Origin of the sequence: Paenibacillus sp. RC21 (genome assembly GCF_044907935.1) — a bacterium.
Classification (GTDB): domain Bacteria; phylum Bacillota; class Bacilli; order Paenibacillales; family Paenibacillaceae; genus Paenibacillus; species Paenibacillus terrae_A.
On sequence record NZ_JBIYCS010000006.1, the window covers coordinates 57,672 to 288,357 of the forward strand.

A 230,686-nucleotide genomic window follows, 5' to 3' on the forward strand; every position below is an offset into this window, starting at 1 on the left:
AAGCCGCGATGCTCCCGAGCCTTCGGACGTGGCGGCAGCGGGGTCCGTATACGCATTGGAGCCGTTGCCGACCTGGAATGGAATCACTCCGTTGATCGGATGTCCGTCCGCCGATAAGGCTCTCCAATTGACGGTATAAATTCCATTTTTCATCCCCGGAGTCAGCTTGATTTCCATCGTGTTTTCATGTTCCGGATTGAGCTGCGCTTTTCCTGTATCGACCCGTTTTCCTGTTTCATCGGTCACTTTCATCGACATAAAAGCGGATTGCAAATTCTCATTGAAGGTGATTTTTACCTGTGAAGGCGGCTTGTCCAAAACCTGATTTTCGGTCGGACTGGATTCAACGATAAATGCATGGGCCCATGATAAGTGAGGAAACAGTAAAAGTAACGGTAGACACAGCAGCAGAAGACAAGCCGCGCGGGCTGGTCTGGACAGGTGCAACATGCCCGTGGATTCACCTTCTCTCGATTACTTGAAGCGAGGATGTCCTAAAGTACGACATCTCATACGGTCAAGCCTAAATTCATATCTCTAATCATAGTGCATGTGGCGGAAATAGATGGAGCGAATTATGACATTTATATGAAATTTGAAATAATATGAACACCCCTACCGTTGTTGAAATCTGGACGATTTTAACAACGGTAGGGGTGATGGGCAACCTTATGTGGAATTAGTGGTCTGCTTCTATAGAATCCATGAAAGCAGGCTGCTTATGCCGGACATGGTGGATAAAAATAGCCGTTAGCTCCGGATCGAATTGGCTGCCAGAGCAGGCACGCAGTTCCTCAATCGCTTCCTCAAACGTTTTGGTGGGTTGGTAGGGACGCTCAGTGGTCATGGCATCGAAGGAGTCAATAATCGTCAGCATCCGGCACAGCCGTGGAATTTGCTCGCCCTTGAAGCCGAATGGATAGCCTCCCCCGTCATAGCGTTCATGATGTAGCTCCACAAAAGGAACCAGATCTGCGAATCGTTCGTTGGCCTCGATAATTCGTTTGCCCCACATGACATGTGCTTGCACCATCGTCCATTCCTCACAGGACAGCTTTTCTTTTTTATTGAGAATATTCCACGGAATTTCCAGCTTGCCAATGTCATGAATGAGAGCACCCAATATAAACCGCCGTTTATCCTCCGGGCCGAGCTGAAGCACCTCGCTCATATCTGCTGCATATCTGAATACCCGTTTGGAATGCTTGAAGGTATTAATATCCTTGTACAAAAACAGATTAAGCTGCTGTTCAATATCACGAATATCCTGTCCCAGATCGACTTCACGTTCCAATTCATTTAAACTGCCATGTGTGTGAACGATATTTTTTCCCTGCTTCTTGGCGTAGTACAGTGCTTTATCTGCCAGATCGACCAGCTGTGATTTGTCGTAGATGTCGATGCGGCTTTGTGCAATGCCTGCGGAGAAGGACAAGCAGCCGTGTGGGAAAATTTCCACGCCCTCGTAGCGGGAATCATTCAGCCTTTTTCGGATGGCATTGACCGTTTCGTAGGCTTGCTCCGCGGTATGGTCAGGCATAAGCAGCGTGAATTCTTCTCCGCCATAGCGGGAGACGATAATATTGGAGCCGGAAGTTTCCTTTTTGAGAATCTCTCCGAGGAATCCTAACAGCTGATCGCCTTTCAGGTGACCGAAGTGATCGTTGTACTTTTTGAAATCATCAATATCAATCAGGGCAAGGCTGAGGGGAGTATTCTGGGATCTGGCTATATTCAGCTCGGTTTCGAGTACATTTTCAAAATAACTGTGATTGTACAGCCCTGTTCTGCGGTCCATGTTGGCTTTTTCTTCAATTTCCCGATACATCGTAAACAACTGCTTGAACGCGTGGGATAGAAGCATACTTAGTGCAAGGAACAGCAGAAGCCCCAAAATACCGTTGTGGTAAATCAGTGTGGTCAGTACGAGAGACAGGATGAGTGTGCATAAGTAAACAAGCAGGGATTCAGCGAGAAAAGCCTTTTTTAGCTCATTGAGAGAGCCTTTGTAAGCAATATAAAAGTAGAGACCCAGTGTAACGGTATTCACCGCAAAGTAGCAGAACAGTGCCAGCAGGTAGGCAGTAAAATGCTCATCGTTCAAGCCTCCCTGCGTTCCGCCGCTAAGCTCAAAGACGGCAGAAGACAGGAAAATAGAAAGCGCATAGATGGAAAAATTGGCGGCATGCTTCCACCAGGACAGTTCTCTATACCGTATTGCGGCAATGAGTACATTGAACAATAAAATGAGAATAGCGATTTCAGTGCCATGTACAAAAATACAAGCGAGATACACAGAGGAATCCATCGACTGCTTGTTACTGGCTGGCGGCAGCTGGAAGGTAAAATGCTCCAAAATCAGAACTGCTCCCAGCAGGGAGTAGATCGTGACCCACTCTGTAGGCGAATAGTGCATAAAGGACCAATGATTCGTATACAAGAGGATGCCTAAGCCTGCCATACATATGAGAAAAACGTATAATCCCGTCGCGCTAACCCGTTCTTGCAGCTTTTTTATTATACTCATCATTTCATTCTCCTGCCTTGTCGTATCTTGATGTCAAAGCTACCAGGGGGTAAATGGGATAATTTACAATTTTGTAATCGAAAATTTCACATGAAAAAACAGGCCGGAATCCAGCCTGTTTTGTTGAGCCTGTGCTTCCCTTTTCCTTATCGGTAATTAGCCTCCGATTTTGTAACCGGAAGTCAAAGCGATTACGACAGAAGCGACGATAATAGCGTTGATAATCACACGGGAATATTTCAAATTTTTCATAGGGTTCACTCCCTTCCTTGGAATAAGGCGCACACTAGGCGTGGCGGGGATGGGTTTCTTGCTGAGTGGTCTTCTTTTTGTTCACGACCATGACGCTTTGAATAAACAGGAACATCCCAAAGTTCATGACGACATCTCCAATACTGATCACCTGCGTACGGGGATAGGGCTTGGAGAGTGGAATAATATCACCCAAAAATGATAAACGCGTACCCACATCCATCATGTAATGCTTCGAGATAACGTTTCCAGATTTAAGCATTTCCGTATAATAAGGGCCTAGCACCTCAGAAGCGCTCAACGAGACTGGCATCCTGCCGCCATTGACCGCCATGACGACAAAATTCAACAGGACTCCGATTAAAATAAGCTTGAATCCCTTGTGGTGCCTGTTCAGCCAGAGAAAAATCAATCCAACCCCATAGATGCCCATAAACAGATACCCGTTGATGGACGCAAGCCAGGCCCATTTTTCCTGAGCATAAAAAATAATGAACTGCACCAGCAGTAGCACAGGGAACATCCAGCCAGCTATGAGGCGAATTTGGCTAAAGCGGATTAACCCCTGCTGCCAGCCTCCTCTGAACAGACCTACAATGAGACCAAGCAGCACTCCATCATAGACCATAGTTATTCTCCAGCTTTCGCAAATTTTTTTGTTTTGGTTAAGGTATAATTCGACCTTAAATTGGTAAATTCCTGCCTGATATGTAGCAGTTTCGAAAAAAAATTGCGGATTAGCGTGTAAATGATCGAAGCAGCGTAAAATGAATGTTATCATAATATATTGAAGTGATATTTCTTATTTTCAGAAAAGGATGATTGTTATTATGAATCGGTTTTCCAATACGGTAATGGTTGCCGCAGATATGACCAAATCCCGGATTTTATGGATTGCCTTTGTTCTGGGAGCTTTGAGCGCTTTCGGACCCTTGTCCATAGATATGTATTTGCCGTCATTGCCTACATTAGCCAACAATTTGCATACAACGACTTCGCTGGCCCAGCTCAGCCTGACCGCCTGTCTGTTGGGGCTGGCAGTCGGGCAGATCGTTGCGGGGCCGCTGAGTGATGTAAGAGGACGTAGAGGTCCGCTGGTCGTATCGCTTGTCCTGTACGCTGCCGCTTCGCTGTTATGCGTGTTTGCGCCGAATATCGGCGTGCTTATCGGGCTCCGCTTTATTCAGGGTCTTACCGGGTCTGCGGGGATCGTCATCTCCAGAGCCGTTGCGCGTGATCTATATTCGGGCAAAGAGCTGACGCGCTTCTTTTCACTGCTCATGCTGGTGAACGGTGTGGCTCCGATTGCTGCTCCTGTGCTGGGCGGTGTTCTGTTGAATTTTGTATCCTGGCGTGGTGTGTTCATGGTGCTTTGCGTAGTCGGGGTGGCTATGTTAATTGCCGTCGTGTTGGGGCTACCGGAAACACTGCCTGTCAGCCGCCGTTCGTCGGGTGGTTTGAAGCAGACGCTTCGTACACTCGGTCATCTTTTTACGGATCGGCGCTTTATGGGATACGCCTTCTCGCAGGCGCTCATTACAGGAGCCATGTTTGCGTACATCGCTGGCTCGCCGTTCGTGCTTCAGGATATTTTCGGGGTTTCACCTCAGACATACAGTATTATTTTCGCGGTGAATGGTTTGGGGATTGTACTGTTTTCTCAATTGACCGGGAGGCTTGTCGGCCGTTTCAGCGAACGGCAGTTGCTCTTATCGGGTTTGGTGATTGCGGCTGTAGCCGGAATTAGCTTGCTTACTGTGGCTTTTACCGGAGGTCAACTGTTTGCTGTTCTAGTTCCGCTATTCTTTGTTGTTTCCTGCGTCGGGATCGTGAGCACCACCACCACTTCATTGGCAATGCAAAGCCAGCAGCGCTCCGCAGGCAGTGCGTCCGCTATGCTCGGCTTGCTGCCTCTGTTGCTTGGCTCCATCGCTTCGCCGCTGGTGGGTCTGGGCAGTGGAACAACGCCTATACCAATGGCTATCGTCATCGCTATAGCGGAAGTCGGTGCGTTGTTAAGCTTTATGGTGCTTGCCCAAGGAAGTGCGCGCGAAGGCCTGAAATAAGGCAAACAGGTGACATTTTTCTGGAAGGTTGACATACCCCATAGGGGTATATTATGCTAGAAGCATATTAACAAATGCATGAATGCATATACACAACACAGGAGGCTGATGTATGGCTGAAGAGCAACCTGTTTCCAACGCTGAAGTCCATGAGGCTCATTGCGGAACAGAGGGGGAAAAGACCGTCAGAAAAAGTCATCACTCGGCAGAATTCAAGAACAGCCTTACATCCCGATTGAACCGTATTGAAGGTCAGGTTCGAGGAATCAAGGGCTTGATCGAGAAGGATACCTACTGTGACGATGTGCTGAACCAGATTGCGGCTGTCCAGTCCGCCCTGAATGGTGTCGGCAAGCTGCTGCTGGAAGGGCATATGAAAAGCTGTGTCATTGAGCGCATGCAGGCCGGAGAGCCGGAAGTGATCGACGAGCTGCTGGTTACGGTCAAGAAGCTAATCCGTTAAGAGCAATACCCATACACATGAATCGGGTACATGAAGTACCCCGGAGGAGGAAACAGAAATGGCACAAGTAACGTTGAACGTTGAGGGCATGAACTGCAATCATTGTGTGAAAGCAGTAGAAGGAGCCTTGGAGAAAGTCGGCGCTTCCGGCAAGGTCAGTCTTGAAGCGAAACAAGTGGCTGTAGAATACGATGAGTCCAAGCTGAACGTGGAAGCTCTGAAAACTGCAATCGAAGACCAAGGCTACGACGTCGTTTAAGTTGGATATTTAATGCGTAAAAAAATTGGTTTTAAAGGAGAAGCTTCCGTAAAGAGGCTTTTTCTTTTGAACATGAATATACCCCATAGGGGTATGTAGGAGGAGAGTAACTATGGAAAACCGTGTGACCGACGGTGACAAGCAGACAACGCTTCATATTACGGGGATGTCCTGTGCTGCCTGCGCCAGCCGTATTGAAAAAGGTTTGAATCGAATAGACGGCGTGGCGCAGGCTAATGTGAATCTGGCTCTGGAGCAGGCGTCGATATCGTATGATCCGAAGCAGGCCGACATTCCGGATTTTCGCGATAAAATTGCTTCGCTTGGCTTTGGAACCGTGAGTGAGGAAGCCAATCTGAATGTGACGGGCATGACATGCGCAGCCTGCGCGACCCGGATTGAAAAGGGTCTGAACCGGATGCCGGGTGTGACGGGCGCTACGGTGAATTTGGCGATGGAAACAGCGCATGTGGAATATGCGGCGGGAAGTATTGCGGTCGGTGATCTGGTGAGCAAGATTGAGCAGCTTGGCTATGGAGCCATCCCGCAGAGTGCCGAGGATAACATCGCAGACGTGCGCAGCAAAGATTTGAATCGTAAAAAATGGAAGTGGATCGTATCTGCGGTGCTGTCGCTTCCGCTGTTGTGGGCGATGGTGGCTCATTTCTCCTTTACCTCATGGATTTATGTGCCTGGCTTATTTCTGAACCCGTGGTTCCAGCTTGTGCTGGCTACACCGATCCAGTTTATCATTGGATGGCAGTTCTATGTAGGTGCGTACAAAGCACTGCGTAATGGCGGCTCGAATATGGATGTACTGGTTGCACTGGGCACGTCTGCGGCTTATTTCTACAGTTTGTACCTTACATTGCGACCGTCTACCGTGATGGACAGCATGGGAGGTATGGCAGGGACGCCTGTCATGAAAATGCCTGAACTGTACTATGAGACAAGCGCGGTGCTGATTACGCTCATTCTCGTCGGTAAATGGTTCGAGGCAGTAGCCAAGGGCCGTTCGTCCGAGGCGATCAAGAGCCTGATGAGTCTCCAGGCGACAACAGCGCGTGTGGTACGTGATGGGCAAGAGCTTGATATACCGATTGAGCAGGTTCGTGTGAAGGACATTTTTATTGTACGTCCCGGCGAGAAAATTCCTGTCGATGGTGTGGTCGTGGACGGACGCTCGGCGGTGGATGAATCCATGCTGAGTGGCGAAAGTCTCCCGGTGGAAAAAGAAGCGGGTTCTATGGTCACAGGAGCTACGCTCAATAAAAACGGTGTACTTCGTATCCAGGCCCAGCGTGTCGGTGGCGATACGGCATTGGCCCGTATTATTAAGGTCGTGGAGGATGCGCAAAACTCCAAGGCTCCTATTCAGCGGATCGCGGATCAAATCTCGGGTATTTTTGTACCCATTGTTGTTGCTGTTGCCGTGGTGACCTTTTTCGTCTGGTTTTTCCTTGTGACACCGGCTGATTTTGCAGGTTCACTGGAGAAGATGATTGCAGTTCTCGTCATTGCTTGTCCTTGTGCGCTCGGATTGGCTACGCCAACGTCTATTATGGCGGGTTCGGGACGTGCCGCAGAGTATGGCATTCTGTTCAAGGGCGGCGAGCATCTGGAAACGACCCGCTCCATCAACGCGGTGGTACTGGATAAGACGGGTACGGTTACGAACGGCAAGCCGGTGCTGACGGATGTTATGGTCGGAGAAGGAAGCTTGAGTGAAACGGATTTGCTGCGGTTGTTGGCTGCGACGGAAAAAAGCTCGGAGCATCCACTGGCAGAAGCCATTGTAAGAGGGATTGCGGATCGCGGCATTGAGCTAGTAGAGCCAACGGATTTTGAAAATATTCCGGGCTATGGCGTGATGGCTCATGTGGAAGGCAAGCAGGTACTGGCAGGTACACGTCGATTGATGAGCAGGGAAGGCATCGCGATAGCTGACTCTGCCGAGCAGCATATGCATGAGTTGGAGAACGCGGGCAAAACAGCAATGGTGATTGCGGTGGACGGTTCCTATGCCGGACTGGTGGCCGTAGCGGATACGATCAAGGAAACGTCACGGGAGGCGGTTGCCCGTCTGCGTGCGATGAACATTGAGGTCATCATGATTACGGGTGACAATGAACGGACCGCGCGAGCTGTTGCTGCTGAGGCCGGAATTGCTCGGGTGCTGGCTGAGGTGCTGCCGGAGGGCAAGGCTGAAGAAGTGAAACGGCTTCAGGAGCAGGGCCTGATCGTAGCTATGGTCGGAGATGGCATTAATGACGCGCCCGCGCTGGCTACCGCTAATATCGGGATGGCCATGGGCACGGGTACGGATGTGGCGATGGAAGCTGCGGATATCACGCTTATGCGCGGCAACCTGAACAGCATTCCCGATGCGATCGAAATGAGCCGCCGTACGATGACGAATATACGGCAAAATCTGTTTTGGGCGTTAGGTTATAACGTGATTGGCATCCCGATTGCAGCTTTGGGTTTTCTGGCCCCGTGGCTGGCGGGAGCGGCCATGGCATTTAGCTCCGTCTCGGTGGTGCTGAATGCACTGCGTCTCCAGCGGGTGAAGCTGTAGATATCAAGGGTTGTCCTTAGGGCAACCCTTTTTAAAATTCAAACCCTAAGTAACGGTTCTTTGATAGAATGGAATTACACGATTCACAGAGGAGGATACATAATTCTTCTAAAGGTTTTTTATATTGTAAAAGTATTTAGTCAATAATGAGGAATATAATGAAGTATGAGCACGTTAGGGAGGGGCGATAATTTTGAATCATATAAATGATTTATATATTGAAAATTTTCGTGGAATTAAAGGCTTGGAGTTGAAAAATTTAAGTCAGTTCAATCTTTTAGTGGGGAAAAATAATGTAGGTAAGACTTCCATTTTAGAAAGTATTGAATTAATAACAAGTCCAGGGGATATATTTCAGCTTATTGCTACTTCTAAAGGGAGAGATAGAACATTTTCAATATTATCTCGGAAACTATCGACAGTAGACTCTGTTCTATGGACTTTTCCAGTTGCATTTTACGGGACTGTTAATGAGTTAGTCAGAGAACGTATTAATTTAGGAGCGAAATTAGAATCGGGATTTATAGAATGTAATATTGAATGTCATGAAACATCTGTTATGGATTTAACGAATAGTGTGAAACAACAGGAGAAAATTGGAGAAGTAGAAGAAGAACGAGCAGTTGAAATCATGTTTAGAACTAAAGTACTCAATGATGAAGTAGAGCAAAAGTATTTGATTACCGATTCACAAAGAGTTATGCGAAGAGATCGGAAAAATGTTATTTTCAAGACAAATCTGGTATCTCCTGTGGATCATCGTGTAATGCCTATCTCAGCAAAAGCGATTTCAGCAACTATTATGTCGGGGAATAAAAATAGTATCATCAACTTACTTCAAGATTTTGATGAGAATATTGAGGGAATAGAGATATTAGATCCTAATGGCAACAGATCTACTCCTTATTTTAAGCATAGGACGATGGGGTATGTTCCGATTACGGTCTATGGTGATGGTGTGCGGAGAATTTTAACTATTGCGACCGCTATATTACAGTCTAAAAACGGTGTGTTGCTAATAGATGAAGTTGAAACTGCTATACATTCCAAACTATTTAGAAAGTTCTTTGATTGGCTTGTCAGCAATTGTAAAGATTTTAATGTACAGCTGTTTGTAACAACTCATAGTTTAGAAGCCATTGATGCGATATTATCAGCAGATACAGAAAATTTAAACGAGCTTACTACCTATAGATTAGAGAAACCTTCGTCGGATAGTAGAACATATTCAAAAAGGTTTATAGGTGAGGATATGTACTCATTGAGATATGAGCTGGGTCAGGATGTGAGGTAAGCAAAATGGAATATGCATATTTGGTTGTCGAAGGTCCTCACGATGTTGAAGTAGTGGGGAAAGTTTTGAAATCGAATGGTTTTAAAAGAGTTCAACAACTTTCTAAATTAGACGAGTACTGGCTAGATATAATACCAAAGAACTTTCCTCCTGAAGGCGATTTACTAAAAAGAGTTTCTATTCCAGTTTTCTTTCAGAGCAACAACTTCTCAGTCGCTGTACACTCTGCCGGAGGAATAACCAAAATAGCAAAAGTGTTGAGGTTAACTTTGTTAAATATTTTGAAGAAGGAAAATGGTTTTTTAAGTGCAGTTGGCGTTCTGATTGACGCGGATGATGAAGAAGCCAAGATAAGTTGTCAAAATATAATTCAGACTTTAGGAGATGACGACTTAGCGTTTTCGAATATAGGATCTCCAGGTGAGATTATAGAAAATATCCCTCGTATAGGAATACATGTTTTCCCTAATAATAGAGATAAAGGCACATTGGAGGATGCATTAATTCAGTGTGCTGAAGTTGTGTATCCAGAGATTTTAAAAGGTGCCTTAAACTATGTGAATAATATCGATGATCAGTATAGACATAATTGGGGAGTAACAGACGAGGCAAAAGTTGTAGTTGGTTGCATAGCTAATATTTTAAAGCCAGGAAAAGCAAATCAAGTCTCTATACAAGACAATGATTGGATTTCCTCAAGCACATTGGGCCTGATACCAGTCAAAGAAATTACTGACTTTTTGAAAAACTTACTAAGGTACTGAGTGGATGTAGAAAGAACTTTGACTCATATAATATTTATAAGATTTGGGTAGCGACATTATTAGAATACAAACAGACTGTTTCTTAGCAAGTACGCAGGGATTTAACCTCCAGCGTGCTTGCCTTTTTGCTATGTTCAGCTTTTTTTATCAATGCTGTCACCCTTCATCCTGTCGGGTTGCTTATCCTACGCTAAAGTTTCATAATATTTGTAGGAGTGCCATGCAAGCATGCAAGAATTTCTTCGTATGCTCACAGCTTGACGCAGATAAAGAGCTTATATTATGGATTAGGGGTGAAGCAGTCATGAATGATACGATTTCCTTGTTGATGAATCATCGGTCTGTACGAAAATTCAAGTCAGATGCCGTTACTGACGAGCAGCTCGCAGCTATTGTGGGAGCAGGCCAGATGGCTTCCTCGTCCAGCAATGTACAGGCTTATACCGTCATTGCCGTTACAGAGCCTTCTTTGAAAACAAAGCTGGCTGAGTTGGCAGGTGGCCAGGCTTACGTTGAGCAATGCCCGGCGTTCCTCGTGTGGTGTGCAGATTTGTACCGCTTGAAGCAGGTCACAGTTCACCATCAACCGGGCAAGTCCTCCTATGAAGGTTCCGTCGAAAATTACACGGTTGCGACCATTGATGCCGCGTTAGCTGCACAGAATGCAGCGGTAGCCGCCGAATCACTCGGTTTGGGCATTGTCTACATCGGGGGCATCCGTACAAAAATAGCCGAGGTATCCGAGCTGTTGGGATTGCCTGAGCTGGTATATCCAGTGTTCGGTATGTGTATTGGTGTACCGGATCAGGAAGAGGGTTTACGTCCACGTCTTCCACTGTCCGGTGTTTTGCATATGAACGGCTACGACAAAAATCAGACGATGAAAGCTGTGGATCTGTATGATCACACATCGGCTGAATATTTGAAGGAACGCACAGGTGGCCAGCGGTCTACCCCATGGTCAGAGCAGATGGCAGCAAGACTGACCGAGCCTGCACGTTTGCAGATGAAGTCTTTTTTGGAGCAAAAGGGATTTTTGAAGCAATAAAAGTAGAGCAGCCATAAAAATAAAGCAGGGACCTATTCACAACTTATAGATCCATGCACAGGCTTAAAAATACAAAGAACCTCCGGTTACGCTGGCAATAGGATGCGTACTCGGAGGTTCTTTGCTTATGCTGTAAACGACTTTATAAATTAGACAGTGCGTAAAAGCGTCTCGTATTGTCATAAAATAATTGCCGAACAACAGTTTCATTTTGACCTGTCAGCTTGCTATACGCCCGAATGACTTCGGCGGTCATGCATGGATGGGTCTGTTGTTCGGAAAAAGGCCCTTCAAAGGGCCAAGGGCCGTCCGTTTCCGCCATCACCTGACCGAGAGGATACTGTGTTGCCAAACTTCGGATTTCATCCTCATACAAGAGATCCGGTGTGAAGGAGACATAATAGCCGTTACGGGCCATGCGTTCGGTCGTGGCGGCAGAGCCTTTAAACCAATGGAAATGCGCCTGCGTGACGCCGTGGCGTTCCAGTAAATCGCAGGCAATGTCCGCGTCCTCATAGACGGCATGCAGCACAATCGGCTTGTTATGTTTTCCCGCAAATCGGACAAAACGTTCCAGCAGTTCTATGTAAGGAGCAAGGTCAAAGGAAACGCCTCTCTCCAAGGCTTCCAGCCGATTATAATAGGGCAAGCCGACTTCACCTACGGCGACCATATGCTCTGCATGCTTGTCCATCCAGTCGAACAACAGATTAAGCTCAGCTTGCGGTGGAAGAGGCTGTTCGGGATGAAAGCCAAAGGCGGGTCGTACCAGCCCGGGAAAACGCTCAGACAAGCACAAATTGGCCCGGCTGGAGGCGAGATGCATGGACACGGCTATGACGGCTTCGACACTGCTATCTGCAAGCGAAGCGAGCAATAGCTCTTGCTGCTCAGACGGATAGCTATCCACATGAATGTGCGCGTCGATTAGAGGCGCGGGTGCTGGCGTCGTCGTTGGTGCTGCCGTGTCCAGTTTTTTATCCTTCGAGTCATTCATAACGGCTTCGCCCCATTACCTGAAGTATCCTCACGGACGCCTCCAGTGTTGTCCGTGTCGCCTTCCAGTCTGTGCTTTTCCTCGCGCATCCAGCCTGTCATTTTCCGCTTCCATTCGATAAAGCGCGGGTCGAGGGTGATTTCTTCCCTGCGAGGGCGAGGGAAGGGAACGTCTACGACGTGTATCACCGAAGCAGGTCGTGCTGACAGTACATAGATACGGTCGGAGAGCAGCAACGCTTCCTCAATGCTGTGGGTAATAAACAGCACAGAGCGGCGGTTCTTCTCCCACATCCGCAGGAGCCATTGTTGCATGTCTCCGCGCGTCAGCGCGTCCAGTGCGCTGAACGGCTCATCCAGCAGCATCAGCTCTTGCGGACTGAGTAGCGCGCGCAGGAAAGCCGCCCGCTGCTGCATGCCGCCAGAGAGCGTATGCGGATACGCCTTAGCGAATGGGCCAAGCCCGACCTGCTCCAGCCATTGCAGGGCTTCCTTACGGCGTTCGCGTTCGCTGCTGTGCCGGAGCTGCGCTGTTGTATCTTTACGCCGCGCATTTTCCTGCCCGAGCAGCACGTTGTCCAGCGTGGTACGCCACGGGAAAAGCGCGGGCTGTTGAGGCATATAGCTGATATGCCCGCGTTCCCCAGTCACGTCCTGTCCGTTCATACGGATGTGCCCCAGCTGCGGCTTGAGCAGCCCACCGATGATGTGAAACAGCGTGCTTTTGCCGCTGCCGGACGGACCGATCAGGGAGACGAATTCCCCAGGTCGAACGCTCAAGGATACATCCTGCAATACAGGCAGCGAGCTTCGCTTTTCCCGGAAGGCCAGGCTAATACCGTCCAGTTCCAAGGCTGGAGAAGTGGAAGAATGCTCCTGCGGTTCCACGGCTCGTTGTCCACCAGCCATATTTTGCGGTGATAAGTCAGTAGGATGCAGACTCATACGCGCCACGTCCTTTCTTTGGTATCCTTTGGTTCCATTTGGAAGCTATTCCTGGTCGGGTTTCCAACGTACCAGCCATTTTTCCAGCAGTAGAATAGCTACGAACATTAGCAAGCTAAGTGTAACAATAATGCCAATGGCGGCAAAAATCAGATCCGTGCGGTAGGCTGATTTTTGCAAATTCATATAATATCCAATTCCTTCACTGGCTCCGATCCATTCCGCAATGATCGCGCCCATCACGCTGTAGGTGGCGGCAATCTTGATGCCCGAAAATACTTGTGGCAGGGAATGCGGCAGCTCCAGCTTCATGAAAATAGCCATACGGCCTGCGCCCGACATGCGCATATAGCTCATCATCGTGCGGTCCGTCCTCGTCAGCCCGTCCATGGCCGCTACAGCCACAGGAAAAAAGCAGACCAGTGTAATAACCATCAGCTTGGGCAACACGCCAAAACCAAACCACACCATCAGCAATGGGCCGAGAGCGATGGTCGGAATGTTTTGACTAAGAATGAGCAGCGGATACAGAGCCGATTTGAGAAAAGGGATGGTATGAAGAACAATGGCGATCAATAGTCCAGTTGCTGTGCCGATAGCAAATCCCGCCAGCGTTAAGCGAACGGTAGCCCAAGTATGGGCACCAAGCAGCGCCGACTGGGCCATTCCTTCCTGCACGATCAGGGACGGAGCTGGCAGTAACCAGGATTCAACATGTAAATAGGAAACCGCCCCCTGCCAGGCGGCTAAAAAGAAGAGGACCGCCACAAGGGGCGGCCATACGCTTTTCCACCAGGATGCGCTTTTGCCTTTCGGATTCATGGGCGATATTTCTCGGTCAGCTTATCCATGCTGATGCCCTGCGGGTTATGTGCGATTTTGATTTGTGAAATGATGCTTGGACTGCCTGCTTCCGTCAGTGCCTCGTGCATTTCTTTAACCACCTTCAGCAGCTCGTCCAGCTCGCCTTCCATGGTCGTATCCAATGGGTTCACCTGATGTTTGACACCGGAGCGCTGAATAACTTCAATTGCCGTATCTACATATACGTAAGAGTCCTCGTTATTGGGGGTTTTAGGAATTACTTGAATACTGAGCAGTGTGTTAGCCATGTGAATTCACCTGTCCTTCATTGGATTGTTTTTAGGGAAATATGGTGGTTTAAGGCGGGTGAGACCGCTCCGCGTTTCATTTGATCTTACGATCGCTGTTGCCGTGGGATTCATTGAATAAATTTAAAAGGTAAGAATCCCACGGCAAAGGCGAACGCTGCGCTTCTCCAGATTCAAATGAACCGCTGCGCTGCCAACCACCTTAAAACCATCATATTTTTGGGTTTTATTGGTGTGGCATTTTTACAAAAGCAAAATGAACATAAAAACGAAGTGGACGGAATGGTGCTGTACAAGCGTTAGCGGTCGCTTTAAAAGCCTTCCATAGGAAAGCTCGCTTCGGAAGCATCAACCGACTGCGTAGTGGCACAAAGGTACTTTCAAGTTCGATTTACAAGATTAACGCTTGGGCAGGAAGTCGTTTGTGAAGGCTTTATCGACTTCCAAAGGCTTGCTGAGCAGCTTGCGTTCGTACATCCAGTCGGAGTAGTTTTGCCATACTTCCGTTTTTTGTACGCCCCATTGGGCGGCATCGTCCTGATAACGCGGGCTTAGCCATTTTTGGCTGGCGAGTACCAGCTTTTTATCCAGTTCCGGAACCGCTTTGGTCAAGATGTCTGCGGCTTCTTCCGGGTGAGCGATGGTATATTCATAGCCTTGGGCGGTCGCGTCCATGAAGGCCTTGACCAGTTCGGGATCATTTTTAATGGTCTGTTCGTTGCTCACGATGACGGGTGTATAGTAATCCAGACTTTTGGAATAATCTTTTACATACAGCATATCCAGTGGTTCACCCCGTAGTTGGGCTTCAATCCCGGTCCATGCGTAGAAAATCCAGGCAAAGTCGATATCCCGCTTCACGGCTGTAAAATAATCGGCATTACCCATGTTGATGATCTTCACCTTGCTTACATCGCTCTTGTCTGCGTCCATGATGGATTTCATGACCGCTTCTTCTACGGGCGAACCCCAGCCGCCGTATTTTTTACCTTCAAAATCCTTCGGGCTCTTAATCCCGCGGTCAACCGGGGCTGCGAAGCCTGATGTATTATGCTGAATGACCGCAGCGATGGATACGAGCGGTACCCCTTGCGTACGAGCTTGTGTGACTCCCTCCTGATAACTGATACCAAAAGGTACAGCATTGGAAGCAACCATTTGATCGGCTCCGCCCGAACCGGGCTGAACGATCTGGACATTCAAGCCTGCTTTTTCGTAAAATCCTTTGTCCTTGGCGACATAGAGTCCCGTATGATTCGTATTTGGCGTCCAGTCGAGCACGACTTTAACATCCTTGAGTCCCTTGGTCGGGGAGGTCGCTTGGGTATTGGCGGCAGGAGCCGCGCCTTGTGGTGCAGAGGGGGAGCCTCCGCCGCAGGCGGTCAGAGTCAGGGTCATGAGCCACAGACTGATCAGCCCTAGGCTTAACATTTTCATGCGCTTCATCGTTGTGTTCTCTCCTTTTATTACCCGTAATCCGTCGGATCAGACAGCTTATGTTTCCCATTTTACAAAAATAACTTCTGCCGGACGCTATCTGTTCCAACAACATCATCTTCAACAAAAAAAGCGCCCCGATGTTCCGGGACGCTTGCGCTTGTATATACCAAAGTAAGGGATGGCCCGCCGTAATAAGAAAAAAGGGGCGCATCTTGCTTAAGCATTCCTACGCTGGCATTACCCAGATCAGGTTGTAAGGGTCAGTGTCTTGGGACACACTCTCAGCCGGCCGATTCCAGCACCCCTGGCATTGTATAGTCGAATGGGTTATTCAATTCGGGTTTACTACGACGATTATATGCCTAGAAGGCGGGTCTGTCCAGCATTGGGGAAGAAGTGACGGTTCATTTGCCGTACGTCAGGGTACACTTTTACTGTGAGCTTTGTTTTGAAAATGACCATGATCCCATCGGTTGATGTTGTTTTACAGAACTGCCGCAGGTATGGTTTGATGAGCTGGTGTTGGAACATGGCATGGGCATTCACAGGAATTCTAATTTGCGAAAAGGAGTTGTTGTACCGTGGGTAAAACGGAAACATTGGATCGCAGCCAACTGGAACAAGCCATTGTAAAGGCTTTGGATAACAACAAATTTTGCTCGTTGGGTACAGTAGAAGGCGGCAAGCCGAAGGTGCGCTATATGGCTCTTTTTAACGAAGGGCTGAACATTCATCTCGCGACAGATCGCAAAACACATAAGGTGGAAGAGCTGAAGGATAATCCAAACGCTTATCTGCTGCTGGGCTATGAGGTTGGCGGTACGAAGGAAGTCGTGGAGGTTGAGGCTACTGTCCGGGTAACGGCTGACGAGGGACTCCGCAAACAAGTGTGGAATGATTCGTTGAAGGAATGGTTTTCTGGCCCGGATGACCCCGATTATGTCATTCTGGATGTGAATTCGACTCGTATTGAGTATGTGGGTAAGCAAACCGGACGTCAGGTGTGGGAGAAATAGAATTGGATAGAATATGAGGAAACCAGCAATTCTCCGAGTTATTTGGGAGGTTTGCTGGTTTTTATGTTTGCGGAAAATTAATTATTTTTTCATAAATAAATGGAGTAAATGACTACTCTTTTGTCCGGCGTTGGATTAAAATAGGAATGGTGGGTTCAAAGCTTACATATATGTGCAAAAGTATGTGTATGAGGCCTACATCTTAATGAGGAGGGATATATTTTGATATTTCATAAAAAATGGTTTAGAGGGCTTACAGCAGCAGTCGTTGCCTGTAACATGCTGGTGTTTTCAGCCGCTCCGTCTTGGGCTGCCAGCGAATCCAAGGATAGCGGTACAGTGAATTTGCGGATCATGGAAACAACGGATATTCATGCGGCCTTGATGAATTACGATTACTATGCGGACAAGGAAACGAACGAATATGGCTTGATTAGCACAGCTGGACTGATCCAGCAGGCGCGCAGTGAAACGAGAAACAGCCTGTTGTTCGATAACGGCGACTTGTTGCAGGGCAATCCACTGGGTGATTATATGGCCAGAAGCAAAACCTTCGAGAAAGAAGGCGGTGTCCATCCGGTCTACAAGATGATGAACTTTATGGGCTATGATGCGGCTACGGTGGGGAACCACGAATTTAACTATGGTCTCGACTTTTTGGAAAGATCACTCAAGGGAGCTGATTTTCCTTACGTAAATGCGAACGTATATTACGATGATGGGGGCCAAGGGACTAAAAATTATTTTACCCCTTATCGGATTCTTGATAAAACGGTAACGGATGAGAAGGGGAAAGAGTATACGCTCAAAGTAGGCGTGATTGGCTTGGTAACGCCCCAAATTACACAATGGGATGAAGGCAATTTGAAGGGAAAGGTCGTTACCAAGGACATTGTGGAAACGGCAAAAAAGTTTATTCCTCAAATGAAAACCGAGGGTGCTGACATTATTATTGTGCTGGCACACACAGGTTATGAGGATGTACCGCAGACTCCGATGATGGAAAATGCCGTTAAATATTTGAGCAAGGTAGACGGAATTAACGCTATTTTATTTGGACACGCGCATAAATCCTTCCCCGGCCCTGATTTTAAAGAAATGAGCGGTGTAGACCTGGATAAAGGAACGATCAATGGTGTGCCGGCTGTAGAAGCTTCCTCATGGGGCAAGGAGCTAGGTATTATTGACCTGACCCTGGAAAAGAAAAAATACGAGTGGAACGTAACAAATTCACAGTCTGAAGTGCGTCCGGTTGTGAATCCCAAAACTCAGGCTGTGCAGATGAATCCTGAGTTTAAACTGGTAGATGCGATCAAGGAAGAGCATACAGGAACGCTGGATTATGTTCGTCAACCGGTAGGAACCACAACCGCACCGATTAACAGTTATTTTGCATTAGTGCAGGATGACCCATCCATTCAGATTGTGACGAATGCACAAAAATGGTACGTACAGAACCATCTTAAAGGGACCGAATACGAAAATCTTCCCGTATTGTCGGCTGGCGCCCCATTCAAGGCTGGTGGTCGAAACGGTGCCGAGTATTACACCAACATTCCTGAAGGCACGATAGCCATTAAAAACGTGTCCGATCTGTACGTGTACCCGAACACGGTTCAGGCCGTAGAAGTTACCGGTGCTGAAATTCAGGAATGGCTGGAGTGGTCTGCGGGCCAGTTCAACCATATCGATCCAAAGAAAACCGAGGAACAATCGCTGATTAACAAAGATTTCCCTACCTACAATTTTGATGTCATTGACGGTGTGAAGTACCAGATTGATGTGACTCAGCCTGCACGATATGATGCCAAGGGAACCGTTATTGATCCTTCTGCTCATCGTATCAAGGATTTACAATACAACGGGAAAGCAATTGATCCTGCACAGAAATTTATCGTAGCGACCAACAACTATCGTGCTTCCTCATCCAAACTGGCAAATCCGGATGGCAAACGCATTGTGATGGCAGCACCGGACGAAAGCCGCCAAGTCGTTATTGATTACATCCGTACGAACGGAACGATTAATCCGGCTGCGGATGGCAACTGGTCTATTGCTCCTTTCGGTGAGGCTAAGGTTACCTTCGAATCCTCGCCTGATGCAAAAGACGTGCTTGCCGGAAACCAGCAAATTTCATTCCTCGGCAGCGCGGCTGACGGCTTTGCAAAATACAGCTTGAAAGCTGGCGCGAAGCCCAATGCAGCAACGACTCCTGTAAAGGAAACCGTGACTCCAGCGAAGGCAACAGCGAAGTCTGCCGTAAAAGCAACCAAACCTGCGGTAGCTCAACCAGCTAAAACAACCAAACCGAAGGCTTCCAAATAAGTCTGGGTTTCTGGGTCCATTTAAATTCAAAATGAAGCAGCAAGTCTCCGTAGCCGAGAGACTTGCTGCTTTTTAGTTTCCACGGACAACGGTACTTGAATTTATAAATGGTGCAAAAGGCTTTATTTTTTGTCGAATATACACTTAAGTCCTAGGTTGTAGCCGAAAATAACCTTATTTTTTGTAAAAACACGTAATTATATATAGTTCTTTTGTTCTAGTTATTTGTGATATAATGGTGAAAAAACCGGAAAATTGTTCCGAGGAGGACCATTATGACTTGCAGCAATTGCAGCATCATATTACCTATTAAGGACCAGGGATTGCTGAAAATCAGGCATTCCAGGGTGTCGCTTACTCAAGTGCTGGGCAACTTGGGTATGCTGTCGGAACAAATGAAACAGGAACAAGGGCGCGAGGACGGCATTGCGTTTCGCTATGACAGTCCTGCGGAGCTGGAGCAATTGATGGACAGACTTGCTTGTCTGCCGAAGGAATGGTTGTTACATATAGAGGTTGTAGTGACCGGATCGTTTCATGTCGAAGGGTATGAGGATTGGCTTCCATTCAGCCAACTACAAGCACGAATCAAGCATCCAGATGTCATGAATGTTATTGTGGATCAGAGCTTTTCCAGCCATATGCAGCCTATTATTGACCACAAGCTGGACATTATCGGGTTTGAATTTTTGTTGCGTCCGTCACATCCGCAGAGACTTTTTCAGCCCTTTCGGCTGTTTGAAATCGCTCGTGAAGCTGGATTACACGCTCATCTGGATCGGTCAGCCCGTATTTCTGCGATTGAAAAAAGTGCAACATGCCTTCCTGCGGGAATCAAACGTTTTATTAACTTTCTTCCTTCCACCATTTATAATCCGACCTACTGCTTGCATCATACCTTTGAGACGATTGACCGGTTGTGCATGAATGCGGAGGATTTTGTATTTGAAGTTGTAGAGACGGAAGAAATAAATGATCTGAATTTTTTGCATCGAATTTTTGAACAATATCGAAAAGGGGGAGTTTCCGTGGCATTGGATGACGTGGGAGCAGGGTATTCTACGACAGAGCTGATGAATCGGCTCCAGCCGGATTATGTGAAAATTGACCGGAGTTTAATTAATGGCTGCTACCGTAACAGTGACCAGCAACGACAAATTACGGGGATCGTGGAATCGGCCTTTCATTTTGGCGGTCAAGTGCTGGCTGAAGGAGTCGAGCAGATGGAAGATTTTGAGTTTTGTCGTGAAGCAGGAGTATCGCTGGCTCAGGGTTATTTGTTTGGTAAGCCGGAGCCGAATCCGCCCTCCAATTTTATGCTTAGTAGCGTAATATAGTCAGAAACAAATTTAAGTAGACGTAGTCTATAAAAAGTGGAGCTTTAAATAGGGCTGTCCCATAAGCAAATTTCAACCGTATTGGACAGTGCTTATATCACCATTAATGTAAAAAAACGCGAGTTGCAGAGGTTTTTTCACCCCTGCAACTCGCGTTTTTTGGTCTATGCTTGCCCACCTGAGCAAGTTATGGGCAAGCGAAAGCCACCCTGCCTCCAATTTTACCTGGTAAGGAACGTTAAAAAACCGGAGGCAGTTACGACATGTTTTATTTTTAAAGTAAAGATTGACGTTTTGAAGACAAATGGATACAGTGTATTGTATAGGAAACAATGTTTCTTTTATAATACATCGTATCCGTGGTGAGTAAAAAGTTAAAAATTGCAGGGAGGACAACCAAAATGAAAGCAGTGCAACTGAAAAACGGCTTTGGCTTTGAAGAATTAGCCTTGACGGAACTCGACATACCGGTGCCGGGACGGCTGGAAGTCCTGATCCGCATAAGGGCAGCGTCTCTTAATTATCGAGATTTGGTAATACTTAATGGAGTAATGCCGATCGGCATTCAATTTCCCTTCATTCCGTTATCCGATGGAGCGGGTGAAATTGTGGCTGTGGGCGAAGGGGTGACAAAATTTCAGATTGGACAAAGGGTAGCGGGAAATTTACAACAGAAATTCATTGGCGGGAGCACGAGAGCGGAGGTATTAAAGGACAGTCTGGGAGGCCCGCTCAGTGGAGTGGCGGCTGAATATATCGTTCTGCATGAAGAAGGGGTCGTCGCCATTCCGGATCACCTTTCTTGGGAGGAGGCTTCCACCTTGCCGATTGCGGCATTAACCGCATGGAGCATGCTGATGGAATCCGGCGGGCTGCGAGCGGGGGATACGGTGCTCTTGCAAGGAACAGGCGGTGTTTCCATCTTTGGACTTCAATTCTCTCTGATGGCGGGAGCACGGGTAATTATTACGTCGAGCAGCAATGACAAGCTGGAACGGGCAAAAGCTCTCGGCGCATGGCAGACAATCAACTATTCGGAAGTTCCCGAGTGGGGTAAGGTGGCTCTGGAGCTGACAGGCGGAGTCGACCATGTCCTGGATGTAGGGGGAGCGGCAACAATGGTGCAATCCATCAATGCACTTCGTACCGGAGGGACTGTGAGCATGGTCGGATTCTTATCGGGCTTGACCATTCCTGAGTTCGATGTCACCAGCATTTTGCAGAAGGCTGCGACGATTCGCGGCAGCCAAGTCGGTAACCGGGAACATTTCGAAAACATGAATCGCGCCATTTCCCGCCATCGTTTACATCCTGTCATCGACCGGGTATTCCCGCTCAGCCAAATCGGCGAAGCCTTCGCACTTTTGGCTGAAGGAAAACAGTTTTTCGGTAAAATCGTCGTTCAAATATAAATATTATTCACATCACATAGGAGGCACTCTAATGCCCAGTAAACCTGATTTGTCTGTCAAAGATTCTCAAGGAAGAAAGAATAAGAAACCGCGTAAATGGGTACGCAGAACCGGATTATCGCTGCTGGCGGTAATCCTTCTGGGAGTGGTTATTTTTATGCTCATCCCTTCCCCTGTCCAGCCTGCAAAATGGCTTGCACCTACGGCCCCCTCTTTTGAACAAGCGGGTCCATGGCAACAAAACAACAAACTCAGCTCCGCAGAGCTTGTTACAGATGCCCCTAAGTTTCCGGAATTTATCACCTTTGACAAGAAAGGAAATTTATATACGGGAGACTCCGACGGGAAAATTTATAAGGCTGCCATTGATACAAAGGGCAATCCGCAAAAGGCCCAGCTTTATGCAGATACCAAAGGAACGCCCAATGGACTTATGTTTGACGCAAGTGGAAATCTGATCGTTACGGATGTTAAGAAGGGGCTGCTATCGGTAGATCCTTCCGGAAACGTGACGGTGTTGGCCGATCAAGTCGACGGCACACCGATCTATTTGGCCAACGAGCTGGATATTGCCAAAGATGGTACCATTTATTTTTCTGACACCTCCAATTATGGCAGTGTAGTCTTCAAAGAAATCGCCGAGAACAAGCCACATGGACGTTTGCTGAAATATGATCCGGCGACCAAGCAGACGACAGTTCTGTTGGAAGGCCTTTATTTTGCGAACGGGGTTGCCTTGTCTGCGGACGAAGATTTTGTGCTTGTGGCAGAGTCGTATCACTACCAATTGACCAGATACTGGCTCAAAGGGCCAAAGAAGGGGACTTCGGATATTTTTGCGGATAATCTCGCCGGTTTTCCGGATAACATTACGCGTGATGATCAAGGCCACTTCTGGGTCGGTCTCTTCACGACACGTATTCCCTTTGTAGATCAGATGCATAAAAGCCCGTGGCTGGCTGGAATGATGGCCAAATTGCCTCAATCGCTTCTCAGCGGTGCAAGCGCACCTGTGAAGCATGGGCTTGCTGTGGAGCTTAATCCGCAGGGTAAACTCATCGGAAGCTGGCATGATCCTGAAGGCTCGGTTTATGGGGTAACCACGGTTGTAAGCCATGACGGATATTTATATATAGGCACAGCTCCTGGAGGCAGTCAGGGCGTTCATCGCGTGCTTTTAACCAAATAAGCTTGGGAGGGTTTAACATGATATTGGATGAGTTGAAATTATCCTGGAAAGCGAAGGAAAGCCTGGCCGGGAAAGTAGCTTTGGTAACAGGCGCAAGTAGCGGCATTGGGGCATCGATTGCAAAAAAACTGGCAGAGCGAGGCGCGTATGTAGCTGTATTGGCACGCCGTCAGGAGCGATTGGACGAATGGGTTCGCGACTTGCACCAAGAGGAATTGTACGAGGTCATGGCAATACCTGCCGATATCCAAAAAGCTGAAGACGTACAGCAGGCGGTCCACGCCATTCTTGAACGCTGGGGGCGGCTTGACATTATCGTTGCCAATGCCGGCTTCGGGTATCGAAGCCCACTGGCAGAAGTGGATCTGGAAAGATGGGAGGAGCTTTACAAGACGAATGTGCACGGTCTTGTCCTGACACTGAAGTACGGGCTTCAGCCAATGAGGGAACAGGCCAAGGGGGATGTTGTCATTGTCTCCTCTATTGCAGCGAAGGAAGTGGTTGCCGGAGGAGGACTATACAGCGCTACCAAGTACGGCGTTAGCGCCATAGCCTCCGCATTGCGTTTGGAGACCAGTACGCAAGGAATTCGTGTAACTGCGATCCACCCCGGGGCGGTGGCGACGGAATTTTCGCAGGTGGCCGGGTATCCCGAGCAGGAAATTCGGGCGTTTGCTTCGAGCGTTTTGCCGCTGCATCCTGATGATGTTGCAGAAGCTGCCCTTTATGCACTGGAGCAGCCGGAGCATGTCAACATTCCGGAGTTGACCATTATGCCTTCGAGGCAGGTCCAGCGGTTCAAATAGAGCGGTATTTATTCTGCTGATCCAAAAAGCGCGAGTTACAGGGGGAAAATAACCCTTGGACTCGCGCTTTTTTTACACTAATGACGAAGCGTACACTGTCCAATTAAGTTTAAAACCAGCCTTTGGGACAACTCCATTTACTATAGCGCAGACCATATCCTGTGAAAATTTTTGCCCTATGTTCGCTATCCAGTCATCGTGAGTATAGCTATAGTGTGATGACGTACAGGCCCAACGGCGTGGTTGCGCTGCCTGCAATCATAAAACTTAGAGAATAGCTGGACTTGCCGGGGGGCACGCTGATATCAGCCAATCGGCATACCTTGGTATTATCTCGTAGCAGAGGGATACCATATACATGATTATCCACACGCACAGACCCGGCGAACGCTCCCCCACGCGGATTGGCGTAGATGCGGACCGTACGTTCCTCGTGACCGTCGTTAACGATGGGAATCGTAGCGTTATATATGACACCGAATTGTCCACGATTATCAAGCGCAGGGCATAGCTCGCTGCGAGCCCCGGTAAACAGTAGATCGGCGGGAGTCTCACCATTCAATTTTTTGGTGGCACATGCTCGGTAGTTGGCGCATTGCCCAATCACGTACTCCGGCATTCGCGCGTTTGTTTCGGAAAAGGACCATGTACCGCGCGGATGCGCCTGCGGCGGCGGTACGGGTGGTAGCGGCTCCGCATGAATCCCGCGCAGGTCGGTCTGTATATCCTTGCTGACCACGGTGCGGATTACATAGTCCAACGTACCGTGGCCTTCGGCATATTCCACAGTGAGATCATAGGTGAATCCGGCCAGCGATCCTTCAGGCAGCTCGAATTCTTCCAGCAGCGCTGTACCTTTGCCGAATTTATGACGGTCTACCGGCTTCAAGCGCTTCATCGTACCCGCCAAACAGCTTTTGGCAATATTCTGCCCGACATCCATAATCCAGTTACCATCCTCAGGCGCAATCTCTAAAGCCCGCTCGATATGACGTACCTCCAGCGCAGCATCGCTTTTATTCTCTACAGTGATGCCCAGTTTGACGGGGGCGTCGATTTTGTTGTAATGCCAGCCGAAAATGCGATGCTTGACCGTCCGGGTTGTCGTGCGCACCACGTCATGCCACAGGGTAGCTTGCCGGGCAGGTACAGTCACGGGGGTGAGCGTCTCCGGGTTATCGCTAAGCATCAGGCGGCGCTTTCCCCCTTCGGTGGCTGATTCCACATCCACATTGATATTTGGCGGGATCACAGCCGACTCCACAATCAGATCCTTTGGCTCTTTGGGACGATGGTTCATGTGAGTTCCTCCTTTGATTTAGAGAATGGGACCTCTTCTGGCTTATGGATATGGGCGGTTCATATATATAGGTAACGCCAGAGTAACTTTTACAACCTGTTTTTTTAAAAAAATTTCAAAAAAATTCGAATGCCTCATCATGGCTCTGCGATTGCGTCGAAGCAAGCTTCAAACTTCCTTTTCCGCGTCACACCAACGATTCGTCCGCAGGTATTGCGTGTATGTTAAGAGCATATGCTATTGGATGTACAGGGAAACCACAGGAGGAAATCATGCCTAAAAAGATATGGTGGAAGGAAGCCGTTGTGTATCAGATTTATCCGATTAGCTTTCAGGATTCGGATGGAGACGGAAAAGGAGATTTACAGGGGATTCTGTCCAGGCTGGACTATCTGAGTGAGCTGGGCATTGATGTCATCTGGATTTGTCCGGTGTACAAATCGCCCAATCATGATAACGGCTACGATATTAGCGATTATTATGCCATTATGGATGAATTCGGAACGATGGAGGATTTTGATAAACTCCTTTACAAGGCGCATGAACGAGGCATCAAGATTATGATGGATCTGGTATTAAACCATACTTCGGATGAGCATCCATGGTTTACAGAATCACGCTCGTCCAAGGATAATCCGAAACGAGACTACTACATATGGCGAACAGGCAAAAATGGCGGATATCCGAACAATTGGGAATCGTATTTTTCCGGTTCTGTGTGGAAATATGACAAGCTTACAGACGAATATTACATGCATCTGTATTCCGAGCATCAGCCGGACCTCAACTGGAACAATGAAGAAATGGTCGCTGAACTGTACCGCATGGTGGAATGGTGGCTGAAAAAGGGAGTCGATGGCTTCCGATTTGATGCCATTGCCCATATTGTCAAAACCGAAGGGCTGCCGGACGCCAATAATCCCGAGAAACGGACATTGGTACGGGCCTATCAGCTTTTTTCCAATTTGGAACAGGTGCATGTGCTTCTTCGCATGCTGAATGAAAGGGTGCTGGAGCGGTATCCCTTAATGACCGTCGGTGAGACATCAGGCTTAGGCCCTGAACAGGCGCTCGATTATGTGGGGGATCAGCGACATGAACTGAATATGGTTTTCCAGTTTGAACACATGTTTATAGATGCCGAGGGACAGGGAACAGAAAAATGGAAACCCAAACCGTGGACACTGGTAGAGCTTAAAAAAATGATGAGTAGCTGGCAGACGGTGCTTCATCAGGAAGGCTGGAATGCGAATTATCTGAACAACCATGATCAGCCGCGTGCCCTTTCGCGATTCGGAAATGATGGACAGTACCGTGTGGAGTCGGGCAAAATGCTGGCAACCTTCACGCATATGCTCGAAGGTACGCCGTACATTTATCAGGGCGAGGAAATCGGCATGACGAATATCGCTTACTCGTCGATTGATGATTACCGGGACGTGGAGACGTTGAATTATTATGAACAGCAACGGAAGCTTGGCCAACCGGAAGAGCAGATTATGGCGGCAATTTGGAGAAAAAGCCGGGATAATGCGCGGACGCCCATGCAGTGGAATGGAGGCCATGCGGCCGGGTTTACCGATGGAGAGCCGTGGATGAAAATCAATAATAACTACACGCACATCCACGCCGAGGCGGAAAGACATAACCCGGATTCGATTTTTCACTATTATCGTAAGCTGATTGCCCTACGTAAACAACATGAGGTGATCGTTTATGGTGAATATAAGCTGCTGCTGCCGCTGGATACCGAGTTGTATGTGTTTACCCGCACGTTGGGGAAGGAGCATCTGCTAGTCATTTTGAATTTCTTTGATCATGACCCGATGTTCCACTGGCCTGAGGAGGAGGGCTATCCTGCCGTCAAAGCGGAGCTGCTTCTGTCCAACTACGAACCATCGCAAGGGGAGAATCTGCATGCTTTGAAGCTGCGCCCTTATGAAGCAAGGGTGTATAAGCTAACCTTAAAATAAGTATATGGTCCCTTACCTTCCTTAATTGTAAAGCAAAAAGCCCGATTGACACTGTCTGCTGTACACAGTGTGGATCGGGCTGATTATATTTAGCCATTCATCCAATTCAGCTATTTTTATTGGTAATGCTTAACCTTAAGGTCGTCCAGGCTTTTAAACTCATATCCTTGCTTGCGGGCTTCGTCAATAATCGAAGCCAGCGCCTCGGTATTGTCCTTGGATACGGAATGGAGCAGAATGACTGCTCCAGGGTGGAGCTGACGTATAACTTGTTGGTAGGCATAGTCTGCTCCCTGCTGGATATTTGTGTCCCAGTCCTTGTAAGCCACAGACCAAAATACGCTCGTATATCCGGCTTCTCGGCAGGAGGCCAATGCCTTTTCGCTAAAAATGCCGCGAGGCGGGCGGACGTATTTCATTTCCTTTTGTCCGGTGAGCTCTGCCGATGCATTTCGTACCCGATCCAGCTCAGACCGGATCTCTGTCGAAGAAATGGTACTCATATCAGGATGACTCCATGAATGGTTGCCAATAATATGGCCCTCACTCGCCATGCGGCGCATCAAAGCTGGTTGATCCTTCACAAAATGTCCGGTTACAAAGAAGGCGGCCGGAACCTTTTTGGCCTTTAATACATCCAGCACCTTGGGCGTATATCCATTCTCATAGCCGTTGTCGAACGTGAGAAATATTTCTTTTTTGGTAGTATCTCCGAGAAAGATGCCCCCCTGTTTTTCAATCAGGTGCATAAAGCCCTCCTGTGCGATAGAAGGCAGCTCGCCCCCCTTGCTTTTTTTGAATCCAAAATGATAAGGCTGTTCGTCAACAGTTTGAGCAGCTAGCGCGGATTCACCCGAAACAGCTAACATCCCCATAACCGCAACGCATAGCCACAAGGCAAATATTCGTTTCATTTAACTTCCTCCGCTTCCGTCCCATTTGGGCAAGGTGTGTATGCTTCGGCATATTCCATAGCGTCTGCAATACCACGCCTGTTTATGCAAAAAATGCTCTCAACCTTAGGACGAATATGGGTTTTGACAATCCCTGTAGTTAGATGACGATGCCCTCAGGGCTAAAGTTTAATCGTTGGACCTCAAAAAACACATATTGACATGAATATTAAATCGAAGTAGTATACTTTATAAAACTTACTAGAATACTCGGATTTAGTGGATTAACGATAAAGGGATGCAAACAGCTCAATGACATCTTACATTCTTAGAGGGATCGGAAGGAGCTAGAAGTAATGATTGAACTAAAAAATGTATCCAAAACCTATGTGAGAAAAGGCTTAAGCATTGAAGCGCTAAAAAATATAAATATCAAAGTGGATAAAGGTGATATCTTCGGTTTTATCGGATTCAGCGGCGCAGGTAAAAGTACGCTGATCCGGTTGGTTAACCGTCTTGAGAAGGTCACCAGCGGGGAGGTTCTTGTCGAAGGAGAGCAGTTGAATACCTATTCGACATCAGGGCTTCGGAAGGTAAGAAAGAAGATCGGAATGATTTTTCAGCATTTCAATCTGCTGGAGTCGAAAACGGTGTTCGACAACATTGCGATTCCGTTGGTGCTGCTCAAGCGCAACAAACGGGAGATTGAGCAACGGGTAAAAGAGTTGCTGGAATTCACAGGCTTGTCTGACAAGGCGAACAGCTATCCGAGTGAGCTTTCTGGTGGTCAGAAGCAGCGTGTCGGTATTGCCCGGGCGCTGGCGAGCAACCCGTCTATCCTGCTCTGTGATGAGGCGACTTCGGCGCTTGATCCGCAGACCACGCAGTCGATTCTGGATTTGCTTCGCAAAATCAACAAGGAATACAAGATCACCATTCTGATCATTACGCATGAGATGTCAGTCATTCAGCGGATTTGCAACAAGGTAGCTGTGATGGAAAAAGGTGAAATCATCGAGCAGGGCAATGTGCTGGAGGTATTCGGACAGCCGCAGCACCAGACGACGCAAAGCTTTGTGCGCACGGTTATTCATGATAAGGTGCCGGATAGTGTGCTGCAAACGTTCGAGCAGCAAGAAGCACAGCGGATTTACAAGCTGGAATTTATCGGACAGTCTGCTTCCGAGCCAGTGGTTCATGAATTGATTCGGCAGCATGAGGTCTATGTGAACATTTTGTTTGCCAATATGACGGAAATACAAGAGACGACCATTGGCTATATGACAATCCAACTTCGCGGCGAGGAGCATGCCGTCCAGCAGGCTGTTGATTTTATCAAGAGCAAAGGGGTCAACATTCAGGAGGTGAAGGCCATATGATGATTACAGGAACCTCTATAACCTGGGATCAACTGTGGGAGGCTTTGTATCAATCCTTGCTCATGGTCAGCATCTCGTTATTCATTGGCGCATTGATCGGTATACCTATCGGTATTTTGCTGGTCATTACCCGTTCGGGCGGAATTTTGGAGAGCAAATGGTTTTACGGTATTTTTAATCCGATTATTAATATTGTTCGTTCCTTGCCGTTTATCATATTGCTGGTAGCGATCATTCCGTTGACGCGTCTGATTGTAAATACATCCATTGGGACGAGCGCGGCGATTGTTCCGTTGATTTTCTATATTGCGCCATATATCGGCAGACTGGTCGAAAATTCGCTGCTGGAGGTGAATCCGGGCATATTGGAGGCAGCCGATGCGATGGGAGCGACCCCTTTTCAGGTTATTCGTTACTTCTTGCTCCCCGAAGCGTTCAGTTCTCTCATTCTGTCGTTAACGACAGCCGCAATCGGCTTGATTGGAGCCACTGCCATGGCAGGCGCAGTCGGTGGCGGCGGGATTGGCGACCTGGCGATATCGTACGGCTATCAGCGATTCGATACGGTCGTTACGCTCATTACCGTCGTGATTCTTGTTGTATTTGTACAAGTTGTTCAGTCCTTGGGTAACCTACTGTCCCGTAAAGTACGCAGGGGTTGATTTTTATAAGGATTATATGAACTTTTAGTTCTGAGCCCGCCAATATTGGCGGGTTTTTTCGTCGCGGACGACAAAGCCCGGCTTGGCGATTTCATAGTGTAAATCATGAGCAACTTCGGCGGGAAGGTCAGCACTGCTCCGAAGCTTCGTCCTCTGGGGTTCGAAACGTGGATAGAAGCAAAGATCGTTCTTATATTTTGACTTGCGGTTGTTAGGGAAGGTCTGTAGTTACTTATATTAGTGGGGGGAAATGATGCTGACATCCAATGAATGTGGAGCCATTCCGATGTACAGCGACTCCATCGCATCTCTTCAATACCATTTTAGGGGGAAACAAATATGGAAAGAACCGCCAAAACCTATGCAGCAGCAATTGACTCTTTAAATGTTGAATCCAATTATTTACCTAAGGGGGGTGTTACTCATTGTAACGAATTTGCACAAGATGTAATGAAGAAGATGTCGGCCGCCCTGCCTGGTGGTATAGCTAATGAAATGGCAGATGCATTGAGTAATAAAAAAGCTCCCGGTTGGTACGCTGTCACATTCAGCGACGCTCAAAAAAGGGCCAACCTCGGTTATCCAACAATCGGTATCAAAAAAGAGACAGGTCATGGTCACGTGGTGGTGGTCAGACCTAAAGGCTCATCCATTACAGTATTGAAAGAAGTACAGGTTGCACAGGCAGGCACTTCTAATTTTAACAGTAAAACGATCAATTGGTCGTGGAAGGCGGCAGACCTGCCAGGAGTGAAATTTTATACGCACGATTAATTAGGCTGAAAGCGGCAGTAAACAACCCAAAGGCGCGGCTTTATGCTTTCCGCACCTTTGGGTTATAAGATTTACTTTGAAGGTAAGTGCTTGGTAAGGAGAAATGCAATACCCTGTTCTTTCGATGCCACGGCGTAGCCATCTGCAAAAGAGGAGGATATATTCAAATATTGAAGTTTGGTCAGCAGCTTGCCTTGGCGGTCAATGTAGCCGAACTTACCGTCAGAATTCGTTCCAACACCCACGAGGGCAATGCCTTCCTTGAAAGACTCGGCTCGGGTATATTTCTGATAACCAATGACCAATTTTCCTTTGGGATCAATGAAACCGACTTTGCCGTTTTGATTATAAACAGCGGCTAAACCTTCGCTAAAATAACTCGCATCCGTATACCGAAAAGGAATAACGTTCTTTCCCTGCTTATTGATAAAACCCCACTGACCTTTGGTGTTTTGCACGGCAGCCAGCCCTTCGGAGAAATCGCCCCCTGATTTATATTGCAGAGGAATAACAACTTTCCCTGTCGTATCAATGTACCCATACATTCCTTTACTGCTTTTAACCAGAGCCAGCCCTTCGTAAAATCCACGGGAAGTGGCATAGTGATAAGGAATAGCTAATTGTCCTTTTTTATTGATAAACCCGATTTTATCGCCTTTTGGATTGTATACCAGAGCCAAGCCATATGTGAAATGATAATCTGAGCTATATTTTTGCGTCAAACGGGTAACGTTCTTTCCTGTTCGGTCGATGAGGAAATCTCTTTTGGTATCTGCTGTTATTACGTGGGCCAAGCCTTCGGAGAAATTCCCTGCATCTGTATATTGGCAAGGAATAGCCAGTTGTCCTTTCGTGTTAATGAAGCCGTACAGATTCGTTTTATTGTTTTTAACCAGCGCACGTTGCTCGTTAAAATCGCTGACAGGTGAAATATAGTCGGGAAGGGTAAAGGCCTCTTTCCCTTTCGCGTTATAGTACACAAGCGAGCCGTTGGATTGTTCCGCAAATAGCAAGCCATCATGAAAGTTCCCGTCACTTTCAGGTATAACCATATTATAATCGAGAGGTGTTTGAGAAACTTCAAGAGTTGGCGTGTTGCTAGATGCGAAGCCTGTGCTCGTCATTGTGAATGCAGTACATAACAGTAGTAAAGCTAATGCTAACTTTTTTTTCATTTCAATGCTCCTTTATGGGTTTCATTTTATAGAAAATAATTCCATGGATATAGACGAACAATTTGTAAATAAGTTTCTTTATACTGTGTTTTTTATTCAGGGATATGAAATGATTTCAAATAGTTTTGGATATCGGTCTGAGGGGCTTTAAGCAAGCCCAGCAGTAACGATTGCAGGGTGTGCAGCGTGTCTATGTGGGCTTCAATCTCAACAATCTTTTTTTGAACAATTTCCCTCAATGTGTCTTCGTCCATCTCCTGACTGAGCAGTTGGAGCGTTTCTTGTATTTCCCTAAGTGAATACCCTAATGATTTGGCATCTTTAATAAACTTGATCTTTACCAGATAGTCATCCGTATATATGCGGTATCCATTCGCAGCCCGCTTGGGAGCAGGCAAAACACCACTATTCTCGTAATAACGAATGGTTGCCATGCTCAATCCGGTACGCTGTGACAGCTCGCCCCGTGTCATTCCCTCCATGCCTGAACCTCCGATTTTCTAGTAAAATCGCTACTTTTATATCAGAAACAGCTATGATCTCTTTTTCGTATACGTTGGATCGAACGACACCTCGGGATATTCAGGCGAAGCGCCTTTTAATAGCGGCTGCTGTTCACCTTTAAGATATTGGTCGAAAAAGGCTCGTACATACGATCTCGTAATATCAATATTATGCACAGGGTCTATATTTTTAGCAAAAAGAGAGGGTGAAATCAGGGCCAGATCCGTAAAGCTCTGATGGAAGAGCTTATCAACCGTCAAATAATAGGTATCATTTTGACTTTTGGTCATGACAGACTTTAGATCGGGGGCAAATTCCGTATAAAAGACTTTATCTTTTTTCGTAACCGACGGTTTTAAGCTCTCGGCCGTGGTTCCTGTCATCATATACATGAAGGGCTGCTGCAATCCGGTATGGGCGACGGTTCCCCAGAATCCACCCTCCAGGCTGACACCCGCTTTAAAACGCTGGTCCTGCGCCAAGGTTTCAGCTGTTGTCGCCCCGCCGTAGGAGTGTCCGAATATGCCCACATGCTCCAGATCCAGCTTGCCTTCGAGCAATCCGTTAGGATCTTGTGTATTCCATGTCGTAAGCGTGTCCAGCACGAATCGGGAATCGGCTGCGCGAATGCTGACACCCTTTACGTTATTTTCATATAGCTCAGCCGATGTCGGGAATTCGGGCTCCGGCGTGTAGGGAATGACCCGACCATCAGGGAAGGAAACTTTAGCTGAAGAGTAGGGATGATCCATGCCCACTACAATATAGCCATGACTCACGAGTTCCTCCACAGCCGTCATGCTCTGGAAACGGGTAGAACGGACGCCGGGTGAGAACAGCAGCACCGGATATTTTGCCTCAGCGTTTGATATCTCCGCACCTTGGACGACATGCGTAGGAATCGTTGTGAGGTAACTGAATAGCTGCTTCGGTATTCCGAATACAAGGCTGATGGCTTCTCCCAGCTCAGCAGGGTAGGGCTCTTTGGGTTTTTGTTTTGCAACATCGGGGTCGACAGGGTACCAGACATTGACCATCAATTCCCGCTTGTCGCCAGGTACTGCACTGAGGGTTTCGTCACGGCTTTGATCGGTCAAATGCTGCGAAATGGTGCCAATAGCATATTTCCCCGTCGGTTCAGGGAGCGAGAAGGCAGGCAATACATGCGTCAAGTACATAGATCCGGCTGTTAAAGCCATAACGACCATAGTTAGCAGCCCCTTTTTCATATATATATTTTTTCGAGTTTGGAGACGTTCTTTAGCTTGGGGCTTGATGATTCTAAGGATAAATCCGAGGATCAGTATCCATGCAACAAGATAGGTCGGAAGCATTTGCAAGCGAAAATGATCCATATTTCCATGCAGCAGTACGACCAATACGAGGGAAGATAATACGGCTGTATCCAGCCGCCTTTCTCTTTTTCTAAACACAATAACGCCTGCGGCGGCCAAGCTGACCAGCAGCACAGCGATCTCAAGTGTCCTCATGATGTAATACCTCCATCCTTTAGATCAAGCATAAACGTTGAAGTATACTACAAGGTCAAGCACCAGGTATTTTCCAACCCTCAGCCTCTTTTCTACTATGATCTACTATTCGCCGATACAACTTCTCCTACTCTAGCATATTCATATAACATATCTCTTCGCAGTTGAGATCGACTCAAGGATGGTTTATATCCGTCTGAACAGGGGACTCGCAAATGAGAGATTTAAAGGAAAATCACGTATTTTAAGGAGGTAATTGCTTTGGGAAGAAAGAGACGAAGCGGCTTTAAAAATAAGAAAATTTCGGTAGACGTCAGACAATCTTCTTCAGCTCAGTCTGGACAAGGTGGCAACCCCATTTCTATCAATGCTTCTGATGTCGGGGTAGTAAGAACAGATATTCAAAATAAATAATCTGTTAAAAAAGTTATGTAGCCAACGCGTGCCGATACTCAATCGACGCGCGTTGTTTGAGTTTAGCCTGAGTTAGTCATCATCGTTCAAATACATTCCGTCCATTAATCTCTTATATTCTGCATCAGTTTCACGGGACGCAAATAATCGGGAATGCTCATAAAGCCCAATATATTTAATGATACAGGATTTATTATTGACCTCAAAGGCTTTTTCCATACCGTCGATTAGATACCGAAAACCAACGTCAAATGCCCCTCTGCTTAAATAATAGTGTGACAACTCATACAGAAAAAGAATATATAAATCTGGCGTGATCTTGTGCGTATACGTAACAATAGCTTTTTCCCGCGCAATAAAGGCTGCAATGTCTGTGTCGAACTTTTTAAGAAAATAGTCTACCTTGATATTCTGTTGATTGGCGGCTCTGACGATTTTAAACAATCCCGGCATCAGCTCCGTTTGTGAAGCTTCAATGCATTTAACATAATCCAAAATAGCGCTTACATCTCCGGTTAGCATTTTATATAAAAATAGACTGGACCGTGCCCATCCTTTACATTTGTTCAGCCAGTATTGAGTTTCCTCATCCGTCTCCTTCACCCAGCTTAGATCAGCATACGCATACGTATATTGTAGTGCTTGCTTGTAGTTTCCCTGGGCCTCACAAATGTTCGCACGAAGATAGTTAGAATAGGCCATATAAAAGAACATTGGTCTTTGTGGCTTTTTGAGTGGTTCCTGATTAACTTTATTGGGCTGGTGCATAAGAAGGTATTGAATATTAGCCTCATCGTCCATATCCTGAGCCAGGTCCTTGGATAAATCCCAAAATTTTCCTTGTATATATGCATTCGCCAGTTCTCTTAATGCGTCGAGTCGGTCGATGTCGTCAAGCTGATCCAAAAGGGTAAAAACCCGGTTAGCAGCCTCCACGTTTTGTTCTTTATCAGGCCCCAGGCCAAGAATAAACAAGCGATACTGGCACAAAGCCAGTCTTTCTGAACGTCGGCCCCCCTCCCTTTTGACGATATTTTTATAAAGAAGGGCTGCGGCGGCATGTTTGTCATGTTTGAAAAAATCCTCAGCTACTTCGAACAACAGAGGAGCGTAAGTCGCATTATTCAACCCTAAATAGCTGATTTGCTGAATGCAATCCAGCTTGTTCAGTTCTTCACATCGGTATAAAAAAGGTTTAATATTGCGCCAATCATGGGCAGCTTGGACCAAATATTCCTCGATGTAATGCCCATAAAAGTGGCCTGGATTCAGTCGCATACCATATGTAACCCGATCCAGTTGCTCTACCGAGAATAGCATTTTTTTGCCCAGAATAGCATGGACTGTTTCCGTTTCTACATCCGCCATTTCACAAAATTGCGTAATGCTTAGGTCTTCTCGTGCCATGAATTGCTCCAGCTCTGTGCGTATCGTGGTTGTATGTTCCAAATAAACCACCCCTTTCACAATCCGGATGCTAAATCAGCGATTATCTGAATATATTATATCACCGTTTTGGGAATGTTTGTATGTAGATAGGAGTAGCCTCAAGGGATGAGACTACTCCGTTTATTAAAAGGAGAGCGTCTATTCCATCCGCGTCGCAGGCATTGTCTTCAGCACGGCGTAGCCATAGGCTGGAAGCTCAGCGCGTAAGCCCTTCGCTCCTGCGGACCACTGGCTTTCGCCAAAAGCCAATTCCCATTCCTGCTCGGGAATGTCCAGCTCAAACACATGGCTCTTACCGGAACGGTTAAACAGCACGAGCAGCATCTCTTCCTCGCTGCGGCGCTCATAGGCGAGGGATGCGCCTTCCGGCTCTGCCTCCAGGAAAGTGAGGCTTCCCACAGCACGCAGTGCCGGGTGCTCCTTACGCAGCGCAATCAGCTCGCGGTAAAAGTCGAACAGCTCGCGGTCCTGCTTGTCAGGGTCCCACTCCATGCACTTGCGGCAGCCTGGATCGGCATCTCCATCCAGACCGATTTCATCACCGTAATAGATGCAGGGCGCGCCCATGTACGTGAATTGGAACAGAGCGGCCAGCCGCATCAGCCGCTTGTCATCGCCACACAGCGTCAGGAGGCGTGGCGTGTCGTGGCTATCCAGCAGATTGAAGGCCACTTCAGAGGCCTGCTGCGGATAGCGGGCCAGCTGCCGTCCGATGGCAAAGGCGAAGCTTTGGGCATCGGACTCTTTTTTGACGAAAAAATCATTCACCGCATAAGTGAACGGATAATTCATCGTCGCATCGAACTGGTCACCCTGTAGCCATTCAGACGATTCATTCCACATTTCACCCAGAATGTACGCATCCGGGTTGGCCTGCTTGACCGTAGTGCGGAACTCTCGCCAAAAGGCGTGATCCACCTCGTCTGCCACATCCAGCCGCCACCCGTCGATGCCAATCTCATCGATCCAATATTTTGCCACCTTCAGCAGGTACTTCTTCACCTCAGGATGCTCAGTGTTCAGCTTGGGCATCATCGGCTCCAGCCCGAAGGTATCGTAGGTCGGTGTATCATCCACCACTTCCAGCGGGAAGCTATGTACGTGGAACCAGTCCTTGTAAGGGGAGGCTTCGCCTTTTTCCAGTACGTCCACGAACGGCTTAAAGGTACGTCCCGAATGATTGAACACTGCATCGAACAGTACCCGGATTCCCCGGTCGTGGCAGGTGTCTACCAGTTTTTTTAACGTCTCCTTGTCCCCAAAATGCGGGTCCACCTCCATATAATCCTCGGTATCGTATTTATGGTTGGTCGTCGCCTTGAAGACAGGCGTTATATACAGGGCGCTAATCCCCAGCTCGTTCAGGTGGTCCAGATGATCTAGGATCCCCTGTAGATCGCCACCAAAAAAATTGTCGGTCCGCGGCGTGTCCCCCCATGTCTCGGCACCTTCCGGGCTTATAGAGGGGTCACCGTTCGCAAAGCGTTCCGGGAAAATCTGATAAAAAACCGCATCCTTCACCCATGCAGGTGGTTTGAGAATATCAATTGGATTCAAAAACGGGTATTGGAACAGGCCGTCTGCATTTTGAGGTTCTTGGGTGGTAAAGTCGTTCTCGTTCATCCATAATTGTTCTTCTTCGTCTTCCAGAAAAAATCCATATTTCAGTCGGCGGTGAGTGGGCTTTACGGTACATTGGTAGTAATCAAATCTGCCGTCGGTGGCGAATTTGGACATCGGAATGAGCTGTCGGGTACGATCCCAGTCGTATTTGTCCCCGGTGAGAGCGTGCACAGCGGTCAGGTCATTTTTCTTCACACGAAGCCGTAAAAATAGGGTTGCATCATCATAACCAAAAGCCCAATTGCGCTTCGGATGGTGGTATATCGCTTCCAGCAGCATATGGCATTCCTCCTTTTTGCGAGCCGTAGAATTTGAAATCATATAGCATATGTCGTATAAGGTAGTTATTAACCTTTTTACGCGGGTTATGTATCATAAATGCTATAATGCCCATTACATAAAAGAAAAACGATAAGTAGGTGTGTGTCAATGAAAACAAATGTGTTATATATCGAGGACGATCAGGATATCGGCGCTTGGATGCATCAGTATTTGGAAGAGCGGAATTACGCTGTGGTGTGGCTGCGCAGCGGGGATGGAGCTGTGGAAGCATCCCATACATGCCAGCTTGTGATTCTGGATGTGATGCTACCTGGTCTGGATGGATTTACGATTGGAAAACGGCTCAAGAAGGAGCGGCCGGAGCTTCCGATTCTTATGCTGTCAGCCCGAACCTCCATTGACGATAAGCTGCAAGGGCTGGATTTTGCCGACGATTATGTGACGAAGCCCTTTCATCCGGACGAGCTGATTGCACGTATGGAGGTTTTGCTGCGTCGTTCAGGTACGGTGCCCGAGGAATCCTTGCAGTTGGGACATCTGACAGTGTACCCTCCCGATAACCGTATTATGAACCGTGATACCGGGGAAGAAATTACGCTGACAGGCAAGCAATATCATATTTTTGCTTATTTGCTGCGCCATTTGGGCCAGATTATGACGAAGGAGCAAATGTATGAAGCCGTGTGGGGCGATCCATATATCGACGGGGACAAAACCCTAATGGTCCACATCCGGCATCTGCGTGAAAAGCTGGAGGTTGATCCCGCTACTCCCCGCATCATTGAGACGATCCGTGGTGTAGGCTATCGGGTGAAGGCATAATGAACGGACTGCGAAAGGGAACACGTTTCCGAAATTCGCTGTTGTTCCGTTATCTGATCATTATTGTGGTTGCCATGATGCTGTTGCCGATCATGTTGCCTACTATGATAATTGTAAGTAGTGTCTTGTCTGGTTGGGTTACGGATATGAAGCCTGCAAATCCACATTATCCCTCCAGTTCCCGGACCGAAGATAGCTGGCATCGTGAAGCCGTAGCCTTAAAAGAAGCCACACCGGAGCAAATTTCAATCCATTTACGCAAAATACAGGGAGATACTTTTCCCGATTCACAGATATTTTGGGTGGATGCAGCGGGGAAAACAAGGCTGGAGCTCCCCGCACAACTTGACGTTCCAAAGCAATGGGATGCGACGCAGGCTGTTGTATTTATGAAGCAAGCCATGAATTCAGACTTATTTACTGTAGTTTCATTTATTGGCGGTGGTCAGAAGAACGCCAATCAGGGCTATATGGTATTAAAAATTCCTCGCTCGTTCTTTGATCAGCAGCGTACGGACAATAGCATGATGCTGTACTACCTCTTTTTTATTTTACTGATACTTGCAGCTTTTATATTCGTATCTCTCCTGTTTTTTGGAGGCATTCGGCGCAGACTGGTGCGGCTTCAGGTAGCTATGTCACAACGGGGAGAGGATGGGTTGCCCATTCTTGTCAGCACTGGACGGCCGGATGAAATCGGCAAGCTGGAGGAAGCGTTCAATCAGATGGTCGAGCAACTGGCCGAGAGCCGGGGACGTGAGCGCCAAGAGGAAGAACTGCGAAAAAGGCTGGTCGCTGATCTGTCACACGATATTCGGACGCCGCTTACGGTCGTGCGTAGCCACCTGTACACATTGGAAGACGAAAACCTGAGTGGCAGGGGAAAACAGTCTATTTCATTGATGGAAAACAAGCTAAAAGACCTCGGAAGTCTGATCGACAACCTGCTCGCCTATAATCTTCTCTCCAGCGGCAAATACACGTTGAATAACGAATCGCGTGATATCCTGCGGCTGGTGCGGGAGTGTGCGGCCAGCTGGTATCCGGTTTGGGAAAAGGAAGGCTTTGAGATGGATATCGATTTGCCTGAGCATAGTATCGTGTGGAAGGTGGATGAGCAGGGCTTCCGTCGTTTGCTGGACAACCTCTTTCAAAATGTAGTTCGCCACGCCGCCTCAGGCCGATATATCGGTATCCATATAGAGGAACATAACGGGAAAGAGGCATTAGTCATTACGGATAAAGGACCGGGAATGGGGCAGCGATCCAGTGGACAAGGAGCCGGGATTGGCTTGGCGATTACTGAATTGCTGGCCCGTGAAATGAATCTGGAGAGGGACATTGTCAGTTCATCCGCCGGGACACAAATCCGTTTTTTAAACAAAACTTAAACTAAGAGTTCCCTTGGTCTTAAACTTGGCACGTTACGATAGGTGTCGAGGTGAGGAACTTGAACGAATACATTATTGAAACGAACGGTCTCAGCAAAATATACAAAGGACGCCCTGCGGTCAACCAGCTGGATCTGAAAATAGGGCGGGAAGATATTTACGGCTTTCTCGGCCCGAATGGAGCGGGGAAAACGACAACCATCCGTATGCTGCTCGGACTCATTCGCTCGACTAGAGGAACGATCCGCATATTCGGTAAGGATATCCGCAAACATAAGTTGGATATTTTGCGTAAAGTCGGCTCGCTGGTCGAATACCCTTCGTATTACGGTCATTTGAACGCAGTGGAAAATCTGGAGGCCATTCGTCGCATTTTAAATGTGCCCAAGGAGAACATTGCGGACGTGTTGGAAGTCGTTCGACTGACCAAGCATGCCAAACGCCCGGTCAAGGGCTACTCGCTGGGTATGAAGCAACGGCTTGGTATCGCCGCCGCGCTGCTAGGCAATCCGGAATTGCTTATTTTGGACGAGCCTACTAATGGTTTGGACCCGGAGGGCATTCAGGAAATGCGTGCATTGATTCAGGCGATGCCCAAGGAACGAGGAATCACCGTGCTGGTATCCAGCCATCTGCTAAGCGAAGTGGAGCATATGGCGAATACGGTGGGAATTATCCGCGAAGGAGAACTGGTTTTCCAGAATACGATTCACAATCTCCGTCAGGAATCCGCAGGGGGGATTCGTATTGTGACGTCGGACCCGGAAACAGCCCAGCTCATTGCACGTGAGCAGGGTTATCATTCGGTGAGGGACGGGGCTGCTCTGGATTTTGAAAACATGAATGATGCGGCTGTAGCGCTGCTGGTCAGAAGGCTGGTCGAAAATACGCATGCTATATACCGAGTAGAGGAACGCCGCAAATCCCTGGAAGATATGTTCATGCAGGTCGTCGGCAAAGGAGGGACTTCCCTATGATGCTGCGAGCGCTGACTGCGGATCTGCTCAAAGCGCGCAGGAAGGGGATCTGGTTTCTGGTGTTCCTTGGCCCCCTTGGGCTGGTGGCGATGCAGGCGCTGAATTTCGGGCTTCGTTATGATTATCTGATTCCGCGCAGCAAGGGTCATCTGTGGGAAGCCTTGATGGATAACATCGCTGTTTTTGTTCCCATTGCGCTGGTGTTAGGGGCCGCGATGGTCGCTTCCATGCTGGCGAATGTGGAGCATTCGTCCAACTCATGGAAGCAACTGCTGGCCTTGCCGATCTCCAGATTCAGCGTCTATATGGCCAAGCTGACGCTGGCTATCGGGATGCTGTGTGTATCCTGCCTGCTACTTACCGTTGGAACGTGGGGACTGGGCATGATACTTGGCTTCGGGGGAGAGCCTGCTCCGATAGGAGAATTGCTGCGGCTCGGGTTCTGGCCCTTGGGAGGTACACTGCCCATTCTCGTACTACTGTTGTGGCTAACAGTCACGTTTCATAATCAGGCACTGCCTGTAACACTGGGCATTACGCTAGGCATCGGCAGCTTGTTTGCTTCCCAGCTATCTGGGTATTTTCCGCTGGCTTGGCCCCGATTCGCATGGGCTGCACCTCAAGCGTGGATGTTTGCGTCCATTGGCTGCGGAATGGGTGCGCTTCTCAGTCTGCTGACGGCGGCTCATTTTAGCAGAAAGGATGTGGCGTAATGCTCGGAGGATATGTACGACTGCTTTCTGTCGAACGTTTGAAAATAGCCAAGTCGCCCGTCTGGTTGCTTGCGCTCGTCAGCCCGGCGATTGCCGTTCTGATCGGACTACTGTCGACCCCCGGAGGGAATTGGCTGGCATTGTTATCTAGCATGCTCACAGTGCATGCGCTGCTGTTCATGCCGATGCTGACCGCCGTATTTGCATCCATGGTCTGCCGATTCGAGCATGGGGGCGGCGGCTGGAAGCAACTGCTGTCGCTGCCATTATCCCGCACCAGTCTCTACGTAGCCAAGCTGACGATGATTATGGCTTTGGTAGGGCTGACTCAGCTATTGTTCGGGGGAGCGCTGCTGGGTGTCGGAGCTGTGCAGGACATGAACGGGCCGATCCCTTGGGCAATCATTGCCCAAAGTCTGCTCGCAGGCTGGGTAGCCTGTCTGCCGCTGGCTGCGTTACAGCTGATGGTGTCTTTCCTGTGGTCCAGCTTTGCCGCGCCGCTCGCTTTGAACTTTGTTTTCACAGTGCCCAATATTCTGGTCGCCAACTCACAGACTTACGGTCCGTACTATCCGTGGGTACAGCCTGTGCTGGCGATGATGCCTGCCGGAAGAGACAGCTTCGGGGCATTCATCGTACCAGCCGATACGCTGATTACGGTTGTCCTGGGCAGCTTTGCTGTGTTTGGGATTGCGGGCCTGACGGTATTCCGTCGTAAAGAAATATAGGACGGAATATGAGGGTTCAGCTCTATCTGTTTTTTCAAGGGCTCTATTAAAACAAATGACCCTCTTATGGGTCATTTGTTTTAAAGTTATCATTCTTCCGGGTCACATTTCAGCATGGGTACATAAAGATCAGTCAACTTCTAGCTCGGGAAGTTATTCTAAATGCGGCATAGGTCGTCAGGGCATAAATAATACCGTACATCGCCCATGCGTCCAGGTTAGATTTAAAGGTAGCAATATTTGTTGTGATAAACAGGAGGGGAAGTAAAAGAGCTACACCTACAGCCAGTAGAACCCTCGAATGGAGAATTGCGCACATAATTCCAATTATAATGGCGATTAGAGGGCAGATGAGCAGAGTGGGGACAAGGGGGTTCAGTTGGTGAAAAACTAAATAAATCATAAATACACCTCGCCTTGAAGGAGTGTGGCAACTTCGTAGCTAATTTGTGCCCAAAAAACGAACCATTTCTTTATCGGAATGATAGCTCAAGGGAATGACAGCCTCCTCGGAACCTGTCTCTAAACTGTAGCGTCGTATTTCTCTGACTCGGTCCAAAGGTTTTTTCTTAACAAAGTCATATAATATATCAATTTAATTTCCAGAAATATGTGTACCTGATATATATCCTCTTTCAGTCTCTTTTTTTTGAATAAAATCTTTACTCTGTTTTAATAGAATTTTTTTAACGTTTTGTAAGGAATCATCCCATACCATAATTTTATTATTATATGACAGGCCGATCCTGAATACCCGGACGATTTCCATCCAGCATGACGATTAAACGATTATGAAACCATTGAAGGGACGATCCGTTATTTTGCCCCACTGGATAATATGCTTGCTCCTGAGACTTATGATTTGGAACAGAATAATTATGAAGCAAACTATTTGTGTTTAGATCAATTACATAAATACCAACGTTTTCTCCATTCCCGTCTATGTATAGTACATAAGCCTTATTATCTTTTTCTACCACAGATTGGAAATATCCTGGCAACATTATGTGATGAAGTGTCGAATTATCGGTCTTTGAGTATACCAACTCATTAGAATATACCTTTGGCGAATATTGTGGATTGTTACCCACATTCATTGAGAAAAATTTATGAATGTTATTAACACGATGAAGAATTTCACATGTGGTTTTCGCACGAAGAAACAAGAGCCTGATTTTCACGGAAACGGATTAGCTAACATTCGAAGGGTTACGGAGAAATACGATGGAAATATACGTATTGAGGCTATGAACCACAGATTCAATATCATGGTCTCTCTACAGCTTTTAGAATGAAGATAGTGTATTGGATAAGTGGATTTTTTTTGAAGTACAAATCGCGCCGGATTGATAAAATATGATAATACATCTCAATCCGGCGTATGACACATTTTATACTAAGCCCGACATGGCACGGATATTATCGCTGATGAAGCGGCAGGAGGCGTCGAACTTGGCTTGTTCTTCCGGGCTTAGCTCCAGCTCGATGACCTCCTGAATTCCTTTGCTGCCGATGATCGCCGGAACACCTGTGCAGACATTCGTGTGCCCGTACTCGCCATCCAATACGGCAGAAACCGCTATAATTTTACCGTCATCATTTAAAATGGACCGGGTAATATACGCCAGCGCATTGGCAATACCGAAATAAGTAGCACCTTTGCGAGTGAAAATCTCCCAGCCTGCATCCTTCGTTTTGCGGGCGATGTCATCCAGATCGACGTGGCTGAACCGCTCCTGATGCTGACGCAGGATGTGCAGGATTGGCTTGCCGCCAATGGTAACGTGTGACCATGCAACGAATTGGGAATCGCCGTGCTCGCCAAGAGCATACCCCTGTACGCTGCGCGGATCTATGGAAAACACCTCGGAAAGCAGCGTTTTAAGCCGGGACGAGTCAATGGAGGTGCCCGTGCCGATCACCTTGTTGCGTGGCAGACCGGATATGCTTTGTACAAGATAGGTCACAATATCGACAGGATTAGCGGCAATGACGAAAATGCCGTCAAAGCCGCTCTCCATAATCGCCGTTACAATTTCGCGCGTAATGATCACCGCATCATCCAGTACGGACAGACGATCTTGACCTGGTTTGGGGTTAGCTCCAGCCGTAATAATGACAACGTCCATATCCGTGCAATCTGCATATGTTCCTGCATGTACCTTGGTACGTGTGGACGTAAAATCCATACAATGGGACAGATCCAGTGCATGGGCCAAAGCCCGGTCATACGTGCGGTCAATCATCATAATTTCGTCACAAATGGACTGATTGACCATTGAGTAGGCACAGCTCGAACCGACCATACCCGCGCCGACAATAGCTACTTTCCTTGCCTTCCCCTTCATTTATGTTTCCTCCTCGTTCCAGCGAACGTTAATGTGCTATAAATTATGTCTGAAACCCATTTTACGTTACATAACATAACATATTGCTGGGCTTTTGGAAATATCCATTGTTTTGCCTTCATTCCGAAAAATATAAAAACAACTATGACCAGAGGCACATATATATGCTGAAATATAGAGAATACGTGGAATACGCAGTGTTTTTGCAGGTGTGGATTGCAGGGAGTGAGTAGCTTCTTTTGAGGTGGTATCCGCATTGTTTGTACTTTGCGACGCATTGATGATAGGAATTATGCCATAGGATCATGTGAAGTGTGACATTTATGTGACGGTTCTAGAAAGACGCCCTATTGAATGGGGACTAGGCGAGGTACCACGTACTTTGTCATATTTTATGTTCAGCTGGTTTATCCGACTGTATATGGTTGATTTGAAGTCGCTTCTTGCATTTTTATAAAATGTTCGCTTATGACAAAGGTTCCTAGCAGTCCGCAATATTAGAACATTTTTGCCAAAGGGTTTCCATTTGATTCCGCGAATTGTACATATACAAGCTTATTTCTTTCCATACCATCCGGGGAGGTAATGATCAATGGAAGAAAGCAGATCGACGACGGAAGCGGCAAAGCAGTTGGGAATCGGGGCCAGTACCCTTCGTAAATATGCGGCAGCGCTGGAGGAGCAGGGCTATGTGTTCCCGCGTTCCGCCAATCAATCGAGAATGTTCAGTCCAGAGGATGTAGAGTGCTTGAAGCTGATGCGAGGGGCGTTGCGTGAGGAACATTTGACGATGGAGCAGGCGGTTCAAGTGGTGCTTGAGAGGGTAACCGCACCCTTCCAGATCGAGGATGCAGGTGTCCGCTTGCCACCCGTATCGGATGGTGAGTCGCTGGCTGCAACCTGGGAGGAAATATTGGCTGCCGCAGAGGGCAGGGATGAGTCTGTAATGCAGGCGCAAGCCGCTGCTACTCTTGAATCGGCAGGATTAGAGGATGAAGTGAGCGTGCAGGAACAACAGATGCATACCTTGGCGCTAACGATTGAGCACAGACTGGAGCAAACAAGGGAGAGGGAAAAAGAAGAACTGGAACAAACACCAGTGCAGATACAAACGCAGGAGCCTATAGAGTCCCAAGCACTGACGGAGATGCAGATTATGGTGCAGAGTGCTCTACTGGAGATGCGAAGTCGTTTGGAAGAGCTGGAAACTGAGCATAGCCGTTTGGTGGAAAAGAACATCAACCTTTCCAATCAGTTGGAGGACCAAAAGCGCTGGATGAAAGAACGGGTGGAAGAGGAACGGGATCGACAGTTAATTACCAATTTGCGCACCTATCAGGGCAGACAGCGTAAGTCCCGCGGTTCGCTGCTGTCCTGGCTCGGTTTGGCACCACGCAGACGTAGAGAGGCATAGATCATCCACAATAAGACCATCAGACCTTCCCGGTTCTGGTGGTCTTATTGTGGATGGTATAATAGCGGAACAGACCGGAGTGAATGGATTTAGGGCACCTGGCGCATACAAGAAGACTAGAGCAAGCCACATATATAACATGCCGCAGGATGAATAGGAAAGGGTTATTAGAATGTTTACTTGGTTACGGAATGCTTACGAATCTTGGATAGATTACCCGAAACAGCCTGGCGATCTGCTGGGTGGACGTTATCATATTCTGTCGCTGCTGGGTATGGGAAGCTATGGTCTGACCTACCTCTGTCTGGACAAGCATAATGGGCAGGAGGTAGCGGTCAAGCTACCCAGACCGAGCAAGCGGGCGAAAGGTGTTCAACTGTTGCAGCGTGAGGCCGACATTATGCGACAAATGGAACATCCCTATATCCCGAGGCTGCTCGAAAGTGCGGAGCATCGGAATGAACTGTACTTGGTCATGGAATATATCTCCGGTATGACGCTGGAGGAGCTTATATTTGAACAGGGGCGTTCTTTTACCGAACAGGAATGTATCGTCTACACCCTGGAGCTAATGGAGCGGGTTCTGCATGTGCATGAACAGGGCTACATCCATCGGGATATCCGCATTCCCAATGTGATCCACCGCGAAGGGAAACCGTACCTGATCGACTTTGGCCTTGCACTGGCGATGGGCGAGCAGCAGGAGGATGTATTTACCCAATCTATGCTGGAAAAGCGTGCACCCGAACGACAGGATGTCGCCATCTACAGCGATTTGTACGATGTCGGGCATTTGATGCTTTTTATGCTGTATAGCAGTTACGAGCCTCAACCGGATCAACCGCCGGGAAGCTGGCAGGAAGAATTGAAGCTGAGTCCACCTGTACGCCATCTGCTGGAACGTCTTTTTCAGATTGGCCCAAGGTATGAACATAGTCGCCAGTTTATGCTGGAGCTGGAGAAGGCGTTGGTGCAGCAGGAAGGCTAGTCCATAAAGATCATCCATAAAAATAACGGGCATTCGCCGTAAAAATGGGGTAATGCCCCCCTTACGCATCTGACCGTATCTACATACAATGATCCTGTAAATGAGCGAAAGGAGTGTTGTAAATGAGTCATATGTGTGGGATGGGCGGTATGGGGTACGGCGGAGCCTGGACCTCTGTAGGAGCGATTCTGGTTCTGTTTATTTTGCTGGTAATCATATCCAAAACTCTGTTTCTGTAATTTTGTTAATAGACGATTTCTTGTAAAATGCACAGATGTTGCCCTGCATAACGCCGGGCGCACAACAATAAAGCGAAGGCCCTTGATGAGAAGGGTCTTCGCTTTATAAGGTTTGAAGGAGCCACTGGCTTCCTTCCTATGCCTGGTTTCATTCGTCGCAGCTCTTTACTTACGAACTGGAGTAATGACGGCGTTTGTCCTTATAATATTGGTGCCCGTTATGGCTGTTCTTGTATCCTAAATCGGATGAAGAGCGGCGTTTACGTTCGTAATAACGGTCCGAGCTGCTGTATTTCCGCTTATGAGAATGAGAGGTGGAATGTAGCAGGCGGTGCAGTAATTTTTTGAGCATCGTCTAATCCTCCTTCTTATCCTGTCCAACTGATTTTTAGATCGTTTTCTGACATAGACAGGTTCTTATGAAACGGTAATACGCAGCGGTGTTGGGACGGGTTCCACTATTTTAAAGGTTTTAAGGATTTGGCCTGAAACTCGGCAATATCCTTGAACTCATCTTCAAATTTACGCGAAATACGGATATAGATCGGCAGTAAATCACGGTAAATATCCACATGCTCTGCCACGGGCTTATGCTGGTGAGTGGTGCCGATCATACCGGATACAGCGTCCAGCGAATCAATCCGTCCCAGTGCGTACAAGCCCAAAATAGCTGCGCCAAGGCAGGAGCTTTCCAGACTTTCCGGGATAATGACCTCCTGATCGAAAATATCCGCCATGAGCTGTCGCCACAGCTCCGAGCGTGCGAATCCGCCAGTGGCGTGAATGACCGAAGGTCTGTCGATGACCTCTTCCATGGCCAGCATAACCGTGTACAGGTTGAACAGCACACCCTCCAGAGCGGCGCGGATCATATGCTCTTTTTTGTGACGCAGGGACAAGCCGAAGAAGGAGCCGCGGGCATTCGGGTCCCACAGGGGCGCACGTTCACCGGACAGATACGGGAGAAAGAGCAGGCCGTCCGAGCCGGGGCGTACCTGTTCCGCAATTTGGGTCAGCACATGGTACGGATCAAGCCCCAGTCGTTTGGCGGTTTCCACCTCGGAGGCTGCAAATTCATCGCGAATCCAGCGGAACACAATGCCGCCATTGTTCACCGGGCCGCCGATCACCCACAGCTTTTCGGTCAATGCGTAGCAGAAAAAACGTCCCTTGTCATCGGTCAACGGCTTATCGACCACGGTACGGATGGCTCCGCTGGTACCGATCGTGACAGCGACAACCCCCGGTTTGATGGCATTCACACCAAGGTTGGACAAGACACCGTCACTGGCTCCGATGACAAAAGGAGTCGTCTCCAGCAAGCCCATGTCATGCGCATAGGTCGCATCCAGTCCCTTCAGGACATGAGTCGTGGGAACCAGCTCAGACAACTGTTCCTTCGTCACACCGGCAATACGCAGTGCTTCCTCGTCCCAATCCAGTTGCTCCAAATTCATGAGGCCGGTAGCGGATGCAATCGAATGATCCACGACATATTGCTGGAACAATCGGACAAATACGTATTCCTTGATAGAAATATATTTGTACGTTTGTGCAGCAATATCCGGCAAATCCCGTGTAATCCACATCAGCTTCGTCAGCGGCGACATGGGATGAACGGGGGTCCCGGTGCGCAAGTAAATGTCATGTCCGTTGTATTCATGCTTGAGCGCTTCAGCCCACTTGGCGCTGCGGTTATCTGCCCACGTGATGGAGGCGGTCAGCGGCTTGCCGTTCTTATCCACCGCCAGAACGCTGTGCATGGCCGAACTGAAGGAGACAAACAGCACATGCTCGGCTGCTACTCCGCTTTGTTTCATGACCTCCTGCACCGTTGTCACGACGGCTTTGAAAATATCCTCCGGGTCCTGTTCGGCCGCATCCGGCTCAGGTGTATGGAGCGGATAGCCCACATGATGCTGAGCAGCAATGTTGCCGTTTTCTTCGAAAAGCACTGCTTTCGTACTGGTCGTACCGATATCGACGCCGATCATATATCGGGTTTCTGCCATATTCAATCTCCCCTTCACTTACCGTTATTAGCTCATTATCGTTAAATTAACACACTCAGCAGCATAATCAAACCGAAGGCGACTAGGGAGAGGATGGTTTCCATAGCGGTCCATGATTTGAGAGTCTGGGGAACCGTCATGTTGAAAAATTCTTTGATCATCCAAAAACCGGCGTCATTCACATGCGAAAGGATCAGCGATCCCGCCCCTGTAGCAAGGACAACCAGCTCGACATTCACGCCGGGTGTAAGTGCCAGCACAGGTGCGACAATACCGGAGCCTGTCGTCATCGCGACCGTAGCGGACCCGGTGGCTACACGAATGAGCGCAGCGACCAGAAAAGCAAACACGATTACATTCATATGCGCCCCCGTAGCCACCGCTGCAATGGCCTGACCTACGCCGCTGTCGATCAATACGGTTTTAAACGCGCCCCCACTGCCGATGATTAAAATAATAGAGGCTGTGGGGGCCAGACATTCACTGGTAAAACGGGATAAATCCTCTTTCTTCAAACCGCGTGCGTAACCAAGTGAGAAAAACGAAAATACAGCCGCAATCAGTAACGCCATAACCTCATCACCGATGAATTTGAAAAATACCGTAAGTGGATGCATATTGGACGGGTCCACAATTTCAGCGACCGATCCGCTGAGCATCAGGATAACAGGCAGCAAAATCGTAAACAATGTGATCCCAAAAGGTGGCAGCGGCCGTCCTGTTGTATTGGTGAACTGCTCGTCCAGCTTCTCGGAGGGTCTGACCATAATTTTTTTGCCAATCCAGGCACCGAAGACCGGACCTGCAATAATAGCGGAAGGAATACCGACGATGAGCGCATACCCTATCGTGCGTCCGATATTGGCGTTAAAGGCTTCAATCGCGATCATCGGAGCCGGATGGGGCGGCAAAAGTCCATGTACCGTCGATAGCCCCGCCAGCATGGGAATACCGATTTTCAGCAGTGACATATTCATTTTACGGGCGACTGTGAACAGAATCGGAATTAATAAAATAATACCAACTTCGAAAAATACCGGAATACCCACGATAAAGCCTACAATCATCATCGCCCAATGGACGCGTTTTTCACCAAACCTGTCCATAAGTGTGGTGGCAATACGCTCGGCACCGCCGGATTCAGCCATCATTTTACCGAGCATGGTGCCCAGCCCGATGACGATGGCGATGGACCCAAGCGTGCTGCCAAGGCCCTTGGTGATGGAGGCAGTAACTTCATGTCCCGGCATCCCGTTAACCAGCCCGAGAAATACGGAGGAAAGCAGTAGTGAAACAAAGGGATTCCATTTAAACTTGGCAATCAGCAAAATCAAAAGAATGATGGTAATTAGCGCCCACGTAAGTAGTGAAGCGTTATGGCTCAAGCCGAATAGGGTGTTCATGAAGTAGTGCCTCCTTATGCGTTAATGTGTAGTACATGTATACTTGTCGACAACTTTAGTCTAAAAGGAACTGCGCCAGCTTAGAACACATAAAGCGTGGTGCAGCGGCTCTTTTTATACCTTTTGCAGATTAGGACAGACTCTTGCGGTAAGGGGACAGAACGCTGTCGTTTACCGCGTTGCGGGTGTCCCGGTAATGATCCTCGATAAATTCGGACAGCTCCTGAGCGCTCCCTTGGTTTAAAGCGTTTGCAAAGGTACGATGTTTGTGAATCGTGACTTGGGATTCTTCAATCTTGGACGTAAAGCGTTGTTCTGTGGCAGCCAGCATGACCGTCAGGATCAACTGCCTCATTCCGTTCCAGGTGTGGAGAATACGAGTATGGCCTGCTTCCAGCACCAGAGTCTCATGAAAATTGAAGTCCTGAAGAGAAAATTCAACGACGTCTCTGTGCTTGAGAGCGACTTCCATTTTATCAATCATCCGGTTTAAAGCGGTCACCAACCCTGCATTGTCTCTATGTACAAATCTTTGTACAACAAAATGCTCAATCAGCATTCGCACATCGAAAAGCTCCTCCATATCAGCGGGCGTCATGCCTATGACAATCGCTCCCATGCGTTCCAAGCGAAGCAATCCTTCACTGGAGAGCACTTTTAACGCTTCACGAACAGGAGAACGGCTGGTGCCAAAATCGGCAGCAATCTGATTTTCAGATAATACCGTGCCGGGTGCCTGCATACCACGGATAATCTGAAGTCGAAGCTCACAAGCAATCCTTTCACCAAGCGATGCACCCTGTAGCCAGACTGACGGATATTTCATGTGCATACTCCTATCTGGAAATTTCGGTTGCCTCTTTCGGGCATACTTGTATACAAGTTATGAAGTATTATATACCCCGTAAAAGATACTTGTAAACGGTGTCAATGGACATCGGTTCCATTTCAATGCTTTTAGCGTTACAATAGAGGCAGAAAAGAAGCAGAAAAAAGCAGCAGTGAAAGTGGAACGAACACGGAAAAGAAGGAGACCGTTTAATGATTATTATTAAAACCAAAGAACAAATTGAAAATATGAAGAAAGCTGGCGAAATTTTAGCTGCTTGCCACCGGGAAATTGCCAAAATGATCAAACCGGGAATTACAACGCTGGAAATTGACGCCTTTGCAGAATCGTTTATGAAAAAGCATGGCGCAACGCCGGAACAAAAGGGCTACAACGGCTACCAGTTTGCGACTTGTGGATCGCCTAACGATGTCATTTGCCACGGTTTCCCGAACAAGACACCGTTGAAGGACGGGGACATCGTGACGATTGACATGGTCGTAAACCTGAACGGCTGGCTGGCGGATTCCGCCTGGTCGTATGCAGTGGGTAATGTTTCCGAGCAGGCACAAAAGCTGCTGGACGTTACCAAGGAATCCCTGTACAGAGGGATTGAGCAGGCTGTAATCGGTAACCGGATCGGCGATATTTCCCATGCGATCCAAACCTATGCGGAAGCGGAAGGCTTCTCGGTTGTACGCGAATTCATCGGTCACGGCATCGGAGAAGATATGCATGAACAACCGCAGGTGCCGCATTATGGACCACCGCATCGCGGACCGCGCTTGAAGGAAGGCATGGTCATTACAATTGAGCCGATGCTGAATACGGGCACCTACCGCAGCAAAGTGGATGCGGATGGTTGGACGGCGCGTACAATGGACGGCGGTTTGTCGGCGCAATACGAGCATACGCTGGCGATTACAGCGGACGGCCCGATCATTTTGACACAGCAATAAACCAGGTAGGCGTATTACAGAAAAGGGGCTGTCCAAAGGGCAGTCTCTTTTAGCATAGGCACCTCGCTGTTATGTATATTCGCCTTTTCTCGCCTTGTTTAAGGGAGATCATTTGGGCAAGGTGCTAGTCAAAGTAAGTGATGCTGATATGTAACTCTCCGAGCGTCAGAGTCAGTGCGAAGAGCTGATCGAGCAGGCGGATCGGATGCTGTATACTGCGAAGACGGAAGGGCGCAATCGGGAAGCTTTTTCCGGGCAGGTGTGATGCAGCTCTATAACAAGCCCAAAAGACACGACTCCTGTTGGAAGATCGTGTCTTTTGGGTTCAGCATTTTGTAACATTCGATTCCCAACGCTCGAAAGTACAATAGATAGACGAACTAAACCGTTTCGATCTATACATTGCTGATTTGAAATCGCTCTTGGGATTGTTGCAAAATGCTCGGGTGTATGCAACAACATGCTTGCAGCACGCGAGTATCTGTTTGTCAGATTCGGACTTCTGCCTCATTCGGATTAAGCTGACGATATTGAAAATACATACGAAGTCGCCAGTGCAGCAATGTCCCGAAGGCGAGGATGAAAAATAGCCCCGCCGTCTGTGGAATGGTAATGTAGCGCTGGATAAACTCATGCAGCAGCAGGCGAACGATCAGCAGACTGATCAGGATAAAAAAGAAGGTGCGTGAGCGTTGTACAAAAACTTGTCCTTCTTGCATCTCAAACTTGGTGCTGCGGATCAGCGGATACGAGAAAATAAACCAGCCGACCAGAAAAGCACCCATTGCCCAAAGCCAGGGAACTCGTACCTCTGGCACGATAAACATCATAAAGCCAGTGCTCATACCGAGCGGAGGGATGATAATCTTTTTGGCATTAACCGGGCGATGACCTGTCTTCATACGGATGAAAATAGCCGAAACAGCGATCAAGATCATGCCGAAGGTTGCGCCATATTGCAGAATTGGGGTGCTGATATGAATCATGGACTGGGCCCCCTCTATAAGAAATGTAAGCGTTATTGGCCAGACTGCAAATCTTGTTCATTATACCACATATGTAATGGATATATTTAGTTACAGTCTTTCCTCCGGCAAGCGGATTATACGCTCGATTGTGGTGACTGACCCCACGTCCTTGGGCCTCTATCATACTTATGCAAGATTCTCTGCTTGTACCTCTCCTTGCGCCGATTTTTTCTCCTGACGCATGATATACCCCATGGCTGCAATAATAAGGATAAAAGCGATGAGTGCGAGAAAAGGAATGGTAATAAAATCAAACCAGTTCAGATAATCCTGTTCACAGGATACTCTGCCACAGGAGGTTGAAGCCTGCGTAGCCGCTTTGGCGGCTGCATGGATACGCTGAATCGTAAAGTGATAGGCCGAAATGGCGCCTCCAATAATAGCCAGCGGCATGACATAACGACGTATTCCCGTATCTCCCCGAAAATAAGCGATTCCGAGCAAAAGGATTAGGGGATACATCAGAATGCGTTGAAACCAGCACAGCTTGCAAGGCTCGTACCCCAAAATCTCGCTGAGATACAGACTGCCTAATGTGGCCACACAAGCCACAACCCAGGCGGCAAACAAAGCTATATCTGTTTTTTTAAACGATCCAATCATAGTAACGCTCCTTTTTGGATTCAAATAAGAACAAAATGAACTCACCGTGTCTTGTCCGATCAGCAGGCATCTGCTGATATGGATGTCTTATCCATATTGTACTGTATTTTGAGTGCAGGGTCATACTTAAACATATTGACATCATTCACTATCGTTTTTATAATTACAATAGTTTGGGAAGTTAATAAGGATTCAAGATCAGATATATATAATATGAGAAACTTGGGAGTGTGTCCAGAATGTCGAGTATCCAAAAAAACGAAACTCTGTCTGTCATTAGTGAAAGACATGCGGTAAAAAGTTATGTTAAGGATTTTAAATTGCCAGAGGAAGACCTGGAAGCTATTTTGACAGCTGCGATAGAAGCTCCTTCTGCCTGGAATCTTCAACACTGGAAATTCCTCGTGATTGAAACCGAAGCTGACAAGCAAAAGTTGCTGCCTATCGCTTACAATCAGGGGCAAGTAGTGGAAAGCTCTGTGACCATTGCCGTTTTGGGTGATCTGGAAGCGAACCGTAACGCTGTGATTTATGATCAAGCGGTAGACGCTGGTACAATGCCCGCGGAAATCCGTGACGCATTGGTAGGTCAAATCAACGGTGCTTACCAAAACGCACAAGTAGCTCGCGATGCAGCGGTCCTGAACTCTGCTTTTGCGGCACAAAACATTATGCTGGCTGCTAGATCGCTTGGTTATGACACTTGCGCTATGGGTGGTTTCATTCCTGCGCAATTGATCGAGCAATTCAACATTCCTGCACGTTACCTGCCAACCATACTTATTTCTGTAGGTAAAGCACAAGTACCAGCACGTCCATCAGGACGCTTCCCATTATCTGAAGTTGTTGTAAAAGGGAGCTTCTAAGAAGAATTTTTAACATAAAAAGGGTGTTCCTGCAACCGTCGTGGTTGGGGGAACACCCTTTTGTTATGCTTTCGTTGCAAGAAATGCTTCTACCTAATCCGAGCGTTTGGAGACCATATATACCAGCTCCAGCGTCAGAATAGGCAAAAAGACAGAAGCTGGATAGGCCAGATAGCGTGGCTCCCATTGCGGCTTGAACTTATCCTTGAAGCGGCGAAGCCCTTGAAAGCCGTAAAAATGTCCTCCGTATTGAAAAACGAGCCGGGCCAGTTTTTCCTCGCGCAACGCTTTTTCGCTTTGTCCTACTTGGGACAGCGGAGCCATGCCCAGATTGAATGTTGTATACCCGCTGTCTTTGGCCCACTCGATCACTCGTGTGAACAAGTAGTCCATCGTGCCATTCGGTGTATCGGGCAGATGACGCATCAGGTCTATGGAGACCGTCTGTCCACGGTCATAGGCAGGGGCCATCGTCGCGAAGGCGATGATCTTTCCTTCAGTGTCCTTTAATAGCGCAATCGGGGCTAACTGAAGATAAGGCTCCTTGAACCAGCCAAGCGAATAGCCCTTCTCCTTCCGTCCATCCAGCCAGATATTCGAAATGTGACGAAGCTCCTCAATTAATGCTCCATCCAAAGGCGGTTGGATCATCTCGAACGTGTACCCCTCGCGGTCAAAGCGGTTTTTGGCGCTGCGCAGCACCTGATTGCTTTTACCTGTCAGTGTAAAGGACACCAGCGACACCAGCGCTTCCTCGCCCAGCTTGAAAAACCGATAGCCGTTCTCATGGTAGATGGACAAATACTCTGGTGATGCCTGATAAAATACAGCCGTTAACGCATATCGGTCTGCGAAGCGCTGAAATTCCTGAATCGCTTCGCTCACACGTTCCTTCGGACCGAGGGGGTCACCTAACACAATCAGTTTGTCCCGGCTGCGGGCATAGGGAATAACCACTTGTTCGTTCTTGGTCCAATACAGATATTTATCGCCGAGAAAGAGCATATGAGAAACCAAATTGCCGCCCTGCTTTGCCAGAAATTCTTTTAGCTTATCCAGCTCTTGCGAGTCAGGTAGATTGCCGATTCCACGCTGGGGACGGAGGAAGAAATACACCGTCAGGAACACCCACGCCAAAATCAGACTGAACACCGCTGTAACCCCGTAATCGCTGCGATTCATAAAAAAGTCCAGATGGACCTTGGCGTGCAGATTGCGCATAAACGCAGTATTGGAGCCTGCCCCAATCATAAAGTAAGCACCGGTCACGAGCAGAGACAATCCGCCCCAGATTAAAATATTGTGCCGATTCAGCGGCGCACTAACCCGATAAAACCGAGAGCGCGAGATCCACAGCATCAGCGCTACGAACAACAGGAATAGAGCTTCCTCGAAATCCAGACCTTTAATGAAGGTGAAAATGGCCCCTGCAAGCAGCAGTACCAGCGTCAGCCGCAGGGCTCTGCGAATGCGCAGGGATATTCCGTGAGACAGCACCATGAGCATAATTCCGATGATGACGGAGATTTCATGCGACAGGCGCATGACGGGCAGACTGAGCAAATGCTCGGCAAAACGCAGCCGATATAGCAGACCAGGCGTAGCCGCCGACAGAAGGAGCACTACACCGGAGATGAGTACCAGCTTGCCAAGTGCCCATACCCCCAGGTCGGCCAGAAAGCGGAATTGACCAGGCCAGCCCCATACCTTTTGCCAAGCGTTGAGAGAGGTTTCCCAACTTGTCTCTGCCAGTTGACTCAGGCGTTCGCTGCGCGGAATCATTTCCAGCGCAGCCAGCACGAGGCCGATCAACCACGGAATGATGTAATAAAAGACGCGAAAGGCCAGTAGCACAGCCAATGCTCGATCCGAGTTGGCGCCTGCCATTTGCAGCCCGAGCAGGGCAATAATATCGAAGGCACCGACTCCTCCCGGCGCGAGACTGATCAGCCCGGCAATCGCGGCAATTACATAAATGCCGAACACGGCATTCATCGGCAGCTCATGCAACAAGTGCGAGCCGATCCATGCAAAGGTAAGGCCAGCCAGCAGCCATTCCAGCAGCGAAGCGCCGATGGAGGCGGAGATGGTGAACCAGGAAAGCTGGCCTGCTCCCTTGTTGAACCATGTGGCGTACCGTTTGGATCGCTGCATAATCAGGAACAGTGGCAGGTACAGCGCCATTCCCCATAACGCCCAATGAAGCCACGGATGAGCATCCAGCACGGGCTGTACCGGATATAGATGGGCAATCCCGCCCCAGGCCAGCAAAGAAAGCCCGGTAATGACTACAGGCGAAAGGAACACCACCGCAGAGGTGATGATTCCCAGCGGCACGCCGCTTTTTTTGTACAGCACCGTGCGCAATCCCGCTCCTGTAAAGCCAGCGAAGCCAAAGACGTTATTGAAGGTGTTCGAAATCCAGGCGTACCGGAATGTCGCTGCGGGCTTGACCTGTAGCTTGAAATGATGCCTGATCACGTAATCGTATGCGCTCATGGCGGCCACGGCTATCAGTGAGAACAAGCCGATTTCGATGAGAAAGGTAGCATCCATTCGCCGCAGCTCATGAAGCATACGTGCCAGATTGAAGCTTTTCAGCTCACGTCCGGCCTCCCATATAATAAAAGCCAATACAGCCAGCGGAAGCAAAATACGTGTCAGCCGCTGCCTGTAGATGGTCATCATGAACTGTACGATTTTAAAGGATTGGATCGGTTTGTGATTTGAATTCATAGATTCACCTGCCTGAAAAATAATGAAATAGATTCTGAATGATACACGGAGATATCATGCCCATGAACAGGCTACTATATATTATACCTGTATTAAACGCTTGAATAACAACAGAAGGGTTACGAAAGCTGGATTTTGGATTGATTGCCGTAAATAATTCCAATATAATGATGGAAAACCTAGTCATTTACTTGGTAATGGAGCTGAACGGAAATGAGTATGTGGGATCGTGATCTTTTTGTACGTCGATTGGAGCTGATGTGGCCGCAGGATGCTGACGAAAGCCGGTATCCATTTAACTTAAAAGCCATGCATCAATGGAATGAGCTGAAATTTCACCCGTCTGTTACCTATATTGTTGGAGAAAACGGTGTGGGTAAATCAACGCTTATGGAAGCGATAGCGGTCGCGTGGGGATTCAATCCGGAGGGCGGCACCAAAAATTTTAATTTCTCTACACAGGCCACGCATTCCTCGCTGCATGAGTATGTCCGGCTGGTGAGAGGGGCCCGCAAGCCGCGGGACGGTTTCTTTTTCCGTGCAGAAAGCTACTACAATCTGGCGACTCATATCGACGAGCTGGATCGGGAAGGAGGGGGCCGGCCCATCCGAGACTCCTATGGAGGAAAATCGTTGCATGAGCAGTCGCATGGCGAGTCTTTTTTTGCCGCATTTTTGCATCGGTTTGGAGGTCAGGGGCTGTATATTCTGGATGAGCCAGAGGCTGCGTTATCGCCCCTGCGCCAGATGGCCATGCTTGCACGTATCCACGAGCTGGTACAGCAGGGCTCGCAGTTCATCATTTCTACGCATTCCCCGATTTTGATGGCCTATCCCGACTCCGTCCTGTACCACCTGACACATGAAGGAATAGACACCCGGACGCTGGAGGAAACCGATCATTTCATCATCATGAAACAATTTCTGAACAACAAGGAAAAGATGATGCAGGAGCTATTCGAAGATCCTCAATAAGGAATGGGTGAACCTCAAGAGAGCTATCCATACTCGTACAACTTAGACTTTAGCTACAAGAAGGTGACCTATACGTTGGTCCAAGCAGATGAGATTGAAGTTTTGTCTTTTTGCTCAAATATTCACCGGATCTGCACCTTATTATTGGTTATCATGCTCATTTATGGTATATGTATAAGGGAAAATAAAATGAGTATACTGCTCTTTTGATGAGGTGCGAATGTGAAGCTCACATAAAAACCCCGGATCCTTCGCACCTCGAAATTTGTCGAAAAACATTAAATTAGTTTTCTTCAGTAGAAGTCAATGGTTGATTCAAGCCTTTTTGGCATCGTTTTTTGCTAAAATGTATGGAATTTATATCATTAAGGTATGAATTACTGCATTTTCGCTGTCGCACTCTATATGAGTGCGTGGATTGAAATCAAAAAGAAGGACAAAGCACGTGTGGAGTGGCCATCGTCGCACTCTATATGAGTGCGTGGATTGAAATACCAATTTGCGTTACTTTACCCGTGAAAATCATTTGGGTCGCACTCTATATGAGTGCGTGGATTGAAATATCACGGCTTAACCAGCCGTTTGCATTCGGCATATGGTCGCACTCTATATGAGTGCGTGGATTGAAATTTATAAAAGCCCAGCAACTCCAGGGTACTTACATTGAGTCGCACTCTATATGAGTGCGTGGATTGAAATTTATCCCCTATGGGGCTATGCGTACATGCCAGGAACGTCGCACTCTATATGAGTGCGTGGATTGAAATTACGCAGGCAACGCCAGCCAAGACGAGCAAACCGAAGTCGCACTCTATATGAGTGCGTGGATTGAAATTGGATCGGCTTTTGCTATGACGGTAGATCTGAATAAGTCGCACTCTATATGAGTGCGTGGATTGAAATCTCAAACTGTGTTAACTCTTCCCATCTGATCTGAGTCGCACTCTATATGAGTGCGTGGATTGAAATTTATGTTATCACACGGAAATTATTCAGGCAATGGAAGTCGCACTCTATATGAGTGCGTGGATTGAAATACTTGGATTCTCCTCATAATTTTGCTTCGCTTTAGTCGCACTCTATATGAGTGCGTGGATTGAAATGTTTCAGGCAGTTGAGATACAACCCCCAAAACAGTGTCGCACTCTATATGAGTGCGTGGATTGAAATTAACGGAGCAGAGAGGGAGCCAATGAACACAACAAAGGTCGCACTCTATATGAGTGCGTGGATTGAAATTACTAAAGAGGCGGTAACTGTCCCAATTGGTGGCGTAGGTCGCACTCTATATGAGTGCGTGGATTGAAATCGCGAAGTCGGTCTATGGGCGACCGATCCAGACGTCGCACTCTATATGAGTGCGTGGATTGAAATCCCTACCTGTATATCTGCCTGCTGTGGTGGGTCTGTTTGTCGCACTCTATGTGAGTGTGTGAATTGAAATGCCAAGTGGAAGTAAGAAGAATGGAATGCCTGTAGTCATAGACAAATATGTAAGCTGAACTAAAAAATGTACATGGAAAACTTAATGGACGGAATGGCACGATAGGTAACTTTTACGAATTGCATATAGCAGATTGGGATTAAGCGCCTTTGCATTAAATTTAAAATTAGGGTTCTTCCAGCATTATGCTGGTAGTTCCTTTTTTTGTGTATTGAAAATAGAACGCATGTTTGTATATAATATTTGCAGAAGAGTTATCTACCTGCTCCACGATGCCAAATGCAAGCTGCTAAGACTATTTCAGATTATTGATAATATTTAAGTGTGATTTATGATTGTTATTTGCTCGTGGGTCTATTAATATAGTGAAGAGTTTTGAACTAATAGTTGCAAAATAAGATTTTCGTATGCGAAATAAATAACCTTAGGAGGACAACACGCAACATGTCAGAATCACAATTGAAAATGGGGCCGTTGGTCATTTTAATGATTAATATGTTTATTGCCATGCTGGGAATTGGCCTCATCATTCCGATCCTCCCCAAATTCATGGGTTCCCTCGGAGGCACTGGTGAAACGGGAGGCTACCTGGTTGCCGTATTCGGCTTGACCCAGTTTCTGTTTTCACCGTTGGCTGGTGAATGGTCCGATAAATATGGACGCAAAAAAATGATCATTATCGGTTTGGTGATCATGACGATTTCTTCAGTATTATTTGCCATAGGGCATTCGTTGACGATGCTGTATATATCCCGTTTGCTCGGAGGCGCAGGGGCTGCCTTTATGATTCCTCCGATGATGGCTTATATTGCCGACATTACGACGGTACACAATCGCGGTCGGGGAATGGGTTTGTTGGGCGCGGCCATGTCTCTCGGGTTTGTTATCGGTCCTGGTGTGGGCGGCTTGCTGGCAGATATTTCGATACGCACGCCTTTGTACGTTTCGGCTGGAGTATCGGGTGTAGCTGCCCTGGTTTCGTTGATTTTGCTGCCCGAAACCTTGTCGATGGAGAAACAGTTGAAATTCCGGAATGCCAAAGTCAAACGCGACAATGTCATTAAGCAGTTTGCACTTTCTTTTCGCAAGCCGTACTTCATGCTGTTGATTATGATTTTCACCCTAACCTTTGGGCTGACGCATTTTGAAACGATGTTTCCTTTCTTCGTGACAGGCAAGTTTCATTACAATGAGCGCGATATTGCTATCATTATTACGGTAGGGGCACTGGTCGGAACGATAATTCAGGCGGTTGTGATCAGTCCGTTGTTGAATCGTTTTGGCGAAAAAGGTGTTATTATCGGCTCTTTTCTGTTTTCCGCGATTTCTCTTGTGCTTATGCTGCTCTCTGGCAACTTTTATTATGTACTCGGGGTATCGCTCATCTTCTTTACTGCAACGTCGCTGCTGCGACCAGCCATTAATACGGCTTTATCCAAAATGGCCGGGGATGAACAGGGAGTTGCAGCCGGGATGAATAATGCCTATATGAGTATCGGTAACATTTTGGGACCTGCGCTGGCGGGTACGTTGTTTGAGGTGCATATCAATCTGCCGTACATTTTCGGGGCGGTTATTCTCATCCTTAGTTTGGGACTGGCTGTAAAATGGAACAGCAAAGGTACACAAACGACAGCGGTTTAATGTTATTTTTCCTGTAAACATAGTCTCTTTTGGTGCGATCTGTGACGTTCTTGTGAACCACGGGTCGCGCCGAAGGAGACTATTTTTGGTATACATAGAGAAATGGTTAATGAAACGACTGCTTCGTGGGTAATAATGCATGGTAAGTTTACAAGGAAGACACAGAAATGAGATATAGCTCGAAAAAATCTGGGCAACAGCCCAAAGGAGACGAGAGCCGATGAAAGAGTGGAATGAACAGCTATTTTATACAGGAACTTATGCGCCTCGCCATGAGAGAGGAATTTATGTATGCGCTTTACATGTTGAAAACGGTGATTTGCGTATCATTGGAGGCGTGGAAGGAATCGAGCGGCCTTCATTTCTGGCGTTGCACCCGGATGGGACCAAGCTGTATGCCGCCAGCGAGACAGAGGAAGGCGAGCTGTATGCATATCAGGTACATGCGCAGACGGGAGAGTTGCACCCATTGGATCGAAAAGGGAGCGGAGGGGCGCACACTTGCTATGTCTCAGTGACAGCGGATGGACGGTATGTGCTGGCTTCCAATTATTCAGGCGGCAATGCCGTGGTATTCCCGGTGACGGAAGCTGGCGGGTTGGCGGAAATGTCGGGGCAGGTCCAGCATACCGGCTCAGGTATTCGCCAGGACCGTCAGGATGCGGCACATCCGCATTCGATTATTCCTGATCCTTCAGGGCAGTACGCAATGGTATGTGATTTGGGGCTGGATCAGATTGTGGTATACCGTTTGACGGAAGACGGGAAGCTGGTGACCCATCGTGAGGCAGAGTTGCCGCCCGGTTCCGGTCCGCGTCATCTGGTTTTTCATCCTTCGCGTCCCTATGCCTTTGTGGCTAACGAGCTGAATAATACTGCCGCTGTATTTAGCTACAACGAACGCAACGGGGAGCTTCAATTGCTGCAAAGCTTGTCCACGCTGCCGGAAGGCATCATAGATGTGGAAAATACAGCCGCAGACATTCGGATTACGCCTTGTGGACGCTATCTGTATGTGTCAAACCGAGGGCATAACAGCATCGTGCTGTACCATGTCGATCTGGACAGCGGCAAGCTGGAGACGGTTGAATGGGTGGAGACTTTTGGCAGCACGCCGCGTAACTTCAACATCCTGTCCGGGTATCTGGTTGTCGCGAATCAGGACGGAAATAACATCGTATCCTTTGCTATTCATAGCGAAGACGGACGATTGACTCGAACAGGATATGTGCTGGAAGTTCCTTCACCCGTGTGTATTGAGCCTGTGCGGCAGTCATAGCGTATGGCAAAAAGGCACGTTAGAAGAAGATAAAAAAATAAAAACACGGCGCTTTGCTTGCCATGAACGCATGGGGCAAAGGGCAGTGTTTTAGGGTCTGAGAAGAACAGGCTCTGAAAGTTTATTTGCTGCTGTCGCCAGCTTCTACTGTTGCTGTTTTCGTATGGTTTTCCGCAGGCTTGTAGTACAAGCGGAACAGAATGTCCTGATTGTAGTTACCGAATCCAGTACCGAACAGGGTAACTCCTCCAACATGCTGGGCATCATCCAGAATGGCAATTCGGAATTTCCATTGCTTCTGGTCAATCAGCAGCTGGCTTAAGGTCACATCGGATATTTGCTTGCCGTCCATAAAGGTACCCTTAGACGTAACGCGAAGTCTTTTGAGCAGACCGTATTGGTTGATAAAATCAGGCCACCATGCAGGTGTGTATTTCCCACGGTTATCGCCGAAATCTCCCGGGCTGGTCCAAGTCCCCAGATTCACATCGTTCAGGAAAAAGGTAATGTCCGAAGGCCAGTTGTCGTTGGTAAAAGGGGCCTCGGACGATAGTTCCATCGAAATTTCCAGCTCCTCGGCCTTTTGGCTGGACAGGAGGAAATTTGGTACTTTATAATCCATATATCCTTGACTAAACCACAGAATTTTGGAATTGAAGCGCTCAGGGTCCAGGAACGAACGAGGCTCGTCGAATTCTCCGATAATTTTCTCGACGGTAGCCAGCCCGCAGGTCGGCTGAATTTCAAAATCCGTAAAGTGCCCAACGGAAATCTCCGTCTGATGAAATTGCCGTACATCCTGCTGATAGCGGGGCATAGCTATTTCAATTTTGTCCGTAGCCAGTGAGCATACTTTCTGAACGCCACCGCGCCCGGGCAGCATTTTGGTCGAAATAATGGACGCTCTCTCCAGCTTTTTGACATGCATGGTCATGATGGCACTGCTTAGTCCCAGTGCTTCCGCCAGCTCGCGTATATTCATAGGCTTCTCCGCAAGCAGAACAATCATGTTCAGCCGAACCTCACTGGCCAGCGCTTCATATACGGGAAGTGATTTTTCAGAAATGTCCAGTTGCATAGTTCCTCCAATTCTAACGCACATCAACAATTGATGATAGTTTAACATATATGGATTTTTTTCAAATATTCATACATAAAAAACGATATGATTTACATTTATATAAACAATATACCCTTTCCTTGATTGCTGGCACAAGCTTAACCCTTCAAAAAGTCTAAAATTGTTCAAAAAACAGGACACCCCATAAAACCATTCGGTGTCTGTCGGGATGTCCTGTGATGGGATGTGGTTTTAACGTTCATGCTGTAAACGATCTTGCATCGCTTGCCGTCTAGGAACGGCTATGTTCCTCCGCCAAAGAAGAGTCGGACGTGTTGTCTTTGTCTGTCGTGTGCATTTCCTGATGTTGAGAAGGATCGGCCTTCATCAAGCCAGGATGACCGGCATAAGGGCGATCACTCCGTGAGCGGCCCCGGGTGAGCCGGAAGCCGATCAAAAACAAGACAAGCTGCACAGCCAGTATGTAGGGAGAAGCTTCCGGTCCGATCCATTGAAACAGGGCAACGGCGGCGATCACCATGGACAACAGGCTCGTTGGAAAATGGGATGCCGTCACATCCAGATCATTTTGTCTGCGCAGGGTCATCAACCGATATACGTACAGCAGGGCGATCAAGCCGGAAACAAATCTCATCCATGTACACCCTATGAGCCATGAGGCAGATGGCACGGCTTCGGGCAGACCAGGATAGATAGTACTATACGACATTAGTTCCACAATCAGCCGTGAGATTAGCCACACTATACCCGCCAGCGCCAACGGCCCGGCTGCGGGACGCAGCAGCTTCCATAAAGCCGTACCCCAGCCCGGAGCATGCGATTCCAGCAGAACAAGCCGACGTTCGTCGATCAATTTGCTCATTTCGCGCTCCAGTGATTTGAGAAGCAACTCCCTGCGGAATGCGTCACATTCTCTTAGAGATGCCTGAACCTGTTCCTGAAGGTGAGGGGTTAAATAGGGAGCAGCCTTCGCTTCCTGAAGGGCATGAATCAGTCCACTCTGATGCTGGCGTGTTTCGTTGCTGCTTAAGCTGTACTGAGTAGAGGTTTGGAGATAGCCTGCCAACCGTCCGTAGATACGTAGCGATTCCTGTAATTCATTCAGCCGCTGCTGACGCGAATTTCGAAGCTGGGCTGCGCTGTGAACATACAGCCATACCAGCAAAGCCAATGCCAGCAGGACGGCAATCAGACCGGGTGAGATATATGCGGCCAATGCCGCGAAGTCCGTCGGGGACACCCGCAATCCCTCCTTCCATTGTTCTTTCTACACTATTGCACAGACTACACAGGCATTTCAAGGGCTTGGTCACGTCTGACAGAGATATATGAAGTATTTTTTGGTAAAATAGACAAGATTACAAGCAGGGAGGGGAGATTCAGCATGAACGAGTATATAGAAAATACCGCAGAACAACATAGAGGATCGAATCACCCGGACGGACAGCTTCGCGTGGAGTACGTCATTCCATCTGTAGAGGAGTATCGGGCACTGCGAAAGGAGGCGGGTCTGACGCAGATTACGGAAGCAGCAGCAGCCAAGGGCCTGCCGAACAGCCTGTTTGCGGTGACGCTGCGGATCGGGCAGGAATTGATCGGCATGGGCCGGGTGAGCGGTGATGGCGGTGTTTTCTTTCTGGTTACGGATATTGCAGTCAAGCCCTCCCATCAGGGAAAAGGTTACGGGCGTATGCTTATGGAAGAGGTTATGTCCTATTTGAAACGTGAGGTTCCGGCGGGTAGCTTTGCGACGCTGATCGCAGACAAGCCAGCCGACCGCTTGTATGCGCAATATGGCTTCCAGTTGGTCAGTCCTGGATCGGAAGGAATGTACTGGCGGCAGCCGGGCGGGCTGTAAGAGAAGCAGGTTTAAGCTGAGGCTAAAGCGGATAAGTAATAGTAAGTAAATCATAGACAGGAAGAAGGCAAGGACAGATGAAAGTCATTATTTTTGGAGCAACAGGAACCATTGGTCAAGCATTGGTGAAGGAGGCCATCAAGCGCAAGTACCAGGTGACGGCGGCGGTGCGTGATCCGCAGCGTGTAACGGATCAAAGTGAGTATTTGAAGGTTGTTCAAGCGGATATTCTGAATCCTGATTCCGTAACAGCCGTGGCCAAAGGACATGATGCCATGATCAGCGCTTATGGTCCCAAGTTTGGAGCTGAGGAAGAATTGCTCGAAGCAACCCGTTCTTTACTGGAAGGAACCCGGCGTTCCGGCGCAGAGCGCATACTGGTGGTTGGCGGAGCCGGTAGCCTGAAAACGGAAAACGGTGAACGTCTGATGGATACCGCCGAGTTTCCGGAGGAAGTCAAGCCACTGGCAGCCGCACATGCCGATGCACTGGAGCTGTATTGTGCTGCGGATGTGGACTGGACATATTGCAGTCCTGCCGCAATCATTGAGCCGGGACGGCGTACAGGGCAGTTTCGCATTGGCTTGGACCATGTAGTTGTTGATGAATTGGGTCACAGCCGCATCTCGGTTGAGGATTATGCAGTAGCCCTGATTGATGAGCTGGTAGAAGGGGAATTTGTAAATTCTCGTTTTACGGTTGGATATTAAAAAAAGGATGGCACTACGGGAGGCGAAGAAGTATGTATATTGTGACCGCCGAAGAAATGCGGCAACTGGATCGGTATACGATTGACAAGCTGGGCATCCCGGCCCTTACCTTGATGGAAAATGCCGGGCGTGCGGTAGCTGACGAGGTATTGAAGCTCTACGCTCTGGAAAGTGGATGGAGCCATAAGGGCTTCTCGGAAAGCCACGTGGATTCAGCATACGGTATGGAACGCAGATATATAGTGGGGCAAGATGCTGCCAAGCAAGGATATGATGAAGGTCCAGCCTATGGTGAACAGGTCGCCCACTCAGGTCCTGGGGATACGCCGGGACATGGTGGTGTTATTCGGACGGAGCCTTGGAGCCACGGGCGACATGCCGTGTGGGAACGGGAGCATTGGTATATTCTCGTAGGCAAAGGCAACAACGGCGGTGACGGACTGGTGGCGGCCCGTCATTTGACGGATGCGGGTCTGCGCGTCACCGTCGTGTACGCCGAGTCGCCGGACACGCTGCGCAGCGAAGCAGCAGCGCAACGCGATACCATCGCGGCTCTGCACATCCCGGTCCTTGTCTACGGCCGGGATGCCTTCGACCTGCGCGACGCCTCCGGCATCGTCGATGCCCTGCTGGGCACGGGCACACAAGGCCCGCCGCGCGAACCCTACGCCTCGCTGATTCGCGAGGCCAATGCCAGCGGCGTGCCGCTTGTGTCGGTAGATGTGCCCAGCGGCCTCGATGCCGACACAGGTGCACTGTACGAGCCGTGCATTCGCGCACGCGTCACCGTATGCCTCGCCTGCCTGAAGTGTGGGCTCGTCCAATACCCGGGCGCCGAGGCCGCAGGCGATGTAACGGTACGCTACATCGGCGTTCCGCCCGGGCTTGCCCGTGAGCGCGGCGTACAGCTACGGCTCCTGACCCGCGACATGCTGCGCGAAGCGCTGGGCGTGGACGTGAGCCGCAGCCGCGTGCCGGACGGGCACAAGGGCACCTACGGGCACGTTCTCGTCGCCGCGGGAAGCCTGCGCATGAGCGGCGCGGGCCTGCTGGCCGCACGTGCCGCCCTGCGCATCGGCAGCGGCCTAGTGACGTGGGCGGTGCCCGAGGCGCTGCTGCCGCGACTCATCGGAGCCGCGCCGGAGCTGATGCTCGCTGCCGCAGCCGCAGGTGGAGACGGCGAGTGGAACGCCGGCTCCGCGGATGAGCTGCTTCAGCTCGCGCAGGCGCGCGATGTGCTGGCCGTCGGCCCCGGCCTCGGCCGCTTCGCGGGAGACACCGGCTGGCTGCGCCGCCTGTGGGAAGAATACGGCGGCCCGCTCGTACTCGATGCGGACGCCCTGAACATCCTCGCTGCGGCGGGGCCAGAGCTTGAGGCTTGGAAGCCGAGAGGCGCGGCGGTTGTACTGACGCCGCACCCCGGCGAGATGGCTCGTCTGCTGGGCCTATCGACGGCCGAGGTGCAGCGTGACCGCATCGCTCATGCCCGGCAGTATGCCCGGACACGCGGGGTCACGCTGGTGCTCAAGGGAGCGCGTACCGTCATTGCGTGCCCGGACGGTACGGTTTATGTCAACACGACAGGCCACGCCGGGATGGCGACAGGCGGCGCGGGTGATGTGCTGACAGGGATCATCGCAGGCTTGCTGGCGCAGGGCTTGAACGCTTCACAGGCAGCAGCCTTTGGCGTGTACTTGCACGGCGCGGCTGGAGAAACAGCCGCGCGTCATCGCCAGCATGCCGCCTCGGTCATTGCGGGTGATATTATTGAAGCCCTATAGACCATAACAGCAAGGGCAGGAGGAAGGCCAGGATGATCTGTACCCCAAATCCACTACTCAGCCGGGGTCTTCCCGCATAATGCCTTCCCCGATAATACAGTAATGTAATCACGGTACCCGCGATGCCGTTGCTCCATGAGATGCCCGCTCCTTCAGGGGATATAAAAGAACCAAGCAGGAGGAAGATACTGAATCCTGCGGCAAGGTACAGGATGAGCCGCTCCGGCTTTCGCAGCCAGGGCAAGAGGTCGTGCAGCGCATCGGCGGCAAGAGCTGCCGGTAGGGCAAAACCATATGCCCACAGCTGCGCGGTCAGCTCACCGTTATTGCCTGCTATGGCTACAGGAATCCCCGTCATCGCCTCTGCTATATAGCAATAGGCCCATATCAGGCCAAACACCAGCCCTCCGCAAGCCAGTTTATTCAGCGCATAACAACCCAGCTCCATCCGCCAAGGCATCTTGGGATTATATTCATTCCATGGATGTCTCATGTTGCGATTCCTCCTTAGTACACTTCATTACAATCAGTAATCTGCAACCAATCAAGGAATTTATTTTCAATTACACTCCGCTGACGCTTTATGGCATTTCATTTTACGTTAGCTGTGTATCATGGTCCTAAGAAATAATGACAGCGGATAGCCGCGTTACGGAGAGGCGGGGATTGCATGATACAAGCGGTTATTTTTAATCTCGAAAGTACATTGTTGGACCCCGGAGGACGAGGCTTAATCCAGGGAATACGTGATATTTTCAGATGGAAGGGTGTTCAGGTAACCGAAGAACAGGCATCTTATGGGCGAGGATTACCGATCCGTGATCATATTGCGAATGTGCTGGCACTTTCAGAGGTTCGGAAAAAATGGCTAGATTGCTTCGGTACGCATCCCGGGAGAACGGATATTGAGCATATTTATCTTGAGCTTGTGCCTGTTCTCCGTTCTTTGATCCAGGGAGCTGAGCCCACTTTCGGTATCGATAAAGCGCTGAATGAGCTGCAGGATCGGCGGATTCAGTCAGGCGCTACCGCATCTTGCCCGATGGAGATGCTGGGCAACGTTTTTACGCCTGCACAGTCCCCATATGCACTGGATTGCACAGTAGCTCCCTGTGAAGTTTCGCAAGGGCGTCCTTATCCATGGATGATCTATGAGATTGCACACCGCTTACAGGTTTTCCCGCTTAGCGATATTGTGAAAGTAGGAGATACGGCAGCTGATATGCAAGAGGGCAGGAATGCCGGTGTGTGGACAATAGGTGTGTTGAATCATAGCGAAGGTGCGCTGACCACGTCGCAAGCAACTAGCCGTGAATCCGACGACAGAGTGGCTGAGGAACGGCGCAGACAGAGCGTATACGGATTAAAAAGGGCAGGAGCCCACATCGTCATGAACTCGGTCGCTGACTTGCCGCGTATTTTGCGTGAAATCGAAATGCTCCAGCATACGGGCGGCTATCCTTCCTATACAAAGCAAGTGAAAACAGCGTTAATGCCTCCATCGTGAGCAGCGTTGATACACTGTGGAGCTATGGATTGGATTATACGGTTCTAGGGTATATGTATGCACCATATCGGACGAAAGTGAACTTCTCAGGTTCTGGGCATGCGACTATTTTAAAATTGTCAGACAGGATCGTCAGATTGTGGGATACTTCGGACAACTCTCTTATTTTCATCAGCTTGGCGATGTTGGTCACGAGAGCTTCGTTATTTTGCTGCAAGGTGGATAAGGATGCGTTCTTGATGGAATGTTTGGTGGTCCATAAAATAAAGCCGCTGATGACAATCAAAGGGATAAGCAGAATGAACTAAAAATGAATAGATAATCATATATTTGATTGATTTTTTTATGCAAAAAAGCCTTAGCCCGTTTCTGTTGAACCCATCCCCAAAGGGCGAAGCTGGTTCATAGAACTGGGCCAAGGCCTTTTCTGTTAAGTAGAGAATTCATGCGATCTGAATGACTTGTACGCCCCATGCCAAACCCGCGCCGAATCCGACCAGCATCACAATATCACCGGCATGAATGCGCTGTTGTTCCATGGCTTCCGCAAGCGCAATGGGAATAGAAGCCGCTGACGTATTTCCGTAATTTTCGATATTCACAAAAAATTTATCCAGAGGAATATTCATCTTGCCAGCGGCACTCTCGATGATTCGAATATTGGCTTGATGTGGAATGATTAAAGCAATATCATCAATGCTTAATTTCAATGTTTCCAGAGCTTTAGTTAGCATAGATTCCACAATACGCACCCCAAACTTGAAAACCTCTCGACCTTGCATGGTGATGGGGCCTGTAACCGGGGATGTCAGCGCTTCTGCCCCACCTTCTTCCGAGCCTAACAAGGAGAAGCATGGGAAAGCACCAGGACGAGATTGAAGGACGACAGCGCCTGCCCCATCTCCAAACAGGACAGCAGTATTACGGTCCTGCCAATCTATGATTTTGGAGAACTTGTCTGCTCCAATCACCAGAGCGTTGTGGTAGGCGGCCGATTTCATCATGTCGCTGCTGACCGAAAGGGCGTACACAAAACCGGAGCAGGCTGCCGATAAGTCGAATGCAGGTGCGCGGCTTCCGAGCTTTTGCTTGACCAGCATGGCTGTGGAGGGGAAGGCATAATCAGGAGTTGAAGTCGCCACAACAATGAGATCCACGTCTTCCGGGGATAATTGGGCACGGCTTAAAGCCTGGGTTGCAGCAACGACGGCAAGGTCAGAGGTGTCCGTGGATGCTTCTGCAATATATCGCTGACGGATGCCTGTTCGTTGGCTGATCCATTCATCGGATGTGTCCAGAGATGCGGCTAATTCCAAATTGGTTACCAGGGATGTCGGAACGTAGAATCCGGTACCTGTAATTGTAACCCCGTTCAGGTTGAGTGCTGATTGCATTTATGTTTCCCTCCAATGAAATAATCACACAAAAGACCGTAAAGACCAAAAAAACCAAAAAACAGTATGGATAAAAATATAACACAGGCGAATGAAAAAGAAAATATGCAAAGAGCAGCTTGCTGTACGGAGGAATCTGGAGTGATCCTGCTGCTTGATTATATAGATATTCAGTGCTAAGATTTAGACACAAAAAACCCAAGAACCTATTCGCAGGGGATACACAGGGAGGTATACAACGCTACCGTGTCACTTACTAAACGTCGTCTGCAATTTCTGCATACATTAGTGGATTTGTATCAAAAAACGAATTTACCCATTCATTACGAAGCCTTGGCTAAATCATTAGGCGTTAGCAAATGGACGGCCTATGACATGCTGAAAGAAATTGAAAAGCTTGGTTTTATTACGCGCAGCTACGAGGTGAATGCCAAGGTAACCGGACGATCTCAGGTTGTATTTGTGCCTACAGATAAAGCTTCGGATTTGTTCAACCAGTCCCGGAATGAATTAGTGGATCTGGTGGATTGGAAAAAAACCGTCGAGAATATCTCGGGACTGCTCAAGGATTTGAACAACACAAGTCCCAATGAGGCGGTCCGAAAAATTTGGGCTGAAATTCCTGAAGCCAGTGTCAGAATCAATTTTTGCGCCTATATTATAGGGCTGCTTTTGATGTACTTGAAGAAGCTGGGAGGTAAAAGAGGTCCCTGGATTCAGCAGATTGTCCTCACAGCGCCAAGCAAGGAAATGGGCATGACCATGTTTGTTGGCAGTGTGTTGGGTATGGCCGTACAAACGATGAACGATGAACTGGGCCTTGAAATTACGGAGCTGGTTTCCCGTTTTCTGCAATCCATTTCGGATCTTTCTGACGAGGAAAAAGGGTTGCTTTCCGATTTTCTAAGCGAGGCTTTTCATTTTTGAATATAACAGGAATGAATCATTCGTGGGGAGAGGAAGCTGCCTCCTTACGTTTAGTTTTTGGGTCTTTTGTGTATGTACGCATGCAGTAAATACATGTAAAGGGGTTGCGCATATGCCGAAGGCAGGATTGGTTTTGGGTGGGGGAGCAGTCAAAGGACTTGCTCATTTGGGGGTACTGAGAGCGTTCGAAAGACACGGGATTCAGGTCGATTGTATCGTCGGTACGAGTATGGGCGGCATTGTTGGCGGACTTTATGCGGCGGGTGTTCCTGCGGATGCTCTTTTGGATTGTATTAAAAAGACACCTAAATACCGTCTGTTGGATATCGGCATACGCCATCGTGGTTTAATTGCCGGTAACAGCATGAATACGGTGGTGAATGAGCTGCTGCAACAGCATGGACAGCATACGCAGAAGATCGAGGATCTTCCTATCCGTTTTAAAGCTGTTTCTGTCGATTTACTGGAAGGCAAGCAATTCATTTTTGAACAAGGTGATTTGGTGACAGCACTGCGGGCTACGATGGCGTTTCCCGGCTTATTCGCTCCTGTGATGCATGAAGGCAAGATGCTGGTCGACGGAGGGGTATTAAACAATTTGCCTGTAGAAGAGATGAGTCGGGAAGCAGATTGTTTAGTGATTGCTGTTGATGTGGCACGGGGACATGAAAAGAAGCCGCCGCGCAATATGGTGGAAGTTGTATACCGCTCTTACAGCTTGATGACCGCCGAACGAAAGTATAATAGTCTCCGGCTTGCAGACGTTGTCATTCGCCCTGAAGTCGGACATATTGCGGCGTTTGATTTTACAAAATGGCCTGAATGTGTCGAGGCTGGCGAGGAAGCGGCCGAATGCATCATGGATGAGCTGAAGCTGCAAATAGCCAATCACGGACAACCAGCACAGATGCATGTTTAGTAGGTAAAAGAAAAGAAGTGCCTCTAACCATAGATGGCCTGTGAGACACTTCCTTATTTTATACTTATGATCTACAGCTATTCTTACAAATCGTCAAATCCGTTGTCGTCTCCGACCTTGCCGTAATTGCGCGATTTTGCTTCAAAAAAGTCTGTTTTTGTCGCGTTCAGCGCTTCATCCGAGAACGGCTTGATCCAAGGCATACAATTTACGTCTACTCCTTCGTAGGCTTTGTCCATACCGAGCAGTCTCAGGCGCATGTTCGCCATGTACTTGATATAATCGCCCAGCTCGTTCAAGTCGATGCCGCGAACCTCTTTGAGCGTGTAATGCGCCCAGTTTGTTTCCAGCTCCACTGCGCGGTCAATCATGCGGTAGACATAATCCGTATTTTCCTTCGTGTCCAGCTCAGGGAAATCAGACAGCAATTGCTTGAACACTTCGGCAAAAAAGTAGCAATGCTGATTTTCATCCCGCTGAATATACGAGATCATTTGGCTGGTCGACATCATCTTCTGGTCACGGGCCAGATTGTAGAAGAAAGCGAACGTACTATAGAAGAAAATGCCCTCCAGAATCAGGTCCGCCACCATCGCCTGGAAAAAGGTTTGCGGATTTTGCTCATCACGGAACTCCTGGTAAATGTCCGAGATGAATGTATTACGCTCCAGCAATACAGGATCATTTTTCCAGTATTCAAAAATTTCCTTCTGCTCCTGATCCGATACCAGAGAGGACAGCACGTAGGAGTAGGACTGGTTATGCACGACTTCCTGCTGCCCGATAATGGCCGACACAGCTTCCAGTGAGGAATCGGTAAAGTAGCGTTTTACATCCCCGACAAACATCGTTTGCATGGAATCCAGCACGGCCAGCAGGCCGATGTTGATTTTGAACGTGCGCTGTTCTTCGGCATCCAGTGTTGGGAATTGGGATGCGTCCTTGGACATCGGGATTTCATCCGGAATCCAGTGGTTGAGCAGCAGCACCTTGTACAGCTTGTACATATGCGGCATGCGAATATCGTTCCAATTCAGAATGCCGGAGTTTTCGCCTTCAATAATGCGGGTAGAGCGGTTAGGTGCTTCCGTGTTAAAAATCTTTTGTAACTGCATGGGAGATTCTCTCCTTCTTTATATTAGGATGCACAGCTATCGCATTCTTCAATCGTCAGTGCGCGACTGCGTACATAATAGGTTGATTTCATACCTGATTTCCAGGCATGGATGTGCAGTTCCAGGAATTCAGTAGCTTTGATATCCGGGCGCACATACAGATTAAAGCTTTGGCCCTGGTCAATATGACGCTGACGGGCAGAGGCCATGTTGATCGAAGCATGCTGATCCAGCAGGAAAGCCGTTTTGTAGTACCAGATCGTTTTTTCGTTTAAGTCCGGTGCAGGGTTAGCGATCTTGTAGGTTGTTTTCTCTTCATAGGAAAGCAGCTCATACAATGGATCAATGCTGGCCGTAGAACCTGCAATGATGGACGTGGAACCGTTAGGCGCAATGGCGAACAGCCATGCGTTGCGGACACCGTTTTGTTTGACTTCTTCCGCAAGCTCACTCCACTCGGACGTGGTGACAAATTTGCCTTCACGAGTACCGTCTGTATAGCCACGGGACGTGAAATAATGCCCGGTAGACCAGTCGGAGCCTTCAAATTTGGCATAACGGCCTTTTTCCTTCGCCAGCTCCATGCTCGATTTTACAGCCAAATAGTTAATTTTTTCGTATAAATGATCGTTATAGGTTACCGCTTCATCGGATTCCCAACGGATGCCTTCGAGTGCGAGCAGATGATGCAGTCCGAATGTACCCAGACCGACTGCGCGATATTGGCTGTTCGTATATTGTGCTTGCAGCACCTCAATGTTGTTGATATCAATGACGTTATCCAGCATGCGTACCTGAATCGGTACGAGACGATCCAGCACACCTGCCGGAACAGCGCGAGCCAGATGGATGGAGTTCAGGTTGCAGACGACAAAATCGCCAGGAATTTTTGAAATGACAATGCGTGTTTGTCCATCCTTGGTGACTAATTCCTCTTTTTCCACCACGGTCGCCGATTGGTTTTGCATAATTTCCGTGCACAGGTTGGAAGAATATACCATACCGTGGGCGCGGTTCGGGTTCGCACGGTTTACAGTATCGCGGTAAAACATGTACGGAGTACCTGTTTCCAACTGCGATTTCATCAGGCGCTTCATGATGTCGATAGCAGGCACCGTAATGCGGGAGAGAATTGGATGCTGTGACGCTTCCTCATACTTCTCGCGGAAGGAACCTGTACCAAAGCCTTCATCGTAAAAATCCTCCAGCCCCAGTGGACGGCCGTTGTCATCTTTCCAGCCCATGACCTTCTTCACTTCATGCGGGCAGAACAGGTTCCATTCGCCACGTGCTTCCACCCGCTCCATGAACAGATCGGGCAGACATACGCCATGGAAAACATCATGTGCACGCATGCGCTCGTCACCGTTGTTCAGCTTCAGATCGAGGAACGCAAGAATATCTTTGTGGAATACGTCCAGATAGACGGCAATTGCGCCTTTACGTGTACCCAGTTGGTCTACGCTGACCGCTGTATTGTTTAGCTGGCGAATCCACGGGATGACGCCGGAGCTTGTATTTTTGTGTCCACGGATGTCGGAGCCACGTGCCCGTACTTTACCGAGGTATACGCCAATGCCGCCGCCCATTTTGCTGAGACGGGCTACATCGGTGTTGGAATCGAAAATGCCTTCCAGCGAGTCATCTACAGTGTCGATGAAGCAACTGGAGAGCTGTCCGGCGACCTTTTTCCCGGCATTGGACATGGTTGGCGTAGCCGCCGTCATGTACATGTTGCTCATCGCCCAGTAAGCTTCCTTCACCAGCTCCATACGCTTGTCGGCAGGCTCCTTGTGCATCAGGTACATTGCAATGATCATATAACGTTCCTGCGGCAGCTCCATCACCCGTCCGTCAAAATCGTTCGCCAGATAACGCTCGGACAGCGTCAACAGCCCGATATAATCGAACAGCAGGTCATTTTTCGGCAAAATGGATGCACCCAACTCGTCAATTTGCTCCTTGGTGTAGTAGTCGAGCAGCTCTTGACGATAGATGCCTTTCTTGACCAGCTCGGTAATCAGCGGATAAAAAGCGCCGTAAGGCTCGTCCGCATAGGATTTGTAACGGCGGTGAGTAGCCGCTTTTTTATATAAGGAAGTGAGCAAAGCGCGCGCAGCGGCGAATTTCCAGTCCGGTTCTTCCTTGCTGACCAGTTCAAGCGCAGCCATCGCAAACGCGTTGCTGATTTCGTCGCCCGTGACTTCGTCCCGGCGCAGCTTGCTGACCACACCGCGAATCAGGCGATCTTTATCCAGCTTGTCCAATCCGCTGAGCACACGGTCGGCATATACGGAAATGCGTATTTCATCAAAAGCCAACTGGCGGTTGTTTGGTTTCGTTACGAGTTGTGGCATGGGATTAATTCCTCGCTTTCCTGACTTGGGAGATAAACTTGAAAATAAATGACAGTGAAAATGAAAAACGACGCTGAAAATTCCCGGGTTACTTGCTTGGTTCAGACAGCATTTTGGGGCTGTATGTAATCCAATAACATAGAAATAGCGATGCGCTTGCCAATGAAGGGGGGGAAGATGGTTCCCGTACGATTTATCGGCTACATCACTACATTTAGACGTCTTACAAATATTTAACCCAACATGTTGTGTCGAGAAACTTAAAATTTCAAATAAGCGCAAGGAGTATTATAGCAACATTTGAAGCCATACGTAAAGGAAAAGGAATGGAAACTCAAAATTTGCAGAGAAGTCGCGGGCTGCATTTGAATTGAGGCTTTGTGAACGGTACAATGAATGATAAAGATGTTTCCTACAGAAACAAGCAGCATACATATGGACTGTTTTTATGAAATAAGGTTGCTTTATCGGACAGAGGTTTTAGATTTTTAAAGAAGTGAAGATTTTAAATTAAAGGAGGAACTTGGCGATGACCATTGCAGAAGTGACAGTGATCCCGATTGGAACGGGGAGTACGAGCCTGAGCGACTACGTTGCCCAGATGCAAAAAGTGTTGAAAACGCAAAAAGGAATTACCTATGAGCTTACCTCCATGAGTACGATTATTGAAGGTTCGTTGGATGATGTGTTCACCGCTATTGCTGCGCTGCACGAAGCGCCATTCCTGTCAGGAGCCAAGCGCGTTTCCACCTCGGTCAAAATTGATGATCGCCGTGACAAGCCTTCCTCCAGTCGCCAAAAGCTTCGTTCCGTCGCAGATAAACTGTCTGGCACCGCAACAGGAAACGTTACCGAACTAAATCCAAATCCTAGTTGAAAAAGTGGATGTAAGTGATTGATTTTTATGTAAGTAAGAGTATAATAGTTTTTGTTGTCAGTTACACTGACCTGCTGGTGTAGCTCAGGGGTAGAGCAACGCACTCGTAATGCGTAGGCCGGGGGTTCAATTCCCTTCACCAGCATTCTATGAAACTCAAGCACAGCACGGCTTCCAAGCTTTTTGGAGGCCGCGTTTTTTTGTGATTTTGGACAATCTTCTAACATTCTTCTAACCTTTAGTCTAGTAAAGTGGGTTCTTCGGTGTTCATAGACTCCCCTGCAATTGAATCCCCAATGTTTCTTAGGTTTCGTCAGTTTGGTGCTGTCTCGCTTTCGAGAGATTGGCTACAGGCCGCAGCTATTCTTTCTCAACTCAGCCACGATAGGCGTTCCTCAAAAGCGGGAGTGCGTTTTCTTCATCGCAGCCCCGTGAGGATTTACCTTCTCCACCTCCATGATTGGAGTACAGCGAACCGCCCCGTGTTGTACAGGAACATTCGTAGCGGAGAGGGCAGGCCAATCAATTCAGACAGCCTAACTAACGTTGGCACAAATAGCGTCCACCGGATATGAACATGGGTGAATATTGCGGAACGCGAAGAAGGTGTGGACATTGTAATGTATTCATGGGCCATCCTCTCAGGTTTATAGCCTTTTTTCTAGATATATGTTCCAGTCTAGTAAAAACTAGTTGTTCGTCCATGTCTAAACCTAACAATATGCATACACTGAACTATCTTTATAGGGAGGTGTACGCATTGAGTTGTTCAGACAAAAAAAAATGTCGTAAAGGAAAAATAGAAACTGTATTCCCTTGGAAAAGAAAAAGAAAAGAACAGTGCCGAAAAGTTATTAAGAAGATAGTAAAGGTAAAATGTCCCCCACCAGAAGTGAATATTACTACTCCGACAGTTATTGGTCCTACGGGCCCACAAGGCATACAAGGCATACAAGGTTCTCAAGGAGTACCTGGACCGGCTGGAGCTATAGGCCCACAAGGCTTTCCTGGCGCTACAGGAGCAGTAGGGGCGGCTGGGCCATCCGGAGCTACAGGTCCAACTGGTCCAGCGGGCGGTCCGGTCGGACCGACAGGTGCCACTGGCGCAACAGGAACAGTAGGTGCGGCGGGACCATCCGGCGCTACAGGAGCAGCAGGGGCGGCGGGACCAGCGGGAGCCACAGGACCAACTGGTCCAGCGGGCGGTCCAGTCGGACCGACAGGAGCCACCGGCGCAACAGGAGCAGCAGGGGCGGCGGGAGCAGCGGGAGCCACCGGCGCAACAGGAGCAGCAGGGGCGGCGGGAGCAGCGGGAGCCACTGGCGCAACAGGAGCAGCAGGGGCGGCGGGAGCAGCGGGAGCTACCGGCGCAACAGGAGCAGCAGGGGCGGCGGGAGCAGCGGGAGCCACTGGCGCAACAGGAGCAGCAGGGGGAGTATTGGGATTTGCAGATTTTTTTGCCTTGATGCCTCCTGATAATGCAGCAACTGTTGCTCCGGGTACAGACGTAAGTTTTCCGCAAAATGGCCCTACCAGCGGGACTACTATTACCCGAACCGGTCCTAGCTCTTTTAATTTAGCAGCAATAGGGACTTATCAGGTGCTCTCTCAGGTTAGCGTAACCGAAGCTGGACAACTCATCTTGACACTCAATGGCGCGGATCTCGCCTATACTGTAGTCGGACGTGCAACAGGTACATCGCAAATCGTAGAAATGGCTATAGTGCAAACGACGGTCATTAATTCCATACTGACTGTTCGAAATCCTGCTGGCAATTCCACTGCACTTACTATTACTCCACTCGCTGGAGGAACAAGACCTGTTTCAGCACATCTTGTTATCACACAATTAGCATAGCAAGATATCTTGCATATAAATAATCGAGAAATTTGCTATCTTTTACTGGACGGCTTTTCATATGATCATAATAAAAAGAAAGGACGTACAAACGTCCTCATCTTCCTCCAGAGTATCCCTCGGCAGAGATAGCGGCCCGTCACGCGTGGCATTTTGCAGAAATCCGCTATCTAGTATTTCATTAAATGGGAAATCCGAGGGATACGACAATGGGAACAGCATACGAACAACAAAATGCAGCACTACAACATGAAATCGCGGTAATGGAAAGTATCCTGGAAAGCAAGGAGCAGTATCCCAAAATAGTTTCGTGTTGCGTCGTCATTCGGATCGCCACCTTTTTGGGGCTCTTAATTTTACGAGTTCAATCTATATAAGTTCAACTAAAGTTTCACGAATCTTGGAATGGATTTCCGATTCGCACGTCGAATAGATTAAGGAAAATCAACGAGACGAGTGATGATGATGGAAATTCAACCAACGGATCAACAAGAATTGGAAAGGCGGCTGGGTCAAGAGAAAAACCGTCGGATGTATGAACGCTATCAGACGATCTACTTACATGCTGTGAAACAGATGTCGGTGACCGAAATTGCGGAGATCATTCGCAGAAGTCCTGTAACGGTGAACACCTACATCAAATCCTATCAAGAGAAAGGACTGATGGCTTGGTGACGGGCGTCTCCACAGGCGCTCCCGAACAGTTGACTGCCGAGCAGCAACAGCAGCTCAAGCAGCTCATTATCACAAAACTTCCGCATGAAGTCGGGTTTCCCGCCAAGCACAATTGGACCCTCGCTCTGGCTGCCGCTTATGTGAAGCGTGAGTTTGAACGAAGCTACACCATTGCTGGCATGGCCAAACTGCTGCACCGACTGGATCTGCGGTTTACCAAACCAACCTATACTCTGGAAGCAGCCGATGAAGTGAGGCCAAAGGAGTTTGTCCACGAACGGTTCCCCCAGTTAAAAACAGACTCATGAACGACGAAATCCATCATTTGTTGCATGATCCGGGACTATCAAGCCTTACAGCGAACCTGGTTCGAGAAAGGCAAGCAACGGGTCATTCCGACCATCGGTAAACATCGCGGCGTGAAATTGCTCGCGATGGTGGACTACATGACCGGGGAAATCGTATGGCAAGAAGATGAGCAATATACAGCTGAAACGTTTTTAGCCTTCCTGAAATACCCTACAGGCAAAATGGTGATGGTGATGGACAATGCCCGCATTCATCATGCGAAATTACTGCAACCTTTTCTGGAAGAGCAGAAAGATCGGTTGAAGTTCCCCTTTTTGCCCCCGTATAGCCCGCAGTTTAACGTAGTCGAAGGGCTATGGAAATGGCTAAAAGCCGATGTCATCAACAATGTGTTTTATCATACGGTGGCCGAGATCTCCAAAGATAGATGGGCCATCATTAACCGTTTGTGCGTCCGCATGGAATCTTCCTTACGAAAACTCATTAAGCCTAAAATCATTAGTTGAACTTATATAGCTCTTATTGTTCGAAAAAAATAAAGTTGTAGAATAGGAAAATAAAGTATTAAACTGACGATGCGTCATTAAGCGCCCACGGTATGATTTGGTTTTCTCACAATCACCGTCAACATAATAATGTTAGATAGTCCAGCTTGTTTGAGTCAAAGGCTGTACTACTAACATTACATTGATCTAATTCCACGTCTGTTGATTAACCAGAATAAGTAATTTGATTAATAGAAGCAGAGACACGCTTAGGAAGAACATGCTGAATCTGGATCAGCCATTCCACCGGTAGATTTTGCAGAAGAAAAAGACGAGAAAATCGAGCAAAGGAAAGAATGGCATGTTTGGGCCACGCCCCTTGAGCGGCATCAAATAACCATTTAAGCAGGACATAAACGATGAGCGCGCAAAAGAGTTGCCCATAGACCGCATTTTCGGTTCTCCCAAACAGCGTTGGAATATTCAAATGTTGCTTGATCCAACGGAAAAAGACCTCAATCTGCCATCGAGCTTTATACATCTGTGCGATTTGTTCCGCTGTGACCTGCATTAAATCGGTAACGACTCGGATGACTCGACCTTCAAAATCTCGAAACATCACCACACGATGACGTTGCTTGGAACGACACTGCGGTGTCCCCAACTGGCAGGTGATATCCCGAATGACAGAAGAATCTGCTTTTTGGAGACGGGAAAGGGCATGAGGTTTTTCCAAATGGACGTTGTCGCGAAGCCGAATGACAAAGGATTGTCCTTGGATTTTGAAGTCGTCCAGACGCTCCAGTTTCCCATAAGCACGGTCCATCACCACAATGTAGTCCGGTTGAGCCAACGTTTCACTCATGGGGCCATCATGCTTGGAACCCAGCGTTTCGACGACCTGAAGCGGTTGCCCATTTTGGGCTCGCAAAGCGACATGAAGTTTAATGCCCGCACGCTCTCCGTGATAAGGAGCCCAGGGTAGTCGTGTTTTTCCCACTGTTATGGTGGTCGAATCGATGAGGAGTAATTCTTTGGAAAACGTAAGTTTTCGGCGTGTTTCTCGGCTACACTTGTGAATGACTCGATGAAGAAGTTCCTTAAATATAGCAAAGGGGACTTCGGCCTCTTTGGTGGAAAAACACGAATAATGAACCATAGGTAAGCCACTGCGAGCGGCATGATCCACACCGGAACGATAACTGTCCCATTGTTCTAAGGCAGCTACACACCAGTATTGAAGTAAGTGGGTTACTGCGAATTTACGGGCTTTGTCTTCATAATCTGCTCCCTTGGCAACGCTTTGCACTTCTTCCGGTGTCAGAATGGATTGAAGGATCAATGGGATCGTGATAGACTTTTTCATGGAGTCGTCACCTTTCGGTTAAGTTTGTAGGGGTACAAACATTTTACCGTGTTGACGGCTCTTTTTCTACCATTTAGTGGTTAATCAACAGGTGTGATCTAATTCAATTCTTTGCTCAAGTAACCTTTTAAAATGTGCAATTAACCACATGATTAGCCCTTCCCTTTATTCAATCTCTGACATTTACTAATAGAGATTCAGGAAAGAGAGGTGATATAAATGCCAATTACAAAACCCTTTATGGCTTCCCGAAGGTTTACTACTACAGCAGGAGCCGGAACAGGTGTTGGCATTGCATATAATATTCTTGCAACAGCCACCACCAATGACACCGGTGTTGCTGCCACAGCCTTCCCAACTGCACCTGCGTATTATAATCTTTACATTAATGCACAGATTCAAACAGGTGATACTTCAACCGCTACCACCACTGCGATCACCATTCCTGGTGGTGACGCACTCGATCCTGCGACTCCAATTGTAATCGAATTTGTTGTAAACTAATCCTTCCTTATTGACGAGATGCCGACAATTCTTATTGTTTTGGATTTTCGGCATTTTCATTTTAAACGCCCTTGGGGTATTAGTTTCGTATATATCTACTAAAACATACAAATAAATAGGGAAGTGAATCTAATGGCGATCATATACCCTATCTTTCCCCCAATAGTTTCCGGAATTGTTTATAATGTAAGTGCTCAAACTGTTCCTGTAGAGACTGATGTTATTTTTGATACAAACGGTAATCTTTCACCTGGAATCACACATACCCCCGGAACCACTCAGATTGCAGTTAGCAATCCGGGCAAGTATGAGGTTACTTTTTCCGTGACGGGTGTAGAACCCAACCAATTCGCACTATTTTTAAATGGCGCCCTGGTTATAGGAACCGTATATGGTTCAGGTGCCGGCACTCAGCAAAACAATGGGCAAGCTATAATCGCTCTAGCGGCCGGCGATGTTCTTACTCTGCGAAATCATAGTTCAGCTGCTGCGGTTGGCCTTCAGACTTTGGCTGGTGGCACACAAACAAACGTAAACGCTTCTGTTATTATCAAAAAATTAAGTTAGATTCTAATAATTAATGATGAAATGTGAATTGGTTCAGCTTAAAGTTTATCTGACTATCGACAAAATGTCCTTTTCGATAATATATCGCTCTATATTAATAGAAACTCTGTCCCAACGTAAAAAGGACCCTCAGCATCTGCGGTCCTTTTTGGGTTATTCAGTACTTTCTTTGGCATTTGATATGTAATCAATTTCAATAATTTCTCCGATATCTGTAATTTCAAGTACCTCAATAATCTTTGCCAGATGGTCTTTATTCAAAACACTACGAGAGCCACGGACAATTTCACTAATGGTACTTGGGCGTAATCCTGTTAACTGAGATAAAGTCCCTTGTGTCATTCCTTTTGACTCCAGAATCTTTCCAAGCTTGACCACGATTATAGCTTTTTTTGACATATAACCGACCGTTCCTTCCCCTTGATTCTTGCTTAGTTATGCTTGTGTTGATTTTAAGTGAAACTAAAAGATAACGCAAAAAGATGTTGACAATAACGTTATATGGTTATATTATTAATAACGAAATAACGTTAAATTGTTATGTTAATTCATGTCATGGAAACAATTTCGTTATTGACATAGTTGATGATAAGGCAGTACGAAAATTCGCATCTAATTAGAGTGGTTCTTCATTATTGTACAGCAAGTTAATCCGCAATTCTACGCGAGTGAACATGAAGCAGTCCTATCACAACTTATTGAAATCATAGGTAAGAAGGGAATTTGGGATTTTGCTATTGAGAGGGCAGTTGAGGCTGCCACAATTTGATGGTCAGGAGCCCTTACCAAGTTGGACGGATAAACACTAAGAAGGAGCGCATAAAAATGGAGACTAAATCAACCATACTAGAATGGGTGGCAATGGTATATGGACCTTTTGACCATTTACAAATGTATGAAATATATGAAGGTGTGCTTTATGATGGACGCTACTTCTTTCACATTGAGGACGGATGTTTGTGGATGCGTCATGTGCGGAGGTTGGAGCATCCCGAACATACACACTTATTCGTCGATGGTGACAGTGGTGGGCTGCAACTGGCAGAAGGCATTCAGCGTGATCTCATGGAGGTTGTTTCAGAAACCATTGACCAGCTACGCTCTATGGATGGCATGACTTTTTTGCTTAATGAACTGTTATGGTTGGAAGGGGAGGGGCGCTGTGACATCCAGTTGAATCTCGTAAGGAACAAGGGATAGCATTTACAGGGATTTTTGTCGTAGAAGGAATCGTTATATTGTTCACCGAATGAAATATTCGAGGTGATCGTCTTGAAGCATACATATAAAATGTTGAAAACAGACATGGAGCTATTTGGAGCGGCTTTAACCCAGGCACATGTATACGTTGTATCCGTCGATGAAGAATTACGTGTGACATTTGAGGATTATGGCGGAGTGGTGGAGGAGATTACGCCGGAGTCGGTTAAGATCGCCAGTAAAGATTTTATACGAGAACAGTTTGAATTCCGGGCAGACCTCATAGGAGGAGAACAATTTGAATGATTTTAAAATCCCGATTTTAAAAGAAAGATTAAAGCACATGGAGAGGTTAAAGGCAACGGTTCCACTCCCCTCCAAGGCAGACGTAGGCTTTAAATTCAGTGTTACGTTCGGGACTCGTTTTGCATAAAGCTGGGCGGAGGCATGGGTACAGCGTGACTCCCAAGCTTTTTGGAGGCCACGCTTTTTTATTGAAATGAGTGTAATTACACAAATATTCCAGGGAATTGTTTAGCGATTGCGTCAGTGATCGTATCCGCCATCTCTAACGCTTCCGCCTCGATTTTATCATATATCTGAACACTTGTTTCATAATCCTTGGTGATCATGGAGACAGCCTCTGACTTTGTTAAAGCTAAGTGTTCGTAGAACATTTTCCTAAATTCTTCTTTAGGTAGATAGGGATTGATACGGCTTAAAAACTCGGAAATTTCATCGGCGTTGGAGTACCACTTTTTTTCTGTAGCTGCAACCAGATTTTGATCTCCTGCTATGGCTGCTTTAACAAGATCCGCAGCAAGCACTAAATGTTCCCTAATTAAGTTACCGTATGTTTGAGCTACATGATCACCATACAAAGGTCGAAGTGAATTCCCCATATCTGTTGCATTTTGAAGAAGCCGGGCGGTAACCACGTTCACATCAGGTAGATGAAAGACCAAGCTAAGGATGGTCATCCTGGTCCAGGCTATATGTTGTTCCCACAGCATACGCATGAAGCTTTTCAATTCAACCTTCGCCTTGCTTACACAATGAGGATTTTTGGTCATTAGATGAGCAGGTGTTACTTGATCCGATCGCCAATAATGATCGTATGGTTGTATTACATAAGGAAATACACCCGTTGAATAAGGAAACATAATATTTCACTCCTTTTTTCGATAAATTTGTATACCACATGTATCTGCATATATAGTGCTACATTATTCGAACTCATATTGTTGGGTGAATGTCCAGTAAAAAAGTCATCTTCTAGCAGAACTTCTAAACAACCTCGGAATTAGATTAGTATGAGACGCGGGACTTCGATAATCATAATGACAAGGCATATTCCATATGACTAAGTAAGTACTTTTTGCTCACATAGAGGAGGGATATGATTGGATGCATTTGTTGCGCGCTCATTAGATGAGATACGATTTTGGTCCAGGATCATGAAGGAGCATTCATTTTTTCTGGGGTTAGGTTTTAGAGCTGAAGATACTCAACTCATTACAGAAGCCAATCAGTTTCATGCTATTTTTGAGGATATTGAGAGAAGATCACACGATTTTAATATCGATACTGACCCTCACACAATCAAAGAGTTTAATACGGAGGTCCAGAATGCAGCGACTCATATTTGGGCGTTTAAGAGAATGGTATTGGGCCTTATATTGCAATGCAAGCTTCCCGGACAAACCAATTTCCCTTTACTGGTAGATCATATAAGCCGGGAAGCGAATTATTTCAGAAACCGTTTAGAGGAACTCAATTCAGGAAAGCTCGAACCATTACCCGATGCAATTATCGATGAAAATGTATTTTTCTTGAAAATAATGGCCGATCATGCAAAATTTATAGGCCATTTGCTAGATCCATCCGAACGTAAACTGGTTGAGCAAGCCAGGGAGTTTAGTAATGATTTTGATACGCTGATGTTTCAAGCGATTGATTTAAGTCATATGCGGCCGCAGTCGCAGACCGTTCCACTCCTGAGTCAATTTGTTGATGAAAACCGTGTCTCTGTTAAGTCCTTGCGTGATTTTAAGAAAACAGCGCGTGATTTAATCGACGAATGCCGAATAAAAAGTATTATCCATCCTTTATTAGCCGATCATGTATTTCGTGAAGCTGAGAGGTTCCTTTTTATTCTCGATATGTTTGATCAATCTTTATCAGGTGTTAAGGTGAACAAGAAAGAAATTATGCACTGATATGCTAAAACGTAATCCTTCAGACTGGGACACAGTATTCCCCAACAGGAGGTGCGCCAAGACCATATCATTTAAATCCTAATCAGGTTTCGAAATTTATAAATCATTACGTTGGGCCCTTTTCCTATATCTCAAAAAAAGGAGAAACCCTGCCTTGTGTAAAGCGGGTTTCTCTACTTTGTAGAGATCGTTTTATATTGTCGTCGATTCGTAATTTTAACTATGAATGCACAGCGTTTTTCTGTTCATGTTCTTCGTGACTACATACTTTAAGTGTATAACCTGTATCATCGTTAGTACACCATGACTGAGATTGAAAAGCCAAGAATAATGCGACCCAACGGTCTTTAAACTGAATTAGCAATCCCCCGTCTTGCCAAACTCCATTATCTTTTTCCCATTTGGGATTTCCTGAGTTACCTTGGTTCATATGAATATCGTGAACTCCATTTCCGGGTTTGAAATGAAAGTATTTATCCTCCTTATGTTCAGGGCCAAATCGTTCTCCATAAGCATATATAACAGCTTCTTCATCAATGGCTTTTTGAACATAGTCTGTTAACTTTTCATACAAATCGTTGTCCAATCCAGGTTTAATATTTGGGAGTGGTGTCATTTGTTTAGGATCAAACAGACGGCCCCTGACATAATCCAGGGCAATCTCCCGATTGTTTTTATTGATTCCAGTGAAGCCTTCTGCCATACCTTGCAGATGGGTAATTTGCGAGGAATTAAAATTTTCGCCAATCAAATAAAGAACTTCTGACGGCCAAGCTTGTGATTGGATATTAATGGCTAATCTGAACTTTTCTTTGCTATGCGATACTTCCATGAGCACTTCTAGATGCTGGTCATCTTTTCCTAATTTAAATTCTTTAGAATTGCTTTTAGCACACCGTATTTAATGGGCATTGTTATAGTCTCCTTGTGATTAATTTTTTATATTTTCTAACGTGTCTTATATTTGTGTTTTTATGTTGGATAATTTAGGGGTTATAAATTTTTTGAAAAATGAAACAATAACTCAGTATTTGATAACAAAGGAGGAAACAAAATGTCAGAAGTTAAGGGATTGGGCTTAACCCCATCTCCAATAGATAAAAGGGATATTCTTATGTCTTCTATTTTGCCGCCTTTTATTATTCCATCAAAATTTGAAGTTAAAGAAATAACTCCGGTAAGAGATCAGGGACACGAAGGAACGTGCGTTGGATTCTCATGTGCTGTAGGTATGAAAGAGTGGCAAGAGAGAGATAAACATGTCGGACTCTCACCCAGATACCTTTACGAGAAGGCAAAAGCAGCAGATACAGCTCCAGATAATACACCTCGATGTACTACTGATGGAGACGGGACATCTATTAGGGTAGCCATGGATATACTGAAAAAACAGGGAGTATGTGAAGAAAGCTTTTGGAAGTATGAAGCCTGTAATCCTGGTAGTCCCCAAGCTGGAGCAGAAACAAATGCAGCAAAATATAAAATAAAAGCATATGCAAATCTGGATACGATAAAAGCAATGCAGAGAAGCTTAGTTGTAAATGGCCCTTTTGTAGTCGGGACATCAGTATACAAAAACTGGATGGATCCAAACGTAGCAGCTACAGGTAAAATACCTTTACCCGGAAGTAGTGAATTTATAGGTGGACATGCCATATGTATTGTAGGCTTCGATGATGAAACCCAAATGTTTAAATTTAAAAATTCTTGGGGAACAAGTTGGGGAGATAATGGATTTGGCTACTTACCTTATGATTATCGTATTCAAACCCAAGCGGAACATTTCTTTTTCGAAGCATATAGCGCAACGGATCTAATCGACAATGTTGACGCCTTAGTCGGTGCTAAGGAGAAAATATTGCAGCAAATGGGTGAAGAGTTTAAAGAAGAGGTTGAGCTTCACCATTGGGGAGGAGATCAGGTTATTAAATATCACTAGAAAGTCAGGTGATTTAATGATCATTTCCATTGAAGAGAAGGACAATGGTAAAATCCTCCGTCTAAAAAAGGGCGAAGCCTTTCAGATTACCCTACTTGAAAATGCATCTACAGGATATACATGGTTGGAAGAAATCGTTTCAGAGAAAAATGTGGTTTTGCTTGAGAAAGAAGATTATGTTGGTAACCACACTGTAATTGGAGGATCTGGTGCCCGAGCTTGGACGTATACGGCAAATGAAGCAGGTCAGAGAAAGGTGAGATTTCATTACCAAAGGCCGTGGCTACAGGAGGCTGTAAAAAGTTTTGAAATTACGGTTATTGTAATATAGGGACGCTGAAAAGCGTTCCTTTTTTATTTCTGTGTTTTAATAAGGGGCTATTGATTACGCGTCTTTAGCAAAATGGAATGGCATTACCTACTGTATGAAGCAACGCATAACCCTTCTACCAAAACTATTAATGATTTGCTGGCCTTTTTGCCGAAACATGTCCCAAACTAAACTAAGTTCCTTTTGACCAAATGTACAAACAGACCAAGGGATTGGCCGGGAACAGCTATGTGGATTATTATAATTCATACCTGAATAATGAGAAATATCTTCCCAATTCGTTCTTTTTGTGCGAGAATGATTGAAAAATCATTCATGATTGCGCATTACAGCACGTATAACAAGGGAGGAAATAACCATGTCAGAAGATCGCAAGCTGTCATTCGAAACTCTCGCTGTCCATGCCGGACAACAAATTGATCCTACTACCTTTGCCCGCGCCGTTCCGTTATACCAAACCACCTCGTATGGATTTCGGGATGCCGAGCATGCGGCTGATTTGTTTTCGCTAAAAGAGTTCGGCAACATTTATACGCGCCTGATGAATCCGACCACGGATGTGTTCGAGCAGCGGATCGCAGCTCTGGAGGGAGGGGCTGGCGCGTTGGCAACGGCTTCGGGAGCAGCAGCCATTTCCTTTTCCATCCTGAACATTGCAGGAGCAGGGGATGAAATTGTGTCGGCATCCAGTCTATATGGCGGTACATATAATTTGTTTTCCACGACGCTGCCCAAGCTGGGCATTAAGGTGCATTTTGTGGATTCGGATGACCCGGAGAACTTTCGTAAAGCCATTACGGATAAAACGAAGGCGTTATATGCCGAGACGATTGGCAATCCGCAGGGCAATGTGCTGGATGTGGAAGCTGTAGCAGCGATTGCGCATGAATACGGTATTCCGTTAATTGTAGATAACACGTTCCCAAGCCCGTACTTATTGCGTCCCATTGAATACGGAGCGGATATTGTCGTGCATTCGGCGACGAAATTCATTGGCGGACACGGAACGTCCATCGGTGGGGTGATCGTGGACAGCGGCAAGTTTGACTGGAAAGCAAGTGGCCGTTTCCCTGGACTGACCGAGCCGGACCCGAGCTATCATGGGGTTGTATACACCGAGGCGGTGGGGCCTATTGCATACATTATCAAGGCGCGGGTACAACTGCTGCGTGACCTGGGAGCAGCTATTTCACCGTTCAACTCATGGCTGCTGCTTCAGGGCTTGGAGACACTCCATCTGCGGCTGGAAAGACATAGCCAGAATGCTTTGAAGGTAGCGCAATATCTCGAAAGCCACAAGGATGTGGAATGGGTCAGCTACACTGGATTGCCAAGCCACCCATCCTACGAGTTAGCCCAAAAATACTTGCCGAAAGGGCAAGGGGCGATCCTGACCTTCGGCATTAAAGGCGGCAGTCAGGCGGGAAGCAAGCTGATTGAAAATGTGAAGCTATTTTCCCATTTGGCGAATGTGGGCGATTCCAAATCTCTGATCATTCATCCGGCGAGCACAACGCATCAGCAGTTGAATGCGGAGGAACAGGTTGCTGCCGGAGTCAAGCCAGAGCTGTTGCGTTTGTCTGTCGGGACGGAAGCGATAGACGATATTTTGTACGATTTGGAGCAGGCGATCGCGGCCAGCCAGCAGTAGTTAAGGTTGATCAGGTGGGGGGTAACCTCCACCTTTTTTGCGTCCATGTCATGAATAAATAGCGTTGACAACATACCCCCGCAGGTATATATTATACCCCATAGGGTATATTAGGAGGGGAAGAAATGAGCAGAAAAATAGTTATTATTGGCGGGGTAGCAGGTGGAGCTTCTGCGGCGGCAAGATTGCGTAGATGGAATGAGGAAGACGAGATTATGATGTTTGAGCGCGGAGAGCATGTTTCTTTTGCGAACTGTGGTCTTCCTTACTATATTGGCGGCACGATCCATGCGCGGGAGAAGCTGTTCCTCCAGACACCTCAAGGGATTCGAGAACGTTTTAATATAGATGTGAGGGTACTCACCGAAGTGATTGAAATAGACCGAGAGCAGAAGCTCATTCGCTTCCGTGATGTGATAACAGGGATAATGGGAGAGCAACCGTACGACTTGGTGGTTTTGTCCCCAGGGGCCAAACCGATGATACCGGATATTCCCGGATTAAACGAAGCTACTAATCTATTCACGCTAAGAAATATTCCTGATACGGACGTGATTAAGGCATATGTAGATGAAAAGCACCCGCGACATGCTACTGTAATCGGCGGTGGATTTATCGGGCTGGAAATGGCTGAGAATCTGCGGGAGCGTGGACTTGCGGTAACGATTATCGACCAGGGAGAACAATTGCTTAATCCGCTAGATCCTGAAATGGCTAAACTGGTAGAACAGCATATGAAGCTGAACGGGGTGGAGGTGCGCTTAAAGGAAGGGGTCGCGGCTTTTGCAGCTCAGGGTACACGGCTCCTTTTAGCTTCGGGAGGTGTGCTTCAGACGGATTTGGTTATTCTGGCGATTGGTGTTGTTCCCGAAAATGAACTGGCCAAGCAAAGCGGATTGGAGCTTGGTTTTCGTGGGGCTATTCAGGTAAACGCTCAATTGCAAACCAGTGATCCGGCCATTTATGCGGTAGGAGACGCCATTCAGGTCAAAGATCGCAATCACGGGTTTGCAACTATGGTATCGCTGGCCTGGGGAGCCAATCGGCAGGGTCGTTTGGTGGCGGATCATATGAACGGTCAGGCCATTTCTTATGATGGCGCGCTCGGAACGTCCGTGATCAAGACCTTTGCCTTGACCGCAGCATCTACAGGCAATAACGAAAAAACATTGCTGCGGCTGGGTGTTCCCTATAAGGCTGTTCATATTCATCCCGCTTCGCATGCGGGTTATTATCCCGGAGCATCGCCAATTTCCATGAAGCTACTCTTTAACCCGGAGACTGGAATGATATATGGGGCACAGGCCGTTGGAGTCGATGGAGTAGACAAAAGGATTGATGTGATTGCGACCGCCATTCGTGGACATTTGGAGGTGTGTGAGCTGGCTGATATCGAACTCGCTTATGCACCCCCGTATTCTTCGGCCAAAGATCCTGTCAATATGGCTGGTTATGTGGCTTCGAATATCATGGATGGGCTGGTCCAAACGATGCAATGGCATGAAGTCGATGATTTTTACCGCACAGGCGGCGTTATTATTGATGTCAGGGATGAGGTGGAGCTGCAAGCAGGAGTCATTCCGGGCTCTATCCATATTCCTTTGGCAGAGCTGAGAGGACGAATGTCGGAAATCCCCCATGATCAAGAGATGGCGGTATCCTGTCAGGTTGGCTTGCGGGGCTATATTGCGGCTCGAATGCTGACCCAATACGGATATCAGGTGAGAAACGTTGATGGTGGCTACAAGACATATTCAGTTATGGCTGAACGGGATTCTGATTCTGATCTGCCAGGGGGCGAACTGGACGAGGAAGCCAAAGACGGATCCGGCACAGAGCTAACCCTGCTGGATGCCTGTGGATTGCAATGTCCTGGTCCTATTCTCAAGGTATATGAAGCCGTTAAGGCACTGGAAGAAGGGCAAAAGCTGGAGGTTACCGCAACCGATTTCGGTTTTGCGAGAGATATTGAAGCATGGTGCCTCAAAACCGGGAATACGTTGGAATCTTTGGGAGTGTCCCAAGACAAGGTTAAGGCTGTGGTACGCAAAGGTTACAGCAAGTCGCCTGCTGTTAACAGCCAATAGTGGTGGTAGTAGAAGAAACAAGCAGGACAGCGTCGATGCTATCCTTTTTACTTGGAATCCTCTAAGCGCTGTTTCCTTTTTAACCACAGATCAAGGACGACGGTTTTTAAAATAGTTCATAACCCATCCAATGTGATTGAGATGATCTGTCACTTCGCCATGCAGGGCACCAAAAAAAGTATCTTGAAGCTCTACGTCAACGGTACCCTTTTCCGCCAGTGCATGGTAAGCCTGCTTAAGCTCCTCTTCGCTGTCAAAGTCGAGAATGATTTGTACATGCTGCGCTTTTAGCGGTTTACCGTAGGAATCAGAAAAATGAATGTGACTGCTGCCCAGGTGAAGCTCAGCGTGTAAAAGCTTGCCCTCCTGCTTGTTCAGTACTTTAATTTCTCCGCCCAAAACAGACTGATAATAATCCACCGTTTGCTGGACATCGTTCACAATGACAAAAGGACTTGCACTTCTCATGGGTTCATCTCCTTTTAGGTCTTTATGTAGTTACTATACATTATTTACGTTGCCTACAGGGTTTACCCCTTTTCATTTCAAATTATGGCTTGGTTCACTGTGTGACGTCTGTTACAATAGAAGGGACATTTACGAATGGATAGAAAAAAGATCGGACGGTGAGCATTTCTATGCTTTGGGAAGCAGCTATATATTTTGTGATTTTGGTAATTTCTGCTCTAAGCGTGATTGTGGTATCAGGTAGCCGGAGGACGGCGAGTACAATTCTTCTGGTGCCCATCGTTTTATTTTGTACGATATTTATGGTGCAAGGTTCAGTACTTACAGCGGTGAAGCACCCGACGATGGGAGCTAATGTTGGTTCGGGCATGGCATTTTTAACAACTTGGGTAGTCACCGGAATATTGTTTGCTGTGACGATTGTGATTACTTTCGTTAAATATAGCAAGAAGAACAAGGCGTAATTCAGCCTTAACCTCAGATGAATCAGGGCTTGCGGTCATTTGCCGAAAGCCCTTTTTGTATTTAATTAGCATGTACCGATTTACCTCAAGAAGATACCTGTTGTGGAGCGTTTGGAAAAAAATAGAGCTGGATTTCAAAAAGAGGTTTACAGGATTAGTTGGGAAGTGTATACATATAGTAAGGAGGCGATTGCCATGAGTGATCGTGCATTTCATCTGTTCTATATTATTTTCCTGACGGTTCTGGCATTAGGAAGCGTTGGTGGAATCGTCTGGTGGCTGCGTTCTATCGGTCGTCAGGAGAAAGAAAAAAACTGAATTTGAACCGGACCGTAAAAGTCCAAAATGCAGCTTCCAGTAGGAGGGTGCATTTTTATGTGTTATAATGGGAACATACGTTCTTTGTGATGGTGATCCTGGCCGTTGGTTGCTTGGGAAACCTGGAAAGGGAGGAAAGATGATGTTGCCTGATTTGGAACGAAAGCTGTTACGGATTCTGTATAACTATTTTGCCCAGCATCGCCATATGCCGACGATGACGGAATTGACCGTCAAAACGGGGAAGAGGGACAGCGAGATTACAGCCGCTTTGCGGCATATGGAACAGGAGCGTTATATTACATGGGAAAATAACTCCAGTACTCAGCATGTGGTTTTGCTGGAAGGGTGGGAGCGGCCTTCGACGGACAGGGGCACCCGCCCGGAAACAGGGCGATCAACTACGCCAACCACGCCGCAGGGCGGCACGGAATACTGGACGAATTATTAGAGTAGAACACAAAGCTGGAAAATTAATGAGTTTTTAAGGTGCATATCATTTAGTTTTAAGAAAGGGGGACTATAATGACCCTATTAACCCCTTTTTGATCAAGCTATAGGCCCTGCCGGTGTATCGGCGGGGTCATTTTTTTTGTTCATAGATGCTCTCGGCGGTACTTGCTAGATACATATGTACATTAAAAATCCCCCGGGGATCATCCGGAGGATGGGTGCAGCTTGCGTGAACTGCACGGCCTGCTCGAACTTCATGGTTCGACGGCATAATATATATTCAACCCCTGCTGCCTTGCATAATATGGTCAGCATGTTCATAAGGGGCAGTCCGATTCCACTGCTCATTTTCCAAACGACAAAAGCCCTACCTCTCTTTCGTCCTTGCGGCTCCGATGACCGCGCCAGTGTGAATGTGAAAATCTTCGGCAAAAGCTCAAAATTCTACATTAGGGTTATACATAAAATTTGGAGAAGCTCCATGCGGTGATTAGGAGTATAGCTTGTTGCGCGGAATCCTATGGGGTTTAATACATACTTCAATAGTATAGCAAGAACGATTATAAAATGCAAGGCATTTCTGGTTTTTTTGATGATAGATTGGAAAAAATGACGGATAAGACTGTATTAGCGCTCCAGAGCCGCAAACTGCTTGAGCACTGGCGGTGTTGAGTTGGCCATCCAACTTGTTGCCTTTGGCATAAGCCTTGTCTTCACGGACATAGTAGGCAACGCCCACTGGCCAACCTGATCACCAAGGCTCGAAAGCTGTGGTGTGTTCCGTATTTGATTTTCCATGATACAAATTTACCACATGAAAAGTCCAACGGCAGATCATAAAGCGGTTAAATTCCGCTCAAAAAAAGTCATAATATTTTGATTCTAACTAATGGATATATACATAATTGCTTTATCGACAGGATTTACAGATACTCTCATTGATTTACATACACTTGCAAAACATCTTACTGCTAAATAATCCTTAAATGCTTCACCTAGATACCATTGGTGCGGTAGTAAAACTAATTCCCCCGCCTCTCTTATAAAGGTATTGTTTAAGAATGTCCACAACTCAATGATTGATTTTTCAGATGACCTCTGGATCAACTCAATATTGACTTTGTATTCTTTCTCTTCCGAATAATTAATACCCATAGAATTATTTCTGTACAAACTATATGCAATTGGATTTATTTCACCAGAGTCCATCACTTTTTCAATAAACCTTTTTGAAATACCCCTTACTTTACTTAACATAATTTGAGCATGCTCCTTATACTCAACGATTTTACACTCTTCAAAATGTGACCCTATCTCTTGTAATACTTGCACTTTAGTATCGTCATCAAAAACTGGAATATGTAAAACGGCATTTGAATCACCTGTTTCGAATGGCAAAAGAAAAAATTGAGCCAATACTGATAGATTCTCCTCAATAGTCTCATTTATTTTAATTTTTTTAATGCTAGGTCTATCAAAAATAGTGGTCTTGTTGTTATTTTCGATAGTTGTTTGTTCTTGATTATTTAAAATCTCTTCAAATAGTTTCATCTTTATTCCTCCTCTATAAAAACACAATAACAAATACTTAGTACTAAGACAAAAAGAGAACACAAGAATTGAGGAGTAATTGTGTTCTCTTTTTGGGCTATTTAGTTGTAAAAGTCACTTTAGCTCCATTTGTTGGATAATTAAAGGTATCCTTTTGTCCATTAGACCAAACTAAAGAAATATTAACATGAATTATTTTATTCTTTTTATCATCCATTGTAATAGTCCAATTTCCCAATGCAGTGCTTCCATCCACAATGCTCGTTAAGCAGCATGTTGCAGAATTAAATGTTTACACTCGCAGGTGAGATATGTAGACGGATTTAAGTGTTTCAATCTATATATGGTTGATTAAAAGGCACTTATAGGATTTGTGCAGATTGCTCAAGCAAGAAGGTTAACTTTTGCCGACCGGACTCCGATATTGAATAAATAAGATATTTTGTGAGTGTACGGATGAAAAGAGGGTAGCATTTTGCCGATCTATAAGCGTTTTATTCAGCATGTTATCCTGAACTATATTATAGGTTCGTTTATAGCTGTTCTGTTGGTGGGCGCGATTTTTATATTTTCCACGTTAAATGTAGCCCATTATGAATTTTTAGGTCTTATGAAGATCATTACTTTTTCCAGTATTATTATGATTGCTTGTGAAACGCTGGTATTTCGGATGCATCTGGGACCGGTTCGTCACTTTTTTCTGGATAAGCGGACGACGTTCGAGGATGTAGAAGCGATGTATATACGGATTCACCGTCTGCCTAATCTGTCTGTGTTACGTATTATGGGACCGCATTTGCTCGGTTTTTCCATCCCGGCAGCTGGTATGGCCATATGGATGATTCATACCAGACAGCTCACCCTGCCCTTCTATTATGTGGGAATTGCCTGTATAGGGGCTTGCCTGGTTGCTTCGATGCACGCGATGATTGAATTTTTCCTGACGATGAGGGCGATCCGTCCGTTGCTGATAGAAATTAGAGACCGAACTTATCAGAAATATGGAATTAACATATCGCTTCGGGGACAGGTATTACTATCGCTCCGGCACAAATTTCAGCTGAGTGCAACGTTGATTGGTGCTTTTCCGCTGTTTTTGTTTTGCCTGGCTACGCAGATTCGGCTGGAACATCTGGATGAGGCACTTTCCAGCTCCTATTGGTTATGGGCGGGCACGATTTTACTATTTGGTGTGGCCTTTGCTTATCTGGGAGGTTGGCTGTTAACCCGTGAGATTGAGCAGCCAATTCACCATCTGCTGGAAAAGATGAATGAAGTGAAGGAAGGCCGCCTGAACGATAAGGCTAGCGATTTGTACTCTGACGAATTTGCGAAGCTGGTTGAAGGCTTTAACATCATGGTCGAGGGATTGAAGGAACGGGAAGACAAAAACAGTCAGCTACAGGAAAGTTATTTCGCCACCTTGGCGGCAGCACTGGATGCGAGGGACGCTTATACCGCAGGACATTCTTTGCGTGTGGCTGAATACTCGGTGATTATTGGGCGAAGGGGCGGCTTGAACGAGACGGAGCTCGACCTTTTGCGCAAAACGGCATTACTGCATGATATCGGCAAAATCGGCGTAGCCGATGCCGTGCTGCTCAAGGATGGCAAGCTGACGGACGAGGAATTTGACCAGATTAAAATGCACCCGGTCATGGGAGAAAGCATTCTCCGCCAGGTGGAGCCGGCCGATGCCATGGCTCCTTATTTGCCCGGCGTGCGTTCGCACCATGAGCGTTATGATGGCAAAGGATATCCAGACCAGCTCTGCGGGGAGGATATCCCGCTATTTGGACGGATCATTGCGGTAGCGGATGCGTATGATGCGATGACGTCTGACCGCCCATACCGGAAGGGTATGCAGAAAGAAAAAGCGGTTATGATATTGGAAGACGGAAAAGGAACCCAGTGGGACCCTTACTTTGCCGAATTATTTGTCGATGAATGGCGCCGGAACAAAGGCATCATGAGTTGACCCTATGCTGTATATCCACCAGGCGAGCCGTTGCGGTTCGCTTTTTTTATATAGGGATGTACGCATCTTTTGACATGTCGAAAGCTGAAGCTTCATGTTATGATATACGAGAAAAGCAAAAGCGGTCAGCATAGGCCTGGCATCCAATTTTTCGCGCTATGGGAGTGTGATTCCATGCAGTTTTCAATGATGTTTCTAATGAATCTGGGGATGCTGATTGCCGTTGCCTATGTGGCGAACGTGATTTATAAATATGGGTTGAGTCGTACCTCTTCGCGATTTAAATATATCAGCTCGGTACTGCTGGTGGTATTTGGCGGATGGGTTAGCTCTTGCTTCGGTTTTAACTTTAGCGAGACGGTTATTTTTGATCTGCGCTTTGTGCCGTTAATTATCGCGGCGTTGGTGTATCCCCGCTCCTATACGCTTATTATTATCGGGGTAGCGATCGGGCTTACGAGATTTACCTTCGGTGTGAATATGGCGGCGTGGGCCGGTTTTCTGAATATGAGCATTCTGGGCGTGCTGTGCGCCGGATTGAACTACTGGATGCGCCGTTCCACCTGCCGTCTGATTATTAAGGCATCGGTGACCATTTTAGCGGTTAATATCGTAAATACGTTGAATATTGCCTTTCTGGGCGTCATTCCATGGCACTATTATGTGGCGGAAGTTGTCCCTCTCACTTTGCCTATCGGCATTGTACTCAGCTTTTTATTTGCGCTGATTTTACGTGATTTTCAGATGGAGCAGATGCGTAATTATCAGATTATACAGGCGAATCAGCTATTATCGGAACAACGCGATGAGCTACAGAAGACGAAAATCATTTTGGAAGAACGGGCCAGACAGTTAATGGTGGCTTCCCAATATAAATCGGATTTTATGGCAACGATGTCGCATGAGCTGCGTACACCACTTAATAGCATTATTAATCTGGCGCAGATCATCAACGAGCAGGGAAAAGAACTGGATGAGGACGAGCTTTACCAGTATAGCGAGCTGATCTATGCCTCGGGGCATGATTTGCTCCAGTTGATCAATGACATTCTGGACTTGTCCAAAGTTGAGGCGGGGCGGATGGAAATCGTCAGTGAGCCGGTCAGCGTACGCGAGATTGCGCAGTTGATGATGATGCATTTTGAAGTCACTGCCAAGGACAAGAAGCTTGAATTCAGCTTGAAGGAGCATGGTGATATACCGGATGAAATTCGATCCGATCCCAAACGTGTACAGCAAATTTTGCGCAACTTGTTATCTAATGCTTTTAAGTTCACTCATGAGGGACGTGTATTGCTGGAGATCAGCACACAGCATCTGGAACGAAAGGGGCAGGAGGGAGATTGGGTTGTAATTGCGGTAAAAGATACGGGTATCGGTATCTCCAAGCTTCAGCAGCATGTTATTTTTGAGGCATTCCAGCAGGCAAACGGTTCCATTAACCGAAAATATGGAGGAACCGGACTGGGACTGTCGATTAGCCGTGATTTATCCCGCTTGTTGGGCGGTTTTATCCGTTTGGAGAGTGAGGAGGACAAGGGAAGCACATTTTCCCTGTACCTGCCCATGTGTCCGTCTGAAAGCAGGGAGGCGGGCGAACAGCCGTTTAAACTAGCCTAATAACACAGGTGCGGGAGCAGATAGGTTACAGGCATAAAGGAGGTCTATCGTGGAACGTAAAGCGGTCGTTGTGGGTGCAACGGGGCTTGTCGGAGGTTATGTTGTACGGGAGCTGCTGGTGCAAAAGGAATACAGCCGCGTCATGGTTGTGGGCAGACGTCCGCTGGAAATCAAGCATCCCAAGCTGGAGCAGGCACTCATCGACTGGGAGCAGCCGCAGGAAGCGGCATCCGCCTTCGAGGGGGTTGCTGATGTTTTTTGTTGCCTCGGGACGACGATGAAAAAGGCTGGCTCCAAGGAGCAGTTTCGTCAGGTGGATCTGGACTATCCGGTTCTGACCGCACGGTTGGGCAAAGAGGCCGGTGCAGTGCAGATGCTCGCCATCTCCTCGATGGGAGCGGACCCGGAATCGCGCGTGTTTTACAACCGTACGAAGGGTGAGGCTGAGGAGGCGCTTGCCGATATTGGCTTGCCTGCGTTGCATTTGTTCCGTCCGTCGCTGATTTTAGGCACAAGGCCCGAACATCGTTTTGGCGAAGCCGCCGCAGCTGTCGTGATGAAGGCACTGGATGGCATGATGACAGGCAAACTGGCTTCCTACCGCGCCATCCCGGCCTCGGTGATCGCACGGGCTATGGTACGAATCGCTCTCGCGCATGCGAGCGGCGTACATATTTATCCGAATGATATCATTCGGGTCATCGGAGCCGAGCTGGCACCCGGTGAGGATGAACCCGGCACAGTAACGGGTGCCGATAAAAATGTGTAAACCTACTGTACTACCGTGTAGGATGAAAAAATAAAGCACAACCATAACAGGGTGCCTTGGGGGGGCCTGTTATGCGGTAATTCATTCATGCGAAATAGTGGCTTTGGACTTCCCGTGCTATAATACGGAGAACCAGTATCAGGAAGGAGAATTCAACCTATATGAAAAAAACAATTGCCACTGAAAAAGCTCCCGGCGCTATCGGACCCTATAGCCAAGCTGTAGAGGCGGGTGGTTTTATCTACACCTCAGGACAGCTTGGACTGAATCCGGCAACAGGTGAGTTCGGTAAAGATGTACAAGAGCAGGCTCGTCTGTCCTTGAGCAACGTACAAGCTATTCTGGAAGCGGCTGGAAGCAGCCTGAACCAAGTCGTGAAAGCGACCGTATTCCTGAAAGATATGAACGACTTTGTCAGCGTAAATGAAGTATACAGCTCTTTCTTCGAACAGCCGTATCCGGCTCGTAGTGCAGTGGAGGTAGCACGTCTGCCGAAGGATGCACTGGTGGAGATTGAAGTTATCGCCTTGAAAGGCGAATAGGCTGAGGAATACAAAAGAACTTCCAAAATCCACACTTGATGTGGAAATGGAAGTTCTTTTATGCCTGTGGTATACGTGATGAGATTCCTTTAGTCCCGGTCCCGGTTACGGGCAAAGAACAGCCAAAGCGAGTACACCAGGATGATTGCGGCCAGAATGAATGCAGCCAACCGCACGTTTTCATTGTTCGGATGCTCGATGGCGATGGCGACATAAGCCCACACGAACACAAGTGGATAAACGCTGTCACGATATGGGAAGCTGACCATGATAGCAAGCACGGTGCCAATGACCAGGATGATGATCGCCCAAGTAGTATCGCTGAGCCCCCAGCCGCTCCACTCGTTCTTTTTCAGTGCCACCGTGATGTTGATGATGGTAGCGACGGATATCCAGCCAAGATTCAGACTGAACGGCAGCTTGACGAACCACATTTCCCCGAGGGTTGGTTGTGGCGTACGAGTGCGCACATATACGACAGCCAGAGAGAGCAAGTACAGTATAATGACAATCACACACAACTCTACATATACATACTGCCACAAAAAAATCCAGATCATGTTGAAGATACAGCTTAAAATAAAGAAAACCCCGATAGACTGAACGCTCGTCTTGGTTTGTCCTGCCGATGTAGCCTGATACACAACAAAGCAGGCAAGCAGCAAGTAAATAACCGACCAGATGGAAAAGGCATAACCCGCAGGTGTCAGCAGGGTAGGGTACATGTTGGATACGGCAGCGGTGCTTCTTCCGCCGATGGGAAGTGTGGAAGCCAGAATGTTAACAACGATGACAGCAATAAATGCAATGATATTCCACCATTTCAATAAATGGCTTCGTGACATAGGGCCTCTCCTCCTCAATGAATGATGAACCGTGGAATGACCGACTGGTCACAATCTTATACTATGAATATACCCACTTTGCTACCAAATATGTCCTTGCCGGGAAAAGTTTCATGCTACAAATATTTTATTAAAAAGGTGTGTTTATATGCAGTCATATGTAATCCAATGATAAAAATTTTAAGTACTAGAAGTGAGGAGATAGGAGAATGAATGGTTTGGAAAAAGCGGGGAAGTTCATAGGAGGAACCTTTTCGATCTGGGTACTTTTATTTGCATGTCTGGGATTTTTCTTTCCTGCGGCGTTTACAGGGCTGAAAGGATACATACAGCTATTCCTTGGCATCGTGATGTTCGGTATGGGGATGACGCTGTCCTCGGCTGATTTTCGTGAAGTATTCCGGCGGCCGGTTGATGTGGCTATTGGTGTAGTCGGACATTATCTGATCATGCCGTTTTTGGCGTTTGCATTGGCAGTGGTATTGCAGCTACCGCCAGATATTGCTGTTGGTGTTATTTTGGTAGGCTGTTGCCCGAGCGGCACCGCGTCCAACGTAATGACCCTTTTATCAAAAGGCGACGTGGCGCTGGGAGTATCCATTGCTTCGGTGTCGACGCTGATCGCGCCACTGGCAACCCCGGCCATGATCAGCCTGCTTGCTGGAAGGTGGATGAATATTGATGCAAAGTCGCTAATTATGGATATTCTCGTCGTGGTGATTGTACCGATTGTGCTGGGGGTTATCGTCAAATCGTTGTTCCGCAAACAGGCCGAAGCAAGTGTCAAGGCACTCCCGCTCGTATCGACGCTGGCTATTGTGCTGATCGTGGCGATTGTGGTCGCAGGCAGCAAAGGCAAGATTTTGGAAACCGGCCCGATTATTTTTGCTGTGGTGATTTTGCATAACGGCATCGGGTTCCTGCTCGGGTATTGGTTTGCCAAGCTGTTCGGAATGAATCTGTCCAAACGCAAAGCCGTTACACTGGAAACAGGGATGCAAAATTCCGGGCTGGGCGCTGCGCTGGCAGCGGCTCATTTTAATCCGGTTGCTGCTGTGCCGAGTGCCATTTTCAGCGTGTGGCACAATATTTCCGGCTCGCTGCTTGCGACCTGGTTTTCCCGTCGGGAAGAAAAGGACAGCACAGCCAGGAACAATTGAATTACTGTCGGTGGCTTATGACAAGTGGCTAAGGTTCAGATTTTCCGGATAGTTTAAGGAAGGTCAAAAGGTTAGATTTGACTTTATGGAGGCGGATCATTATACTGTGGTTGTTATAACCACTGTATTAAAGTAAGCAATTAAAGCAAGTCACAGTAGGCAGGCTTCATGGTTTACAGCCTCATCTGATCTGACTTAAACTGAAGGAGAGAAAACGAATGAACCCGAAATATAAACCTTTATTTGATACTTTTACCCTGCCATCTGGCGTTACGTTGAAAAATCGTATTACGATGGCACCGATGACCAACTTTGCGTCTCATGAAAATGGTGAGGTCAGTGACCAGGAGTTGGCTTACTACCGTGAACGTTCCGGCGGTGTAGGTGCGGTCATTACCGCTTGCGTGTACGTGACTCCAGATGGTAAAGGCTTTGTAAATGAGTTTGGCGCGGACAAGGATGAAATGATTCCGAGCCTGCGTCGTCTGGCCGACACGATTCATCAGGAGGGCGCAAAAGCGATTCTGCAAATTTATCATGGCGGTCGTTCGTGCCCACCGGATCAAATACCGGACGGACAGCCGATCAGCGCAAGCGCGGTTGCTGAGGAAAAAGAAGGCGCACCTGTTCCGCGTGAAATGACCACTGATGATATTCACCGTGTCATCCGTGCCTATGGCGAAGCGACTCGCCGCGCGATTGAAGCGGGCTATGACGGTGTCGAGCTTCACGGCGCGAACGGTTATCTGGTGCAGCAGTTCTTCTCCCCACATTCCAACCTTCGTACCGACGAATGGGGAGGAAGCCTTGAAAAACGTATGACCTTCCCGCTGGCGGTTGTCCACGAAGTGAAGAAAGTGATCGCAGCGCATGCGAAGCAGCCGTTCATCTTCGGGTATCGTTTGTCTCCTGAGGAAGGACATACACCAGGCATTACGGTGGACGATACGCTGGTACTCGTAGACCGTCTGGCGGATGAAGGGCTGGATTACCTGCACATTTCCGTTAACCATTTCTTCGGCGGTTCGTTCCGTGATCGTAGCGACGAACGTTCACGTACCGTTCTCATCCATGAGAAGGTTGGAAACCGCGTGCCGATTATGGGAGTTGGGTCGCTGAATACACCGGACGATGCACTTGCAGCGCTGGAGACAGGTGTACCGCTGGTTTCACTGGGACGTCCGCTTCTGATGGAGCCGCAATGGGTTCAGAAGGTTCAGCACGGCACTGAAGATACGATCCGTAAGACATTGTCCAAGCAAGCTCAACAGGAACTGGTCATTCCGGACTACCTGTGGGGTGCGCTGACGACGATGCCTGGCTGGATGCCTGTTACGGATTAATTTTTGAATTGAAGGGATACCCTGGGTTGCTGCCAAGCATCCGGGGTATTTTCCTGTCTTGTGTCCCGTGAGTACGAAACATATGAATAGCGAGAAAGAAGGAAAATGACAATGTTACATGAAGCTAATGGTTCTTTTTCGATAGAGTCCACCCATCCCGGGTTACGGATTCGACTTTTACAAGTAAGTGATGCAGAACGATTATTGGAGATTAGACGCGAAAATTTTGATTTTTTTAAGCCATTTGAGCCGGAACGGCCTGAAATTTACTTTACGCTGGAAGAACAGGCCCGCCTGATTTCCATCGGCCTTGAAGCTGCGCAAGCCGGGCAGGGATATACGTTTGGACTTTTTTTGCCGGAAAATGACAAGCTGATCGGCAGAATGGAGCTATCAGGCGTGGCCAGAGGCCCTTTTCAAAATGCGAATCTGGGGTACTTCGTAGATCCTCCACATCACGGACAAGGCTACGCCACCTCAGCAGTAAAGGATGTTGTACGTTACGCCATAAATGAATTGGGATTGCACCGTATACAGGCCGGGGTTATGCCGAGAAATACGCCATCCAATCGAGTAATGGAAAAGGCCGGATTTCGCCGGGAAGGGCTGGCTCTAAACTATTTGAAGATTAATGGTGTCTGGGAAGATCATGTGCTGTATGCGTTAACGGCTGAGAATCTACAGAATGGCGCCTTCTGAACTCGCCGGGCGTGACGCCCTCCAGTTTTTTGAATACCTTGCCAAAATATTTTTCGTCCTGATAACCGACCATACCGGCAATATGATGAAGGCGTAGCTTGTCGTTTAACAGCAGCAGCTTCGCTTTGTCCATCCTGATCCGGCATAGATACTCGGACAGATTAACGCCGTATTCCTGCTTGAATTTACGAGAGATATATTCCCGACTGAGGTAAAAACGGCTCGCCATATCCTGTAGGGAAATGTCCTCGTCGTAGTGAGCATCCAGATAGCGGGCAATATCACGGATAACAGGATTGCTGGGGCTATGGCTTGGTGTAAGGGCCTGCCCAGCTGCCAGCAGCCGGTTCTCGACCAGCTTCTGCCATAGGGGCAGGGATAGCAAGCCCCGCTTGTCGATCGGCAGGGCAGGGATGGAGCCGTGCTCGTCTGCCAGTTCCTCCCCTGCCGCATCGCCGGGTCTGTCGTTCAGCCAGCGGGCCAGCATCCAGTCCAGCTCCTGATTCCAGCCGACCAGTTGCTCAGCCGTAACCAAAGGCAGCTCGGCTACGGCTGATATCCAGCGGCCAGCCGCCGCAGCTATACGACTGGCGTTGCAACTGAGTGCACTAAGCCGAAGCTCCTCCTCCATCTCGGGAAGCTGGGGAAGACGCACCGCTTGTCGTGCTAGAAAGCTGTTGTGCAGCCAGTCTGCTGCTTGCAGCACATCTCGTTTCCACAGTGCTTGCCGTGCTTCCTGGTAGGCTGTGGCCGCCGCCACGGGAAAGGCACCGAAAGAGCCGATTCCGATGTGCATATAGCACCGCAACGTCGTTCTTATCCCTGTGTGGATATCCTGTAAGAGCAGCGGCCAGCGGGACGGTTCGCCCCAATACAGCAGAATAATTTCGTCCATACGCTCCAGATGGCGGAACGCAATTCCGGTTTGGGAATTCCCGAGAAACTCGTTGCAGATGTTAATCAGGGAAAAGCCCAAAAGCGTGTGCCGCGTCTTGTATTTGTCCAGCATATCGGCATTCAGTTGAGTGGTGCTCATCACCGCTGCATTGCACATATGAATAGCCGCAGGAAGATGCAGTTCCTCACGTAAGGGCGTGATGGAAAGATGGGTATTCGCCGTACCGGATACCAGCTCGGTCAGGAGCTTGTCGGCATAGTGCGGCCTCATCCGGTTCACCTCAATCGCCTGCATCGTGTGCCTGTTCCGGTCTTGCTCCGCTGTCTGCCAGGCTTGAGTGGCTTTCGTTAAAGCCTCGTTAATCTCCACCGGGTCCACAGGCTTGAGAATATAGTCCATGCCTCCCCGCCGGATGACCTGCCGGACCAGCTCAAAATCGTCATAGCCGCTGACCACCACGACTCTGGTCGCGGGGGAATTCACCTGAATCCACTCCATTAGGGCCACCCCGTCCTTGCCAGGCATCCGCATATCCGTGAGTACAACGGGTGGCGAAAGGGCGGTGATGACCTCAATCGCCTGATCGCCCGACTCGGCTTCAATGACCTCAGTCACGCCACAAGCTTCCCAATGTACAAGCATTCGAATGGCATGGCGCACATGCTTTTCATCATCCACAATCAGGACTTTCATGACAGGTCACTCTCCCTTAGTATAAATTTCGGTATGAGCTTCGGTACGAATTTCGAGTGTATAACGAACGCCATGAGGCAGAATATTGTCTACATACAGGGTATTAGAGCCGTCTTCGGAGTGAAGCTGGATGCGCAGCAGCACATTACGGAGTCCGATAGAATCCGACTCGCTGGTGTTCGGTTCCTCATAGGCTTTCAGCGGACGTTTCAGCATATGCTGGAGATGCTCCAACTCAGCCTGTGGAATCGATATCCCATTATTTTCCACTGTAATCTTCACGATTCCTTCCCGAATCCGGCAGCCCGCAATTCGAATTTCACCATGTCCCAGCCGCGGATCAGCACCGTGTTTAAAGTAATTTTCCACTAATGGCTGGAGAATCATTTTGGGCACCTGATCATCCAGGACCCCATCATCCCATTGGTAAGTGACCTCTAATTGCTCGCCAAAGCGTTCTTTTTGCAAATCAAGATATTGCTTTACATGCTCGGCCTCTTCCTTAAGTGTTACGACTGTATGATCCCGCATGTTATAGCGGAGCATTTTGGCAAGGGAAGAGAGCAGGGAATAGATTCGCGGCACCTCATGCTGTAGAGCCAGCGTTCCGATAGATTGCAGCGTATTGTATAAAAAATGAGGGTTAATCTGTGCTTGAAGCGCTTTCAATTGATGTGTCTTGTTCGCCAGTTCGAGCTTGTATTCCCGTAAAATGAGGTTGTTGATGGTATCCATCATCTGTCTGAAGCGGCGTGACAGCACTCCGATCTCATCATTGCTCATGGCCCGGATGTCTACATCCAATTGACCGGACTGAATCTGGTTTATGTAGCGGGTCAGTCGCTTGATGGGCTCCGTGATTTTGATGGAAATCCACAAGGTGGCAACAATGACGAGCAGCAACGCTGCGCCTGTAATGACTGCATTGATCTGGGTCAGGCGGGTGGCCCGTAAATAAAGCGTGCGATTAGGGATTTTCTTAATGAGCGTCCAGCCTGACAGGCTGGCATCCAGCTTGCCGTACACCTGCAATGCCGTATCATCTTCAATGACTCCGTGCTTGCCTTCTTTAGAAATTCGATTAAGCAGGCCGGATTCCTTCCAGCGCGTTCCAATCGACGCTTCCTGTCCACTATATATGATCGTTCCGTTCCGGTCGATCAAAAACAGTTCCTCTGTATCTGCATTGTACAACTGACGGCAAATGCTACGCAGCGGGTCCAGACGAACATCCATAGCAAGCACCCCAAGCATCTCTGAGGAAGGAATGTTCTGAATCGCCCGATGGAGTGTAAATACCTGCCGCTGTGTGTCGTGTTCTGCATAGGAAACCGCCGAAAAGCCGTACAAATGCTTCGTATGTGAAGGCTGGATGAACAATCCGGAAGAGCCGTAATGAATGGAGCCGGGAAAGGGTGCCAGCCGGAATTCCCGTAGAGGGACTGTGCTGGTAATCAGCGTAGATTGCCTGGCCTCAAAAGAGTGCAAATACACCTGATCGATGCCTGACGAAGCATTCATCATCGTTTGCAGCGTGGTGTAAATTTCGGCAACGGCCCGGTAATCATTCGGAATTTTAGCCAGGTTGCGCAGGAAATGAGGATCATTATAGACTCCAATGGACGCGCGGTTTAATCCCTGTAAATAGTTATCCAGATTCGTAATTCCCTGAAAAATAAGTCGTTCATTTTCTTGTGTGGCCTGCTCTCGCAAGGATTGCTTGGTAAGAATGAAGGTCATAGTCATCGACAGCAGCAGCGGCAGAGTAACCGCAATTAAGAGAAACCAGATCAGGCGAGAACGAATGCTGTGGAATTTCATGCGAATAGCTCCTTTCACAATTCAAGGCAAGCCGGAGGTCAATATTTTCCCCCTGAATGGTTCACGATCTTGCGTGTTCTCCAGAGCGCTTATTCGACATAATGAACATGTGAACCACAAATCGAATGGTCAAAGCGCCCATGCTGCTTGAGGAAGCCGTAAGGAGCGCTCCAGACACCAACAGACAACAAAGGGGGGATCGGCTTGAACCGCGCCAAATCGTCGCAATGGCTCCAGCAATGGATTTTCGTAGGGCCGTCGACGTTATTTTTCGTTATCATTATTGTAATCCCTTTCATGCTAGGAATGTACTATTCTTTTACAGAGTGGAATGGAGTTGCTAATCAGGCGAAGTGGGTCGGATTGGATAATTTCAGTCACATTTTACTGGATGATGACAAGTTTAGGACAGCGTTCTGGTTTACGGTCCGTTTTACGGTGATTGGAGTAGTGGCTGCGAATATGATTGGTTTTTTGCTGGCGTATTTTTTAACCAAGCCGCTGAAAACAAAAAATGTGCTGAGGACTATTTTTTTCATGCCTAATGTGATTGGCGGGCTGTTGCTGGGATTTATCTGGCAGTTTATTTTCGTCAAAGGATTTGCAGCGATTGGAGAGAGTACGGACTTGTCTTTCTTCAATCTGCCCTGGCTGGGAGATGAGATCACGGCTTTCTGGGGGATTGTGATCGTGTTTATCTGGCAAACCGCCGGATATTTGATGGTTATCTACATCTCTTCCCTGACCAATGTGCCGCGGGATATGCTGGAGGCAGCTGAAATTGACGGAGCGAGCCGGATGCAAATATTAAGGTCAATTATACTGCCTTTGATCATGCCTGCCGTTACGGTATGTCTTTTCCTGGCGATCTCGTGGTCGTTTAAAATGTTCGATCTCAATTTGTCACTGACCAAAGGGGGGCCCTTCGGTTCCACGGAGTCAGTCGCACTCAATATTTACAATGAAGCGTTTGTGAATAATCGTTATGGGCTAGGAACGGCCAAAGCACTCATATTCTTTATCATTGTTGCGCTTGTTACGAGCCTTCAGGTGCGTTTGACGAAAAGCCGGGAGGTGGAGGCGTAAGTGGAAACAAGCAAGCGTTACCGTGCCGGAACATGGGTGACCGAGCTGGTCATGATTCTCGTCGCTTTGATATTCCTCGTTCCGTTTTATTTTTTATTCGTCAATTCGGTCAAAAGCTTTGGTGATCTGCTCACCGATTCGGCGGCCTGGCCGCAAACGTTTGTATGGAGTAACTATGCCAGAGCATGGAGCATTACACGTTTTCCCGAGGCCTTATGGAATTCACTCGTGGTTACGGTGGTCAGTAATCTGTCGCTTGCGCTGATCAGCTCGATGGCTGCTTACCGGATGGTCCGGCATCCGACGCGTTATAATCGGGTGTTGTTCACCCTGTTCGTGGCTGCCATGGTCATTCCGTTTCAATCCGTGATGATTCCTTTGGTCAAGGTCGTAAGTACGCTGGATTTAATGAACAGCATCAGTGGTCTGGTTATCTGTTATTTGGGATTCGGGGCGCCTATGTCCATCTTTCTCTTTCACGGGTTCGTCAAAGGCGTACCGGTGGAGGTGGAGGAGGCGGCTACGGTAGACGGCTGTACGCCTTACGGTGTGTTTTTCCGCATTGTATATCCGTTGATGCTGCCGATGATGGTAACGGTTATTATTTTGAATACGCTCTGGATCTGGAATGACTATCTGCTGCCTTCTCTTGTGCTGCAAAAGGCGGAGCTGCGGACGATTCCAATCGCGACCTATGCCTTTTTCGGACAGTACACCAAGCAGTGGGATTTGGCATTGCCTGCACTGGTACTGGGTATCTTGCCAGTGATCGTATTCTTTCTGGCCATGCAAAAATATATTATTCAAGGTATTATGGCTGGCTCAGTCAAGGGCTGAGTGTGGGATGAACTGAAATTTAGTATAGAAGGGAACATGAATATGAAAACGCATACTTTTAAAAAGAAAGCCCAAGCCCTGATTCTGCTTCTCGCTGCGTTTGCACTTGTTCTGGCAGGCTGTAACAGTAGCGGTGGTGAACAAAATGCAGGCAAAGAGGAAGCCAAGGAAAAGACGATTCACATTTTTCAGTTCAAGGTGGAAATTGCAGAGGCACTCAATCGCATGAAGGCCGAATATGAAGCTTCCCATCCGGGAATCAAGCTTGATATTCAGACCGTGGGCGGAGGTAGCGACTACGGGGCGGCCTTGAAGGCGAAGTTTGCCTCCGGGGAGCAGCCGGATATTTTTAATGTAGGAGGCTACCGCGAGCTGGATACGTGGCTGGAATATTTGGAGGACCTGTCTGACCAGCCTTGGGTCGGTGACGTGGTCGATGTCGCCAAGGAGCCGATGACCAAGGATGGCAAGCTGTACGGTCAGCCGATGAATCTGGAGGGCTACGGCTTCATTTATAACAAGGATTTGTTCAAGAAAGCGGGCATTACCGAGACACCCAAAACGCTGTCCGAGCTGGAAGGAGCTGCCCAAAAGCTCCAAGCCGCAGGAATTACACCTTTTTCTAATGGATATCAGGAGTTTTGGGTGCTGGGCAATCATTTGCTGAACGTGGCATTTGCCAATCAGCCGGACCCGTCAGCTTTCGTGAAGGGACTGAATGATGGAACAGCGAAAATCCCGGGCAACGCTGTATTCGCCGAGTGGATTAAGCTGTTCGATCTGACGCTCAAGTATGGCAACTCCAAACCGCTGACGACGGATTACAATACTCAGGTAACGAATTTTGCTACGGGCAAGGCCGCCATGATGCAGCAAGGGAATTGGACCCAAGTACAAATTGACGGGATTAATCCAAAGCTGAATCTGGGTATTCTGCCTATGCCGATTGGTGAAGACGCAGCAGCCGGAGATAAGCTGTTTGTAGGAGTCGCCAACAACTGGGTGGTTAATAAAAATTCATCTGTCAAAGCCGAGGCGAAGGAGTTTTTAAACTGGATGGTGACATCCGAGCAGGGTAAAAAGTATATCACCAAGGAATTCAAATTCATTCCGGCGTTCAAGAGCATCAAAGGGTCAGAGGCTGATATGGGCCAATTGGGTGCCGAAGTGGTGAAATACAGTCAGGAAAACAAGCTGCTGGGCTGGTTCTTTAGCCGCTATCCTGAAGGAGCGCAGCAGGAATTCGGCAGTCAGATGCAAGCCTATGTGGCGGGCAAATCGGATGCCGGGAAGCTGTTCGAGGATTTCCAGAGCACGTGGGATAATTTGAAGACCAAATAATGAACAAAAGCACGCGATACAGCCTTCGTATTCCAGGGAGATTGCATGATCCTGAAATACGAAGGCTTTTCTGTAAACAGAATTATATATGATAATGAAGCATAACGATATCCCCGCAGCGTTCTATTTCTTTGAGTTCAAACGTACTTGGCAGCGTTCCTTCTGGAAATAATGGTATTCCTTGTCCGAGCACCTTGGGAATGACCGCAATGATAGCCTCCTCCAGCAGTCCCTCCCGCATGAAGACCTGAACTAACTGGCCTCCACCCACCAGCCATATTGCACCTTCCGATTGTTCTTGCAGACGCAGAACAAGCTCAGACAGAGCTTCGTCTGTAAACGTAACATGCGGTGCTTGCTGATGCTTCGTTAATGACCGGGTGAGTACATAACACGGCTTGCCGGCATAAGGGAAATCATCTGAAAGCTTCAATACCTCCTCATACGTTAACCTGCCCATCAGCACCGTGCCTACGGTGTCGTAAAAGTCGGCATATCCATTGTCACCGCCGTCCCCTTTGACATCATACAGCCAGTCCACTGAGCCATCTGGCAGCGCTATATACCCGTCGAGACTCATGGCAATATACAGCACAGTTTTGTTGCGAGATTTTGTATCCTTCATCGTTCATCGCTCCTTTCTATCTCCTATGATATAATGCATTTATGACATATCATGTCGTAGTTAAATTGCGTATCCGATTGAATTTTTAATAAAAGGAGTACCTGATGAACGAACGGAGAATTGCCCTTATGAGGATACTGGATTCCCGAAAAAAATATACGGCACGTGAGCTTGCCGAGCGTTTTGACGTCTCCGTCAGGACGATACAAAGAGATCTCGACTATTTGCAGCAGACCGGGTTACCCCTTTATACCGAAACCGGACCTCATGGCGGGTACCGGGCGCTTCCCAATCGACTTCTTCCGCCCCTTCATCTTGCCCGCGACGAGGCCTTGGGTCTTTTTCTCATGCTGCAACTGCTGGAAGACATTCCTGATATCCCTTTCGGATCGGTTCGCGGGCATGTATCCGAGCAATATTATGCCGGGCTTCCACAGGATGTGCAGGATAGCATTGATCAATTGAAGGATTATATCTCTTTTCGCATGCTGCCTACTCACGCAGAGTCGCCCTACACCTCGCTCATTTTGGAGGCTGCGTTGAATAAGCGCCGGGTGAAGATGCATTACCGCTCCGCTTCCGGGGAAAAGTGGACTGAAGTTTATCCGGTTGGGCTATATTTTGATCACGGATATTGGTACATGCCAGCGCATAGCAAAGACCGGATTATCCTGTACCGTTCTGATCGGGTAATCGCAATGACCATGCTGGAACAAACCTTACCCAGCCTTCCCACACTCCGGGAATGGATGGCTTCGGATGATTCCCGCCAGGGAATTCCGTCAAAAATAAAGTTTACTGCGTTTGGTGCCCGGCTGGCGGAATCAGACCCCCTCTTCCAGAATGTCTTCCATCAGGAATGGCAGGGATATATTCCGCCCGAGGAATTGAGTTATGTATCCAGACTCCTGTTAAAGTATGGGCCGGAGGCCGAGGTTATATATCCGGAAGAGCTGCGTATGCGAGTCAGGCAACTGCTGCAAGACAGCCTGAATCCTTATCTGAAGGATGCGGAAGCTGATGATGATGAAAAAGAGGCTTGATCCTATAGATCGAGTCTCTTTTGTATAGTTAACCACATGAATATTTAAGGTTATTAACTTATGACTTTCCATTTATTTTTGCGATAAAGTTTTGAAAAGAGCCTGTTTTCGTATATGATGAAGAGTAATAATTCAAAAGGCTGGACGGGAGACAGATATGAATCAACCGCTTTATGGAATATGGCTCGGAGATGTGTTTTTTTGCTTTTCTGGTGAGACGTCGGAACCACGTATTGATGCGTGGAGCAGTGTAATCCGCAGGCTGACGCTGAAGGGAGACCTTCGGCCGTTTCGGCAGGCTGCGTTGCGTCTTGCCGAGGTGCGGATACCGAACACGGCTCGCGTGGAAGTCGCAGGCAGAGGAGGCAAAAGACGCTCCATGCTGGGCCGCACGCTGGAGGGCTTGGCGCTGGAACCGCGCGAAACACTGGCCCTGCTGACCCGTATGGACGAGAAGGGCTGTGCTGCGTCGGGCATTACGCTGGGAGAGGAAATGCAATATTGGCAAAAGGCCGCTTATTTTGCGCTGGAACTGATGCAGCGAGGCGAAATTGCGCCATCGCTTACAGAGGCGCGTCCATCGGGACCGCGACGGCGCGGCCCGGAGGCGGCGGTTGGGGTGTGGATTCCCCGGCTGCGCCAGGAGGAGGACGTTCGCCGCTTTCATGAGCTGGCTTCGGCGATGCCAGCCGTCTGTATGGCGGCTCCCGCCGTCTTCGCAGGCAAGGAGCCGGAAACACGGGAGGATGCAGCGGGAATTGTGCTCTATTCCTTCCTGTGTGCGGTCATCCATGCGGAAACGACCGCGGTGCTGGCAGCCTCCGACCGTGAGCTGAGCAGATATCGCGCAGAGTATCGGCGCGGGGGATCACCGCTGGCAGAGCTGTGGTGGAACAGCCTGCTGACAGGTTCCCGCCCGGTTGCGATACAGGGAACGCCTGCCGAGATGGAGGAGTTGGTTCTCCAGGCGGCTTCTCTTGAAGGAAGCGCGATGCCAGTCATGGAACGGGAGGATCAGGAGCCGATCGAAGGACAGGTTCGTCTGTGCCTTCGTCTGGAGCCTTCACTGGAAGAGAATGTTAAGGAATGGCGCATTACCTTTTGGGCAGAAAGCGATGCCGAGCCGGGGTTGCGACTGCCTGCTTTGGCGCTGTGGGCGCATCCCGAGCGCGATCTGGTGCGCGGCACCATCGTGTATCGCCAAGTGCAGGCACAGCTGCTGCTGCTGCTTGGACAGGCGGCCGAAGCGGCACCGATACTGCAAGAAGCGTTGAGCCGCCCTTATCCCGAGGGCCTCACGCTGGAGCCTGAGCTGTTCTTCCGCTTCCTGACGGAAGCCGTACCCGCTCTGCAAAAGAACGGAACCACCGTGCAAATGCCTTCACGCTGGAGCCGGGAGGGTCGCCGCCGCGCAGGCTTGCGGCTCAAAATGCGTCCGGCGGAGCGCGGCACCCCGCCGGAAGGCGTGAATACCGACACATCGACGGTCGGTATTAACCGCATGATTTCCTTTGATGCCGAGGCTGTGCTGGGCGATACGACCTTGACGATGGAGGAATTGGAAAGCATCGTCGCGGCTAATTTGCCGTATGTACGTCTGGGAGGCGAATGGATCGAGGTCGATCCGAAGGAAATTCGTCAGGTGCTGCGTTTTATCAAGCGCGGTGAAGACGGCGAAATGACCTTGTCCGAATGGATGCATCTGGCCGCGGAAAATGAAGGTGCAGGCGAGGCCTCATGGAAGGGCCTGTCCATCTTCGGCGCGGAATCTGCCGGGTTGCTGGCCTCTCTGGTTGAGGGCGGCGTGCTTCGTTCTGTGGAGCCGCGCCCTGTACCAAAGACGCTGCATGGCGCATTGCGTCCTTATCAGGAGCGCGGCTTCCAATGGCTGGCTGCCATGCGCGGGCTGGGCTTCGGTGTCTGCCTTGCGGACGACATGGGGCTTGGTAAAACGATTCAGGTTATTACCTGCCTGCTCGATGGCGGCATCGGCGCGACGGATCAGCGTCCGGCGCTGATCGTCTGTCCGACCTCGCTGCTCGGTAACTGGCAGCGGGAGCTGAAGCGTTTTTCGCCGGATTTGTCACTTTATATTCATCACGGCAACCAGCGACTTCACGGGGAGGCATTTCAAGAAAGCGTCCGCGAGTATGATATCGTTCTAACTACCTACCATTTGGCGGGTCGGGACGGCAGCGATTTATCTGCGGTCTATTGGTCCTCTATCGTGTTGGATGAGGCGCAATATATTAAAAATGCACGGACAAAGCAGGCTCAGAGCGTAATGAAGCTGTCAGCACCGCATCGGATCGCCATGACGGGCACCCCGGTGGAGAATCGGCTGAGTGAGCTGTGGTCCATTTTTCAATTTCTGAATCCGGGTTACCTCGGCACCTCATCTTCGTTCCGTCAGCGCTACAGTATGGCGGGAGAGGAGAGAGGGGGGGCGCTGCGCGAGCTATATCGTCTCGTCTCGCCGTTCATGCTGCGTCGACTCAAAAGCGATCCGGATATACGCAAGGATTTGCCGGAGAAGCTGGAATTGAAATCATATTGTGTACTGACACCGGAGCAGGCTGGATTGTATCGCGGCGTGGTGGATCAACTCATGGGGACACTGGACGGGCAGATCGGTATCGCCCGCAAGGGGCTTGTCCTGTCTTCGCTGACCAAGCTGAAGCAAATTTGCGACCATCCGGGTCTGATCATTCCGGGCCGGGCTGACACTGGAAAAACCGAAAATTCGGGCAAAATGGAACGGCTGCTGGAGCTGGTGGAAACCATTCGGGAGAATGGAGAATCCGCTCTGATTTTCACCCAATATGTGTCCATGGGAGAGCTGTTGGTAGCACGGCTGGCCCGGATTTTCGGGGAAGAACCGTATTTCCTGCATGGAGGGCTGGCGAAAACCAAACGGGACGAAATTGTCCACAACTTCCAGCAGGGGGAAGGGCCGAATATATTCGTGCTTTCCCTGCGGGCGGGTGGCGTTGGCCTGAACCTGACGCGTGCCAGTCATGTTATTCACTATGACCGCTGGTGGAATCCTGCGGTAGAAAATCAGGCGACGGATCGGGTATTCCGCATTGGTCAAAGCCGGAACGTGCAGGTGCATAAGCTGATCTGCCAAGGTACGCTGGAGGAACGGATCGACGAGCTGATCGAGAGCAAAAAGGCGCTTTCCGAGCAGGTTGTCGGCTCCGGTGAGCATTGGCTGACGGAAATGTCTGACGATGAATTGCGTGGTCTGATTGCGCTGCAAAATGATATATGGATTGAGTAAGCACAGAAAGGATGAAGACGATGACAAGGCCGCGAGTGAAGCTGCGAGTAACTGACGGTCAATGGGAGGCGGAAGTAGAGGAGTACGGAACGGACAACGGTTCGGCGATTGCTCGGGCTGCCCGCTGGACTGGCACCGTGCCTGTACTGGACCCGGAACAGCGGACGGCATGGCTGGAGCAGCTAAAGGCGGAACCTTGGGACATATACCGTTTTATACAGGGGGAAGCCTGCCTCTCGCTGGATGAGGTCGTTCAGGTAGCAGCCGATGCGGCTACATCCAATCTGGAGGACGGCGTTGGTGCAGCCGACGAAGCGAAGAAGGCTCTCCAAGCGGGGCTGGAAAGCGAGCCGCTGCTTGGTCTGGACCTGATCGGAATGACGCGCGAAGCACTGCTGGAATTCGTATTCAGTGCTTGGGCAGGTGAACTGTCCCATGTGCAGGGGGCATCTCTCGCGCATGAGCCAACCTCGCGGTCAGAGGGCGCACGCAGCGGATCGGCGGCGATCAGCGAATGGATTGCTGAATCTGCCGCCGAAGGAGCATTACATCGTCCCGGCGCGGGCTTTCATGCCATTGAGATTCGTCTGTCGCAGAAGCTTGCGCCTATGAATGAAGCTGACATTACGGCATTGCTGCCGGGACTGCCCCGTGCGGAAGAGGCACTGAAGCTCATACGTGAGCGTGTAGCTGAACGCGCCCGGGCTACAATTCCGCAAAAACGTCATACTCCCTAACAATTCGGGTCTATTCTTTCTTTTTCGGGCCTATTCAGCTTCATCGAACTGGATAACGGCTTCGAAGAGTGTCGAAAGTTCAGTTACAATAGGGGAACGTAAAACCATAGCAAGCCATGCATCAAATGTAATATTGGAGGAGATACCCGCATGAAACAACATATACAACAGAAACGGACCCCTCAGCGCTGGAGCAAAGCGCTTATCCCGGGACTGATCCTGCCGGGGCTGCTGTTGGCAGCGTGCCAGCAGGGAGGTTCGGGTGGACAGGAAAGCGAGCCGCTGAAATCATCCCCGACGACACAGGAGAGCGTCCAGCCTGCCACCCAGTCGAATGCGGGCAATAGTAGCGGTACTGAAACGGGTACTGGACAAGCCTCGGTGGGTACAGGAAGCGGACAGGCAGATCCCGTGATGGCGCTACGAAGCGAGAGTGCGCTGCAAGCCACGGTGAAGGAAGATGGGGGGACTGCCATTGTCACCAACGCTACGTCTGATACCGTCGTGGTGAACAAAAAGCGCAGCTTGCCTGTAGGCTATGCCCCGGATGATCTGGTGGAGCCGAAGGTACCTTTTTCCTTCGAAGGCCCGCATGAGAAACGGCATATGCGGAAGGAAGCGGCAGAGGCGCTGGAGAAGCTGTTCGACGGTGCGAAGAAGGACGGCATGGAGCTGCGTGCTGTATCGGGATACCGTTCCTATAAGCGTCAGGTTTCCATTTTCAACAACAATGTGAAGACAAAGGGGCAGGAATATGCCTCTAAAGTCAGCGCGGTACCGGGTACAAGCGAGCACCAGACAGGATTGGCGATTGATGTGTCCAGTCCAAGCGTAGACAATGTGCTGGAGCAATCCTTCGGAGCCTCTAGGGAAGGCGAGTGGCTGGAGAAGCATGCGCCGGAATACGGATTTATTATTCGTTATATGAAGGACAAGGAAGATGTGACTGGCTATGTATACGAGCCTTGGCATATTCGTTATGTGGGAATTGACATCGCGGAGGATGTAGCCAAGCAGGGAATGACGCTGGAGGAATATTTTGACCAGAAGAATATCAAGCTGTAGCAGCTGAGAACAAAGCCGTAATCCTGGGGATTGCGGCAGCAGCGGCTATTCCAAATAGTACAACAAACTTTTTGAAGTCCGCATCATTAATCATATTATATGATGTTAAAAACAGTAAAATAAGCTCTACAGAATCTTGATACCTTTGTCGTTACCTGCTCTCTTTGGCAGCCAAGCAAGAGAATGGCTAAATCCTATGCTATAATGTAAAGGATTAACAATAAAGAGCGGTCAAAAGAGGTTTTATTCATTTATGACAAAATTGATGAACGTCATGCAGGCAAAGCATATAACACTTTTTAAATATATAACAATCATGCTGTTTATTTTTGCTGCATTAGTCGGCATGAGATGGGCGTGGTCTGTCGTTTTTCCCGTATCCGACCACCAGCCCCGTGCTGTTGGCGGCGTGCTTGACCTGCGCGGTATTGATCTGGAAAATTCCCCTGTGCTCTATTTGAATGGAGAATGGGAGTTTTATCCTGAAAATTTTGTTTCGGGAGACGAGTTTCTGGAGAAGGAACCCGAAGCAAGCCATGTTACCGTACCAGGTGACTGGGGGAGCGCGCTTCAGCAGCATTCAAACAACTCGTACGGGTATGGAACGTATCGTCTTCGCATTTTGATTGATTCGCTTCAGACTCCTGTTTCATTCTGGTTTAAAAAAATTCAGGCGGCATCGGAAATTGAAATTAACGGAAAAAATTTTGCCACTATGGGCAAGCTAGCCGACGCTGCAAATGAATATACACCCAAAAGCATCTCTTTTACCTCTACTTATGACACAGAAGGAGTGACCGAGATTGAACTGGTCATTCGTGCGGCCAATTTCGACAACCCCTATAATGGCGGCATTGTAACTCCGATTCGCTTTGGCACTGCGGCCACTATTGATTTTGTGCGCTGGTACTCGATTGGATTTCAGCTGTTCATTTTTCTTATTCTGCTGCTTCATTGCCTGTATGCTTGCATTCTCTATCTATTCAGCTCAAAAGAGAGGACCTTGTTGGTCGCAGCGCTGTTAACGATATCCGTTGGCATTACGATTCTAGTAAGTCACGATAATATACTCTTGTTATGGCTGCCGATTAACTATACATGGGCAATCAAAATTAGACTGATCTCTCTGCTGTGGCAAAATGTGTTTCTGCTTCTGCTATTCAAAAGTTTCAACGCGGCCCCGCTGCGAGAAAAATGGTTCCAAACCTACATTGCAGCGAATGTTGCTCTTACCGGCATTTTCCTGGTCTCACCAGCCAATATTGCTTATACAATCGTCCATTTCAATGTATTTCATACGATTAATTTCATATCATTCGTCTGGTTTATATACATAGTAGGAACGATGATTTTGCAAAAAAATAAAGATAATGACGTCATTTTCTTGCTGTTCTCCGCAACAAACATCTTATCCAACTTACTGTGGAGTATTGCTGAGAGCGCAAGAGATGTTACGACTGTCTACTATCCCATCGACATTATTTTTGCTATTACCGGCTTTTCGGCCTATTGGTTTAAAAAGTATTTTCGAAATTCGATAGAAAACATGGAATTGAACAAGCAACTACAAAAAGCGGATAAAATTAAGGACCAGTTTTTGGCTAATACGTCCCATGAGCTCCGCACGCCGCTGCACGGTATTATGAACATCGCTTATAACGTTGTCACCAAAGAGAAGACCAGGCTTGCGAAAAGCAGCCTTGAGGATATGCAGCTGCTCATTACGATCAGCAAACGGATGTCACAGCTGCTTGGCGATCTTCTCGATGTCGTTCGGCTTCAGGAACGGCGCATTGTTTTGCAGCGGGAGCCCCTCAGCATTCAGTCCATCGCTCCTGGCGTTGTCGCAATGCTGCAATTTATGAAGGAAAGCAAGCCAATCGAACTGCATATGGAGATACCGGAATCGCTGCCTTTGGTACTGGCGGATGAGAAAAGGCTCGTTCAAATTTTGTATAACCTGCTGCATAATGCGCTTAAATACACCGAGGAGGGAAGCATCTCCGTCTCAGCCGAAATTCGGGACAGGCAGGCTGTTATTCATATTGCCGATACGGGGCCCGGCATGGATGAGGCGACCCAGTCGCGTATTTTTCTCCCTTATGAGCAAGGCTCTGATGGAATAAGCGGTGAGCAGGGCATCGGACTGGGCTTAAGCATTTGCAAGCAGCTTGTCGAGCTGCATAATGGCGACTTGACGGTTCGCTCCAAATTGGGAAAGGGCTCCATTTTCAGCTTTAATCTGCCTTTAGCAGACGCAGCAGATTTTGAACCCAATCAGGTCCCTATTGCTCAGGCACAAACGAAGGGAATAATAGATGAGGTGCCTGCCGGCTTTCTTTTTCCGCACTCCATTGGGGAAATGGAAGCTGCCGCCGCACTGCCGCCGCTGTTAAAGGAGGAAAAAGCCTATATAATTGCCGTTGATGATAATCCGGTCAACCTAAATGTTCTTGTCAGTATCCTTTCAACGGAGCCTTATAACATTACTACCGCTCGTTCCGGACGGGAGGCGATAGAATTGCTGGGGACCAGGCAGTGGGATCTGCTCATAGCCGATGTTATGATGCCGCAAATGTCCGGCTATGAATTAACACAGAAGGTTAGAGAGCAGTTTTCCATGTCAGAGCTTCCTGTGCTGCTCCTTACCGCACGCAGCCAGCAAGCGGACATTTACACCGGATTTTCAGCAGGGGCAAGCGACTATGTGACGAAGCCCGTAGACGCTTTGGAGTTAAAATATCGGATCAGGGCATTGATAGCCCTAAAGCAATCCATTAAAGAGCGTCTACGTGTGGAGGCTGCCTATTTGCAAGCGCAAATCCAGCCCCACTTCCTATTCAACACCCTTAATTCGTTAATGGCGTTAAGCGATATCGATACGGAAAGCATGCGCAAGCTGGGTGAGGCCTTCTCGTCCTTTTTACGAATTAGTTTTGATTATCTCAATACGGGGGAGTTAGTAGAGCTGGCCCATGAACTCGCGCTCGTTGAAGCCTATCTATACATCGAAAAAACGCGGTTCGGGGATCGGCTGTCGATTAAATGGGAGGTGGAGACGGGCATGCGGCTGCTGCTTCCTCCGCTCTCAATTCAGCCGCTGGTCGAGAACGCCGTCAAACACGGTCTTCTCAGCCGAAACGCAGGCGGTACGATTCAGCTGTCCATTACTCGCCGGGAGGGCTTCACCCTTATTGAAGTTAAAGATAACGGCAAGGGAATGGAGCAGGAAAAGGTCAATCAATTGCAAAATGCGGCTCAGAGTGAAAAAGCAGGCATTGGCATCCCTAATACGAATCGGCGATTGCAGCAGCTGTACGGTCAAGGCTTGTCGATCGTGAGCCGTGTTAATGAAGGAACAACCGTGTCGTTTGTTATTCCGGATAGATAGTAACAAGGCTCACGTCCTGGACAGGGATGATACCATGACGTGAGCCTAAATTCTAATTCGAATCCTGATCAAACATATATAAATAAACATCCTCCAAATTCGGCTTTACGGATCGCACATCCCCTTCTATCGGCTTGCTATCACTAACGATTCGAACACAGACACCGCCGTTTTCACTTGTAATATTGCTTGCTTTATATTGCTCTTGCACATGAGCCAAGGCGTTTTCTTCTATCTGCACTTCAAATACTTTTTCTTTCATACGCTCCAAAATCTGCTGGGGCTCCTCCTGCAAGACAAGTTTTCCTGCCTTGATTAAAATAACCTGCTTGGCGATAAACTCAATGTCAGAAACAACACGAGTTGCTGGAATGACTATTTTATTCAGAGCGATCGTCGTTGAAATTTCCCCCTTCTCATACGCCTGCCTAATATTGTCCTGCCTGCTAGGGAACTGCTCAAATTGCCGCTTCTCTTCTTGCATAGATGTTTAGCATAGTAAATAGCCCGATGATATAACAATCTAAAATAGTGAGTTCTATTTGTAGCGTCTTCGAGATTTCCAAAATCCTTAATTTTTTCTGAGAATCTTTCAAGTAGATCATCTACATTAACCGAATGAAGCGAAGATGTCTCCATGATCGTGACGAGTCCGGGTAATAACTCTTCCGGATTATCTTCTAAAAATTGAACAGGTAGGTACATTTTTAATGTGAATTGGTATAGAGAAGGTGTGAAAAGGATCTGCAAAACCGCACAGCGGAATTGTAGGTCTTTTTATTTTATGGATAACTATCGATTCTGCGGGGACTATTCTGCAAAGCTACGGGTGATACTGCATAGCAAAAAGGAATTTAATGCAGTCATAAAAGCCAAATTGAAGAGAAGGGAATTCTGATCACATGAGTACCTCCATCTCCCCAACCAAACCCATTCATATGGGTGTCATCGGCCTGGGCCTTATCGCTGAATATCACATTAGATCCCTGCAAACCATCTCGGGGGTTTCTATTGTGGCCATTAGTGATGTGAACCCCAATCGCCTTCAACTGCTGGGTAAGCAATTGCAACTGCCTGCTTCCAAGCAATATCCCCATTATGAAGCCTTAATCCGTGACCCGGAGGTGGATGCGATTCTGTCGCTGACACCCAACGATGTGCATTTTGACATTATTCGTATTGCTCTGGAAGAACACAAAGCCGTTCTGGCGGAAAAACCGTTGACACTCACGTGGGAGGAAGCGGATCAGTTGAAAAAGCTGTATACAGCGAACCCGGTGCCTTTTCTGGTTCATTATAAGCATCGTTACGGCGCTGCTTTCCAATATGCCAAGCAATTGCTGGATGAACACAAGCTGGGCAACATCTATAACATTCAATTTCGGTATCTGATGGATGCATTCTCACCATATCGTCAACATCCGTATACATGGCGCCATAATTTAGCGAAGGCAGGCTCCGGAGTCGTGGGCGATACAGCCTCGCATATTATTGACCTGGCCCGTTTTCTGGTGGGTGAATTTAAAAGCGTCGCGGCGCTGCTACATACGATTACACCCGAGCGGCCTGATCCGGTCACAGGTCTGCCTGTAAAAGTAGATGTGGAAGACTTCGCTGCTTTCCATGGAATCATAGGGGATAATACCGTCGGCACGTTCATCACCCACAAAAATGCCATTGGCAAACGCCACGATATCGAAGTTGATATCTATGGCGAGCTCGGTGCGCTGCACGCCAGTCTCAACAACCGGGAAAATGTCCGCATTGTGCTGCGAGATTTGGAGCACCCGGATGCCGAATACGAGTCTTGGGCTGTCCCTGCAATCTATGATCATACGGCCTATGGAGACTTTGTTAAGCTGACAAGGGGAGAGTCCGTGGATCGTGCCCCATTGTTCGAGGACGGCTACAAAAACCAGTGGGTCCTCGAACAAATACTGCAATCCTGGAAAGAGAACGGACGTTTAGTGGAAGTGTAGGGGCAAGCATACCAAACTGTGGCCCATAAGATGGAGTCCTGAAAGGAGTGACCCTCTTGCGGATCACAGTTCCGCTCGGTTTGCATCAGTTCAAATGAATCCTGCTTCGATCTGTTGAATAATGGTCAGCAGGAAGGATTCAGCCAAGCTGTTTTTCAAAATAACCTGCTTGGCTTCCTCCAGCGTAAACCAACGTGCTTGGTCTACCTCTGCACTGAGAGCATCCAGTTTGTCATCGTTCACAATGGATACAAAATTCAGCATCAGTGTATGGGTTCGTTCAAAATACTCGCTGCGCATATATGTATACTCATCCACTTGCAATCCCACTTCTTCCATAACCTCGCGCACCAATGTCTGCTCGGCGGATTCCCCCTTGTTCACATAACCAGCCAGCAAAATAAAATCCTTGATATTGTACTGCTGTATGAGCAACACTTTATTTCTCTGCCGATTGATTACAGCGGTGCTAATTGCAGTGCTGAATATCGGGAACCGAAAGACCTGACATGTATTGCAATAGGGAATAGGGCCTTCGCCTTCACACTCCTTCACGATTAGTTTTGTTCCACATTCATAGCAATACTTCATCTAAGCGCCACCTTATATCACATTTTCAAATTGTAAATGTTGCTTGTTATTCCATGTTCGTACTTCGTACGGAATACTCATCATCTTAATTCCACAATAACTATTCTGTCTATGCGCGTTTTCGTTCCTCTCGACTCCTTTATTGCTTTTCCTTCTGTACCTTTGCCCGTCTGGACCCGATCAGCCGCCAGCCTGTCAGCAGTGCCGCCACCAGACAAATGGACGCGGAAGTCATAAAGACCACATGCATTCCTGATAGAAAAATTTCCGGGTGACCTGGAACCAACCCGGTGACTCGATAGCCAGCCTCTTTGCTCATGATATAAAACAGGATCGACGTGGCTAAGGTAATCCCCACCACCATGCCGACGTTGCGGACCAGTGAATTGACACTCCCGGCTGAGCCGAGCTGCGTGCGGGGCACCTTGGACATGATTAGCGAATTGTTCGGCGATTGGAATAAACCACTGCCGATACCCAGCATAGCGATCCAAAGACCCACGAACGGAACGGGACTGCCTGCATGGAGACGAGCCAAGCCAATCTGGGCGACTACCATGACTACCAGTCCGGCAAAGGTGAGCAGTTCAGACCCGATTTTATCTGAAAGCGCACCGCTGAGAGGGGCAACGATAACCATGGAGATTGGAAACAGCATCAGCAGGAACCCTGCATAAAAAGGCGACAAGTTCAGCATATTCTGCGCATAGAAAGGCGAAATGATATTAAAGCAGAAGTTAGCGGCGAATACGAGAAAAGCGCACAGAATACTGAGCGAGAACAACGGATTCTTGAATAAAGCGAGCTGCAACAACGGCTGTGGACGGCGAATTTCCACCCGAAGGAATACCGCAAAAGCAATCACGGCAATTACCAGCAAAGCAATGATGCGGCTGTCCCCATATCCGACCTGTTGTCCCAGTAGTAATCCGGCGAACAAAGTGAGGATAAAAACCGCAAACACCAGACTGCCGGGAACGTCGATCTTGTCTTTCACCTTGATCAGATCCTTTGGCAGCAGCTTCCAGCCGAGAAAAACGGCCACCAGACCAATCGGTACATTGACCCAGAAGATATATTGCCAGCCTAGCGAAGAGACGATAATACCACCCAAGCTGGGTCCCGCGATACTGCCGAGGGAAACGAAGGTTCCGATTAGGCCGAGTGCCTTGCCTCGTTCAGTGGAAGGGAAGATATCCGTGACGATTCCCTGGCTGTTGGCCATGGTCATGGATGCTCCGAGCGCCTGAATGATTCGGGAGATCAGCAGCATGGGCAACGAATGACTGAGACCGCACAGCAGTGAGCCAAGGATGAACACGATCGTGCCGATCTTGAATATTTTAATTTTGCCTACAATATCTCCAAGCTTGCCAAAAAATAAAATGGCTGTACATATAGCCATCAAATAGGCTGTTGTGACCCATTCAATCTGTGCTACGGGTAAATTTAGCGTGCGGGACAACACGGGTAGAGCAATATTGACGATGCTTCCATCCAGCGTGGACATAAACGTAAACAGATTCAATACAATCAAAATCATCCAACGTTTCTTCTGGATTTCGCTATTTTCCTGATACGTTGCGGCAGCTGTAGCGGTTGAACTCATGATTAGCACCTCTTCATCGTTGACCATTACTATTTAGTTGCACACGCAACTAAATGACGGTTCTAGTGTACAGCAAATTAGTTGCGCATGCAACAATATTGTTGTAAAATTTGCCTTGGTCCCACCTGAAGATTTGCCATTTTTAAGCCACTGAGGTGTATTTATTTAATGAGAAAAAAACCGATTGGAAAGCTGATTTCCCACCTGTACCGGCGAAATCAAAAAATACTGTCCAAAAAACTGGCTCCTTATGGGATCGGTAGCGGGGGCCAACACAGCTTTTTAAAGCTTATTTTGCGGCGTCCGAGCATTACACAGGAACAGTTGACGAATGAACTCAAATTTGACAAAGCAACCACTGCGCGTTCTGTGAAACAATTGGAGGAATCGGGTTACATTGAGCGAGAAACGGACCCGAATGATCGTCGCTCCCATCTTTTGTTCCCAACGGCCAAGGCATTAGAATTTTATCCTGTCCTGCAAGGAATCTTGGATGAGTTCAATGCTGATCTTGTACATAATTTATCTGATGAGGAAGAAGACCTGCTTATCGCCCTGCTGCAAAAGATTAGTATAGACCCTGGTGAATAAAGGTATACAGCGGAATCATTGGCCACTCCCCCATCGGCTCCAACATACATCTCCAATAAAATCAAGCCTGTTTCAATCTTTAGAGGGTGTTTGACTATACCAGGCTAAAGTCATTGAATATATTGTTATCATTCATCTTATTTAAAGGTTTTCTAAAAAATGGGGAGGAGATCACATTGGCTATCCGCTACAGCATCGTCATTCCAACCTATAATCGAGCCCAGCAGCTGTTGCTCACGCTCACTTCATTTGAAACACAAACCTATTCGAAGCATCTATTCGAAGTGATTGTAGCTGATGACGGTTCTACAGATGGAACGAAAGAAATGGTCGAAGGCTTCAAAGCATCCTATCCTCTTATCTATGTGTCCCATCCAGAACAACGCGGTCGATCTGCCGTTCGAAATTTGGGACTGCGCCGTGCCAAAGGGCTATACATCATTTTCTGCGACGCTGATTTTTTGGTGTTACCTGATTTTATTAGAATCGTGAGCCGTTATCACCGTAAATATCCCAAATCCGTGCTTTCAGGCTTCCCTCACTCGTGGGATGATGCTTATACCCATTATTACCCTGACTTTTCCCCTGCGGAAAAAGAACATTTTCGTAATACACTTACACAATCCAACCTATGGAGTGCGGACTTTGAAGCAGCGAATGAAATTATTCCGTTAATAACGCCAGAAGATATCCTTCATCAAACGGATGCATTGTCCAAGGTTATGATCCCTTCCAGAGTTCCCCCAAATGTCAAAAAGCAATTTGTCAAAACGGATGTAGCTTCTTGGACGTTATTAGTTACACGTTGTGTATCCATCAGACGCAGCCATTTGGCTCGTATTGGAGGTTTCAATGAACGGTTTGTACTCTATGGACTCGAAGACTGGGACCTTGGCTACAGGCTGCATCGATTGAAAATCCCTTTTTATTGCATGAAAGAGGTAGTCGGATATCACCAGGAGCATCCAACCCACCTCAGAGGAAACGTTTTAAATACGGAAAATCTGAAAATTATGTTTAAAACCTACGGATTTAATGACTCCTCGTTAAATTTATTCGCCCTTGTACATCCATCCCTGGATTTGGAGACTTACAAAAATACGTTGCGGGTACTGCGCAGTGGAAGCCGATCCAAGCAAACACGTTCGTCAGCGCTGTTGTTGAGGAGAACACTGCGAATTGCAGCCAAGCAGTTCTATTATCAAAACCATACTCATGCATACAAAAAATCATTGCGATGGATAAAAAAGAAAGCAAAGAGTGGGAAAAGTCGAGTCGCTCACGTGTTACGAGACATGGTGCTGAAGTCTGAAAAGCTGGTAGAGTAGTGTTGCTCGTTTTCAACGTGCAGCTCATACCCATCACATCTTCCCTATTGTGTGAAGGTAATTCAGGAAATGAAAAATCCACAATCTCACTCGATTGTGGATTTAGCAAAATGGAGATGAGGGGAGTCGAACCCCTGTCCGAAGATAACGACAAATAAGCTTCTGCGAGTGTAGAGACAGATTCAATATGACTACAGACCGTGTTTACTCCGTACGCAGGAACATAATCATTAAAATGGCTGTTCCCAAAAGGAAACAAAGAGGGGAATAGAGCACACTGTCCCATTTTGCAAAAACGGTTCCTTTCTTTCTCTTGAAGAACCCTACCCATTTGAAATCACCTATAGAACGTAAAATAAATAAACACGATAACAAGCCTGCTCCGTAGGAATAGAAGGAGTTGAAAAGCAGGAATTGTGTAACTCCCCCTAGTTCCAAGATGAACCAAGCGGCTAAAGCTAGTAAAATGGCTACAATCGCTGTACCTATTTTGGAGGGCTCAAAGAGCCTATCTGTTCCTGTGCTTGGAATCGCTGCGTTAATGCCAATTTTTCCACCGAATACCCAATATACATGCATGCCGCTCAGTACCAAAAGAATTCCGCCAACTGCCCATGTAAGTAACTCCAACATGTGACATCCTCCTTAAATTGAAATCCACTCCGTCCAAATCATGTGAATATGTTGCTGAATGGCTTCATCACTTAACGTCTCTTGTTTGTGCCGCTCATACCACCCTAAGTAATAATGGTACAACATCCATGATCTCTGGAAGGCTTTCTCTGGCTGCATTCCCTGCTGTATTAATAACTGCTTCATAAACTCCGTTCTCATCTGTTCCACTTCATCCAGAATGGAGCGATACGTGTCATCCCTCAAAGACAGTTTCCGTAGATAAAACAGGAAGTCTCCCCGTTTCGTCGTACCGAACATCCGGGTCAGCAAGTCTCTGATCCGCTCATCTGCGGTAGCATGGATGATGGACGCTGCAATAACCCGCTGTGTTGTCTGTTCCTTCCACGTCTCAACAATCTGTCTAATATAGCTGCTGCGATTGTCAAAATACCAATAAAAACTGCTCTTGCTGCATCCTAAGGAAACGGCCATTTTTTCGATAACGAGCTGCTCGATGCCGCCCTGTTCAAACCGTTCAATTCCTTTCTGAATCCATTGTTCTTCTGTGACAATGATTTTAGGCATCTTTCCTTCCCCCTCTCTTCTTTTTTTCTGTACGATACCGTCTAGATGGGTATTATATTACAGCGTTTTTTGAGTTGTGTAAATATATGTACATCCGTTCTCACCACCAGATGATGAATGTGAGGAGTGAAACTTACATAAACAGCCACTTGAAATAGCTGCAAATTTCATCTATAATGCTGTAGCATATAGTAATACTCAAGGCATTGACCAAAGACATGATTTCCTTGAAGGGCCGTTCAGAGAGAAAAGACGAGGCTGAGATCTTTTCCGGCAACCGCATGTGAAGTTACCCCTTTGTAGCCGTGACGTTGAACATGTAGCTGTGTAATGTGGCAGTGACATCAGTAAGCGCCTACCGATTTATCCCCGTTAACGGATACCAATGGAGGGTCACGCATGTCGTGCATGAACATGTTTAATGAACATGAATGTATGCACAGGAGCGGGCCGAACTAGGGTGGAACCACGAGCTGAACGCACTCGTCCCTTGAGGGAGAGAGGCGTTTTTTTTGCGTTCAATTTTGATATATAGCATGCAACCTTACAATTTGAATGGAGGCTTTAATCGTGAGTATTCAAGTAAAATTGCCAGATGGAGCCGTACGCGAGTACGAGCAGGGCGTAACCATCGCCGACGTGGCGGGTTCGATCAGCTCCGGTCTGAAAAAGAATGCAGTCGCAGGTAAAGTGAATGGGAAGGCTGTAGATCTGAACACCGTTTTGGAGCAGGACAGCGACCTGGAAATTATTACACTGGACGGTGTGGACGGTCTGGAAATTTATCGTCACAGCACAGCGCATTTGCTGGCACAAGCCCTCAAACGTATTTATGGCGAGAAAAACGTGAAGCTTGGTATTGGTCCGGTCATTGACAGCGGCTTCTACTATGACATTGATATCGAAAACCCGTTGTCCGTTGACGATCTGGCGAAGATCGAGAAGGAAATGACGAAGATCGCACAGGAAAATCTGCCAATTACACGTCGTGTGGTCAGCCGTGAGGAAGCAACTCGTATTTTTGGAGAGCTGGAAGATCCATTGAAGCTGGAACTGATTCGTGATTTGCCGGAGGATGCGGAAATTACGATCTATGATCAGGGCGAATTTTTTGACCTGTGTCGCGGGCCGCATTTGCCATCTACAGGCCGCATTAAAGCTTTTAAACTGCTGAGTGTAGCAGGTGCATACTGGAGAGGCGATTCCAACAACAAGATGCTGCAACGTATCTATGGAACCGCATTCCCGAAAAAAGCACAACTGGATGAGCACTTGCACCTGCTGGAGGAAGCGAAAAAACGCGACCACCGCAAGCTGGGTAAAGAGCTGGAGTTGTTCATGTTCTCCGAGGAAGCACCGGGTATGCCGTTCTACCTGCCTAAAGGTATGGTTGTTCGTACTGCACTGGAGGATTACTCCCGTGAAATACAACGTCTGCATGGCTATGAGGAAGTACGCACACCGCTGATGATGAACAACCGTCTGTGGGAACAATCAGGACACTATGAGCATTACAAGGAAAACATGTACTTCTCCGAAGTAGATGAAACTACATTTGCTCTGAAACCGATGAACTGCCCGGGGCATATGCTCGTGTTTAAAAATGAGCTTCATTCTTACCGCGATCTGCCGATTCGGATTTCCGAATTTGGACAAGTGCATCGCCATGAGCTGTCCGGTGCGTTGAACGGTATGATGCGTGTTCGTACATTCTGTCAGGATGATGCGCATATTTTTGTTACTCCGGGTCAGATTGAACAAGAGATTACGGACGTAATCAAGCTGATTAACGAAATGTATAGTGTGTTTGGTTTTGACTTCACAGTGGAGCTGTCCACACGTCCGGATGACTTTATGGGCGAGCCAGCGCTGTGGGATCAAGCGGAACAAGCTCTGCAAAACGTGCTGGATCACCTGGGCATCAACTACCGTATTAATGCGGGAGATGGAGCATTTTACGGTCCGAAAATTGACTTTCACATTCTCGATGCGCTCAAACGCAGCTGGCAGTGCGGAACGATCCAATTGGACTTCCAAATGCCTGAGAAGTTCGACCTCACCTATGTGGGCGAGGACAACCAGAAGCACCGTCCAGTCGTTATTCACCGTGCCATCTACGGTTCGATTGACCGCTTTATGGGTATCCTGACTGAGCATTTTACAGGTGCATTCCCATTGTGGCTGGCTCCTGTTCATGCGAAGCTGTTGCCTGTATCCGAGAACTATATCGAGACTGCCCATGAGGTGCAGGAAGCGCTGCTGCAAGCGGGTCTGCGTGTCGAAGTGGATACTCGTAATGAGAAGCTTGGTTATAAAATCCGCGAGGCACAATTGGAGAAGGTTCCATATATGTTCGTCATCGGGGAAAATGAAAAGACATCCGGTACTGTAGCGGTTCGCAAACGGGGCGAAGGCGATCTGGGATCGCTCAGCATTGCGGACATTGTTGAGAAAATCAGCACAGAAATCCGCGAGAAGCAGTAAGCTCTGAATAAAAGAAATAGAGCAAGACAAAAAGTATAGAGCAAAAGAGCGCTCAAGCCACGATAAAAGTGGTTTTGAGCGCTCTTTATTAATATAATCAGGATTTTGCAACGCTGAAGCTGAATCGAGGCTGTTGACGCCTCAGCCCAATGTTCAAGGATCATGTACACCGATACCTAGCAGGTCTGCGGCCGGGATTCGGTGTGATCCGTGGCGAGGGAGAGTGTCTTCGAAGAGGATTCCGCAGCAGTTGGCTGCTCGGGGGATTCTTCTTGCTCCTGTTCCTCGCTGAGCGACAAGATTTCGCCGCGCAGCTTTAGCATTTTCTGATCCAGTTCATAGGTTGCACGCGCAGCCTCGGATAATCCGTTAACGACATGCTCAGGCACTTTCTTATCGAACTTATAGTACAAAATATGCTCCATGCTGGCCCAGAAATCCATAGCCAGTGTGCGGAGCTGAATTTCAACCTTGATCCAGCGTGTACCTTCAAACAGAATTAGCGGAACTTCTACAATGACATGAAGGCTCTGATAGCCGTTGGGCTTGGGTTGGGCAATATAGTCCTTGACCTCCAGAATACGGATGTCTTCCCGTGTGCGCAGGTGATCCATCAGGCGATAAATATCTTTGACAAAAGCACACACGACTCGCATTCCCGCGATGTCATGAATTTCACGCAGTATATTGTCCAGGGTGACTTCATACCCTTTGCGTCGAACCTTTTCGACAATGCTGTGAGGCTCTTTGATTCGGGTCTTGATATGCTCAATCGGGCTAAAGCCGTCCATCAGCTTCCATTCGGTCTGAATCAGCTTGATTTTGTTCTTTAATTCCTCCAGAGCCAACTGATAAAGGACCGGGATTTTTCTCCATTCCTCCAGTTGCTTGGCGTTAACTCCGTTCTGCTCCAGCTGTAGCTGAAATTCCTGTAAGGGCAAAGGGACAGCATTCAAGTGCTTCCAATCCGGTTCATTCACAGGCCATTCTCCTAATTGAGGCTTACGATGTCCTCGATCTATTTCGTAAATATGCACTACCGTATATATTGTACACTATGTCAAAACCTACAGGCAAAGGAGAAGAGGTGGCGGGAAGAAAAAAAGGATAACAATTTATATTGTAAAACCGAGTAAACCGATGTATAATTACCGAAATGTTGATTCGAAGCATTTTAAAAAAATTACATGAAGCTCTGTTAGTCACTCTATTCAATATAAATTACAGAAAAAGAGGTCGGGACAAATGGCAAAAGTAGAAAGCTTTCAATTAGATCACACGATTGTAAAAGCCCCTTATGTAAGAGCAGCCGGAGTAGAGCATGACGAAAAAGGAAGTACAGTCCAAAAGTATGACTTGAGATTTTTACAGCCAAATGAAGATGCAATTCCAACAGCCGCTGTACATACGCTGGAACACTTGTTGGCGACGTATTTGAGAGATGAAATTAAAGGGATTATTGATATTTCTCCGATGGGATGCAGAACCGGGTTCTATTTGATTCTTTGGAATGAACATGAGCCTGAAGAAATTGCAGTCGCTTTGGAAAAAACCTTGAAAAGAATTCTGGAAACCACGGAGGTTCCGGCTGTTACGCCTTTGGAATGCGGGAACTACAAGGACCACTCTCTTTTCTCGGCGCAGGAATATGTAAAAATTGTATTGGAAGCTGGCATTAGCCGGGATCCTTTTGAAAGAGTTTTTTAAAATCTATGATTTCGATCGACTTATCTCATCAGACAGCGGTAGTGACAGGCGGCAAGTCAGGTATAGGCAAGGGAATTGTGGAACTGTTCATTCAAAGCGGGGCCAAAGTGATTTCTGCTGATATTTCTTATGAAGAGCCGTATCGAGTGGTCAATCCGCAGTTGGTTGAAACTCATTTGGACATTTCCAAGCCGGACGATATTGAGAGATGGTGCAATGTACTGTTCAGTGAAACGGGAGTCCCTGACATATTGGTAAACTGTGCGGGCACTTCCACGATGGACTATGTCATTGATAGCGAGTTAGCAGACTGGGAGAAGGTATTTTCTATTAATTCAACCGGATTATATGTGACGTCCAAACGGTTTGCCAAAGAAATGGTGAACGCTCATAAGCCGGGACGAATTATTCAAATCGCTTCGCAGGCTGGAAAAAATGGATATCGGGCGATGGGAGGGTATTGCGCCTCCAAACATGCGGTTCTCGGATTAACCAAGGTTATGGCGATTGAGCTTGCGCCCCAAAATATTTTGGTCAATGCGGTGTGTCCCGGCATTGTAGAAACGCCGATGAAGCATCGGGAACGGATTGAGGGAGGCGTCATTCGTGGAATGACCGCTCAAGAAATATATGAGGAAGATTGTTCTCAGGTACCTCTGGGAAGAACGGCTGAGGTGGAGGACGTCGCCAATGTGGTGCTGTTTTTGGCAAGTCAGCTCTCTGCATACATGACAGGACAAGCGATTAATGTTACAGGCGGAATGACGATGCACTAGCAAGATCTGGGGGGAAGTAGAGATGAAGAAATCATTAATTTTACTATTAGGAATCAGTTTATTATTAGTAGCTGCAGGATGTGGCAATAAAAGCTCTGACAGTAGTGGCGCCAGCTCCACTTCCGGTTCGGAAACACAGAAATTAGTCATCGGCTCCATGGGTTCTGACGCACAGATCTGGAAGCATATTGCCCAATCTCAAGCAGCCAAGGATGCCAAGCTGGACATTCAAGTGAAGGAAATTAACGGCGGGATCGAAACGAACAATGCCACCAAGGAAGGCGAAGTGGATGTGAATGCATTCCAGTCGTGGGCATATCTCGTTACCTACAACAAGGAAAGTAAGGCGGATTTGAAGGCTATTGCCACAACCTATCTGGAGCCGATGGGCATCTACTCACAAAAATTCAAAAGCATTGATGAAGTGACGGACGGGGCTTTGGTGGCTTTGGCAGATAATCCGGCCAATACGGCAAGAGGCTTGAAGCTGTTGGAGGCGTCCGGCCTAATTAAGCTGAAAGCAGATTTTGATGATGCTTTAGGCACGGTCAATGATATCACCAGCAATCCTAAAAACCTGAAATTTGAGCTGATCGACGATAAAACAGGTCCTCGTGTGATTCAGGATGTGGGATTGGTTTTGATCGGGAATACGATTGCTTTAGAAGGTGGCCTGAATGTACTTAAAGATTCTTTGTTCCACGAAGAGATCAGTCAGGCGACCAAAAATAATATTAATGTCCTGGTCACTTCATCCGATAAGGCGAATGACAAAGGACTTCAAAAGTTGGCAGATCTGTATCATAGCGAGGATACCCAAAAATACATTAAAGATGAATTTGGCGGCACCAAGGTAGAGGTTAAAGAGCCTGTTTCTTATTTGGAAGGAAAGTAATACTCGGAAGTAGCTGTCGTTAAAATCATAGTTGAGCGGTAGAGGAATGACAGGATGCTCCCGATTTCCTCTATTTGCCCAATTTATTGATTATAAACCCAAAAACACAATGTACCCAATATACAAACAAGCGACAAAGGATAGAGCAGCCACTTGCTAACTCTACCTTTAAAAACGATTACCAAACAAACAGTACATATCCACGCGATTATCAATTGCCAGAAACCCAATGAATCAACACCTCCCCATGACAGCATACTTCGACAAAGTGAAATGTATATCCTTCCACTTGTTTTTTCATATGGAGCAAGAACTGCATGAGATCCAAAGATTCTGCAAGGATTATATAAAAAAGGCCAGCACATTGGCCGACCTGATCACCGAAGCCCGAAAGCTGTGGTGCTGTTCCTTACCACTAAGGTCAAAATATTTGTGAACCATTTCACTTTGGTTTAAATTAACTTTCGCTCCACCCTCAGTAATGAGAAAAACTTTCTCTGTCTCAGAGAGTTTTTTAATATCTTTTCCGGTATAATCCATTTCGCTTAAGATCTCGTATTGTTGTTTCTCCGTCAAAGATTTTGCATTCTCAATTGGCTAAACACGACCATCAGAAAATTTTTTAACCGTTATATTGCTGTCAATTTTCAGTGGAGTATAGTCCATTACTGCAATTTCTGCCGCACTAGCCGCGCTAACTGAGCCTTGAGATAATGCAAGGAGTCCAACTACCACAAGCGAGAGTAAGCCTGTCTTATGTTTCATTTTATACCTTCAAAATGGAATTATTTATAAATATATTCCCGATATTATCATATATATAGTATAATGATCAATTATTGGAGGTGATGATATTTTTGGTCAAAAAAATAAAATAATTAAAGTTACTTTAAGAATTGTATTTATTTTGCTAATATTAGGCTGGATTTATTATTATTCAGGATCTCATCCAAGTGAAATGGCTAAATTAGTTGGAATTTATGATGATTACTTAGTAATACAGAGTGATCCGGCTAACGGAGGTGAGATTAAAAAATTATATATCTCTTCAAAATCCGTTATCCCTCCTCTTGTTGTGGGGAAAGAATATTATTTCGTGTCTGACCAAAGGTATTTTCAACGTCCTAATATCCGTTTTGTAGAAGACTAAACATGAAGGTTCGCTTTGTTGTCCTTTCACAAAAACATATTTCTGTTTCCACTCTCTTAAAGTACTTATGGAAATGGTATAAATAGAAATGACAGATATATAATGAACAATAAGCACCATCATAACCATGTAACTAGTGGTTTTGATGGTGCTTTTATACTTTTTCAAGGGAAGAATGATTTAGTTTATACCTATCTGGCCGGGATGCTGCGTGTCCCCTCTGTCATCGGGGATGAGCAGAGCGGGCATACCGGCGGCGTGCCTGCTCCAGCCGAAGCCGTTCGGCGGGCGCCTGACGTATCGCGCCGCATCCACGCCTTGCAGGCGTCGTCGGTGCATTTCCACACGGGCACGCTGATGCGTGGCTCCTCCCGTGTACTTGCCACCGACGAGGCCGTCCGCGCTGACCCGCTGCCTGGTCCGGGCCTGCTGCTCACGCGGGTAGCCGTGCCGGACGCGTGAGCTCCGCTGCTGGCGCGGCCACCTTGCCCGGAAGTCCCCTTCGGCTGGCCGAAGCTGGTGCGCCGCGTTTCCGGCTTGGAAGCCTCAGGGGGTGTGACCCCGTAGGCTTCCAACAGGAAGCGCGACACGGCGGCAGGCTTGCCGTGGTTGGAGGCGGGGGAGGTGATGTACAGCAGCTCCTTCGCCCGGGTGACGGCCACGTAGGCGAGGCGGCGCTCTTCCTCCAGCGCCGCGTCGTTATCTACGGCCGCTGCGGGGGCTGCGCCTGCCCGCCGATCCTCTGGCAGCTCGCTGTGCAACGCGGAGCTGTGCGGCAGGATGCCTTCGCTTGCGCCGATCCAGTAGACGCAAGGGAACTCCAGTCCCTTGGCCCGGTGGATCGTCATGAGGCGGACAGCATCGCTGTCTTCTTCTCTGCGCAGCGATTCCATCTGACGGTGGCGCTCGGAAAGCTCGTCCGCAAAGCTGACGAACGCCTCCACCGTGTCAAAACGCTTCGCCGCCGTTTCCAGCTCCTCCAGACTTTCCTGCATCGTTTCCTTATAATGAGTCCACGCGCCCGTATCGCCGCTTTCCAAATATTTATCGTAGAAAACGCGCCGCATTTCCTGAATGGCATAGGTCGGCTTCATCGTGGTGAGGCTGCGAATCAGCCGAATACGCTCCTTCACCTGTTCACGCTGAAAGTCGCGCAGCCGATCCCAGCGGCTGAGATGGATTAACGGATATTTTTTAGCCTGCTGCTTTTCCTCGCGCATAATCCATTCCATCCCCGCTTCACGGGAAACATACAGCGGCCCAAGGGTACTTGGAATGGATTCCATCCGCCGGGGGTTCAGCGACAGACGCAGGTGATCCATCAAGGGACGAATCAGGGATTGGTCATAAAATACCGCCCCGGCCCCATACTGAATAAACGGTACATCCCGCATGATTAATTGCTCAAAAATAGAACGGCTTCCGCTGGCTGTCCGGTGCAAAATCGCGATATCCCGGTAGCGAAGCCGACCTTCCTCTACCTGTCCGAGCAGATGTGTAACAATATGCGTCGCTTCTTCCTCCGGCCCGGATGGCGTGGCAAACTGTGGGGGCAGGCCCTCACGTCCGGCAGCCGACAGGCGTTTGGAGCGTCGGTGGACGTTTTTGGCGACAATGTTGGAGCCCAGCCCCAAAATCCGTGCATCGCTGCGGTAATTAATATCAAGGGTAATGACCCTCGCATCCTTGTAGACCTTGTCGAACTCCAGAATGGATTCCTGACGTGCCCCGTTAAAGGTGTAGATCGTCTGGTCATCATCACCGACGACCATCAGATTGCGGTGACGGGCAGCCAATCGCTGCACCATTTCATATTGCAGGGCATTCGTATCCTGAAACTCATCGACCATGATGTGGGAAAAACGCCGCTGAAGCGGCTGAAGCACATCCGGGTCACGCAGCAGAACGGAAGCACGCAGCAGAATATCGTCAAAATCCATTTTATTGCGCTCCTGTTTCCACGCTTCATAAGCGAGCATGGCACGCTTGGCATCCGATTCCTCGCGTACGGTTTCTGGCAACTCGTCCGCGCTGCGGCCTTCCGCCTTCCAGGCGGAGAGGGCGGACAGCAGGCTTTCAGGCTGGAACGCCTCGCTAAGCCCGAGCTGGCGCAGCATCATTTTCATAACGGTGTGCTGGGCCTGCGTTTCGCCGAATACTTCATCCTGCACGCCGCGATGACGCAGCATCGCCAAAGCGAATGAGTGGAAGGTACGTGCTTGGACAGCACGTGCGGCAGCCGGGCGCACACCGGGCAATCCTGCGATGCGCAGCTTCATTTCGGCAGCCGCCTTGCTGGTGAAGGTGACCAGCAAGATGGACGATGCAGGAACATCTCGCAGCGCCATCAGGTAGCCTGCACGGGCGGCCAGTACTGTGGTTTTGCCGCAGCCTGCCCCGGCTAGTGTCAGCAGGGGGCCTTTGCCATGACGGACGGCCTGGATTTGCGGGCGATTCAAGTGGATACCCGCGTTCTCCAAAGCGCGAAAATAAGCCGAGTCGCGGTCACTGTCAGATACTAGCGTTGTGCTGGTATCCATAGAAGCACGGCGTGCCTGCGGGCTCGACGTTGAATAAGGAACCCCGATAGGACGGGGGTAAAAAGCAGGATTTGGGTCCATGATCCTGAAACCCCTTTCGCTTATAAAATCTTCCATTTTCACAAATGGGGGTAGTTTTTGGTATGATAGAGTTCTAGTCAGCATAAGCTGCTCTTGAGAACAAGACGATGGACTGAAATATATGCTGAAATGCTTGCATCCTTTCAAAAGGCGATATGACCGCATTCCATTATACAGGAGTTCGAGGTTTGCCAACAGAAAAAAACTTGGGATATATGCACGGTACGGGGAAATCCGGCTGGATATAGGGAGGAAATCAATATGAAGCTGATTCAACGTATAAAGGAAGGCGCGAATCGCGCTACAGAAAAGGCACAGCATGCTGTCGAGATTAGTAAAATAAATTCACAAATTACAGCGATTCAGCAGGAAATGGATGTTCATTTTTTGCGAATGGGTCAAATTTTTTATGAAGGCTACCGGGCATCCGATATGTCGGTGGCAGAAAAGGAAATGACACAGCTATCTACCGCTTGTGATGAGCTACAGGATGAAATTGACGAGCTGCGCGGCAGAATTGCAGAGCTGAAAAACGCTCATTTATGCACCTGTGGAGCTGTTGTGCCGCTGGATGCGAACTTTTGTCCGAAATGTGGGCGCAAGCTGAATGAGGGACAGGCTGCTTCCAAGCAAGTGGCTGCTGTGCGTGAAGAGGCGCCAACGGGCGTATATTCGTTTGATCTGCGCAAGCATGAGGAACCAGCCAAGGGTGCTGAGCCTGCCCACAATAATTACGAGGAACATGAGCCGTATGATCGGCATGAACCGGAGCAGCATAAGCTGCATGAAATGCACGAACCATCCAGCTTGGAGCGCAACTATACGGTGTCCGATTTTACACCGGAAGAAAAAGCGGCCTTCGATGAAGAGTGGGAGCGTCGTCGTCAGGAAGAGCTGGAGCAAGAGCATCGCCGTCTGGAGGAGCTGGAACGTGAACGGGAGCGCCAGGAGGAGCTGGACGAGCGTATTCGATACTGGAAGGCCAACAACTCCGAGGCAGAGAAGCCGGCAACTCCGGCTGCACAGGTACGCGAGAATGTGAAATGCCAAATTTGCACAGCCGAGCTGCCCAAAGGCTCCAAGTGGTGCCCGCGTTGCGGAGCTGAACAGATTTGACGCAGCCGAACAGGCTGCTGCAGGATATGAACAGAACGCCGGGCAGCATAGGGGGAACAGAACATATGGAGCGTTTGCTGCATCATCTGCGTAATCTGGGATTTACGGAAATGGAAGCCAAGGTTATGGTCGAGCTATCGAGGCAAAATGCGGCCTCCGGCTATGAAGTCGCCAAGCGTCTGGGTGCATCACGCTCCAACGTATACGCGGCTTTGCAGCGTCTGGCCGGGCAAGGGTATCTCAGGGCGAGTGCGGGAGAACCTGTGCGTTACAGCATGCTGCCATCGGGTGAGCTGACTCGGATGATTGAAGGACAGTTGCAGGAGTCCCTGCGTGCAGTCGAGAAGGAAATGCCGAGAGCAGAGCCAGACAAGCCAACCTTTTATAACGTGGAAGGCGACCGGAATGTACTGGAAAGCCTGACCCGTGAGCTGGAACGGGCGGAGCATGAGATTGTGCTGGATTTGTGGCGTGAGGAAGCTGAACTGCTGCGGACAGAGCTGGAAAAAGCCGAAAAACGGGGTGTACGGCTGCTATGGTCCTGCGATAACGGTGAAAGTGTGCTTGGACCGTGGCTGCCGCGGGCGTCTGGCAAAAACGGACAGGAGCCGTCGGGACGCAAATTTTCTTTTGTCATTGATCGGCGCTGGTGCCTGCTGGGCATGCGGGGAGAGAATTGCCCGACACAGGCGCTCATTACCGAGCACCCGGTGATGACAGGGCTGCTGCTGAATCATTTTGCCCAGGATCTGATTCTGTATGAGCTGGAGCATGACATGGGCAGCGAGCTGTCAACCCGGTATGGCTGGCGGTATGAGGGCATTATCGGTAAATATATGTCGGCCGGAGAATAAAATAAGTTTTATAGAACAGGAAGTTTCATCAGAGCCTGGCATATAGATGTAATGTATCCGGCCTTATGAGGAACGAATTGATCCGATGTAATCAGGCGGCGATGCTGTTCGGGGTTCGGCCCCGAGGATATGCCATTGGCTTCGAGAAAAGGAATACGTCCTTCAAAGAGGGCCAGTGCTTGTTCGAGGTCTGCTTCGTACAGCCCGGCCACTTCTTCTTGCTGGAGTCGATAGTCCTCCAATGGCTGGTTCGACAGCAATCCAAACACCGAGCTGATCTCGCGGTCCCAAAAAGATATGCCCTGTGCCGTTCCTTTGCTCTCATATCGAACGGTCATCAGCGGTGTCAATGAGGTAAAAGGAACGTGAATGCCGAGTTCTTCCTCCAGCTCACGCACTGCCTGAGATACATCTTCACCTGCCGTTAAATGGCCTGCTGCCGTAATATCGTAGTAGCCGGGGAAGGTGTCCTTCGTATCCTGGCGCTGTTGAAAGAGCAAGCGGCGGCCTGTTGAGGTGTCTCGTGCCAGCCAGCAGTGAAAGGTATGGTGCCAGTACCCCTTGGCGTGTGCGTCTTGGCGGGAAGCTGTGCCAAGGGGCTTATCTTCATCGTCATAGATGTCCAGAAGCTCGCTAGTCATCGTGGTTCCTCCTAAAGTATAAGCAGATGTAAAAGGTCTATTTTACAGTATAACGTGTTTTTCGTCCTGACGATATGAAGGCGGCTATGGAATGTGGAGTGGGGTTTGGGGTATGCTGGGAACATGGAGATTTACGCCATAAAATAGGTATACGATCGAAAGGAGCGATTTTACATGGAATGTATCGTACATTTTCGGGTCATGCATCCGGAAGAACCTAAGGAGCTGCGCGGACTGATTATGCTGGAAAGCGGAGGCAAGCCGGGTATCGAACAAATCACGGATATGTTCAAAAATATGGGTTATGATGTCCGTCCGGACAACCCGGAGGAACTGATTTTCAAGCCAGTCGATGCCAGAGCGAATTATACATATATCCGGGTTATTGAGCTGGATACGGGTGAGGAAGTCTATCAGGAAGACCGGGATTTACGTGCGATCCTGGAAACCTTGCTGAATAAGCGTTAAGGGATCAAGCTATCCTGTTGTCATTTCATAGGAACGGAGAAAAGAAATATGAGATTGTATATCATTCGGCACGCAGATCCTGATTATCCGAACAATACCATAACTCCGGAAGGGCATTTGGAGGCTCAGGCACTGGCCAAACGGCTTTCCAGTCACGGACTGGACCGTATTTATGCTTCTCCTATGGGGCGTGCGCTGGATACGATGCGATACACCGCCGATTCTCTCGGTATGACTCATGAAGTGGAGCACTGGACGCAGGAGTTGGGCTTGAAGCTGGAGGAAACTCCTTATGGTCGTCTCTCTCATTGGGATTTACCCGGTGAAGTGATCCGCTCTGAGGTGCCTCTGCCGACTCATGACTCCTGGAAGGAGATTTCCTATTATCAGGGAACGCAAAGTCCTGAAACGTTCGAGCAGCTAAAGCTTCATTCCGATGAATTCTTGAAGCGCCAAGGCTTTGAGCGGGTTGGGGGGAAATATCGAATTCTGAAGCATACCGAAGACCGGGTGGCCGTATTTTGCCATGGCGGCTTCGGGCTGACCTGGCTTGCCCATCTGCTGGAGCTGCCACTGGCCCTGGTCTGGTCCGGTTTCTGGATGCCGCCTAGCTCCGTAACCACGATCTTGTTTGATGAGCGTTCCAAGGAGTGGGCGACTCCGCGTTGCATCGGCTTCGGTGATGTCTCCCATCTATACGCAGAGGGCTTGCCCGTCAGGCCCCGTGGCATTATCACCAATTTTAGCTGATCAAGCCTTCGATACTATAATCAAAGCGGCTTAGACGTTTCATCGTCTAAGCCGCTTTTTGTAGTTATATGAGTGGTTCTTGACCGACGTCTCCCGGCTGAAACCAGTTAGTGTGCTTCTACGTAACCTTCCAGCTTGGAGGTGCAATGTGCGCAGCGGGTTGCAGCCTTGGGAATTTCCGACAGGCAGTGTGGGCACTCCTTGGTCGTTTTTTCTTGAGGAGGTTTTTCTTCCTCTTTACGCTTCAGCATGTTGATCCCTTTGACCAGCAGGAACACGCAGAAGGCCACGATCATAAAGTCAAGCAGAACGTTAATAAACTGACCGTAGGCAAGAACGGCGATCCCTGCATCTTTGGCCTGTGCCAGAGTCATGCGTGTTCCATCAGCATTCAAAGGCTCGGCAGTTCTTAAAGCAACATATAGGTCTGGAAAATTCATGCCGCCCAGAAGCTTACCAATCGGAGGCATAATAATATCATTTACTACAGAAGTGACAATTTTGCCAAAAGCTCCACCGATGATAACACCAACCGCGAGATCAATCACGTTTCCCCGTACAGCAAATTCCTTAAACTCCTTAATAAAACCTTTTCCGCTCATGTGAGTGCTCACCTTCTTTACATAAAATCATTTATTTATAATACATGCTATGTTAGCTGAGGGCAATTCCAGATTTTTTAATTTCACTTTGTCACAAATCCACAGGTTCATTTGTCTTCTAAGTGTAAACCAATGATGGAGGCGATGTATCGTGAGTTTAAGATTCAATCACAGAGCAGTAAGTCCAAGTACGTTTAAGGTAATGATGGAGATGGAAAAATATATTTCCGGACGTTTTATAGACAAGGTGCTGTACGAGCTGCTGAAAATCAGAGTATCCCAGATTAACGGGTGTTCTTATTGTTTGGACATGCATGCCAAGGATCTACTGAAACTGGGGGAGTATGGTGATCACATTTTGCAGTTGGCCCTATGGCGGGAAGTTCCTTTGTTCACGGAAAAAGAACGTGCTATGCTTGAATTAGCTGAAGCGGTTGCCCGCATTTCTGAACAAGGGGTACCTACGGATTTGTATAATCGGGTCAGAGAACATTTTACCGAGGAAGAATATGTGGACGTAATCATGGCTGTTAACGTCATTAACAGTTGGAACCGGATTGCTATTGCAACGGGAATGTATCCGGGTAGTCTTTAATCGAACAGGGGGCCATACTTTGACTGGCAAGGAACACGGAATTGAACAAGAATCGGCGGATTTAAGTCTGGAGGAGCTATATCAAAGATATCGTAAATATTCTTTTGCCATTGCTTATCGAATGCTTGGGACAGTGACGGATGCCGAGGATGTAGTTCAAGACTGCTTTGTCGAGTTGAAGAAAAAGCCCCTGGATGACTTACAGAATCCCAAAGCCTATGTAGCGAAAATGACGATGAATCGGTGTCTGAATCTTCTGAACTCTGCCCGTAAGCAAAGGGAGACGTATGTTGGACAGTGGCTGCCGGAGCCGCTTGGTGAGAGCGCAGATCTTCCAGCGGATTGGTTGGAGCGTAAAGATATGATATCTTACGCTTTTCTGGTTCTGCTGGAGCAGCTCAAGCCGATGGAACGGGCTGTTTTTGTGCTCAGGGAAGCTTTTCAATATGACTATAAAGAGATCGCGGAATTACTGGGAAAGACAGAGAGTAATTGTCGTCAACTGTTCAGTCGCTCCCGCCGTATTCTTTCTTCCGAGGAATCTGCCCTTGCCGATTCGGTTAGCAGCAGTACGATGAATCCTTCCAGAATAAAGGTGCTGGAACGTTTTACAGCCGCCTTTCTCGCCTACGATGTTAGCGCTATGCTGGAGCTACTGGCTGAACAGCCCGTATTTGTGGCAGATGGCGGAGGCAACGTGCATACGGTGATGCGACCGATGGTTGTACGCAAAGGCGTTCTCGCTCTGTTAACCTCTCGTCGTGTATTAACCGTATTACGGGAGAGACAGCTGGTCCGCACCGTCATCAATGGTGAGGTACAGCTCGTATTCTTGAAAGAAGGTGCAGTGAGGGAGGTCTTATGCATCAGTCTGGCACCAGACGGGGAGCATATTCAGGATTTTTACTTGATGATCAATCCGGACAAGCTGGGGCATATTCGTGTATGAGCTGAAAAAGGCGACAAGCTACAAAACCTTGATTCCTTCTCAGGATCAAGGTTTTTGCTGTTTTTAAATCTTGGTTAAATATACACATGCTCTCACAACTGCCGGGCTTGATGGAGGGCCAGATCACCCACCCAAGGAAGCTTGAGCCACTTGCCTTGTCCAGCATGAATGATCAGGACGACCCATAAGACGATGCCTGCCAGTGTCAGCAGGGAAGCGAGTAGCGGGCCGAGTAGCGGAATGAGTCCTGCGAGCACATGCCCGATCATAAGGGCTACGAACAGAAAAATGGATTGCAGCGCGTGAAACAGGACGAACCGACTTTTCTTTTCCAGCAACACGAAGGCCAGTGCACCAAGGAATGCGAACAGGTAGCACAGGACAGCCGCTATATTTTCATCCATTCCTGTGGAAGACTTGTAGACTGACATGTAAGGCCAATCCCCCTTTATAAGTTATTCATGCGCAAGCTCCGTACTATACAGGGTATGAGGACAGGAATTAAGGTTATGCCAACCTGCGGCAGAAAAAGTTCAAGCCGAGCATGTGTATAAAAACACGAAAAAGGCCGAACGAATAGGTTTCGCTCAGCCATTTTCAACGTTATCCACAATTTTTGCACATGTTGTACGCAATTTATCCACTGATTCATAATATTTATCCACAAAACAAACAGTTGTTATACACAATTTGTGCACAAGTTGTAGACAACATAGGACATACCCACGCTTTATGCACAGTTTGTGCACAATATATCAACAAGATATACTTATCTGTGGATATTTCATTCAGATACTTTCTTACCCATGTTAACGATCTCCGCGTTGTAAACGACGGCGTGGATGTGTAATTTTACCCTTTTTATCCTCGTCATCCTCTTTAGGGACAAGTCGTTCATCGGTACGTCCGTCATGATGATTGTCAAAGGCGTATTCGGTCATTTTCCACTCGGAATCGCCTAAAACAACATCAGAGGGAAAATGCTGTCCCCGATGTAAATGCTGCTCATGTCCGTCCTCATCGACATAAATACCGTCTACTTCTACCTTCTCACCCGTAAGCGGGAGCAAATCCTTTCCTTTGCGTTCCATGGTATCCCCTCCGTCTGGCTTATTCTTCGTTAATTTGTCCGTATGGAAGGGGTTTTATCCACAAGCTGGTGCAAAATATCCTCGGCAATCCGGTCTGCGGGATGAGGTTTGCGCAGTTGCTCAATCGACTGTTTCATTCCTAGAGCGAGAGAGGGATTGGAGATCAGGTCGACGCAAAGTTGAATTAGCTCTTGCGTATTACGGGCAATGCGAGCAGCTCCTTTTTGCTCCAGATACAGGGCGTTATTCAGCTCCTGACCGGGTACAGGCTTGAACACAAGGATGGGTAATCCAGAGGCGATGCTTTCCGAGAGTGTGATGCCGCCGGGCTTGGTAATGACCATATCGCTTGCACGCATGAGTGCGGGAACATAGTCGATGAATCCAAAGATGCGGATACCGGGATGATCTGCATACAGCGCATCCAACTCAGCTTTTAGCTGCGGATTACGTCCGCAAACGATCAGCAGTCGCAGCTGCGGGAGACGGCTCAATTGCCGACAGATGTCCAATATACCGGACATCACGCCATAGGCACCTGCCATGATAAGCAGTGTTGTAGTTCCCGGATCTGACGGAGGGATTGAGTAATCCTCAACCACATCAGCATCTTCTGGATTAGTATCTTCGGCAAATCTTTTATAAAACGAAGCATGAATCGGAATCCCTGTGGCGACAATCCGTTCGAGAGAGATTCCTCGCTGTGCGGCTTCCTGCTGTATATCCTCGGTTGCCACATAGTAGCGGTCGATATCGGGATGCAGCCAACGTCCGTGCAGATCAAAATCCGTAACCACGTTCACAATGGGCAGCCTCATCCCCAATTTGCGGCGTAACGCCGGGAGAGCGAGCTGAGGGAACGTATGTATGACAAGGTCAGGCTTCTCCTTCTCCAGAGTGAGCGCAAGCTGGCGCATCCCAAAGGAATGCAGCACACTGCCAAAGGCTGATTTTGCCTGCATTTCACGGGTTATGTTATAGACCCAACCGTAAAGCCCGGGAATGGTTTTGAAGCTTTGCATATAGACAAATTTCGTTAAATCGTTCAACCAGGGGTGGGATTCAGCCATCAGGTCGAGTAACAGAACCTCGCAGCGTCCGAGCCTCCGCAAACTGTCCATAATAGCTCGGGCGGCTTGCACATGGCCTTCTCCGTAGCTGGCATACAATATTAAAATTTTTGGTGCTGCGGCTTCCATCATGTCTAGCCCCCTATTATTCAATAAGCACATGTAGCTCATTTTCAGGAACGTTCGCATCCATTCTCCTTGTATGTTTATTTATTTTACCCCAAACACATACGCCGCAAAAGCCGATAAATAGGGTATACCCTCCTGTAACAGCCACAGATGGCAACCCGAATATGACGTGTAGCGTAAAATTTGGGTAAATTAGATGTAAAATTTCTGGAAAGCTGAAAGCTGTACCTGAATATGTTATAATGGGGAAGTGATTCAGCCAATAGAAATTCGATTAATAATAGTGTCAGGTACATGCCTTGCATAAGGCATTCCCGACCTGAGCTGCATTAAGACATACTACTTCACTGCATAAGGACATCAATACTTTTCGGCATTCTCTTCAACGGAGCACTTATTTTCAACGTTTTGGGAGGGAGTAACATGGCAACGAAAGGTCACAATGAAGTTAAGGAAAGTCTGCGGGAAATGACTCGAATTTTCCGGCCTAAGGATCCCAAAAAATTTGTAAAGGAATATGTGCGAAAATACCGGATTACAGGAGGGTATGAGGAAGAGTTGACCATGGTGGTGGAAAACGAACTCGGTCGCATAAATTCTTCAGTATCTTAAAGGGTTCGATGACCCGCAAAACATAGAAATCCGACTTTTATAAACCGTCTATCCACAGAGGAGACGGTTTTTTTGTGTCCGCCCTGCATACAATGGGATAGGTTTAGTGAATTTGTATGCCTAAAGGAGGCGGATTCCAATGGAGGAGATAGCCATACGGACACCAGAGGAAATCGGCTATATGAGGGAGGCCGGACGTATTTTGGCCGATTGCCATCGTGCGTTGGAGAGTCGTATCCTTCCGGGAATGACCACGCTGGAAATTGATGCGTGGGTAGAGCAATTTTTGAGCAAGCGCGGAGCCACGCCTGAGCAAAAAGGCTATAAGGGCTTTCCTTATGCCACCTGTGCTTCGGTCAACGAGGTGGTATGCCACGGATTTCCCTCGGAGCGGGTGCTTCATGACGGGGATATTGTGACCATCGACATCGTCGTCAATAAGGACGGCTGGCTGGCTGACCGGGGCTGGACCTATGCAGTAGGTAACGTCAGTCGCCCGGTAGCGAGGCTGCTACGGCAAACGCATAAGGCACTGGTGCGCGGAATTGAAGTCGCTCGTCCAGGCAGGACGCTGGGGGACATTGGGCACGCAGTGGAAAAAGCCACGGGATGGCGGCGGTACGGCATCGTTAAGCCCTTGATCGGGCACGGTATTGGTCGTCAGATGCACGAGCCGCCAGATGTTTTGCACTATGGTCGTGCCGGAACGGGGGTACCGCTGCGCGAAGGGATGGTGATTACCATCGAGCCGGTATTTACCCTCGGAACGGAGGGGGCTGTATTGTGGGAGGATGATGGCTGGACCATCACCTCGGCGGACGGCAGTTGGGGCGCACAATATGAGCACACGATTGCGATCACGAAGAACGGCCCGTACATTTTGACCGCATAAAGATCGGTACAGCCATAGGGAGCCCCATTTGACCTGGCAAGTGCATGGGCTCTCTTGGCAGGTTTTTTATTTCAGGATGACACGTTCATCGTGTTCAGAGAGATTTTCCGGTAAAGCCACAGATAGATACCTAACTCGACGGGTGAGGAAACGGCCATAACGATTCCTGCCACCTGTCCGTCCAGCCCCGGGAAAAAGGAGATGCATAGAATGAGCGCGAGAATCGCAAAGGAAACGGAGAACAATCTGCCGATGAAAACAGGTTTGGTATTGCCGATCAATATCGACCGTCCTATGAAATATTCTACCCATGGATAAAATGCTACATAGATTGAAAGTATGCGAAGCAATCCTCTCGTCTCCACCAGCAGTTCCCCTTCCAGTCCCAACACATCCCGTAAAATAGGGTCACCTGCAAATTCAAAGGACAACAGCAGCAATAATAACGGCGACAGGGTGGACAGAACGCTCAAAAATATCAGAACCTCCCGACGCTTGCTCGTATAGAATTGAATGACGATCTGATGCAGGGAACTGCAAAACCAAACGAACAGATTCAGGATTTGCAGAGCCACGGAGAAGGAGGCTACGGCCAATAATGGATCGGTTGTATTGTTCAGCGCAGCCTGTATGGACGGATTTAGAACAACCAGCACCAGCGCCGAATACAGCAAGGGGAGATAAAAAGGAAGCAGATGGCTTGCACGGTGGATGGTTTGCTCGCCGTTGTTGGGCGGCAGCTTTCTTTTTAAAATGCGGCCTTCCAAAAAGGTAACGACCAGTTCAATAAAGATACCTGCAATAAAGATGGCAGCACCAATTCGCCCGTCATTTGTCCAGCCTGCCCGAATTAGAAACCAGGATGCGATTAGCATCGCGACAATACGAATGGACGAGCTGAACGTCATCCAGGCCGTACGGTGCTTGTTAATAATAAGACCCTGATAGATGTTGCGGACGGCTACTAATATGTATAGTAGAGTAAGCACCTGAAACACACTCTTGGTGGGTTCGATCAAGGCCGGAGATACGCCAAATACATATTGAAAGATCAGATTACCCGCAGGTGTAAGACCAATACTCCAGCCGATGACCAGTACAGCCGCCGCTACACACGCACATAAAATACCGATGGAGCGAACGGATTGGCGGTCATATCCGAATTTCGTGGTCATCTGTCGTACGGCGGTTAACGGGGTTTCCAGCAGCAGGCACAGGCTAACTGCCACCGCATAGCTGCTCAATGTGAACGAAGGATGCTCCGAGCGCGCGAGCACAGCATTGACGATGACATGGGTCAGCGCGGCAATCAATGATGAGATGCCAAGCGGAACGTAGAATGAAATGATTTTATTCAAGTCAAATCCTCCAGTAATGAATGATGAGTAAAGGGATTGCCGTTGCATCGAACTTCCGTAAACAATGGTAATTCTTATTATAGATCAAGAATGGGCTCGTCGGTATAATAGAGAGCATAATATTGGAAATGGAAGTGGAGCCAAAATGATGATCAGAGAAGCGACGATATCAGATACGGCAGGTATCGCCAAGGTACATGTGGATTGCTGGAGAACCACCTACAAAAATATCATACCCGCCGAGGTTCTGGAACAACTTTCCTATGAGCAAAGAACAGAGCTGTGGAAATCAAATATATCCAGTGAAGACGATCATCAGGTATATGTGTTTGAAAATGAGAAGGGGGAAATCATCGGATTTGTGAGTGGAGGGCCGGAAAAGTCAGGTGAATATCCCCCATATGAGGGAGAGGTAACTGCTATTTATGTGTTAAAAGAATACCATAGTTTAGGATTGGGAAAGCAATTATTCATGCGTCTTCTTCAACATTTAAGCAGTATGAACATTCACTCTGCCATCGTCTGGGTGTTAGCAGATAATCCGGCTCGGTATTTTTATGAACAACTGGGAGCCAAGCTTGTAGTAGAGCAGCATCTTATAAAAATGGGTGACAAAAACCTGAACATGGTGGCTTACGGGTGGGAAAATAAATAGCGGACTGTGCAAATGGAAAGAAGTCTTTCTCTACATGTAATGTGGAGGAAGACTCCTTTGATGTTAACTGGAGGCGACAGGAATACGGCGAGCAGTCTTTTTGAAGCAGATGATGATTACTCGGATAAAATCCGTTTCTGCCCTTCCAAGGCACGAATAGGTGCGATGTTTTGCGTGAATTCCAGCGTTCCCAGATAGCGGTCTTCTGCATCACGGATGGCAAAATAGCGGATATAGACAAATTTATCCTTGATCGGAATCCAAAAATCTTCAGCATCCTTGCGGCCAGCCTTAAAATCCTCCAGCAGCTTCTCGACGACATGCACGCTTTGCGGCGGGTGGCAATTCTGCACGGTACGTCCAATGACAGCCTTCGTACGGGCGAAGACCCGTTCTTTACCATGGGAGAAATAACGAACGACATCGTGCTCGTCTATAAATGTCAGATCGACGGGCAGATGATTCAACAGCAGCTCCAATTGTTGCACAGACACAATCCCCGTCTCGAATCGCACAAAGCCTTGGGGAGTTCCTGATGTTCCTTCCTGTTGCTCATCCATTTCCACAGGCTCCTCTGCCCGCTCAGGTATCCATTCCCGCTCGGGAGCGGTCAGGCAGAACCCGATTTCTGCACTTTCACGGGCTATTTTCAGCCACTCATCCTCTGTTAGCTTACCCAGCGCCATCGGCAGCAGAATATTCTCTTCCTTGAATATCATTTCGTTCACTTCGGTCATGATATGGGTGAGCGTCTGCCCAATAAGTTCTTTGTTCCCATTATATTGGGTGAGCAGATTCTTCGCTTCCTTGATGGCGTTACGAATACTGTCGTCCACTCCCCACATTACCTTGGTTGGGCCGAAGATTCCATAGCGCTCCAAATAAGGAAAGACCAAATTTTCTTTACGGCTATAGTGCTTATCAAGATCCAGCAGCAGACTTAAATCCTCCAGCAGCTTGTAAATGATTTTGGGGCTATCATCCTTTTGGAATTGATCTGCGTGCAGTGCGAGCTGGAAGTTGACCAGTCGTTCAATCTCCCGATTTTCCAGCTTGAAGGTATGAACGGGATGTCCCGGCTGTTCCTCCGGTCCGGAAGGACGGTGGATATCCTCAATCGAGCCCTTGAATATCGACGTGTGGACGGAACAGAGACGCTGCACCTCCGACACGGGGATTCCTTCCTCGGTCATCAGGGCATGCTCCATGGCCGAAATTTCTGCCACACTTACCCCGCCAACTGCCACTGCAAAGCGCGCTTTGACTTCATCCACGCTTTTCCCGTCATGTAGTTCCTTCATAATTTCCTTTAATATTTGCTGGCGTTCTGTGAGTTCCTTTGCTGTGTGTTCGCGGTTGTTAATCAGCTCGCTCATGATGGTTCGCTCCTTTATGTTTGAATGCGTTTATCGCCTTGAATGAGAATGTTTATCAGTTATAGGGTAGCATAGGTATTGGCGGGCTTTTGTGATTGTACGCACAATTTGGCGGAGTGGACTGTACGAGCGATAAAGGGCGCCTTTGGGCCAACTTATTTGGAGAAATGTACGGTCTTAGTGTTGACAGGTGTGATTCTTAGTTTATATACTGTGTATAAAGATATATACAGTAATAACACTTAATACTGTGACGGTAGCTCAGAAGTCATGTGAGGCAGAGGGCGTCGTTACGGACAGTGCAGAAGGGATCAGGATAAGAAAATGACAATCATGAAGCAGGCATGGATGATCACTCGTCAGGATTTTCGCAATAATCCTTATGTAATGCTGTGGACGTTACTGTTTATTATGTACCTAGGGTTTACCATGAGCTTTGTTGTAAGTATGCAGTTGGGTGAGAGTGGAGCCTTGAATCCGGCAGCCGATTTTGTCATGCTGGTGCTGATTCCGTTTCTCGGATTCATTTATAACCGACGTACATTCAAATATTTGCAGGAAGATTCCTATACGCGCATGCTGGCTTTTCTCCGCATATTGCCTATACCAGTGAGTGCGGTGATTATGAGCCGAATTCAACAGGCGGTTTTGGCGTTTATCGTGAATAGCGTGGTATTTTTTATCCTTTTGTTTACAATTTCAGGTACACTTCGGGTATATGCTGGCACAGGCTTTTTTGTATCGTTTGCGCTCACCTGGATCGGTTACGGGATGCTGATTCAAGCCATTTATATTTATTTGGAGTTTCTTAAAAATGGAAAGGGCTATTTCTGGCTATCGCTTGTGATCATGCTGGTTTGCGGAATAATCGCGATTGCAGTTCGAATATACGGGGTGAACCTGGTATCGACGACGGCATATTTCAGCAAGGAGTGGCAGCTATTATCTCCGCTGATGTGGGGAGCGCTGGCAGCAGGAGCTATCGGCATGTTCGTGTCCTATCGGATGACACTGCGCAGGCTCGTGAAGCGCGATCTGGCTTAGGGGGCGTGTATATAAAGATCAATAAGGGGGGAGAAGCAGGTGAACATACCGGTGCAAATTGATGAGAATAGCGCGGAACCGCTGTATGCGCAGATTGAAAAGCAGCTTCGTTCACTCATCGTGACCGGGCAGATTGCAGCAGGAACGCTGCTTCCCTCCATCCGGGAGTTTGCGGGGACACTCCGTTGTAGCGTGATTACCGTCCGGCGGGTTTATCAGGATTTGGAAAACGAAGGTTTGCTTCGTACCCGGCAGGGAACGGGAACCTTCGTAGCTATGGTCGAGGAAGATATGCGCTCAGGCTACCGCCTTAAAGCGGTGACCGAGGCACTGGAGACGGCGATTGCTACAGGCGTGGCGGTACAGATGACGGAACAGGAATTGTTGGAGCTTTTCGCAGACATGGTGAAGAGAAAGTATGAAGTCCAAGCGAAGGAGTGAAGCCCGTGGAAACACCAATCATTGAGATGAGCCAAGTCTATAAAAAGCGGGGAAACCGGGAGATCGGACCGATTAATTTGACGATTGAACCGGGATATGTGATTGCTTTGGCCGGACATAACGGATCAGGGAAAAGCACATTGCTGCATCTGCTAACCCAGCTTATCCACCCGGATTCCGGTGTAATTCACTGGTTCGGTCAGGCGTATCCAAATGGTATGTCCGTAGATACGCGGCAGTGGGTTGGATATGTGCCGGAGCAGCCGACCCGTGAGGAAGACCGACTTACAGCAGAAGCAGCAGCGGCTTTTCGGGCATTATGGTATCCGGGCTGGGACGAAACGCGTTTCAAGCGGTTGCTGGAACGCTTTCAGGTCCCGCAGCACACGAGATTATCGCGTATGTCCAAGGGTGAGCGCCGCAAGTTTGAACTGGCTGCTGCCTTGGCACCTCATCCCCGTTTGCTGCTGCTTGATGAACCTTCGTCTGGATTGGACCCTTTTGCATGGAAGATTATGCTGGAGGAACTGCGGGATTGTATGGAAAACGGCAAAACGACGGTTATTATTGCCACTCATATCATGGAAGAGATCAAGCGCCTGGCGGATTATATTGTCCTGATGCATGAAGGAAGGCTGCTCGGTAAGCTGGAAAAGGACCACCTGCTCGAAAATAGCAAGGAAATGTGGTTTGAGGGGACGCCGGAGGAAGCATCGGAGCTGCCGGGAGTTATAGAGACAGAGAGCGAAGGCGGATTGCAGCGAATTGTAACGTTGGCAGCCGGAGAAGCTAGCGCGATATTGGAGCAGGCGGGCATTCGCCCGATTCGTATACGGAGTCTGGAGCTGGATGATATTTTATGGCATTGGTCTGCGGGACAAATCCCGGGAGGTACAGAGATTTTAGGGGAGAAAAAGGGGGCTGGAGATTCATGAGTATGCTGCAATTGGAGCAGGTTGTGAAGCAATATGGCAACCACACGGCGGTTAACGGCATTTCGCTGAATGTGAACGGCGGAGAGATTTACGGACTGCTGGGAGGCAATGGAGCAGGCAAAACGACAACGATGCGCATGGTACTTGGCCTAATTTACCCTGATGGCGGAAGCATTCAATATGAGGGCAAGCCATATAGCAAGGAGCTTCAACGGACGATGGGTTATTTGCCTGAGGAACGAGGGTTGTATCCCAAGGTAAAGGTGAGCGAGCAAATTAACTATTTAGGCAGGCTACGCGGAATGTCGTCCAAGGATGCGGACAAAAGTCTGCGCTATTGGCTGGAACGCTTCGGCGTGCCTGAATATTACAATAAGCGGATTGAAGAGTTATCCAAGGGTAATCAGCAGAAAATGGGCTTTATTGCAGCCGTTGTGCATCGCCCGACGTTGCTCATTTTGGATGAGGCATTCAGCGGGCTTGATCCTGTGAACGTCGAGCTGCTTAAGGATACGGTGAAGGAGCTACGGGACGACGGGGCTGCAATTTTATTTTCGACTCACCGGATGGAGCATGTAGAGGAGCTGTGTCGCCATATTACGATTTTGCATCGTTCGAATACAGTTGTGCAGGGAAATGTGCAGGAGATTAAAGGTCGCTACCCGCGTGAAAAAGTTCGTCTCATCACGACTGGCGAAGTGAACGGACTGGAACAACTGCCCGGCGTACGTCGTGTAGAGCGAATGGACCGGGGCTGGATGCTGCATATTGAACAGCCGGATGCGGCCAAGTTGATTTTACAAACGGCGTTGGAGCAAACGGCTGTAGAGCATTTTGAAATTAAAGAGCCTACGCTGAATGAAATTTTCATACGAGAGGTGGGTGATTCTCATGAATAGACTGGGTACGGTTATCAGTTTTACGTTTCGCCAGAAGGCGAGAACCAAATCTTTTGTCATTACAACGCTGGTGCTGGCATTGCTCATTACCATTGGCATGAATCTGCCGTATCTGATTTCTTTATTTAAAGGAGAAGGAATGGGTGGTGCAGGGGGTTCCGGTAAATCCGCTGCTGAGCATCATCGTCTGGGACTGATCGCTGGAAGCCGGACTGAGATCGCGGATCAACTGGAGCAATTTACGAAGGCTCAGTCCAATCCGGCAGCTACCTGGGTGCGTTATGACAACGCACAAGCTCCCGCAATGCAGCAAGCTTTGAAAGACGGGGGGCTGCAAGGCTATGTGGAGTTTACGCGGCCTACCGCAACGGGAGAAACTTTTCCCAAGGTAGAGTACGTATCGGTTGAAAAAGAGCCGTCCCCGGCTGTAATCACATTGCTGCAAACTGGACTTCAGGAGGCAAAGGTCAAGGCTATGATCGGTGTGAATACCTTGACCAGTGAGCAAGTCCGTGAAATTAGTACGCCTGTTACCGTGCACAGTCGAGAAGTGAACAGTCCCTCTGAGGCAGGTCGTGCTGCCGGAACAGAGGACAAAGAAGCTTCCATGATTAACTATGGCTTGGTCTATGTACTCATGATTTTGTTCTTCACCTCGTCGATGATGACAGGCAATATGATTGCCTCAGAAGTGACTTCGGAAAAAAGCTCACGCATCATGGAAATTCTCATCACGAGCGTATCGCCTTTGACCCAGATGTTTGGGAAAATCATTGGTATCTTTCTGGTGGGTCTGCTGCAAATTGCTGTTTTTGCCGCTGTAGTGTGTGCCAATCTTATGCTGCCACATAACAGCGTTATCCTCAGCTCGGCTGGGCTGGATCTGTCGCAGTTGAATACCACAGTGCTTGGATATGGCCTGGTTTTCTACATCCTCGGTTACTTCCTGTACGCGGTATTGTTCGCTGCTGTCGGCTCCATTGTCAGCCGTACCGAAGAATTGGGGCAGGCGGTCATGCCGATTACCATGTTGTCACTGGCAGCCTTTTATATCGGTATCTTCAATATCGCCGCACCTGACACGATGTTCGTCAAGGTCGCCGGGTATATTCCGTTTTTTTCGCCGACCGTCATGCTGCTGCGGATTGGTCTGGAGCGGGCGAGCCTGCTGGAAATCTGGCTGTCACTTGCCATACTGGTTGCATCCATTCTGTTCTTCGGCTGGCTAGCCGCCAAAATCTACCGTACTGGCGTCTTAATGTACGGCAAGCGTCCTTCGTTCAAGGAGCTGCGTAAGGCGATGAAGGCGTATAAGATATAGGATTGAATTTGATTTGTGTGTGTGGTGTCATAATTATTGAGAAATGAATATTTATGAATTGATATACATTAGTGAAGTTGTTGTATGGTGTCTGAGTAGAAGAAGGTGTCAGAGAAATGGACTATTTGAGGGGACGGCTTTAAAATGACAAAAGAAAAAAATTAAAATACGCTGATGTTGTTGAGTACGGTACTACTGATTGTGTTTGGGATGGCCATGAGTACAACAGGTTCAATGCTAAAGAAGCCGTTCAGGGAGGAATGATGGGCTTGGAAGCCTTACGTGGGACTGTGGTCGTTCGGTAAAAGAAAATAATTTCTTCGAATGGGTGGGTTCAATTGCGAACCTACCTTTTTTTCATTGAACACAGCTATGGTTCTTTCTGTAAACATCTGTCCGATACATACATAAGGATGATTTATTGTTAAATATACCCTTAAAAATTATGATTTCACATATCATTTATATTAGATTTCGGTTTAAGATAACCAGCTACTTGATACGTACAGCCTGTGTAAATGCGGAGGAACAGAGGGCGCGCGAACGGCATGCGATGATGGATTTTCTCGGCAAGGTGTGGACGAGTGCCAGGGGGTATGGAGAAGTACAATCCATACATGACTTTATCAACTATGTAAAGGGAGTCAATCAAGCTTCCGTACAAGCCTATAGCGATATTCCTTCTGATATACGAGAACGATGGTATCAAAGAAACGTGGATCAAGAATTTGAAAAGGCGCTGGATGCTTATTATAATAAGCAGGACCCCTTCACAGATATAGTCTCATTAATGGAACATCAACGGCAGACAGGCAACCATTTCCGATATAGTGACAGAGCTTTGATGAGTTTCTAGGCAGTTCTACTCGTACAGAGGCAATGAATGCTGGTAAAGCATGGGTAGGTGAGGGTGCTAAAGATATTATTGATAAAACGACAGGTGAAATTATTGGTTTTTCAAGTGCAGATGGAATGAGGGCTTTTAGAATTCAATTTAAGCCAGGAGAAAATATGGTAAGAGCAAATTTCCAAGAAAATATCATGATTAGGACAGAACGTAATTATAATAACTATAATAAGACATGAGCACCAAAGCAAATTAGAAATGTTCATATCGATATTTTGGATTAGGAGAGTAGATTAAATGCTTATTATAAAGGCTCTAACAAAGATATATGAGGACTGGGGTGATGATATAGACGATTTTTATATTACTTATCATATAGATATCGGTCCTAAGGACATAAATGGAGCATCAGACTTGTTTTCATTCGAATTAATTAGTCCTAAAGGGTTAGAACGGATGGTAGGTCCAGGTGATGTCATAATCGGACATGGTCATTTTATTACAAGTGACTTTAATGAAAAGATACTTGAAGCAACTTTGAATCGTATTATTAATAAATGCACAGATGATGATATTAATAAAGCATACAATAATCTCTCCAAATACTTTCGTTGGGAGATGGATGAGTAGTAACACATATAACCCATGTAATACCCGTAAAAAGATTTCCCCATTATGTTTGTACGCACATTAATACCTTAATTTTATACCCTAAATAACGTAATAGCGTTACATTGAACAGGTTGATTATGGTCAAATACTACCATGGTTGATCTGTTTTTTCATCTGCTGTACCGCCACAACCCATGCGCACCATGCACCGTCAATTAAGCGGGCAGCAGATAGCGAAGCCAAGCAAAATTCGATTATTCTTACCCTTGCTGATAATGAACCGATCGGAGTAGCATCCAAATAGTGTGACGAGATGCGGAAATCTAATCGAATCTATTCGGGGCTTACCGTTATTAACTAGGCTGTCTTGTTATTAATGAGTAATTCTGATGTGACAAATACAAGAGTCTTCCTAATGCTTCTGTATGTCTGGGTGTGATTCCTGCCTGTAGAGTGTCTAACCTATAAGGGAAAACATCTCGAAAGGAGAATACGTTCATGAATCATCCTGTTAAGGAATGTATTCAGAAGTTAGGGCTAACTCATCGGGCGTTTGTTGTCCTGTATGACATCTCATGGGAAAGGTTTCGTAGTTGCTTGTACGGTTACACCAATTCCATCTCCCGCGCCATCCTGAACGTCATGATACATAACGGCTACGATGAACAGGAAGCACAACAGAAATATCTGTTATGACGAAAGTGGAGAGTACAGCAAGAGGTTCTATCTGATTCAAAATCGTCAAGCTTGCTAATGAGTACATGGTAGTTGAAGAAGTATGGGGAAATGCTAAAGGTTCGGATGGCAGAATTACGCAGGGTGGAATTATGTATAAATACGATATGAATATGGAAATAATGGTGTAATGTGAATTATTTATAAGTAAAATCCAAAGATATTGAGTGGCATGTAGTACAATGGAACAAGGTTTTATATGGTGAAATTGTTTTTATTGCCAGTAATTTGATATAAAGTCGTGCAAAAAGTTAAATTAAGTAACACTAACAACAATAGAAGGGGAGAAAGTCTGGTGGACGAGAAAGTTAAATATATTAATGAGCTGTTCAAATATTTAACACAAAATAATGATACCAAAGAACATCAAACCTTTTTTGCTCTATTAGACAACAGACAGTAGGCATTCACTACAGCGAGGAAGCGATTTTTTTTACTCATAACTATCTATTTAAAAACTATCTAAATAAATATACAGTTAACAGGCCTGCAAATCGATTATCTACACTCATAGCTGACCTTACGTCTATACAATTCGGCGAATTTAGTATTATCGGCCTACTCAGAGTTTAGTAGAAGCTGATTTTTTTATATTTTGATCTACCGCTAGTCATAGAAAACGTAAAGTCTCAACCATAATTATATAAAATACAAAAAGTCTCAAGTTACGATATAATTAATCTCATTTGTAAGCATAAAAACAGCCTATTTTATGCTTTTTTAGTCTCATTTATAAGAATTACTCACACCTTATCAGGCTTCAACTTTTGTGGGTTTATTGAGAATAATCACCAAATAGATGAAGAGATATTTTATTGTTGACTACATGGTCAGGAAGTGATAGTTTTACCCTATGAGCAGACCAAGAGAATTTGATGTCGATCGTGCATTGCAGCAGTCTATGGAAGTGTTCTGGAATCAAGGATTCAAGTCAACCTCTTATGAGGATCTTACTCGTACGACAGGGGTCAAGAAGCAAAGTTTGTATTGTGTATTTAATGACAAACGCTCATTGTTCCTCAAAGCGCTGGCACTCTATCGCGAACAGAGCGTAGGGAAATTGAAGAAGATCGAAGCACAAGCCTCATCTCCGCTTGATAAACTGGATTCTTTGCGCCATTCACTTTTAGACGACGAATCCGGCTGCCAAGGATGTCTAATGGTGAATTCCTCACTGGAATTCGGAACAGATGACGAGCAGGTCACGCTAGAAAATGAGCTAATGTTAGAAGAGGTTCAACAGATTTTAGAGAAGATCATCCGTAACGGTCAGGAACAGCAGTTAATTTCGAACCGTTTTTCTAGCAAAGAGCTTGCAGCTTATCTAAATAACACCATACTGGGTGTAAAAATTATGGAGAAATCCGGTTCATCGCGTGAACAGATCGAGGCGGTCTTGCGTACGTCTTTTGCCATGATGTTGCCTTGATCTTTTTTTTGTCTCATTCTTGACTTTGTAGTCAAGAACTGATGCATTGTTGTAGTGAAGGACGGTTTAACGATGAAATTTGAGGAGGTGGGGCTTTTCGATAAAGTTCTTTGAACGATTCATCTGTAAGTCAAGCTGATATTAACATGGGTCATGGCCGGTGAAGCGATCTAAGCATTTTATAAAAAAACTAAATTTTTGGAGGCTATTATGAATTATTCTCAATCAGTAGAACCGCTGTTCCAACCTATAGAATTAGGAAACTTGAAATTATCTAATCGGATTGTGATGGCACCGATGACTCGTCAATTTTCTCCGGACGGTATACCAGGTGCAAATGTCGCTTCCTATTACCGCCGCAGAGCGGAGAACGGTGTGGGTCTTATTGTGACAGAAGGAACGGTAATTAATCATCCGGATGCATCCAATCAAGTTAACGTGCCGCACTTTTATGGCGGAGCTGCACTAAATGGCTGGGCGAACGTAGTGTCAGAGGTACATGAGGCTGGTGGACGGATCATTCCACAGATCTGGCATATGGGAGCTAAAGGTCATGTTGGCGATTATTCGGAAGCTGAAATTACTGAAATCGTCCAGGCATTTGCACAGGCAGCTTCTGAGGCGAAGCGTCTTGGGTTCGATGGTATTGAGTTACACGGTGCGCACAGCTATCTGATTGATCAATTCTTTTATGAGAAAACCAATCCGCGTACAGATCGTTATGGTGGGGATATGCTTGCACGCACACGCTTTGCAGTTGAAGTCATTGAGGCTTGCCGTGAGGTAGTTGGACCGGAATTCCCGATTGTTCTGCGTTTATCGCAATGGAAGACTGATGACTTCCAAGCTAAATTGGCAGAAACTCCGGAATTGCTGGAGCAATTCTTGGCGCCACTTGTTAATGCGGGCGTCGATATTTTCCACTGTTCCACACGACGTTTCTGGGAGCCGGAATTCGAGGGCTCTGATCTGAACTTTGCCGGATGGACCAAAAAGTTGACTGGCAAACCAACAATTACAGTTGGATCTGTTGGCCTTGACGGTGAGTTCACAAGTCTTTTCACCGAAGGAAAAGGAGCCAATAACGTCGGTATCGATGGACTGGTTCAACGACTTGAGAATGAAGAATTTGACTTGGTGGCAGTTGGACGTTCGCTAATGGTCGATCCTGCATGGGCTAAGAAAATTCGTGAAGGACGTATAGACGAACTGATTCCTTTTACTTCAGAAGCGACTAAAGTACTTACTTAAGTAATATACCATATCTCTTGGATCGGTTTGGCGACAAAGTCAACGCCGAGCTTGCAGGAGGGGTTAAACGCTCCAAAACTGCAACGGAGGCTCTTCAGTTTATTTTTGGCTTCATGATTTATGAATTAGTCTGCTCTAAGAGAGTTAGTTTGTAAGAAACATCGCTACCTATGTCGGAGGACGAGAACTTTGGTATCATGCCTGTTTTGATGATAACCTAATTACACTAGGAAGCGACGATTTAAGTACAAGGTTAATCCAAATGTTAAATATGAAATCAAAAGGTGATCATTTGCAAATGTTCTACCGCATCGATATGTCGTCTGAGCAGTTCCTGCCGAATATGGGGAGGTTTAACCACGGTCAACTCCGCTCCAAATGACATCAGGAACGAATACAATTGTTCCCCCTCATGTACTTCCAGAGAGACGTGCAGCCTGCCATCAGGTTGCTTTTCAATCCGGGAGGGTTCAAAAAAATCATGCACTCTGTATGCAATGGTACTAGAGAATATCAGTTTCATGGAAACTGGAGGACTGGTAACGTGTTTTTCGGAGACCCTTAATCCCGCTGTCATGCTCTGATCGAGGGGCTTTGACAGCAGTTTGAGCTCAGAGACCCTTTTCATCTTGAAAGTCTGTGCTTCTGTAATGCTCGGCGTGCTCTGACCGTTACCTTTGAAGTACCAGGTGTTATTTTTGAATATTAATTTGACAGGTTCGACGGTCTCTAAACTTGGTTCACCATTGGAGTCGATATAATGAAACGTCATAAGCTGTTTCGTGAGTATGGCCTGCTTCACCTGATTGAACAGTTCTCTCTCCTGCAGTGAAATGCTGCGCCAGGGGGAGAAATCGAATTCGATCCATTCCAGCTTGTGATCAAACATCGCGGTCAACCGTTTCAGCATATGGGCACTGTTGAGATGAGGGATGGCACTGACGCTGTATAGTCCAAGCAAAATTTCATTTTGATCGTCTTCGGACAAGAGAGACTTGTCCATGACAAAGTTGTCCATAAGATGAATGCCGCCATGTTTTCCGGTTGTGGTGTACACAGGAATGCCTGCTGCACTCAGCCTGTCGATATCACGGTACACCGTGCGCACGGATATTTCGAACAAACGGGCCAGTTCCGGGGCGGTCGCTTTCTTTTTCTCCAATAACAGCAGCATCATTCTGAATAATCGGTTATTTTCCATGCCATGATTATACCATGACAGAAGGTGTCAGGGTATGGATGTTACACTAGTTTTGAAGTCTTGATGAGACATTGGAGGAGGAACTGGTTATGACAATGAAAGATGGATTTTTCTGGGGTGGAGCAACGGCTGCCAATCAATTTGAAGGTGGATGGAACAAGGGCGGCAAAGGCCCGAGCACTTCCGATATGATGACAGGCGGAACCCACACGACACCGCGGCGGATCACGCCTGTACTTGAAGAGGGAACGTATTATCCGAGCCATGAAGCGGTTGATTTTTATGGACATTACAAAGAGGATATTGCCTTGATGGCCCAAATGGGATTTAAAATGTTCCGCATGTCGATCAACTGGTCAAGAATCTATCCGAACGGTTACGATCTGGAGCCGAACGAAGAGGGATTGCAGTTCTACGATAACGTTTTTGCCGAGTTGAAAAAGTACAACATTGAGCCGCTGGTGACCATTTCCCATTATGAAACGCCATTCGGTCTGACCGAGAAGTATAACGGCTGGGCATCACGGGAAGTTATCGATTGTTACATCCGATATTGTACAACCCTCTTCAACAGATACAAGGATCAGGTTAAATACTGGCTGACCTTCAACGAGATCAACTGTCTGACGATGCCGTTGGGGGCTTATATGGCCGCAGGTATTCTGTTCGAAGGCAAAGAGACGCTGACAGATGGGGTCGATGATCCGCAGACCCGCTTCCAGGCGCTGCACCATCAATTTGTGGCAAGTGCGAAGGCGGTCAAGCTAGGGCATGAGATCAACCCCGATTTCCAAATCGGCTGTATGGTCGCTTTCATGACAACGTACCCGAACACATGCAATCCGGACGATATTTTGCTTGCACAGCAAAAGGACCAAATTTCGAATATGATCTGTGGTGATGTGCAGGTCAGAGGGGCGTATCCCGGGTTTGCCAAACGCTTCTTTGCCGAGCAGGGAATCCGTATCGAGATGCAACCGGAAGATGAACAGACACTGCGGGAAGGGTGCGTGGATTTCTACTCCTTCAGCTATTACATGTCCATGGTCGAAAGTGCGGATGATTCGCTGGAGAAAACAGGCGGTAATCTGCTGGGCGGCATCAAAAATCCATATCTGGAGTCGTCCGACTGGGGATGGCAGATCGATCCAAAAGGTTTGCGTTACACGCTGAATCACCTGTATGACCGTTACCAGATTCCACTGATGGTGGTAGAGAACGGCCTGGGTGCTGTAGATGTGGTGGAGGAAGATGGTTCAATTCAGGATGATTATCGCATTCAATATTTGAGAGGTCACATTGAACAAATGAAGGAAGCGGTAGCAGACGGCGTGGAGCTCATTGCTTATACGATGTGGGGTTGTATCGACCTGGTTAGTGCTTCAACAGGCGAAATGAAAAAACGCTACGGCTTCATCCATGTTAACAAAGACAACGATGGCAATGGTGATCTGAGCAGAACGCCGAAGAAGAGCTTCTACTGGTACAAAAAAGTCATTGAATCCAATGGCGAAGAACTGTAGCCAAATTTGTTTTTGCCCAAGCACAAGAATAGAATGCTTAAGAAACCGTGATAATTGCGGTTTTTTTTGTTTTCTCTATAGGGGTTGTTCAGACAGCAAATTTTATGGCTAGCTGCAAAAGGACAATAAACAGAACCTCGTTTGGGGCCCCCGCAACAAACTGCTGGTTTAAAAGGTTCTCATGAGAAAGGCCTGTTTCCCATCTTGGTTGTGTTCGGCTGCAACGATACAGCGTGTTCGCGGAGATGCCCAAGATGACCTTTTCATTGCCAAATTGTTGGAAATGACTTGCTATATAAAGCGCACTAAAGATTATAACCTAACAAGCAAGCGATCAATGGTTTCTTTCGGGTGCTTGTTCAGTCGATTGATAAATTTCGTGACGTGGAGACGAATCTGGTAAAATTTTTTTGAAAAATACGTTGTTAATGACATCACTTTTGAGCCACTTCCAGACGCCCTCCATGAGTTGAGATCGGGGCTGTAGGGCGGCAAGAATACAAGCTCCAAACGACGGTGTTTCTGTAAAAAAGGTTGGAGCGCCCGGGCATGATGGATGCGACTATTATCCAAAATAAGGACTATTTTCCCGGTCGGGTAAGCTTCCAGCAGCATCGTCAGAAAACGAATCCAGGCGTCCACATTCGCTTGTTCGACTTCATAGTGATGGACTTGCCCCGTCTCGTAGTGGATCGCACCAAACAACTTGGCTCCTTCATGCTTGCCATGGGTTTGAATCTGTTGCTGTTTTCCTTTCGGAAACCAGTTATATTGTAGCGCCTGATACGCCCGGATTGTGGACTCATCATCAAATAACAGATGGTCGATGTCTCCATCCTCCAGTTTGCGTTTCAACTGCGGGAATGTGACATCCCGAAACACGGCCTGCTCCTGTGGATCTGCTTTGGCTAGGGTATACGTTGCTTTGGTGAAGCTAAATCCCAGTCGTCCCAACACTTTGCGAACACCGCGAACGCTGTATTCCTGTCCAAACTCACGCCGAATCCAGGCGGCGATTAAGGCCAGTGTCCAGGTGTACCTGGCTTCAAAACCGACATCGGCGGGCCGCTTGCTCACCAGCATTTCGGCAAGTTGTTCGTGCTGTTCCTCGCTCAGCTTTGGTGGCTTTCCTGGTGAATGCTTCATAGGAAGGCCTTCCAATCCATAGGTTTGGTACAAATCCCAATACTTGCTAATGGTCTGGCGAACCAGACCTAACGTATGTGCAATTTCAGTAAACGACTGTCCTTCGAGGTGAAGGCGGACAGCCAAATAGCGTTCATATAGCCGTTTGTCATGGGTATGCTTCATGGCTTCGTTTATTTGATCCATTTCGGATGAACTCATGTGTTTCCCCACCTTACATTTGGTCTTACTTTTAATTACCCAATTGAAGGATCGTTAACTTCTTTAGTACTTTTTATATAGGTACAGGTACATTTGGTTTTTGGGGGAACAATACGGAGAAAGAAGCTGCAGTCATACTGGATGAAGCTTTGGCTGGAGGAATTAACCTGATCGATACTGCGGATGTCTATTCAAGTGGTCAATCCGAAGAAATTTTAGGTCACATTCTAAAAGGACGCAGACAGGATGTCATTCTGGCCACTAAAGGCGGTCTTCCCATGGGCAGTGGACAAAATCAATCAGGAAATTCAAAATATTGGATTAAACGAGCAGTAGAGGATAGTTTGAGAAGGCTGCAAACCGATTATATCGATTTGTATCAACTGCATCAGCCTGATCTCGATACCGATATTGAAGAGAGTCTTGGTGCACTTACGGATCTGGTCAGTGAAGGGAAGATACGCTACATTGGTACATCCAATTTTCAGGCATGGCAAGTGACCGAAGCTCAATGGACTAGCGAACGCAAAAATGTAGCACGTTTTGTCTCTGAGCAAGCCCCGTATTCCATTTTAAACCGAAGTATCGAATTCGATCTGCTTGCTGCCACAGCAAAATATGGAATGGGTGTTTTGGTTTGGAGCCCACTTTCGGGTGGCTTATTAACGGGAAAATACCGTTCAGGAGAAGCTGTCGCCCCGGATTCAAGAGCAGCCACCTTCGCTGGACGCTTAAAATCTGTTGTTGACCCTAGTCGAGAAGAAAACCGCATCAAGTTTGAAGCCATAGCCAAACTCCAAACACTTGCAGATGAAGCAGGATTAACTTTACCGCATCTTGCCATGGCATTCACACAAGCTCATTCGTCCATTACTTCTGCCATTGTTGGGGCAAGAACAATTGAACAACTCCGGGAAACGTTAAAGGGTAGTGACATCCGATTAAGTAGCGATATACTGGATGCGATAGATGCCATAGTTCCACCAGGAGTAACCCTGGATGCGATGGAAAAAGGATGGACGCCCGATTGGTTACAAGCAGACAAACGAAGAATCCTTCGTTAAGCATTTAAATAGGTCTCATACCTGTAATGCTCACAAAGAATAAAATCAAGCGCCACGCTTGATTTTATTCACGTTTTACTCTCTAGTTTGCCGATCGTTCACTTCAATGTAAAATGAATGCATGAGGTGATTACAATGGCAAGATCCAAAGAATTTGAAATTAATGAAGTATTAGATAAAGCGATACACCTGTTTTGAGTGCAAGGTTACGAGAAAACTTCAATGCAAGAATTAGTTGACTTTATGGGAATTCACAGAAGAAGTATCTATGATACTTTTGGTGATAAGCATGCCTCATTTATGAAGGCACTCCAACGATATGAGGCTATTCAAAATAAAAAAATGAAATTCCTGGTTGAAAAGCAAGAACCGGTAAAGGGATTAATTCGACAATTTTTAGAGTCCACAATGAGGAAAGAAGGAGAACGTCAAGGGTGTTTCATCGTTAATTCGGGCGTGGAGCTGGGATTAACCAAGAACGTATTCAATTTGGTCTAAACCATAAGGTCCGGTTGAATACCGGACCTAGGCTGCTTAATTTAACTTCGTTTTCGTTATTGCCCGCTTTGGACTTGCAAAGTGCCAAGGCCATTACAGTCGCTCTTCCTGCTGGAAGCAATACTTATCTCATCAGAAAAAAGCTCAGCATCTCATCTGAGCAGATTATGAATTCTAGATTGCAGTTCCCCGTCCACATTTATTGTGGCTCCGGTAATATAGCTAGCTTCTTCGCTAGCTATGAAAGCTACCATACTTGCAACTTCTTCAGGAGTTCCATACCGACCAAGCGCAATAGAGCGTGCATATTCCAGTGCAGCTGGGGAGTCAGCGGGATTCATGTCTGTATCAGTGGCCCCTGGCTGAATATTGTTAATCGTTATTCCCTGGGGACCCAGATCACGCGCCAACGCACGAGTCAGACCAGCTAAAGCCGCTTTTGAAGTTACATAAAGAGTATGGTTGGAAAGGGATTGTTTTGCGAATTAAGACTGCCAATATTAATGATTCGTCCACCGTGACCCATCTGCGGTGCAACCGTCTGTACTGACAGGAAGATTGACCGAACATTGACGGAAATCACATGATCAAATTCATCTGGGGCAATCTGTTCGTATGGTTTACGGATGGAAACTGCGGCATTATTGACAAGGATATTGATATTTCCAAATGCATTTATCGTTTCAGTAATTGCAGCACGAATATCTTCAAATTTGCTACTATCCGCCTTCAAAGCCAGGGCACCCCTCCTTCTGCTTCGACTACCTTGACTAATTGTTCAGCTCGTTCTTGTGAACTTGAGTAAGTAAAACCTACTGACGCACCTTCTGCAGCAAGTCGTTTTACGATAGCAGCCCCGATTCCACGCGATCCTCCAGTAACAAAAGCGACTTTCTTCGTTTCCATTACATTTTTCCTCCATTCATAGCAGCTCAGTTAATCTCATTCTCAAAGAGACGTTTCAACGTGGTCCTCTTGAGTTTTTTTCAATATATCCATTGTCAGGCACAGATATCTATTCACATCAAGAAGAAGGTTGGAACTCCATAGATTTTCGGCTGTTAAAAATGGTGTTTTTTTTATTGCTGCTGTTGGTAAAATATCAGGCTATCTGTCTAGCTCTTAAAGAGAAGGGGTAAGACAAGCAAGCAATTGGGCGATCCCGAGGAGGATTAAGCGCGAAAATTCACGCCGTGGTCGATGCGCTGGAACCCACTTCGTTTTGAATGGACAGAGCGACAAGCCCATGATTCTGTCCATGGATACGAAATGCTCCAGACCATGAAACTACACCAAAGGCGACAGAGCATAAAAAAAGTGGCATCCATTTCCGAGTTTGATAAGGCGATTGAGCAGCCTTTCATTTGTAGGTCGAAAAAAAAGGGGGTTGACTTTTTTCTTAGTTGGGGGGGGACTTGACACGCGTGTGCTATGATCAAAAAGCTGAAAGTTCTCTTCTACTCGACAGGTCCGATATTTTTATCAAATGTGGCTGAAGTTGAGGCGGTGGCTATACTGTTCGCTTCCGAGTTTACTTTTCCATGGGTTTTAGAGAGAGAATGAGATAAATATACAAGAGGAGGTGCAGATATGAAAATAACTCAATGCGCTGCCTGTTACCGTGGTTCTGGTGAACGCGCTTACTAATATAAAAATATCCCGTGCTGCGGATAGTAATGCAGTGAAAATTAGTAAGAAATAGAGGAGTGAAGGTTTTGCAATCAGGTACTGTTTCAGAACAGCAATCGGTTCCAAATGTTAAAGTTTTACCTATCATGTTTTCGTTAATGCTGGCCGGTATAATAGGTACGTTTAATGAAACTGCAATTAATATAGCTCTTAGCGATTTGATTAACCGTTTTGCTATTACCGAATCCACAGTCCAGTGGCTAAGTAGTGGTTATTTACTCACACTGGGAATTTTAGTTCCGCTTTCAGGATTGTTGATCCAGTGGTTTACCACGAGGCAACTTTTCTTTGCCTCACTCATTATCTCAATCGTAGGTTCAGCTATTGGAGGCATGGCCGGAAGTTTTGAAATCCTGTTGGTAGGACGTATATTACAAGCCGTAGGAGCGAGTCTCCTGTTCCCATTGATGTTCAATACAGCTCTAATCATATTTCCGGCTGAGAAACGCGGATCAGCGATGGGCCTGGTTACGCTTGTTTTCACGGTGGGACCTGCTATTGGTCCAACCATCTCGGGTCTATTGCTCGATAAGCTGAGTTGGCATTGGATATTTTGGTTGTCTTTAATGACCCTGCTGATTGCTTTGCTTGTTGGCGCCACGTATATAAAGAATGTATCACCAATAACTAAACCACGTATCGACCTTTACTCTTTGATCTTGTCAACCTTGGGTTTTGGGGGTGTCGTGTACGCTGTTAGTACAGTTGGAGAAAGCGATCATGGCTGGAGCGACTCCAAGGTCATTGTATCCCTAATCATGGGCATTGTAGCCTTGATACTATTTGTATTCCGGCAACTGAACATGAAGGAACCGCTTATGAACTTAAGAACGCTTAAAAATCCGATGTTTGTTATCGGTACATTGCTGGTGTTCGTTTGCATGATGTCTGAAATGTCGGCCATGTTCATTCTTCCGATGTTTATGATTCGCGTTCTTGAAATAAGTGCTCTGAAGGTGGGTCTCATTCTTCTTCCGGGCAGTATCCTTTCTGCTGTTCTTTCCCCCGTCATTGGGACGCTCTTTGATAAATTTGGAACCAAATTTCTGGTTGTTCCCGGTTTGCTCTTAGCCGTGGCCTCACTGTGGTTCTTTTCTAGTATCACGACGGCATCCACGATTACTTTGATTGTGATACTGCATTCCTGCCTAATGATTGGAATTGTAATGGTATGGATGCCTTCTCAATCGAATGGGCTTAACCAGCTTCCTGCCGAAATGTACCCGGATGGAACGGCAATAATGACTACGCTACAGCAGATTGCTGGGGCTCTCGGATTAGCAGTAGCGGTTAGCGTTATGACAAGCGGAGTAGCAAACTTTATGAAGGATGTACCTAACCCTTCAGACCCGGCTAATGCAATACTGGCATTGACTGCAGGCATGCAGAACGCACTTTTGTTCGCTATGTTGATTGCCGTTGCTGGGCTTGTTCTTGGAGTGTTCGTTAGACGAGTGAAAGTCGCCAAATCAGACTGGTCATAATGAGGTGAGCCTATGCATATGTCTGAAGCCGATCTCATGGAGCTCCTTACATCGAATCCTCATGTGAAAATTCGAGAACAAGATCAACGGTTGGTAAAACCTCGGGAGCCATTGCCTACTCAACGCCCCACATTTGATAGCGAAGCGGAGGAGCGCTTCTATAATAAAAGAATTGTTCCTTTGACTATTGCAGGTTTCCTCCATAAGCTGGAACTGCATAAAACCTTTGAGATTGTGGAGGCTGTGGAGCATTGCGGCAAGAAATATAAAAAACGTGTGTATACACCGGACTTCTTCATGGAACTCAAAGATGGCTCCGTTGAAGTCGTCGAGGTTAAAGGCCGTATCATCAAAAAACTGCAACGAGATTATCCTCTTCGGCGTCAGCTTTTTATTTTAAACTACTGTCTTCCAAATAACTGGAAGTTTATTGAGGTGCACGATGATGAGATATAGAGTGGAAATGGCCCCATCTTGATCGGAGCATTATAGAGTAGTTTATGAGTCATTTTATCTCTGAATCCATATCAAAACCTAATACGTGTAATGAGGAGAGTGTTTCTATTGTCAACCTTAAGTAAAGTAGTTCAACTTACCGCTGAAGAGCAAAAACTTCTCCAGAATGCGACGGAATTAGTTCCATTGCTAATGGAATATGGAACAAAAATTGATAAAGACATGCATATACCCGAAGAGATTATTGAAAAAGTTTCAAGTGCAGGACTCTTCAAGCTTAGAACACCGAAAAAATACGGTGGATATGAAGTGAGTATTCAAGCCATGATTGAAATTGTTTCAGAAGTGGCAAGAGGAAATGGCTCCGTGGGTTGGGTGGTTCAAAATATAAATGGAAATAACTATAGTTCATCGCAGCTACTGCCCACAGAAGTTGTTGATAAGATTTTTAAACAAGAAAAAGAGGTGAAATTTTGTTCGGTACTACAAGCCATTAAAGCTGTTGTGAAGAAGGTGGATGGAGGCTATTTGGTTGAGTATGGTCGTTGGGCATTTGGTTCTGGGTCAAAGCATGCAACCCATGCATTGTTAAATTTAAAAGATGCTAGTGCGATGCAACAAGACCCTAAAATGAAGCTGGCCGTTGTTCCAATGGATGAAATTAAAATTATCGATGATTGGCATACGATGAGTTTAAAAGGGTCGGCAAGTAATAGCTTAGAAATGAATTATGTCTTTATTCCCAATGAATATGTTGCTGACGAAAATTTCGAGGAAGTGGATGAGACTAGGTTACAGCATTTACAGGGGGAAGATCGATATAAGCATTATTTATTTCTGATTACCAGCATTACAACAGGTATAAGCACTATTCTTGGGCTTGCAAGAGGGGCAGTGGAGCACTTTATTGAAAGGGCACCTAACAAGGGAATAGCCATGACCATTCACAGATCGCAGGCAGAAGTTGGACATATTCAGTACAAAGTAGGGCTGGCAGCTATGAAGGTTGAATCCGCACATCTTCATATCAATCGATCCATCGACATTCTAGAGGATTATGTACAACGTGGGGAACTATTAAGTCAGGAAGATTTTGTACAAATCCAAACGGATATTGGGTATGCTGCTATGTTGTGTTCGGAAGCAGTTGAAATGCTAATGGTAGAAAGCGGCGGTAGCGCAATTCTGGATTCGAACCGATTATCGCAAATATTCCGTGACATTAGAGGCGGAGCTAACCATGCGTTTACCACAGCTTCTACCTGTCTGGAGCTATACGGGAGAGTACTTTTGGGATTACCGCCACAGCATATTGTAACAATAAGCAGTGCGCATTTAGTAAGAAATCAATCTGTTCAGCAGGAGCAAGCATACTAAAAAATAACAATAATATCCGGTAGTCCAATTGGAAATTCCCGAGATAATGGTGTCATCAACAATCGTACTAGCAATTATATCAATTCCAATTAGTACGAGAATCAAATATTAACGGCAGCCAATTTATTGGCTGCCGTTTTTGAGGTGATAACACATATCGTATTTGCCCATGGTCTGGTTGGAGTAAAACTTAAGAAGCAGAGGCTGTGCTGTGCTTCTCCTTGGTCTTGCCACGGTCGCGACGACTTAGCAGAAATCCAACCAGAGACGCCGTAGATTGCTGGAAAATCATTCCGAGTACAACAGGCAGCGCTACCGGGGCCGGGAAGTAGGTGATGGCAAGCACGGCTCCCGCACTGATATTGCGCATGCCGCCGTTAAAGACAAGCGCCGTACGATCTGCATTATTCCACCGCATCAGCCCTGAGATCAGATAACCGATCGCATATCCGGTGGAAGCAAGGATGATTATGGATAGGCATACTCCGACAAGCTTAAGATTAAAATCGACCAGATAAGGCGCGATTACAGATCCGTTAATCATCACGACAAGAGCCATGGCCAGCTTGGAGAACGGACCCAGCCGAGGTCCCCACACCTGCTTGATCTTCCCTTTGGTCCATTCGTTCAAAACCATGCCGATTAGCGAAGGAACGACAATCATCCAAAACAGGCTTTGCATCATCGCCCAGGTGTCAAGCTGTACATCCGCTCCGACCAGCAGGGACATAATGCCAGGTACGGCGAATGGAGCCAAAATCGTATCGATCAGAATAATAGCCAATGTCAGCGCCGTATTGCCTTTGTAGATGTTGACCCACACGAAGCTGGAAATGCCCGTAGGGATAGCCGCGCCAAGAATAAGCCCGGTAATCGTATAAGGATCGTCGCCGAAAGCCAGATGCCCAAGCATCATGGCGAGAAGTGGCATGGCCAGGTGAAGAATAAACAGACAGGCGATCAGCGGACCGGGATGCTTTATCACATGGACAAAATCCTTGAAACCCATGCTGATGCTGCCCGCGAAGGTCATGAACGCAAACAGCCAGGGAGAGAGTTCGGTGTATTCCGACAACGACGTACCGATCAGGACGCCAATTAGTATGCTGGTAGGCGTGATTAGCGGCATAGCTGTATTTAGTCTTCGATTCAACGTTCGGAGCATACAAAACTTCCTTTTTTAACCTTAAGTATAGACCTTGCACCCCCGATTCGTAAATGATCTGTGACCTTGCGGTAGCCTGATAGAAGCAAATTTGAACGCTCCTGATGAATATAGATCAACCCTTCAAATTATTTCGGTATTCCAAAGGAGAGCAGCCCATTATTTTTTTGAACAGTCTGGAGAAGTAGTACGGGTCCCTAAAACCGAGTTGTATGCTAATCTCTTTAATAGAAGCATTAGTTAAGTCCAAAAGCTGACTGGCCCTCTGTATCTTCATTCTTAAATAGTAATCGACAGGAGAGTAGCCGGTTGATTGCTTGAATATCAAGTTCAAATGCTGCTTGGATACCTGAACATGTCGACTAAGCCCCTCCAACGAAACGGTGGATTCCAATTGTTCGCTCATATAACGTGTTGCCTTATCAACATGGCTCTGGTACGTACTGTCTTCCTTGCGAAATGCAACAGATAAAACAAAACTCAGCAGATAACGAACAGTTTGCGACACTTGAACTAAATGTATAATGGAGTATGGTTTGTTCAATAAAAGGTCGTAACACTGATGAAATAGCTCCAGTAGTTTGACTTCATCACTGGCTGCCATCGTAACATACGTTTTAAAAGGGTCAAACAATACCATGAAATCGTCCATTTGGTCCCCTTGGAGATGAAACCAGTAAATCGTCCAAGGATCTTCATCGTTAGCCCCATAAGCATGCGGCATGTCCCTGGGAATGTAAGCAAAGCTTCGCTCCGTCATGCAAATGGTTATGTTATCCTCCGTTCGTACCCAACCTTTTCCGCTGGCACAATAAATGAATATATGAGAGTCACAGCCATGCGTTCTTTCGCGAAAATGATGGCGGGCATGGCTAAAGCAGCCTATATCCGTAATATATAGATTGCGTGTAAGCGGATTCAATTTTAATTTATCCAACATATAGGGTGGAAGGACATATAACTTTTCACCTTCAAATCCATCAGCTTTCTTATTCATAATTTATTCATCCCCCAGCCGGATGCGTCTTTAATGATGAAATACGTATATAGTCCATCATAAACAGTGGATTGTCAATTGTCTGTAATGTCGCTTACTTGTAAGCTCTGAATATAAGAGCGACTACAAAGGAGTGATGGATTTGAGAAACTTCGAGGCTAAGGCACGCGTGTGGGAGGAAACCGTGCAGATCCCTACGTACGGCATTGGCAAACCCGACAAAAATCCAATGTTTCTGGAGAAACGTGTCTACCAAGGAAGTTCCGGTCGAGTGTATCCGCATCCGGTAATTGATAAAATTGAGGATGATAAGAAACTCGAAAATTATCAATTAGTTTTTCTGGAGAATAAATATTTGCGTATTGAGATCATGCCAGAGCTTGGAGGTCGCATTTATCGTGCGGTCGACAAGACCAACGGTTACGATTTTGTTTATTATAACAGGGTCATCAAACCAGCGCTTGTTGGCTTATTGGGGCCATGGATATCGGGAGGCATTGAGTTTAACTGGCCACAGCATCACCGTCCCAACACTTACGGACCCGTCGAATACAAGCTGGAAGAACGTGAGGACGGAAGTGCGACAGTATGGGTGAGCGAAATGGATCGTATGTTCGGCACTAAAGTAACAGCTGGTTTTACACTTCAACCGGATAAAGCATACCTTAAAATTGGGGTCCAGCTATACAATCGGACTGCCGAGCCTCAAACGTTTCTGTGGTGGGCAAATCCAGCCGTAGCGGTACATGATCACACTCAATCTGTTTTTCCTCCGGACGTATCGGCTGTGTTCGATCACGGAAAGCGAGATGTATCCCGTTTCCCGATCGCTACAGGCACTTATTATAAAATGGATTATTCTGAAGGCGTAGATATTTCCCGATATAAAAATATTCCTGCCCCCACTTCGTATATGGCCTATAAATCGGGCTACAATTTCATAGGTGGTTACGACCATATGAAACAAGCCGGACTTTTGCATGTGGCCAACCATCACATCTCTCCCGGAAAAAAGCAATGGACATGGGGCAATGGCGAATTCGGGCAGGCATGGGATCGGAATCTGACTGACGAAGACGGTCCTTACATCGAGTTGATGACGGGGGTATATACCGATAACCAGCCGGATTTTACTTGGCTTCAGCCGTATGAAGAAAAATCGTTCTCGCAGTATTTTATGCCTTATAAACATATTGGTATGGTCAAAAATGCTTCAATTGATGCAGCTGTAAGTTTGGACATGGATCGTAGCGAAGGGATAGCACAGATTGGAGTCTATGTGACTTCGCCATTCCGTAAAGCCGTCGTGGAATTAAGCAGCCAGCGGAGAATCTATATTAAAGAATCTGTAGATCTGGAACCTAGTAAGGCCTTTGTACAGAAGATCAATCTCTTGGCTGAGGATGAGGATGATGAACTATGCTTAACCGTCAAAGACGCAGCAGGGAGGGAACTGATTAGCTACCAGCCGCAGAAAAAGCAAGTTGAACAGATGCCAGCTGCGGCAGCCCCTCTGCCGGAACCGGAGGAATTAAGAACTAACGAAGAATTGTATCTAGCAGGACAACACTTGGAGCAATACCGTCATGCCACCTTTGAACCCGAGGCGTATTATCTGGAGGGCCTGAAAAGAGATAAAAATGACAGCCGCATAAATGTAGCGTATGGTACGTTGCTTCTCCGTAGAGGGTTGTATTCAGCAAGCGAAGCGTGCTTCCGTAAAGCCATTTCGCGGATAACCTGGTGCAACTCTAACCCCTATGACGGTGAGGCCTACTATCAGCTTGGTTTGTCACTAAAACACCAAGGACGGATGGATGAAGCGTTCTCTGCATTTTATAAATCAGTATGGAGTGCGGCATGGCAAGACAGCGGGTATTTCTCACTTGCGCAGATTGCGACAGAAAAAGGGAACTATGAAGAAGCATTGGAGCTCGTGGAGCGTTCGATCATCCGAAATGCTCGTAATTACAAAGCACGTAACCTTAAGTCGGCCATTTTTCGTAAGTTGGGCAACTACGAAGCGGCAATAGCTTTTTCCAAGGAAACGATCATGCTCGATATCGCCGATTTTGGAGCTTACCGTGAGCAAGCATTATCATTAGAGGCTCTCGGTTTACGATCTGATGCTAAAACGGTCTTCGAAGAGTTGAAAAAATGGATGCGTGGAGATGTGCATAATTATATAGCAGTAGCATCGGACTATGCGGCGGCGGGACTCTATGAGGATGCAGCATGTGTGCTGGAAGAAGCTCCAGAGCAGGCGAAAACATACCCTATGCTGTATTACGTTCAGGCCTTCTGCTATGCTAAAATCGGCAAGCTTGAGCAGGCGAACAGGACTCTCGTTCATGCAGCCGAAGCAGTGCCTGATTACTGTTTTCCTAACAGTCTGTTTGAGTTGGACGTGTTACTATTTGCAATTCAAACGAAACCGGAGGACGGAAAGGCTCATTATTACTTAGGCAATTTACTCTATGATAAGAAACGGCATTTGGATGCCATTGCTTGCTGGGAAACATCTCGTACCATTGATGATACCTACCCCGTCGTTCACCGTAATCTTGCTCTTGGATATTTTAACAAACAAGGCCAAATAGAGAAGGCTCGCCATTCGTTAGAGCAGGCCTTTGTATGCAATACATCAGACGCGCGTGTTCTTTATGAGCTTGACCAGCTTTATAAGAAGCTGAACATTAAGTCCGACGAAAGATTGAACCTGCTGGAGAGTTATCCGGGGATCGTAAAGCTTCGCGATGATCTGTTTTTGGAATATGTAACCGTTCACAATACGATGAAGCAACATAAGATAGCGTTGTCCTTGCTAGCAGGGAGAACATTTCACCCATGGGAAGGCGGAGAGGGTAATGCAACCGGACAGTATAGGCTTGCCAAAATAGAGCTTGCCAAGTCCGACCTGAGGTCTGGACGGATTGAACAGGCTGTAAGAGGGCTGCGTGAGGCTTTAGTTTATCCAGAGAATCTTGGGGAAGGTAAGTTAAAGGGTTCCCAGGATAACGATATCTACTATTATTTGGGCTGCGCGTATGAGCGATTGAAATTAACAGATAAGGCAATGCTGACCTTTTCCACGGCCTCTCAAGGACTGGAGGAACCCACCAACGCCATGTATTACAACGATCAACAGCCGGATATGATATTTTACCAAGGATTGGCCTGGAAGAAACTTGGTCATGTGAAGGAAGGCACTCGTCGATTCAACAAGCTAATTGATTACGCTGAAAGACACTTGTTCGAACCCGTGAAAATGGATTACTTCGCGGTTTCATTACCCGACTTTCTTATTTTTGAAGATGATTTGAATATTCGTAATCAAATCCATTGTACCTATATGAAAGCACTTGGCTTGCTTGGATTAGGGCGACAGGACGAAGCTATCCTGCATTTTGAATCGGTGCTTAAACTGGAAGCTAACCACCAAGGAGCATTGAATCATATGAACTGGGAGGGGAGCTTAATTGAGTAATCTCTTGAAAAAGGTACCACGCAAATTGACGATCACAATGTGGGATTTCTCTTGGTATACAATGACACAGGAAGGTGAGCCCTATAGCGATCTTGAAGCCCGTTTTAAAGAAGCGGTCGAAAGAGGCTACAATACGATCCGAATATGTGCTATGCCATTCATGTTGTTTACGGCGGATGGCAAACGCCCCGGACCCTTGGAGTTTGCGAACCTTGGGGAAGTAGGCCAGCGTACGCGCTGGTATAACTGTCGCGGCGGCGCAGTGCTGGATGGGCATGCTCATTTGCTTGAGCTGTTTAGACAAGCAAAGGCTCATAACTGTTACATTATGTTATCCTCTTGGGAATATCAGCAGAGTCCCAGCTTCCTGGCTCATTGTGAGCTTAGAGATGAATTAGCTGCAATTCCTCCTAAGGAAAGATTTATGGCCATCGCAAGGTCGATGGATCAGTTGATTCGTTTCGTTACAGCGGAAGGCTATAGGAACCAGATTATCTATACAGAGTTGCATAATGAAGTGGAGTTTGGACAGTTAAACGCCGTCGGAACGTCTGAAGGCATAGCAGAAACGAATGTATCAGCCATTATTGAAGCCATGCAGCCCTATGTAGAGGAAGCTGTTGGATATCTTCGCCAATGTCATCCCGATATTATGATGACGGCCAGCTATACGTTGAATGAAGCCTATCCTAAAGCTTACGTCGCGCGCAATATGCAGGTTGCCCATTTTCATCTTTATATTAAAGGGGTGCTTAATGAGCTTATGGAAGCGGCAGGGCTTGATGATGAGTTGTCGCCGTTCCCCAATCCATTTGTACAATCCCTATTAAGAGAAGACGCTCCTCCATTTGCAGAGTGGACCCTGCCTCCGGAGCAGAATTGGCGGATGGAAGGCAATCCGGTTGGCATGAGGCTTATTTATTTGCACGACTGGGTGGATACCGATCAATGGGATTTATTTTTGTATGATCGGTATGGAGCTCATAAAATGGCCATGTTGCAGAAAGCGGACTCCCGATTGGAAGAAATTCATGAATGGACCCGTCATTCCGGCATTCCAACTGTCATAGGAGAAGGCTATGTAGGCTACACGCCGCTGTATGCCCAATTTGAAGAAGGCCCAGTCGGTAAATTTATCGCTGAATATGTGCTGCGAAAAGGAATGGCACTTGGATTCTGGGGAATGACCCTCTGCTCCAACTGTGCTCCGCATCATCCATTCTGGAATGATGTAGCTTGGCAGCGCAAATGGAATCAATTTATCCTGAATTCAATATGAACGAGTGAGGGGAGTGAACTTCATGAGAAACTATCGAATTACGGTCAAAGACGATCACAAGCATATTGTTAAAGGACATATCCAACTTGGCGGCACCAATCCTAAAGGAGAGGAGATCGGATTCACCAACTATTTTATGGAGAAGGACGGAGAGCCCTTTTTCGGCATTTGTGGTGAATTCCATTATGCCCGTTACGATGAACGCTATTGGGAAGATGAAATGATTAAAATAAAAATGGGCGGCGTAAACATCATTGCAACTTATATTTTTTGGAACCTGCATGAAGAAGTTGAAGGCGTTTTTAATTGGAGTGGGAACAAAAATCTTCGCCGTTTCATCGAGTTGTGTGGCAAGCATCAGCTATACGTCATGATTCGAATTGGACCCTTCAATCATGGGGAAATCCGAAACGGCGGTATGCCGGATTGGTTATTCGGTCGGCCCTTTGAGGTTCGTTCTAATGATGAGGGGTATCTGTTCTATACAAGAAGAATGTATAACGAAATCGGTACCCAGGTTAAAGGATTGTTATACAAGGAGGGGGGACCGATCATCGGCACCCAAATCGAAAACGAGCATAATCATTCATCTGCTCAGTGGGCATTGACTGTAGGGATTAATGATATGTGGTTAAACAGTGGAAGTGACGGTAATTCGCATATGTTAAAACTTAAAGAAATAGCTCTGGAAGCGGGGATTGATACTCCGATCTATACGTGCACAGGATGGGGAGGAGCCACAACGCCTGTACCTGATATGCTGACCTTGTGGGGCGGGTATGCCTACTGGCCATGGATATACTACGAAGAGGGACGTCTGGAGGGGATGGACGAGCATCCTGCGACACCGGAATACATTTTCCGAGACAAGCATAATAACAAGATTCCGAAGAGCTACAATTTTGAGCCCCAATACGCCCCGGAAGACTATCCGTACGCTTGCTGCGAGATGGGTGGCGGCATGGTTCAGTTTTATAAATACCGGTTTGCCTTTCCCTATCGTAGTGTTCCAGCGATGACTGTCATGAAGGTTGCAGAAGGCTGTAACCTGATCGGATACTACATGTATCATGGGGGTTCGAATCCTCGGGGTAAGGTTAACCCGTTCACAAATGATCTGGCTACACCTAAAATATCCTATGATTTTAATGCCATGATCGGCGAATTCGGTCAAGTAAGGGAATCATACCAAAGAACAAAGATACAGCATTATTTTTTTTCAACCTTCCAAAAGCAATTCTCCCTAACGAAGACCATTCTGCCAGGGGATACGTCCCAGATGGATCCTTACGATGTGGATACCTTGCGATATGCAGTGCGCTCCAGTGCCGGATCGGGTTACCTGTTTCTAAATAATTTCCAAGATCATGTCGAAAATGACGACCTGTGCGATTTTAAGGTAAGCATTGAGCTGCCAGAGGAAACGATTGTCATACCTAGTCAAGGGGAGCTGGCGTTAGGACGTGAAAGTTTCGCCATATTGCCATTTAATCTCGATCTGGATGGAATGAAGCTCAAATATGCAACGGCACAGCTGATAACAAGGATAGAAGAGGCTGGAGAAGTATATTATTTTTTCTTTGTACCGGAGGGCATGACAGGAACTTATGCAATGGAGTCAAAAGATATGATCAGTGCCACCATCGACAAAGGTTCGATAGACCAAATGGATGGGAACACGATCATTAAGGTTGCTGAAGAGGAAGATAATCTCATCCACCTGGTATCTGAAAGTGGCAAAAAAGTTACCATTTACACGATGACTGATGAACAAAGTCTAAAATTTTGGAAGGTAAACTTGCAAGGCCGGGACAGAGTTATGTTGACAAGTGCCAATGTGCTTGTATCTGGAGCTGAGATCAGGCTGGAGTCAACAGACCAGGAAATGGTAAGCCTGAGTGTATTCCCGGATTTTGACGCCTCAATCACATCCATTTCTGGTGGAGAGCTGCTTGAAATAACAGAAAACAATTTATTCAAAACGTATCGTTTAAGGGCTCCTAAGAAAGAAATCCAGTTCTATTTGAAAAGGGTTAATGACGATAAACTTACTCTTGATTTCGAAATAAATGCCTTTGACGGAATCAAGGAGGCTCTACTGCGTATCGATTATACTGGAGATATTGGTTATGCTTTTATTGATGGCGAACTGATTCACGATAACTTCTGCAACCATACGACCTGGGAAATGGGTTTGAAACCATTTGAACATCGGCTCATGGAGCAAGGAATGTATGTATATGTTTCCCCCATTCGAAAAGGCAAGGTTCTCAACAGCAATACGACCATGGCTGGCTGGAAAGAGACGACGGAGGAACGAATCGTGGACATCGGCTCGGTCAGCATTGTACCTGTGTATGAGATCAAAATCACCATGTAACCTGGGCAGTTTTCGATGTTGATCTACAGATCGATGATGGTCCTCATAATGTAGTGCCTGAGTGAGAAAAGGGGAGAGCTATAACCGTTACTAACAGAAGCTGTTGTGAGTAACGGTTATGATGGAATTTGCTGAATCAATGGGAGGCGAGGAGATCTTCCGCAATCTTCACCAAGTCCTGCTTGACCAACGGACTATTCGGATTGTCATGAATTAAATATATAATAAATAAATTTATACTACAGTCGGCTCCCTTGGAGCTGGCTGTTTTACTAAAAGAAATAGCGCCTATGACTGAAATAAAATGGTACAATTGATGTACATTCTCCATGAGGAGGGATACATGCATGACCATGACTATGGGGCAGATTGTGAACCATCTGACCAAGGGAATAAGCACACCTAACACGACCGTAGATCTGCTTAATCCAGGGCATGTGGATACTGAGGTGCAAGGAATTGTAACCGCTTTCTCAGCGTCGCAGTATGTGATAGAGCAAGCTATTTCTCTAGGCGCAAATTTTATCATTACGCATGAAGGCATTTTTTATAGTCATCAGGGGATGCAGGAATGTTTACGACATGACCCCGTTTTTTTGCAAAAATCTCGCCTGATTGCCGACTCGGGTCTAGGTATTTATCGTTTTCATGACACCATACACCGTTATCAACCGGATGGAGTGATGATTGGACTTCTCCAGGCACTTGATTGGCACACCTACGTTGTGGAACAGCAGGCGACGGCCGCCATTTTGACGATTCCGGCGATGGAAGTTAAGGAGGTCGCCGAATATATCAAGGCCAAGCTTCATATTCGTTATGTACGGGTAGCTGGCGAGCTTTCCATGCCATGTGAACGAGTGGGAATCTTAGTAGGATACAGGGGAGGTGGTGAACTGGCCATTCCATTATTTCTAAATGAAAATGTGGATTTAATCATTGCTGGTGAAGGACCCGAATGGGAAACGCCAGAATATGTGAAAGATGCTGTCTATCAGGGCAGAAATAAAGCCCTTATTATGCTGGGACATGCTGAAAGCGAAGCGCCTGGTATGAAATATCTTGCTGATGTACTTTCCGCCCAATTTCCAATGATTCCCATACACTTTGTTGAAGATCGTCCGGTGTTTCAAATATTGTAATTGAGAACCCGTCTATTGTGATGATAAAGCCTGTACTGTTGTTATATCCGTTCATCAATTTTTATGAAATGGAGGCAAAATGATGGGAAGCAGAGTGATTACGCCATTCAACACGGACTGGAAATTTATGGATGGAAATTACACAGGTGCCAAGAAGATGGATTATAACGATGAGCAATGGCGGCTCCTTCAAGTCCCTCATGACTGGAGTATAGAAAAATCCTTTGATCCACATATGCTGTATGGCGGGAATCAAGCTTATTTGCCCAGATGGTCTGTCGGATGGTACCGAAAGCATTTTAATGTGAAGCCCTCTTCTCCAAAACAGCGCGTATACATACAATTTGATGGTATTCACAATAACAGTGAGGTTTGGATCAATGGGCATTTTGTGGGCAAGCGGCCTTATGGATATGTTAGTTTTCAATATGATTTGACCCCATATATTCGGTGGGATGAGGATAACGTGATTGCTGTCAAAGTGGACAATACGACTCTTCCGCCTGACAGATGGTATTCGGGGTCCGGTATTTATCGTAATGTGTGGCTGATTTGTACGGATTATATTCATGTAACCGAATGGGGGACTTACATCACCACACCTGAAATTTCGCCAGATGAAGCCAGGGTGAGTGCCAGAATCCAGGTTACTAATCATCATGAGCATGCCGTAGAGTGCAATATTGTGACTGAAATTCTGGACTCACAGGGACAAGTAAAAGGAAAAATTGAAAACCGAGTGACTCTTTCGGGCTTTGAAGCGGGCGAAATGGAGCAAAAAACGCGGGTTTTAGAGCCAGAATTATGGTCACCGGAGAACCCAGTGCTCTATGAAGCTCAAACAATCATTTATTGCGACAATAAAGAGATAGATTGTTATCGAACCCCTTTTGGCATAAGAGAAGTGAAACTGGACGCTCAAAAGGGTTTATTTCTGAATGGAAGCAGCTTGAAGTTAAAGGGAGTTTGCATTCACCATGATTTGGGCTGTCTGGGAGCTGCTTACCATGATACGGCCATGAAAAGAAGACTACAGAAGCTGAAGGAAATGGGCTGTAACTCGATTCGTTTTGCCCATAATCCGATGGCACCTGAATTGTTGGATCTTTGTGATCAGATGGGGTTCCTGGTAATTGACGAAGCTTTTGACAAATGGAAATCTCTTTCCTATGAGCATTTATATGATGAATGGTGGGAAAAGGACCTGGAGGCGATGCTCGTAAGAGACAGAAACCATCCCAGCGTTTTCATGTGGAGTGTTGGGAATGAAGTAGAGAACCAGGGCCAACCGTCCATGCTCAAAATGTTGGAGCAACTCGTCGCCTTTTGCCATGAAAAAGATCCTACCCGGCCTGTTACATGTGCGCTTGAGCCGCATAATACACCGATCAGCTTGCGTGATGGTTCGATTGAAGCCAAGGTAGAGCATACCAGGCTGCTGGCACAACGAGTGGACGTTCTGGGGTTAAACTATCAGGAGCAGTGGTATGAGCACTACAGAAGGGCCATGCCGGATACGCTAATCATTGGAACGGAGACTTTCCCATACTATCGTGGTAAAGATAACCGGGTTAAAGGTTATTTGCCCCACAATCCTTGGTTTGATGTCGTTAATCATGATTATGTGATGGGTCAATTTGTTTGGAGCGGGATTGACTATCTGGGAGAAACAAGCTATCCCTCCAAAGGGTGGTCCTCGGGCCTGATTGATACTTGCGGGTTCCGCAGACCTGTATCCTATCTTCAACAAAGTTTATGGTCAGATGAGCCTATTGTGCACATTGCTGTACTTCACGAACGTATGAAGCCGGAACACAATCCATCGTGGACGATGCACTGGAAATCTCCGGGTATGGAAGATCATTGGACATTTCCTGAATACGGCGGAAAATTGATACGGTTAGTTACCTTCACCAATTGTGAGAGCGTGGAATTGATTGTGAACGATGAATCTTACGGTGAGAGAAAGCTTGCCGATTATCCTGATCATTTAATCAAATGGGAACTCCCCTATTCACCGGGCAAAATCCGGGCTATTGGCAGTAATGGAAATCAGAAGGTCTATGAGCATAAATTAACCACTGCCGGGCTTCCTTATGCTCTAAAGTTGGAGGTTGATCGGACGGTTCTACCTGCCAATGGTCATGAAATATCTCATGTGGAGGTAACTGTCTCAGATCAAGATGGAATCATTGTACCTAATCAGGAATTTGATTTAACCTTTAAACTACATGGTGATGGTCGTATCCTTGGAATAGACAACGGCGATCTCACCAGTGATGAACCCTTCCAGGGAAACCAGATACGAACACACAGAGGCAGGTGTCTCGTTATTGTACAATCCGGGTATCTGGCAGGTGAGCTGCTGCTTCAAGCTTCAGCAGATGGAGGGTTGCAGGGAGAAACCAGACTAAATATGGAGCATGAATACAAATGACAATTCAAGGTTGAGGAAGCGGTCGATCTGACACGTGAAGCGGATGTAGCCGTATTGGTACGGCAGCAGTGCCGCCAGTTCGGCGTAGCCTTACGGATACGGTAACGTCCGAGCTTGTGATCGAGCGTTCATGATAGGCCTGATGATTCATTTTGGAGCTTGCCGTTTCTGATATGTAGAAGCACGAGATGATGGAAGGTGCGCGTTTTTTCACTCGTCCTTGTCCTTTGAAAAACAGTCGAGTTTAAAATTGAAAATGTTGTGTAACTCACAATATTTTCGGAAATAATTATGATAACTCCTTTATGGTGAGCCAGCTTTTGTTAAGAGCTTTTGAAAAACGCATTGTGAAAGGTCTTTGCGTTTTTTTTTACGCTTTGTTTTTTTCTAAATATAAGCAGTGAGGATGTGTTTCGCATTGCCCAAAACCAATATAAACGGATATAGTATGCATTACACGGATCGTGGAAAAGGGACGGCGATCCTGTTCGTTCATCCTCCAGTGTTGACAAGTTCGAATTTTCAATATCAAATTCAGGAATTGTCTGATCGTTTTCGTACAGTCGCTTTTGATATTCGGGGTCATGGTCAAAGTGAGCCTTCCAAGAAAGCGATTACCTATCCGTTAATTGCCGAGGATATGAGGCAGCTCATGGACGAGTTGAAGATAGAGAGGGCATTTTTATGCGGTTATTCGATAGGTGGCTCCATTGTGCTTGACTTTCTGTTAGCCTATCCTGATCGATCCCTGGGCGGCATTATCATCGGTGGCATGTCGGAAGTTGGCGGTAGGGAATTAAAAAATAAAATATCACTTGGACATATGTTCTCCAAGCTGGGATTGATCAGTCCGATTGCTTTCTCCACTGCTTGGAGTCAAGCTCATAAAAATTTATCCTTGTTCTGGACGTTGTTTAACGATGCCAGAAAAGGAAACGCCAAAAACGCGGAGCAATATTACAATTATAGTCTGCACTATAACTGTACAGCACATTTGCAGGAAATAAATCATCGCGTCCTGTTGATTTACGGAGAGAAAGACAAACTCTTTTATCCATATGCCCGGTTGTTGCATGAACGATTGCCCCAAAACGAGCTGATTTTTATCGAAGATATGGATCATCGAATTCCTACGAAAGCAGCCAAACCATTAAACCGATTAATTAGCCAGTTTGTAAGTCGCTTAGGCCATGATGTAATGAGTGAAGAGAACGGAGTCTAGACCTGTATCAAAAGCAGACACTTTTACTACTATAGCCATGTGAACTGGAGCTGAAGTGCATTTGAGGGATTTGAATTTGCGTTTTATCCAAAAGCTATGTATAGAATATTAAAAAAATTGTATACTGTTCAGACTATAATTCCATGCTACATGCCGTGGGAATGAGAGGTATGGCATTTATGTATAGAGTGGCTATCTGCGATGATGAGTACAAGCAAAGAGAGCTTGTTAAAAATATGCTGATCGCTTTATCAATCAAAACAAATATAGAATTTAAAGTGGAGTTATTCGACTCAGGAGAACAACTGGTATCTCATTATCTAAACCATGAATCGCCATTCCATATCTTAATATTGGATATTGAAATGAACGGCATGAACGGAATTCAAACAGCCCAAAAAATAAGGAGTTTGCGTCACCTTGATGAACAGATTGTTTTTTTAACGAGCTATCCCGAGTATATGCTGGAAAGCTTTGACGTGGTCACATTTCAGTATTTAATAAAACCGATTGCTTCCCATATCCTTGAGGAAAAAATGATAAAGCTGTGTCAGTACTTTCAATCTCTCGATAAAAAATTCGTTATCATCAAGTCAGCTTATGAAGAGGTGCTTTTAAAATATGATGATATCATTAGTATTGAAGTGGCCAAAAGCTTAACCATAAAAAACAAGCTGCATTTTGTAACCTCTACACAAACCTATGATAGCAAAGGGATTCTTTCAGATTATGCATCAGCATTAAAGGAGTATAATTTTCTGCAAATTCATCGTTCGATTATTATAAACTTAATTCATGTCAAAAAATTTGCTGGCGGTGATGTTTTGATGTCAAATGGTGTGAAGCTGCCTATTGGACGTTCTAAAGTAAAAGAAGTTAAAGATTTGTATACCAAATTTATGATCATGAAGATGCATTAATATGATGGAATATAACTACCTGCTTCTTAATCTATGTGTTGTACTGGTGATGTGCTTTCAGGTAAATTTTTACTTTAACTCCGTTTTTGATAAATCCAATCGAAAACCAAATAGAAGATTCATGTATTTCATCATTTTTGGATCACTGAACATCTTATACTTAAATGTTTATTTGTCCCCGACGCTATCCTCTATTTTGGCATTAATCGTCATATTTAGTTTAGCGCTATCTTATACAGTGGAAATCAAGACAAAGATCATTTTTTCCATACTTTATGCTGTATTGTTCACCATTGTTAATTTTATATCCCTGTATATTTTATATGCTGTAGACTCCGTCAAGATTAGCAACTTCAGTCATTTGAGCGGACAAGATCACTTGATATTTTCTAAGGTTATGTTACTCAGCTGTATTATCATGTTTGCTGTCATTCAGATTATACGATTATTTGCCAAACGCAGAACCTTCCCTTTGCATACTCGTTACTACATTTTATTTTTAATCGTTCCCATCATAAGTATATACCAGGTCAATGTTTTATCTGTTTATAGTGAAAAGAATATGTATTATTTTGTATCTATTATTAGCTTTATTTTCTTAAATGTTTTTATCATATACATCTTCGATAATATCATTGAAAAATTCCAGTTAATGCATGAAAATGGCCAATTACAACATCAGATGGACTACCAGGATGCTAACTACGAAAAAACGGTTCACAGCTTTAAAAATATGAAAAGAATCATTCATGACACACACCAACAGTTTTTGTATATTGAAGAATGTATCAAGAGAAATGAATTAGCTGAGGCAAGTGAACATATTAAGGTCACATTAAATAAAATCGAAGGAGCCTATCAAAGGGTTAACACCGGTAATCTGGTTATAGATGCTCTTGTCACGAATAGTCTTAATATTGCTCAGGCCAATGGCATCAAGGTGGATACCCAACTTAACTTATACTCACAGAAAGTGAATATTGAACGTTATGACTTGTGTGTCGCTCTGGGCAATATGCTGGATAATGCCATAGAAGCATCTAAAAAGGTCAAGATTGCGGATGACAGATACCTTCTTATTAAAATACATTCCAATGAATCTGGGCTTTTTATTCACATCCTGAATCATATGGAGAATGAAGTTGCCCATTTGCATAGTCAAAAATCAAACCCGGATATTCATGGTATTGGCTTAACCAATATATCCAGAATATGTGATAAATACGGTGGAAACATGACCATTGAAACGAAAAATAAAATATTTAATAATATGGTTTTATTACCATTTTATAAGGATAATCCTTAGACAGTATGTTGTTTAGGGATTGTTTTTTTCGTTTAAGGGTGCCTTTTATATATAGAATCCTCGTTCATTGTATGATCAGTCCAGTAATAAAATCTGGGAAGTCATAAGAGGAGGAAATATGGAATGAAGAAAATAATAGCTGTGTTCATTTCGGCTATGCTTTTTGTACTGCCGATGACGAATGCTTTTGCTCAAGGCAATCCTGAACCTATCAAGGAAAAGGCTCGCAATCTGGCTTCAGAACTAGTGTCCAAATACGGTGTTAGCGGTGTGCAGTATGCCATTATGGACCATGGAAACATCGTATTATCGGATAGCGTGGGTGTAAAGAATAAAGCAACCAACGAGCCGATCACCAAAGATACGATGTTCGGTATCGGCTCTATCAGCAAAATGTATGTATCTGCTGCAACGATGATGCTGGTGGATGCCCATAAGGTAGATATTGATCAGCCGTTAACAACGTACATTAAGGACTTTAAAATGTCTGATGAAAGATACAAACAAATTACACCGCGTATGCTGTTGAATCATTCATCAGGTCTTTACGGTGCCCACTATACAAATAGTATGTTGTTTAATGACAATGATACAGAAAATCATGATGAGCTATTACTGAGATTACGATCAGAAACTTTAAAATCCAACCCCGGCGAATATTCTGTATATAGTAATGATAGTTTTCAATTGCTTGAAATATTGGTTGAACGGGTGAGTGGTCTAAGTTATACCGAATTCCTGACAAAGCATATTAGCGCCCCTTTGGGTTTGAACTCTACGAAAACACCACTCGATCAGTTTGACAGACAAAAGCTGTCCAAAACTTATTTTCCTGCGATTGAGGGAGCCTTACCCGTTGAAAATGCCAATGTGCTTGGAACAGGAGGCTTATACTCCACCGCAGAAGAGTTGGCTATGTTTTCAGAAGTATTAACGGGGAACAGAACCGATATTTTATCTGCACAATCAGCACAGTCCATGCAAAGCCATGAATATCGAAAAGGAATATGGGTACCTGAAGAGACAAACAGCTTTAATTATGGGCTTGGCTGGGATGCGGTTCAGTTGGCACCGTTTAGTGATTACGGAATAACTGCGCTATCCAAGGGTGGGGATACTGTTTTGTATCACTCTGCTTTGATCACCCTACCTGAGCATCAAATTTCTATGGCTGTGCTTTCATCTGGAGGGTCTTCCATCCTGGATAGCATTTTTGCTTCTAACGTTTTATTGGAGCTTTTAAAAGATAAGGGCATCATAAAAGACATCATACCAGATAAAACATTTGAGCCGCCTGTAAAAGTGGAAATGCCATCTGATTTACTTTCTTATTCGGGATTATACGGTTCTGTGGGTACAACCATCAATGTAGAGATTAAAAACGGTGAGTTTGATTTACCTGCTCTGGAGGGATTCGTCCCGGCGCAAAAATATGTGTATACAGGCGATGGACGATTCAAAAGCAGTGATGGCAGTGTAGCCGTAAGTTTTGACAAACAAAAAAACGGGAAAACATATATTAAGGCTAACATATATTTAAACTTTTCGGGATTAGGGCAAATGGTTATGGTGGTTTATGAATATCAAAAGCTGGATGCCAATCCTCTAAATACTACAGTTAAAAAGGCATGGGAACATAGAAACGGAAAAAATTATTATGCTTTGGATGAAAAGATTTCTTCCATATTCTATCTGTCCTCATCATTTATAACGAAAAAAATATCCGTTGATCATGATGGATACGCAAGTGGTACTAAAATTGTGGATGAGAATAAAGCAGTTAATGCCGTTGAGATTCCTGTTATGAGTGGAAGAGATGCATTTGACCTGAATTTTAATACCAAGGATGGTTCAGAGTATTTAACTATAGATGGACAGTCCTATATCAGTGAAGATACTGTTAAACCCATCCCGGGCGGGAAATCAGTGTACACCATACCGTCTAATGGCCAAGCCACATGGTTTAAAATAGATAAAAACTCAGCCAATAAAACGATGACGGTTGATGTTCCAACAAGCGGAGGGTTTGCTGTCTATGATGAAAAAGGAGCAGTTGTAGATTTTTCAACTGCCAGCCACAACAATTCGGTTGTTCTGCCCCAAGGTGGCTTAATCGTTTTGGGTGGCAATGCAGGGGATGTATTTAAAATCAATTTGAATTAAGCGTGTAGCCGCTTCTGAAAAAATTCAGGAGCGGCTATTATGATATAAGGTCTTCATTTTAGGTTGTGTGTTTTTAAAAGATACCCGCTTTTTTCGATGTTTCTTTGATCCCATTGGCTCCGTTAACTACAGTTTTACCCCAATCAGTCAGACTGCCATTAGGTCCTGTTACAAGATCAAGATAGGAAAGGTCGGAATTGTTACCATACCAGGACCAGGCTAACCAGCCTATACCTTTGGATTGGCCGTATCTCATGATTTCTGTCTCATCGACATCCGCTCCCTGATGGTAACCGCCAAATTCACCAATAATCAGTGGAAGTCCTTTATTCAGAACGTTATCAATATTGGTGCGTACAGTTTGAGCATCTTTACCAGCGAACTCATACATATGGATGGAGAATACTGTATTCTTCAATGTATCAGCTGCAAAAACAGATGTACCATAGTCCGTGATAGACTGAGGATATTGTCCCCATCCGGCACAATCGACGATTAGCGTATTTTTGATTCCTGCGTTTCTGAGCTTGGGAATGGCTTGCTTGTACCCATCAGCCCAACCGCTTCCATTCCACGTTCCATACCATTCGTTAGCAATGTTTACGATAACTCTGTCTTCCCTGCCGATCAAAGCATCTTTTATGCTAATCCAGTAATTCACAGCCGCATCCAAAGACGCATAATCGTCTTTGCCTGTAGCGTCATGAACTTCAAGTACAGCAATCATTTTATGATTTGAGATAAGAGAGATCATATTTTTGACGGAATTAATATCATCCTTGGTATATTGGCTTCCGTTAGAAAGTACAACCCGAACTGTATTGGCTCCTGTATTGGCAATTGCAGGGATGGCTGTAGAAAGGTCGTTTTTGAACCAAGAGTGACCATGATTGACGCCTCGCATAACAAATGGCTTACCTGTAGAGTCATACAATTTGGTACCGCTTACATAAAATCCTGAAGCAGCTTGTGCCTTCGAGAAGAACCCTCCTAATCCTATCATGATGAGTAGACCGACTAATGCAGATAACAATATTTTTCTTAACAACACTTTCATTTTTAGCCCTCCTTAAATATATTATTCAACTCCCTGCTACACAGGTGTAATGAGTATGTAGGTCTATGTATAGTAGTAAGTTAAACACATTATTAAGCGCTTTCAAAAATAGCTGAGTTATTATTTGTTATTATAGTATTGAAATTTTTGTTATTCAGTATATTTTATTAGTTAGTTTATAAATATTGAGATTTTAATGTATTTATTACAATTTATATATAATTAAAGCGTATAATTAAGTGATTTTATAATGTTTATTAGATATAATACTAACATTGTTATTTATTTGTTAGTTTGTTTAGGCGATTTATTCATTAATTCTCACCTTGAATAAAGGTTGGTGTGACTAATATTATGGAGATGCATAAACAGTTTTAATCAAGGGAGGGTTTATTCAGCAGATGAACCTAAATCCGTAATGGATAACTTAACATCGAAAGTTACTGGTATTTGACTGAATTTATAATCCCAATCATTCTTTACTTTTTTCCACGCTTGAGGTTGCTCAATATATAAGCGCTCGCCAAAACCCGCAACATCCACTTTATATTCCGATTGTAGCTTGTGCATAAGAGTTTTAATCCTTCTTGTTACTTCTTTTTCAAACTCTTTCTCAGCCTTTTTCATGTTTTGTGTCTTAGTCGGGTCCATTTCCTCATCCCAGTCTTCAATTAAACGCCCTTTGGATTCAATCTTGACATGAAAGGAGATGTCGTTTCCCTCGGTCACCTTAGTTGTTATTTTGCTATTTACCGATTTGATCTCATAAGTTATAGGTTGATTCCGCTCATCGTATATTTTGATAGCTCCACCCTCAACATCATCTTTAATCCATGCAATACTTTCCACGTCTTGTTGCCCCAAATTGCCGATCCAGTGGCCAGTGTCTCCCTTAATAATGCCAGCACCTGAAAATTCAAATTCTCCCTGGGATTCTAAAATGTTTTGCAAAATATAGCTTTTTTTGGAATGCATCAACCCATCCAGTTCAGATAAATTAGTTCCTCTCATCATCTTGCTGGTTCTAAAATGGTTACGAAGCATATACAAAAGATGAAAGGACGGGACCTCCTCCTTATATTTTGTAACTAATGTGTTAGCTGCTCGTTCCTTACTTAAGAAAACCATGCAGCTTGGGCGAATATCATTATCACGAAGCACAAAATCCATCAATTGCTGGATCGTCTGTTGTTTCGCCAGTTCGGTGGAAACCACGATGACCTTTAGATGTTGACCAATAATCGGACGATCCAGGCGGAGGGAGAATTGCCGGAAGATTTCAAGTACAGAATCCCCGGTGCCAGCGATATTTATATAGTTTGGTCCTTGTCCACCGCCTTGTTTACCTGCGCCCCCAAAAGTTTTTTTAGGGACGATTTGCACGCTGGCAGTAATTTTATTTTTCTTGAAGTAACTGCTGCCTTCCTTCTCCAGATCTTGTTCCAATGGACTGAGTTCACCCTTGTCCAGAGCCAGTCCTGTATATATGCTTAGTTCCTCCACTTCTTTGCTGCTCCAACAACCAACTTGAGTTACCAGAAGAATGAAGGCAAGCAGCAAAGATAGGATATGTCGTCTATACATTTTGCTTCATTCCCTTCTTCCTGATCATAAATACGATTGAAAGAAGTACCGGAACCAGAAAAAATAAAATGATTCCCATGTACCCGATTGCATCGCCGAGACTAAACACTTCAGTCATACGTACAGGAGTCATTGTGGAGATAAAGATAACCGGGATTAGGCCAAATATTGCATAACGATATTTAAGGCCAAACACCTGTGAGATACCTAAGGATGCATTGAAGAAAAAACTGCAAAAATTACAAAACATTTGCATCATCCAGATCACCAGCAGCGGAAATTCAAGGCGTTCAAAAAGAAATCCCGGGATTTCAAAACTGCGCATTAAATTAAAGGTGGGCCAGGTACTTGTCACAGTAGAGTCCACAGATAACCCGCCGACCACCATAACGACTGTCAAAAAGTACAAAACCCAAGGGATGCTGATTCCCACTACCATGGCCTTGACTGCTTTTTCAGGGTGCTGCAGGAACGCGACCAGTGTCATGATCACCTCACAACCAGTGAAAACAAGGACAGTCGACTTTAGCCCCTTAATTACTGGAAGCATACCTTCACTTAAAACGGGACGCAGATGGTCAATTTCAAAGACCCTTAGGCTAAGGACAAAACAGAGGAGCAGAAAGAAGAGACTGATCGGGAGTACAATCTGGTATAATCGCGCGATGGCATTAATGCCTCCAAAAACCAGATAACTTCCCACCCAGATGAATGGAATCACAATCGCCCATATGGGTGTCCCTTCAAGCAGAAAATATATCGTCACTTCAGCTAAAACGCGAATCTCAAAGCCGGCGATGATTAGATAATATATAATTAATAACAGACTTAAAAATCCTCCCGGAATGATACCCACGATTTTTCTGGAGTATTGATACACGGTGCTTCCGGGAAACTGCTGGCTTAATTTCACCATTAGCAAGACCACCAATATGACAATACATCCGCCGATCAGGACAGAAAGCCATGCATCAGGAGTCTTTACTGTTTCAGTTACACCTCTCGGTAGTGTCAAAATCCCTGCGCCCAATACCGTATTGGTCAGGAATACTGCCGCCTGTTTGGTTGTGATCTTATCATCAGAGCGTGTAAACACTATAATTCCTCCTTCCTCCGGGTACTATGATCTGCGCTTGTTTTGCTGAGTTTTCATCATCACGGGTCTTCGCTTCATCAGAGTCAAAGGAGCTCGAATAAACAGATCCTTCCAGTCGTTTAGACGAATAGGGGAGAAGGGAGTAATATACGGTACCCCAAAGCTCTTCAGTTTCGTCATATGGATACAAATTAGCAGAAAGAATAAAACCGTACCGAACATGCCCAGAATGGCTGCAAAGAGCATTCCGGCGAAACGCAAAAGACGCAAGGTAATACCCGCACTATATGACGGTATCGAAAACGAAGAAATGGCAGTGACCGAAACCACAATCACAAGAAAAGGGCTAACAATGCCCGCATTTACAGCAGCGTCGCCGATGACCAAGCCTCCCACAATGCCCATCGCAGGGCCAATGGGTTTAGGCAATCGTATGCCGGCTTCTCGCAGGATTTCGATAGAGATTTCCAGAATCATAACTTCTATGACAGATGGAAAAGGGACACCTTGACGGGTTTCAATGATACTAATGACCAGCTTGGTCGGAATCAAACCGGGATGAAAAGATATAAAAGAGATATATAAAGCAGGACCCATAAGCGCTATAAAGGCTCCGCAAAATCGTAACACACGTAAAAGTGTCCCTGGAATCCAGCGCTCATAATAGTCCTCGGGAGATTGAAGCAGCATACTGAAGGTTACCGGAACAATGAGCGCAAAGGGGGTACCATCAAGCAGAATAGCTACTCTTCCTTCCAACAAAGCACTCATGACACGGTCGGGGCGCTCAGTGTTGTGAGCCTGCTGGAATGGACTTAAATAATTGTCTTCAATAAGTTGTTCCACATAACCGGATTCAGGTAAAAAATCCATGTCTATTTTTGAAATTCTGTGGTTCACTTCTTGAAGGAGCTCCGGATTCACAATATCCTTGATGTACGCGATAACCAGATCTTTTTTGATTCTGCTTCCAACCTGGAATTTCTTTATTTCCAGACTTTTATTTAAGCCTTGGCGTCTAAGCATCGAAGTGTTTTCACTTAATACTTCCGTAAAGCCGATTCTGGGACCCCGAAGTAATGCTTCAGAGGTCGGTTCATTCACTGATCGAACAGAACCGTTAGGGGACCCGACCAGGAGTGCTTCCTTCATTCCTTCAATTATTAATACGGTATGGCCTAAAAGGGTTAATTCGTGCAGATTCTCCATATCTGCAACTTCACTAATTTGCGTAAGTGGCATCAAGCTTTCTTTTATAAAAGATTTACTTATACGTTCCGGCTGCTCCTGTTGGCCCTCAAACATCAATACCTGCAATACCTGCTTGTTTATAAGTTCCTCATCCTGCATACCTTCTATAAAGATTAACACGGACCGTGCATGAAATTTCTTCACCATAAACTCACGAAAATGCACATCACTATTCTCGCCTATCGCCTCTTGGATGGATTTCAAGTCGGCATCATAATCCCCCGTAATTTTGGAGCCTGGTTCCTGCTGCTGATCAGCGTGGTCTTTGTCATCCTTAGGGCGGTCAGCAGGTTGTTTGGAATTCGCTCCCTTACTGCCTACAAGTGAATATATCGAGGTGTTTATATAATAAATCAATAATGGAAAAATCAACGCGAGGCCGGCCTGAAATAATGTAACCCAGCTTGGAATATAAGGTACTATTTTAGACCACATGATGATAACCCCCCCAAACGATTCAATTCATTTCATTTCCCCGTAGAATAGCAGGTTGTCCATAAAGTATTCCTTGTAAAGGATTTATTTACTCATTAAACTGTCTGATGACTTGCTATCTCCTCATACTTTGCGGAAACCTCGTTCTACGCTACTTCGTCAGTTGACATTAATAGTAAGACTATGTTAATCTCCAATCAGGAAAACGATTACTCAAAATAACTATTTGAGGGAAATAATATGAAAAAAAATCAGGTGTCAATAAAAGATATTGCCAGATTGAGCGGGGTTTCTGTAGCAACGGTTTCCCGTGTTATTAACGAGAATGGTCGCTTCTCTGAGGAAACACGACAGAAGGTTAATGAAGTCATCCAAAAGTATCAATACGAGACCAATAGTATCGCCAAAAGCCTGCGGATGAGTAAATCGCAGACGATTGGCGTTTTAGTGCCGGATATTAATAATGAATTTTTTTCGGTCATTGTACAAAAAACGGAGAGCTTCTTTTTCAAACAAGGCTACTCTACCATTATATGTAATACTGCCAAAGATGCGGAGAAGGAACGAGAATATCTGAAAACTTTGGATGGGAAAATGGTAGATGGCCTGATCTGTATTTCGGGACAGGAGGAGCTTTCCGCAGAATTGCTTAAACGGCCCATTCCCATTGTATGCATTGACCGTCGGCCGAAGATTAATACGAATGTAGCTTTTATCGAGTCCAATCATTATGAGGGTGGATTTCTGGCGACAGAGGAGCTGATTAACAAAGGCTGCAAGGATATTTTACTGCTGACCAAGCAAAACAATCTTTCCTCTGTTAATGAACGTCTACACGGCTACAAAGATGCTCTGCAAAAGCATGGACTATCTCCATCTGAGGACCGCTTGGTTGCAGTTCGTAATGATGGGCCTACTTTGGAAGCCGCACAGGCTGCTATTGAGCGCGTCTTGGAAAAAAAACTCCGGTTTGACGGCATTTTTGCTACCAATGACTGGCTAGCTCTGGGCGGATTGCTGGCGTTACAGAAACACGGAGTACAGGTTCCCGGTGAAGTCAAAATAGTAGGTTTTGATAATGATACAATTTCCCAATACTGCAATCCACCGTTGACTACAATTGAACAGGATAAAGAAACACTTGCAGATCAAGCCTGCAATACGCTGCTTCGTATGCTGAGTGGAGAAAGGCTGGAACAGGAGCAGCATTATTCCGTCCCGGTACGCTTGATACAACGCAGTACCACCTGATTTCGTGTTCAGATAACATCTTGGATTAGCCACGGGAGAGGTAACGTAAGGTATGTTCTATCTCACATAGTGTAAGATGGTTCTACCACGTTATTCTTTTCCCGTGCAAGATCCGACAAAAAAATGTTTGACAACAGTATCATTAAATGATACTTTAATTACGTCGAATGTAATCGTTTACTCAAACGAGTACAGAAATCAATAATACGTGAAAGAAAGCAACGCTGATGGATTTCAATCCATAACTGTTGCTATTATTTTCAATGAGTAAACGTTATCTCAACTATTTTTCTCGTTACCAAAGGGCATAAAAAACAATCTAATGAGTTTTGTGGAAATTGTAAAATATATTATGACGTTTGAGTAATCGTTTACTCAATTTCTTGAAAAGGGTGAGTATTAATGAGTATGCTATTATGTCCTTCCATGATGTGCGCTAATTTCAGGTCATTGGAGCATGAAGTAAACGCACTGGAAGAAGCGAATGTGGATATTTATCACATTGATATTATGGATGGTAGATTTGTTCCTAATTTCGGAATGGGGCTTCAGGATTTGGAGTATATCCGTAAGCAAACCCAAAAAACAGTAGATGTACATTTGATGATCGACAACCCTTCCGCCTATATTGATTTGTTTGCTGATAAGGGTGCGGACATCATTTATTTTCATCCGGAGGCTGATATGCACCCGACACGCACAATTGACCGAATAGTTGGCAAGGGAAAAAAGGCAGGGATCGCTCTTAATCCGGGAACCGCCCTTGCTGCGGTTGAACCTTTGCTTGGCATGATCGATTATGTGTTGGTCATGACCGTAAATCCCGGCTTTGCGGGTCAAAAATATTTATCCTTCGTGAACGACAAGATCATAGCACTACACGCATACAAGCTTGAAAAAGGACTGAATTATACAATCGTGGTAGACGGTGCGATCTCCGAAGAGAAGATCAACGAACTGGCAAGCTACGGCGTTGAAGGATTTGTTTTGGGGACATCCACTCTGTTCGGCAAAGATGAACCCTACAAAACCATCATTAACAGATTAAAAAATATCTAATTTGGGGAGGAATAGAGCCATGAAAATTGCCATTGGGAGCGACCATGTGGCTGTAGAGCTTAAAGCGATTATTTCGGCTTATGTTAATGAACTGGGTCATGAGGTCATTGACTACGGGCCGGAAAATTCGGAAAGAACCGACTATCCGAAGTATGGGAAGCTTGTTGCCGAGGCTGTAGTCGGAAAGCAGGCTGACGCAGGTATCCTGATTTGTGGCACAGGTGTGGGGATATCCATCTCGGCCAACAAAGTGAAGGGAATTCGGGCTGTGGTATGCAGTGAGCCTTATTCGGCACAGTTGTCCAAGCAGCACAACAATACGAATGTTCTTGCATTTGGTGCGCGTGTCGTCGGAAGCGAATTGGCGAAAATGATTGTGAAATCATGGCTGGAGGCTGAGTTTGAAGGAGGGCGCCATGGCGACCGCATCAAGATGATATCCGACATCGAGGAACAGCATTTGTGCTGATCAACAACTGCTTATAAAACATAAATGATATGGAGGAGATTACAATGGCTAAAAGATTAATCGCGAGCACAAAGAGTGACATTATGAAATTTAATGCAGCAGATTTGAAAGAGTCCATCCTGGCTTCAGAAGGACGCGTCATTATGGGACAACATCTTGTAATGATAAACACCGGTTTGGTTGATGGTGTCACTAATGCAGAAATCCAGGCTGCCTACGGCGCAGATATGGTTATGCTGAACGGCTTTGATATGATCAAGGAAGAATCCAATATCGGATTGCGTGAAATGAAGCATGGTAAGCTGGCTGAGAAGCCGTACAGCCTGAAGCAAATCAAGGAATGGGCTGGAGTTCCGCTTGGTATTTATTTTGAGTGTCCAAGCCCTGATGCACAGGTTGCGGGAGAGCAATATGTAGAGGCAAAAGAAGGCAGAGTCGCTTCCAGAGAGAACTTCCTGCGTGCCTTGGAGATCGGAGCCGATTTTATCGTACTTGGAGGAAACCCTTCTGCAGGTACAACCTTTGAACGAATCATTGAGGCTACCAAGCTGGCAAAAGAAACGCTAGGGGATAGAATCTTAATCTGCGCCGGAAAATGGGAAGACGGCACCATCGAGAAGGTGCTGGGCGATCCGCTGAGCAAGCGACCTTCCAATGATATTATCAAGGATTTGATCGATTCTGGTGCTGATGTTATTACGTTGCCTGCACCTGGCTCCAGACATGGCATTACAGTAGAGCATGTCAGACAGTGTGTAGAGTTTGTCCATTCGTATAAACCCGGAACTCTTGCTCTTTCTTTCCTGAACAGTTCGGTTGAAGGGGCAGATGTTCAAACGATTGCCTTAATCGCACTCATGATGAAGCAGACGGGGGCGGATATCCATGCTATTGGAGATGGTGGTTATGCCGGAACACCTCTTCCTGAGAACGTATACCAGCTTGCACTATCCATTAAAGGACGCAGACATACAATCAAGAGAATGGTAGGGAGAAGCCGGTAACGATTGACCCGTGTAATTTAAAGACTCTATATTCTTTTTGTACTCCTTGGAGTGCGCGTAGAGTCTTTGGATTACTACCATTTATGTAAACGTTTACTTTCATAGAAATATGCCAAATGAGGATTAAAGGAGCGAGCAGCATGTCCAATGAAAAACTGGCAAAAGACATTTTAGCGTCCGTTGGCGGAGAAGGAAATGTCTCTAGCTTGGTGCATTGTGCCACTCGGTTGAGATTTAAATTAAAAAACAAGGATCAGGCCGACAAGAACCAGACACAAAATATTCCCGGAGTTATTACAGTTGTTGAAAACGGTGGACAATATCAAGTGGTCATTGGAAATACGGTAGGCGACGTATATAAAGAAATTTTAAAGATCAGCAGCATTGGAGATGACGACAAATCGGATGCAGCCGCTGCTCCTGAAGGCAACTGGTTCAACAAAACGGTGGACATTATTTCCGGTATTTTCACACCATTTTTGGGGGCACTAGCAGCTTCCGGGATCTTGAAAGGGCTTTTATTAATGCTTGCCTCGTTGGGATGGCTCACCAAAACAGGTGGTGTCTATTCGATCTGGTTCGCTGCTGCAGACAGTATCTTTTATTTCCTGCCGCTGGCGATTGCAGTCACTTCTTCGAGAAAGTTTGGAGCGAATACATTTGTAGCGCTTGCATTAGCGGGAGCTCTGGTATACCCGAATATTATTACTTTGTATAACGATAAAGCGGATATTACGTTCTTCAATATTCCTGTTGTTCTTATGAGTTATACTTCTTCGGTTATTCCAGTGATTATCGCGGTTTGGTTACTATCCATTCTGGAGAAATTCCTGAATAGAGTTATTCATGATAGCGTGAAAAACTTTATAACGCCACTTATCTGTCTTATGGTCATTGTTCCCTTGACTCTGATCGCGGTTGGACCGATTGGAATATATGCGAGCTTGGGACTGGCTAAGGGTTACACTTTCTTATATAATTTGAGTCCGATTGTAGCAGGAATCATTTTGGGTGCTGGGTGGCAGCTGCTGGTAGTTATGGGTCTTCACTGGGCGTTTGTGCCTATTATGTACAATAACATTGCGGTATACGGTTATGATACCATGAAACCATTAATGGCACCTTCTAACTTTGCACAAGCAGGTGCGGCACTGGGTGTATTCCTTAAAACTAGAAATCCAAAAGTTAAAGCGATTGCAGGCCCTGCGGCAATAACCGGTTTGTTCGGCATCACGGAACCGATCATCTACGGGATTAGTATTCGCTACAAAAAACCATTCGTATGGGCTATTATCGGTGGTGCTATCGCCGGGGCGATCACGGGTGCTTCGGGTTCCGTGGCCATTGCTCCAGGTATCCCGGGCTTGGCATCCCTGCCGATTTTCTTCGGTACAGGATTCGCCGGATTCGTAATTGCTATTACGGTAGCTTATGTATTCACAGCCATTACCACATATTTCTTTGGATTTAATGATTCCATGGAAAAAGAAATGGTTGCAGTCCATGAAGAGAAAAAAGAAACTGAACCAGCTCCTGTGCTGACGAATGAGACCATTTCCAGCCCGCTGACAGGTGTCGTCAAACCGTTATCCGAGATATCTGATGAAGTGTTCTCCACGGGAGCCATGGGTAAAGGCGTTGCTATTGTACCTGAGGAGGGCAAGCTGCTCTCGCCATTCAACGGAACGATAGCTAATGCCTTCCGTACAGGCCATGCGATTGGCATTGTGTCGGATGGAGGAACAGAGATTCTGGTTCACATCGGCATGGACACCGTCAAATTGAAAGGACTACATTTTAAAACGCATATCGCTGAGGGTGATCGGGTAACCAAAGGTCAATTGCTGGTCGAGTTCGATATTGAGGAAATTAAAGCTCTGGGCTATGACATTACTACACCGATTATTGTGACCAATACAGCTGAATACTCGGATGTTAAGATGCTGGGAAATAACCGAGTACACACGGGAGATTCATTGCTGGAGGTCAAGCTATGAAGACTATTGAAAGACTAAATCAAGTCAATGCACCTTTGGTCATTTATGAGGTAATGAGTAAAGCGTTCCGTACGTATGGGAGGCTGCTGACTCATTTTAATACCGCAGAGCTCACCAAGTATGCAAAAGAAACCACTAGCGTTCCCAATCAGGGAAATCATTATGTACCCTCGGTGGCAGAACTCGAAGCCTTTGGCGTAATTCGTCAGATTCAAGATGAGGTATACGGCCAACTCCCGATTCAGGCTGGCTTTTGCACAGGGCAGAATACGGGCCTGACCGGGCTGGAATATCATCAGGGCAGCGAGGTGGTGATTGCCGCGACGGACTGTATTCACCTTGTCGGCAGAGTGCAGGACATTGAAAATAATTCCTTTGGCAGCGGAAATGTTCAGGCTTTTTTCCAACCCAAAAACACGGTGGTCGAGCTATATTCTACGACACTTCATTATGCTCCTTGCAAAGTTGACAGTGAAGGGTATTTGACAATAGTGCTTCTCCCGGAAGGAACTAATATGCCGCTTGTATCTGGAGAAAGCAGCCGGGGGAATCCATTGCTTACGAAGAAAAACAAATTTCTTATGGTTCATAGTACACAGACGGAAAAAATCGCGGTCGGGGTTCATCCCGGGCTGCACGGCAAGCTGCTGAATATTTCATCAATTTGAGTCAAAGTCAATAATTCATTAAGCAAAGAAACCGCTTCCGGAGCATGTTGAATGGTAGTTCCATTCTTCCAGAGGACGGTTTCTTTGTCGATTATTTAACGGATAGGGATATCCCTTGTACTTTGACGTTTATCATGCCAATGGATAGGCCCGTATATTTCTCAATGGCTTCCCGAACATTCTTCTGTAATTCTCTGCCTACATCGTACATTCTTGTCCCGTAATGAACGACAATGCTTAAATCGACATCCAGTCCTGATTCTGTCACATGAAGCTCAATGCCATTTTGCAGGCTTTTCCCACTTAACTTGTTAGTGATTCCTTCGACGACTCCTGTTGACATCGATGCAATTCCCATTGTTGCCGTTGCTGTCTTGCCAATGATTTTAGAAATAGCATCTTTGGAAATCGCAATACTCCCCAATACGTTTTGAATTAACATGTAGATTCCTCCTCGCGTGGTTCGCCTCTTCATAATCCAGTGTGATCAGTAATCAGTTGCTTTGAATCCATGGTAAAAAGTATTTACAACCAGTGCCGCCGCAGAATTTTTCGCAATATTGCCGTTCCTTACTTGCTGCCATGTTAGGAATAGCAGCGAGTAGAGGACATTCATGATCCAATCTTTATCGACATGCGGGTGAAAATAACCCTTTTGTTGCAATATTTCAATCACATGCAGGATGGGTTCCCTTAGCTTCTGATCCGCTCCTTCAATTTCCTTGTTGAAGTTGACGGATGCATCATGAGCAAGAAAATAAATTTTGTCTCCTAACGGAATAAGTGTCTCAATCAACTCTGGAATGTAATTTTCATAGTTTTCCTCGTCCAAGGAAATCCCTTTCATGGTTTCACTTACGACTTCGATGGCCCGAAATCCCAGATAAATCATCAGTTGCTCTCTGCTTTCAACATATCGATGCAATGTGGCAATACCAATTCCTGCATAATCAGCAATCTCATTCATGGAGGCGTTTGGCTTTTCAATAAGTAGCATGGTAGCTACATCCAAAAGGCTGTTAAGCCTCACTTGCTTGATCGTTGTCATGTCTTTCTTCATGGGAACTCCTTATTTATTTGATATCATATATTATTAATTGATAGTTTTTTGTATCATTTAATTGAATTTTAAATCAAATATTGAGAAGAGTCAAATAGGAGCATCCACTTTTCAAAAATCATCATAATAACTCAATTTCAATTTCAATTTCAGTTTCTTACCTTAATCCCTTGAATCCGAATAGGGAAATCCCTCAACATTTAAGGTTTTAATTATATTGTGATTGTAATCACACATAACGCAACTCCCGACATTAGAATAGAAGCATAAGCAATATTCATAAGAACGCAGGCAATGTCGTCGAATGAATGGAGGAACCGGCATATGGCAAACAGTAAACAGAAGCTTGTTGTTATAGGGAACGGGATGGCTGGTATCAATACGGTCGAACAAATTCTAAAATTAACGGATAAATATGAAATTACGGTCCTTGGAAATGAGCCCCATCCGAACTATAACAGGATCATGCTCTCTTATGTTTTGGAAGGGAGTAAAACCATTGAGGACATCATTCTGAACGATTTGCAATGGTACGAGGACCAAGGTATTACTTTATATACTGGGAAAACGGTGCGAAGCATCGACGGAGAAAGAAAGAGGATTCACACTGAGGACGGACTTGAAATTGATTACGATGTAGCTTTGGTGGCTACTGGCTCTCAATCGTTTATCTTGCCTATTCCGGGAAAAGAGTTACCAGGCGTCATCGGTTTTCGAGATATCGCCGATTGCTCGGCAATGCTTGAGGCGGCGAAAACTTATAAAAAGGCAGCAGTCATTGGTGGAGGGCTGTTGGGACTGGAAGCGGCTAAAGGCTTGGTCAATCTCGGCATGGACGTAACGGTCATTCATTTGATGGAGGATCTGATGGAGCGTCAGCTGGACCCGGAAGCTTCTACGATGCTGAGGGCAGAACTAGAACGTCAGGGGATCAAGTTTGCTATGCAAATGCAAACTGCAGAGGTGTACGGTCAAGATCGGGTACAGGGACTGCGGTTTTCGGACGGAAGCGAACTGGCAGCGGATTTGGTCGTTATGGCCGTTGGGATTAAGCCTAATATTCAGGTGGCTGTGCAAAGTGGTATGGAAACGAACCGTGGAATTGTGGTCGATGATTGGATGAGGACCTCCATGCCGGATGTATATGCTGTAGGGGAGTGTGTTGAACACCGCGGGATCTGTTACGGCCTGGTTGCTCCGCTGTTCGAACAGGGAAGTGTAATTGCCAAACATTTGGCAGGTGCGGATACCGAAGGCTATATGGGATCGGTGGTTTCCACCAAGCTCAAAATTTCAGGAGTGGATGTTTTCTCGGCTGGTGAATTCATAACTGCTTCTGAGCATACGGTGATTGTAGCCAAGGATGAGTGGAAGCGCACTTACAAAAAAATACTGCTTCATGAAAACAGGATTGTCGGAACTGTACTGTTCGGAGATGTGAGCGAATCCGCCAGCCTTCAAAAATATGTGCGGCAGCAAACGTTGATGACAGATGAGATATATGGACAACTCATGGGTACCGGATGCAGTAAAGACGGGGCTAAAACCTTATCCGCTGAAACGATGGCTGATGACGAAATTGTCTGCGGCTGCAACGGTGTGACTAAAAAGGCGATTGTTGATGCGGTCCACGAAAATGGATTGACCACAGTCGACGAAATTAAGGCATGTACCGGGGCAACGCGGTCCTGCGGAGGGTGCAAGCCGGTCGTTGAACAAATTCTCCAGTATGTTCTTGGAGACAGCTTCAAGACGGCTGCCAAGCAAGGAATATGTGGCTGCACAACATGGAGCCGGGATGAAATTGTTGCTGCTATCAAAACCAAGGGGCTTACAACGACACGTGAAGTTATGAATGTACTAGGTTGGCAGAATGATGAAGGATGCTCCAAATGCCGCCCGGCGCTGAATTATTATTTGGGAATGATTAACCCGGATACCTATGAAAATGAGGAAGATTCCCGGTTTGTGAACGAGCGACTGCACGCGAATATTCAAAAGGATGGAACATTTACAGTTGTGCCAAGAATGTACGGTGGTGTAACAACTCCGGAGGATTTGAAGAAAATAGCTGATGTTTCTCTTAAATACAACGTTAAAGTAGTTAAAGTAACAGGAGGACAGCGGCTGGATTTGATTGGTGTCCGTAAAGAGGATTTGCCTAAAGTGTGGGAAGAACTCGATATGCCGTCGGGATATGCCTATGCCAAATCCCTTCGTACAGTTAAAACCTGTGTTGGATCACAATTTTGCCGTTTTGGTACACAGGATTCTATGGGAATGGGAGAATTGCTGGAACGGAAATTTGAAAGATTGGATTTTCCGGCAAAATTTAAATTAGCGGTCAACGGATGTCCGCGCAACTGTGCGGAATCATGTACAAAGGATATCGGGATTGTGGGCAATGATGGAGGCTGGGAGATTTTTATCGGTGGAAACGGTGGTATAAAAGCGCGGTTGGCTGATTCGCTCTGCAAAGTGAAAACGGACGATGAACTGATTGAGATTGTGGGAAGCGTGATGCAACTGTACCGGGAAACAGGCCAATATCTGGAGCGTACTTCGGAATGGGTGGAACGGACCGGCCTTGAAGAGATTCGGAAGGCTGTCGTTCACGATGTAGATCATCGCAAAGCTTTAATAGAACGGATCGAATTTGCACTGCAACAGGTTGAAGACCCATGGAGAAAGATCATCAACGATGCCGATTCGCGCAAAAATTTATTTGAAGTAGTTACACCGTCTGTTGTGTGAATGTATTTAAATCATGCCTGGAGAAGGGAGCAATCAAGCGAATGATCAAACATGCTGAGTGGCTTATCGTCGGTCACAGTAAGGATTTTCCAAATAGAATTGGGCGGACGATCCGGTTGGATGATAACGAAATCGCAGTTTTCCGCACTTCGGAGAACAAGCTTTACGCTGTTGAAAATTCCAGCCCGCATCCTAAAGGGGGGCCGCTTACCGAAGCGATGGTATCCGGTCATTACATTTATGACCCGCTATGTGATTGGAAGATTGATTTGGAGACGGGTATCGTTCAAGAGCCTGATCACGGACAAATTAAAACATTCACCATTCGGGAAGATGGAGAAGAAGTGAAAATATCACTTTAATGCAAATAAGAAAAGGGCTCGGCAGGAACAAGTCCTGCTGAGCCCTTTTCGTCTTGGATCAGGTGATGGTAATGCCTGCGCTCGCATAACCCACGACGGTGTTTACGAGGGAGAGTCCCGTAGCTGTTGCAGAGAAGACAAGGAGCAGACGAGTCTGCGCGGTTACTGGTATAGCCAATCCGGTAGTGATGCCATTGGAAATGGTACCCAAGGCAATGATGCCAGTCAGTGGTGGAGCTAATGTAACGGTAGCCCCAGGGACCGCTGTAAAGGTGTTATCAGGTGTAGTCGAACTAAACAACTGGGCAGTAATCGTCGCGGTTGATCCAACGAGAGTTAGCGCAGCTGTTGTACTGAAATATCCAGCGATGGATGTAATTACGCCATCCCGTGGTACAGAAAAAGCAAAGTTAATCAGTGGCCCTGCAAGTGTGCCTGTCAGGTCAATGGTTCCACCCACAAGGCTAATGCCTGTTGCCGAGCTTCCGAAGCCGATCAAACTTGTGGTTCCAACCAGCCCGCCGACAATGGTTGTCAAAATTGCTGGTCCACCCGAAGCAAATGGAATGATTGCCCCCGAACCGGTGGCTCCAGTAACCCCTGCTGTACCCGTGGCCCCGGTAGCTCCGACAGCGCCCGCCGTGCCTGTGGCCCCGGTAGCTCCGACGGCCCCCGCCGTGCCTGTGGCCCCGGTAGCTCCAATGGCCCCCGCCGTGCCCGTGGCCCCGGTAGCTCCGACAGCGCCCGCCGTGCCCGTAGTTCCTGTAGCCCCAGCGACCCCCGCTGCGCCCGTAGCGCCTGTGGCTCCAACGGCGCCCGTGGCCCCGGTAGCCCCCCCGGCAGGTCCTGCCGCGCCTGTAGCTCCTGTAGCCCCGGTGGCTCCAGCAGCCCCGGCGGCGCCTACTGGCCCAGCGGCGCCGATAGGTCCGGCGGCTCCAACAGGTCCGGCGGCTCCAACAGGTCCGGCAGCCCCGACAGGTCCGACAGGACCAGCAGGTCCAACTGGACCTGCTGGTCCTGCCGCACCCACCGGCCCTGGTCCACCGACAGGTCCTGGAGCACCGCCCGGACCAGCAGGCCCAGCGGGCCCTTGTGGACCGGGGGTTCCTGCCGTGCCACCCAACGCAATACTGATAGCCGTTTCGGCATTTCTGATTGCACTGATCAAACTGTCTTTAAGAGCAGGATCAAGGGGTTCCTGCAAAATAATAGACAATAAGACTTCCAGCAGTTGTTGCAGTGTCGTTCCAACACCGATCGGGGAGAAAAGAGTGGCTTCCGACGCCACGATAGCCAGTTCCAACGCCGCTAATAAATCTGTCTTAGCCGAGCCTCTAAGTCTCAATTTATTTGCGAGAGCTAATAATCGCTGTAAAATCTGTTGCAATGAAGTTACATTAGCCACAGACGGGTTTGCGAAAACGAGCGGGATGATGGCGACTAATTCCTTAATCAGTTTGAGAAGTTCTTCCGTTTCTCTGCTAATTTTAGGTGGTTTGCAGTCCTCGTCTTTTTTTGAAGCACCACTGAACCTGAACGGTTTTCTGTGTTTCATGTTCAAATATCTCCTCCTTCACATTTCTCCCTACTGTAGAGGTGACAGGTGGATCATCGCCCCGTTTCGCAGATATTAACAATATATTTACTGAAGCGAAAAGGGTGAATCACCACACAAGAATTATTATTGGAGGCTTGTACATAAGCTTTAATATCGATTTTCTGTATTTCCAAACCGGGCTTCCAACTTGTAACGCTGTATAAAATATTCGTTAATTGCGGAACGCGAGCTGTTAGCCGATCTGATCCAACCAAAATGAACAGGCTGCTGCGCAAAGCGCTCAATTTCCAATAGATGGACGGATTGGCCCCGCTCCATGGTCGCCTTTTGAAAGGAATAATCGTGACCTATCGAAATAGCCAGTCCTTCTAATATAGCGCTCTGAATTGCACTATCCGAGTTCGTCTTGAACAAAATATTCACCTCACCAAACTGCTCGGTAAAGTCTCTGATAAACATATCGATATAGTCATCCTTATATAAAACAAAGGAATAGGCTCTCATTTCCTCAGGGGGAATAGATTTCTGTGAAGCCAGCGGAGAGTTCCGTCCGGCAACAACCATCATTTTGCCTTGGTAGAGAGTATCGAAGGGTAGAGCCTCCTGCTGTAGTAAATCCTCGGGTAGAGCAATCATGCCCAGATCAATTTTACCTTGCCGCACCAGTTGAAGGGTCTTTAGAGAGCCTTGCTCCGTGATCTCAATGTGAACTTCCGGATGCTCCTTCTTTAGTGAGACAATAACGTTGACCAGTGTCGCCATTTCCGCAGGCATAGTGCCCAAACGCAGTAAACCACTTAAGGCGTGCTTGCGATTTTCCGATTCCAGCAGCATTTCTTGAATGATTTTCGTTGCTTCAAAAGCTTTCTTAATAAATAGCTGGCCTTCTTCCGTGGAGGTTGTACCGGATCTTGAACGGTTGAACAGCTTGAGTCCAAGTTCTTTTTCGAGAGCGGTTATGGCCTGACTGATGGCTGATTGAGACACATGCAGACGTAGAGCTGCCTCGGAGAGTGATTTTACTTTATCGACCTCTACAACATAAGTTAATTGTTCCAAGTTCAAAACAACATTCACCCCACATATAAGTGTTACTTAATTAAAAGTAATTATAATTAATTTTAATTAACTTCTCAAGAAGAGTAAAATAACAATGACATAAAATTTGAAAGCGCTTAAAGGAGTGACATCATGAAAGCAGCCGTAATTTATGGAACCAAGGATGTACGTGTTGAAGAGGTCCAAGAGCCTGGCATACAGCCTGGCAAGGTCAAGGTCAAAGTTGAATGGGCCGGAATTTGTGGAAGTGATCTCCATGCGTATCATCACGGGGTAGGTGTATCTGAAACACCACATCCTCTTACCAAGCGCGGACTTCCACTGGTGCTGGGGCACGAATTTGCTGGAGTGATTACTGAGGTGGGAGAAGGCGTAGCCCATCTTTTGCCCGGAGATCGGGTGGCGGTTGAGCCGATTGTGTACTCACAGGATGATTATTATGTACAGCAAGGGAAGTATAACCTGGCAAATAATTTCGGATTTATAGGTCTTCAAGGTGACGGAGGCTTTGCTGAGTTCGCTCTGGTTGAAGCGCATCAGGCGCATAAGCTTCCTGACTCCGTGTCTCTTGAGGAAGGAGCCCTTATTGAGCCAACTGCTGTAGCAGTTCATGCCGTTCGGGAAAGTCAGTTGAAGATCGGGAATAGCGTGGTTGTCTTTGGAGCCGGCCCCATCGGTATTCTAACGATTATTGCCGCCAAATCGGCGGGTGCTGCGGAAATTATAGCCGTGGATATTTCCTCGGAAAGACTGGAGAAGGCTCTTGAGGTAGGGGCAACCGTTGTGATTAACAGTGCCAATGAAGATGTGACTGCCCAAATACTCTCCTTGCATGAATACGGGGTTGATATTGCTTATGAAGCGGCAGGCGTACAGGCTACGTTTACGAGCGGGTTGGAGGTGCTGAAAAAAGGAGGACAATTGGTCGTTGTCGCAGCATACGCGAAACCGGTGACTTTGGATGTGAACAGCATCCTGATCAAAGAAGTATCCATTCGAACCTCAATCGCCTATCGGCATATCTTCCCTGAAGTCATTGCTATGATTGCGGCAGGCAGACTGGATATTAAGAAGGTCATTACTCAAAAAATAACGCTGGATCGTATCGTAGAGGATGGTTTGGAGCTTTTAATTTCAGACAAGCGTCAATCTAAAATCTTAATTGATACGCAAGGTTAGTCCATATCATTCACAAACAAAGCGCGGTCTCCGAATAACTCGGAAACCGCGCTGTTTTGCTTATACTCCACTAATATATCTAAATTCATTAGGTACTTAATCAGTCTTATTTGAAAATACGTACCAGTAGTTCAGCCATCTCGCCTCTGCTAATGGCTGCCTTTGGTTTGAGCGTTCCATCAGGATATCCGCTGATCCAACTGGAGGAAACAGCCTTTTCGAAGGCGGAGGAAGCCCAGGAAGCGATCTGCTGCTCATCCTTATAGGATTGCAATTTGGCCGTGCCTGAAGCCGATGCCTTATCCGCTATCGCATGTGACAGGATCACCATCGCCTGTTCACGGGTAAGACGTTCATCGGGGCCGAATGTCTGAGCATTTAACCCTTCGATCCATCCCTGGCGATGAGCGGCATCCACGGCTGATGCAGCCCAGTGCCCATTCATATCTGTAAATGAGGTAGACACACTCTCATGTACAGTGGTTCCCAACGCTCGGGTCAGTATGGATACAAATTCTGCGCGGCTTACCGCACGCTCTGGACGCATGTTGCCATCTTTGTAGCCTTGTATCCAGCCTTTGGCTGCCAGCGATTGCAGGGACTTCGCCGCCCAATGGCCTTGGACATCCGGCCATACCGGAGCTGTGTCTTGCGAATCCGCTGAATTTGTTGTGCTGTCCTGAGCGTTTGTATTATCGGATGGAGACTTTGTATCAGTAGAGACAGCAATCGCAAAGGTACTAAACCGGGTCGTATCGAAACCCACAGCCGACAGATTTCCTTTGGAATCCCTCACTGCCGTACCTTTCAGAATCTCCTGCTCTCCATTGTCATGAATAACGAGAATAGAAAACTGGGGTTCCTTGCCCTGCAATTCACGGATGGATTCGGCATCCAGTGGCAGAACGATATGCGATGTGCCTGTAACGTTAGCCTTGATTTCCACAGACGCACCGATCAGCTTCAGATTGGGTTGTTGTCCGGCCCAATCGCGGATCTGCTGTGTACGCTGTGCATCTGCCTGCTGGAATGACAATGCAACGTCCTGCTGACCCGAGAACATACGGGTTAAGGCATCACTGGATAGCATCAGTGTTCCATATTGGGATATGACCGCGGCCCCGACTTTATCCCATTTATTCAGCGAAGAATAGGGAAGAACAACACGGCTGGTATCCTTTTCCTGCTCTAGTTGTATATCTGCGTAAGCCTTGCCTTCCATGCGGGCCTGAGTGATTTGTCCATCCAGAAACGCCGCAGAAGGAGTATAGATGATGGCTTTTCCCTGTTCGGAAAATCCGGGTTGCAGTTGAATAAGAGAGTTGTTGTAGTCCTCGTCTCGGTCTTTTTTATTAGAATTGCCCGTGTCTACAATGACCTTAGCAGGAACGGTTACTTCGATTTGTTGTGTCAGGGCGTGAGAACCGTCGCTTACCTTGGTGACCTCCAGTATTACAGCAACCGTCGTTTGGGTTGCTGCCGGGAAGATAGCTCCATCTGTACGGATAATATCCGGCTGGCTACTACTGCTGATGGTCAGGCGGAAGCCCTCGGGCACAGCAGGCAGCTTGAGCAGGGTATTACTGGCGGCAGGTGCTGCCAGGCTTGTGATGGAATCGGCTACACGTTGGGCGGTTAATCCCTGTGCATACACTAATCTGGAGGGAGCACTTTCCATACTATTCACGATCTGTAGCACGTAGTAGCTGACTCCTTCAGGAACAGGTGTAAATACATATTTCCCTTCTCCAGAAGCGGTTCCTTGCGCAATCAGCTCCTGCTGGGCATTGTACAGTTCAAGCCGTGCGCCCGGCCAAGCGCCTGTAACGATCACCGAGGCGGTAGCGTCATTGCCTGCTGCGGCTTCAATAGCACGGGGGAGCACGTTTATGTGACGTTCGGCTGGCTCAGCCGACCAACCAGATTGATCGCTATAAGCATAGTTCAATACATATACACTAGGCGCATTCGTATCCACGTTGCCGATACCTGACAGATCCGATACCAGAATATTACCATATACGCTGTCCAGCACGCTGGCTCCCGGATCGGTGAAGGTGCTGCCAGCTTCCAGAATGATCGGGTTGTTGCCGTTCAAACGTACATAGGGTGTATTCGGTAACGCCTTCAATACTGTGATTATGAATGTTCTTTGTACAGAGGTTGGGCCTTTGGATATAGTTGCTATTAATTGTACATTTACATCACCGTCTATAAACTTCGGCCGATTCACCTGACCCGTGTTGCTGAGAACGTCCGGTTGATCCGAGGACCAATCAATACGTGTGTCAAATGCTCCTGCATTGGGCAGAGTGATGGAATCCTTAATCCCCTGCGGGTAATCCAGTTTCAGAGTATCTGCTGCCAAATTCACAGCTTCATCAGCGCTTACGGGCAGTGAAGGCACGAGCAGGCTAAATGTTTTGCGAAGCTCCGCTCCGCCTCTTGCCAGAACAGCTTCCAGCGTAATAGTCTGATCACCCTGTACATAGCTCGGGAACGTGACATGACCGGTGTGATCCAGGAACTCGGGGTGATTCGAAGTCCATGACACCTGAACGCCGTTCAAACCTTCTTTCGGCAAATATACGTCCCCGGTTACGGTGGTTACAGGTACATCAAGTGCCGTGTAAGCTGCGTTTACGGCTTCAATATCGTTCATCGGCAGACTGAGCACATGTGCAGTGAAATTCTTTGTTTTCGTTAAGCCTTCGAGATGCAGGACAGCCGTCAGGGTAACATCTGTATTTCCATTAATATAGGAGGGTCTGCTAAGTGTTCCATCTGGTGCGATAACAAGTGGATTGGCAGAGGACCATTCGATCTGGACACCACCATAGCCGGACAGAGGAAGAGACAAATTTTCTTTCACCGCAGACAAATCGCCCAGTGACAGGCTATCTGCTGCCTGATCCAGTGTATCTTGTGCGGCTACCTTCAATACGGTAACCTCAAAAGTTTGGGTATCCGAAGCGGTTCCCTTTGTAATCGTCGCGGTCAGCTTTACTTTCCGATCACCCGAATCGTAGCGCGGGCGTGTGACAGTCCCCTCATTGGTGATGACATCAGGGGTATCTGAACTCCAGCCCACTGTCGTATCATTCAACCCAGCGAGTGGCAGCGTCAGCTTTTGGGATACCAAATCAGCTGTATCTCCAGGTGCGAAGCCTAAAGCAAGAGCGGCTTTTGCCTGTGCAACTCTCTCGGCATCGGTAAGTATGTTCACTTTAACCTCTGAGGGAGTGCTCTCCCCCTTAGCATTTACAGCCTGAACAGTGTAAAGGGCTTCACCTGGCGGCAATGCTGAAGTGTCTATGAATTGGGTTAAGTTACCTGTATAGAGCGTTACACTATCTCGTATGACTTTGTATGAAGTTGCATAAGGAACGGCATCCCAGCTTAACTCCACTGTATTTCCATTTTTGGTTCCTGTAAAATGACCCGGAGCCTGTGGAACGGGTAATCGCTCCCCATAAGCTGCGAATTCCATGATGGAAGCCCATTGATTGTTTCTCGCATTTCCTTGATCAATATATAATCGCAAGTACCGTGTAGTTACAGGAGCAATGCTCTTTTCAAAATTAGAGCTCCCATTATTCTGAACGGCATCAACAGTCACCCAATTACTTCCGTCACTGCTCGTTTGCAATCGGAAACTATATGGATCACGTTGATCTTGCCACCCATAAAGGATTCCCATACCTGCTACACCATATCGATCTACGATATACCAGTCTCTCAGATCTACCTGAATCCATTTTTCACCGTTGCTTGCTTGATACCAGCGACTTGTCGGTTCATAGGAACCGTCGACTGCTTTGCCGGGTTCATATGGCTGACTATAGCCGCTTGATGTGGCTGGTTTGTTAAGTACTACATTTTCCCAACCAGCAGCATTGGCTTCATTCGTCCCAATGAGCAAAGCTGCTCCGCCGAGGAAAGGCAGCAATGGAACCAGCAAGCGATAGGGTTTCAATTTGTTGCGTGTGAAGTTATTGCCTTCGAGCACGCCATCACCTCTTCTTCATTAATTAGCCCATCGATGAACACATTCATTAAGGGCGGGATGGGTACACCCCTTCGGTTGCGATATAGTAGTCTACATTCGGCATTGGGGAAGCCCCGCGCAAGTCGGGTAATGCAAATGTGTTCATTCCATCGCCGCCAAAATTAGTGCCCAGCAGACTGAATAATGCAGTATTCTGACTAATGCTCAAGAGCTGACCCTCGCATTTTAACCATCCCCTAGGAGCGAACATGTAAGGATACATCGTAACTTCCCCAATATAAGGCTCATACCCTGCGTGTGCCTGTTTGGGACTGATGGCCGTTCCCCCTAACAAAATGACCGCTAACAAACTCAATACAGCTGCTTTTTTCCAAAAATGTTTCTTCATACCTACAACCCCTTTTCAGATTCAAATAATGGACAACAAATCCAACGAATTTGTGAGATTAGTCACGGACTGAAATGATACTATCATGAATTTTGGCTTTTGACATCGCTAGATAACCATCAAATTAACCGTTTTATTCCTTTTATTAGACAATAATTTTATCCCACCAAGTAAGTATTCCTTAAAGGGAATATCCCTTGTTATGTCTCGAATGTGCATCTGATGGTGAGGTGCGGATCAATGCTCATGCATTTTTTTTCTAATCCCGGTAAATATATATACAAATCGGATGAAGGCGAAGGGGGAAGGGACATGTGGCAGGCAATTGTAACTCATATGCCCAAATGGACAGTGTTAGTACAGGCTATCTTTTTGTCCATTGTACCTTTACTCATCTTGTTGGCGGTTCGACAAATTAAAACGGTCGACGGCAGAGAAAGCAGACGCAAGGAACGAATAGAGCTGCTTGAAGAACGCGACCCTGCAGAGCAAGATGCTCGCGATCCTTCTGAAAGCAAGGATCCGAATGTTAGTAAGAATGAGGACGAAAGCTATTCTGAGGATTATGAGGCGAATGTAACGAAGATGAGACAAGCCATAATGGATATGGCGGATGTTAATCAAAAGTCTATTTTTCTGGATCATTTACAGGTCAGGGTAAGTCTGTTTTGTGTAGATGGCTTAACGGACAAGACCAGCATGGACCAAAATATAATCAAGCCACTGCTGGATTGGGGAAGCTCAGACCAAGAGGAAGAAATACCGCAAGGCGATGCACTCCGGGATATGGTTATCCGTCAAGTTATGCTTGTAGTGGAGACAGAGCATACGCAGGATGTGAAATATTCTTTGCAGAAGGTTTTGTTCGGCTCTATCGTACTCTTGATCGAGGGTACTTCAGGTGTACTTATTCTGGGTTCATCCAAGGGTAAAACTCGCGGAGTGGAGGAACCATTATCAGAATCGGTATTGCGAGGTCCACGGATTGGCTTCACAGAGGTGCTCAGCGATAATACGGCGTTATTGCGCAGACACGGAGAAAGTACCGAACTGGCCATGCACTCCTTCAAGGTCGGTAAAAGGGTGCAAAAGCAACTGATGGTTGCCTATTTCAGGGACATTGCTAATTCTGAGCTGGTAGAGGAGGTTAAACGGCGGATCAAAACCATTGATGTAGATGAAGTCATGGAGTCAGGCTATGTGGAGCAGCTCATTGAGGATAATTTTCTTAGTCCTTTTATGCAAATTCAAAATACGGAGAGACCTGACAGGGTGATGGCAGCTCTGTTGGAGGGACGTGTAGCTGTGATGTTGGATGGTACTCCGTTCGCCCTCCTTATGCCTGTAACCTACGATATGATGCTCCAGTCGCCTGAGGATTACTATGAGCGATGGCTATCGGGTTCCCTGATTCGGTTGCTGCGTTTTATGGCAACTGCTATCTCCCTGTTCGCGCCTGCTCTCTATATTTCCTTTATCTCGTTTCATCCCGGGCTTATTCCCACCATGCTGGTCATTTCTATCGTCAGCGCAAGACAAGGTGTACCTTTCTCTACATTGATCGAGGCGCTGATTATGGAAACCTCCATTGAAATTCTGCGTGAAGCAGGATTGCGTCTGCCCAAACCTATTGGGCCTGCTATGGGTATTGTCGGCGGTCTGATTATTGGACAGGCTGCGGTTAATGCCGGAATTGTAAGTCCCATTTTAGTCATTGTTGTGGCAGTTACGGCGATTTCTTCGTTTGCCACACCTGTGTACAGTTCCGGGATTTCGATGCGTATGCTTCGCTTTGCGGGGATGTTTGTTGCATCCATATTCGGTTTGTATGGTGTAATTCTGTTTTTCCTGCTGTTGGTTATCCATATGGCTAAGTTAAAAAGCTTTGGATTGTCTTATCTTAGTTTGACATCTCCGCGTTCGTTGAGGGACTGGAAGGATTACATGATTCGGGCGCCGTTACATTTTATGAAACGCAGACCCCGTCTGCTAAATCCCAAACAACCCAAGCGGAAAGGCTAGTTATTTAGGAAAGGAGGGAGCCACAACGATATGAAAAAACTGGGGGAGGATAAACTTACAACGTTGCAGACGACAGGGATTCTTGTCGGCTTTACCATGGCAGCAGGTCTGCTTACGCTTCCTCGGGTGGCAGTTAAGGCTTCCAAGACTCCTGATGTATGGATCTCCGTGATCCTGGGAGGATGCGTAGCTTTTCTGGCTGGCTGGATTATCGTGAAATTGAGCCAGACCTTTCCCCAAAAAACCTTCTACCAGTATGTACAGCAGATTACGGGGAAAGCGATCGGCAAAATCATTGGTATGCTAGTCGTGATTTATTTTGTAGCTTTGTGTGCATTTGAAATTCGCTCTGTGGAAGAAGTAACATCGTTTTTTCTGCTTGAGGGAACGCCTGCATGGGCTATTTCAGCACCGTTTATGTGGGTGTCGCTATATCTGTGCATGGGCCGCATAGGAGCGATAGGTAAGGTGTGCCAAATTATTTTACCCATTACAGCGTTTATCTTTTTGATCATCTGTCTGCTGAGCTTTAATATTTTTGAACTAAACAATTTGCGCCCTGTATTGTCGGAAGGGCTAAAACCAGTCATCAAAGCCATAAAGTCTACAAGTCTGACGTTTACAGGTAGTGAGTGCCTGCTCATCATTATTTGTTGTATGGAAAAGCCCGAGAAAGCAATGAGGGTGATTGGTTGGGGCTTCGGGATCACGGTGCTGTTTTATACGACTGCTGTGATCATGTGTATCGGTGCTTTTTCGGTGGAAGGTGTGGTGACTCGGACGTGGCCATTTCTGGACCTGGCCCGCAGCTTTGAAGTGGATTTTCTTGTATTTGAACGTTTTGAGTCCCTGTTACTGTCCATCTGGATCATGCAGATTTTTGCTACGTTCAGTATCGCCTTCTACTGTGGTACGCTTGGCCTCTCCCAAATTTTTAATACATCGTATACCAAAATGCTACTCATTGTTCTCGCAATTGTATACGTTCTGTCCCGAATTCCCAAAAATATTAATGAGTTGTTTTCGCTAGGCACGATGATCGGTGACGCGGCTATCCTTTTATACGGTTTGTTACCCTTGCTGCTACTGCTTATTTCACGCTGGAGGAGACTCCGATGATGAAGAATTTGCGCATCGTTTTTTTCGGAATAGCATTTCTTCTGATATGTTGTTTGCTAACTGGCTGTTGGAGCAGTAGACCGGTGGAGGATCTGAATCTGGAGACGGGCATCGCGCTGGATGTAGGACAAGTATCTCCGCAGGAAGCGTATATTGAACGGGAAGGAGGATACTATCCGAAGAAAATTCTAATTAAAGGAACTTTTCAATTTCTGCTCCCTGAAAGAGGTAAAGGCTCTGGAGGTGCCCCTGCACAAAATAAAACCTTTTACAACATGACTGAAACGGGGGATTCTCTTCTTGAAATGCTGCGTGAAGTTTCATTACGTTCCAATCGTCCTGCCATCGGGTTTCACTTGAAGACGATCATTATCAGTTCCAGTCTGCTACAAAAGCTTCCTATGTACGAGCTGCTGGACTTTTTTGCAGGGGATAATGATATCAGGCCGAGCGTTCAACTGCTGATCAGTACAGAGAAAGCGGGTGATGCGCTTGAGGAAAAAATCCCCGGAGAGACACCAGCCTTTATATTGAAGGATGTCTTTATCAACCGTAAACGGAATGCGCGAATGATCAAGCCCATGTCTCTGGTTAAAGTCATTGGGCCGATGAAGTCCCACAGCAGCTTTTTATTACCCAATGTGATTACCACAGAGAAAGAAGTAAAGCTTGCGGGTGCGGGAGTCATTCAGGGAAAGACGCAAAAATACATCGGTCTTCTAAACGAGTCTGAGGTTGAAGGTCTGATGTGGATGAAAGGTGAAGTGGATGGAGGTACCCTGAAATACATAAACCCTAAAACAGGGAGAAGTATCGTGTATGAGATCAATTCTGTCAAAAGACGGATCAAGGCTACCGTTCATGGCAACGACATCTCTTTTCATGTTCACATGACATCGACAGGTCGTATTTCGGAAAACCTCAATCCGGGTCAGGATTTTTCAAAAAACCGTCTATTTTCACGAGTAGAGAATATCTTGCAGGAAGAAGCCAATACCACAGCCGAAAAAACGTTGACGAAAATGCATAGGCTACAGGCAGATGTCGGAGGTTTCGGAGAAGCACTGCGGATTCAGAATCCTCAGGTATGGCGTAAGGTCAAAGGAGATTGGGACAAGACCTTTAGTACCATTCCGGTGACCTTCAGCACGGATATTCAAATTGAGGATTATGGAGCCTCCAATACCACGGCAGACTAAAAATATCATTTTGATGTGTTACCAAAAAGCCTTTAACACCATCCATTTTCGTGGTGTTAAAGGCTTTTATATTTCATGTCACTTTTTCATATTGAAGCCTAATCAAACAACGGGAGCGTATCTTCCAGCCACGAAACATAGCTTTCTTCCCGATTAATGGCACGGCTCAGCACCAGATAATGTCCGAATTGTTCAGAGCCGGGAGATTGAAGGTTTTCGTCCAGCAGTCGGAGTGCGGTCTTACTTTGGTATAAATACTCCAGCTTCTCTTTACGTTTGGTAATCTGGTCCTCGAACAATCGTTTGTTTTCTTCCTTCGAGATCGCTGATGAAAAATACAGCATAAGCATGAATTCATCCTTTTCCGTTTCCGGTAAATCTTTGGGACTCAGCAGCCATTCGGTCAGCTCCCGGGTTCCCTTGGGCGTGATGCAGTACAGCTTCTTTTCCAGCTTGGCTCCTGTAATCGAGGTGCGATATTCGATTAACTCCTCTTCGGTCAGCCTTTTGAGCTCAGGATAAATCTGACTGTGCTTGGCGCTCCAAAATTGCCCGATTTCCTTCTTGAATTGGCTCGTAATATCGTAGCCGCTCATTTCCTCTTTGTGAATTAGGCCCAGAATGGCATATTTTAATGTACGTTTCAACGTAGCTCTCCTCGCAATGCGGTATTTGACATTAGTATACCACAGTGCTACAATTTATATGTAATCAAAAACATGTTTGAGTTTACATGTTTAAAATTCAATACTTATTATTTTCAGCATGATGTTCAATTCATGAAAACTCATAATACAGAAAGAAGGATGCAAGATGGACAAGTTTATCGGCAGTCACATGATTTACACCTACGAGAATGGTTGGGAATACGAAATATATATTAAAAATGAAGATACCATCGACTATCGCATTCATAGCGGCATGGTAGGCGGACGTTGGGTTCGTGACCAGAAGGTCAACTTGGTGAAGCTGGTGGAGAATGTGTACAAAGTATCTTGGACTGAACCGACAGGTACAGACGTATCCCTGAACTTTATGCCAGAGGAAAAACGGATGCACGGCATTATTTTCTTCCCTAAATGGGTTCATGAGCATCCGGAAATCACTGTACGCTATCAGAACGATTTTATTCCGCTGATGGAAGAATCGCGTGAAAAATACGAAACCTATCCTAAATATGTTGTCCCTGAATTTGCAGATATTACATTCATTGAAAATGCGGGTGTAAACAACGAAAAATTGATTTCTCAAGCGCCATACGCAGGTATGACAGACGATATTCGTGCAGGTAAGCTGCAAGCATAATCAAACATTTGCTGATGGGTGTAAAGCCTGGGTCTGTGATAAGCAGTCTCAGGCTTTTTTGTGCTAATTGGAGAAGGGTAGGGATTAATCTGTGAGCGGGATTTAGAATGAATAGTAGACCAGACCATGCTCGATCAGATAAGAACGGCTAATCCGTGGTTTTACGATGGGCGTTGCAGGAGAGAGACTTTGCAGGTTCACGTGGGTGGTCAGGTCGGATAAGGCGGACAGAGCCAGCACTGCTTTGACATGTCCCCAGTTGTCAGCGTGGTACTGAATATATTGGTGAGCCTCGGTAAAGGATAGACCCTTGAGCAAGGTGAACACGGAAGCCCATCGGACGAGGTCGAAGCTTCCTTTGATTTCAGGCAGCTCATAATCACAAACAAGGGCTTAAAATGAGGATGAGTAACGAAAACCGACTTTTAATACTCATGAAAGCGGATACTTGCATCCGTTTCTTTTATTATCTTGCCGATAGTCCTTTATATTGAAAAAAAGAGAACCCCGGATATCCCCGGGATTGTCTTTATGCTCTCTTAGGTCTAAAAATCATAAAACTGATTGCTGCTAGAACCCAGACACCAATACCGCCGTAGAGCATTATCAAGCCAAAGCCGTGCACAAGCGCTGCATGGACGACGGCTCCAGACGCATCCAGAGAGGAGAGTTCTGGCAAACTCTGCTTGAGAGATACAGTATTTCCGGCGGCTATTTTTTCGGCTACAGACCTCAATTGTACTGCATTGAAAGTCCCGGAAAGGGCACCCTTCAAATAAGACAGAATACCTTCCTGCAAGATGAATCCCATCACAGCGATGTTGATGGCTAGACTGATCAATCTGGCACTCATATCTATACCGGAAGCCATGCCTGCACGGGCACTCGGAACAGAGCCGGTGGTCGTGTTGGTCACAGGCGTGTTGGTTAAGCCAAGCCCAATACCAGCCAACAAGGAGCCAGGGAGCATGGTCAACCAACTGGCGTGATCGCTGCCGCTGCCATATTTCATCAAAATGAAGCCCATACCGAGGATGAACATACCTGATGGAATGACTATGCGCGGCTGATAGCGGAGCGAAAAACGCTCTGCCAGAGGCGGAATTACCAAGGTGGGCAGCGCATAAGCCAAGAGAGACAGCCCGGCGGCTACGATGCCGTAACCCAGGCCACTCTGGAAATAGATCGGCAGATAGATCATGAACGGCCAGAAACTGAAGTTCATGCCGATGGAGCCAAGGAGAGCGCCAGAGAAATTACGTATCTTGAATACGGAAAAGTCAAACATCGGATGGGCGCTGAGCTTTTCCGCAAATAGAAAAATAATGAAACTTATTGCTACTGCAATAAGGATGCTGATGGATGCTCTGCTGGTAAAGCCGAGTTCCGGCCCTTGCGTGATAAAGTATGCAAGGCCAAAAACTGTCAACGAAAGCGTGATGATGCCGATAATGTCCAGCTTTTTCACCTGCGGATCTCTGGACTCCTCTATGCCACCGAAAACAAGAATCAAAGTGAGGATGGTCAACGGAACGTGGACCAGGAAAACCCAATGCCAGTTCAACACGGCCACGATCATGCCGCCGATGATAGGTCCAAAACCGAGGCCGATACCGAACACGATCCCCCATATGCCAAAGGCTTTGCTGCGTTCCTGTCCTTCCTGAAACCGATGTGAAAGAATTGCTATCTGGCAAATCTGCATCGCACCAGCACCCACCCCTTGAAGAAACCGACTGATGATCAGAACCGATGTGCTTTGCGCCAAGCCACAAATCAAGGATGTAATACCGAACAGGACGAGGCTGATAATGAAAATACGCCTCCTTCCATACCGGTCAGCCAGCGTTCCAACAGCCATCAGAACTGTGGCACATGCAATGGTGTAAGCGTTCATAATCCATTGCATATCCTTAAGATCGCCATGCAATACTTTTTCCAGAGTTGGCAGTATCACTGGCACACTGGAAATTTCGAGGCCGAACATCAATGCGGACAAACATATAGCAGCCAATGCAATTATATTTTTGCAGGAGAAGGATAGGCTCACTGAGAGGTCCCCCCAGACTTTTGTTCACGGTCTGGACATCCGGCAGCGCAACTATAATATTGCGCCTCATTAAGCGCAACTTGTACACCAGCACCAACCAGCCTTTTTTCGTCAATTGTACGATCAATAGCCTCTTCAATATGTACTTCTAAATCTGCTACTGTTCCTGCCTTATTTAAAACATATTTACTCAAGGGCAGCCATCCTTTCTATCTTTTCATGTTTCACCTTATCGATGTGAGTTTTATTATATAATCTAAATCATTCATTTTACATAGCACAATCAATCCATTATGATGATGAAACAAAGTAATTAAATGAATTTCTCATAAAAACATTAAATTTAAAGGAGGGCATTTAAAGTGGATCATGTAGACAAACAAATCCTCTTTTATCTTCAAAGTCAGGCAAGAATTTCAATGACGGAACTAGGAAAATGCGTGGGTTTGTCCCAACCTGCTGTAACAGAACGAGTTAAACGAATGGAAGAAAAGGGGATTATCAAGGAGTATCGCACTATCATCTCTCCTGAAAAAATAGGAAAGGATACGGCAGCCTATATATTGTTTCGGACTAGAGATTGCCATGCATTTCTTGATTTTGTCCATACATCTCCACATGTTGCCGAGTGCCACCGTATAAGCGGAGATCACAGTTATTTATTAAAAGTAGTGACCAACTCGACGCGCACCCTAGAAGAGTTTAGTAACCAGTGCGATAAGTATGGAACCTACACGAGCCTGATTGTCATGTCGTCACCGATCGATCATAGACTTCTCATTCATTCTCTGGAAGAAGCAAGTGGAGCTGCTCATTCAGAAAAAGATTAAGAATGAAAAAAGACAACCCCGGATATCCCATCCCAGGATTGTCTTCATCACGAAAATGTATAGTTAAGCTGATTAAACGGGCGTTACGTCCTGAATCGCTTCTTCTTCTTTCCAAATCACGTTCTCGCGGTAGTTTGATCCCCAATCGTACATCGCTCTCAGTACCGGAATCAGGCTTTCGCCATGCTCGGTCAGTGAGTATTCCACATGCGGAGGGACGACAGGATAGACCTTACGAAGAATGAGTTTATCCTCCTCCAGCTCGCGCAGCTGGTTGGTCAGCATTTTTTGCGTAATGTGGGGGATCAGCTTTTTCAGTTCACCGAACCGCTTGGTGCCTTCCAAGCCGAGATGCCACAAAATAATCAGCTTCCATTTCCCGCCGATGACGGCGAGGGTCAATTCCTTATCACAATTAATCAGCTTCAAATCAATCCGGTCTTTTACAGTAGTGATGTTCATCGACCTCCTGTCCGTAGTTACTCCAAGTATACTATTTATGGCTACTATACGCAAAAGTGGATACATCCATTTTGGAAACTAACCATACTTTTGGATACGGACGGACCGGACAGTGACACGTGATGCTGCACGAACAGCTGAGAAGCCTGCGACGGTTAAGAAGGAATGACGATGGTGTTAAATGATTCCGGCTCCAGCTCGAAATGATGTGTAGCCTCTCCAGCGGACAGATTCAGCACACGCGATTCGTGGAACGGATTGGCAATGACCACTACCGTTTGTCCGTCAGCATTGCGGAAAGCAACGGCATTTCCCGTCCATGATCCATGGAGTCCAATGCGTCTCGCACCCGGCAATACAAAATGAGAAAAGTGCTTCATCACGTAATATTCCGGGTTCAGGGTACGCTTACGATCCGCCGGATCAACGGTGATCATCGAATTTTGCTCCCATCCCCATGTGCTCTTGCCTTTCGGCTCCAAAACCATGTTCCAGTAAATATAAGCATTCACGCCATTGGTAAAGTAGTGCTGGTACAGGTTATATACATATTTGGCGTAGTCCCACGAATTTTCTCCGTTCCCGCACTCATTTTCTGTCTGCATGTAACGAAGCTCGGGATAGCTGGCTACGGTGCGCTGGATGGCGTTTTTGCCTGCCCACTGATAGCCCACGCCCTTAATATATTTGTAGGCCTCCGGGTCACTCAGCACGGTATGGGCATATTCATCGAATCCGGTCGAAGTCTTCTTCATTAATTCTTCCCACGGATCGGGGGCGTTAATGGTACCTAGCCAAATTTCCGTATCTAGTCCGTGTTTCTCGAAGGCGGGGCCCAAGTAATCGCGAATAAATTCACGCAGCTGTTCTCCGGTCCATACACAGGAAGGGAATTTTTGATCGGCAATGACTTCATTTTGAACATGGATCTGATGAATCGTAATGCCTGCCTCACGGTAAGCCTGCACAAATTTGACGAAGTATAATGCATACGCTTTCAAAATATCCTTTTCCCAGCGCAGTGTGCCATAATTGTAAGCCTTGGGCGATTTCATCCATGTCGGCGGGCTCCAGGGTGAAGCGAACAGCTTCAAGTCCGGGTTAAGTTGCAATGCTTCCCGAATGAAAGGAATGAGATACTGCTGATCACGCTCGATGGAAAAGTGCTTCATTTCCACGTCGCCATCCGTTTCATTGTGGCTGTACCATTCCAGCGCGTAGTCACTGGCTCCAATAGGGAGTCGGCAAATCGTGAATTTATGCTCACCCTCCGGGTGGAAGAGAGAATGAAGTACCTGCTCCCGTTCGTTGCTCTCCAAATGGTCCAAGGCCACATAGCCCAGTTCATTAAAACAGCCGCCAAAGCCTTCGACGAGCTGATGCGTTTCCCCCGTAATGGTCAGGTTGGCATGCTCTTGGGTTTCGCTAAGATGATGAGATTGGGATTGCCAGGCTTTTGCTTTGGAAGTGGAAAACCACTGAATGGTCTGATTGGTCATGTATTACCCTCCTGTTAACGCTTTTTGTATCTCTTCTTATTATAGGGTAGGATCATAGGAGATGAGATGGTCTGAGCCAAGACAAATTTGCCCTAATCCAAGCTAGATTCTGCTGATCAGAAGTGCCAAGAACACATAAAGAACACATCTCTTTGGTATGCTGATGTCCTAGAATGACCGAAAGAGGGAAGTCGATTGAATAAAAGGGTTCTTCTTGTGGAGGATGAAATTCGTATCCGTGAAGTCATTGCGGATTATTTTAAACAGAATAATTGGGAAGTCTATGAAGCAGGCAATGGAAAAGATGCGCTAATCTGGTTTGATTCGGTGCAGCCCGACCTGATCATACTCGATATTATGATGCCGGAGCTGGATGGTTGGGAGGTATGCCGTCAGGTTCGCAGCCGTTCCGGGGTGCCGATCATTTTGCTGACCGCCAAATCCGGTGATGATGATAAAATATTGGGCTTTGAGCTGGGAGCAGATGACTACGTTACCAAGCCTTTTAGCCCTAAGGTGCTAATCGCCCGCGCGAACGCGCTGATGAAACGGGTAGAGGGCCATGTGCTGCCTGAGTCGCATGTCCTGCGGTTCGGCACGGCCATTCTCAATACGATGGCTCATCGGCTTGAGGTAGATCAGGCGGCAGTCGAGCTGACGCCCAAGGAGTATGAGCTGCTGCGGCTGCTTATACATAACAAAGGTATGGTCATTTCACGGGATGCGATACTTAGCCGGGTGTGGGGGATCGACTTTGAAGGAGACACGCGGGTCGTGGATACGCATATCAAAAAGCTGAGAAGCAAGCTGGGCCGTGAATCTCGCCATATCCGGACTGTTTTTGGTACAGGCTACAGATTTGAGGAGGAAGAATGAACAAACGGGGAGTTACCTTTAAGTTGTTCATTATGACCGTTGCATTTTTTCTTTGTTTTTACGGCATGGTGATTTTGTGCCAATTGCTTTTTTTTGAAAAATTTTATCAGCAACAGAAGATCGGGCGTGTGGAAAGCCGTTTGCAAAGCTTCGGTCAAAGCTATGTCAAGGAAGCCTGGGGCTCCGATAGGGTTTCACGAGAAGCAGCCCGTTTTATGTTTCAGAATAAGAACCAGTTGGCGATTGTCACGCTGGACGGCAAAGTAAAGCTGGATGACCCGTTCCACATCAATCTCCGAAAAGCAGACGGGCAGATCGTTAAAATATCGTTGTCTCTGTTTATGAGCCAGTTCGGAGATGAGCTGAGGGCGGCCCGGATTCAGCCGGGTGACACGTTAACCGTTGAAGGTGAAGTGTTGGAAACCGACGGCATCTCTTCTGCCAATTTCATTTATCCGTCGGGCATTCAAAAGCCTGGCTCCAAACATATAGGAACGACCTCGGAAGAGTCGAGCACAGAGGGTAGTGTAAGGTTGTCCGGTACAGTGACAGAAATTGTGCTGCCGGATCTGAAAACCTGGAGCCAGCGGCAAGGATTGCTGTTTAGTGCGCTGGAGGAATGGTTTCCTTTATCGCAGACCCATTTGGAGAAGCTCAAGAATTTTGAAGTGCTGGAGGAAGAGTGGACGGAGCCTTGGACGGGTGTGCGTAATGCGGTCATTGTCCATCCTGTACGACAAAGCACCGGAGAGATCGACCTGCTGTTCACAGTGACATCGTTGCAGGAAATCAGCGAGACGAATGAAGCTCTGCGCTGGTTCTATCTGTACCTGGGCATCGGGGGCTTTGCGCTGATTTTGATTTTGTCCTTGTTCTATTCCCGAATGGTGACCCGTCCGCTCATTGCCTTGAACAATACTGCCAAACGGATGGCTAAGCTCGATTTTACAGCCCATACACCGATTCGGCAAAATGATGAGCTGGGCAGCCTGTCCTACAGCATGTATACCCTGTCCCAGAACCTGGACACCGCTTTGCGCGAGCTTCAGGAGGCTAACCAGCAACTGGTTGAGGATATGGAGCAGAAACAGAGGATGGAGGCTGTGCAGCAGGACTTTTTTGCCAACGCCTCTCATGAGCTGAAGACCCCGCTTAGTATTGTTAAAGGCTTCGCCGAAGGGCTACAGGATGGCGTTAGTGCCGGGAAGCAGGACCACTATATCAAGGTGATTGTGGAGGAAGCGGACAAAATGGAGCGACTGGTCAAGGATATGCTGGACCTCGCCAAGCTGGAATCCGGTACCCTCAAGCTTCGCAAAACGACCTTTATACTGAGCGAGCTGGTGGAGGAAGTCGTGGACAAGCTGTTCCATCTGCTAAAGGAAAAGCATCTGGAAGCGGTCATTATCCCTGCTAATGAGCTGCCGATTCATGCCGATGCCGGATGGCTGGAGCAGGTGATTTTCAACTTCGTCATCAATGCCATAAGGCATGCTGAGGAAGGAAGCTCGATTACGATCCGTATCGAAGGCTCCGGGGAAATCAATACCTTTTCCATTCAAAATAAAGGAGAAACGATTCCCGACGATCAGCTGGAGCAAATTTGGGAGCGGTTTTACCGGGCCGAGCTTTCACGCAGCCGTCAGACAGGGGGAACCGGACTGGGACTGTCGATCGTCAAACGGATTTTGGATTTGCACGATTTTCGCTATATGGCGGAGAATACCAGGGATGGCGTTCGTTTTGTCGTCATATTCGGAGGTTAAGCTATGGCAAAGGAGTCAAGCAGTATGAAATGGAATTGGTTGCCCTCACTATGCACGATGGCAAATCTGGGGGCAGGGGTACTATCCCTGTTTTACACGATTCATGAACAATATACGACCGCTTTTATTCTGATTATGGTGGCTGCTTTGTGGGATGTGCTAGACGGTTTGCTGGCAAGGCTGCTGCATTGCTCCAGTGATTTTGGCAAGCAGCTCGATTCGCTGGCGGATGTGGTCTCATTTGGCGTTGCCCCTGCTTTCTTGACCTTGTTCTACCAACTGGGAGGTACACATTGGATGGGGCCGCTTGTGGCTGTTTTGTTTGTGATATGCGGTGCAGTGAGGCTAGCAAGATTCAACTTGATGGCTTTTAGTACAGGCTTCGTAGGCATGCCAATTACGGCTGCGGGTGTTATTTTGTCCTTTATGTTTTTATGGAGTGAGCATTTGCGACCCGAATTATTGCTTGGGCTCATGGTAGTGCTGTCTTTCCTGATGATTAGCCGTATTCCGTTCCCGTCCTTCAAAAAAAAACCGATCAGGAGGTAGCACCCTATGGAATGGGCTATGAGCATAATTACACAATACGGGTATATTGCTATTTTTGCACTTCTTGCTCTCGGGATTATCGGCCTTCCAGTTCCTGATGAAATTATTATGGTCTTTGTCGGCTATCTGTCCTCCATCATGGTACTGAATTATTCAATGTCTGTACTGGTCAGCTTTATGGGGGCCATGACAGGCATGATGATCAGCTACACGCTGGGCAAAAAGCTGGGACAGCCGTTGGTGGATAAGCACGGCAAGTGGTTCGGGCTGACACCGAAGCGGTTTGCAAGGGTGAAGGGGTGGTTTGCACGCTTCGGGCTGTGGACCATTCTGGTCGGTTATTTCATTCCGGGCGTCAGGCATGTGACAAGCTACTTGTCTGGAATTAGCGCAATGCCTGTTCGAAAATATATGCTGGTCGCAAGCGCAGGTTCTCTCGTATGGACCCTTATTTTTATCTCGATTGGTTATATTACCGGAGCGAATATACACTTTCAATAAGGTTACACCAAAAGTAATGTAGCATTTTTCATGAATTCCGCCGATAATATAATAAAGAAACTGTACAACCAGTGAGGGGATCTGTAGTGAACGCTTTTATGAAGCATATTGAAAAATTACCTGGTTTTCTGCAAATGATCCTGAATATCTCGTTGTTTCTGGTCGGACTGATTTTAAGCTTCTTGCTGCTGAAAGAAACATGGTCCATTTTCTCCTATGTTTTCTTGTCTGCAGAGTTGGATAAGAATTACTACGAATTCACGGAAGAGCTGCTTGTATTCTTTTTGTATTTTGAGTTCATCGCATTAATTGTTAAGTACTTTAAAACCAATTTCCATTTTCCTTTACGTTATTTCATCTATATTGGCATTACGGCTGTCATCAGGCTCATTATTGTAGATCACGATGATGCCAAGAATACATTTTGGTGGTCCATTGCCATCCTGGTCATGGTAGGTTCTCTATTGATCGCTAACAGTAAATTGTTAAAAAGAGAAAGCTGATCGTTAGGACAGATTACAAGGTTGACAGTCAAGAAGGAGAGAGGGAATAAAGACGAATGGTAAGAAATTGGATGAATCATGCGGGTGTTAGGCGGGGAGCCGTCCTTGCGATAATCATTTTGGTGTTGTTTTTATTAAAGAGCATGATGAATATTATTTTGTTAACCCTGCTGCTTACGATCCTGATCGGCAGTATATATAACGGAGTGACCAAGCTGATCAAGCGGTTCGCCAATGTGCCGCCTACGATTGTGTTGCTACTGGTGTATGTGTTGCTGATTCTGATCATCGTATGGGGAGTTTACCGGATGGTGCCGCTGATTAGCGTGCAGGTCAAGCAGGTGTATCTCATGATTCAGCAAGCGTATATGTACCCGGATCGTAACCAATGGAACGAAACGATTATCGAATTTATGGATACACTTAATGTTCAACGGCTATTTGAGCCTGGCTTGAATGCAGTCATGAAAGTAAGCCAATTGGGCACACAACTGCTGGTGTCGATTATTTTGAGCTTATTCTTCCTGATGGAAAAATCCTATATTACACGCTTTACAGCTACGTTTAAGCATAGCAAGCTGGGGTGGTTTTTTGAAGAAGTGGGTCACTTTGGCCGCATGTTCCTGGATACGTTCGGGAAGGTGCTGGAGGCTCAACTGCTGATTTCACTGATTAACTGTATATTGACCACGATTGCGCTCTGGATTATGGGTTTTCCCAATCTGCTCGGTCTTGCATTGATCATCTTCGTATTGGGTTTGGTTCCGGTGGCAGGTGTGTTCATCTCACTGTTGCCGCTCGGTCTGATCGCCTTTAGCGTCGGAGGCATTCATTATGTCATCTACCTGATCATTCTGATCGTGGTGATCCATGCGATTGAAGCTTATTTCCTGAATCCGAAGCTGATGTCATCCAAAACCAATTTACCGATTTTCTTTACCTTTGTCGTCCTGATTTTCTCTGAGCATCTGATTGGGATTTGGGGGTTGATTGTCGGTATTCCGCTGTTCGTCTTCTTCCTCGATCTGATCGGGGTACAGCGCAAGCAAGAGAAGGATACCTGATTTGACGAATGCCTGCGAAGCCGCAGGCATTTTTTAATTCTGGGTTATCTGTAGTACACTGAGTATAAA

The 230,686-nt window shown here is 46.9% G+C and carries 207 protein-coding genes, 1 tRNA gene, 7 pseudogenes, 1 CRISPR repeat array and 1 riboswitch (1 of these 217 running past the window's edge); of the genes and pseudogenes, 134 read left to right on the forward strand and 81 right to left on the reverse strand.

Annotation, left to right across the window (positions count from 1 at the left end; translation table 11 throughout):
* The 3 genes from ABIA61_RS19235 to ABIA61_RS19245 form a co-directional block, all read right to left on the reverse strand.
* Positions 1 to 450: the beginning of a copper resistance CopC/CopD family protein gene (locus ABIA61_RS19235; RefSeq protein WP_404581133.1), read on the reverse strand. Its footprint begins 1,272 nt before the window's first position; the window shows 450 of its 1,722 coding nt (coding positions 1-450); it begins with the start codon at positions 448 to 450; its stop codon lies off the left edge, out of view.
* A gap of 229 nt (positions 451 to 679) precedes the next feature.
* Complete coding sequence (locus ABIA61_RS19240) at positions 680 to 2,530, reverse strand: bifunctional diguanylate cyclase/phosphohydrolase (protein WP_404521534.1); 1,851 nt, start codon at positions 2,528 to 2,530, stop codon at positions 680 to 682.
* 283 nt (positions 2,531 to 2,813) lie between these two features.
* Positions 2,814 to 3,407 (reverse strand): DUF5317 domain-containing protein, encoded by a 594-nt coding sequence (locus tag ABIA61_RS19245; RefSeq protein WP_283654315.1) that lies wholly within the window; start codon positions 3,405 to 3,407, stop codon positions 2,814 to 2,816.
* Between the two features lie 202 nt (positions 3,408 to 3,609).
* Between ABIA61_RS19245 and ABIA61_RS19250 the strand changes: the two genes are divergently transcribed.
* The 7 genes from ABIA61_RS19250 (at position 3,610) to nfsA (ending at position 11,251) form a co-directional block, all read left to right on the forward strand.
* Complete coding sequence (locus tag ABIA61_RS19250; protein ID WP_283654316.1) at positions 3,610 to 4,845, forward strand: multidrug effflux MFS transporter; 1,236 nt, start codon at positions 3,610 to 3,612, stop codon at positions 4,843 to 4,845.
* 112 nt (positions 4,846 to 4,957) lie between these two features.
* Entirely contained in the window at positions 4,958 to 5,308 is a 351-nt protein-coding gene (locus ABIA61_RS19255; RefSeq protein ID WP_283654317.1) for a metal-sensitive transcriptional regulator, read from the forward strand.
* Positions 5,309 to 5,366: 58 nt separating this feature from the next.
* Entirely contained in the window at positions 5,367 to 5,567 is a 201-nt protein-coding gene (locus ABIA61_RS19260) for a copper ion binding protein (protein WP_283654318.1), read from the forward strand.
* 112 nt (positions 5,568 to 5,679) lie between these two features.
* Positions 5,680 to 8,145 (forward strand): heavy metal translocating P-type ATPase, encoded by a 2,466-nt coding sequence (locus ABIA61_RS19265; protein WP_404581134.1) that lies wholly within the window; start codon positions 5,680 to 5,682, stop codon positions 8,143 to 8,145.
* A gap of 193 nt (positions 8,146 to 8,338) precedes the next feature.
* Positions 8,339 to 9,439, forward strand: a complete 1,101-nt coding sequence (locus ABIA61_RS19270; RefSeq protein ID WP_283654320.1) for an AAA family ATPase — start codon at positions 8,339 to 8,341, stop codon at positions 9,437 to 9,439.
* 5 nt (positions 9,440 to 9,444) lie between these two features.
* Positions 9,445 to 10,203: a DUF3226 domain-containing protein gene (locus tag ABIA61_RS19275; RefSeq protein ID WP_283654321.1), complete on the forward strand. Its 759-nt coding sequence runs from the start codon at positions 9,445 to 9,447 to the stop codon at positions 10,201 to 10,203.
* 304 nt (positions 10,204 to 10,507) lie between these two features.
* The gene (gene nfsA, locus ABIA61_RS19280; RefSeq protein WP_283654322.1) at positions 10,508 to 11,251 is read left to right on the forward strand and encodes an oxygen-insensitive NADPH nitroreductase; all 744 of its coding nucleotides are present in this window, start codon (positions 10,508 to 10,510) and stop codon (positions 11,249 to 11,251) included.
* A gap of 142 nt (positions 11,252 to 11,393) precedes the next feature.
* Here the strand turns inward: nfsA and ABIA61_RS19285 are convergent, their stop codons facing one another.
* The 5 genes from ABIA61_RS19285 to ABIA61_RS19305 form a co-directional block, all read right to left on the reverse strand.
* Entirely contained in the window at positions 11,394 to 12,248 is an 855-nt protein-coding gene (locus ABIA61_RS19285) for a TatD family hydrolase (protein WP_283654323.1), read from the reverse strand.
* Positions 12,245 to 13,192 carry an ABC transporter ATP-binding protein gene (locus tag ABIA61_RS19290; RefSeq protein ID WP_283654324.1) on the reverse strand — a complete coding sequence of 316 codons (948 nt, stop codon included), beginning with the start codon at positions 13,190 to 13,192 and terminating at the stop codon, positions 12,245 to 12,247. The genes ABIA61_RS19285 and ABIA61_RS19290 overlap by 4 nt, the downstream gene beginning before the upstream one ends.
* 45 nt (positions 13,193 to 13,237) lie before the next feature.
* Positions 13,238 to 14,014: an ABC transporter permease gene (locus tag ABIA61_RS19295; protein WP_283654325.1), complete on the reverse strand. Its 777-nt coding sequence runs from the start codon at positions 14,012 to 14,014 to the stop codon at positions 13,238 to 13,240.
* Positions 14,011 to 14,304, reverse strand: coding sequence for an MTH1187 family thiamine-binding protein (locus ABIA61_RS19300; RefSeq protein WP_283654326.1), 294 nt, complete (start codon positions 14,302 to 14,304; stop codon positions 14,011 to 14,013). The genes ABIA61_RS19295 and ABIA61_RS19300 overlap by 4 nt, the downstream gene beginning before the upstream one ends.
* A 399-nt stretch (positions 14,305 to 14,703) precedes the next feature.
* Positions 14,704 to 15,750 (reverse strand): ABC transporter substrate-binding protein, encoded by a 1,047-nt coding sequence (locus ABIA61_RS19305; protein ID WP_283654327.1) that lies wholly within the window; start codon positions 15,748 to 15,750, stop codon positions 14,704 to 14,706.
* Positions 15,751 to 15,950: 200 nt separating this feature from the next.
* Positions 15,951 to 16,060: riboswitch (TPP riboswitch) on the reverse strand.
* Between the two features lie 265 nt (positions 16,061 to 16,325).
* Between ABIA61_RS19305 and ABIA61_RS19310 the strand changes: the two genes are divergently transcribed.
* The 6 genes from ABIA61_RS19310 to ABIA61_RS19335 all read left to right on the forward strand — a co-directional run bounded on the left by ABIA61_RS19310 (position 16,326) and on the right by ABIA61_RS19335 (position 23,829).
* On the forward strand, positions 16,326 to 16,760 hold the full coding sequence (locus tag ABIA61_RS19310) for a pyridoxamine 5'-phosphate oxidase family protein (RefSeq protein ID WP_404581135.1): 435 nt from the start codon (positions 16,326 to 16,328) through the stop codon (positions 16,758 to 16,760).
* Positions 16,761 to 16,982: 222 nt separating this feature from the next.
* Positions 16,983 to 19,085 (forward strand): bifunctional 2',3'-cyclic-nucleotide 2'-phosphodiesterase/3'-nucleotidase, encoded by a 2,103-nt coding sequence (locus ABIA61_RS19315; protein ID WP_404581136.1) that lies wholly within the window; start codon positions 16,983 to 16,985, stop codon positions 19,083 to 19,085.
* 275 nt (positions 19,086 to 19,360) lie between these two features.
* The gene (locus ABIA61_RS19320; RefSeq protein WP_404581137.1) at positions 19,361 to 20,422 is read left to right on the forward strand and encodes an EAL domain-containing protein; all 1,062 of its coding nucleotides are present in this window, start codon (positions 19,361 to 19,363) and stop codon (positions 20,420 to 20,422) included.
* Between the two features lie 401 nt (positions 20,423 to 20,823).
* The gene (locus ABIA61_RS19325) at positions 20,824 to 21,834 is read left to right on the forward strand and encodes a zinc-dependent alcohol dehydrogenase family protein (RefSeq protein ID WP_404581138.1); all 1,011 of its coding nucleotides are present in this window, start codon (positions 20,824 to 20,826) and stop codon (positions 21,832 to 21,834) included.
* 31 nt (positions 21,835 to 21,865) lie between these two features.
* Positions 21,866 to 23,023, forward strand: coding sequence for an SMP-30/gluconolactonase/LRE family protein (locus ABIA61_RS19330; protein ID WP_283654331.1), 1,158 nt, complete (start codon positions 21,866 to 21,868; stop codon positions 23,021 to 23,023).
* A gap of 17 nt (positions 23,024 to 23,040) precedes the next feature.
* On the forward strand, positions 23,041 to 23,829 hold the full coding sequence (locus ABIA61_RS19335) for an SDR family oxidoreductase (RefSeq protein WP_283654332.1): 789 nt from the start codon (positions 23,041 to 23,043) through the stop codon (positions 23,827 to 23,829).
* A 208-nt stretch (positions 23,830 to 24,037) separates the two neighbouring features.
* On the opposite strand, the gene ABIA61_RS19340 is transcribed toward ABIA61_RS19335, so the two are convergent.
* Positions 24,038 to 25,129 carry a hypothetical protein gene (locus ABIA61_RS19340; protein ID WP_283654333.1) on the reverse strand — a complete coding sequence of 364 codons (1,092 nt, stop codon included), beginning with the start codon at positions 25,127 to 25,129 and terminating at the stop codon, positions 24,038 to 24,040.
* Between the two features lie 272 nt (positions 25,130 to 25,401).
* On the opposite strand from ABIA61_RS19340, the gene ABIA61_RS19345 reads away from it, so the two are divergent.
* Positions 25,402 to 27,102, forward strand: a complete 1,701-nt coding sequence (locus ABIA61_RS19345; RefSeq protein WP_283654334.1) for a glycoside hydrolase family 13 protein — start codon at positions 25,402 to 25,404, stop codon at positions 27,100 to 27,102.
* A gap of 116 nt (positions 27,103 to 27,218) precedes the next feature.
* On the opposite strand, the gene pdaA is transcribed toward ABIA61_RS19345, so the two are convergent.
* Complete coding sequence (pdaA, locus tag ABIA61_RS19350; protein WP_283654335.1) at positions 27,219 to 28,016, reverse strand: delta-lactam-biosynthetic de-N-acetylase; 798 nt, start codon at positions 28,014 to 28,016, stop codon at positions 27,219 to 27,221.
* Positions 28,017 to 28,351: 335 nt separating this feature from the next.
* Between pdaA and ABIA61_RS19355 the strand changes: the two genes are divergently transcribed.
* Together ABIA61_RS19355 and ABIA61_RS19360 are read left to right on the forward strand one after the other, a co-directional pair.
* On the forward strand, positions 28,352 to 29,374 hold the full coding sequence (locus tag ABIA61_RS19355) for a methionine ABC transporter ATP-binding protein (protein WP_283654336.1): 1,023 nt from the start codon (positions 28,352 to 28,354) through the stop codon (positions 29,372 to 29,374).
* Positions 29,371 to 30,036: a methionine ABC transporter permease gene (locus ABIA61_RS19360; protein ID WP_283654337.1), complete on the forward strand. Its 666-nt coding sequence runs from the start codon at positions 29,371 to 29,373 to the stop codon at positions 30,034 to 30,036. The genes ABIA61_RS19355 and ABIA61_RS19360 overlap by 4 nt, the downstream gene beginning before the upstream one ends.
* 24 nt (positions 30,037 to 30,060) lie before the next feature.
* Here ABIA61_RS19360 and ABIA61_RS26650 read toward each other — a convergent pair.
* Positions 30,061 to 30,138, reverse strand: a pseudogene (locus ABIA61_RS26650) (CysS/YqeB C-terminal domain-containing protein); the annotation flags it as partial.
* A gap of 237 nt (positions 30,139 to 30,375) precedes the next feature.
* Between ABIA61_RS26650 and ABIA61_RS19365 the strand changes: the two are divergent.
* Positions 30,376 to 30,810 carry a hypothetical protein gene (locus ABIA61_RS19365; RefSeq protein WP_283654338.1) on the forward strand — a complete coding sequence of 145 codons (435 nt, stop codon included), beginning with the start codon at positions 30,376 to 30,378 and terminating at the stop codon, positions 30,808 to 30,810.
* 71 nt (positions 30,811 to 30,881) lie between these two features.
* On the opposite strand, the gene ABIA61_RS19370 is transcribed toward ABIA61_RS19365, so the two are convergent.
* The 3 genes from ABIA61_RS19370 to ABIA61_RS19380 form a co-directional block, all read right to left on the reverse strand.
* Positions 30,882 to 31,985 (reverse strand): WG repeat-containing protein, encoded by a 1,104-nt coding sequence (locus ABIA61_RS19370; RefSeq protein ID WP_283654339.1) that lies wholly within the window; start codon positions 31,983 to 31,985, stop codon positions 30,882 to 30,884.
* A gap of 92 nt (positions 31,986 to 32,077) precedes the next feature.
* Positions 32,078 to 32,467 carry a MerR family transcriptional regulator gene (locus tag ABIA61_RS19375; protein ID WP_283654340.1) on the reverse strand — a complete coding sequence of 130 codons (390 nt, stop codon included), beginning with the start codon at positions 32,465 to 32,467 and terminating at the stop codon, positions 32,078 to 32,080.
* 51 nt (positions 32,468 to 32,518) lie between these two features.
* Entirely contained in the window at positions 32,519 to 33,979 is a 1,461-nt protein-coding gene (locus ABIA61_RS19380) for an alpha/beta hydrolase family protein (RefSeq protein WP_283654341.1), read from the reverse strand.
* Positions 33,980 to 34,240: 261 nt separating this feature from the next.
* Between ABIA61_RS19380 and ABIA61_RS19385 the strand changes: the two genes are divergently transcribed.
* Entirely contained in the window at positions 34,241 to 34,393 is a 153-nt protein-coding gene (locus tag ABIA61_RS19385; RefSeq protein WP_014279467.1) for a hypothetical protein, read from the forward strand.
* Positions 34,394 to 34,465: 72 nt separating this feature from the next.
* Here ABIA61_RS19385 and ABIA61_RS19390 read toward each other — a convergent pair whose 3' ends face one another.
* A complete protein-coding gene (locus ABIA61_RS19390; RefSeq protein WP_283654342.1) occupies positions 34,466 to 35,842 on the reverse strand; it encodes a transcriptional regulator in 1,377 nt (458 codons plus the stop codon).
* Positions 35,843 to 35,980: 138 nt separating this feature from the next.
* Positions 35,981 to 37,744 (reverse strand): alpha-glycosidase, encoded by a 1,764-nt coding sequence (locus ABIA61_RS19395; protein ID WP_283654343.1) that lies wholly within the window; start codon positions 37,742 to 37,744, stop codon positions 35,981 to 35,983.
* 150 nt (positions 37,745 to 37,894) lie between these two features.
* On the opposite strand from ABIA61_RS19395, the gene ABIA61_RS19400 reads away from it, so the two are divergent.
* The 5 genes from ABIA61_RS19400 to ABIA61_RS19420 are packed head-to-tail and all read left to right on the forward strand — an operon-like array spanning position 37,895 to position 42,378.
* A complete protein-coding gene (locus ABIA61_RS19400; protein ID WP_283654344.1) occupies positions 37,895 to 38,569 on the forward strand; it encodes a response regulator transcription factor in 675 nt (224 codons plus the stop codon).
* Positions 38,569 to 39,960, forward strand: coding sequence for a sensor histidine kinase (locus tag ABIA61_RS19405; protein ID WP_404581139.1), 1,392 nt, complete (start codon positions 38,569 to 38,571; stop codon positions 39,958 to 39,960). Before ABIA61_RS19400 ends, ABIA61_RS19405 begins: the two co-directional genes overlap by 1 nt.
* Positions 39,961 to 40,019: 59 nt before the next feature.
* Positions 40,020 to 40,937 carry an ABC transporter ATP-binding protein gene (locus ABIA61_RS19410; RefSeq protein ID WP_404519827.1) on the forward strand — a complete coding sequence of 306 codons (918 nt, stop codon included), beginning with the start codon at positions 40,020 to 40,022 and terminating at the stop codon, positions 40,935 to 40,937.
* A complete protein-coding gene (locus ABIA61_RS19415) occupies positions 40,934 to 41,650 on the forward strand; it encodes an ABC transporter permease (protein WP_283654346.1) in 717 nt (238 codons plus the stop codon). Before ABIA61_RS19410 ends, ABIA61_RS19415 begins: the two co-directional genes overlap by 4 nt.
* Positions 41,650 to 42,378 (forward strand): ABC transporter permease, encoded by a 729-nt coding sequence (locus ABIA61_RS19420; RefSeq protein ID WP_283654347.1) that lies wholly within the window; start codon positions 41,650 to 41,652, stop codon positions 42,376 to 42,378. The genes ABIA61_RS19415 and ABIA61_RS19420 overlap by 1 nt, the downstream gene beginning before the upstream one ends.
* 728 nt (positions 42,379 to 43,106) lie before the next feature.
* Here the strand turns inward: ABIA61_RS19420 and ABIA61_RS19425 are convergent.
* Positions 43,107 to 43,358, reverse strand: coding sequence for a hypothetical protein (locus tag ABIA61_RS19425; protein ID WP_283654348.1), 252 nt, complete (start codon positions 43,356 to 43,358; stop codon positions 43,107 to 43,109).
* Positions 43,359 to 43,505: 147 nt separating this feature from the next.
* Here ABIA61_RS19425 and ABIA61_RS19430 point away from each other — a divergent pair, with 147 nt between their 5' ends.
* Positions 43,506 to 43,673, forward strand: a complete 168-nt coding sequence (locus ABIA61_RS19430) for a GHKL domain-containing protein (RefSeq protein ID WP_481857737.1) — start codon at positions 43,506 to 43,508, stop codon at positions 43,671 to 43,673.
* Between the two features lie 96 nt (positions 43,674 to 43,769).
* On the opposite strand, the gene ABIA61_RS19435 is transcribed toward ABIA61_RS19430, so the two are convergent.
* Positions 43,770 to 44,726, reverse strand: coding sequence for an L-lactate dehydrogenase (locus ABIA61_RS19435; protein ID WP_283654349.1), 957 nt, complete (start codon positions 44,724 to 44,726; stop codon positions 43,770 to 43,772).
* Positions 44,727 to 45,318: 592 nt separating this feature from the next.
* On the opposite strand from ABIA61_RS19435, the gene ABIA61_RS19440 reads away from it, so the two are divergent.
* The 3 genes from ABIA61_RS19440 to ABIA61_RS19450 all read left to right on the forward strand — a co-directional run bounded on the left by ABIA61_RS19440 (position 45,319) and on the right by ABIA61_RS19450 (position 47,367).
* Positions 45,319 to 46,140, forward strand: a complete 822-nt coding sequence (locus ABIA61_RS19440; RefSeq protein WP_283654350.1) for a MerR family transcriptional regulator — start codon at positions 45,319 to 45,321, stop codon at positions 46,138 to 46,140.
* 172 nt (positions 46,141 to 46,312) lie between these two features.
* On the forward strand, positions 46,313 to 47,128 hold the full coding sequence (locus ABIA61_RS19445; protein ID WP_283654351.1) for a serine/threonine protein kinase: 816 nt from the start codon (positions 46,313 to 46,315) through the stop codon (positions 47,126 to 47,128).
* A 140-nt stretch (positions 47,129 to 47,268) separates the two neighbouring features.
* A complete protein-coding gene (locus ABIA61_RS19450; RefSeq protein WP_412177974.1) occupies positions 47,269 to 47,367 on the forward strand; it encodes a YjcZ family sporulation protein in 99 nt (32 codons plus the stop codon).
* A 169-nt stretch (positions 47,368 to 47,536) separates the two neighbouring features.
* Here ABIA61_RS19450 and ABIA61_RS19455 read toward each other — a convergent pair whose 3' ends face one another.
* From ABIA61_RS19455 to ABIA61_RS19470, 4 genes are all read right to left on the reverse strand, one after another.
* Positions 47,537 to 47,719, reverse strand: a complete 183-nt coding sequence (locus ABIA61_RS19455; RefSeq protein ID WP_044646279.1) for a hypothetical protein — start codon at positions 47,717 to 47,719, stop codon at positions 47,537 to 47,539.
* A gap of 106 nt (positions 47,720 to 47,825) precedes the next feature.
* Complete coding sequence (gntK, locus tag ABIA61_RS19460) at positions 47,826 to 49,379, reverse strand: gluconokinase (RefSeq protein ID WP_404519821.1); 1,554 nt, start codon at positions 49,377 to 49,379, stop codon at positions 47,826 to 47,828.
* A 41-nt stretch (positions 49,380 to 49,420) separates the two neighbouring features.
* Positions 49,421 to 50,782, reverse strand: coding sequence for a GntP family permease (locus ABIA61_RS19465; RefSeq protein ID WP_404519819.1), 1,362 nt, complete (start codon positions 50,780 to 50,782; stop codon positions 49,421 to 49,423).
* A 130-nt stretch (positions 50,783 to 50,912) separates the two neighbouring features.
* A complete protein-coding gene (locus ABIA61_RS19470; RefSeq protein ID WP_283654354.1) occupies positions 50,913 to 51,608 on the reverse strand; it encodes a GntR family transcriptional regulator in 696 nt (231 codons plus the stop codon).
* Positions 51,609 to 51,823: 215 nt separating this feature from the next.
* On the opposite strand from ABIA61_RS19470, the gene map (ABIA61_RS19475) reads away from it, so the two are divergent.
* Complete coding sequence (map, locus tag ABIA61_RS19475; RefSeq protein ID WP_137061384.1) at positions 51,824 to 52,570, forward strand: type I methionyl aminopeptidase; 747 nt, start codon at positions 51,824 to 51,826, stop codon at positions 52,568 to 52,570.
* A gap of 488 nt (positions 52,571 to 53,058) precedes the next feature.
* Here map (ABIA61_RS19475) and ABIA61_RS19480 read toward each other — a convergent pair whose 3' ends face one another.
* Together ABIA61_RS19480 and ABIA61_RS19485 are read right to left on the reverse strand one after the other, a co-directional pair.
* Positions 53,059 to 53,556, reverse strand: coding sequence for a CcdC family protein (locus tag ABIA61_RS19480; RefSeq protein WP_283654355.1), 498 nt, complete (start codon positions 53,554 to 53,556; stop codon positions 53,059 to 53,061).
* 168 nt (positions 53,557 to 53,724) lie between these two features.
* Positions 53,725 to 54,201 carry a disulfide oxidoreductase gene (locus ABIA61_RS19485; RefSeq protein ID WP_283654356.1) on the reverse strand — a complete coding sequence of 159 codons (477 nt, stop codon included), beginning with the start codon at positions 54,199 to 54,201 and terminating at the stop codon, positions 53,725 to 53,727.
* Between the two features lie 239 nt (positions 54,202 to 54,440).
* On the opposite strand from ABIA61_RS19485, the gene ABIA61_RS19490 reads away from it, so the two are divergent.
* Positions 54,441 to 55,067: a nitroreductase family protein gene (locus ABIA61_RS19490; protein WP_283654357.1), complete on the forward strand. Its 627-nt coding sequence runs from the start codon at positions 54,441 to 54,443 to the stop codon at positions 55,065 to 55,067.
* A 93-nt stretch (positions 55,068 to 55,160) separates the two neighbouring features.
* On the opposite strand, the gene mprF is transcribed toward ABIA61_RS19490, so the two are convergent.
* Entirely contained in the window at positions 55,161 to 57,803 is a 2,643-nt protein-coding gene (gene mprF / locus ABIA61_RS19495) for a bifunctional lysylphosphatidylglycerol flippase/synthetase MprF (RefSeq protein ID WP_283654358.1), read from the reverse strand.
* Between the two features lie 213 nt (positions 57,804 to 58,016).
* On the opposite strand from mprF, the gene ABIA61_RS19500 reads away from it, so the two are divergent.
* The 3 genes from ABIA61_RS19500 to ABIA61_RS19510 all read left to right on the forward strand — a co-directional run bounded on the left by ABIA61_RS19500 (position 58,017) and on the right by ABIA61_RS19510 (position 63,145).
* Positions 58,017 to 58,778 (forward strand): AAA family ATPase, encoded by a 762-nt coding sequence (locus tag ABIA61_RS19500; protein WP_283654359.1) that lies wholly within the window; start codon positions 58,017 to 58,019, stop codon positions 58,776 to 58,778.
* Between the two features lie 392 nt (positions 58,779 to 59,170).
* A CRISPR array of direct repeats spans positions 59,171 to 60,222; the repeat unit is 33 nt; unit sequence AGTCGCACTCTATATGAGTGCGTGGATTGAAAT.
* A gap of 444 nt (positions 60,223 to 60,666) precedes the next feature.
* Positions 60,667 to 61,866, forward strand: a complete 1,200-nt coding sequence (locus tag ABIA61_RS19505; protein WP_283654360.1) for an MFS transporter — start codon at positions 60,667 to 60,669, stop codon at positions 61,864 to 61,866.
* 220 nt (positions 61,867 to 62,086) lie between these two features.
* A complete protein-coding gene (locus ABIA61_RS19510; protein WP_283654361.1) occupies positions 62,087 to 63,145 on the forward strand; it encodes a lactonase family protein in 1,059 nt (352 codons plus the stop codon).
* A 121-nt stretch (positions 63,146 to 63,266) separates the two neighbouring features.
* Here ABIA61_RS19510 and ABIA61_RS19515 read toward each other — a convergent pair whose 3' ends face one another.
* Together ABIA61_RS19515 and ABIA61_RS19520 are read right to left on the reverse strand one after the other, a co-directional pair.
* Positions 63,267 to 64,223, reverse strand: coding sequence for an ArsR/SmtB family transcription factor (locus ABIA61_RS19515; RefSeq protein ID WP_014279496.1), 957 nt, complete (start codon positions 64,221 to 64,223; stop codon positions 63,267 to 63,269).
* Between the two features lie 274 nt (positions 64,224 to 64,497).
* Positions 64,498 to 65,466, reverse strand: coding sequence for a flagellar export protein FliJ (locus tag ABIA61_RS19520; protein WP_283654362.1), 969 nt, complete (start codon positions 65,464 to 65,466; stop codon positions 64,498 to 64,500).
* A 144-nt stretch (positions 65,467 to 65,610) separates the two neighbouring features.
* On the opposite strand from ABIA61_RS19520, the gene ABIA61_RS19525 reads away from it, so the two are divergent.
* The 3 genes from ABIA61_RS19525 (at position 65,611) to ABIA61_RS19535 (ending at position 68,575) form a co-directional block, all read left to right on the forward strand.
* Positions 65,611 to 66,084, forward strand: a complete 474-nt coding sequence (locus ABIA61_RS19525; protein ID WP_283654363.1) for a GNAT family N-acetyltransferase — start codon at positions 65,611 to 65,613, stop codon at positions 66,082 to 66,084.
* Positions 66,085 to 66,161: 77 nt separating this feature from the next.
* Complete coding sequence (locus ABIA61_RS19530; RefSeq protein ID WP_283654364.1) at positions 66,162 to 66,794, forward strand: NAD(P)-dependent oxidoreductase; 633 nt, start codon at positions 66,162 to 66,164, stop codon at positions 66,792 to 66,794.
* Between the two features lie 32 nt (positions 66,795 to 66,826).
* Positions 66,827 to 68,575, forward strand: a complete 1,749-nt coding sequence (locus tag ABIA61_RS19535) for an NAD(P)H-hydrate dehydratase (protein WP_404519808.1) — start codon at positions 66,827 to 66,829, stop codon at positions 68,573 to 68,575.
* On the opposite strand, the gene ABIA61_RS19540 is transcribed toward ABIA61_RS19535, so the two are convergent.
* Positions 68,559 to 69,068: a hypothetical protein gene (locus ABIA61_RS19540; protein ID WP_283654365.1), complete on the reverse strand. Its 510-nt coding sequence runs from the start codon at positions 69,066 to 69,068 to the stop codon at positions 68,559 to 68,561. The two genes, ABIA61_RS19535 and ABIA61_RS19540, sit on opposite strands and share 17 nt — an antisense overlap.
* Positions 69,069 to 69,245: 177 nt before the next feature.
* On the opposite strand from ABIA61_RS19540, the gene ABIA61_RS19545 reads away from it, so the two are divergent.
* The gene (locus ABIA61_RS19545) at positions 69,246 to 70,082 is read left to right on the forward strand and encodes an HAD hydrolase-like protein (protein ID WP_283654366.1); all 837 of its coding nucleotides are present in this window, start codon (positions 69,246 to 69,248) and stop codon (positions 70,080 to 70,082) included.
* A 443-nt stretch (positions 70,083 to 70,525) separates the two neighbouring features.
* Here the strand turns inward: ABIA61_RS19545 and ABIA61_RS19550 are convergent, their stop codons facing one another.
* The gene (locus ABIA61_RS19550; protein WP_283654367.1) at positions 70,526 to 71,476 is read right to left on the reverse strand and encodes a beta-ketoacyl-ACP synthase III; all 951 of its coding nucleotides are present in this window, start codon (positions 71,474 to 71,476) and stop codon (positions 70,526 to 70,528) included.
* A gap of 246 nt (positions 71,477 to 71,722) precedes the next feature.
* Here ABIA61_RS19550 and ABIA61_RS19555 point away from each other — a divergent pair, with 246 nt between their 5' ends.
* Complete coding sequence (locus ABIA61_RS19555) at positions 71,723 to 72,403, forward strand: MarR family transcriptional regulator (protein ID WP_283654368.1); 681 nt, start codon at positions 71,723 to 71,725, stop codon at positions 72,401 to 72,403.
* Positions 72,404 to 72,515: 112 nt separating this feature from the next.
* Positions 72,516 to 73,322, forward strand: a complete 807-nt coding sequence (locus tag ABIA61_RS19560; RefSeq protein WP_404581140.1) for a patatin-like phospholipase family protein — start codon at positions 72,516 to 72,518, stop codon at positions 73,320 to 73,322.
* An 83-nt stretch (positions 73,323 to 73,405) separates the two neighbouring features.
* On the opposite strand, the gene ABIA61_RS19565 is transcribed toward ABIA61_RS19560, so the two are convergent.
* Positions 73,406 to 74,437, reverse strand: a complete 1,032-nt coding sequence (locus ABIA61_RS19565; protein WP_134911418.1) for a ribonucleotide-diphosphate reductase subunit beta — start codon at positions 74,435 to 74,437, stop codon at positions 73,406 to 73,408.
* Between the two features lie 23 nt (positions 74,438 to 74,460).
* Complete coding sequence (locus tag ABIA61_RS19570) at positions 74,461 to 76,794, reverse strand: ribonucleoside-diphosphate reductase subunit alpha (protein ID WP_283654370.1); 2,334 nt, start codon at positions 76,792 to 76,794, stop codon at positions 74,461 to 74,463.
* A 529-nt stretch (positions 76,795 to 77,323) separates the two neighbouring features.
* Here ABIA61_RS19570 and ABIA61_RS19575 point away from each other — a divergent pair.
* The 5 genes and pseudogenes from ABIA61_RS19575 to ABIA61_RS19595 all read left to right on the forward strand — a co-directional run bounded on the left by ABIA61_RS19575 (position 77,324) and on the right by ABIA61_RS19595 (position 81,019).
* Positions 77,324 to 77,671: an MTH1187 family thiamine-binding protein gene (locus tag ABIA61_RS19575; RefSeq protein ID WP_283654371.1), complete on the forward strand. Its 348-nt coding sequence runs from the start codon at positions 77,324 to 77,326 to the stop codon at positions 77,669 to 77,671.
* A 73-nt stretch (positions 77,672 to 77,744) separates the two neighbouring features.
* Positions 77,745 to 77,816: transfer RNA gene (locus tag ABIA61_RS19580), tRNA-Thr, on the forward strand.
* Positions 77,817 to 77,992: 176 nt separating this feature from the next.
* Positions 77,993 to 78,106: a DNA cytosine methyltransferase gene (locus tag ABIA61_RS19585; protein WP_404519804.1), complete on the forward strand. Its 114-nt coding sequence runs from the start codon at positions 77,993 to 77,995 to the stop codon at positions 78,104 to 78,106.
* 457 nt (positions 78,107 to 78,563) lie between these two features.
* Entirely contained in the window at positions 78,564 to 79,529 is a 966-nt protein-coding gene (locus tag ABIA61_RS19590; RefSeq protein ID WP_404581141.1) for a collagen-like protein, read from the forward strand.
* 462 nt (positions 79,530 to 79,991) lie between these two features.
* Positions 79,992 to 81,019: pseudogene (locus ABIA61_RS19595) on the forward strand (IS630 family transposase).
* Between the two features lie 205 nt (positions 81,020 to 81,224).
* Here ABIA61_RS19595 and ABIA61_RS19600 read toward each other — a convergent pair.
* Complete coding sequence (locus ABIA61_RS19600; protein ID WP_404581142.1) at positions 81,225 to 82,364, reverse strand: IS4 family transposase; 1,140 nt, start codon at positions 82,362 to 82,364, stop codon at positions 81,225 to 81,227.
* 219 nt (positions 82,365 to 82,583) lie between these two features.
* On the opposite strand from ABIA61_RS19600, the gene ABIA61_RS19605 reads away from it, so the two are divergent.
* A complete protein-coding gene (locus ABIA61_RS19605) occupies positions 82,584 to 82,868 on the forward strand; it encodes a DUF4183 domain-containing protein (protein ID WP_283654455.1) in 285 nt (94 codons plus the stop codon).
* A 171-nt stretch (positions 82,869 to 83,039) separates the two neighbouring features.
* Positions 83,040 to 83,435, forward strand: a pseudogene (locus tag ABIA61_RS19610) (BclA C-terminal domain-containing protein); the annotation flags it as partial.
* Positions 83,436 to 83,588: 153 nt separating this feature from the next.
* Here the strand turns inward: ABIA61_RS19610 and ABIA61_RS19615 are convergent.
* Positions 83,589 to 83,834, reverse strand: coding sequence for a helix-turn-helix domain-containing protein (locus ABIA61_RS19615; RefSeq protein ID WP_283654457.1), 246 nt, complete (start codon positions 83,832 to 83,834; stop codon positions 83,589 to 83,591).
* A 426-nt stretch (positions 83,835 to 84,260) separates the two neighbouring features.
* Here ABIA61_RS19615 and ABIA61_RS19620 point away from each other — a divergent pair, with 426 nt between their 5' ends.
* The 3 genes from ABIA61_RS19620 (at position 84,261) to ABIA61_RS19630 (ending at position 85,068) form a co-directional block, all read left to right on the forward strand.
* Positions 84,261 to 84,635: a hypothetical protein gene (locus ABIA61_RS19620; protein WP_283654458.1), complete on the forward strand. Its 375-nt coding sequence runs from the start codon at positions 84,261 to 84,263 to the stop codon at positions 84,633 to 84,635.
* A 90-nt stretch (positions 84,636 to 84,725) separates the two neighbouring features.
* Entirely contained in the window at positions 84,726 to 84,941 is a 216-nt protein-coding gene (locus tag ABIA61_RS19625) for a hypothetical protein (protein WP_404529645.1), read from the forward strand.
* Entirely contained in the window at positions 84,934 to 85,068 is a 135-nt protein-coding gene (locus ABIA61_RS19630) for a hypothetical protein (RefSeq protein ID WP_283654460.1), read from the forward strand. The genes ABIA61_RS19625 and ABIA61_RS19630 overlap by 8 nt, the downstream gene beginning before the upstream one ends.
* A gap of 76 nt (positions 85,069 to 85,144) precedes the next feature.
* Here ABIA61_RS19630 and ABIA61_RS19635 read toward each other — a convergent pair whose 3' ends face one another.
* Positions 85,145 to 85,798, reverse strand: a complete 654-nt coding sequence (locus ABIA61_RS19635; RefSeq protein ID WP_404519800.1) for an acetylglutamate kinase — start codon at positions 85,796 to 85,798, stop codon at positions 85,145 to 85,147.
* 240 nt (positions 85,799 to 86,038) lie between these two features.
* On the opposite strand from ABIA61_RS19635, the gene ABIA61_RS19640 reads away from it, so the two are divergent.
* Positions 86,039 to 86,854, forward strand: coding sequence for a DUF2935 domain-containing protein (locus ABIA61_RS19640; RefSeq protein WP_283654461.1), 816 nt, complete (start codon positions 86,039 to 86,041; stop codon positions 86,852 to 86,854).
* A gap of 220 nt (positions 86,855 to 87,074) precedes the next feature.
* Here the strand turns inward: ABIA61_RS19640 and ABIA61_RS19645 are convergent.
* Positions 87,075 to 87,766, reverse strand: a pseudogene (locus tag ABIA61_RS19645) (DUF2278 family protein).
* Positions 87,767 to 87,908: 142 nt separating this feature from the next.
* Here ABIA61_RS19645 and ABIA61_RS19650 point away from each other — a divergent pair.
* From ABIA61_RS19650 to ABIA61_RS19665, 4 genes are all read left to right on the forward strand, one after another.
* A complete protein-coding gene (locus ABIA61_RS19650) occupies positions 87,909 to 88,793 on the forward strand; it encodes a C1 family peptidase (RefSeq protein ID WP_404581143.1) in 885 nt (294 codons plus the stop codon).
* Between the two features lie 16 nt (positions 88,794 to 88,809).
* A complete protein-coding gene (locus ABIA61_RS19655; protein ID WP_404519799.1) occupies positions 88,810 to 89,124 on the forward strand; it encodes a protease inhibitor I42 family protein in 315 nt (104 codons plus the stop codon).
* 358 nt (positions 89,125 to 89,482) lie between these two features.
* Positions 89,483 to 90,775, forward strand: coding sequence for a homocysteine synthase (locus ABIA61_RS19660; RefSeq protein WP_014279530.1), 1,293 nt, complete (start codon positions 89,483 to 89,485; stop codon positions 90,773 to 90,775).
* Positions 90,776 to 90,900: 125 nt separating this feature from the next.
* Positions 90,901 to 92,862 carry an FAD-dependent oxidoreductase gene (locus tag ABIA61_RS19665; protein WP_404519798.1) on the forward strand — a complete coding sequence of 654 codons (1,962 nt, stop codon included), beginning with the start codon at positions 90,901 to 90,903 and terminating at the stop codon, positions 92,860 to 92,862.
* A gap of 90 nt (positions 92,863 to 92,952) precedes the next feature.
* Here the strand turns inward: ABIA61_RS19665 and ABIA61_RS19670 are convergent, their stop codons facing one another.
* Complete coding sequence (locus ABIA61_RS19670; protein WP_044646520.1) at positions 92,953 to 93,330, reverse strand: VOC family protein; 378 nt, start codon at positions 93,328 to 93,330, stop codon at positions 92,953 to 92,955.
* 170 nt (positions 93,331 to 93,500) lie between these two features.
* Between ABIA61_RS19670 and ABIA61_RS19675 the strand changes: the two genes are divergently transcribed.
* The 3 genes from ABIA61_RS19675 (at position 93,501) to ABIA61_RS19685 (ending at position 94,563) form a co-directional block, all read left to right on the forward strand.
* Complete coding sequence (locus ABIA61_RS19675; RefSeq protein ID WP_283654466.1) at positions 93,501 to 93,794, forward strand: hypothetical protein; 294 nt, start codon at positions 93,501 to 93,503, stop codon at positions 93,792 to 93,794.
* Positions 93,795 to 93,989: 195 nt separating this feature from the next.
* The gene (locus tag ABIA61_RS19680) at positions 93,990 to 94,112 is read left to right on the forward strand and encodes a hypothetical protein (RefSeq protein ID WP_283654467.1); all 123 of its coding nucleotides are present in this window, start codon (positions 93,990 to 93,992) and stop codon (positions 94,110 to 94,112) included.
* A 142-nt stretch (positions 94,113 to 94,254) separates the two neighbouring features.
* Positions 94,255 to 94,563 carry a LexA family transcriptional regulator gene (locus ABIA61_RS19685; RefSeq protein WP_283656178.1) on the forward strand — a complete coding sequence of 103 codons (309 nt, stop codon included), beginning with the start codon at positions 94,255 to 94,257 and terminating at the stop codon, positions 94,561 to 94,563.
* Positions 94,564 to 95,447: 884 nt separating this feature from the next.
* Here the strand turns inward: ABIA61_RS19685 and ABIA61_RS19690 are convergent.
* Both ABIA61_RS19690 and ABIA61_RS19695 read right to left on the reverse strand, forming a co-directional pair.
* Complete coding sequence (locus tag ABIA61_RS19690; RefSeq protein WP_404581144.1) at positions 95,448 to 96,116, reverse strand: hypothetical protein; 669 nt, start codon at positions 96,114 to 96,116, stop codon at positions 95,448 to 95,450.
* 97 nt (positions 96,117 to 96,213) lie between these two features.
* Positions 96,214 to 96,372, reverse strand: coding sequence for a hypothetical protein (locus ABIA61_RS19695; protein ID WP_404581145.1), 159 nt, complete (start codon positions 96,370 to 96,372; stop codon positions 96,214 to 96,216).
* Between the two features lie 219 nt (positions 96,373 to 96,591).
* On the opposite strand from ABIA61_RS19695, the gene ABIA61_RS19700 reads away from it, so the two are divergent.
* The 4 genes from ABIA61_RS19700 to ABIA61_RS19715 all read left to right on the forward strand — a co-directional run bounded on the left by ABIA61_RS19700 (position 96,592) and on the right by ABIA61_RS19715 (position 101,025).
* Entirely contained in the window at positions 96,592 to 98,094 is a 1,503-nt protein-coding gene (locus ABIA61_RS19700) for an HD-GYP domain-containing protein (RefSeq protein WP_404519794.1), read from the forward strand.
* A 174-nt stretch (positions 98,095 to 98,268) separates the two neighbouring features.
* Positions 98,269 to 99,714 carry an ATP-binding protein gene (locus ABIA61_RS19705; protein ID WP_404581146.1) on the forward strand — a complete coding sequence of 482 codons (1,446 nt, stop codon included), beginning with the start codon at positions 98,269 to 98,271 and terminating at the stop codon, positions 99,712 to 99,714.
* A gap of 49 nt (positions 99,715 to 99,763) precedes the next feature.
* A complete protein-coding gene (locus tag ABIA61_RS19710) occupies positions 99,764 to 100,483 on the forward strand; it encodes an NAD(P)H-binding protein (RefSeq protein ID WP_404519791.1) in 720 nt (239 codons plus the stop codon).
* Positions 100,484 to 100,644: 161 nt separating this feature from the next.
* Positions 100,645 to 101,025: a RidA family protein gene (locus tag ABIA61_RS19715; RefSeq protein WP_014279543.1), complete on the forward strand. Its 381-nt coding sequence runs from the start codon at positions 100,645 to 100,647 to the stop codon at positions 101,023 to 101,025.
* An 89-nt stretch (positions 101,026 to 101,114) separates the two neighbouring features.
* Here the strand turns inward: ABIA61_RS19715 and ABIA61_RS19720 are convergent, their stop codons facing one another.
* Complete coding sequence (locus tag ABIA61_RS19720) at positions 101,115 to 101,870, reverse strand: tryptophan-rich sensory protein (protein WP_283654473.1); 756 nt, start codon at positions 101,868 to 101,870, stop codon at positions 101,115 to 101,117.
* A gap of 209 nt (positions 101,871 to 102,079) precedes the next feature.
* On the opposite strand from ABIA61_RS19720, the gene ABIA61_RS19725 reads away from it, so the two are divergent.
* The 3 genes from ABIA61_RS19725 (at position 102,080) to ABIA61_RS19735 (ending at position 105,072) form a co-directional block, all read left to right on the forward strand.
* Complete coding sequence (locus ABIA61_RS19725; RefSeq protein WP_404581147.1) at positions 102,080 to 103,030, forward strand: bile acid:sodium symporter family protein; 951 nt, start codon at positions 102,080 to 102,082, stop codon at positions 103,028 to 103,030.
* Positions 103,031 to 103,248: 218 nt separating this feature from the next.
* Entirely contained in the window at positions 103,249 to 104,373 is a 1,125-nt protein-coding gene (locus ABIA61_RS19730; protein WP_404581148.1) for an NADH-dependent flavin oxidoreductase, read from the forward strand.
* Positions 104,374 to 104,484: 111 nt separating this feature from the next.
* A complete protein-coding gene (locus ABIA61_RS19735) occupies positions 104,485 to 105,072 on the forward strand; it encodes a GNAT family N-acetyltransferase (RefSeq protein WP_283654476.1) in 588 nt (195 codons plus the stop codon).
* On the opposite strand, the gene ABIA61_RS19740 is transcribed toward ABIA61_RS19735, so the two are convergent.
* Together ABIA61_RS19740 and ABIA61_RS19745 are read right to left on the reverse strand one after the other, a co-directional pair.
* Positions 105,002 to 106,663: a response regulator transcription factor gene (locus ABIA61_RS19740; protein ID WP_283654477.1), complete on the reverse strand. Its 1,662-nt coding sequence runs from the start codon at positions 106,661 to 106,663 to the stop codon at positions 105,002 to 105,004. The genes ABIA61_RS19735 and ABIA61_RS19740 overlap by 71 nt on opposite strands.
* A gap of 6 nt (positions 106,664 to 106,669) precedes the next feature.
* The gene (locus ABIA61_RS19745; RefSeq protein ID WP_404581149.1) at positions 106,670 to 108,484 is read right to left on the reverse strand and encodes a cache domain-containing sensor histidine kinase; all 1,815 of its coding nucleotides are present in this window, start codon (positions 108,482 to 108,484) and stop codon (positions 106,670 to 106,672) included.
* A gap of 204 nt (positions 108,485 to 108,688) precedes the next feature.
* On the opposite strand from ABIA61_RS19745, the gene ABIA61_RS19750 reads away from it, so the two are divergent.
* Genes ABIA61_RS19750 through ABIA61_RS19760 form a run of 3 tightly spaced genes read left to right on the forward strand, consistent with a single transcriptional unit; the run spans position 108,689 to position 111,748 of the window.
* Entirely contained in the window at positions 108,689 to 109,570 is an 882-nt protein-coding gene (locus ABIA61_RS19750; protein WP_044646534.1) for a carbohydrate ABC transporter permease, read from the forward strand.
* A complete protein-coding gene (locus ABIA61_RS19755) occupies positions 109,571 to 110,407 on the forward strand; it encodes a carbohydrate ABC transporter permease (RefSeq protein WP_283654479.1) in 837 nt (278 codons plus the stop codon).
* A 42-nt stretch (positions 110,408 to 110,449) separates the two neighbouring features.
* Positions 110,450 to 111,748, forward strand: a complete 1,299-nt coding sequence (locus ABIA61_RS19760; RefSeq protein WP_404519787.1) for an ABC transporter substrate-binding protein — start codon at positions 110,450 to 110,452, stop codon at positions 111,746 to 111,748.
* 82 nt (positions 111,749 to 111,830) lie between these two features.
* Here ABIA61_RS19760 and ABIA61_RS19765 read toward each other — a convergent pair whose 3' ends face one another.
* Positions 111,831 to 112,373 (reverse strand): dihydrofolate reductase family protein, encoded by a 543-nt coding sequence (locus ABIA61_RS19765; protein ID WP_283654481.1) that lies wholly within the window; start codon positions 112,371 to 112,373, stop codon positions 111,831 to 111,833.
* Positions 112,374 to 112,477: 104 nt separating this feature from the next.
* Here ABIA61_RS19765 and ABIA61_RS19770 point away from each other — a divergent pair, with 104 nt between their 5' ends.
* The 5 genes from ABIA61_RS19770 to ABIA61_RS19790 all read left to right on the forward strand — a co-directional run bounded on the left by ABIA61_RS19770 (position 112,478) and on the right by ABIA61_RS19790 (position 121,892).
* Positions 112,478 to 113,416 carry a helix-turn-helix transcriptional regulator gene (locus tag ABIA61_RS19770; protein WP_283654482.1) on the forward strand — a complete coding sequence of 313 codons (939 nt, stop codon included), beginning with the start codon at positions 112,478 to 112,480 and terminating at the stop codon, positions 113,414 to 113,416.
* A gap of 157 nt (positions 113,417 to 113,573) precedes the next feature.
* Positions 113,574 to 116,699, forward strand: coding sequence for a DEAD/DEAH box helicase (locus ABIA61_RS19775; RefSeq protein WP_404519783.1), 3,126 nt, complete (start codon positions 113,574 to 113,576; stop codon positions 116,697 to 116,699).
* Between the two features lie 20 nt (positions 116,700 to 116,719).
* A complete protein-coding gene (locus ABIA61_RS19780; RefSeq protein ID WP_283654483.1) occupies positions 116,720 to 117,436 on the forward strand; it encodes a phosphoribosylglycinamide synthetase in 717 nt (238 codons plus the stop codon).
* A gap of 150 nt (positions 117,437 to 117,586) precedes the next feature.
* Positions 117,587 to 118,501, forward strand: a complete 915-nt coding sequence (locus tag ABIA61_RS19785; RefSeq protein WP_404581150.1) for a M15 family metallopeptidase — start codon at positions 117,587 to 117,589, stop codon at positions 118,499 to 118,501.
* A 316-nt stretch (positions 118,502 to 118,817) separates the two neighbouring features.
* Entirely contained in the window at positions 118,818 to 121,892 is a 3,075-nt protein-coding gene (locus ABIA61_RS19790; protein ID WP_404581151.1) for a hybrid sensor histidine kinase/response regulator, read from the forward strand.
* Positions 121,893 to 121,944: 52 nt separating this feature from the next.
* Here the strand turns inward: ABIA61_RS19790 and ABIA61_RS19795 are convergent, their stop codons facing one another.
* Entirely contained in the window at positions 121,945 to 122,376 is a 432-nt protein-coding gene (locus ABIA61_RS19795; RefSeq protein WP_283654486.1) for a hypothetical protein, read from the reverse strand.
* Positions 122,377 to 122,794: 418 nt separating this feature from the next.
* Between ABIA61_RS19795 and ABIA61_RS19800 the strand changes: the two genes are divergently transcribed.
* Complete coding sequence (locus ABIA61_RS19800) at positions 122,795 to 123,871, forward strand: Gfo/Idh/MocA family protein (RefSeq protein ID WP_404519778.1); 1,077 nt, start codon at positions 122,795 to 122,797, stop codon at positions 123,869 to 123,871.
* Between the two features lie 90 nt (positions 123,872 to 123,961).
* Here ABIA61_RS19800 and ABIA61_RS19805 read toward each other — a convergent pair whose 3' ends face one another.
* Positions 123,962 to 124,462 (reverse strand): NUDIX domain-containing protein, encoded by a 501-nt coding sequence (locus ABIA61_RS19805; protein ID WP_283654488.1) that lies wholly within the window; start codon positions 124,460 to 124,462, stop codon positions 123,962 to 123,964.
* 139 nt (positions 124,463 to 124,601) lie between these two features.
* On the reverse strand, positions 124,602 to 126,071 hold the full coding sequence (locus ABIA61_RS19810; protein ID WP_283654489.1) for an MFS transporter: 1,470 nt from the start codon (positions 126,069 to 126,071) through the stop codon (positions 124,602 to 124,604).
* A gap of 168 nt (positions 126,072 to 126,239) precedes the next feature.
* On the opposite strand from ABIA61_RS19810, the gene ABIA61_RS19815 reads away from it, so the two are divergent.
* Together ABIA61_RS19815 and ABIA61_RS19820 are read left to right on the forward strand one after the other, a co-directional pair.
* A complete protein-coding gene (locus tag ABIA61_RS19815) occupies positions 126,240 to 126,662 on the forward strand; it encodes a MarR family winged helix-turn-helix transcriptional regulator (protein WP_404581152.1) in 423 nt (140 codons plus the stop codon).
* Positions 126,663 to 126,838: 176 nt separating this feature from the next.
* Positions 126,839 to 127,990: a glycosyltransferase gene (locus ABIA61_RS19820; RefSeq protein WP_404581153.1), complete on the forward strand. Its 1,152-nt coding sequence runs from the start codon at positions 126,839 to 126,841 to the stop codon at positions 127,988 to 127,990.
* 204 nt (positions 127,991 to 128,194) lie between these two features.
* Here ABIA61_RS19820 and ABIA61_RS19825 read toward each other — a convergent pair whose 3' ends face one another.
* Together ABIA61_RS19825 and ABIA61_RS19830 are read right to left on the reverse strand one after the other, a co-directional pair.
* On the reverse strand, positions 128,195 to 128,623 hold the full coding sequence (locus ABIA61_RS19825) for a DUF3995 domain-containing protein (protein ID WP_283654492.1): 429 nt from the start codon (positions 128,621 to 128,623) through the stop codon (positions 128,195 to 128,197).
* A gap of 12 nt (positions 128,624 to 128,635) precedes the next feature.
* Complete coding sequence (locus ABIA61_RS19830) at positions 128,636 to 129,190, reverse strand: TetR/AcrR family transcriptional regulator (RefSeq protein ID WP_283654493.1); 555 nt, start codon at positions 129,188 to 129,190, stop codon at positions 128,636 to 128,638.
* Between the two features lie 570 nt (positions 129,191 to 129,760).
* Here ABIA61_RS19830 and thrS point away from each other — a divergent pair.
* On the forward strand, positions 129,761 to 131,674 hold the full coding sequence (gene thrS, locus ABIA61_RS19835; RefSeq protein WP_404581154.1) for a threonine--tRNA ligase: 1,914 nt from the start codon (positions 129,761 to 129,763) through the stop codon (positions 131,672 to 131,674).
* A gap of 176 nt (positions 131,675 to 131,850) precedes the next feature.
* Here thrS and ABIA61_RS19840 read toward each other — a convergent pair whose 3' ends face one another.
* Positions 131,851 to 132,654, reverse strand: coding sequence for a GTP pyrophosphokinase (locus ABIA61_RS19840; protein WP_283654495.1), 804 nt, complete (start codon positions 132,652 to 132,654; stop codon positions 131,851 to 131,853).
* 265 nt (positions 132,655 to 132,919) lie between these two features.
* Between ABIA61_RS19840 and ABIA61_RS19845 the strand changes: the two genes are divergently transcribed.
* Genes ABIA61_RS19845 through ABIA61_RS19855 form a run of 3 tightly spaced genes read left to right on the forward strand, consistent with a single transcriptional unit; the run spans position 132,920 to position 135,052 of the window.
* Complete coding sequence (locus tag ABIA61_RS19845) at positions 132,920 to 133,381, forward strand: S-ribosylhomocysteine lyase (RefSeq protein WP_025685885.1); 462 nt, start codon at positions 132,920 to 132,922, stop codon at positions 133,379 to 133,381.
* Positions 133,382 to 133,386: 5 nt separating this feature from the next.
* Positions 133,387 to 134,157, forward strand: a complete 771-nt coding sequence (locus ABIA61_RS19850; RefSeq protein ID WP_404581155.1) for an SDR family NAD(P)-dependent oxidoreductase — start codon at positions 133,387 to 133,389, stop codon at positions 134,155 to 134,157.
* Positions 134,158 to 134,179: 22 nt separating this feature from the next.
* Positions 134,180 to 135,052, forward strand: a complete 873-nt coding sequence (locus tag ABIA61_RS19855) for a MetQ/NlpA family ABC transporter substrate-binding protein (protein WP_404581156.1) — start codon at positions 134,180 to 134,182, stop codon at positions 135,050 to 135,052.
* 342 nt (positions 135,053 to 135,394) lie between these two features.
* Here ABIA61_RS19855 and ABIA61_RS19860 read toward each other — a convergent pair whose 3' ends face one another.
* Complete coding sequence (locus tag ABIA61_RS19860; RefSeq protein WP_404581157.1) at positions 135,395 to 135,628, reverse strand: hypothetical protein; 234 nt, start codon at positions 135,626 to 135,628, stop codon at positions 135,395 to 135,397.
* A gap of 21 nt (positions 135,629 to 135,649) precedes the next feature.
* Positions 135,650 to 135,817, reverse strand: a complete 168-nt coding sequence (locus tag ABIA61_RS19865) for a hypothetical protein (protein ID WP_404581158.1) — start codon at positions 135,815 to 135,817, stop codon at positions 135,650 to 135,652.
* A gap of 193 nt (positions 135,818 to 136,010) precedes the next feature.
* Between ABIA61_RS19865 and ABIA61_RS19870 the strand changes: the two genes are divergently transcribed.
* Entirely contained in the window at positions 136,011 to 136,202 is a 192-nt protein-coding gene (locus tag ABIA61_RS19870; protein WP_404529643.1) for a hypothetical protein, read from the forward strand.
* A 191-nt stretch (positions 136,203 to 136,393) separates the two neighbouring features.
* On the opposite strand, the gene ABIA61_RS19875 is transcribed toward ABIA61_RS19870, so the two are convergent.
* Positions 136,394 to 138,823, reverse strand: a complete 2,430-nt coding sequence (locus tag ABIA61_RS19875; protein ID WP_404581178.1) for a UvrD-helicase domain-containing protein — start codon at positions 138,821 to 138,823, stop codon at positions 136,394 to 136,396.
* 261 nt (positions 138,824 to 139,084) lie between these two features.
* On the opposite strand from ABIA61_RS19875, the gene ABIA61_RS19880 reads away from it, so the two are divergent.
* Complete coding sequence (locus ABIA61_RS19880) at positions 139,085 to 139,939, forward strand: zinc ribbon domain-containing protein (RefSeq protein ID WP_283654499.1); 855 nt, start codon at positions 139,085 to 139,087, stop codon at positions 139,937 to 139,939.
* Positions 139,940 to 140,004: 65 nt separating this feature from the next.
* Complete coding sequence (locus ABIA61_RS19885) at positions 140,005 to 140,793, forward strand: TrmB family transcriptional regulator (protein ID WP_283656180.1); 789 nt, start codon at positions 140,005 to 140,007, stop codon at positions 140,791 to 140,793.
* 8 nt (positions 140,794 to 140,801) lie between these two features.
* On the opposite strand, the gene ABIA61_RS19890 is transcribed toward ABIA61_RS19885, so the two are convergent.
* The gene (locus tag ABIA61_RS19890) at positions 140,802 to 141,434 is read right to left on the reverse strand and encodes an NUDIX hydrolase (RefSeq protein WP_404581159.1); all 633 of its coding nucleotides are present in this window, start codon (positions 141,432 to 141,434) and stop codon (positions 140,802 to 140,804) included.
* Between the two features lie 174 nt (positions 141,435 to 141,608).
* Here ABIA61_RS19890 and ABIA61_RS19895 point away from each other — a divergent pair, with 174 nt between their 5' ends.
* Both ABIA61_RS19895 and ABIA61_RS19900 read left to right on the forward strand, forming a co-directional pair.
* Positions 141,609 to 141,902, forward strand: coding sequence for a hypothetical protein (locus ABIA61_RS19895; protein ID WP_014279590.1), 294 nt, complete (start codon positions 141,609 to 141,611; stop codon positions 141,900 to 141,902).
* Between the two features lie 48 nt (positions 141,903 to 141,950).
* Positions 141,951 to 142,652, forward strand: a complete 702-nt coding sequence (locus tag ABIA61_RS19900) for a histidine phosphatase family protein (protein ID WP_283654501.1) — start codon at positions 141,951 to 141,953, stop codon at positions 142,650 to 142,652.
* 107 nt (positions 142,653 to 142,759) lie between these two features.
* On the opposite strand, the gene mscL is transcribed toward ABIA61_RS19900, so the two are convergent.
* A complete protein-coding gene (mscL, locus tag ABIA61_RS19905) occupies positions 142,760 to 143,254 on the reverse strand; it encodes a large conductance mechanosensitive channel protein MscL (protein WP_404519765.1) in 495 nt (164 codons plus the stop codon).
* A 151-nt stretch (positions 143,255 to 143,405) separates the two neighbouring features.
* On the opposite strand from mscL, the gene ABIA61_RS19910 reads away from it, so the two are divergent.
* The gene (locus ABIA61_RS19910) at positions 143,406 to 143,849 is read left to right on the forward strand and encodes a carboxymuconolactone decarboxylase family protein (RefSeq protein WP_404581160.1); all 444 of its coding nucleotides are present in this window, start codon (positions 143,406 to 143,408) and stop codon (positions 143,847 to 143,849) included.
* A gap of 19 nt (positions 143,850 to 143,868) precedes the next feature.
* Positions 143,869 to 144,798, forward strand: coding sequence for a sigma-70 family RNA polymerase sigma factor (locus ABIA61_RS19915; protein WP_283654504.1), 930 nt, complete (start codon positions 143,869 to 143,871; stop codon positions 144,796 to 144,798).
* A 92-nt stretch (positions 144,799 to 144,890) separates the two neighbouring features.
* Here the strand turns inward: ABIA61_RS19915 and ABIA61_RS19920 are convergent, their stop codons facing one another.
* The 3 genes from ABIA61_RS19920 to ABIA61_RS19930 all read right to left on the reverse strand — a co-directional run bounded on the left by ABIA61_RS19920 (position 144,891) and on the right by ABIA61_RS19930 (position 147,088).
* Entirely contained in the window at positions 144,891 to 145,229 is a 339-nt protein-coding gene (locus ABIA61_RS19920; RefSeq protein ID WP_283654505.1) for a DUF4870 domain-containing protein, read from the reverse strand.
* A gap of 378 nt (positions 145,230 to 145,607) precedes the next feature.
* Positions 145,608 to 145,889 (reverse strand): hypothetical protein, encoded by a 282-nt coding sequence (locus ABIA61_RS19925; RefSeq protein WP_044649310.1) that lies wholly within the window; start codon positions 145,887 to 145,889, stop codon positions 145,608 to 145,610.
* A 29-nt stretch (positions 145,890 to 145,918) separates the two neighbouring features.
* A complete protein-coding gene (locus tag ABIA61_RS19930) occupies positions 145,919 to 147,088 on the reverse strand; it encodes an MGDG synthase family glycosyltransferase (RefSeq protein WP_283656181.1) in 1,170 nt (389 codons plus the stop codon).
* Positions 147,089 to 147,511: 423 nt separating this feature from the next.
* Between ABIA61_RS19930 and ABIA61_RS19935 the strand changes: the two genes are divergently transcribed.
* Both ABIA61_RS19935 and map (ABIA61_RS19940) read left to right on the forward strand, forming a co-directional pair.
* Entirely contained in the window at positions 147,512 to 147,700 is a 189-nt protein-coding gene (locus tag ABIA61_RS19935) for a hypothetical protein (RefSeq protein WP_007428354.1), read from the forward strand.
* 139 nt (positions 147,701 to 147,839) lie between these two features.
* Positions 147,840 to 148,592: a type I methionyl aminopeptidase gene (map, locus tag ABIA61_RS19940; protein WP_283654507.1), complete on the forward strand. Its 753-nt coding sequence runs from the start codon at positions 147,840 to 147,842 to the stop codon at positions 148,590 to 148,592.
* Positions 148,593 to 148,663: 71 nt separating this feature from the next.
* On the opposite strand, the gene ABIA61_RS19945 is transcribed toward map (ABIA61_RS19940), so the two are convergent.
* Complete coding sequence (locus tag ABIA61_RS19945) at positions 148,664 to 149,950, reverse strand: hypothetical protein (protein WP_283654508.1); 1,287 nt, start codon at positions 149,948 to 149,950, stop codon at positions 148,664 to 148,666.
* 145 nt (positions 149,951 to 150,095) lie between these two features.
* Between ABIA61_RS19945 and ABIA61_RS19950 the strand changes: the two genes are divergently transcribed.
* On the forward strand, positions 150,096 to 150,605 hold the full coding sequence (locus ABIA61_RS19950; RefSeq protein WP_283654509.1) for a GNAT family N-acetyltransferase: 510 nt from the start codon (positions 150,096 to 150,098) through the stop codon (positions 150,603 to 150,605).
* Positions 150,606 to 150,721: 116 nt separating this feature from the next.
* On the opposite strand, the gene ABIA61_RS19955 is transcribed toward ABIA61_RS19950, so the two are convergent.
* Complete coding sequence (locus tag ABIA61_RS19955; RefSeq protein WP_044649382.1) at positions 150,722 to 151,981, reverse strand: DUF438 domain-containing protein; 1,260 nt, start codon at positions 151,979 to 151,981, stop codon at positions 150,722 to 150,724.
* A gap of 324 nt (positions 151,982 to 152,305) precedes the next feature.
* Between ABIA61_RS19955 and ABIA61_RS19960 the strand changes: the two genes are divergently transcribed.
* From ABIA61_RS19960 to ABIA61_RS20010, 11 genes are all read left to right on the forward strand, one after another.
* On the forward strand, positions 152,306 to 153,025 hold the full coding sequence (locus ABIA61_RS19960; RefSeq protein WP_283654511.1) for a hypothetical protein: 720 nt from the start codon (positions 152,306 to 152,308) through the stop codon (positions 153,023 to 153,025).
* Positions 153,026 to 153,064: 39 nt separating this feature from the next.
* Positions 153,065 to 153,466: a GntR family transcriptional regulator gene (locus ABIA61_RS19965; protein WP_404581161.1), complete on the forward strand. Its 402-nt coding sequence runs from the start codon at positions 153,065 to 153,067 to the stop codon at positions 153,464 to 153,466.
* Positions 153,467 to 153,492: 26 nt separating this feature from the next.
* The gene (locus ABIA61_RS19970) at positions 153,493 to 154,401 is read left to right on the forward strand and encodes an ATP-binding cassette domain-containing protein (protein WP_283656182.1); all 909 of its coding nucleotides are present in this window, start codon (positions 153,493 to 153,495) and stop codon (positions 154,399 to 154,401) included.
* Complete coding sequence (locus tag ABIA61_RS19975) at positions 154,398 to 155,300, forward strand: ABC transporter ATP-binding protein (RefSeq protein WP_404581162.1); 903 nt, start codon at positions 154,398 to 154,400, stop codon at positions 155,298 to 155,300. Before ABIA61_RS19970 ends, ABIA61_RS19975 begins: the two co-directional genes overlap by 4 nt.
* Positions 155,293 to 156,621 (forward strand): ABC transporter permease, encoded by a 1,329-nt coding sequence (locus ABIA61_RS19980; protein WP_404519758.1) that lies wholly within the window; start codon positions 155,293 to 155,295, stop codon positions 156,619 to 156,621. Before ABIA61_RS19975 ends, ABIA61_RS19980 begins: the two co-directional genes overlap by 8 nt.
* 496 nt (positions 156,622 to 157,117) lie before the next feature.
* Positions 157,118 to 157,477 (forward strand): hypothetical protein, encoded by a 360-nt coding sequence (locus tag ABIA61_RS19985; protein WP_283654515.1) that lies wholly within the window; start codon positions 157,118 to 157,120, stop codon positions 157,475 to 157,477.
* 23 nt (positions 157,478 to 157,500) lie between these two features.
* Positions 157,501 to 157,707, forward strand: a complete 207-nt coding sequence (locus tag ABIA61_RS19990) for a hypothetical protein (RefSeq protein ID WP_283654516.1) — start codon at positions 157,501 to 157,503, stop codon at positions 157,705 to 157,707.
* Between the two features lie 58 nt (positions 157,708 to 157,765).
* Positions 157,766 to 158,098: an Imm8 family immunity protein gene (locus ABIA61_RS19995; RefSeq protein ID WP_283654517.1), complete on the forward strand. Its 333-nt coding sequence runs from the start codon at positions 157,766 to 157,768 to the stop codon at positions 158,096 to 158,098.
* A gap of 480 nt (positions 158,099 to 158,578) precedes the next feature.
* Entirely contained in the window at positions 158,579 to 158,776 is a 198-nt protein-coding gene (locus tag ABIA61_RS20000; protein WP_404519757.1) for a preprotein translocase subunit TatA, read from the forward strand.
* Positions 158,777 to 159,668: 892 nt separating this feature from the next.
* Positions 159,669 to 160,244 (forward strand): TetR/AcrR family transcriptional regulator, encoded by a 576-nt coding sequence (locus ABIA61_RS20005; protein ID WP_283654519.1) that lies wholly within the window; start codon positions 159,669 to 159,671, stop codon positions 160,242 to 160,244.
* Positions 160,245 to 160,454: 210 nt separating this feature from the next.
* Positions 160,455 to 161,495: an NADH:flavin oxidoreductase gene (locus tag ABIA61_RS20010; protein WP_283654520.1), complete on the forward strand. Its 1,041-nt coding sequence runs from the start codon at positions 160,455 to 160,457 to the stop codon at positions 161,493 to 161,495.
* 277 nt (positions 161,496 to 161,772) lie between these two features.
* On the opposite strand, the gene ABIA61_RS20015 is transcribed toward ABIA61_RS20010, so the two are convergent.
* Positions 161,773 to 162,696, reverse strand: coding sequence for a helix-turn-helix transcriptional regulator (locus ABIA61_RS20015; RefSeq protein WP_283654521.1), 924 nt, complete (start codon positions 162,694 to 162,696; stop codon positions 161,773 to 161,775).
* 89 nt (positions 162,697 to 162,785) lie between these two features.
* On the opposite strand from ABIA61_RS20015, the gene ABIA61_RS20020 reads away from it, so the two are divergent.
* A complete protein-coding gene (locus tag ABIA61_RS20020) occupies positions 162,786 to 164,219 on the forward strand; it encodes a glycoside hydrolase family 1 protein (protein ID WP_283654522.1) in 1,434 nt (477 codons plus the stop codon).
* Positions 164,220 to 164,531: 312 nt separating this feature from the next.
* On the opposite strand, the pseudogene ABIA61_RS20025 reads toward ABIA61_RS20020, so the two are convergent.
* Positions 164,532 to 165,566 (reverse strand): annotated as a pseudogene (locus ABIA61_RS20025) (IS630 family transposase).
* A 77-nt stretch (positions 165,567 to 165,643) separates the two neighbouring features.
* Between ABIA61_RS20025 and ABIA61_RS20030 the strand changes: the two are divergent.
* A complete protein-coding gene (locus ABIA61_RS20030) occupies positions 165,644 to 166,630 on the forward strand; it encodes an aldo/keto reductase (RefSeq protein WP_283656183.1) in 987 nt (328 codons plus the stop codon).
* Between the two features lie 135 nt (positions 166,631 to 166,765).
* A pseudogene (locus tag ABIA61_RS20035) lies at positions 166,766 to 167,101 on the forward strand (TetR/AcrR family transcriptional regulator); the annotation flags it as partial.
* A gap of 179 nt (positions 167,102 to 167,280) precedes the next feature.
* Here the strand turns inward: ABIA61_RS20035 and ABIA61_RS20040 are convergent.
* Positions 167,281 to 167,550, reverse strand: coding sequence for an SDR family oxidoreductase (locus ABIA61_RS20040; protein ID WP_349361948.1), 270 nt, complete (start codon positions 167,548 to 167,550; stop codon positions 167,281 to 167,283).
* 23 nt (positions 167,551 to 167,573) lie between these two features.
* Positions 167,574 to 168,034: pseudogene (locus ABIA61_RS20045) on the reverse strand (SDR family NAD(P)-dependent oxidoreductase).
* Between the two features lie 869 nt (positions 168,035 to 168,903).
* On the opposite strand from ABIA61_RS20045, the gene ABIA61_RS20050 reads away from it, so the two are divergent.
* The 3 genes from ABIA61_RS20050 to ABIA61_RS20060 all read left to right on the forward strand — a co-directional run bounded on the left by ABIA61_RS20050 (position 168,904) and on the right by ABIA61_RS20060 (position 172,134).
* Positions 168,904 to 170,301 (forward strand): DHA2 family efflux MFS transporter permease subunit, encoded by a 1,398-nt coding sequence (locus tag ABIA61_RS20050; protein WP_404519846.1) that lies wholly within the window; start codon positions 168,904 to 168,906, stop codon positions 170,299 to 170,301.
* Positions 170,302 to 170,319: 18 nt separating this feature from the next.
* Entirely contained in the window at positions 170,320 to 170,757 is a 438-nt protein-coding gene (locus tag ABIA61_RS20055; protein WP_283654525.1) for a DUF1064 domain-containing protein, read from the forward strand.
* A gap of 108 nt (positions 170,758 to 170,865) precedes the next feature.
* The gene (locus ABIA61_RS20060; RefSeq protein WP_283654526.1) at positions 170,866 to 172,134 is read left to right on the forward strand and encodes an acyl-CoA dehydrogenase family protein; all 1,269 of its coding nucleotides are present in this window, start codon (positions 170,866 to 170,868) and stop codon (positions 172,132 to 172,134) included.
* Between the two features lie 190 nt (positions 172,135 to 172,324).
* On the opposite strand, the gene ABIA61_RS20065 is transcribed toward ABIA61_RS20060, so the two are convergent.
* Complete coding sequence (locus ABIA61_RS20065) at positions 172,325 to 173,299, reverse strand: bile acid:sodium symporter family protein (protein WP_283654527.1); 975 nt, start codon at positions 173,297 to 173,299, stop codon at positions 172,325 to 172,327.
* A gap of 115 nt (positions 173,300 to 173,414) precedes the next feature.
* Entirely contained in the window at positions 173,415 to 174,296 is an 882-nt protein-coding gene (locus tag ABIA61_RS20070; protein WP_283654528.1) for an AraC family transcriptional regulator, read from the reverse strand.
* Positions 174,297 to 174,432: 136 nt separating this feature from the next.
* On the opposite strand from ABIA61_RS20070, the gene ABIA61_RS20075 reads away from it, so the two are divergent.
* The 5 genes from ABIA61_RS20075 to ABIA61_RS20095 all read left to right on the forward strand — a co-directional run bounded on the left by ABIA61_RS20075 (position 174,433) and on the right by ABIA61_RS20095 (position 185,021).
* Entirely contained in the window at positions 174,433 to 177,783 is a 3,351-nt protein-coding gene (locus tag ABIA61_RS20075; protein WP_404581163.1) for a DUF5107 domain-containing protein, read from the forward strand.
* Positions 177,776 to 179,062 carry a cellulase-like family protein gene (locus ABIA61_RS20080; protein WP_404581164.1) on the forward strand — a complete coding sequence of 429 codons (1,287 nt, stop codon included), beginning with the start codon at positions 177,776 to 177,778 and terminating at the stop codon, positions 179,060 to 179,062. The genes ABIA61_RS20075 and ABIA61_RS20080 overlap by 8 nt, the downstream gene beginning before the upstream one ends.
* A gap of 22 nt (positions 179,063 to 179,084) precedes the next feature.
* Entirely contained in the window at positions 179,085 to 181,442 is a 2,358-nt protein-coding gene (locus tag ABIA61_RS20085) for a beta-galactosidase (protein ID WP_404581165.1), read from the forward strand.
* A 347-nt stretch (positions 181,443 to 181,789) separates the two neighbouring features.
* Positions 181,790 to 182,584 (forward strand): Nif3-like dinuclear metal center hexameric protein, encoded by a 795-nt coding sequence (locus ABIA61_RS20090; RefSeq protein ID WP_404581166.1) that lies wholly within the window; start codon positions 181,790 to 181,792, stop codon positions 182,582 to 182,584.
* A gap of 82 nt (positions 182,585 to 182,666) precedes the next feature.
* Positions 182,667 to 185,021 (forward strand): glycoside hydrolase family 2 TIM barrel-domain containing protein, encoded by a 2,355-nt coding sequence (locus tag ABIA61_RS20095; protein ID WP_404581167.1) that lies wholly within the window; start codon positions 182,667 to 182,669, stop codon positions 185,019 to 185,021.
* Positions 185,022 to 185,025: 4 nt separating this feature from the next.
* Here ABIA61_RS20095 and ABIA61_RS20100 read toward each other — a convergent pair whose 3' ends face one another.
* Entirely contained in the window at positions 185,026 to 185,235 is a 210-nt protein-coding gene (locus tag ABIA61_RS20100; protein WP_404519737.1) for a hypothetical protein, read from the reverse strand.
* Between the two features lie 204 nt (positions 185,236 to 185,439).
* Between ABIA61_RS20100 and ABIA61_RS20105 the strand changes: the two genes are divergently transcribed.
* The 4 genes from ABIA61_RS20105 (at position 185,440) to ABIA61_RS20120 (ending at position 190,632) form a co-directional block, all read left to right on the forward strand.
* A complete protein-coding gene (locus tag ABIA61_RS20105) occupies positions 185,440 to 186,243 on the forward strand; it encodes an alpha/beta fold hydrolase (protein WP_404581168.1) in 804 nt (267 codons plus the stop codon).
* A 179-nt stretch (positions 186,244 to 186,422) separates the two neighbouring features.
* Complete coding sequence (locus ABIA61_RS20110) at positions 186,423 to 187,163, forward strand: LytR/AlgR family response regulator transcription factor (RefSeq protein WP_044645367.1); 741 nt, start codon at positions 186,423 to 186,425, stop codon at positions 187,161 to 187,163.
* Between the two features lies 1 nt (position 187,164).
* Positions 187,165 to 188,469: an ATP-binding protein gene (locus tag ABIA61_RS20115; protein ID WP_283654535.1), complete on the forward strand. Its 1,305-nt coding sequence runs from the start codon at positions 187,165 to 187,167 to the stop codon at positions 188,467 to 188,469.
* A 123-nt stretch (positions 188,470 to 188,592) separates the two neighbouring features.
* Entirely contained in the window at positions 188,593 to 190,632 is a 2,040-nt protein-coding gene (locus ABIA61_RS20120) for a serine hydrolase domain-containing protein (RefSeq protein ID WP_404581169.1), read from the forward strand.
* Positions 190,633 to 190,705: 73 nt separating this feature from the next.
* Here the strand turns inward: ABIA61_RS20120 and ABIA61_RS20125 are convergent, their stop codons facing one another.
* The 4 genes from ABIA61_RS20125 to ABIA61_RS20140 form a co-directional block, all read right to left on the reverse strand.
* Entirely contained in the window at positions 190,706 to 191,689 is a 984-nt protein-coding gene (locus ABIA61_RS20125; protein ID WP_283654537.1) for a glycoside hydrolase family 5 protein, read from the reverse strand.
* Positions 191,690 to 192,079: 390 nt separating this feature from the next.
* Entirely contained in the window at positions 192,080 to 193,273 is a 1,194-nt protein-coding gene (locus ABIA61_RS20130) for a Ger(x)C family spore germination protein (RefSeq protein ID WP_283654538.1), read from the reverse strand.
* Positions 193,266 to 194,369, reverse strand: a complete 1,104-nt coding sequence (locus ABIA61_RS20135) for a GerAB/ArcD/ProY family transporter (RefSeq protein WP_283654539.1) — start codon at positions 194,367 to 194,369, stop codon at positions 193,266 to 193,268. Before ABIA61_RS20135 ends, ABIA61_RS20130 begins: the two co-directional genes overlap by 8 nt.
* A 24-nt stretch (positions 194,370 to 194,393) precedes the next feature.
* Positions 194,394 to 196,055, reverse strand: a complete 1,662-nt coding sequence (locus ABIA61_RS20140; RefSeq protein WP_404581170.1) for a spore germination protein — start codon at positions 196,053 to 196,055, stop codon at positions 194,394 to 194,396.
* Positions 196,056 to 196,295: 240 nt separating this feature from the next.
* On the opposite strand from ABIA61_RS20140, the gene ABIA61_RS20145 reads away from it, so the two are divergent.
* From ABIA61_RS20145 to ABIA61_RS20170, 6 genes are all read left to right on the forward strand, one after another.
* Positions 196,296 to 197,306, forward strand: coding sequence for a LacI family DNA-binding transcriptional regulator (locus ABIA61_RS20145; RefSeq protein ID WP_404581171.1), 1,011 nt, complete (start codon positions 196,296 to 196,298; stop codon positions 197,304 to 197,306).
* Between the two features lie 402 nt (positions 197,307 to 197,708).
* The gene (gene rpe, locus ABIA61_RS20150) at positions 197,709 to 198,365 is read left to right on the forward strand and encodes a ribulose-phosphate 3-epimerase (RefSeq protein ID WP_283654542.1); all 657 of its coding nucleotides are present in this window, start codon (positions 197,709 to 197,711) and stop codon (positions 198,363 to 198,365) included.
* A gap of 19 nt (positions 198,366 to 198,384) precedes the next feature.
* Positions 198,385 to 198,834: a ribose 5-phosphate isomerase B gene (gene rpiB, locus ABIA61_RS20155; protein WP_283654543.1), complete on the forward strand. Its 450-nt coding sequence runs from the start codon at positions 198,385 to 198,387 to the stop codon at positions 198,832 to 198,834.
* 44 nt (positions 198,835 to 198,878) lie between these two features.
* A complete protein-coding gene (locus ABIA61_RS20160; RefSeq protein WP_283654544.1) occupies positions 198,879 to 199,838 on the forward strand; it encodes a DUF7916 family protein in 960 nt (319 codons plus the stop codon).
* A gap of 140 nt (positions 199,839 to 199,978) precedes the next feature.
* Positions 199,979 to 201,835 carry a beta-glucoside-specific PTS transporter subunit IIABC gene (locus tag ABIA61_RS20165; protein WP_283654545.1) on the forward strand — a complete coding sequence of 619 codons (1,857 nt, stop codon included), beginning with the start codon at positions 199,979 to 199,981 and terminating at the stop codon, positions 201,833 to 201,835.
* Positions 201,832 to 202,503, forward strand: coding sequence for a DUF4867 family protein (locus ABIA61_RS20170; RefSeq protein ID WP_404581172.1), 672 nt, complete (start codon positions 201,832 to 201,834; stop codon positions 202,501 to 202,503). Before ABIA61_RS20165 ends, ABIA61_RS20170 begins: the two co-directional genes overlap by 4 nt.
* 91 nt (positions 202,504 to 202,594) lie before the next feature.
* Here ABIA61_RS20170 and ABIA61_RS20175 read toward each other — a convergent pair whose 3' ends face one another.
* Positions 202,595 to 202,945 (reverse strand): Asp23/Gls24 family envelope stress response protein, encoded by a 351-nt coding sequence (locus tag ABIA61_RS20175; protein ID WP_404581173.1) that lies wholly within the window; start codon positions 202,943 to 202,945, stop codon positions 202,595 to 202,597.
* Between the two features lie 45 nt (positions 202,946 to 202,990).
* Complete coding sequence (locus ABIA61_RS20180) at positions 202,991 to 203,563, reverse strand: TetR/AcrR family transcriptional regulator (RefSeq protein ID WP_283654548.1); 573 nt, start codon at positions 203,561 to 203,563, stop codon at positions 202,991 to 202,993.
* Positions 203,564 to 203,887: 324 nt separating this feature from the next.
* On the opposite strand from ABIA61_RS20180, the gene nirB reads away from it, so the two are divergent.
* Entirely contained in the window at positions 203,888 to 206,317 is a 2,430-nt protein-coding gene (gene nirB / locus ABIA61_RS20185) for a nitrite reductase large subunit NirB (RefSeq protein WP_404581174.1), read from the forward strand.
* A gap of 41 nt (positions 206,318 to 206,358) precedes the next feature.
* Complete coding sequence (nirD, locus tag ABIA61_RS20190; RefSeq protein WP_404581175.1) at positions 206,359 to 206,679, forward strand: nitrite reductase small subunit NirD; 321 nt, start codon at positions 206,359 to 206,361, stop codon at positions 206,677 to 206,679.
* A 58-nt stretch (positions 206,680 to 206,737) separates the two neighbouring features.
* Here nirD and ABIA61_RS20195 read toward each other — a convergent pair whose 3' ends face one another.
* Both ABIA61_RS20195 and ABIA61_RS20200 read right to left on the reverse strand, forming a co-directional pair.
* Positions 206,738 to 208,234, reverse strand: coding sequence for an exosporium glycoprotein BclB-related protein (locus ABIA61_RS20195; RefSeq protein WP_404581176.1), 1,497 nt, complete (start codon positions 208,232 to 208,234; stop codon positions 206,738 to 206,740).
* A gap of 150 nt (positions 208,235 to 208,384) precedes the next feature.
* Positions 208,385 to 209,302: a LysR family transcriptional regulator gene (locus tag ABIA61_RS20200; protein WP_404519733.1), complete on the reverse strand. Its 918-nt coding sequence runs from the start codon at positions 209,300 to 209,302 to the stop codon at positions 208,385 to 208,387.
* Between the two features lie 126 nt (positions 209,303 to 209,428).
* Between ABIA61_RS20200 and ABIA61_RS20205 the strand changes: the two genes are divergently transcribed.
* The gene (locus tag ABIA61_RS20205) at positions 209,429 to 210,475 is read left to right on the forward strand and encodes a 2,3-butanediol dehydrogenase (RefSeq protein WP_283654553.1); all 1,047 of its coding nucleotides are present in this window, start codon (positions 209,429 to 209,431) and stop codon (positions 210,473 to 210,475) included.
* A 106-nt stretch (positions 210,476 to 210,581) separates the two neighbouring features.
* Here ABIA61_RS20205 and ABIA61_RS20210 read toward each other — a convergent pair whose 3' ends face one another.
* Both ABIA61_RS20210 and ABIA61_RS20215 read right to left on the reverse strand, forming a co-directional pair.
* Positions 210,582 to 214,484 (reverse strand): immunoglobulin-like domain-containing protein, encoded by a 3,903-nt coding sequence (locus ABIA61_RS20210; protein WP_404581177.1) that lies wholly within the window; start codon positions 214,482 to 214,484, stop codon positions 210,582 to 210,584.
* A 46-nt stretch (positions 214,485 to 214,530) separates the two neighbouring features.
* On the reverse strand, positions 214,531 to 214,872 hold the full coding sequence (locus ABIA61_RS20215) for a tail fiber protein (RefSeq protein ID WP_283654555.1): 342 nt from the start codon (positions 214,870 to 214,872) through the stop codon (positions 214,531 to 214,533).
* A gap of 312 nt (positions 214,873 to 215,184) precedes the next feature.
* On the opposite strand from ABIA61_RS20215, the gene ABIA61_RS20220 reads away from it, so the two are divergent.
* The 3 genes from ABIA61_RS20220 to ABIA61_RS20230 are packed head-to-tail and all read left to right on the forward strand — an operon-like array spanning position 215,185 to position 219,212.
* Positions 215,185 to 216,894 (forward strand): spore germination protein, encoded by a 1,710-nt coding sequence (locus ABIA61_RS20220; RefSeq protein ID WP_404519731.1) that lies wholly within the window; start codon positions 215,185 to 215,187, stop codon positions 216,892 to 216,894.
* 30 nt (positions 216,895 to 216,924) lie between these two features.
* On the forward strand, positions 216,925 to 218,013 hold the full coding sequence (locus ABIA61_RS20225) for a GerAB/ArcD/ProY family transporter (RefSeq protein WP_404519730.1): 1,089 nt from the start codon (positions 216,925 to 216,927) through the stop codon (positions 218,011 to 218,013).
* Complete coding sequence (locus tag ABIA61_RS20230; RefSeq protein ID WP_404519844.1) at positions 218,013 to 219,212, forward strand: Ger(x)C family spore germination protein; 1,200 nt, start codon at positions 218,013 to 218,015, stop codon at positions 219,210 to 219,212. Before ABIA61_RS20225 ends, ABIA61_RS20230 begins: the two co-directional genes overlap by 1 nt.
* A 98-nt stretch (positions 219,213 to 219,310) precedes the next feature.
* Here the strand turns inward: ABIA61_RS20230 and ABIA61_RS20235 are convergent, their stop codons facing one another.
* Positions 219,311 to 219,859 carry a PadR family transcriptional regulator gene (locus ABIA61_RS20235; protein WP_283654558.1) on the reverse strand — a complete coding sequence of 183 codons (549 nt, stop codon included), beginning with the start codon at positions 219,857 to 219,859 and terminating at the stop codon, positions 219,311 to 219,313.
* A 166-nt stretch (positions 219,860 to 220,025) separates the two neighbouring features.
* On the opposite strand from ABIA61_RS20235, the gene ABIA61_RS20240 reads away from it, so the two are divergent.
* Positions 220,026 to 220,517 carry a phenolic acid decarboxylase gene (locus ABIA61_RS20240; RefSeq protein WP_014279672.1) on the forward strand — a complete coding sequence of 164 codons (492 nt, stop codon included), beginning with the start codon at positions 220,026 to 220,028 and terminating at the stop codon, positions 220,515 to 220,517.
* A 102-nt stretch (positions 220,518 to 220,619) separates the two neighbouring features.
* Here ABIA61_RS20240 and ABIA61_RS20245 read toward each other — a convergent pair whose 3' ends face one another.
* From ABIA61_RS20245 to ABIA61_RS20255, 3 genes are all read right to left on the reverse strand, one after another.
* The gene (locus tag ABIA61_RS20245; RefSeq protein ID WP_283654559.1) at positions 220,620 to 220,844 is read right to left on the reverse strand and encodes a hypothetical protein; all 225 of its coding nucleotides are present in this window, start codon (positions 220,842 to 220,844) and stop codon (positions 220,620 to 220,622) included.
* A gap of 202 nt (positions 220,845 to 221,046) precedes the next feature.
* Complete coding sequence (locus tag ABIA61_RS20250; RefSeq protein ID WP_404519729.1) at positions 221,047 to 222,567, reverse strand: MFS transporter; 1,521 nt, start codon at positions 222,565 to 222,567, stop codon at positions 221,047 to 221,049.
* A complete protein-coding gene (locus ABIA61_RS20255) occupies positions 222,564 to 222,761 on the reverse strand; it encodes a hypothetical protein (protein WP_283657591.1) in 198 nt (65 codons plus the stop codon). Before ABIA61_RS20255 ends, ABIA61_RS20250 begins: the two co-directional genes overlap by 4 nt.
* Positions 222,762 to 222,929: 168 nt before the next feature.
* Here ABIA61_RS20255 and ABIA61_RS20260 point away from each other — a divergent pair, with 168 nt between their 5' ends.
* Positions 222,930 to 223,397 carry an Lrp/AsnC family transcriptional regulator gene (locus ABIA61_RS20260; protein ID WP_283654561.1) on the forward strand — a complete coding sequence of 156 codons (468 nt, stop codon included), beginning with the start codon at positions 222,930 to 222,932 and terminating at the stop codon, positions 223,395 to 223,397.
* 72 nt (positions 223,398 to 223,469) lie between these two features.
* Here ABIA61_RS20260 and ABIA61_RS20265 read toward each other — a convergent pair whose 3' ends face one another.
* Positions 223,470 to 223,859, reverse strand: coding sequence for a winged helix-turn-helix transcriptional regulator (locus tag ABIA61_RS20265; RefSeq protein WP_014279676.1), 390 nt, complete (start codon positions 223,857 to 223,859; stop codon positions 223,470 to 223,472).
* A 155-nt stretch (positions 223,860 to 224,014) separates the two neighbouring features.
* On the reverse strand, positions 224,015 to 225,358 hold the full coding sequence (locus tag ABIA61_RS20270) for a glycoside hydrolase family 30 protein (RefSeq protein WP_283654562.1): 1,344 nt from the start codon (positions 225,356 to 225,358) through the stop codon (positions 224,015 to 224,017).
* Between the two features lie 195 nt (positions 225,359 to 225,553).
* Between ABIA61_RS20270 and ABIA61_RS20275 the strand changes: the two genes are divergently transcribed.
* The 6 genes from ABIA61_RS20275 to ABIA61_RS20300 all read left to right on the forward strand — a co-directional run bounded on the left by ABIA61_RS20275 (position 225,554) and on the right by ABIA61_RS20300 (position 230,617).
* Positions 225,554 to 226,234, forward strand: a complete 681-nt coding sequence (locus ABIA61_RS20275) for a response regulator transcription factor (RefSeq protein ID WP_283654563.1) — start codon at positions 225,554 to 225,556, stop codon at positions 226,232 to 226,234.
* Entirely contained in the window at positions 226,231 to 228,000 is a 1,770-nt protein-coding gene (locus ABIA61_RS20280) for a sensor histidine kinase (RefSeq protein ID WP_283654564.1), read from the forward strand. Before ABIA61_RS20275 ends, ABIA61_RS20280 begins: the two co-directional genes overlap by 4 nt.
* Positions 228,001 to 228,024: 24 nt before the next feature.
* Positions 228,025 to 228,549, forward strand: a complete 525-nt coding sequence (pssA, locus tag ABIA61_RS20285; protein WP_044645397.1) for a CDP-diacylglycerol--serine O-phosphatidyltransferase — start codon at positions 228,025 to 228,027, stop codon at positions 228,547 to 228,549.
* A 6-nt stretch (positions 228,550 to 228,555) separates the two neighbouring features.
* Positions 228,556 to 229,050 carry a DedA family protein gene (locus ABIA61_RS20290; RefSeq protein ID WP_283654565.1) on the forward strand — a complete coding sequence of 165 codons (495 nt, stop codon included), beginning with the start codon at positions 228,556 to 228,558 and terminating at the stop codon, positions 229,048 to 229,050.
* 86 nt (positions 229,051 to 229,136) lie between these two features.
* Positions 229,137 to 229,553, forward strand: coding sequence for a phosphate-starvation-inducible protein PsiE (gene psiE / locus ABIA61_RS20295; protein ID WP_283654566.1), 417 nt, complete (start codon positions 229,137 to 229,139; stop codon positions 229,551 to 229,553).
* Positions 229,554 to 229,609: 56 nt separating this feature from the next.
* Positions 229,610 to 230,617, forward strand: a complete 1,008-nt coding sequence (locus ABIA61_RS20300) for an AI-2E family transporter (protein WP_283654567.1) — start codon at positions 229,610 to 229,612, stop codon at positions 230,615 to 230,617.
* Positions 230,618 to 230,686: the final 69 nt, after the last annotated feature.

Coding starts and splice junctions, on each gene's coding strand:
- ABIA61_RS19240 (WP_404521534.1), bottom strand. CDS start 2,530: ATGATGAGTATAATAAAAAAGCTGCAAGAACGGGTTAGCGCGACGGGA.
- ABIA61_RS19245 (WP_283654315.1), bottom strand. CDS start 3,407: ATGGTCTATGATGGAGTGCTGCTTGGTCTCATTGTAGGTCTGTTCAGA.
- ABIA61_RS19250 (WP_283654316.1), top strand. CDS start 3,610: ATGAATCGGTTTTCCAATACGGTAATGGTTGCCGCAGATATGACCAAA.
- ABIA61_RS19255 (WP_283654317.1), top strand. CDS start 4,958: ATGGCTGAAGAGCAACCTGTTTCCAACGCTGAAGTCCATGAGGCTCAT.
- ABIA61_RS19260 (WP_283654318.1), top strand. CDS start 5,367: ATGGCACAAGTAACGTTGAACGTTGAGGGCATGAACTGCAATCATTGT.
- ABIA61_RS19265 (WP_404581134.1), top strand. CDS start 5,680: ATGGAAAACCGTGTGACCGACGGTGACAAGCAGACAACGCTTCATATT.
- ABIA61_RS19275 (WP_283654321.1), top strand. CDS start 9,445: ATGGAATATGCATATTTGGTTGTCGAAGGTCCTCACGATGTTGAAGTA.
- nfsA (WP_283654322.1), top strand. CDS start 10,508: ATGAATGATACGATTTCCTTGTTGATGAATCATCGGTCTGTACGAAAA.
- ABIA61_RS19285 (WP_283654323.1), bottom strand. CDS start 12,248: ATGAATGACTCGAAGGATAAAAAACTGGACACGGCAGCACCAACGACG.
- ABIA61_RS19290 (WP_283654324.1), bottom strand. CDS start 13,192: ATGAGTCTGCATCCTACTGACTTATCACCGCAAAATATGGCTGGTGGA.
- ABIA61_RS19295 (WP_283654325.1), bottom strand. CDS start 14,014: ATGAATCCGAAAGGCAAAAGCGCATCCTGGTGGAAAAGCGTATGGCCG.
- ABIA61_RS19300 (WP_283654326.1), bottom strand. CDS start 14,304: ATGGCTAACACACTGCTCAGTATTCAAGTAATTCCTAAAACCCCCAAT.
- ABIA61_RS19305 (WP_283654327.1), bottom strand. CDS start 15,750: ATGAAGCGCATGAAAATGTTAAGCCTAGGGCTGATCAGTCTGTGGCTC.
- ABIA61_RS19320 (WP_404581137.1), top strand. CDS start 19,361: ATGACTTGCAGCAATTGCAGCATCATATTACCTATTAAGGACCAGGGA.
- ABIA61_RS19325 (WP_404581138.1), top strand. CDS start 20,824: ATGAAAGCAGTGCAACTGAAAAACGGCTTTGGCTTTGAAGAATTAGCC.
- ABIA61_RS19330 (WP_283654331.1), top strand. CDS start 21,866: ATGCCCAGTAAACCTGATTTGTCTGTCAAAGATTCTCAAGGAAGAAAG.
- ABIA61_RS19335 (WP_283654332.1), top strand. CDS start 23,041: ATGATATTGGATGAGTTGAAATTATCCTGGAAAGCGAAGGAAAGCCTG.
- ABIA61_RS19340 (WP_283654333.1), bottom strand. CDS start 25,129: ATGAACCATCGTCCCAAAGAGCCAAAGGATCTGATTGTGGAGTCGGCT.
- ABIA61_RS19345 (WP_283654334.1), top strand. CDS start 25,402: ATGCCTAAAAAGATATGGTGGAAGGAAGCCGTTGTGTATCAGATTTAT.
- pdaA (WP_283654335.1), bottom strand. CDS start 28,016: ATGAAACGAATATTTGCCTTGTGGCTATGCGTTGCGGTTATGGGGATG.
- ABIA61_RS19355 (WP_283654336.1), top strand. CDS start 28,352: ATGATTGAACTAAAAAATGTATCCAAAACCTATGTGAGAAAAGGCTTA.
- ABIA61_RS19360 (WP_283654337.1), top strand. CDS start 29,371: ATGATGATTACAGGAACCTCTATAACCTGGGATCAACTGTGGGAGGCT.
- ABIA61_RS19365 (WP_283654338.1), top strand. CDS start 30,376: ATGGAAAGAACCGCCAAAACCTATGCAGCAGCAATTGACTCTTTAAAT.
- ABIA61_RS19370 (WP_283654339.1), bottom strand. CDS start 31,985: ATGAAAAAAAAGTTAGCATTAGCTTTACTACTGTTATGTACTGCATTC.
- ABIA61_RS19375 (WP_283654340.1), bottom strand. CDS start 32,467: ATGGAGGGAATGACACGGGGCGAGCTGTCACAGCGTACCGGATTGAGC.
- ABIA61_RS19380 (WP_283654341.1), bottom strand. CDS start 33,979: ATGAGGACACTTGAGATCGCTGTGCTGCTGGTCAGCTTGGCCGCCGCA.
- ABIA61_RS19395 (WP_283654343.1), bottom strand. CDS start 37,744: ATGCTGCTGGAAGCGATATACCACCATCCGAAGCGCAATTGGGCTTTT.
- ABIA61_RS19400 (WP_283654344.1), top strand. CDS start 37,895: ATGAAAACAAATGTGTTATATATCGAGGACGATCAGGATATCGGCGCT.
- ABIA61_RS19405 (WP_404581139.1), top strand. CDS start 38,569: ATGAACGGACTGCGAAAGGGAACACGTTTCCGAAATTCGCTGTTGTTC.
- ABIA61_RS19415 (WP_283654346.1), top strand. CDS start 40,934: ATGATGCTGCGAGCGCTGACTGCGGATCTGCTCAAAGCGCGCAGGAAG.
- ABIA61_RS19420 (WP_283654347.1), top strand. CDS start 41,650: ATGCTCGGAGGATATGTACGACTGCTTTCTGTCGAACGTTTGAAAATA.
- ABIA61_RS19430 (WP_481857737.1), top strand. CDS start 43,506: ATGAAGAATTTCACATGTGGTTTTCGCACGAAGAAACAAGAGCCTGAT.
- ABIA61_RS19435 (WP_283654349.1), bottom strand. CDS start 44,726: ATGAAGGGGAAGGCAAGGAAAGTAGCTATTGTCGGCGCGGGTATGGTC.
- ABIA61_RS19440 (WP_283654350.1), top strand. CDS start 45,319: ATGGAAGAAAGCAGATCGACGACGGAAGCGGCAAAGCAGTTGGGAATC.
- ABIA61_RS19445 (WP_283654351.1), top strand. CDS start 46,313: ATGTTTACTTGGTTACGGAATGCTTACGAATCTTGGATAGATTACCCG.
- ABIA61_RS19450 (WP_412177974.1), top strand. CDS start 47,269: ATGGGCGGTATGGGGTACGGCGGAGCCTGGACCTCTGTAGGAGCGATT.
- ABIA61_RS19455 (WP_044646279.1), bottom strand. CDS start 47,719: ATGCTCAAAAAATTACTGCACCGCCTGCTACATTCCACCTCTCATTCT.
- gntK (WP_404519821.1), bottom strand. CDS start 49,379: ATGGCAGAAACCCGATATATGATCGGCGTCGATATCGGTACGACCAGT.
- ABIA61_RS19465 (WP_404519819.1), bottom strand. CDS start 50,782: ATGAACACCCTATTCGGCTTGAGCCATAACGCTTCACTACTTACGTGG.
- ABIA61_RS19470 (WP_283654354.1), bottom strand. CDS start 51,608: ATGAAATATCCGTCAGTCTGGCTACAGGGTGCATCGCTTGGTGAAAGG.
- map (WP_137061384.1), top strand. CDS start 51,824: ATGATTATTATTAAAACCAAAGAACAAATTGAAAATATGAAGAAAGCT.
- ABIA61_RS19480 (WP_283654355.1), bottom strand. CDS start 53,556: ATGATTCATATCAGCACCCCAATTCTGCAATATGGCGCAACCTTCGGC.
- ABIA61_RS19485 (WP_283654356.1), bottom strand. CDS start 54,201: ATGATTGGATCGTTTAAAAAAACAGATATAGCTTTGTTTGCCGCCTGG.
- ABIA61_RS19490 (WP_283654357.1), top strand. CDS start 54,441: ATGTCGAGTATCCAAAAAAACGAAACTCTGTCTGTCATTAGTGAAAGA.
- mprF (WP_283654358.1), bottom strand. CDS start 57,803: ATGAATTCAAATCACAAACCGATCCAATCCTTTAAAATCGTACAGTTC.
- ABIA61_RS19500 (WP_283654359.1), top strand. CDS start 58,017: ATGAGTATGTGGGATCGTGATCTTTTTGTACGTCGATTGGAGCTGATG.
- ABIA61_RS19505 (WP_283654360.1), top strand. CDS start 60,667: ATGTCAGAATCACAATTGAAAATGGGGCCGTTGGTCATTTTAATGATT.
- ABIA61_RS19510 (WP_283654361.1), top strand. CDS start 62,087: ATGAAAGAGTGGAATGAACAGCTATTTTATACAGGAACTTATGCGCCT.
- ABIA61_RS19515 (WP_014279496.1), bottom strand. CDS start 64,223: ATGCAACTGGACATTTCTGAAAAATCACTTCCCGTATATGAAGCGCTG.
- ABIA61_RS19525 (WP_283654363.1), top strand. CDS start 65,611: ATGAACGAGTATATAGAAAATACCGCAGAACAACATAGAGGATCGAAT.
- ABIA61_RS19530 (WP_283654364.1), top strand. CDS start 66,162: ATGAAAGTCATTATTTTTGGAGCAACAGGAACCATTGGTCAAGCATTG.
- ABIA61_RS19535 (WP_404519808.1), top strand. CDS start 66,827: ATGTATATTGTGACCGCCGAAGAAATGCGGCAACTGGATCGGTATACG.
- ABIA61_RS19540 (WP_283654365.1), bottom strand. CDS start 69,068: ATGAGACATCCATGGAATGAATATAATCCCAAGATGCCTTGGCGGATG.
- ABIA61_RS19545 (WP_283654366.1), top strand. CDS start 69,246: ATGATACAAGCGGTTATTTTTAATCTCGAAAGTACATTGTTGGACCCC.
- ABIA61_RS19550 (WP_283654367.1), bottom strand. CDS start 71,476: ATGCAATCAGCACTCAACCTGAACGGGGTTACAATTACAGGTACCGGA.
- ABIA61_RS19560 (WP_404581140.1), top strand. CDS start 72,516: ATGCCGAAGGCAGGATTGGTTTTGGGTGGGGGAGCAGTCAAAGGACTT.
- ABIA61_RS19565 (WP_134911418.1), bottom strand. CDS start 74,437: ATGCAGTTACAAAAGATTTTTAACACGGAAGCACCTAACCGCTCTACC.
- ABIA61_RS19570 (WP_283654370.1), bottom strand. CDS start 76,794: ATGCCACAACTCGTAACGAAACCAAACAACCGCCAGTTGGCTTTTGAT.
- ABIA61_RS19575 (WP_283654371.1), top strand. CDS start 77,324: ATGACCATTGCAGAAGTGACAGTGATCCCGATTGGAACGGGGAGTACG.
- ABIA61_RS19600 (WP_404581142.1), bottom strand. CDS start 82,364: ATGAAAAAGTCTATCACGATCCCATTGATCCTTCAATCCATTCTGACA.
- ABIA61_RS19605 (WP_283654455.1), top strand. CDS start 82,584: ATGCCAATTACAAAACCCTTTATGGCTTCCCGAAGGTTTACTACTACA.
- ABIA61_RS19615 (WP_283654457.1), bottom strand. CDS start 83,834: ATGTCAAAAAAAGCTATAATCGTGGTCAAGCTTGGAAAGATTCTGGAG.
- ABIA61_RS19620 (WP_283654458.1), top strand. CDS start 84,261: ATGGAGACTAAATCAACCATACTAGAATGGGTGGCAATGGTATATGGA.
- ABIA61_RS19625 (WP_404529645.1), top strand. CDS start 84,726: ATGTTGAAAACAGACATGGAGCTATTTGGAGCGGCTTTAACCCAGGCA.
- ABIA61_RS19635 (WP_404519800.1), bottom strand. CDS start 85,798: ATGTTTCCTTATTCAACGGGTGTATTTCCTTATGTAATACAACCATAC.
- ABIA61_RS19650 (WP_404581143.1), top strand. CDS start 87,909: ATGTCAGAAGTTAAGGGATTGGGCTTAACCCCATCTCCAATAGATAAA.
- ABIA61_RS19655 (WP_404519799.1), top strand. CDS start 88,810: ATGATCATTTCCATTGAAGAGAAGGACAATGGTAAAATCCTCCGTCTA.
- ABIA61_RS19660 (WP_014279530.1), top strand. CDS start 89,483: ATGTCAGAAGATCGCAAGCTGTCATTCGAAACTCTCGCTGTCCATGCC.
- ABIA61_RS19665 (WP_404519798.1), top strand. CDS start 90,901: ATGAGCAGAAAAATAGTTATTATTGGCGGGGTAGCAGGTGGAGCTTCT.
- ABIA61_RS19670 (WP_044646520.1), bottom strand. CDS start 93,330: ATGAGAAGTGCAAGTCCTTTTGTCATTGTGAACGATGTCCAGCAAACG.
- ABIA61_RS19675 (WP_283654466.1), top strand. CDS start 93,501: ATGCTTTGGGAAGCAGCTATATATTTTGTGATTTTGGTAATTTCTGCT.
- ABIA61_RS19680 (WP_283654467.1), top strand. CDS start 93,990: ATGAGTGATCGTGCATTTCATCTGTTCTATATTATTTTCCTGACGGTT.
- ABIA61_RS19685 (WP_283656178.1), top strand. CDS start 94,255: ATGTTGCCTGATTTGGAACGAAAGCTGTTACGGATTCTGTATAACTAT.
- ABIA61_RS19690 (WP_404581144.1), bottom strand. CDS start 96,116: ATGAAACTATTTGAAGAGATTTTAAATAATCAAGAACAAACAACTATC.
- ABIA61_RS19705 (WP_404581146.1), top strand. CDS start 98,269: ATGCAGTTTTCAATGATGTTTCTAATGAATCTGGGGATGCTGATTGCC.
- ABIA61_RS19715 (WP_014279543.1), top strand. CDS start 100,645: ATGAAAAAAACAATTGCCACTGAAAAAGCTCCCGGCGCTATCGGACCC.
- ABIA61_RS19720 (WP_283654473.1), bottom strand. CDS start 101,870: ATGTCACGAAGCCATTTATTGAAATGGTGGAATATCATTGCATTTATT.
- ABIA61_RS19725 (WP_404581147.1), top strand. CDS start 102,080: ATGAATGGTTTGGAAAAAGCGGGGAAGTTCATAGGAGGAACCTTTTCG.
- ABIA61_RS19730 (WP_404581148.1), top strand. CDS start 103,249: ATGAACCCGAAATATAAACCTTTATTTGATACTTTTACCCTGCCATCT.
- ABIA61_RS19735 (WP_283654476.1), top strand. CDS start 104,485: ATGTTACATGAAGCTAATGGTTCTTTTTCGATAGAGTCCACCCATCCC.
- ABIA61_RS19740 (WP_283654477.1), bottom strand. CDS start 106,663: ATGAAAGTCCTGATTGTGGATGATGAAAAGCATGTGCGCCATGCCATT.
- ABIA61_RS19745 (WP_404581149.1), bottom strand. CDS start 108,484: ATGAAATTCCACAGCATTCGTTCTCGCCTGATCTGGTTTCTCTTAATT.
- ABIA61_RS19760 (WP_404519787.1), top strand. CDS start 110,450: ATGAAAACGCATACTTTTAAAAAGAAAGCCCAAGCCCTGATTCTGCTT.
- ABIA61_RS19765 (WP_283654481.1), bottom strand. CDS start 112,373: ATGAAGGATACAAAATCTCGCAACAAAACTGTGCTGTATATTGCCATG.
- ABIA61_RS19770 (WP_283654482.1), top strand. CDS start 112,478: ATGAACGAACGGAGAATTGCCCTTATGAGGATACTGGATTCCCGAAAA.
- ABIA61_RS19775 (WP_404519783.1), top strand. CDS start 113,574: ATGAATCAACCGCTTTATGGAATATGGCTCGGAGATGTGTTTTTTTGC.
- ABIA61_RS19780 (WP_283654483.1), top strand. CDS start 116,720: ATGACAAGGCCGCGAGTGAAGCTGCGAGTAACTGACGGTCAATGGGAG.
- ABIA61_RS19785 (WP_404581150.1), top strand. CDS start 117,587: ATGAAACAACATATACAACAGAAACGGACCCCTCAGCGCTGGAGCAAA.
- ABIA61_RS19790 (WP_404581151.1), top strand. CDS start 118,818: ATGCTGTTTATTTTTGCTGCATTAGTCGGCATGAGATGGGCGTGGTCT.
- ABIA61_RS19795 (WP_283654486.1), bottom strand. CDS start 122,376: ATGCAAGAAGAGAAGCGGCAATTTGAGCAGTTCCCTAGCAGGCAGGAC.
- ABIA61_RS19800 (WP_404519778.1), top strand. CDS start 122,795: ATGAGTACCTCCATCTCCCCAACCAAACCCATTCATATGGGTGTCATC.
- ABIA61_RS19805 (WP_283654488.1), bottom strand. CDS start 124,462: ATGAAGTATTGCTATGAATGTGGAACAAAACTAATCGTGAAGGAGTGT.
- ABIA61_RS19810 (WP_283654489.1), bottom strand. CDS start 126,071: ATGAGTTCAACCGCTACAGCTGCCGCAACGTATCAGGAAAATAGCGAA.
- ABIA61_RS19815 (WP_404581152.1), top strand. CDS start 126,240: ATGAGAAAAAAACCGATTGGAAAGCTGATTTCCCACCTGTACCGGCGA.
- ABIA61_RS19825 (WP_283654492.1), bottom strand. CDS start 128,623: ATGTTGGAGTTACTTACATGGGCAGTTGGCGGAATTCTTTTGGTACTG.
- ABIA61_RS19830 (WP_283654493.1), bottom strand. CDS start 129,190: ATGCCTAAAATCATTGTCACAGAAGAACAATGGATTCAGAAAGGAATT.
- ABIA61_RS19845 (WP_025685885.1), top strand. CDS start 132,920: ATGGCAAAAGTAGAAAGCTTTCAATTAGATCACACGATTGTAAAAGCC.
- ABIA61_RS19850 (WP_404581155.1), top strand. CDS start 133,387: ATGATTTCGATCGACTTATCTCATCAGACAGCGGTAGTGACAGGCGGC.
- ABIA61_RS19855 (WP_404581156.1), top strand. CDS start 134,180: ATGAAGAAATCATTAATTTTACTATTAGGAATCAGTTTATTATTAGTA.
- ABIA61_RS19865 (WP_404581158.1), bottom strand. CDS start 135,817: ATGAAACATAAGACAGGCTTACTCTCGCTTGTGGTAGTTGGACTCCTT.
- ABIA61_RS19870 (WP_404529643.1), top strand. CDS start 136,011: ATGGCTAAATTAGTTGGAATTTATGATGATTACTTAGTAATACAGAGT.
- ABIA61_RS19875 (WP_404581178.1), bottom strand. CDS start 138,823: ATGGACCCAAATCCTGCTTTTTACCCCCGTCCTATCGGGGTTCCTTAT.
- ABIA61_RS19880 (WP_283654499.1), top strand. CDS start 139,085: ATGAAGCTGATTCAACGTATAAAGGAAGGCGCGAATCGCGCTACAGAA.
- ABIA61_RS19885 (WP_283656180.1), top strand. CDS start 140,005: ATGGAGCGTTTGCTGCATCATCTGCGTAATCTGGGATTTACGGAAATG.
- ABIA61_RS19890 (WP_404581159.1), bottom strand. CDS start 141,434: ATGACTAGCGAGCTTCTGGACATCTATGACGATGAAGATAAGCCCCTT.
- ABIA61_RS19895 (WP_014279590.1), top strand. CDS start 141,609: ATGGAATGTATCGTACATTTTCGGGTCATGCATCCGGAAGAACCTAAG.
- ABIA61_RS19900 (WP_283654501.1), top strand. CDS start 141,951: ATGAGATTGTATATCATTCGGCACGCAGATCCTGATTATCCGAACAAT.
- mscL (WP_404519765.1), bottom strand. CDS start 143,254: ATGAGCGGAAAAGGTTTTATTAAGGAGTTTAAGGAATTTGCTGTACGG.
- ABIA61_RS19920 (WP_283654505.1), bottom strand. CDS start 145,229: ATGTCAGTCTACAAGTCTTCCACAGGAATGGATGAAAATATAGCGGCT.
- ABIA61_RS19925 (WP_044649310.1), bottom strand. CDS start 145,889: ATGGAACGCAAAGGAAAGGATTTGCTCCCGCTTACGGGTGAGAAGGTA.
- ABIA61_RS19930 (WP_283656181.1), bottom strand. CDS start 147,088: ATGGAAGCCGCAGCACCAAAAATTTTAATATTGTATGCCAGCTACGGA.
- ABIA61_RS19935 (WP_007428354.1), top strand. CDS start 147,512: ATGGCAACGAAAGGTCACAATGAAGTTAAGGAAAGTCTGCGGGAAATG.
- map (WP_283654507.1), top strand. CDS start 147,840: ATGGAGGAGATAGCCATACGGACACCAGAGGAAATCGGCTATATGAGG.
- ABIA61_RS19950 (WP_283654509.1), top strand. CDS start 150,096: ATGATGATCAGAGAAGCGACGATATCAGATACGGCAGGTATCGCCAAG.
- ABIA61_RS19955 (WP_044649382.1), bottom strand. CDS start 151,981: ATGAGCGAGCTGATTAACAACCGCGAACACACAGCAAAGGAACTCACA.
- ABIA61_RS19960 (WP_283654511.1), top strand. CDS start 152,306: ATGACAATCATGAAGCAGGCATGGATGATCACTCGTCAGGATTTTCGC.
- ABIA61_RS19970 (WP_283656182.1), top strand. CDS start 153,493: ATGAGCCAAGTCTATAAAAAGCGGGGAAACCGGGAGATCGGACCGATT.
- ABIA61_RS19975 (WP_404581162.1), top strand. CDS start 154,398: ATGAGTATGCTGCAATTGGAGCAGGTTGTGAAGCAATATGGCAACCAC.
- ABIA61_RS19980 (WP_404519758.1), top strand. CDS start 155,293: ATGAATAGACTGGGTACGGTTATCAGTTTTACGTTTCGCCAGAAGGCG.
- ABIA61_RS19990 (WP_283654516.1), top strand. CDS start 157,501: ATGAATGCTGGTAAAGCATGGGTAGGTGAGGGTGCTAAAGATATTATT.
- ABIA61_RS19995 (WP_283654517.1), top strand. CDS start 157,766: ATGCTTATTATAAAGGCTCTAACAAAGATATATGAGGACTGGGGTGAT.
- ABIA61_RS20000 (WP_404519757.1), top strand. CDS start 158,579: ATGAATCATCCTGTTAAGGAATGTATTCAGAAGTTAGGGCTAACTCAT.
- ABIA61_RS20005 (WP_283654519.1), top strand. CDS start 159,669: ATGAGCAGACCAAGAGAATTTGATGTCGATCGTGCATTGCAGCAGTCT.
- ABIA61_RS20010 (WP_283654520.1), top strand. CDS start 160,455: ATGAATTATTCTCAATCAGTAGAACCGCTGTTCCAACCTATAGAATTA.
- ABIA61_RS20015 (WP_283654521.1), bottom strand. CDS start 162,696: ATGGAAAATAACCGATTATTCAGAATGATGCTGCTGTTATTGGAGAAA.
- ABIA61_RS20020 (WP_283654522.1), top strand. CDS start 162,786: ATGACAATGAAAGATGGATTTTTCTGGGGTGGAGCAACGGCTGCCAAT.
- ABIA61_RS20050 (WP_404519846.1), top strand. CDS start 168,904: ATGTTTTCGTTAATGCTGGCCGGTATAATAGGTACGTTTAATGAAACT.
- ABIA61_RS20055 (WP_283654525.1), top strand. CDS start 170,320: ATGTCTGAAGCCGATCTCATGGAGCTCCTTACATCGAATCCTCATGTG.
- ABIA61_RS20065 (WP_283654527.1), bottom strand. CDS start 173,299: ATGCTCCGAACGTTGAATCGAAGACTAAATACAGCTATGCCGCTAATC.
- ABIA61_RS20070 (WP_283654528.1), bottom strand. CDS start 174,296: ATGAATAAGAAAGCTGATGGATTTGAAGGTGAAAAGTTATATGTCCTT.
- ABIA61_RS20075 (WP_404581163.1), top strand. CDS start 174,433: ATGGATTTGAGAAACTTCGAGGCTAAGGCACGCGTGTGGGAGGAAACC.
- ABIA61_RS20085 (WP_404581165.1), top strand. CDS start 179,085: ATGAGAAACTATCGAATTACGGTCAAAGACGATCACAAGCATATTGTT.
- ABIA61_RS20090 (WP_404581166.1), top strand. CDS start 181,790: ATGACCATGACTATGGGGCAGATTGTGAACCATCTGACCAAGGGAATA.
- ABIA61_RS20095 (WP_404581167.1), top strand. CDS start 182,667: ATGGGAAGCAGAGTGATTACGCCATTCAACACGGACTGGAAATTTATG.
- ABIA61_RS20110 (WP_044645367.1), top strand. CDS start 186,423: ATGTATAGAGTGGCTATCTGCGATGATGAGTACAAGCAAAGAGAGCTT.
- ABIA61_RS20115 (WP_283654535.1), top strand. CDS start 187,165: ATGATGGAATATAACTACCTGCTTCTTAATCTATGTGTTGTACTGGTG.
- ABIA61_RS20120 (WP_404581169.1), top strand. CDS start 188,593: ATGAAGAAAATAATAGCTGTGTTCATTTCGGCTATGCTTTTTGTACTG.
- ABIA61_RS20125 (WP_283654537.1), bottom strand. CDS start 191,689: ATGAAAGTGTTGTTAAGAAAAATATTGTTATCTGCATTAGTCGGTCTA.
- ABIA61_RS20130 (WP_283654538.1), bottom strand. CDS start 193,273: ATGTATAGACGACATATCCTATCTTTGCTGCTTGCCTTCATTCTTCTG.
- ABIA61_RS20140 (WP_404581170.1), bottom strand. CDS start 196,055: ATGTGGTCTAAAATAGTACCTTATATTCCAAGCTGGGTTACATTATTT.
- ABIA61_RS20145 (WP_404581171.1), top strand. CDS start 196,296: ATGAAAAAAAATCAGGTGTCAATAAAAGATATTGCCAGATTGAGCGGG.
- rpe (WP_283654542.1), top strand. CDS start 197,709: ATGAGTATGCTATTATGTCCTTCCATGATGTGCGCTAATTTCAGGTCA.
- rpiB (WP_283654543.1), top strand. CDS start 198,385: ATGAAAATTGCCATTGGGAGCGACCATGTGGCTGTAGAGCTTAAAGCG.
- ABIA61_RS20160 (WP_283654544.1), top strand. CDS start 198,879: ATGGCTAAAAGATTAATCGCGAGCACAAAGAGTGACATTATGAAATTT.
- ABIA61_RS20165 (WP_283654545.1), top strand. CDS start 199,979: ATGTCCAATGAAAAACTGGCAAAAGACATTTTAGCGTCCGTTGGCGGA.
- ABIA61_RS20170 (WP_404581172.1), top strand. CDS start 201,832: ATGAAGACTATTGAAAGACTAAATCAAGTCAATGCACCTTTGGTCATT.
- ABIA61_RS20175 (WP_404581173.1), bottom strand. CDS start 202,945: ATGTTAATTCAAAACGTATTGGGGAGTATTGCGATTTCCAAAGATGCT.
- ABIA61_RS20180 (WP_283654548.1), bottom strand. CDS start 203,563: ATGAAGAAAGACATGACAACGATCAAGCAAGTGAGGCTTAACAGCCTT.
- nirB (WP_404581174.1), top strand. CDS start 203,888: ATGGCAAACAGTAAACAGAAGCTTGTTGTTATAGGGAACGGGATGGCT.
- nirD (WP_404581175.1), top strand. CDS start 206,359: ATGATCAAACATGCTGAGTGGCTTATCGTCGGTCACAGTAAGGATTTT.
- ABIA61_RS20195 (WP_404581176.1), bottom strand. CDS start 208,234: ATGAAACACAGAAAACCGTTCAGGTTCAGTGGTGCTTCAAAAAAAGAC.
- ABIA61_RS20205 (WP_283654553.1), top strand. CDS start 209,429: ATGAAAGCAGCCGTAATTTATGGAACCAAGGATGTACGTGTTGAAGAG.
- ABIA61_RS20215 (WP_283654555.1), bottom strand. CDS start 214,872: ATGAAGAAACATTTTTGGAAAAAAGCAGCTGTATTGAGTTTGTTAGCG.
- ABIA61_RS20220 (WP_404519731.1), top strand. CDS start 215,185: ATGTGGCAGGCAATTGTAACTCATATGCCCAAATGGACAGTGTTAGTA.
- ABIA61_RS20225 (WP_404519730.1), top strand. CDS start 216,925: ATGAAAAAACTGGGGGAGGATAAACTTACAACGTTGCAGACGACAGGG.
- ABIA61_RS20230 (WP_404519844.1), top strand. CDS start 218,013: ATGAAGAATTTGCGCATCGTTTTTTTCGGAATAGCATTTCTTCTGATA.
- ABIA61_RS20240 (WP_014279672.1), top strand. CDS start 220,026: ATGGACAAGTTTATCGGCAGTCACATGATTTACACCTACGAGAATGGT.
- ABIA61_RS20265 (WP_014279676.1), bottom strand. CDS start 223,859: ATGAACATCACTACTGTAAAAGACCGGATTGATTTGAAGCTGATTAAT.
- ABIA61_RS20270 (WP_283654562.1), bottom strand. CDS start 225,358: ATGACCAATCAGACCATTCAGTGGTTTTCCACTTCCAAAGCAAAAGCC.
- ABIA61_RS20280 (WP_283654564.1), top strand. CDS start 226,231: ATGAACAAACGGGGAGTTACCTTTAAGTTGTTCATTATGACCGTTGCA.
- pssA (WP_044645397.1), top strand. CDS start 228,025: ATGAAATGGAATTGGTTGCCCTCACTATGCACGATGGCAAATCTGGGG.
- ABIA61_RS20290 (WP_283654565.1), top strand. CDS start 228,556: ATGGAATGGGCTATGAGCATAATTACACAATACGGGTATATTGCTATT.
- ABIA61_RS20300 (WP_283654567.1), top strand. CDS start 229,610: ATGGTAAGAAATTGGATGAATCATGCGGGTGTTAGGCGGGGAGCCGTC.